Origin of the sequence: Sanguibacter sp. HDW7, from assembly GCF_011300875.1 — a bacterium.
GTDB lineage: Bacteria > Actinomycetota > Actinomycetes > Actinomycetales > Cellulomonadaceae > Flavimobilis.
This window is the reverse complement of record NZ_CP049862.1, coordinates 2,911,415-3,142,100: the sequence shown is the minus strand read 5'-3', so window position 1 is coordinate 3,142,100 and position 230,686 is coordinate 2,911,415. Positions and strand designations below refer to the sequence as shown.

At 72.6% G+C, this 230,686-nt stretch carries 191 protein-coding genes, 5 tRNA genes, 3 rRNA genes and 1 riboswitch (2 of these 200 cut by a window edge); of the genes, 119 read left to right on the top strand and 80 right to left on the bottom strand.

Going from position 1 to position 230,686, the window contains the following annotated elements:
- Positions 1 to 197 carry the 3' portion of a sugar MFS transporter gene (locus tag G7063_RS14130; RefSeq protein WP_166414959.1) on the top strand. The gene continues 1,183 nt to the left of window position 1, outside the view, so only the last 197 of its 1,380 coding nucleotides appear in the window; its start codon lies beyond the left edge, outside the window; its stop codon occupies positions 195 to 197.
- 342 nt (positions 198 to 539) lie between these two features.
- Here the strand turns inward: G7063_RS14130 and G7063_RS14125 are convergent, their stop codons facing one another.
- The 8 genes from G7063_RS14125 to hemE all read right to left on the bottom strand — a co-directional run bounded on the left by G7063_RS14125 (position 540) and on the right by hemE (position 9,807).
- The gene (locus G7063_RS14125) at positions 540 to 1,898 is read right to left on the bottom strand and encodes a glutamate-1-semialdehyde 2,1-aminomutase (RefSeq protein ID WP_166414958.1); all 1,359 of its coding nucleotides are present in this window, start codon (positions 1,896 to 1,898) and stop codon (positions 540 to 542) included.
- Positions 1,895 to 2,881 carry a porphobilinogen synthase gene (hemB, locus tag G7063_RS14120; RefSeq protein ID WP_166414957.1) on the bottom strand — a complete coding sequence of 329 codons (987 nt, stop codon included), beginning with the start codon at positions 2,879 to 2,881 and terminating at the stop codon, positions 1,895 to 1,897. The genes G7063_RS14125 and hemB overlap by 4 nt, the downstream gene beginning before the upstream one ends.
- A gap of 151 nt (positions 2,882 to 3,032) precedes the next feature.
- On the bottom strand, positions 3,033 to 3,833 hold the full coding sequence (locus G7063_RS14115; RefSeq protein ID WP_166414956.1) for a uroporphyrinogen-III synthase: 801 nt from the start codon (positions 3,831 to 3,833) through the stop codon (positions 3,033 to 3,035).
- 95 nt (positions 3,834 to 3,928) lie between these two features.
- Positions 3,929 to 4,906: a hydroxymethylbilane synthase gene (hemC, locus tag G7063_RS14110; RefSeq protein ID WP_166414955.1), complete on the bottom strand. Its 978-nt coding sequence runs from the start codon at positions 4,904 to 4,906 to the stop codon at positions 3,929 to 3,931.
- Complete coding sequence (locus G7063_RS14105; RefSeq protein ID WP_166414954.1) at positions 4,903 to 6,252, bottom strand: ferrochelatase; 1,350 nt, start codon at positions 6,250 to 6,252, stop codon at positions 4,903 to 4,905. Before G7063_RS14105 ends, hemC begins: the two co-directional genes overlap by 4 nt.
- Entirely contained in the window at positions 6,249 to 7,034 is a 786-nt protein-coding gene (gene hemQ, locus G7063_RS14100) for a hydrogen peroxide-dependent heme synthase (protein ID WP_166414953.1), read from the bottom strand. The genes G7063_RS14105 and hemQ overlap by 4 nt, the downstream gene beginning before the upstream one ends.
- A gap of 146 nt (positions 7,035 to 7,180) precedes the next feature.
- Positions 7,181 to 8,695 (bottom strand): NAD(P)/FAD-dependent oxidoreductase, encoded by a 1,515-nt coding sequence (locus tag G7063_RS14095; RefSeq protein ID WP_166414952.1) that lies wholly within the window; start codon positions 8,693 to 8,695, stop codon positions 7,181 to 7,183.
- Positions 8,695 to 9,807 carry a uroporphyrinogen decarboxylase gene (hemE, locus tag G7063_RS14090; RefSeq protein ID WP_166414951.1) on the bottom strand — a complete coding sequence of 371 codons (1,113 nt, stop codon included), beginning with the start codon at positions 9,805 to 9,807 and terminating at the stop codon, positions 8,695 to 8,697. Before hemE ends, G7063_RS14095 begins: the two co-directional genes overlap by 1 nt.
- 50 nt (positions 9,808 to 9,857) lie before the next feature.
- On the opposite strand from hemE, the gene G7063_RS14085 reads away from it, so the two are divergent.
- The 6 genes from G7063_RS14085 to G7063_RS14060 all read left to right on the top strand — a co-directional run bounded on the left by G7063_RS14085 (position 9,858) and on the right by G7063_RS14060 (position 17,742).
- Positions 9,858 to 11,120 carry a glutamyl-tRNA reductase gene (locus G7063_RS14085; RefSeq protein ID WP_166414950.1) on the top strand — a complete coding sequence of 421 codons (1,263 nt, stop codon included), beginning with the start codon at positions 9,858 to 9,860 and terminating at the stop codon, positions 11,118 to 11,120.
- A gap of 120 nt (positions 11,121 to 11,240) precedes the next feature.
- Positions 11,241 to 13,160, top strand: coding sequence for an LGFP repeat-containing protein (locus tag G7063_RS14080; protein WP_166414949.1), 1,920 nt, complete (start codon positions 11,241 to 11,243; stop codon positions 13,158 to 13,160).
- A gap of 118 nt (positions 13,161 to 13,278) precedes the next feature.
- Positions 13,279 to 13,875, top strand: coding sequence for a DUF4956 domain-containing protein (locus G7063_RS14075; protein ID WP_166414948.1), 597 nt, complete (start codon positions 13,279 to 13,281; stop codon positions 13,873 to 13,875).
- Positions 13,872 to 14,663 carry a VTC domain-containing protein gene (locus G7063_RS14070; RefSeq protein ID WP_240916113.1) on the top strand — a complete coding sequence of 264 codons (792 nt, stop codon included), beginning with the start codon at positions 13,872 to 13,874 and terminating at the stop codon, positions 14,661 to 14,663. The genes G7063_RS14075 and G7063_RS14070 overlap by 4 nt, the downstream gene beginning before the upstream one ends.
- An 89-nt stretch (positions 14,664 to 14,752) precedes the next feature.
- On the top strand, positions 14,753 to 16,762 hold the full coding sequence (locus tag G7063_RS14065; protein WP_166414947.1) for a carbohydrate-binding domain-containing protein: 2,010 nt from the start codon (positions 14,753 to 14,755) through the stop codon (positions 16,760 to 16,762).
- 56 nt (positions 16,763 to 16,818) lie between these two features.
- Positions 16,819 to 17,742, top strand: coding sequence for a Ppx/GppA family phosphatase (locus G7063_RS14060; protein WP_166414946.1), 924 nt, complete (start codon positions 16,819 to 16,821; stop codon positions 17,740 to 17,742).
- Between the two features lie 91 nt (positions 17,743 to 17,833).
- Here the strand turns inward: G7063_RS14060 and purB are convergent, their stop codons facing one another.
- Positions 17,834 to 19,288 carry an adenylosuccinate lyase gene (gene purB / locus G7063_RS14055; protein ID WP_166414945.1) on the bottom strand — a complete coding sequence of 485 codons (1,455 nt, stop codon included), beginning with the start codon at positions 19,286 to 19,288 and terminating at the stop codon, positions 17,834 to 17,836.
- Between the two features lie 143 nt (positions 19,289 to 19,431).
- Here purB and G7063_RS14050 point away from each other — a divergent pair, with 143 nt between their 5' ends.
- Positions 19,432 to 19,746, top strand: a complete 315-nt coding sequence (locus G7063_RS14050) for a hypothetical protein (protein ID WP_166414944.1) — start codon at positions 19,432 to 19,434, stop codon at positions 19,744 to 19,746.
- Entirely contained in the window at positions 19,743 to 21,464 is a 1,722-nt protein-coding gene (locus tag G7063_RS14045; protein ID WP_166414943.1) for a hypothetical protein, read from the top strand. The genes G7063_RS14050 and G7063_RS14045 overlap by 4 nt, the downstream gene beginning before the upstream one ends.
- Positions 21,465 to 21,471: 7 nt before the next feature.
- Here G7063_RS14045 and hisC read toward each other — a convergent pair whose 3' ends face one another.
- Positions 21,472 to 22,539: a histidinol-phosphate transaminase gene (hisC, locus tag G7063_RS14040; protein WP_166414942.1), complete on the bottom strand. Its 1,068-nt coding sequence runs from the start codon at positions 22,537 to 22,539 to the stop codon at positions 21,472 to 21,474.
- 50 nt (positions 22,540 to 22,589) lie between these two features.
- On the opposite strand from hisC, the gene G7063_RS14035 reads away from it, so the two are divergent.
- The 4 genes from G7063_RS14035 to G7063_RS14020 all read left to right on the top strand — a co-directional run bounded on the left by G7063_RS14035 (position 22,590) and on the right by G7063_RS14020 (position 26,835).
- The gene (locus G7063_RS14035) at positions 22,590 to 22,982 is read left to right on the top strand and encodes a phage holin family protein (protein WP_166414941.1); all 393 of its coding nucleotides are present in this window, start codon (positions 22,590 to 22,592) and stop codon (positions 22,980 to 22,982) included.
- Positions 22,983 to 23,164: 182 nt separating this feature from the next.
- On the top strand, positions 23,165 to 24,319 hold the full coding sequence (gene pdhA, locus G7063_RS14030; RefSeq protein WP_370520717.1) for a pyruvate dehydrogenase (acetyl-transferring) E1 component subunit alpha: 1,155 nt from the start codon (positions 23,165 to 23,167) through the stop codon (positions 24,317 to 24,319).
- Positions 24,316 to 25,395 (top strand): alpha-ketoacid dehydrogenase subunit beta, encoded by a 1,080-nt coding sequence (locus tag G7063_RS14025; RefSeq protein WP_166414940.1) that lies wholly within the window; start codon positions 24,316 to 24,318, stop codon positions 25,393 to 25,395. Before pdhA ends, G7063_RS14025 begins: the two co-directional genes overlap by 4 nt.
- A 12-nt stretch (positions 25,396 to 25,407) precedes the next feature.
- Positions 25,408 to 26,835 carry a dihydrolipoamide acetyltransferase family protein gene (locus tag G7063_RS14020; RefSeq protein ID WP_166414939.1) on the top strand — a complete coding sequence of 476 codons (1,428 nt, stop codon included), beginning with the start codon at positions 25,408 to 25,410 and terminating at the stop codon, positions 26,833 to 26,835.
- Positions 26,836 to 27,164: 329 nt separating this feature from the next.
- On the opposite strand, the gene G7063_RS14015 is transcribed toward G7063_RS14020, so the two are convergent.
- On the bottom strand, positions 27,165 to 27,803 hold the full coding sequence (locus tag G7063_RS14015; RefSeq protein ID WP_166414938.1) for a hypothetical protein: 639 nt from the start codon (positions 27,801 to 27,803) through the stop codon (positions 27,165 to 27,167).
- A 593-nt stretch (positions 27,804 to 28,396) separates the two neighbouring features.
- On the opposite strand from G7063_RS14015, the gene G7063_RS14010 reads away from it, so the two are divergent.
- From G7063_RS14010 to G7063_RS13985, 6 genes are all read left to right on the top strand, one after another.
- Positions 28,397 to 29,917, top strand: a 16S ribosomal RNA gene (locus G7063_RS14010).
- A 418-nt stretch (positions 29,918 to 30,335) separates the two neighbouring features.
- Positions 30,336 to 33,438: ribosomal RNA gene (locus tag G7063_RS14005) — 23S ribosomal RNA — on the top strand.
- A gap of 71 nt (positions 33,439 to 33,509) precedes the next feature.
- A 5S ribosomal RNA gene (gene rrf, locus G7063_RS14000) occupies positions 33,510 to 33,626 on the top strand.
- Together the 16S, 23S and 5S rRNA genes form the textbook arrangement of a ribosomal RNA operon.
- 173 nt (positions 33,627 to 33,799) lie before the next feature.
- A complete protein-coding gene (locus G7063_RS13995; RefSeq protein ID WP_166414937.1) occupies positions 33,800 to 34,018 on the top strand; it encodes a DUF6458 family protein in 219 nt (72 codons plus the stop codon).
- Between the two features lie 79 nt (positions 34,019 to 34,097).
- Entirely contained in the window at positions 34,098 to 36,137 is a 2,040-nt protein-coding gene (locus G7063_RS13990; protein WP_166414936.1) for a cytochrome c oxidase assembly protein, read from the top strand.
- Between the two features lie 119 nt (positions 36,138 to 36,256).
- The gene (locus G7063_RS13985) at positions 36,257 to 37,975 is read left to right on the top strand and encodes a carboxypeptidase-like regulatory domain-containing protein (protein WP_166414935.1); all 1,719 of its coding nucleotides are present in this window, start codon (positions 36,257 to 36,259) and stop codon (positions 37,973 to 37,975) included.
- 90 nt (positions 37,976 to 38,065) lie between these two features.
- On the opposite strand, the gene G7063_RS15430 is transcribed toward G7063_RS13985, so the two are convergent.
- The 6 genes from G7063_RS15430 to G7063_RS13960 all read right to left on the bottom strand — a co-directional run bounded on the left by G7063_RS15430 (position 38,066) and on the right by G7063_RS13960 (position 43,003).
- The gene (locus G7063_RS15430) at positions 38,066 to 38,191 is read right to left on the bottom strand and encodes a hypothetical protein (RefSeq protein WP_255454226.1); all 126 of its coding nucleotides are present in this window, start codon (positions 38,189 to 38,191) and stop codon (positions 38,066 to 38,068) included.
- Positions 38,192 to 38,415: 224 nt separating this feature from the next.
- Complete coding sequence (locus G7063_RS13980) at positions 38,416 to 39,234, bottom strand: heme ABC transporter ATP-binding protein (RefSeq protein ID WP_166414934.1); 819 nt, start codon at positions 39,232 to 39,234, stop codon at positions 38,416 to 38,418.
- Positions 39,231 to 40,310, bottom strand: coding sequence for an iron ABC transporter permease (locus G7063_RS13975; protein ID WP_166414933.1), 1,080 nt, complete (start codon positions 40,308 to 40,310; stop codon positions 39,231 to 39,233). The genes G7063_RS13980 and G7063_RS13975 overlap by 4 nt, the downstream gene beginning before the upstream one ends.
- Positions 40,307 to 41,335, bottom strand: coding sequence for a hemin ABC transporter substrate-binding protein (locus G7063_RS13970; protein ID WP_166414932.1), 1,029 nt, complete (start codon positions 41,333 to 41,335; stop codon positions 40,307 to 40,309). Before G7063_RS13970 ends, G7063_RS13975 begins: the two co-directional genes overlap by 4 nt.
- Positions 41,332 to 42,168: a hypothetical protein gene (locus tag G7063_RS13965; protein WP_166414931.1), complete on the bottom strand. Its 837-nt coding sequence runs from the start codon at positions 42,166 to 42,168 to the stop codon at positions 41,332 to 41,334. Before G7063_RS13965 ends, G7063_RS13970 begins: the two co-directional genes overlap by 4 nt.
- Positions 42,169 to 42,301: 133 nt before the next feature.
- Positions 42,302 to 43,003 (bottom strand): heme oxygenase (biliverdin-producing), encoded by a 702-nt coding sequence (locus tag G7063_RS13960; RefSeq protein ID WP_240916112.1) that lies wholly within the window; start codon positions 43,001 to 43,003, stop codon positions 42,302 to 42,304.
- Positions 43,004 to 43,161: 158 nt separating this feature from the next.
- Here G7063_RS13960 and G7063_RS13955 point away from each other — a divergent pair, with 158 nt between their 5' ends.
- Positions 43,162 to 43,686 (top strand): DinB family protein, encoded by a 525-nt coding sequence (locus tag G7063_RS13955; RefSeq protein ID WP_166414930.1) that lies wholly within the window; start codon positions 43,162 to 43,164, stop codon positions 43,684 to 43,686.
- Between the two features lie 159 nt (positions 43,687 to 43,845).
- On the opposite strand, the gene G7063_RS13950 is transcribed toward G7063_RS13955, so the two are convergent.
- Positions 43,846 to 44,451 (bottom strand): TetR/AcrR family transcriptional regulator, encoded by a 606-nt coding sequence (locus tag G7063_RS13950; protein WP_166414929.1) that lies wholly within the window; start codon positions 44,449 to 44,451, stop codon positions 43,846 to 43,848.
- 542 nt (positions 44,452 to 44,993) lie between these two features.
- On the opposite strand from G7063_RS13950, the gene G7063_RS13945 reads away from it, so the two are divergent.
- Positions 44,994 to 46,130 carry an acyltransferase gene (locus G7063_RS13945; protein ID WP_166414928.1) on the top strand — a complete coding sequence of 379 codons (1,137 nt, stop codon included), beginning with the start codon at positions 44,994 to 44,996 and terminating at the stop codon, positions 46,128 to 46,130.
- A gap of 495 nt (positions 46,131 to 46,625) precedes the next feature.
- Here the strand turns inward: G7063_RS13945 and G7063_RS13940 are convergent, their stop codons facing one another.
- Positions 46,626 to 47,123: a DUF4395 domain-containing protein gene (locus G7063_RS13940; RefSeq protein WP_166414927.1), complete on the bottom strand. Its 498-nt coding sequence runs from the start codon at positions 47,121 to 47,123 to the stop codon at positions 46,626 to 46,628.
- Between the two features lie 314 nt (positions 47,124 to 47,437).
- Positions 47,438 to 48,451 carry a LacI family DNA-binding transcriptional regulator gene (locus G7063_RS13935; protein ID WP_166414926.1) on the bottom strand — a complete coding sequence of 338 codons (1,014 nt, stop codon included), beginning with the start codon at positions 48,449 to 48,451 and terminating at the stop codon, positions 47,438 to 47,440.
- Between the two features lie 126 nt (positions 48,452 to 48,577).
- Here G7063_RS13935 and G7063_RS13930 point away from each other — a divergent pair, with 126 nt between their 5' ends.
- The 5 genes from G7063_RS13930 to G7063_RS13910 all read left to right on the top strand — a co-directional run bounded on the left by G7063_RS13930 (position 48,578) and on the right by G7063_RS13910 (position 55,319).
- Positions 48,578 to 49,888, top strand: coding sequence for an extracellular solute-binding protein (locus G7063_RS13930; RefSeq protein ID WP_166414925.1), 1,311 nt, complete (start codon positions 48,578 to 48,580; stop codon positions 49,886 to 49,888).
- A 5-nt stretch (positions 49,889 to 49,893) separates the two neighbouring features.
- Complete coding sequence (locus G7063_RS13925; RefSeq protein ID WP_240916111.1) at positions 49,894 to 50,934, top strand: carbohydrate ABC transporter permease; 1,041 nt, start codon at positions 49,894 to 49,896, stop codon at positions 50,932 to 50,934.
- Entirely contained in the window at positions 50,931 to 51,821 is an 891-nt protein-coding gene (locus G7063_RS13920) for a carbohydrate ABC transporter permease (RefSeq protein ID WP_166414923.1), read from the top strand. Before G7063_RS13925 ends, G7063_RS13920 begins: the two co-directional genes overlap by 4 nt.
- A gap of 151 nt (positions 51,822 to 51,972) precedes the next feature.
- Positions 51,973 to 54,195, top strand: coding sequence for a glycoside hydrolase family 3 N-terminal domain-containing protein (locus tag G7063_RS13915; protein WP_240916291.1), 2,223 nt, complete (start codon positions 51,973 to 51,975; stop codon positions 54,193 to 54,195).
- 515 nt (positions 54,196 to 54,710) lie between these two features.
- A complete protein-coding gene (locus G7063_RS13910; protein ID WP_240916110.1) occupies positions 54,711 to 55,319 on the top strand; it encodes a bifunctional 2-polyprenyl-6-hydroxyphenol methylase/3-demethylubiquinol 3-O-methyltransferase UbiG in 609 nt (202 codons plus the stop codon).
- 114 nt (positions 55,320 to 55,433) lie between these two features.
- On the opposite strand, the gene G7063_RS13905 is transcribed toward G7063_RS13910, so the two are convergent.
- The 3 genes from G7063_RS13905 to G7063_RS13895 all read right to left on the bottom strand — a co-directional run bounded on the left by G7063_RS13905 (position 55,434) and on the right by G7063_RS13895 (position 59,087).
- A tRNA-Gly gene (locus G7063_RS13905) sits at positions 55,434 to 55,504 on the bottom strand.
- 86 nt (positions 55,505 to 55,590) lie between these two features.
- Positions 55,591 to 56,601, bottom strand: a complete 1,011-nt coding sequence (locus G7063_RS13900; protein WP_166414920.1) for an aldose epimerase — start codon at positions 56,599 to 56,601, stop codon at positions 55,591 to 55,593.
- The gene (locus G7063_RS13895) at positions 56,598 to 59,087 is read right to left on the bottom strand and encodes a GH36-type glycosyl hydrolase domain-containing protein (protein WP_166414919.1); all 2,490 of its coding nucleotides are present in this window, start codon (positions 59,085 to 59,087) and stop codon (positions 56,598 to 56,600) included. The genes G7063_RS13900 and G7063_RS13895 overlap by 4 nt, the downstream gene beginning before the upstream one ends.
- Positions 59,088 to 59,234: 147 nt before the next feature.
- Between G7063_RS13895 and dcd the strand changes: the two genes are divergently transcribed.
- Both dcd and G7063_RS13885 read left to right on the top strand, forming a co-directional pair.
- On the top strand, positions 59,235 to 59,810 hold the full coding sequence (gene dcd, locus G7063_RS13890) for a dCTP deaminase (RefSeq protein WP_166414918.1): 576 nt from the start codon (positions 59,235 to 59,237) through the stop codon (positions 59,808 to 59,810).
- 2 nt (positions 59,811 to 59,812) lie between these two features.
- Positions 59,813 to 60,880 (top strand): hypothetical protein, encoded by a 1,068-nt coding sequence (locus tag G7063_RS13885; RefSeq protein WP_166414917.1) that lies wholly within the window; start codon positions 59,813 to 59,815, stop codon positions 60,878 to 60,880.
- A 98-nt stretch (positions 60,881 to 60,978) separates the two neighbouring features.
- On the opposite strand, the gene G7063_RS13880 is transcribed toward G7063_RS13885, so the two are convergent.
- From G7063_RS13880 to nirB (G7063_RS13865), 4 genes are read right to left on the bottom strand one after another with little or no spacing between them, the layout of a single operon-like run.
- Complete coding sequence (locus G7063_RS13880) at positions 60,979 to 61,749, bottom strand: sirohydrochlorin chelatase (protein ID WP_240916109.1); 771 nt, start codon at positions 61,747 to 61,749, stop codon at positions 60,979 to 60,981.
- A gap of 2 nt (positions 61,750 to 61,751) precedes the next feature.
- Positions 61,752 to 62,891, bottom strand: coding sequence for a uroporphyrinogen-III synthase (locus tag G7063_RS13875; protein ID WP_166414916.1), 1,140 nt, complete (start codon positions 62,889 to 62,891; stop codon positions 61,752 to 61,754).
- 46 nt (positions 62,892 to 62,937) lie between these two features.
- Entirely contained in the window at positions 62,938 to 63,312 is a 375-nt protein-coding gene (locus tag G7063_RS13870) for a nitrite reductase (NAD(P)H) small subunit (RefSeq protein ID WP_166414915.1), read from the bottom strand.
- Positions 63,309 to 65,894 (bottom strand): nitrite reductase large subunit NirB, encoded by a 2,586-nt coding sequence (gene nirB, locus G7063_RS13865; RefSeq protein WP_166414914.1) that lies wholly within the window; start codon positions 65,892 to 65,894, stop codon positions 63,309 to 63,311. Before nirB (G7063_RS13865) ends, G7063_RS13870 begins: the two co-directional genes overlap by 4 nt.
- A gap of 255 nt (positions 65,895 to 66,149) precedes the next feature.
- On the opposite strand from nirB (G7063_RS13865), the gene G7063_RS13860 reads away from it, so the two are divergent.
- The gene (locus G7063_RS13860; RefSeq protein WP_166414913.1) at positions 66,150 to 67,343 is read left to right on the top strand and encodes a Fic family protein; all 1,194 of its coding nucleotides are present in this window, start codon (positions 66,150 to 66,152) and stop codon (positions 67,341 to 67,343) included.
- Between the two features lie 83 nt (positions 67,344 to 67,426).
- Here G7063_RS13860 and G7063_RS13855 read toward each other — a convergent pair whose 3' ends face one another.
- Together G7063_RS13855 and G7063_RS13850 are read right to left on the bottom strand one after the other, a co-directional pair.
- Positions 67,427 to 71,719 (bottom strand): bifunctional nitrate reductase/sulfite reductase flavoprotein subunit alpha, encoded by a 4,293-nt coding sequence (locus G7063_RS13855; RefSeq protein ID WP_240916108.1) that lies wholly within the window; start codon positions 71,717 to 71,719, stop codon positions 67,427 to 67,429.
- Positions 71,720 to 73,120 carry an MFS transporter gene (locus tag G7063_RS13850; RefSeq protein WP_240916107.1) on the bottom strand — a complete coding sequence of 467 codons (1,401 nt, stop codon included), beginning with the start codon at positions 73,118 to 73,120 and terminating at the stop codon, positions 71,720 to 71,722.
- A 327-nt stretch (positions 73,121 to 73,447) separates the two neighbouring features.
- Here G7063_RS13850 and G7063_RS13845 point away from each other — a divergent pair, with 327 nt between their 5' ends.
- Genes G7063_RS13845 through mnhG form a run of 6 tightly spaced genes read left to right on the top strand, consistent with a single transcriptional unit; the run spans position 73,448 to position 80,261 of the window.
- Complete coding sequence (locus G7063_RS13845) at positions 73,448 to 76,516, top strand: Na+/H+ antiporter subunit A (RefSeq protein ID WP_370520746.1); 3,069 nt, start codon at positions 73,448 to 73,450, stop codon at positions 76,514 to 76,516.
- A complete protein-coding gene (locus G7063_RS13840; protein ID WP_166414911.1) occupies positions 76,513 to 77,067 on the top strand; it encodes a Na(+)/H(+) antiporter subunit C in 555 nt (184 codons plus the stop codon). The genes G7063_RS13845 and G7063_RS13840 overlap by 4 nt, the downstream gene beginning before the upstream one ends.
- Positions 77,064 to 78,689 carry a Na+/H+ antiporter subunit D gene (locus tag G7063_RS13835; RefSeq protein ID WP_166414910.1) on the top strand — a complete coding sequence of 542 codons (1,626 nt, stop codon included), beginning with the start codon at positions 77,064 to 77,066 and terminating at the stop codon, positions 78,687 to 78,689. Before G7063_RS13840 ends, G7063_RS13835 begins: the two co-directional genes overlap by 4 nt.
- Positions 78,686 to 79,375, top strand: a complete 690-nt coding sequence (locus tag G7063_RS13830) for a Na+/H+ antiporter subunit E (protein WP_166414909.1) — start codon at positions 78,686 to 78,688, stop codon at positions 79,373 to 79,375. The genes G7063_RS13835 and G7063_RS13830 overlap by 4 nt, the downstream gene beginning before the upstream one ends.
- Complete coding sequence (locus G7063_RS13825; RefSeq protein ID WP_240916106.1) at positions 79,372 to 79,782, top strand: monovalent cation/H+ antiporter complex subunit F; 411 nt, start codon at positions 79,372 to 79,374, stop codon at positions 79,780 to 79,782. Before G7063_RS13830 ends, G7063_RS13825 begins: the two co-directional genes overlap by 4 nt.
- Positions 79,782 to 80,261 carry a monovalent cation/H(+) antiporter subunit G gene (mnhG, locus tag G7063_RS13820; protein WP_166414908.1) on the top strand — a complete coding sequence of 160 codons (480 nt, stop codon included), beginning with the start codon at positions 79,782 to 79,784 and terminating at the stop codon, positions 80,259 to 80,261. Before G7063_RS13825 ends, mnhG begins: the two co-directional genes overlap by 1 nt.
- A 22-nt stretch (positions 80,262 to 80,283) precedes the next feature.
- On the opposite strand, the gene G7063_RS13815 is transcribed toward mnhG, so the two are convergent.
- Complete coding sequence (locus tag G7063_RS13815) at positions 80,284 to 81,276, bottom strand: alpha/beta hydrolase (RefSeq protein WP_166414907.1); 993 nt, start codon at positions 81,274 to 81,276, stop codon at positions 80,284 to 80,286.
- A gap of 141 nt (positions 81,277 to 81,417) precedes the next feature.
- Here G7063_RS13815 and G7063_RS13810 point away from each other — a divergent pair, with 141 nt between their 5' ends.
- Entirely contained in the window at positions 81,418 to 84,030 is a 2,613-nt protein-coding gene (locus G7063_RS13810; protein ID WP_166414906.1) for an ATP-dependent Clp protease ATP-binding subunit, read from the top strand.
- A 124-nt stretch (positions 84,031 to 84,154) separates the two neighbouring features.
- Here G7063_RS13810 and G7063_RS13805 read toward each other — a convergent pair whose 3' ends face one another.
- The 5 genes from G7063_RS13805 to G7063_RS13785 form a co-directional block, all read right to left on the bottom strand.
- On the bottom strand, positions 84,155 to 86,374 hold the full coding sequence (locus tag G7063_RS13805) for a glycosyl hydrolase family 18 protein (protein WP_206188160.1): 2,220 nt from the start codon (positions 86,372 to 86,374) through the stop codon (positions 84,155 to 84,157).
- Positions 86,375 to 86,616: 242 nt separating this feature from the next.
- Positions 86,617 to 89,097 (bottom strand): LuxR C-terminal-related transcriptional regulator, encoded by a 2,481-nt coding sequence (locus tag G7063_RS15455; protein ID WP_304610651.1) that lies wholly within the window; start codon positions 89,095 to 89,097, stop codon positions 86,617 to 86,619.
- Between the two features lie 151 nt (positions 89,098 to 89,248).
- Positions 89,249 to 90,085, bottom strand: a complete 837-nt coding sequence (locus G7063_RS13795) for a C40 family peptidase (protein ID WP_166414904.1) — start codon at positions 90,083 to 90,085, stop codon at positions 89,249 to 89,251.
- A 1-nt stretch (position 90,086) separates the two neighbouring features.
- Positions 90,087 to 90,243, bottom strand: a riboswitch (cyclic di-AMP (ydaO/yuaA leader).
- 244 nt (positions 90,244 to 90,487) lie between these two features.
- A complete protein-coding gene (locus tag G7063_RS13790) occupies positions 90,488 to 91,282 on the bottom strand; it encodes a hypothetical protein (RefSeq protein ID WP_166414903.1) in 795 nt (264 codons plus the stop codon).
- Positions 91,279 to 92,073: an exodeoxyribonuclease III gene (locus G7063_RS13785; protein WP_166414902.1), complete on the bottom strand. Its 795-nt coding sequence runs from the start codon at positions 92,071 to 92,073 to the stop codon at positions 91,279 to 91,281. Before G7063_RS13785 ends, G7063_RS13790 begins: the two co-directional genes overlap by 4 nt.
- 139 nt (positions 92,074 to 92,212) lie before the next feature.
- On the opposite strand from G7063_RS13785, the gene G7063_RS13780 reads away from it, so the two are divergent.
- The 5 genes from G7063_RS13780 to G7063_RS13760 all read left to right on the top strand — a co-directional run bounded on the left by G7063_RS13780 (position 92,213) and on the right by G7063_RS13760 (position 98,778).
- Positions 92,213 to 92,968, top strand: coding sequence for an SDR family oxidoreductase (locus tag G7063_RS13780; RefSeq protein ID WP_166414901.1), 756 nt, complete (start codon positions 92,213 to 92,215; stop codon positions 92,966 to 92,968).
- Between the two features lie 137 nt (positions 92,969 to 93,105).
- Positions 93,106 to 93,690, top strand: a complete 585-nt coding sequence (gene pyrE / locus G7063_RS13775; RefSeq protein WP_166414900.1) for an orotate phosphoribosyltransferase — start codon at positions 93,106 to 93,108, stop codon at positions 93,688 to 93,690.
- Between the two features lie 24 nt (positions 93,691 to 93,714).
- Positions 93,715 to 94,446: an ATP-binding cassette domain-containing protein gene (locus tag G7063_RS13770; protein WP_166414899.1), complete on the top strand. Its 732-nt coding sequence runs from the start codon at positions 93,715 to 93,717 to the stop codon at positions 94,444 to 94,446.
- Complete coding sequence (locus G7063_RS13765; protein WP_166414898.1) at positions 94,443 to 95,915, top strand: hypothetical protein; 1,473 nt, start codon at positions 94,443 to 94,445, stop codon at positions 95,913 to 95,915. The genes G7063_RS13770 and G7063_RS13765 overlap by 4 nt, the downstream gene beginning before the upstream one ends.
- Before the next feature lie 154 nt (positions 95,916 to 96,069).
- Positions 96,070 to 98,778 (top strand): HtaA domain-containing protein, encoded by a 2,709-nt coding sequence (locus tag G7063_RS13760; RefSeq protein ID WP_166414897.1) that lies wholly within the window; start codon positions 96,070 to 96,072, stop codon positions 98,776 to 98,778.
- A gap of 95 nt (positions 98,779 to 98,873) precedes the next feature.
- Here the strand turns inward: G7063_RS13760 and G7063_RS13755 are convergent, their stop codons facing one another.
- Entirely contained in the window at positions 98,874 to 99,680 is an 807-nt protein-coding gene (locus G7063_RS13755; RefSeq protein ID WP_255454225.1) for an HAD-IIA family hydrolase, read from the bottom strand.
- Between the two features lie 237 nt (positions 99,681 to 99,917).
- Here G7063_RS13755 and G7063_RS13750 point away from each other — a divergent pair, with 237 nt between their 5' ends.
- The 4 genes from G7063_RS13750 (at position 99,918) to G7063_RS13735 (ending at position 104,435) form a co-directional block, all read left to right on the top strand.
- Complete coding sequence (locus G7063_RS13750) at positions 99,918 to 100,562, top strand: RNA methyltransferase (protein WP_206188282.1); 645 nt, start codon at positions 99,918 to 99,920, stop codon at positions 100,560 to 100,562.
- A 182-nt stretch (positions 100,563 to 100,744) separates the two neighbouring features.
- Entirely contained in the window at positions 100,745 to 102,406 is a 1,662-nt protein-coding gene (locus tag G7063_RS13745) for an ABC-F family ATP-binding cassette domain-containing protein (RefSeq protein WP_166414896.1), read from the top strand.
- A gap of 152 nt (positions 102,407 to 102,558) precedes the next feature.
- Positions 102,559 to 103,578 carry a class II fructose-bisphosphate aldolase gene (fbaA, locus tag G7063_RS13740; RefSeq protein WP_166414895.1) on the top strand — a complete coding sequence of 340 codons (1,020 nt, stop codon included), beginning with the start codon at positions 102,559 to 102,561 and terminating at the stop codon, positions 103,576 to 103,578.
- Positions 103,579 to 103,775: 197 nt separating this feature from the next.
- Positions 103,776 to 104,435, top strand: a complete 660-nt coding sequence (locus tag G7063_RS13735; RefSeq protein ID WP_166414894.1) for a hypothetical protein — start codon at positions 103,776 to 103,778, stop codon at positions 104,433 to 104,435.
- 7 nt (positions 104,436 to 104,442) lie between these two features.
- Here G7063_RS13735 and G7063_RS13730 read toward each other — a convergent pair whose 3' ends face one another.
- Positions 104,443 to 104,865, bottom strand: coding sequence for an STAS domain-containing protein (locus tag G7063_RS13730; protein ID WP_166414893.1), 423 nt, complete (start codon positions 104,863 to 104,865; stop codon positions 104,443 to 104,445).
- A 196-nt stretch (positions 104,866 to 105,061) separates the two neighbouring features.
- Here G7063_RS13730 and G7063_RS13725 point away from each other — a divergent pair, with 196 nt between their 5' ends.
- Complete coding sequence (locus G7063_RS13725) at positions 105,062 to 107,254, top strand: SpoIIE family protein phosphatase (RefSeq protein ID WP_240916105.1); 2,193 nt, start codon at positions 105,062 to 105,064, stop codon at positions 107,252 to 107,254.
- Positions 107,255 to 107,289: 35 nt separating this feature from the next.
- Here the strand turns inward: G7063_RS13725 and G7063_RS13720 are convergent, their stop codons facing one another.
- Complete coding sequence (locus G7063_RS13720) at positions 107,290 to 107,625, bottom strand: STAS domain-containing protein (protein ID WP_166414891.1); 336 nt, start codon at positions 107,623 to 107,625, stop codon at positions 107,290 to 107,292.
- 130 nt (positions 107,626 to 107,755) lie between these two features.
- Positions 107,756 to 109,489: a sodium:proton antiporter gene (locus tag G7063_RS13715; RefSeq protein WP_166414890.1), complete on the bottom strand. Its 1,734-nt coding sequence runs from the start codon at positions 109,487 to 109,489 to the stop codon at positions 107,756 to 107,758.
- A 52-nt stretch (positions 109,490 to 109,541) separates the two neighbouring features.
- Here G7063_RS13715 and G7063_RS13710 point away from each other — a divergent pair, with 52 nt between their 5' ends.
- Positions 109,542 to 109,982: a DUF3151 domain-containing protein gene (locus tag G7063_RS13710; RefSeq protein ID WP_206188159.1), complete on the top strand. Its 441-nt coding sequence runs from the start codon at positions 109,542 to 109,544 to the stop codon at positions 109,980 to 109,982.
- Between the two features lie 154 nt (positions 109,983 to 110,136).
- Positions 110,137 to 111,420, top strand: coding sequence for an adenylosuccinate synthase (locus tag G7063_RS13705; protein WP_166414889.1), 1,284 nt, complete (start codon positions 110,137 to 110,139; stop codon positions 111,418 to 111,420).
- Between the two features lie 99 nt (positions 111,421 to 111,519).
- Here G7063_RS13705 and G7063_RS13700 read toward each other — a convergent pair whose 3' ends face one another.
- On the bottom strand, positions 111,520 to 112,686 hold the full coding sequence (locus G7063_RS13700; RefSeq protein ID WP_166414888.1) for an LCP family protein: 1,167 nt from the start codon (positions 112,684 to 112,686) through the stop codon (positions 111,520 to 111,522).
- Between the two features lie 136 nt (positions 112,687 to 112,822).
- Here G7063_RS13700 and purD point away from each other — a divergent pair, with 136 nt between their 5' ends.
- The 10 genes from purD (at position 112,823) to G7063_RS13650 (ending at position 123,400) form a co-directional block, all read left to right on the top strand.
- Positions 112,823 to 115,051, top strand: a complete 2,229-nt coding sequence (gene purD / locus G7063_RS13695) for a phosphoribosylamine--glycine ligase (protein ID WP_166414887.1) — start codon at positions 112,823 to 112,825, stop codon at positions 115,049 to 115,051.
- A gap of 248 nt (positions 115,052 to 115,299) precedes the next feature.
- On the top strand, positions 115,300 to 115,635 hold the full coding sequence (locus G7063_RS13690; protein WP_166414886.1) for a PadR family transcriptional regulator: 336 nt from the start codon (positions 115,300 to 115,302) through the stop codon (positions 115,633 to 115,635).
- Positions 115,632 to 116,285, top strand: a complete 654-nt coding sequence (locus G7063_RS13685; protein WP_166414885.1) for a hypothetical protein — start codon at positions 115,632 to 115,634, stop codon at positions 116,283 to 116,285. Before G7063_RS13690 ends, G7063_RS13685 begins: the two co-directional genes overlap by 4 nt.
- 174 nt (positions 116,286 to 116,459) lie before the next feature.
- Positions 116,460 to 117,623 (top strand): siderophore-interacting protein, encoded by a 1,164-nt coding sequence (locus G7063_RS13680; RefSeq protein WP_166414884.1) that lies wholly within the window; start codon positions 116,460 to 116,462, stop codon positions 117,621 to 117,623.
- Positions 117,624 to 117,739: 116 nt separating this feature from the next.
- A complete protein-coding gene (locus G7063_RS13675; RefSeq protein ID WP_166414883.1) occupies positions 117,740 to 118,798 on the top strand; it encodes an iron-siderophore ABC transporter substrate-binding protein in 1,059 nt (352 codons plus the stop codon).
- 10 nt (positions 118,799 to 118,808) lie between these two features.
- Positions 118,809 to 119,855 (top strand): iron ABC transporter permease, encoded by a 1,047-nt coding sequence (locus tag G7063_RS13670; RefSeq protein WP_166414882.1) that lies wholly within the window; start codon positions 118,809 to 118,811, stop codon positions 119,853 to 119,855.
- A complete protein-coding gene (locus G7063_RS13665; protein WP_166414881.1) occupies positions 119,852 to 120,952 on the top strand; it encodes an iron chelate uptake ABC transporter family permease subunit in 1,101 nt (366 codons plus the stop codon). Before G7063_RS13670 ends, G7063_RS13665 begins: the two co-directional genes overlap by 4 nt.
- Positions 120,953 to 121,759 (top strand): ABC transporter ATP-binding protein, encoded by an 807-nt coding sequence (locus G7063_RS13660; protein ID WP_166414880.1) that lies wholly within the window; start codon positions 120,953 to 120,955, stop codon positions 121,757 to 121,759.
- 181 nt (positions 121,760 to 121,940) lie between these two features.
- Entirely contained in the window at positions 121,941 to 122,669 is a 729-nt protein-coding gene (locus G7063_RS13655) for a DUF998 domain-containing protein (RefSeq protein WP_166414879.1), read from the top strand.
- A complete protein-coding gene (locus G7063_RS13650; protein WP_166414878.1) occupies positions 122,666 to 123,400 on the top strand; it encodes an alpha/beta fold hydrolase in 735 nt (244 codons plus the stop codon). The genes G7063_RS13655 and G7063_RS13650 overlap by 4 nt, the downstream gene beginning before the upstream one ends.
- Positions 123,401 to 123,428: 28 nt before the next feature.
- On the opposite strand, the gene lysX is transcribed toward G7063_RS13650, so the two are convergent.
- Positions 123,429 to 126,794, bottom strand: a complete 3,366-nt coding sequence (gene lysX / locus G7063_RS13645; protein WP_166414877.1) for a bifunctional lysylphosphatidylglycerol synthetase/lysine--tRNA ligase LysX — start codon at positions 126,792 to 126,794, stop codon at positions 123,429 to 123,431.
- A gap of 257 nt (positions 126,795 to 127,051) precedes the next feature.
- Here lysX and purS point away from each other — a divergent pair, with 257 nt between their 5' ends.
- The 7 genes from purS (at position 127,052) to G7063_RS13610 (ending at position 134,372) form a co-directional block, all read left to right on the top strand.
- Complete coding sequence (purS, locus tag G7063_RS13640) at positions 127,052 to 127,300, top strand: phosphoribosylformylglycinamidine synthase subunit PurS (protein ID WP_102509941.1); 249 nt, start codon at positions 127,052 to 127,054, stop codon at positions 127,298 to 127,300.
- Complete coding sequence (purQ, locus tag G7063_RS13635; RefSeq protein WP_166414876.1) at positions 127,300 to 128,013, top strand: phosphoribosylformylglycinamidine synthase subunit PurQ; 714 nt, start codon at positions 127,300 to 127,302, stop codon at positions 128,011 to 128,013. The genes purS and purQ overlap by 1 nt, the downstream gene beginning before the upstream one ends.
- Entirely contained in the window at positions 128,010 to 129,116 is a 1,107-nt protein-coding gene (locus tag G7063_RS13630; protein ID WP_166414875.1) for a GNAT family N-acetyltransferase, read from the top strand. Before purQ ends, G7063_RS13630 begins: the two co-directional genes overlap by 4 nt.
- Positions 129,117 to 129,509: 393 nt before the next feature.
- Positions 129,510 to 130,781 carry a maltose ABC transporter substrate-binding protein gene (locus G7063_RS13625; protein WP_166414874.1) on the top strand — a complete coding sequence of 424 codons (1,272 nt, stop codon included), beginning with the start codon at positions 129,510 to 129,512 and terminating at the stop codon, positions 130,779 to 130,781.
- Between the two features lie 64 nt (positions 130,782 to 130,845).
- Entirely contained in the window at positions 130,846 to 132,456 is a 1,611-nt protein-coding gene (locus G7063_RS13620; RefSeq protein ID WP_166414873.1) for an ABC transporter permease subunit, read from the top strand.
- Positions 132,453 to 133,331, top strand: coding sequence for a sugar ABC transporter permease (locus G7063_RS13615; RefSeq protein WP_166414872.1), 879 nt, complete (start codon positions 132,453 to 132,455; stop codon positions 133,329 to 133,331). Before G7063_RS13620 ends, G7063_RS13615 begins: the two co-directional genes overlap by 4 nt.
- A 33-nt stretch (positions 133,332 to 133,364) precedes the next feature.
- The gene (locus tag G7063_RS13610) at positions 133,365 to 134,372 is read left to right on the top strand and encodes a LacI family DNA-binding transcriptional regulator (RefSeq protein WP_166414871.1); all 1,008 of its coding nucleotides are present in this window, start codon (positions 133,365 to 133,367) and stop codon (positions 134,370 to 134,372) included.
- A gap of 176 nt (positions 134,373 to 134,548) precedes the next feature.
- Here the strand turns inward: G7063_RS13610 and G7063_RS13605 are convergent, their stop codons facing one another.
- Positions 134,549 to 136,396, bottom strand: a complete 1,848-nt coding sequence (locus tag G7063_RS13605; RefSeq protein ID WP_240916104.1) for a glycoside hydrolase family 13 protein — start codon at positions 136,394 to 136,396, stop codon at positions 134,549 to 134,551.
- 148 nt (positions 136,397 to 136,544) lie between these two features.
- Between G7063_RS13605 and G7063_RS13600 the strand changes: the two genes are divergently transcribed.
- Positions 136,545 to 136,712 (top strand): heme biosynthesis protein HemY, encoded by a 168-nt coding sequence (locus G7063_RS13600; RefSeq protein WP_166414870.1) that lies wholly within the window; start codon positions 136,545 to 136,547, stop codon positions 136,710 to 136,712.
- Between the two features lie 215 nt (positions 136,713 to 136,927).
- Here G7063_RS13600 and nirD read toward each other — a convergent pair whose 3' ends face one another.
- The 5 genes from nirD to G7063_RS15340 form a co-directional block, all read right to left on the bottom strand.
- The gene (nirD, locus tag G7063_RS13595; RefSeq protein ID WP_166414869.1) at positions 136,928 to 137,260 is read right to left on the bottom strand and encodes a nitrite reductase small subunit NirD; all 333 of its coding nucleotides are present in this window, start codon (positions 137,258 to 137,260) and stop codon (positions 136,928 to 136,930) included.
- Positions 137,257 to 139,902 (bottom strand): nitrite reductase large subunit NirB, encoded by a 2,646-nt coding sequence (gene nirB, locus G7063_RS13590; protein ID WP_166414868.1) that lies wholly within the window; start codon positions 139,900 to 139,902, stop codon positions 137,257 to 137,259. Before nirB (G7063_RS13590) ends, nirD begins: the two co-directional genes overlap by 4 nt.
- Before the next feature lie 225 nt (positions 139,903 to 140,127).
- Positions 140,128 to 140,919, bottom strand: a complete 792-nt coding sequence (locus tag G7063_RS13585; RefSeq protein ID WP_166414867.1) for a hypothetical protein — start codon at positions 140,917 to 140,919, stop codon at positions 140,128 to 140,130.
- A 605-nt stretch (positions 140,920 to 141,524) separates the two neighbouring features.
- Entirely contained in the window at positions 141,525 to 142,739 is a 1,215-nt protein-coding gene (locus G7063_RS13580; protein WP_240916103.1) for an O-succinylhomoserine sulfhydrylase, read from the bottom strand.
- Positions 142,736 to 143,158 carry a rhodanese-like domain-containing protein gene (locus tag G7063_RS15340; protein WP_240916102.1) on the bottom strand — a complete coding sequence of 141 codons (423 nt, stop codon included), beginning with the start codon at positions 143,156 to 143,158 and terminating at the stop codon, positions 142,736 to 142,738. Before G7063_RS15340 ends, G7063_RS13580 begins: the two co-directional genes overlap by 4 nt.
- Before the next feature lie 353 nt (positions 143,159 to 143,511).
- Between G7063_RS15340 and G7063_RS13575 the strand changes: the two genes are divergently transcribed.
- Both G7063_RS13575 and G7063_RS13570 read left to right on the top strand, forming a co-directional pair.
- The gene (locus G7063_RS13575; protein WP_166414865.1) at positions 143,512 to 144,270 is read left to right on the top strand and encodes a GNAT family N-acetyltransferase; all 759 of its coding nucleotides are present in this window, start codon (positions 143,512 to 143,514) and stop codon (positions 144,268 to 144,270) included.
- Between the two features lie 353 nt (positions 144,271 to 144,623).
- On the top strand, positions 144,624 to 145,199 hold the full coding sequence (locus G7063_RS13570) for a GNAT family N-acetyltransferase (protein WP_166414864.1): 576 nt from the start codon (positions 144,624 to 144,626) through the stop codon (positions 145,197 to 145,199).
- A gap of 96 nt (positions 145,200 to 145,295) precedes the next feature.
- Here G7063_RS13570 and G7063_RS13565 read toward each other — a convergent pair whose 3' ends face one another.
- Positions 145,296 to 145,880, bottom strand: a complete 585-nt coding sequence (locus G7063_RS13565; RefSeq protein WP_166414863.1) for a pentapeptide repeat-containing protein — start codon at positions 145,878 to 145,880, stop codon at positions 145,296 to 145,298.
- A gap of 369 nt (positions 145,881 to 146,249) precedes the next feature.
- On the opposite strand from G7063_RS13565, the gene G7063_RS13560 reads away from it, so the two are divergent.
- The 8 genes from G7063_RS13560 (at position 146,250) to G7063_RS13525 (ending at position 153,500) form a co-directional block, all read left to right on the top strand.
- Complete coding sequence (locus tag G7063_RS13560; protein ID WP_166414862.1) at positions 146,250 to 146,579, top strand: PadR family transcriptional regulator; 330 nt, start codon at positions 146,250 to 146,252, stop codon at positions 146,577 to 146,579.
- Positions 146,579 to 147,853 carry a hypothetical protein gene (locus G7063_RS13555; protein ID WP_166414861.1) on the top strand — a complete coding sequence of 425 codons (1,275 nt, stop codon included), beginning with the start codon at positions 146,579 to 146,581 and terminating at the stop codon, positions 147,851 to 147,853. The genes G7063_RS13560 and G7063_RS13555 overlap by 1 nt, the downstream gene beginning before the upstream one ends.
- A 577-nt stretch (positions 147,854 to 148,430) precedes the next feature.
- On the top strand, positions 148,431 to 149,501 hold the full coding sequence (locus G7063_RS13550) for a peptidoglycan-binding protein (protein ID WP_166414860.1): 1,071 nt from the start codon (positions 148,431 to 148,433) through the stop codon (positions 149,499 to 149,501).
- Entirely contained in the window at positions 149,501 to 150,136 is a 636-nt protein-coding gene (locus G7063_RS13545) for an ABC transporter ATP-binding protein (protein WP_166414859.1), read from the top strand. Before G7063_RS13550 ends, G7063_RS13545 begins: the two co-directional genes overlap by 1 nt.
- The gene (locus G7063_RS13540) at positions 150,129 to 151,205 is read left to right on the top strand and encodes a hypothetical protein (protein WP_166414858.1); all 1,077 of its coding nucleotides are present in this window, start codon (positions 150,129 to 150,131) and stop codon (positions 151,203 to 151,205) included. Before G7063_RS13545 ends, G7063_RS13540 begins: the two co-directional genes overlap by 8 nt.
- Positions 151,206 to 151,249: 44 nt before the next feature.
- Entirely contained in the window at positions 151,250 to 151,990 is a 741-nt protein-coding gene (locus tag G7063_RS13535; RefSeq protein ID WP_166414857.1) for a hypothetical protein, read from the top strand.
- The gene (locus G7063_RS13530; protein ID WP_166414856.1) at positions 151,987 to 152,745 is read left to right on the top strand and encodes a hypothetical protein; all 759 of its coding nucleotides are present in this window, start codon (positions 151,987 to 151,989) and stop codon (positions 152,743 to 152,745) included. Before G7063_RS13535 ends, G7063_RS13530 begins: the two co-directional genes overlap by 4 nt.
- The gene (locus G7063_RS13525) at positions 152,742 to 153,500 is read left to right on the top strand and encodes a hypothetical protein (protein ID WP_166414855.1); all 759 of its coding nucleotides are present in this window, start codon (positions 152,742 to 152,744) and stop codon (positions 153,498 to 153,500) included. The genes G7063_RS13530 and G7063_RS13525 overlap by 4 nt, the downstream gene beginning before the upstream one ends.
- A 114-nt stretch (positions 153,501 to 153,614) precedes the next feature.
- Here G7063_RS13525 and G7063_RS13520 read toward each other — a convergent pair whose 3' ends face one another.
- Genes G7063_RS13520 through G7063_RS13510 form a run of 3 tightly spaced genes read right to left on the bottom strand, consistent with a single transcriptional unit; the run spans position 153,615 to position 157,407 of the window.
- Positions 153,615 to 154,706, bottom strand: coding sequence for a MaoC/PaaZ C-terminal domain-containing protein (locus tag G7063_RS13520; protein WP_166414854.1), 1,092 nt, complete (start codon positions 154,704 to 154,706; stop codon positions 153,615 to 153,617).
- A complete protein-coding gene (locus tag G7063_RS13515; protein WP_166414853.1) occupies positions 154,706 to 156,058 on the bottom strand; it encodes a 3-oxoacyl-ACP reductase in 1,353 nt (450 codons plus the stop codon). The genes G7063_RS13520 and G7063_RS13515 overlap by 1 nt, the downstream gene beginning before the upstream one ends.
- Complete coding sequence (locus G7063_RS13510; protein WP_166414852.1) at positions 156,055 to 157,407, bottom strand: acetyl-CoA C-acetyltransferase; 1,353 nt, start codon at positions 157,405 to 157,407, stop codon at positions 156,055 to 156,057. Before G7063_RS13510 ends, G7063_RS13515 begins: the two co-directional genes overlap by 4 nt.
- A 63-nt stretch (positions 157,408 to 157,470) precedes the next feature.
- Between G7063_RS13510 and G7063_RS13505 the strand changes: the two genes are divergently transcribed.
- Both G7063_RS13505 and G7063_RS13500 read left to right on the top strand, forming a co-directional pair.
- The gene (locus tag G7063_RS13505; protein WP_240916101.1) at positions 157,471 to 158,280 is read left to right on the top strand and encodes a TetR/AcrR family transcriptional regulator; all 810 of its coding nucleotides are present in this window, start codon (positions 157,471 to 157,473) and stop codon (positions 158,278 to 158,280) included.
- A gap of 38 nt (positions 158,281 to 158,318) precedes the next feature.
- Complete coding sequence (locus G7063_RS13500) at positions 158,319 to 160,394, top strand: acyl-CoA dehydrogenase (protein ID WP_166414851.1); 2,076 nt, start codon at positions 158,319 to 158,321, stop codon at positions 160,392 to 160,394.
- A 135-nt stretch (positions 160,395 to 160,529) separates the two neighbouring features.
- Here the strand turns inward: G7063_RS13500 and G7063_RS13495 are convergent, their stop codons facing one another.
- Positions 160,530 to 161,456 carry a dihydrodipicolinate synthase family protein gene (locus G7063_RS13495; RefSeq protein ID WP_166414850.1) on the bottom strand — a complete coding sequence of 309 codons (927 nt, stop codon included), beginning with the start codon at positions 161,454 to 161,456 and terminating at the stop codon, positions 160,530 to 160,532.
- Between the two features lie 111 nt (positions 161,457 to 161,567).
- Here G7063_RS13495 and G7063_RS13490 point away from each other — a divergent pair, with 111 nt between their 5' ends.
- On the top strand, positions 161,568 to 162,797 hold the full coding sequence (locus tag G7063_RS13490; RefSeq protein WP_166414849.1) for a Fic family protein: 1,230 nt from the start codon (positions 161,568 to 161,570) through the stop codon (positions 162,795 to 162,797).
- Positions 162,798 to 162,812: 15 nt separating this feature from the next.
- Here G7063_RS13490 and G7063_RS15335 read toward each other — a convergent pair whose 3' ends face one another.
- Genes G7063_RS15335 through G7063_RS13475 form a run of 3 tightly spaced genes read right to left on the bottom strand, consistent with a single transcriptional unit; the run spans position 162,813 to position 165,916 of the window.
- Positions 162,813 to 163,490, bottom strand: a complete 678-nt coding sequence (locus G7063_RS15335) for a superinfection immunity protein (RefSeq protein WP_240916100.1) — start codon at positions 163,488 to 163,490, stop codon at positions 162,813 to 162,815.
- Between the two features lie 49 nt (positions 163,491 to 163,539).
- The gene (locus tag G7063_RS13480) at positions 163,540 to 165,000 is read right to left on the bottom strand and encodes a heparan-alpha-glucosaminide N-acetyltransferase domain-containing protein (RefSeq protein WP_166414848.1); all 1,461 of its coding nucleotides are present in this window, start codon (positions 164,998 to 165,000) and stop codon (positions 163,540 to 163,542) included.
- A gap of 49 nt (positions 165,001 to 165,049) precedes the next feature.
- Positions 165,050 to 165,916, bottom strand: coding sequence for a DUF2599 domain-containing protein (locus G7063_RS13475; protein WP_240916290.1), 867 nt, complete (start codon positions 165,914 to 165,916; stop codon positions 165,050 to 165,052).
- A gap of 185 nt (positions 165,917 to 166,101) precedes the next feature.
- On the opposite strand from G7063_RS13475, the gene G7063_RS13470 reads away from it, so the two are divergent.
- Positions 166,102 to 166,878, top strand: coding sequence for an SDR family oxidoreductase (locus G7063_RS13470; protein ID WP_166414846.1), 777 nt, complete (start codon positions 166,102 to 166,104; stop codon positions 166,876 to 166,878).
- Between the two features lie 145 nt (positions 166,879 to 167,023).
- On the opposite strand, the gene G7063_RS13465 is transcribed toward G7063_RS13470, so the two are convergent.
- Entirely contained in the window at positions 167,024 to 167,662 is a 639-nt protein-coding gene (locus tag G7063_RS13465) for a hypothetical protein (protein WP_166414845.1), read from the bottom strand.
- A gap of 337 nt (positions 167,663 to 167,999) precedes the next feature.
- Here G7063_RS13465 and purL point away from each other — a divergent pair, with 337 nt between their 5' ends.
- On the top strand, positions 168,000 to 170,321 hold the full coding sequence (gene purL / locus G7063_RS13460; RefSeq protein ID WP_166414844.1) for a phosphoribosylformylglycinamidine synthase subunit PurL: 2,322 nt from the start codon (positions 168,000 to 168,002) through the stop codon (positions 170,319 to 170,321).
- Positions 170,322 to 170,379: 58 nt separating this feature from the next.
- Here the strand turns inward: purL and G7063_RS13455 are convergent, their stop codons facing one another.
- Positions 170,380 to 171,321: an endonuclease/exonuclease/phosphatase family protein gene (locus G7063_RS13455; protein ID WP_166414843.1), complete on the bottom strand. Its 942-nt coding sequence runs from the start codon at positions 171,319 to 171,321 to the stop codon at positions 170,380 to 170,382.
- 136 nt (positions 171,322 to 171,457) lie between these two features.
- On the opposite strand from G7063_RS13455, the gene G7063_RS13450 reads away from it, so the two are divergent.
- The 7 genes from G7063_RS13450 (at position 171,458) to G7063_RS13420 (ending at position 180,738) form a co-directional block, all read left to right on the top strand.
- The gene (locus tag G7063_RS13450; RefSeq protein WP_166414842.1) at positions 171,458 to 172,822 is read left to right on the top strand and encodes a GH1 family beta-glucosidase; all 1,365 of its coding nucleotides are present in this window, start codon (positions 171,458 to 171,460) and stop codon (positions 172,820 to 172,822) included.
- Positions 172,819 to 174,150 carry an MFS transporter gene (locus G7063_RS13445; RefSeq protein WP_206188158.1) on the top strand — a complete coding sequence of 444 codons (1,332 nt, stop codon included), beginning with the start codon at positions 172,819 to 172,821 and terminating at the stop codon, positions 174,148 to 174,150. The genes G7063_RS13450 and G7063_RS13445 overlap by 4 nt, the downstream gene beginning before the upstream one ends.
- 397 nt (positions 174,151 to 174,547) lie before the next feature.
- Entirely contained in the window at positions 174,548 to 175,444 is an 897-nt protein-coding gene (locus G7063_RS13440; RefSeq protein WP_166414841.1) for a D-hexose-6-phosphate mutarotase, read from the top strand.
- Positions 175,445 to 175,545: 101 nt separating this feature from the next.
- Positions 175,546 to 176,280, top strand: a complete 735-nt coding sequence (locus tag G7063_RS13435) for a copper homeostasis protein CutC (protein ID WP_166414840.1) — start codon at positions 175,546 to 175,548, stop codon at positions 176,278 to 176,280.
- A 257-nt stretch (positions 176,281 to 176,537) separates the two neighbouring features.
- Complete coding sequence (gene gdhA / locus G7063_RS13430; protein WP_166414839.1) at positions 176,538 to 177,875, top strand: NADP-specific glutamate dehydrogenase; 1,338 nt, start codon at positions 176,538 to 176,540, stop codon at positions 177,873 to 177,875.
- A gap of 260 nt (positions 177,876 to 178,135) precedes the next feature.
- Positions 178,136 to 179,179, top strand: a complete 1,044-nt coding sequence (locus G7063_RS13425) for a glycoside hydrolase family 6 protein (RefSeq protein WP_166414838.1) — start codon at positions 178,136 to 178,138, stop codon at positions 179,177 to 179,179.
- A complete protein-coding gene (locus G7063_RS13420; RefSeq protein ID WP_166414837.1) occupies positions 179,179 to 180,738 on the top strand; it encodes an RNB domain-containing ribonuclease in 1,560 nt (519 codons plus the stop codon). The genes G7063_RS13425 and G7063_RS13420 overlap by 1 nt, the downstream gene beginning before the upstream one ends.
- A 9-nt stretch (positions 180,739 to 180,747) precedes the next feature.
- Here the strand turns inward: G7063_RS13420 and G7063_RS13415 are convergent, their stop codons facing one another.
- Entirely contained in the window at positions 180,748 to 181,119 is a 372-nt protein-coding gene (locus tag G7063_RS13415; protein WP_166414836.1) for a sterol carrier family protein, read from the bottom strand.
- A 38-nt stretch (positions 181,120 to 181,157) separates the two neighbouring features.
- On the opposite strand from G7063_RS13415, the gene G7063_RS13410 reads away from it, so the two are divergent.
- On the top strand, positions 181,158 to 181,787 hold the full coding sequence (locus G7063_RS13410; protein ID WP_166414835.1) for a hypothetical protein: 630 nt from the start codon (positions 181,158 to 181,160) through the stop codon (positions 181,785 to 181,787).
- 306 nt (positions 181,788 to 182,093) lie between these two features.
- Here the strand turns inward: G7063_RS13410 and G7063_RS13405 are convergent, their stop codons facing one another.
- The 4 genes from G7063_RS13405 to G7063_RS13390 are packed head-to-tail and all read right to left on the bottom strand — an operon-like array spanning position 182,094 to position 185,859.
- Complete coding sequence (locus tag G7063_RS13405) at positions 182,094 to 183,071, bottom strand: sulfate/molybdate ABC transporter ATP-binding protein (protein ID WP_166414834.1); 978 nt, start codon at positions 183,069 to 183,071, stop codon at positions 182,094 to 182,096.
- Between the two features lie 52 nt (positions 183,072 to 183,123).
- On the bottom strand, positions 183,124 to 183,939 hold the full coding sequence (locus G7063_RS13400) for a sulfate ABC transporter permease (RefSeq protein ID WP_166414833.1): 816 nt from the start codon (positions 183,937 to 183,939) through the stop codon (positions 183,124 to 183,126).
- Complete coding sequence (gene cysT / locus G7063_RS13395; protein WP_240916099.1) at positions 183,926 to 184,822, bottom strand: sulfate ABC transporter permease subunit CysT; 897 nt, start codon at positions 184,820 to 184,822, stop codon at positions 183,926 to 183,928. Before cysT ends, G7063_RS13400 begins: the two co-directional genes overlap by 14 nt.
- On the bottom strand, positions 184,819 to 185,859 hold the full coding sequence (locus G7063_RS13390; protein WP_166414832.1) for a sulfate ABC transporter substrate-binding protein: 1,041 nt from the start codon (positions 185,857 to 185,859) through the stop codon (positions 184,819 to 184,821). Before G7063_RS13390 ends, cysT begins: the two co-directional genes overlap by 4 nt.
- A 215-nt stretch (positions 185,860 to 186,074) precedes the next feature.
- Here G7063_RS13390 and purF point away from each other — a divergent pair, with 215 nt between their 5' ends.
- Together purF and purM are read left to right on the top strand one after the other, a co-directional pair.
- Complete coding sequence (gene purF / locus G7063_RS13385) at positions 186,075 to 187,619, top strand: amidophosphoribosyltransferase (RefSeq protein ID WP_166414831.1); 1,545 nt, start codon at positions 186,075 to 186,077, stop codon at positions 187,617 to 187,619.
- Between the two features lie 71 nt (positions 187,620 to 187,690).
- The gene (gene purM, locus G7063_RS13380) at positions 187,691 to 188,794 is read left to right on the top strand and encodes a phosphoribosylformylglycinamidine cyclo-ligase (RefSeq protein ID WP_166414830.1); all 1,104 of its coding nucleotides are present in this window, start codon (positions 187,691 to 187,693) and stop codon (positions 188,792 to 188,794) included.
- Between the two features lie 217 nt (positions 188,795 to 189,011).
- Here purM and G7063_RS13375 read toward each other — a convergent pair whose 3' ends face one another.
- Positions 189,012 to 189,191, bottom strand: a complete 180-nt coding sequence (locus G7063_RS13375; RefSeq protein ID WP_166414829.1) for a DUF3073 domain-containing protein — start codon at positions 189,189 to 189,191, stop codon at positions 189,012 to 189,014.
- Positions 189,192 to 189,534: 343 nt separating this feature from the next.
- On the opposite strand from G7063_RS13375, the gene G7063_RS13370 reads away from it, so the two are divergent.
- The gene (locus G7063_RS13370) at positions 189,535 to 189,747 is read left to right on the top strand and encodes a BldC family transcriptional regulator (protein WP_102509979.1); all 213 of its coding nucleotides are present in this window, start codon (positions 189,535 to 189,537) and stop codon (positions 189,745 to 189,747) included.
- A 109-nt stretch (positions 189,748 to 189,856) separates the two neighbouring features.
- Here the strand turns inward: G7063_RS13370 and G7063_RS13365 are convergent, their stop codons facing one another.
- The 4 genes from G7063_RS13365 to G7063_RS13350 all read right to left on the bottom strand — a co-directional run bounded on the left by G7063_RS13365 (position 189,857) and on the right by G7063_RS13350 (position 192,058).
- Positions 189,857 to 190,162: a DUF3618 domain-containing protein gene (locus G7063_RS13365; RefSeq protein ID WP_166414828.1), complete on the bottom strand. Its 306-nt coding sequence runs from the start codon at positions 190,160 to 190,162 to the stop codon at positions 189,857 to 189,859.
- Positions 190,159 to 190,566 (bottom strand): phage holin family protein, encoded by a 408-nt coding sequence (locus G7063_RS13360; protein ID WP_166414827.1) that lies wholly within the window; start codon positions 190,564 to 190,566, stop codon positions 190,159 to 190,161. Before G7063_RS13360 ends, G7063_RS13365 begins: the two co-directional genes overlap by 4 nt.
- Before the next feature lie 112 nt (positions 190,567 to 190,678).
- On the bottom strand, positions 190,679 to 191,662 hold the full coding sequence (galE, locus tag G7063_RS13355) for a UDP-glucose 4-epimerase GalE (protein ID WP_166414826.1): 984 nt from the start codon (positions 191,660 to 191,662) through the stop codon (positions 190,679 to 190,681).
- 48 nt (positions 191,663 to 191,710) lie between these two features.
- Complete coding sequence (locus G7063_RS13350; RefSeq protein WP_240916098.1) at positions 191,711 to 192,058, bottom strand: metallopeptidase family protein; 348 nt, start codon at positions 192,056 to 192,058, stop codon at positions 191,711 to 191,713.
- Positions 192,059 to 192,206: 148 nt separating this feature from the next.
- On the opposite strand from G7063_RS13350, the gene G7063_RS13345 reads away from it, so the two are divergent.
- The 5 genes from G7063_RS13345 (at position 192,207) to G7063_RS13325 (ending at position 195,048) form a co-directional block, all read left to right on the top strand.
- Positions 192,207 to 192,279 (top strand) — tRNA-Glu (locus G7063_RS13345).
- A 28-nt stretch (positions 192,280 to 192,307) separates the two neighbouring features.
- Positions 192,308 to 192,381, top strand: a tRNA-Asp gene (locus G7063_RS13340).
- 43 nt (positions 192,382 to 192,424) lie between these two features.
- Positions 192,425 to 192,497: transfer RNA gene (locus G7063_RS13335), tRNA-Phe, on the top strand.
- 140 nt (positions 192,498 to 192,637) lie between these two features.
- Entirely contained in the window at positions 192,638 to 194,074 is a 1,437-nt protein-coding gene (locus tag G7063_RS13330) for an MFS transporter (protein ID WP_166414825.1), read from the top strand.
- Positions 194,075 to 194,079: 5 nt separating this feature from the next.
- A complete protein-coding gene (locus G7063_RS13325) occupies positions 194,080 to 195,048 on the top strand; it encodes an alpha/beta hydrolase (RefSeq protein WP_166414824.1) in 969 nt (322 codons plus the stop codon).
- A 12-nt stretch (positions 195,049 to 195,060) separates the two neighbouring features.
- Here the strand turns inward: G7063_RS13325 and G7063_RS13320 are convergent, their stop codons facing one another.
- The 4 genes from G7063_RS13320 to G7063_RS13305 form a co-directional block, all read right to left on the bottom strand.
- On the bottom strand, positions 195,061 to 195,909 hold the full coding sequence (locus tag G7063_RS13320) for a glycerophosphodiester phosphodiesterase family protein (protein ID WP_166414823.1): 849 nt from the start codon (positions 195,907 to 195,909) through the stop codon (positions 195,061 to 195,063).
- A gap of 121 nt (positions 195,910 to 196,030) precedes the next feature.
- On the bottom strand, positions 196,031 to 196,345 hold the full coding sequence (locus G7063_RS13315; RefSeq protein ID WP_166414822.1) for a hypothetical protein: 315 nt from the start codon (positions 196,343 to 196,345) through the stop codon (positions 196,031 to 196,033).
- A gap of 99 nt (positions 196,346 to 196,444) precedes the next feature.
- Positions 196,445 to 196,807: an excalibur calcium-binding domain-containing protein gene (locus G7063_RS13310; protein WP_166414821.1), complete on the bottom strand. Its 363-nt coding sequence runs from the start codon at positions 196,805 to 196,807 to the stop codon at positions 196,445 to 196,447.
- Positions 196,808 to 196,875: 68 nt separating this feature from the next.
- Positions 196,876 to 196,951, bottom strand: a tRNA-Lys gene (locus G7063_RS13305).
- A 66-nt stretch (positions 196,952 to 197,017) separates the two neighbouring features.
- On the opposite strand from G7063_RS13305, the gene G7063_RS13300 reads away from it, so the two are divergent.
- The 4 genes from G7063_RS13300 to G7063_RS13285 are packed head-to-tail and all read left to right on the top strand — an operon-like array spanning position 197,018 to position 199,584.
- Positions 197,018 to 197,533, top strand: a complete 516-nt coding sequence (locus G7063_RS13300; protein ID WP_166414820.1) for a DUF5680 domain-containing protein — start codon at positions 197,018 to 197,020, stop codon at positions 197,531 to 197,533.
- A gap of 57 nt (positions 197,534 to 197,590) precedes the next feature.
- Positions 197,591 to 198,595 (top strand): DUF1266 domain-containing protein, encoded by a 1,005-nt coding sequence (locus tag G7063_RS13295; protein ID WP_166414819.1) that lies wholly within the window; start codon positions 197,591 to 197,593, stop codon positions 198,593 to 198,595.
- Positions 198,592 to 199,023, top strand: coding sequence for a DUF2809 domain-containing protein (locus tag G7063_RS13290; protein ID WP_166414818.1), 432 nt, complete (start codon positions 198,592 to 198,594; stop codon positions 199,021 to 199,023). Before G7063_RS13295 ends, G7063_RS13290 begins: the two co-directional genes overlap by 4 nt.
- Positions 199,024 to 199,035: 12 nt before the next feature.
- The gene (locus G7063_RS13285) at positions 199,036 to 199,584 is read left to right on the top strand and encodes a HEAT repeat domain-containing protein (protein WP_166414817.1); all 549 of its coding nucleotides are present in this window, start codon (positions 199,036 to 199,038) and stop codon (positions 199,582 to 199,584) included.
- 86 nt (positions 199,585 to 199,670) lie between these two features.
- Here G7063_RS13285 and G7063_RS13280 read toward each other — a convergent pair whose 3' ends face one another.
- Positions 199,671 to 200,426, bottom strand: a complete 756-nt coding sequence (locus tag G7063_RS13280; protein WP_370520716.1) for a M50 family metallopeptidase — start codon at positions 200,424 to 200,426, stop codon at positions 199,671 to 199,673.
- Positions 200,427 to 200,759: 333 nt separating this feature from the next.
- Between G7063_RS13280 and G7063_RS13275 the strand changes: the two genes are divergently transcribed.
- Positions 200,760 to 202,379 carry a DEAD/DEAH box helicase gene (locus G7063_RS13275; protein WP_166414816.1) on the top strand — a complete coding sequence of 540 codons (1,620 nt, stop codon included), beginning with the start codon at positions 200,760 to 200,762 and terminating at the stop codon, positions 202,377 to 202,379.
- A 446-nt stretch (positions 202,380 to 202,825) separates the two neighbouring features.
- Entirely contained in the window at positions 202,826 to 203,224 is a 399-nt protein-coding gene (gene msrB / locus G7063_RS13270) for a peptide-methionine (R)-S-oxide reductase MsrB (RefSeq protein WP_166414815.1), read from the top strand.
- A gap of 210 nt (positions 203,225 to 203,434) precedes the next feature.
- Here the strand turns inward: msrB and G7063_RS13265 are convergent, their stop codons facing one another.
- Both G7063_RS13265 and G7063_RS13260 read right to left on the bottom strand, forming a co-directional pair.
- Positions 203,435 to 205,087: an MFS transporter gene (locus tag G7063_RS13265; protein WP_166414814.1), complete on the bottom strand. Its 1,653-nt coding sequence runs from the start codon at positions 205,085 to 205,087 to the stop codon at positions 203,435 to 203,437.
- Entirely contained in the window at positions 205,084 to 205,608 is a 525-nt protein-coding gene (locus G7063_RS13260; RefSeq protein WP_166414813.1) for a MarR family winged helix-turn-helix transcriptional regulator, read from the bottom strand. The genes G7063_RS13265 and G7063_RS13260 overlap by 4 nt, the downstream gene beginning before the upstream one ends.
- Positions 205,609 to 205,718: 110 nt before the next feature.
- On the opposite strand from G7063_RS13260, the gene G7063_RS13255 reads away from it, so the two are divergent.
- From G7063_RS13255 to G7063_RS13245, 3 genes are all read left to right on the top strand, one after another.
- The gene (locus tag G7063_RS13255) at positions 205,719 to 206,360 is read left to right on the top strand and encodes a hypothetical protein (RefSeq protein WP_240916097.1); all 642 of its coding nucleotides are present in this window, start codon (positions 205,719 to 205,721) and stop codon (positions 206,358 to 206,360) included.
- Between the two features lie 346 nt (positions 206,361 to 206,706).
- Positions 206,707 to 207,330 carry a DUF47 domain-containing protein gene (locus tag G7063_RS13250; protein ID WP_166414812.1) on the top strand — a complete coding sequence of 208 codons (624 nt, stop codon included), beginning with the start codon at positions 206,707 to 206,709 and terminating at the stop codon, positions 207,328 to 207,330.
- Between the two features lie 6 nt (positions 207,331 to 207,336).
- A complete protein-coding gene (locus G7063_RS13245) occupies positions 207,337 to 208,341 on the top strand; it encodes an inorganic phosphate transporter (RefSeq protein WP_166414811.1) in 1,005 nt (334 codons plus the stop codon).
- Between the two features lie 162 nt (positions 208,342 to 208,503).
- Here the strand turns inward: G7063_RS13245 and G7063_RS13240 are convergent, their stop codons facing one another.
- From G7063_RS13240 to mshD, 3 genes are all read right to left on the bottom strand, one after another.
- Positions 208,504 to 209,556: an NUDIX hydrolase gene (locus G7063_RS13240; RefSeq protein WP_240916096.1), complete on the bottom strand. Its 1,053-nt coding sequence runs from the start codon at positions 209,554 to 209,556 to the stop codon at positions 208,504 to 208,506.
- On the bottom strand, positions 209,553 to 211,835 hold the full coding sequence (locus G7063_RS13235; protein WP_166414810.1) for an RNA degradosome polyphosphate kinase: 2,283 nt from the start codon (positions 211,833 to 211,835) through the stop codon (positions 209,553 to 209,555). The genes G7063_RS13240 and G7063_RS13235 overlap by 4 nt, the downstream gene beginning before the upstream one ends.
- Before the next feature lie 62 nt (positions 211,836 to 211,897).
- On the bottom strand, positions 211,898 to 212,785 hold the full coding sequence (mshD, locus tag G7063_RS13230; RefSeq protein WP_166414809.1) for a mycothiol synthase: 888 nt from the start codon (positions 212,783 to 212,785) through the stop codon (positions 211,898 to 211,900).
- A gap of 110 nt (positions 212,786 to 212,895) precedes the next feature.
- On the opposite strand from mshD, the gene G7063_RS13225 reads away from it, so the two are divergent.
- From G7063_RS13225 to G7063_RS13205, 5 genes are all read left to right on the top strand, one after another.
- Complete coding sequence (locus G7063_RS13225; protein ID WP_166414808.1) at positions 212,896 to 214,269, top strand: efflux RND transporter periplasmic adaptor subunit; 1,374 nt, start codon at positions 212,896 to 212,898, stop codon at positions 214,267 to 214,269.
- The gene (locus G7063_RS13220; RefSeq protein WP_166414807.1) at positions 214,269 to 215,000 is read left to right on the top strand and encodes an ABC transporter ATP-binding protein; all 732 of its coding nucleotides are present in this window, start codon (positions 214,269 to 214,271) and stop codon (positions 214,998 to 215,000) included. The genes G7063_RS13225 and G7063_RS13220 overlap by 1 nt, the downstream gene beginning before the upstream one ends.
- Positions 214,997 to 216,211 carry an ABC transporter permease gene (locus G7063_RS13215; RefSeq protein WP_166414806.1) on the top strand — a complete coding sequence of 405 codons (1,215 nt, stop codon included), beginning with the start codon at positions 214,997 to 214,999 and terminating at the stop codon, positions 216,209 to 216,211. The genes G7063_RS13220 and G7063_RS13215 overlap by 4 nt, the downstream gene beginning before the upstream one ends.
- Positions 216,212 to 216,237: 26 nt before the next feature.
- Positions 216,238 to 216,969, top strand: a complete 732-nt coding sequence (locus G7063_RS13210; protein WP_166412510.1) for a hypothetical protein — start codon at positions 216,238 to 216,240, stop codon at positions 216,967 to 216,969.
- A 319-nt stretch (positions 216,970 to 217,288) separates the two neighbouring features.
- Positions 217,289 to 218,692 carry an NAD-dependent malic enzyme gene (locus tag G7063_RS13205; RefSeq protein ID WP_166414805.1) on the top strand — a complete coding sequence of 468 codons (1,404 nt, stop codon included), beginning with the start codon at positions 217,289 to 217,291 and terminating at the stop codon, positions 218,690 to 218,692.
- A gap of 76 nt (positions 218,693 to 218,768) precedes the next feature.
- Here G7063_RS13205 and G7063_RS13200 read toward each other — a convergent pair whose 3' ends face one another.
- From G7063_RS13200 to G7063_RS13190, 3 genes are all read right to left on the bottom strand, one after another.
- Positions 218,769 to 218,915 carry a hypothetical protein gene (locus tag G7063_RS13200; protein WP_166414804.1) on the bottom strand — a complete coding sequence of 49 codons (147 nt, stop codon included), beginning with the start codon at positions 218,913 to 218,915 and terminating at the stop codon, positions 218,769 to 218,771.
- A 1-nt stretch (position 218,916) separates the two neighbouring features.
- Entirely contained in the window at positions 218,917 to 220,356 is a 1,440-nt protein-coding gene (locus G7063_RS13195; protein WP_166414803.1) for an OFA family MFS transporter, read from the bottom strand.
- A gap of 191 nt (positions 220,357 to 220,547) precedes the next feature.
- Entirely contained in the window at positions 220,548 to 221,303 is a 756-nt protein-coding gene (locus G7063_RS13190; RefSeq protein WP_166414802.1) for a GntR family transcriptional regulator, read from the bottom strand.
- A 248-nt stretch (positions 221,304 to 221,551) separates the two neighbouring features.
- Between G7063_RS13190 and G7063_RS13185 the strand changes: the two genes are divergently transcribed.
- The 8 genes from G7063_RS13185 to G7063_RS15330 all read left to right on the top strand — a co-directional run.
- A complete protein-coding gene (locus tag G7063_RS13185) occupies positions 221,552 to 222,814 on the top strand; it encodes an ABC transporter substrate-binding protein (protein WP_166414801.1) in 1,263 nt (420 codons plus the stop codon).
- Between the two features lie 58 nt (positions 222,815 to 222,872).
- Positions 222,873 to 223,817: a carbohydrate ABC transporter permease gene (locus tag G7063_RS13180; RefSeq protein WP_166414800.1), complete on the top strand. Its 945-nt coding sequence runs from the start codon at positions 222,873 to 222,875 to the stop codon at positions 223,815 to 223,817.
- A gap of 10 nt (positions 223,818 to 223,827) precedes the next feature.
- Positions 223,828 to 224,718 carry a carbohydrate ABC transporter permease gene (locus G7063_RS13175; protein WP_166414799.1) on the top strand — a complete coding sequence of 297 codons (891 nt, stop codon included), beginning with the start codon at positions 223,828 to 223,830 and terminating at the stop codon, positions 224,716 to 224,718.
- Positions 224,702 to 226,399, top strand: coding sequence for a glycoside hydrolase family 9 protein (locus G7063_RS13170; RefSeq protein ID WP_166414798.1), 1,698 nt, complete (start codon positions 224,702 to 224,704; stop codon positions 226,397 to 226,399). The genes G7063_RS13175 and G7063_RS13170 overlap by 17 nt, the downstream gene beginning before the upstream one ends.
- A gap of 27 nt (positions 226,400 to 226,426) precedes the next feature.
- Entirely contained in the window at positions 226,427 to 227,470 is a 1,044-nt protein-coding gene (locus G7063_RS13165; RefSeq protein WP_166414797.1) for an SIS domain-containing protein, read from the top strand.
- Positions 227,467 to 228,366 (top strand): N-acetylglucosamine kinase, encoded by a 900-nt coding sequence (locus G7063_RS13160; protein ID WP_166414796.1) that lies wholly within the window; start codon positions 227,467 to 227,469, stop codon positions 228,364 to 228,366. The genes G7063_RS13165 and G7063_RS13160 overlap by 4 nt, the downstream gene beginning before the upstream one ends.
- A 171-nt stretch (positions 228,367 to 228,537) precedes the next feature.
- On the top strand, positions 228,538 to 230,529 hold the full coding sequence (acs, locus tag G7063_RS13155) for an acetate--CoA ligase (protein WP_240916095.1): 1,992 nt from the start codon (positions 228,538 to 228,540) through the stop codon (positions 230,527 to 230,529).
- A 131-nt stretch (positions 230,530 to 230,660) separates the two neighbouring features.
- Positions 230,661 to 230,686, top strand: partial view of a proline dehydrogenase family protein gene (locus tag G7063_RS15330; RefSeq protein WP_240916094.1) — the beginning only. It continues 3,691 nt past the right edge of the window; 26 of the gene's 3,717 nt are visible here — the first part of the coding sequence; it begins with the start codon at positions 230,661 to 230,663; its stop codon lies off the right edge, out of view.

The following is a 230,686-nucleotide window of genomic DNA, read 5'->3' as shown; positions in this document are numbered from 1 at the left end:
CGCTGCACGCGGCGAGCCGGGTGTCGGTCGCGTCGTCCTTCTCGACCATCGCGATGCTCACGGCGCCGCCCGTGCTGGGGGCGCTCGTCGACGGGCTCGGGGCGCGGCACGCGCTGGGCCTCATCACGATCGCGACGGTCCTGTCGATGTCCCTCGCAGGCCAGCTCCGCCCCCGCCCGACCTCTGCGGTCCGATAGCCGATCGGACCCCTTCACACGTACGAATCGGCTATCCGGCGATGCGCACCGGCGGAGCCAGGTCTTCGATAGCGGATCCGTACCTGACACGTGGGCGAATCGGCTATCGAGTGATGCGCCCCGGAGTCGCCTGGCCCTCGATAGCGGATCCGTGCGCAACACGTGGTCCGATCGGCTATCCGACCGTCGCGCGTCGTGTGCCGGGCCACGGGCGACGGCACCTTGGTGGCACGTAGCGGCAACGCTCTTCCCCGAAGGATTGACGGCTTCCGACCATCGAATGGTCGGAAGCCGTCAATCCGTGGTGGAGCGTGGAACGCCGCGGTTGGGGACGGGCTGCGGCTAGGGGCGCGTCGCCGTTGCGGCCGCCCGGGCCGCTGCCGGCAGCGCCTCGAGGATGCGACCGACGGCCTCCTCGTCGTGCGCCGCGGTGAGGAACCACGCCTCGAACACCGACGGCGGCAGCGCCACCCCGGCGTCGAGCATCGCGTGGAAGAACGGCGGGAACCGCCAGCCCTCCTGCGCCTGCACCTGCGCGTAGTCGCGCGGACCAGCGGGCACGTCGTGCGGGAGGGCGTCGAGGCCGGGAGTGTCGGCCGCCCCCGCCTGCCACGTCCCGAACGCGACCGAGAACAGCGAGCCCGCCCGCTGCACCGAGTGCGCGACGCCCTCGGCGTCGAGCGCGGCCGACACCGCGTCGGACACGACGCGCGAGACCCGGTCGACGTGCGCGTACACCGCAGCGTCCGCGAGGCGCAGCGTCGCGAGCCCCGCCGCGACCGCGACCGGGTTCCCCGACAGCGTGCCCGCCTGGTACACCGGCCCGAGCGGCGCGAGATGGTCCATGACCGACGCCCGCCCCCCGACCGCCGCGACGGGCATGCCGCCGCCGACGACCTTGCCGAACGTCACGAGGTCCGGCTCCCAGCCCTCGCGCCGCCCCTCGAGACCCCACCATCCGGCCGCTGAGACGCGGAAGCCCGTGAGTACCTCGTCGAGCACGAGCAGCGCACCGTGCTGCGAGCACAGGCGCCGCAGCGCCGCGTTGTAGCCGGGCGCGGGCTCGATGACACCCATGTTCGCGGGCGCTGCCTCGACGATGACGGCCGCGACCCGCCCCGGGTGGGCGTCGAACGCCGCGGCCACGGCCGCGACGTCGTCGTACGGGACGACGATGGTCTCGGCGGCCGTCGCCTCCGTGACCCCCGCCGAACCGGGCAGCGCCTGGTTCGCGACGCCCGAGCCTGCCTGCGCGAGCAGCGCGTCGAGGTGCCCGTGGTAGCAGCCGGCCATCTTGATGACGAGCGGCCGGCCGGTGACGCCGCGCGCGAGGCGCACGGCCGTCATCGTCGCCTCGGTGCCCGTCGAGACGAGCCGCAGCTTCTCGACGAACGGCACGCGCGCGATGACCGCGTCGGCGAGCTCGGCCTCCGCGACCGTCGGGGCGCCGAACGACAGGCCGCGCGCGGCGGCCTCCTGCACGGCGGCGACGACCTCGGGGTGAGCGTGCCCGAGCAGCGCCGGACCCCACGACGCGACGAGGTCGGCGCGCTCGACGCCGTCGACGTCCGTGACGTACGCGCCGCGCGCAGAACGCAGCATGCGCGGCGTCCCGCCGACCGACCCGAACGCCCGCACGGGTGAGGACACGCCGCCCGGCAGGACCCGCTGGGCATGGGCGAAGTCGGACTCGTTGCTCACAGCAGCTCCCTCACCTGCGGGTTCTCGACAGCCTCGAGGGCCCAGTAGGTGGCGACGAGGTCAGCGCCCGCGCGCTTGATCGCCGTGAGCGACTCGGCGATCGTGCGCTCGCGGTCGATCCAGCCGATGGCCGCGGCGGCCTCGACCATCGCGAGCTCGCCCGAGACCTGGTACGCCGCGACGGGCACGTCCGAGCCCGCGGCGACGTCGGCGAGGACGTCGAGGTAGAGGCTCGCGGGCTTCACCATGACGATGTCCGCGCCCTCGGCGATGTCGAGCGCGACCTCGCGCTGCGCCTCCCGGCGGTTGGCGGGGTCCATCTGGTAGGTCCGACGGTCGCCCGTGAGCGTCGACTCGACCGCGTCCCGGAACGGTCCGTAGAGCGCGGAGGCGTACTTCGCGGCGTACGCGAGCACGGCCGTGTCGGTGCGCCCGGCGTCGTCGAGGGCCTCGCGCACCGCCGCGACCTGGCCGTCCATCATCCCGGACAGGGCGACGACGTCCGCGCCGCGCTGGGCCTGGAGCACGGCCATGCGTGCGTAGCGCTCGAGAGTCGCGTCGTTGTCGACCGAGCCGTCGGCGCGCGGCACGCCGCAGTGGCCGTGGTCGGTGAACTCGTCGAGGCAGACGTCGGTCATGACGACGACGGCGTCGCCGACCTCGGCCTTGACGGCGGCGGTCGCGACGTTGAGGATCCCGTCCGGGTCGGTCGCGCCGGAGCCGACGGCGTCGCGCTCGAGCGGCACGCCGAAGAGCATGAGCCCGCCGAGGCCGGCCTCGGCGACGCGGACGGCCTCGCGGCGCAGCGAGTCGAGGTCGTGCTGGACGACGCCCGGCATCGACATGATCGGCGCCGGCTCGGTGAGGCCCTCCTTGACGAAGGCGGGCAGGACGAGCTCGCGCGGGTGGACGCGGGTCTCGCTCACGAGGGCGCGCAGCGCGGGGGTGCGGCGCAGGCGGCGGGGGCGGTCGTAGGGGGTCATGGTTCTCTCCACTCGTCCGGGGTCTGTTCTCATCCTTGCAGGCGGGCATGTCCGAGGCGTCCCGACACCGCGCCAAGGTGCAGCGACGACTACGAGTCGCTGTCGCCGGCCGACTCGTCGGCCGCCAGCGCCGTTCGATGGTGCTCCGGGCCTACGAGTCGGGGGAGGGGGCGACGATCCGTCGGACTGCCGCGACGAGTGCGGGGACGTCGGGCGTCGTGGCCTCCGTCTCGACGCGCAGGCCGAAGGTGCGTGCGGTCGTCGTCGTCCGTGGGCCGATGCTCACGACCCGCCATGGCGGAGCTGGGACGTGCCCGGTGAGCGTCGCCCAGGTCTCGGCGGTGCTCGAGGACGTGAGGACGACGACGTCGACGTCGAGCGCGCCCGCGGGCAGCGCGGTCGCGAGCTCGGTGACGTACGCGTCGGGCGCGTCGACGTGCCACCCGGCGGCGCGGAGCCCGTCGACGAGCTCGGGCCGGGCGATCGCGGACCGGGGTGCGAAGGCTCTCACCACCCGCCCCTCTTCCTGACGGATTGACGCTGTTCCCCCGTTCGATGGGGGGACAGCGTCAATCCGTCGGGAAGGCGGGGAGGCGAGCGCCGCGAGGAGGCCCGTGGCCGTGCGGTCCCACTCCGGGACGACATCGACGTCGAGCCCGGCCCGTCGCGCCCGGCGCGCGGTCGACGGTCCGACGGCCGCCACCCGCGTCGTCGCCGGAACCTGCACGACGCCCGCCGGCGACGCGTCGACGAGGGCGTCGACCGTCCGCTCGGACGTGAGCACGAGCCAGTCGTACCCGCCCTCCGCAAGCCTGACCACACCGGCGAGGAGCGGCGCGGAATCCACAGGCGGGCCGAACGTGATGAGCGGCGCGACGACCGGCTCGAACCCGGCGGCCTCCAGCGCCGCCGCGAGCTCGCGCCCCGCCCGCCCGCCCCGCGGCACGAGCACCCGCGCGCGCCCCTGCTCGGGGATGTCCGCTCGACCGGCTGACCCCAGCGCCCGGTCCGGTGGTTGCGCAGGAGAGGGGGCGGACCCGTCGACGCTCACCGCAACGGCGCGATGTCGGCGGCGCCCATCTCGAAGATGATCTCCGCGAGGTTGATGCCGAGCGACTGCGCGCTCTCGACGGCGGCGGCGAGGTCGTACGTGCCCGCGCCGACGACCGGGCCGCTCTGCGACGCGCCGTGCCGCAGCACGCGCGTCCCGTCGAGCGACGCGACGACGACGTCGAGGTCGATCTGCATGCGCGCCCCGTCCAGAGAGACAGCAGCGAGCGCCCCGACGGGTGCCGCGCACCCGGCCTCGAGCCGCGCGAGCAGCGCGCGCTCGGCGGTCGCCGCGAGCCGCGACGGCACGTGATCGAGCGCCGCCAGCCCCGGGATCTGGGCGTCCGTGCGGGTCTCGACGGCGAGGACGCCCTGCCCGGGCGCGGGCGTCATGACGGACGGGTCAAGGGGCTCGGTGACGAGCGCGGTCCGTCCGATGCGGGCGAGACCTGCGGCGGCGAGCACGACGGCGTCGAGGTCGGCGTCCGGCCCGAGCGCGCGCGCGATGCGTGTGCCGACGTTCCCGCGGATGTCGACGACCTCGAGGTCGGGCCGAGCCGCGAGCAGCTGCGCGCGTCGCCGTGGCGATCCGGTGCCGATGCGCGCACCGCGCGGCAGCCCCGCGAGGGTGAGGCCGTCGCGTGCGACGAGCGCGTCGAGCGGCGACTCGCGCGGCGGCATGGCGGCGACAGTGAGGCCGCGGGCGGGCGCGGTCGGCAGGTCCTTGAGCGAGTGCACGGCCACGTCGATGCGTCCGTCGAGCAGCGCGTCGCGCAGCGCGGCGACGAACACGCCCGTCCCGCCGAGCTGCGCGAGGGACGCGCGCGTCGTGTCGCCCTCGGTCGTCACGTGGACGGTCTCGAGCGCGAGCGGGGTCCCGGCCGCGCTCGCGGCCGCGCTGAGCGCGTCCGTGACGTGCCCGGTCTGGGTGCGCGCGAGCTCGGACGCGCGGGTCCCGACGCGCACGACACTCATCCGACGTCCTCGGCGACGACGGCCCGGACCGAACCGCGCGGGTCGGTGCAGCAGTCGGGCCGGCACCTGTCGTACCAGGGCCCGAGGACGCCCGCGGCGCCGCACGTCGCCTGCGTCGCGGTGCGCGTCGGGGCGGCGGTGCGCTCGGCGACGAGGTCGACGAGCCCGGCGACGAACGCGGGGTGGACGCCGGGCGTGGGGACGCGCTCGCCCAGGATGCCGAGCGAGGCGCACGTGGCGAGGGCCTCGGTGTCGAGGTCCCAGAGGACCTCCATGTGGTCGGAGACGAAACCGAGGGGCACGATGAGGACGGCGTCCGGCCGCTCGTCGGGGTCGGCGGCGAGCTCGGCGAGGCGGTCGTTGATGTCGGGCTCGAGCCAGGGGGTGCGCGGGTCGCCCGAGCGTGACTGGTAGACGAGCTCCCACGGCACGGTGTCGTCGACGGCGGCCATGACGGCGTTCGCGACGGCGTAGTGCTGGGCCTCGTAGGCGCCGCCGTCGGCCCAGCCGACGGGCCCGTCGGTGCCGGTCTGGGGTCCGGTGACCTCGGCCGCGGCGGTGGGGATGGAGTGGGTGCAGAAGAGGACGCGGACGTCGGCCGACGCGTCGTCGTCGCCCGAGGCGGCGCCCGAGGCGGAGGCTGCGGCGGCGCGCAGCCGCCCGAGCGCCCCGCGCACGCCCTCGACGAACGGCGCGACGAACCCGGGGCTGTCGAAGTACTGCCGCACCTTGTCGATGCGGAGCGTGCCTGCGAGTCCCGTCGACTCGAGCGCTCCCGCGAGGTCCTCGCGGTACTGGCGGCAGCCGGAGTACGAGGAGTAGGCGGAGGTGACGATCGCGAGGAGGTGCCGGTGGCCCGCGTCCGCAGCAGAACGCAGGGTGTCGGCGAGGTAGGGGTCCCAGTTGCGGTTGCCCCACAGGACGGGCAGGTCGAGCCCGCGCGTCGCGAGCTCGGTGGCGAGCGCCGCGCGGAGCGCGCGGTTCTGGTCGTTGATGGGGGAGACGCCGCCGCGGGCGCGGTAGTGGACGGCGACCTCCTCGAGGCGCTCGTCGGGGATGCCGCGGCCGGCGGTGACGTTGCGGAGGTAGGGCAGGACGTCGTCCTGGCCCTCTGGCCCGCCGAAGCCGACGAGGAGCACGCCGTCGTATGCGACGGGCTCCGAGGGCTCGACCGGCGGCAGCTGGGCGGCGATCTCGGCGAGGTAGTCGTCGAGGTCGACCTCGACCTCCTCGCAGCCGTCCTCGCCGCACGCGCACCCGTGCGCGTCGTCGTGCGCGGAGCCGTGCGGGTCCGCCGCGGGGACGAGCGGAAGCAGCCCGCCCCGGAAGATCTCGTCGTCGCTCATGCGACGTCCAGAAGGATCGCGGCGAGACGCTCGATGCTCACGTTGCGGCCCGTGTAGAACGGCAGCTCGTCGCGCACGTGGCGGCGGGCCTCGGTGTAGCGCAGGTGGCGCATGAGGTCGACGAGGTCGGTGAGCTCGTCGGCCTCGAGGCCGAGCAGCCACTCGTAGTCGCCGAGGGAGAACGCGGAGACGGTGTTGGAGAGCACCTGGGGGAACTCGCGGCCCTTGATCCCGTGGTCGGCGAGCATCGCGCGACGCTCGTCCTCGGGCAGCAGGTACCAGTCGTAGGACCGCACGAAGGGGTAGACGGTGAGCCAGTCCTTGGGCTCGGTGCCGCGCATGAAGGCGGGCAGGTGGCGCGCGGTGAACTCGGCGGGACGGTGGACGCCGAGGGCGTTCCACGTGGGCAGGAGGTCGCCGAGCAGGACGGACGTGCGCAGGGTGCGCAGCGCGGCCTGGAGGCCCTCGGCGGTGGGGCCGGTGAGCCAGACGATGACGTCGGCGTCGGCGCGCAGGCCGGACGCGTCGTAGAGGCCGCGGAGGTCGACGCCCTCGGGGAGGTCGTCGACGAGCGCGCCGAGGTCGTCGGACGCGGCCTCGAGCAGCGTGACGACGGTGTCCTGCGGGACGGACGTCGCGGACGCGTCGACCTCGTCACCGAGGAGGCGCGTGAGGAGCGGCTCGGCGGCGGGGTCGCGTCGGAGGACGGCCCAGAGGGTGTAGGCGACGGGCTCGGGACCGTCGTTCGTGGACGTGGGTGCGCCGTACGCGTCGTTGCTCATGGGATCGATTGTGGTCCCGTGCGCGCCGGAGGGGAAACGCGGCGAGGGAATTCTCGACGTGACGGGGATCAGGAATGACGTCGTGACAACGGCTCAGAAAAGCGCCCGAGGAATGCCGGCGACATTTCCAGGAAATGTCGCCGGGCTCAGCCGCGGAGCGCCGGGGCGATCCGCCGGGCGTCCGCGACGACGGACGCGAGCCCCGTCCCCGCGACCCACGCCCCGGTGACGTGCAGCCCGCCGACGTCGTCGAGCACGGCGCGCAGCCGGGCGACGCGTGCCGCGTGCCCGATCGCTGCGAAAGGGAGCCCCGCACCGAACCGCACGACCTTCGCGCCGACGACGTGCGCGGGTGTGAGCGGCACGCCGAGGAGCTGGCCCGCGTCGTGGAGCCCGGTGCGTTCGAGGGACGTCGCGGACGCGTCGCCCGGGTCGGGGTCGCCGCCGAGCCGCCCGTAGGAGAGGCGCACCGCGTGGTGGCCGCTCGGCAGGGCGTCGCGCACCCAGTCCCACTTCGCGCTCGAGTGCGTGAGCGCCTTGGCGCGCACGCCGTGCGCGGCGTTGACGCCCGACGCGACGAGCACTCCCGTGCCGCGCGGCGCGGAGTCGAGCCGCGGGTCCGCGAGCACGAGGGTCACGAGGCACACGTGGCCGTGCGGGATCTCGGGCAGCACGCTCGCGGGCACGTGGGCGCCGAGGAGTCGTGCTGCTTCTCCGGCGGTCGTCGCGACGACGACGTCGTCGGACTCGAGGGTGGCCGTCGCGCGGGCGCCGACGGCGTCCTCGAACGAACCGCGCCGCGCGGGGCCGAGGGTGTGGACACGCCAGCCGTCGTCCGTGCGCTCGAGGCGTTCGACGTGCGTCGAGCGTCGGACGTCGACGCCGCGGGCCACGAGGTCGGCGAGGAGCGCGGCGACGAGCGTGTGCATGCCGCCGCGGAGCCCGGCGACGGCGGAGCCGGCGGGGGCGGCGGAGCGCAGCGCGGCGGCGGCCGCGACGAGGGATCCGTGCCGGGCGACGCCCTCGCGCAGCCCGGGGGCGACGGCGTCGACGTCGAGGAGGTCGGCGGACGCGGAGTGGACGCCGCCGGTCACGGGCGCGACGAAGGCGCGCAGCACGTCGTCGCCGAGTCGCGCGCGCACGAGGTGCCCGACGCTCACGGCGCCGTCGTCCCCGGACCCGCGCGTCCCGCGCGACCCGCGCGTCCCGACGGACGCGGGCAGCGCGGCGTCGAGCCGCGCGCGCAGCCAGGCGCCCGTGCCGAGCGTGCGCCGCACGGTCTCGAGGTCGCCGGGGATGCCGAGGACGCCCGAGCGGGGCAGCGGCATGAGCGCGTCGGGCGTCCGCACCCACGCGGGGGCTCCGGCCGGCGTGACGATCTCGCCCGCGAGCCCGAGCTCGTCGAGCAGGTCGCCGACGGCGCTCGAGCGGGTCGCGAAGGACTCTGCGCCGCCGTCGAGCGTCACGCGCTCGAACGGGGAGTCGTCGGGGCACTGCGGATCGGCGCCGTCGAGGCCGCCGCGCTCGACGACGAGCGGGCGGACGCTGCCGCCGACGTCCGCGGACGCCTCGAGGAGGACGACGGTGCGTCCGGCGAGCGCAAGCTCGCGCGCGGCGGTGAGGCCTGCGACGCCTCCTCCGACGACGATCGTGCGGCTCATCAGTCCTCCTGCTGCCACGCGTGGACGGTGCGGGCGATGCCCGTGAGGGCGTCCGGGTCGGCGTCGGGCGGGACGCCGTGGCCGAGGTTGACGACGTGCGCGGGTGCGGCGAGGCCGCGGCGCAGGACGTCGTGGACGTGCGCCTCGAGCGTCGCACGCGGGGTGAAGAGGAAGGAAGGGTCGACGTTCCCCTGGAGCGGCGTCGCGTGCCCGAGCAGCGCGGACGCCTCGTCGAGCGGCGTGCGGTGGTCGACGCCGACGACGTCCGCGCCGACGTCGCGCATCGCGGCGAGCAGGTGGCCCGTGCCGGTGCCGAAGTGGACGACGGGCACGCGCTGCCCGTCGACGTCGAGCGCGCGCACGGCCTCGAGCGCGAGCGCGGAGAACGGGGCGACCGACTCCGAGTAGGCGGCGAGGGACAGGGAGCCGGCCCACGAGTCGAAGAGCTGGACGACGCTCGCACCGGCCCGCACCTGCGTGACGAGGAAGTCCGACGTGACGCGCGCGCACCACGTGAGCAGGCGCGCCCAGAGCTCGGGGTCGGCGTGCATGAGCGCGCGTGCCGCGAGGTGGTCGCGCGAGGGGCGACCCTCGACGAGGTACGCGGCGAGGGTGAAGGGCGCACCGCCGAAGCCGACGAGCGGGGTGTCACCGCACCCGGACGCGCCGGGGTCCGCTGCGAGGCCGGCGACGGTGAGGGCGACGGCCTCCGCGATGGGCGCGAGCGCCGCGTCGTCGAGGCTGAGCTCTTCGAGCCGCGCGACGTCGTCGGCAGTGCGGACGGGCGCGCCGAGCACGGGCCCGACGCCGGGGGCGATGTCGACGTCGACCCCCGCGAGCCGCAGCGGCACGACGATGTCGGAGAAGAAGACGGCGGCGTCGACCCGGTGGCGACGCACGGGCTGAAGCGTGATCTCGGCGGCGAGCTCGGGACGCAGGCACGACTCGATCATGCCGACGCCCTCGCGGACGCGGCGGTACTCGGGCAGGGAGCGACCCGCCTGGCGCATGAACCAGACGGGGGTGACGTCGGGGCGGTCGCCGCGAAATGCACGTACGGCGCGCGAGGAAGATGTCGTTCCGTCAGCAAGGGGATGCGTCGCGAGATTCACAAGAACTGATTGTGCCGCGAATTCGTGTCGGTGGTTCAATCATTCTCACCGTGAACATCTGGTCCTTCTCCGCGTCGCACCGCGACCTCGATCTCGACCTCCTCGAGAGGCTCGGGTTGGTGGGTCCGGGGCTCGCGCGCGACGTCGTCGCGCCCGCCCCGGGCAGGGGCGTACCCGGGACCGGTGACGCCCCCACGTCGGGTGCCGACGCCCCCGCGGCGCGGGGCGCCGTCGTCCTCACGACGTGCAACCGCGTCGAGGTCTACGTCGAGGCGGACGGCGCGGCTGAGGCGACCGCGCGCGTCGAGGAGGTCGTCGGTGCGACGACGGGCCTGCCGCGCCACGCGGTCGCGGCCGCGCTCACGCGCCGGGCCGACGGCGATGCCGCGCGCCACCTGCTGCGCGTCGCGTCGGGCCTCGAGTCGATGGTCGTCGGCGAGCGGGAGATCGCGGGGCAGGTGCGACGCGCGGCCGTGCGTGCGCGCGCTCTCGGCACGTCGACGCCTGCGCTCGACCTCCTCTTCGAGCAGGCGTCGCGCACGTCGCGCCGGGTCGAGGTCGCGACGGGCCTCGGGACCGTCGGTCGCTCGGTCGTCGGCGTCGGGCTCGACCTCGCGGGCGCGAGCCTGCCGCCGTGGCGGCAGGTGCGAGCCGTGCTCGTCGGCACGGGCTCGTACGCGGGCGCGGCGTTCGCGGCGCTGCGCAGCCGAGGGGTGCTCGACGTCCGCGTGCACTCGCGCTCGGGCCGCGCGGAGGACTTCGCGAGCGCGCGGGGCGGGGTGGCGGTCGACGGCGACGGGCTCGTCGACGCGGTCGCTGACGCGGACCTCGTCGTCTCGTGCTCGGGGCGCGTCGGGCACGTGCTCGACGCCGCGGGCGTCGCGGCGGCGCGCGAGCGTGCGACGGACCGGGCCGAGCGCCTTGCGCACGAGCCTGACCCGCTCGGGCGTCCGCTCGTCATCCTCGACCTCGCGCTGCGCCGCGACGTCGACTCCGCGGTCGGGGACGTCGACGGCGTCCTCCTGCTCGATCTCGCGACGATCGGCGCGCACGCCCCCGCGGCGGGCGCTGGTCCCGTCGCGCAGGCCGACGCGCTCGTCACCGACGGTCTCGACGAGCTTGCGCGGCGCGAGCTGCGACGGCGGGTCGACGCGGCCGTGCGCGAGGAGGCGCTCGCGCTCACGGCGGTGGCCGAGCGCGAGGCGTCGGTCGCGTCCCGCGAGCCGCGCGCAGCGCGTCGCGAGGCCTTCGCCCGGCGGCACGCGGCGCTCCTCGCCGCCAAGGCCGCGGCCGTCGCCAGGCTTGCACGCTGACATGTAGGGGCTCGCACCCTGGGAACTCCCGACGTACGGTGGTGAGGCCTGTGCGCGGCCGAGCCGCGCGGGGGACGCTGCTGACAGGAGCGGCAGCACGGACGACGACGCAGTGGACGGATGACGACGATGTGGGCCGACGCACGACGCAGGACCGGCACGACCGCACGAGCGGGGACGCGCCGCACGACCGCGCTCCTGTGCGGGGCGGCACTCGTCGTCGGGCTCGGGATCCCGCCTGCGCAGGCCGTGCCCGCGACGGTGCCGGCCGTCGCGCCCGTCGCGGCGGCACCCGTCGCCGCCGCGAACGACGACGAGGGTCAGACCTTCGACACCGCGCTCGGCCTCTTCGACGCCGGCCGCATCATCACGGACGAGGTGTTCTTCGCGGGCGCCGACCTCAACGCGTCGCAGGTGCAGAGCTTCCTCGAGTCCAAGGTCGCGACGTGCGCCGCGGCCGACGGCCCGACGTGCCTCAGGGACTTCCGCCTCACGACGGCGTCCGTCAAGGCGAACTCCTACTGCCGCGCCTACACGGGGGCGAAGAACGAGCGGGCGTCGACCGTCATCGCCAAGGTCGCCGCTGCGTGCGGCGTGAGCGCGAAGTCGCTCGTCGTGCTCCTGCAGAAGGAGCAGGGTCTCGTCACCGCGACCGCGCCGACGCAGCGCCAGTACGACGCCGCGACGGGCTTCGCCTGCCCTGACTCGGGCGGCTGCAACCCCGACAACGCGGGGTTCTTCAACCAGATCTACGGGGCGGGCCGCCAGTACCAGCGGTACGCCAAGGAGACGGACATCTACAACTGGCGTCCCGCGGGCGAGACCCACGAGATCCAGTACCACCCGAACACGAGCTGCGGCACGCGCACGGTGACGATCGACAACGTGGCGACCGCGGGCCTCTACTACTACACGCCCTACACCCCCAACGCTGCAGCCATGGCGGACCTCTCGGGCTCGGGTGACGCGTGCTCGTCGTTCGGCAACCGCAACTTCTGGCGCCTGTTCACGCAGTGGTTCGGCTCGACGACGATCGGCGTCACGGGTCCGGTCCAGACGGCGTGGCTGCGTGCCGGCGGCGTCGACGGCAGCTTCGGGAAGCAGCGGTCGAACGCCCGCTGCTCGGCGGGATCGCCGCGCTACTGCGCGCAGACGTTCGCGGGCGGCACGATCGCCTCGGCCGGGTCGACGGGCTTCACGATGGCACCGGGGGTCCTGCGGACGCGCTGGGTGACGGACGGCTCGGAGAAGGGTGCCCTCGGCTGGCCGCGGGCTGCTGAGCGGTGCGGGGCGGGCGGTGTGTGCTCGCAGAGGTTCACGGGCGGGTACGCGGCGACGTCGCCGAGCACGGGCACGCACGCCGTCCTCGGGCGGCTCTCGACCGTGTGGGTGGGGTCGGGCGGCAGCAACGGCTCGCTCGGCCTGCCGCGCGCCGAGCAGAGCTGCACGAGCGCCGGGAAGGCGTGCACGCAGCGGTTCCAGGGCGGCTACGCGACGACGCACCCGACGTACGGCACGCGCACCGTCACGGGAACCTTCTCCTCGCGCTGGGTCCGTACGGGCGGGCGCAACGGCTCGCTCGGCTGGCCGACGACCTCGCGCTACTGCTCGAAGGCCGCGGGCGGGATCACGGTGTGCGCGCAACGCTTCGCCTCGGGTGCGATCACGTCGCACACGCGGTACGGGATCCAGCACGTCAACGGCCGGATCGGAGCGGAGTGGCTCGCGAAGTTGAAGGCGGGTCGTTCGGTCGGGTACGCGAAGGCTCCGACGAGCTGCCGGAAGAGCAAGGGCGTCAACACGTGCCGCCAGGAGTTCTCGACGGCGACGCTCGTCTCCCGCACGGGCAAGGCCACGGTCGCCGTCACGGGCATCAACCGCACGCTGTTCCTCAAGAACGAGAAGAAGCTCGGCCTGCCGACCTCGAACCTCACGTGCACGGGCAAGGGCAAGAAGAAGGTGTGCACGCAGTCGTTCGCGAAGGGCAAGATCGTCAAGAAGGGGTCAGGCCCGACGAAGGTCGTGCTGGCGCGCCGCTGACGACGGTCCACTGGGCGCGCTCACACTCGCAGCCGACGTCCAGCCAACGTCGAGGTTCGCGGCAGGCCGCCACGGTGAACTCAGGGTGAACACACCCCAGCGATCCCTGGAGCCTGCTGTGCAGCACCTTCCTCTTGTCCTCGCCGATCTTGTCGCGATCAGCGTCCTCGTCCTCGCGCTCTACTACCCGCGCCACCGTCGCAAGGACCTGGTCGTCGCCTTCTTCGGCGTCAACGTCGGGGTCATGGCGGTCGCGGTCGTCCTCTCGGGCACGACGGTCGGTGCGGGGCTCGGGCTCGGGCTCTTCGGTGTCCTCTCGATCATCAGGCTGCGGTCGACCGAGCTGAGCCAGCGCGAGGTCGCGTACTACTTCGTGGCGCTCGCGCTCGGGCTCGTCTCTGGTCTCGGGGCGACGAGCCTGCCGGTGGCGATCACGCTTCTCGCGGGGCTCGTCGCGGTCCTCGCCGTCGTCGACGCGCCGGGGGTTCTCGCGCGTGACAGGGAGCGGCTCGTGGTCCTCGATGCGGCGTACGCGGACGACGCGGCGCTCGGGGATGCCGTCGAGCGGCTGCTCGGCGTGCGGCCGCACACGCTCGACGTGGTGCGGCTCGATCTCGTCAACGACTCGACGACGGTGATGGTCCGGTTCCGTGAGCCGCGCGGGGGCAGGGTCGCCGCGGTGGCTGCGGCGCGGCCGGACGCGGTGACGGCGTGAGCGCGGCGCTGCTCGACGCCCCGGCGTGGGCCGGCGTCGTCGAGGGTCTGGCGCCGGTGGGGCTCGACGAGCTCGTCGTGACGGCGGGGCTGCTCGCGCGGGTCGACCGGAAGTACGTCGTGCCGGTGCCCGTCGTCGCGGAGGTCGTCGGACGCCTTGCGGGCGTGCGGGTCCTCGACGTCGGCGGCCGCCGGGCATCGGCGTACGGGTCGGTGTACTTCGACACGCCGGACTTCACGTGCTTCCGCATGTCGGCGTACGCGCGCCGCCGTCGGGTCAAGGTGCGCTCCCGCACCTACCTCGACACCGGGGACGCGTTCACGGAGGTGAAGACGCGTGGGCCGCGCGGGCTCACGGTCAAGGACCGTCAACCGCGCGCAGGTGCGGACGACGTCCTCGGGACGGATGACTGCGGCTATGTGGCGGAGGTCCTGCGTGCGCGGGTGCCGTCGGACGGGGCTCCCGCTCCGCGGGAGCTCGCGCCCGTGCTGCGGACGACGTACAGGCGGACGACGCTTGCGCTCCCGGACGGTGCTCGAGCGACCGTCGACCTCGATCTGGTGTGGCGCGATCCTGAGGGCACGGCCGCGTGCGGTGTCGAGGGCGTCGCTGTCGTCGAGACGAAGTCGCCCGGCGGCGCGACGGTGCTCGACCGGGCGCTGTGGCGCGAGGGTGTGCGGCCCTCGCGGCTGTCGAAGTTCGGTGCGGGCCTCGTCGTGCTCGATCCGTCCCTCCCGGCGCACCGGTGGTGCTCGACGCTCCGTCGCCTCCCGCTGCACGCGGCCTGAGCCGCGCGGCGCTCCCGCGGCCTCGGCCGCGACACCTCGTTCCTGCCGTGGCCCGTCGGCCAGGCACCCTCTGCGTGGAAGGTCCTCTCATGACTCGTCCGAACCCCTTCAGCCCTTCGACCCGCCCTGCGCGTCCGGACGGGCGCGCACGTTCCGGCGCCGGGCGGCGGCTCGCCGCTGCGACGCTCCTCGGTCTCGGCGGTGCGTCGGTGCTCGCAGGCTGCACCGGCGACGCGTCCGCGACCGACCCTGTGGATCCTGAGACGCTGAGCGCCGCCGAGGCGGCGGCGATCGTCGCAGACGCGTCGCTCGACGCCACGACGGTTCTTGCGGAGAATGCCCGTGCCTCGGTGACGACGCCCGAGGAGTGGGCGTCCGACGCCGTCGTCGACGTCGTTCTCGCGGGCGACGGCGCGACGACGACGGGTGCGGGCGTGACGTCGTCGGGGAGCGTCGTGACGATCTCTGCGGCGGGCGTCTATAGGCTCTCGGGCGAGCTGGCCGGGTCGGTCGTCGTCGCGGCGCCCGACGACGCGCGCGTCGTCCTCGTGCTCGACGGCGTGAGGATCACGTCGCCGAGCTCGGCCGCGATCGCGGTGACGAGCGCGGACGATGTCGTCCTGCACCTGGCCGACGGCTCGACGAGCACGCTCGAGGACGCGAGCTCGCGCGCCGACGGCGACGAGGCGGACGCTGCGGTGTGGTCGGACGCCGACCTCACCGTGTCGGGCTCGGGCGCGCTCGCCGTGACGGCGCACGTCAACGACGGGATCGTCTCGACGGACGACCTCGCCGTCCTTGACGGCACGCTCACGGTGACGGCGGTCGACGACGGCCTGCGCGGCAAGGACGCCCTCGAGATCCGCGGCGGGTCGGTGACGATCGACGCGGGCGGGGACGGCCTGACGAGCGACGAGGACGAGGACATGACGTCGGGGACCGTGACGCTCACCGGCGGTGACATGGTCGTCACCGCGGGTGACGACGGTGTGCAGGCGTCGACGGACGTCGTCGTCACGGGCGGGTCGCTCACGGTGTCAGCGGGCGGTGGGGCGGACGGCGTGAGCTCGGCGTCCGCGGACGCGGACGCGGAGACGGCAAAGCCTCACGGTGTCACGGCGGGCGTCCACCTCGTCGTGGCTGGTGGCGTGCTTGACGTCGACGCGGCCGAGGACGCGCTCACTACTGACGGCGCGCTGCGCGTCGAGGGCGGGACCCTCACGCTCGCGGCGGGGGACGACGGTCTGCACGCAGACACGGCGCTGACGATCGCCGCGGGCGAGGTCACGGTGACGCGCTCCGAGGAGGGCGTCGAGAGCTTCGCGATCCGGGTCGAGGGCGGGACGGTCGACGTCACGGCGTCGGACGACGGCTTCAACGCGTCGGGCGACGTGCCGGGGACGGCGACGACGACGGGGACGGCCGACCCGGGCGCCGGTGCGGCGCCCGGGTCGGGCCCGGGGGGCGAGCGCCCCACCGACATGCCGACCGACATGCCCACTGACATGCAGGGAGGCCCCCCGGGCGACGGCGGTGCGCGACCCGAGATGCCCGCCGGCGGCGGGCCCGGCCAGGGCGGCGGACCTGACGGAGCTGGCGGCCCTGGCGGGGGTGGCGGTTCGGAGGCCGACGGCGGGCAGAGCCTCGTCGTCGCGGGCGGGACCGTCACGGTGAGCGCGGGTGGCGACGGCCTCGACTCGAACGGCTCGCTCACGGTGAGCGGGGGCACCGTCGTCATCGGCGGCTCGCGCGACCCCGAGAGCGCGTTCGACACCAACGGGACCTTCGCGCTCACGGGCGGCACGGTGCTCGCGACCGGAGCGATCGGCATGAACGAGGTGCCCGATGCGGACGCCTCGACGCAGGCGTGGCTGCAGGCGAACCTCACGACGACCCTCGCCGCGGGCACGCGACTCACCCTCGTCGACGCGTCGGGCGCCGAGATCCTCACGCTCACGGCGTCGGGGACGGCGACGCAGGTCCTCGTCTCGTCGGCGGACCTCACCGACGCGGCGAGCTACACGCTCACGGCTGACGGCTCGACGGTCGCGACCGTCGTCGCGGGCGAGGCTCCCGCGGGAGGGCGCGGCGGCCGGTGATCGGCGCGGGGCGCGGCACCCGGTGCGCCGGGCGCGGTCACCTGTAGCGTCGCCTCATGAGGCTGGGAGTCCTGGACGTCGGGTCCAACACGGTGCACATGCTCGTCGTCGACGCGGAGCGCGGCCGTCCGCACGTGCCCGTCGCGAACCGGCGCTCGGTCGTGCGGCTCATGCGCTTCCTCGAGCCTGACGGGTCGATCGGCGCGGAGGGCGTCGAGCTCATCCTCGCGGGCGTCCGCGACGGTCGCGAGCTCGCGCGTGAGCACGGCATCGAGGAGCTGCTCGTCCTCGTGACGTCGGCGATCCGCGAGGCACCCAACGGTGGCGAGGTCATCGCGCGCATCGAGGAGATCCTCGGGGAACCGATCGGCATCCTCTCGGGCGAGCAGGAGGCCGCGCTGACGTTCCTCGCGGCGCGCCGCTGGCACGGCTGGGGCGCGGGACGCATCCTCCTGCTCGACATCGGAGGGGGTTCGCTCGAGGTCGCGTACGGGACGGGCGAGGTGCCGGACGTCGCGTTCTCGCTGCCGCTCGGTGCGGGACGCTCGACGATCCAGTTCCTCGACACGGACGTCTCGACGCCCGAGCAGGTCGACGCGCTGCGGCAGCACGCGCGGACGGTGCTTGCGGAGGCGCTCGCCGAGCTCGACGAGCGGCCTCGGCCCGACCACGTCGTCGCGACGTCGAAGACGTTCCGTTCGCTCGCACGGCTCGCGGGCATGCAGGTCGAGGCCGTCGGGCCGGACGACCGGTGGCGCCTGCGTCGGTCGATGCTCGCGGACTGGGTGCCGCGTCTGGCCAGGCTCTCCGCGCAGGGCCGCACGGAGCTGCCGGGCATCACGCCGGAGCGGACGTACCAGATCGTCGGCGGCGCGGTCGTCGCCGAGGAGGCGATGCGGGCGCTCAAGGTCGCGGAGGTCGAGATCTGTCCGTGGGCGATGCGCGAGGGCGCGATCCTGCGCCGGACCGACACGCTCTGAGCTCTCCGCGCGCTGGCGCTTCGCAGACCGCCGTACCGACGACGACGGCCCCGTCCCCGCATGCAGCGGGGACGGGGCCGTCGTCGGGGTGTCAGAGGTAGCGCTCGACGAGGGTGCTCGCGATGCCCGTGTACGTCGCGGGCGTCATGGCCTGCAGGCGCTCGGTGACGTCGGCGGGCAGGCCGAGCGTGCCGACGAACTCGCGCATCTCGGGGCCGGTGACGCGGTGGCCGCGCGTGAGCTCCTTGAGCCGCTCGTAGGGGTTCTCCATGCCCGCGACTCCCGCGACGCCGGCGGCGCGCATGGCCGACTGGATGGCCTCGCCGAGAACCTCCCAGTTGTGGTCGAGGTCGTCGAGGAGCGTCGGCGCGGAGACGGCGAGCGCGGTGAGACCGCGGGCGACGTTGTCGATCGCGAGGAGCGAGTGACCGAAGGCGGTGCCGATGTTGCGCTGCGTCGAGGAGTCCGTGAGGTCGCGCTGCATGCGGCTCGTCACGAGGGTCGCGCCGAGCGTGTCGAGGAGGGCGTTGGAGATCTCGAGGTTGGCCTCGGCGTTCTCGAAGCGGATGGGGTTGACCTTGTGCGGCATCGTCGACGAGCCGGTCGCGCCGGGCACGGGGATCTGCGTGAAGAAGCCGAGCGAGATGTACGTCCACACGTCGGTCGCGAGGTTGTGGAGGATGCGGTTGAAGCGCGCGACGTCGGCGTAGAGCTCGGCCTGCCAGTCGTGCGACTCGATCTGCGTCGTGAGCGGGTTCCACGTGAGGCCGAGGTGCTCGACGAAGGTCTCCGAGACGGCGGGCCAGTCGGCGCCGGGGACGGCGGCGAGGTGTGCGCCGTACGTGCCGGTCGCGCCGTTGAGCTTGCCGAGGTACTCGGCGCCCGCGATGCGGCGGGTCTGGCGTCGCAGGCGGTGCGCGAGGACGGCGAGCTCCTTGCCGACGGTCGTCGGGGTCGCGGGCTGCCCGTGCGTGCGCGAGAGCATGGGGACGTCGGCGTGCTCGCGGGCCATGTCCGCGATCTGCTCGACGAGCGCCTCGGCGGTGGGCAGCCACACCTGGCGGACGGCGCCCTGGACCATGAGCGCGTAGGAGAGGTTGTTGATGTCCTCGCTCGTGCAGGAGAAGTGGACGAGCTCGCTCACGGACGGCAGCGCGGTGGCGTCGCCGAGGACGCCGGGTGCGGCGGCGATGCGGCGCTTGATGAAGTACTCGACGGCCTTGACGTCGTGGACCGTCTGGCGCTCGATCTCGGCGAGCTCGGCGATGCCGGCGGCGCCGAAGTCGGAGACGATCGCGCGCAGGTAGCCCTTCTCGTTCTCGGAGAGACGGGCGGCGCCCGGGACGACCTGCTGGTCGGTGAGGTGGATGAGCCACTCGACCTCGACGTGGAGGCGCTCGCGGTTGAGCGCACCTTCGGAGAGGTGGTCGACGAGCGGTGCGACCGCCCGGCGGTAGCGGCCGTCGAGCGCCCCGAGGGCGATCGGCGGGTTCGCGTCGGCGAGGATGACGCGGTCGGTCACGGGCGTGGGCGTCGTCGAAGGCATGGCGGCATCCTCCCACGGGGGACGGACGTCGCGGTGGGGTCGTCCGGCCTGCGACCTGACCACAGGCGGCGCCCGCGGGCGCCTGTCCACGGATGTCGTCGTCCGGCGCGCGGGGAGTCGTCGACGCACCTACGTTCTCGGACATGACGGACGCACAGAGCCCCACCCTGCCCCTCCACCCTGCCCCTGACGGCGCCGAGCTCGCGTGGCTCGCCGCGCGGCTCGACCATGTCGGTGGCGCGCTCGCGTCGGCTCAGGTGACGCTCCGCGCGGTGGGCTCGACGACGTGGCGGTCGGGGGCTGCGACGCGCTTTCGCGAGCTCGTCGGGCTCCTGGGGGACGACCTCGAGCGTGCGACGGAGCAGCTGGCCGAGGTCGAGCGGACGCTGTTCTCGCTGAGGTCCGCCGCTGAGACGGCGGAGAACGTCGTCGGTGCCGCGCAGGCGGTGCGACCGTGAACGGCCGGTCTCCGGACGTGACGCTGCCCGGCCTCCCGGACGGGGGCCTGCCGCCGTCCGCGCTCGGCACGCTCCAGCGTGGCCTGCGCGGGACGGTGCCCTCGGCGGAGGCAGCCCCAGGCACGTCGAGGACGGACGACTACCGGCACACCTCCGTCCGCCCGGGGGCGGACGGTGCACCCCCGGGCTGCGTCGTGCCGTACGACGACGCGATCGCCCGCCCGGAGCCGCTCCCGCGCGGCATCTCGGTCGCGGGGGGCGTCACGGACGTGGCGGTCGACCTCGACGAGCTCGCGTCGCTCACGACGACGTTCCGCAGTCTCGCGGTGGGCCTGTCGGGCGCGGTGGACCAGGCGGCGAGCGCGGGCACGGACGTCGACGGGCTCGAGGGCCGGCTCTGCACGGCGCTCGCTGTCGCTTCCCTGCAGGACGCGGCGGCGTCGGCGTGGGGCGACCCGTCGACGGCCCGCGCCGAGGTCGTGGCCGGTGCCGCCGACACGCAGGGGGCGCTCGCGCTTCTCGGCACCACGCTGGGCATGGCAGCCGACGAGGCCGGCCGGCTCGCGGACGGGCTCGTCGGGGCGCGTGAGGTGTATGAGGAGGCCGAGGTGAACGCGCTGCCGCGCGGGGAACGCCCGATGTGGCAACGGCTCGTCCGGATGATCCCCGTGGTCGCCGGGGTCTCGGCGTTGTCCCGGGCCGCCGGCACGGCGTTCGACGGGACGCGTGACGGGGCCGAGCGGGCCGACCTCGCGACGCCGGCCCTCGACATCGTCACCGACCTGCGCGCACCGCTGTACCCGGTCGAGGTCGCTGGCCGCCTGCTCACGGGGCTGCCGGTGGAGCCGCTCTCGCGTGCCGGGACCGCGGACGTCCTCGTGCGCGGGGTCGACGAGCTCGTCGCGAAGCCGATGACGTACCTGTGGACGGGAAAGCTGCGTGAGGAGCTGCCGACGCCGGTCATGCGAGCCCGAGAGGTCGGGTCGAAGCCCGCGCGCGCAGGGTCGACGGCTGAGGCGCTCTCGACGCTCGACGCGATCAACAGGACGGCCCCGGAGGGTGCGGTCGGCGTGCAGCGCACCCTGCGGCGCGACGGCTCGAGCTCGTGGGTCGTCTACGTCCCGGGGAGCGAGGGCGCGATCAAGCCGTTCAGCAAGGGGTTCTGGGCCGCCGACCACTCCCGCACGTGGGGCGGCAACACGGGCGCGCTCCTGGGGCGGAACGAGCAGGCGATCCGCGCGGTCGAGCAGTCCATGAAGGTCGCCGGCGTCAAGGACGGGGAGAAGGTCGTGTTCGTCGGGCACAGCCAGGGCGGCGCGATCGGGGCGCTGCTCGCCGCGAAGCGTGGCTCGGGCGGGCTCGTCACCGTGGGTGCGCCTGCGGGCGGGATCGACCTGCCGGACGAGGTCGAGGCCCTGCACATCGAGGTCGAGGGCGACGAGGTGCACGAGCTCGACGGCCGGGACAACCCGGCGACGCTCACGCGCACGACGGTGACGGTGCGGCCGGACGAGGCCGCGGACGGGTCCCTCGTGCCCAGCGACAGCCTTCACTCGACGGGCAACGGCGCCGCCGCGGCGGCGGCGCTCGACGGCTCGCGCGTCACCGAGGCGATCGACGGGGTGCTCGCGGACGTCGGCGGTCGCGCGTCGGGCCCGCTCGCGAGGTCCCTTGCCGGACCCGTGACGATCTACGTGCCGGAACCCACGGGTGACTGAGCGAGGCTCAGGCGTCCTCGCGCCACGTCGCGGCGATCTCGCAGAAGAGGTCGGTGGCCTCGGGCTCGCCGACGCTCACGCGGATGCCCTCGCCCGCGAAGGGGCGTACGACGACGCCGGCGCTCGCGGCCTCGGCGGCGCGCGCGACGGTCTGCTCGCCGAGCGGGAGCCACACGAAGTTCGCCTGGGTCTCGGGCAGGTCCCAGTCCTGCGCGGCGAGGAGGCCGACGAGCCGGGTGCGCTCGTCGACGAGCTCGTCGACGATCTCGAGGAGGCGGTCCTTGACGCCGATCGCGGCGATCGCGGCGCGCTGTGCGACGTGGGAGACGCCGAAGGGCGTCGCGACGGCGCGGATGCCGGCGGCGAGGCGCGGACGGGCGACGGCGTAGCCGACGCGCAGGCCCGCGAGCCCGTAGGCCTTCGACAGGGTGCGCAGGAGGACCACGTTGGGGTGCGCGGCGTAGACGGCGACGCCGTCGGGTGCCTCGGGGTCGCGGACGAACTCGACGTACGCCTCGTCGAGGACGACGACGACGTGGCGCGGCACCGCGGCGAGGAACGCGTCGAGCTCGTCGGCGTGGACCGCGGGGCCGGTGGGGTTGTTGGGCGTGCACACGAGGACGACCTTGGTGCGCTCGGTGACGGCCGCGGCCATCGCGGGGAGGTCGAGCCTGCCGCCCTCGGCGAGTGGGACGTTGACGCCCGTGCCCCCGGCGACCTGGATCGCGATGGGGTAGGCCTCGAAGGACCGCCAGGGGAGGACGACCTCGTCGCCCGCGTCGACGAACGCCCCGAGCACGTGCGCGAGCACCGCGACGGAGCCGTTGCCGACGACGACCTCCTCGGCACGGACGCCGACCATGTCGGCGATCGCGGCGCACAGCTCGGTCGCGTGCATGTCGGGGTAGCGGTTGGTGTCCTGCGCGGCGTCGACGATCGCGGCGACGACGGCGGGGTGCACGGGGTAGGGGTTCTCGTTCGACGAGAGCTTGAACGAGGTCGCTCCTGCGCGGGCACCGGGGACGTAGGCGGGCAGCGCGTCGACCGCGGGCCGCAGCTGGGGGTTGTCGCTCACGGGGACAGCATCCCACTGACACGGAGGTGGCTTGCTGGCAGGATCAAGGGATGACCTTCGTGCTGCGTGTCGTCGTCAACGCCTTCGCCCTGTGGATCACGTCGTTGCTCGTCTCCGGACTCGAGATCGTCGGTGCGGGCTCGACGGAGGGCATGATCGCCGTCCTGCTCGGCGCCGCGGTGATCTTCACGGTCGTCAACGCGGCTGTGCGGCCGATCGTCGCGTTCCTCTCGGTGCCGTTCTACATCCTCACGCTCGGCCTGTTCACGTTCGTCGTCAATACGCTCATGCTCATGCTCACGGCATGGATCACGGGGAAGACGTCGTGGGGCATCCGGATCGACGGGGGCTTCTGGACGGCGTTCGTGGCGGCCCTCCTCGTGACGTTCGTGTCGTTCCTCGGGTCGATCGCGATCGGCCGCGCGGACCGCAAGGAGCGCTGAGCGCCTGTTCCGGGACCTCGGTCCTAGGTTTTGTGGAACCTCCACAAAGAACGGGCGGGTCGCGTGGCGCGGCAGCCCATCCCTTCGTCGATCATGTCTGCTTACGCTGGCGTAGGTTACGCAACCGTAGCCAACGTCGGCCCCGGCCGGCGTCCCGCCGAGAGCCCTCGGGGAGAACCTCCGTGACCGACGACGCGATCGAGAGCACGGGCCGGACCGGCCACGACGTGCCCATGGTGCAGCTGCTGACGCCCTCGGGCGAGCGCACGACCGACGAACGCTGGGAGCCGTACCGGGAGCGCGCCGCGCACCTCGACCACGGCGACGTCCGCGACCTGTGGCGCGACATGGTGCTCGTGCGCGCGTTCGACGACGAGGCGACGTCGCTGCAGCGCCAGGGCCAGCTCGGCCTGTGGGCGCAGTGCCTCGGCCAGGAGGCGGCGCAGGTCGGCTCGGGCCGCGCGCTCGCCCCGCAGGACTACGCCTTCCCCTCCTACCGGGAGCACGGCGTCGCACACACCCGCGGCGTCGACCTCGCGCAGATCCTCCGGCTGTTCCGCGGCGTGGACCACGGCGGCTGGGACGGCGAGGCGCACCGGTTCCACAACTACACGCTCGTCATCGGCTCGCACACGCTGCACGCGACGGGCTACGCGATGGGCGTCCAGCGCGACGGTGTCGTCGGCACGGGCGACCCGACCGTCGACACGGCGGTCGTCACGTACTTCGGCGACGGCGCGACGGCGCAGGGCGACGTCAACGAGGCGCTCGTCTTTGCGGCCGTCAACCAGGCGCCGCTCGTGCTGTTCTGCCAGAACAACCAGTTCGCGATCTCCGAGCCGAACGAGCGCCAGTTCCGCGTGCCCGTCGCGCGCCGCGGCGAGGGCTTCGGCGTGCCGGGCGTGCGCGTCGACGGCAACGACGTCCTCGCGAGCTACGCGGTGACGCAGGAGGCTCTCGAGCGGGCGCGCTCGGGCGGTGGCCCGAGCCTCGTCGAGGCGTTCACCTTCCGCATGGGTGCGCACACGACGTCGGACGACCCGACGCGCTACCGCACGCGGGAGCTCGAGCAGCAGTGGCGCGACCGCGACCCGATCGCGCGCGTCGAGGCGATGCTGCGCCGCGAGGGCGGCTGGGACGACGCGTGGGCCGCGCAGGTCCGGGAGGAGGCGGGCGACCTCGGTGCACGCGTCCGCGAGACGGTGCGCTCGATGCCGGCTCCGTCGCCCGCGAGCATGTTCGACCACGTCTACGCGACGCCGCACGCTGTGCTCGAGGACGAGCGCGCGTTCTTCGCGGAGTACGAGTCCGGTTTTGCCGACGGAGGTGCCCGATGACCACGACGTCCACGTCGTCCGCGACCGAGGCGAAGGTCGCGCCGTTCCCGACGGGCACGACGACGCTGCCGCTCGCGAAGGCGATCACGCTCGCGATGCGCCAGGCGCTCGCGGAAGACCCGAAGGTTCTCGTCATGGGGGAGGACGTCGGCCGGCTCGGCGGCGTGTTCCGTGTGACGGACGGCCTGCAGGCGGAGTTCGGCGAGGACCGGGTCGTCGACACGCCGCTCGCGGAGTCGGGCATCGTCGGCACGGCGATCGGCCTCGCGATGCGCGGCTACCGCTCGGTCCTCGAGATCCAGTTCGACGGCTTCATCTTCCCGGCGTTCGACCAGATCACGACGCAGCTCGCAAAGATGCACTACCGCACGTCGGGCCGCATCAACCTGCCGATCGTCATCCGGGTGCCGTACGGCGGTGGCATCGGCGCTGTCGAGCACCACTCGGAGAGCCCTGAGGCGCTGTTCGCCCACACGGCGGGCCTGCGTGTGGTCTCGCCGTCGAACCCGGCGGACGCCTACCGCATGCTGCGCGAGGCGATCGCGTCGCCCGACCCGGTGCTGTTCCTCGAGCCGAAGGGCCGCTACTGGGACAAGGGCCCGGTCGAGGTCGCGCCGTTGGCGCTCCCGGTCGACGGCGTGCCGACGGCGTACGCCGGCATCGGCCGCGAGAGCCTCGACCGCGCGGTCGTCGCCCGTCCGGGCACGGACCTCACGCTCGTCGCGTATGGCCCCTCGGTCCCGGTCGCTCTCGCGGCCGCCGCGGCGGCCGAGCAGGAAGGGCGCAGCCTCGAGGTCGTCGACCTGAGGACGATCTCGCCGATCGACTTCCCGACGGTCGTGGAGTCGGTGCGTCGCACGGGCCGGTGCGTCGTCGTCCACGAGGCGCCGGTGTTCCACGGCGCGGGCGCGGAGATCGCGGCGCGTGTCACCGAGGAGTGCTTCTTCTCGCTCGAGGCGCCGGTGCTGCGTGTCGGTGGTTTCCACACGCCCTACCCGGTCGCGAAGATCGAGCACGACTACCTGCCCGGGCTCGACCGCGTCCTTGACGCTGTCGACCGCTCGCTGGCCTTCTGAGACGGAGACGCTGTGCCGACCTTCGAGTCCTTCCCCCTGCCGGACGCCGGCGAGGGCCTCACCGAGGCTGAGATCGTCCAGTGGCTCGTCGCCGTGGGCGACAAGGTGACGGTCAACCAGACGATCGTCGAGATCGAGACGGCGAAGTCGCTCGTCGAGCTGCCGAGCCCGTGGACGGGCGTCGTCACGGAGATCCTCGTGTCTGAGGGCACGACGGTCGACGTGGGTACGCCGATCATCGTCGTCGACACGGACCCTGACGGCGTCGCGCCGTCGACGCCGGCTCCCGCGAACGCGGCTGCGGCTCCGGCGAAGGCTGCCGACGCGGACGCCGGCTCGGGCGCTGTGCTCGTCGGGTACGGCACGGCCGAGCACGCGTCGGCCCGTCGTCCCCGCCGTGCGGCCGTCGCGCCTGCCGCAGAGCCGTCGGCGCCTGTCGCCGCACCCGTCGCACCAGTTGCGGCCGCCGCTGCTCCCGCAGCGCCTGCCGGTCCGGCGGCGCCCGCCGCGGTCCCGGCGACCGCGGGTCCGTCGGGCGTCCTCGCGAAGCCTCCGGTCCGCAAGCTCGCGCGGGACCTCGGCGTCGACCTCACGTCGATCGTCCCGACGGGCCCGGGCGGGCTGGTGACGCGCGAGGACGTCGTCGCGCAGGCGGAGCGCACCGACGCGCGCGAGCTCGCGACGTACGAGCCCGACGACGACAGCCCGTGGCTCGCGCAGGGCTCGGTGACGCGCGACGGCCGCCAGACGCGCGTCCCGGTGCGCTCGGTGCGCAAGCGCACGGCGGAGGCGATGGTGGCGAGCGCGTTCACGGCGCCGCACGTCACGGTGTTCCACACGGTCGACGTCACGCGCACGATGCGCCTCGTCGAGCGTCTGCGTGCGGACCGCGACTTCAAGGACGTGCGCGTGACCCCGCTCCTCGTCGCGATGAAGGCGCTGCTCATCGCGATCGACCGGCATCCGCAGATCAACGCGAGCTGGGACGAGGCCGCGCAGGAGATCGTCTACAAGCACTACGTCAACCTCGGGATCGCTGCGGCGACGCCGCGTGGCCTCATGGTGCCGAACATCAAGGACGCGCACCGGGCGACGCTGCTGCGCCTCGCGCAGGACCTCGGGTCGCTCACGCAGGTGGCGCGGGCGGGGAAGACGGCGCCGGCGGACATGGCGGACGGCACGATCACCATCACGAACGTCGGGGTGTTCGGCATCGACACGGGTACGCCGATCCTCAACCCGGGCGAGGCGGCGATCCTCGCGTTCGGCGCGATCCGTGAGCAGCCCTGGGTGCACAAGGGCAAGATCAAGAAGCGCTGGGTGACGCAGCTCGCGCTGAGCGTCGACCACCGTCTGGTCGACGGCGAGCTCGCGAGCCGTGTGCTCGCGGACGTCGCTGCGGTCCTCAACGAGCCGGGCCAGGCGCTCGTCTGGATCTAGGCACGACGCACGACGGCCCTGCCCCTCCTCCGGGAGGTGCAGGGCCGTCGTGCGTCGCGGCCGCGCCGCGGTGCCCGCTGCTGAGCGCGGTGCCGTGCCGAGCGCCGTGCCTTGCCGTGTCACACGGCGATGCCGCCGCGCCCTGCTCCTGCCGCGCCCAGCTCCCGCCGCGCGGTCCTCGCACCACGCAGCCTCGCACCGCGCAGCCGCGCAGCCGCGCAGCCGCGCAACGCACAGGGTGCCTGCAGTCGGACCAGATCCCCGCTCTCTGACGGATTGACGCGTTCCCCCGTTCGACGGGGGGCGTCTATCCGTCAGGATCGGTCGGGTCAGGCGGCGATCGGGACGGCGAGGACGAACTCGTCGGTCGCGGCGTCGCGCGTGAAGCCGATGGTCTCGTAGTAGGTCGCGGTGCGGCCGGTGATGCCGGGGCGCGTGACGATGCGGTCGTAGCCGTGGCCGTCGAGGATGCCGGAGCGGCGGAAGACGTGCTCGCCGGGCGTGAAGTCCCGGTAGCGCTCGACGACGTGGTCGAGCGTGAGGCGGGCGGTGCCGTTGCCGTCGTCCGCGAGGAGGACGGCGCCGACGGTCTCGTCGCCGCGCAGGACGAGGTAGGCCTCGGTCGCCGCGAGCTCGGCGGGCTCGACGCCGTGGAGCTTGGCGATCTCGTCGTGGTGGCGCGTGAGCAGGCGACGCAGCACGGGCGCGTCGACGTCGGTGCTCACGACGTCGTAGCCGTTCTGGCCCTCGGACGCGTGCCGTTCCTTGAGGAGCCTGCGCAGCTGGACGATGTTGACGACGGCGAGGACGACGTTGAGGCCGACCATGGGCCACACGCCGATGGCGAGGTTGAACCCGGTGTGGATGAGGCAACCGGTGAGGTTGAGGATCCTCAGCCGAAGGATGCGGGTCTGCACGAGGGAGAGGACGAGGATCGCGGATCCGATCCACCCGATGGCGTCGAGCATGGTGTGCTCCTGCAGGGAACGGCATGATGCCGGGGCCGGCGGCTCTGCCGGCGCCTTCACGATATCGCGGCAGGTGGGCCAGGTGACCGGCGTCACCGCTCACAGATTTGACCCTCGCGGAGACCTCCGCGTAACGTTCTACTTGTTCGCCCGGCAGGGAGGAACGGACACCGAGCAGGCCTCCGCAAGGAGTGAGCTGGTGGCCGGTCCCGCCTGGAGAACCGCCCCCGAAACCGGAACAGCACAGCTGTGCCGCGGACGGGAATCTGGCCCCGGCCGCAACCAGGAACCGCAAGGAACCGAAGTTGACACCGGCAGGCGGACAGAGTAAGTTTGAACGGTTGCCTCCGAGCAGGACCCGCAAGGGAAGAGCGAGGATGCGCGTCTGTTCCTTGAGAACTCAACAGTGTGCTTGATAGTCAATGCCAAATAACTCTCGTGCGAGAGGGATGCCGGCCGCTACATGGCGACCCGGTGCCTGATCGTTGAGATTCCATTTGGAATGGATCGACATGAGTCGGTCATTGCCAGTTTATTTGAACCTTCGGGTTCGCTTCGTATGGTTGTTAGTCCTTCGGGGCTGGCGCTAAACATTTACGGAGAGTTTGATCCTGGCTCAGGACGAACGCTGGCGGCGTGCTTAACACATGCAAGTCGAACGGTGACGGTGGAGCTTGCTCCGCCTGATCAGTGGCGAACGGGTGAGTAACACGTGAGTAACCTGCCCCTCACTTCGGGATAACCTCGGGAAATCGTGGCTAATACCGGATATGAGACCTGGCTGCATGGCCGGGTCTGGAAAGATTTATCGGTGGGGGATGGACTCGCGGCCTATCAGCTTGTTGGTGAGGTAACGGCTCACCAAGGCGACGACGGGTAGCCGGCCTGAGAGGGCGACCGGCCACACTGGGACTGAGATACGGCCCAGACTCCTACGGGAGGCAGCAGTGGGGAATATTGCACAATGGGCGAAAGCCTGATGCAGCGACGCCGCGTGAGGGATGAAGGCCTTCGGGTTGTAAACCTCTTTCAGCAGGGAAGAAGCGAAAGTGACGGTACCTGCAGAAGAAGCGCCGGCTAACTACGTGCCAGCAGCCGCGGTAATACGTAGGGCGCAAGCGTTGTCCGGAATTATTGGGCGTAAAGAGCTCGTAGGCGGTTTGTCGCGTCTGGTGTGAAAACCCAAGGCTCAACCTTGGGCTTGCATCGGGTACGGGCAGACTAGAGTGCGGTAGGGGTGACTGGAATTCCTGGTGTAGCGGTGGAATGCGCAGATATCAGGAGGAACACCGATGGCGAAGGCAGGTCACTGGGCCGCAACTGACGCTGAGGAGCGAAAGCATGGGTAGCGAACAGGATTAGATACCCTGGTAGTCCATGCCGTAAACGTTGGGCACTAGGTGTGGGGCTCATTCCACGAGTTCCGTGCCGCAGCAAACGCATTAAGTGCCCCGCCTGGGGAGTACGGCCGCAAGGCTAAAACTCAAAGGAATTGACGGGGGCCCGCACAAGCGGCGGAGCATGCGGATTAATTCGATGCAACGCGAAGAACCTTACCAAGGCTTGACATACACCGGAATCATGCAGAGATGTGTGCGTCTTCGGACTGGTGTACAGGTGGTGCATGGTTGTCGTCAGCTCGTGTCGTGAGATGTTGGGTTAAGTCCCGCAACGAGCGCAACCCTCGTCCTATGTTGCCAGCGCGTTATGGCGGGGACTCATAGGAGACTGCCGGGGTCAACTCGGAGGAAGGTGGGGATGACGTCAAATCATCATGCCCCTTATGTCTTGGGCTTCACGCATGCTACAATGGCCGGTACAGAGGGCTGCGAAACCGCGAGGTGGAGCGAATCCCAAAAAGCCGGTCTCAGTTCGGATTGGGGTCTGCAACTCGACCCCATGAAGTCGGAGTCGCTAGTAATCGCAGATCAGCAACGCTGCGGTGAATACGTTCCCGGGCCTTGTACACACCGCCCGTCAAGTCACGAAAGTCGGTAACACCCGAAGCCGGTGGCCCAACCCTTGGGAGGGAGCCGTCGAAGGTGGGATTGGCGATTGGGACTAAGTCGTAACAAGGTAGCCGTACCGGAAGGTGCGGCTGGATCACCTCCTTTCTAAGGAGCCACAACCCGCCCAGCCCTTGGCTGGTGATCGGGTCAGTGCCACGCTCGAGCCGTACGTGCTCGAGGTGGACGCTCATGGGTGGAACATTGACTCTCGCCTCCCCGCATAGGGGGTGGGCGCTGCTAGTACGCTCCAGCTTCGGTTGGGGAAGGAACGCGGTGGTCACCTCGGTGGGGTGGATCAGGCACGCTGTTGGGTCCTGAGGGAACAGGCCCACACCCCACGGGGTGTGTGGAGGTGCCTCTCGGACCGCGCCGGCCGGCGAACCTCAGTCCTACTCCTTGTGAGTTCGGGCTGGAGGCGCCGGGCATGGGTGCGCGGGGCCGGTGGTTGCTTGAGAACTGCACAGTGGACGCGAGCATCTTTGTAATTCAAAGATCTTTATCTTTGGTATCTGCAATAGCTGTTGTTCAAGTTTCTAAGAGCACATGGTGGATGCCTTGGCACTAGGAGCCGATGAAGGACGTCGTAGCCTGCGATAAGCCTCGGGGAGTTGGCAAACGAACCGTGATCCGAGGATGTCCGAATGGGGAAACCCACCTGGAGTCATGTCCAGGTACCCTCACCTGAATATATAGGGTGAGCGGAGGGAACGCCGGGAAGTGAAACATCTCAGTACCGGCAGGAAGAGATATTCCGTGAGTAGTGGCGAGCGAAAGCGGATGAGGCCAAACCGTACGCGTGTCAAAGCCGGCAGGCGTTGCGCGTACGGGGTTGTGGGACCCTTCAGGACCAGCTGCCGCTGGTCCAGGGAGTCAGAAAGTCGCGTCATAGTCGAAGGATCTGGAGAGGTCCGGCACAGAGGGTGAGACCCCCGTAGACGAAATGGCGTGACCTCCCGAGGGTGTTCCCAAGTAGCACGGGGCCCGAGAAATCCCGTGTGAATCCGTCGAGACCACTCGATAAGCCTAAATACTACCTAGTGACCGATAGCGGACCAGTACCGTGAGGGAAAGGTGAAAAGTACCCCGGGAGGGGAGTGAAATAGTACCTGAAACCGTGTGCTTACAAACCGTGGGAGCCTCCCTAGCAGGGGTGACCGCGTGCCTTTTGAAGAATGAGCCTGCGAGTTAGTGCTCAGTGGCGAGGTTAACCCGTGTGGGGAAGCCGTAGCGAAAGCGAGTCCGAATAGGGCGATCATAGTCGCTGGGTCTAGACCCGAAGCGGAGTGATCTACCCATGGCCAGGTTGAAGCGCGGGTAAGACCGCGTGGAGGACCGAACCCACCTAGGTTGAAAACTGGGGGGATGAGCTGTGGGTAGGGGTGAAAGGCCAATCAAACTCCGTGATAGCTGGTTCTCCCCGAAATGCATTTAGGTGCAGCGTCACGCGTTCCTTGCCGGAGGTAGAGCTACTGGATGGCCGATGGGCCTCACCAGGTTACTGACGTCAGCCAAACTCCGAATGCCGGTAAGCCAGAGCGTGGCAGTGAGACTGCGGGGGATAAGCTCCGTAGTCGAGAGGGAAACAGCCCAGACCACCAGCTAAGGCCCCTAAGCGTGTGCTAAGTGGGAAAGGATGTGGAGTTGCACAGACAACCAGGAGGTTGGCTTAGAAGCAGCCACCCTTGAAAGAGTGCGTAATAGCTCACTGGTCAAGTGATTCCGCGCCGACAATGTAGCGGGGCTCAAGTACACCGCCGAAGCTGTGGCATTCACACTTTCGCTAGGCCTTCGTGGTCCAGGCGTGTGGATGGGTAGGGGAGCGTCGTGTGGGCATTGAAGCTGCGGGGGAACCCAGTGGTGGAGCCTACACGAGTGAGAATGCAGGCATGAGTAGCGAATGACGGGTGAGAATCCCGTCCGCCGAATGACCAAGGGTTCCAGGGCCAGGTTCATCCTCCCTGGGTTAGTCGGGACCTAAGGCGAGGCCGACAGGCGTAGTCGATGGACAACGGGTTGATATTCCCGTACCGGCGAAGAGCCGCCCAGATCGAATCCGGTGATGCTAAGCGCCCGAGCCGGCACCATGTTCCCTTCGGGGGACCGGTGCTCCGGTGAGGCCGCGAACCGATCCGGTAGTAGGTCAGCGCGAGGGGTGACGCAGGAAGGTAGTCGAAGCACGGCGATGGTAGACCGTGTCCAAGGCTGTAGGGCGAACGGTAGGCAAATCCGCCGTTCATGTGCCTGAGAGCTGACGGGGACCGTTAAGGGAAGTCGATGATCCTATGCTGCCTAGAAAAACCTCGGCGCGAGGCTCCAGCCGCCCGTACCCTAAACCGACTCAGGTGGTCAGGTAGAGAATACTAAGGCGACGAGAGAATCGTGGTTAAGGAACTCGGCAAAATGCCCCCGTAACTTCGGGAGAAGGGGGGCCTGAGGCGTGAACCTGCTTGCCAGGGGAGCGTTTGAGGGCCGCAGAGACCAGGGGGAAGCGACTGTTTACTAAAAACACAGGTCCGTGCGAAGTCGCAAGACGATGTATACGGACTGACGCCTGCCCGGTGCTGGAAGGTTAAGAGGACCGGTTAGCTCTCTTGAGCGAAGCTGAGAATTTAAGCCCCAGTAAACGGCGGTGGTAACTATAACCATCCTAAGGTAGCGAAATTCCTTGTCGGGTAAGTTCCGACCTGCACGAATGGCGTAACGACTTCCCCGCTGTCTCAACCGCGAACTCGGCGAAATTGCAGTACGAGTAAAGATGCTCGTTACGCGCAGCAGGACGGAAAGACCCCGGGACCTTTACTATAGCTTGGTATTGGTGTTCGGTGCGGCTTGTGTAGGATAGGTGGGAGACTGTGAAGCCGGCACGCCAGTGTCGGTGGAGTCATCGTTGAAATACCACTCTGGTCGCTCTGGATACCTAACCTCGGTCCGTGATCCGGATCAGGGACAGTGCCTGGTGGGTAGTTTAACTGGGGCGGTTGCCTCCTAAAATGTAACGGAGGCGCTCAAAGGTTCCCTCAGCCTGGTTGGCAATCAGGTGTCGAGTGCAAGTGCACAAGGGAGCTTGACTGTGAGACTGACAGGTCGAGCAGGGACGAAAGTCGGAACTAGTGATCCGGCGGTGGCTTGTGGAAGCGCCGTCGCTCAACGGATAAAAGGTACCCCGGGGATAACAGGCTGATCTTGCCCAAGAGTCCATATCGACGGCATGGTTTGGCACCTCGATGTCGGCTCGTCGCATCCTGGGGCTGGAGTAGGTCCCAAGGGTTGGGCTGTTCGCCCATTAAAGCGGTACGCGAGCTGGGTTTAGAACGTCGTGAGACAGTTCGGTCCCTATCCGCTGCGCGCGTTGGAAATTTGAGAAGACCTGTCCCTAGTACGAGAGGACCGGGACGGACTAACCTCTGGTGTGCCAGTTGTTCCGCCAGGAGCACGGCTGGTTGGCTACGTTGGGAAGGGATAACCGCTGAAAGCATCTAAGCGGGAAGCCTGCTTCGAGATGAGATTTCCGTGCCCCTTCAGGGTGAGAGGCTCCCAGTAGACCACTGGGTGGATAGGCCGGATGTGGAAGCGAGGACGAAAGACTCGTGGAGCTGACCGGTACTAATAGCCGATGACTTGATACAACAGTTTTTATGCTACGCGTCCACTGTGCGGTTCCCGGGTCATCACCGGTGTGTTGATAACCCCATAGAGTTTCGGCAGTCATAGCGTGAGGGAAACGCCCGGTCCCATTCCGAACCCGGAAGCTAAGCCTCATAGCGCCGATGGTACTGCCCTGGTGACGGGGTGGGAGAGTAGGACGCTGCCGGACATTCATTCGCGAAGGCCCACCCCGTTTCGGGGTGGGCCTTCTGCGTTTCCCGGGGTGGACCTGTCGGTGCCTCGCGTCGGAGAAGACTCTTCCTTGGTGAGGCACCCGGCGCGCGCGCCGGGTCGCCATGGGTGACGATGGACGTGCAAGTCAGTCCGACGGAAGGAACGACGATGAAGTTCGGAGCAGGCATCTTTCTCCTGGTCATCGGTGCGATCCTCGCCTTCGCGGTTGCGGACCGCATCGAAGGCGTCGACCTCGTCATGATCGGATACATCTGCATGGGCGCGGGCGTGCTCGCACTCATCATCGGCGCGATCGCCGGCGCGCAGCGCAGCAACACGTCCCACCACGAGATCGTCGAGCACCGCGAGGACCCGCCGCGCAGGTAGGGATCCCCGACGTACCGAGCCCTCCGCGCACCGCTGCGCGGGGGGCTCGTTCGCGGGGTGCCCGACCTAGGATGGGAGCATGACCGCCCCCTCCCGTCCGCTCCCATCAGTCACGGACGACGAGGGACACCGCAGGTACCGCCCCGCGGTGCTCGTAGGCGCGGTCCTCACCGCCGTCGCTGCCGTCGTCCTCGCGGGACTGACGACCGGGATCTTCGATCCCGCCGTCATCTCCGACCCCGGCCCGCTCGTCCGCTGGAGCCTCCCCGTCATCGGGGTGCTGCGCGACGTCGCCACGTCGGTGACCATCGGCGCGCTCGTCGCTGTCACCTTCCTCCTGCCGTCAGGGACCGACCGGACCCGCGCGCTCACGGTCGCCGGCATCGGCGCCGGCGCCTGGACGCTGCTCGTGATCGCCGACGTCGTGACGACCTTCGCCGACGTGCTCGGCACCCGCAACGGTGACGCCGACTTCGGATCCCAGCTCGCCGAGTTCGTGCTCCAGGTCCCGTTGGGCCGCACGCAGCTCGCGGTGGCCCTCATCGCCGCGGTCGTCACGGTCCTCGCCCTGCTCGTTCGCACCCCGACCGGAAGCGCCTGGTGTCTCGCGCTCGTCGTCGGCGCGCTCTCCCTCCGTTCCCTCACGGGGCACACGGCGGGGGCCAGCGGCCACGACCTCGCCGTCTCCGCGATGATGGTCCACCTCGTCGCGGCAGCCGCCTGGACCGGCGGGATCCTCGTTCTCGTCGCGTTGCGCACCCGCGGCGGGTTGCGGGGACCCGCTCTCGCCGACGTCGTCGCCCGGTTCTCGACCCTCGCCGCCTGGTGCCTCGTGCTCGTCGCCTACTCGGGCGTCCTGTCGGCGATCGTGCGCCTCTCGAGCGTCGGCGACGTGATCGGCACCCGCTACGGGCTGCTGCTCGTCGCCAAGGCGGTCGGCCTCGGCGCGCTGGGTGCGCTCGGCTGGGCCCACCGGCGGCGAGTCGTCGCACGCCTTGCGCTCGCACCTCTCGCTTCGACGGCCGGACGTCTCTTCTGGAGGCTCATGGCCGCAGAGGCCCTGCTGCTCGGTGCCGTCGCCGGCGTCGCGGGCGCCCTCGCGTCCTCGGCCCCGCCCGTGCCCGACGAGCCCCCTGTGACGCCGACCCCCGCCGAGCTCGTCACGGGCGACCTGCTGCCGCCCGAGCCCACCCTCGTGCGCTGGCTCACCCTCGTCCGCTGGGAGGCGATCCTCGGCGCCGCGATCGTCGCCGGACTCATCGTCTACGTCCGCTGGTTCCTGCGCCTGCGACGACGGGGCGACAGCTGGCCTGTGGGCCGCGTCGTCGCGTGGTGCGCAGGCATGGTCGTCATGCTCTGGGTGACGAACGGCGGCGCCGCCGTCTACGGCCGCGTCCTGTTCTCCGGCCACATGGTGCAGCACATGACGATGGCGATGGTCGCGCCGCTCCTGCTCGTCCTATCCGCGCCCATGACCCTCGCCCTGCGTGCTTTGCCCGCGCGGAACGACGACTCGCGCGGACCGCGCGAGTGGCTGCTGACGATCATCCACTCGCGTTATGGCCAGTTCTTCGCGAACCCGCTCGTCGCAGCCGCGAACTTCGCCGGGTCGATGATCGTCTTCTACTACACGCCGTTGTTCGAGTGGGCGCTCACGACTCACGTCGGGCACCTCGGCATGGTCGCTCACTTCACGCTCGCCGGATACTTCTTCGCGAACGCGCTCGTCGGGATCGACCCCGGTCCCCAGCGCCCGGGCTACCCGCTGCGGCTCCTTCTGCTGCTCGCGACCATGGCGTTCCACGCGTTCTTCGGCGTCGCGCTCATGTCCGGCACGGCCCTGCTCGTCCCGGAGTGGTTCGGCCTCCTCGGACGGCCCTGGGGACCGCCTGCGCTCGAGGACCAGCAGATCGGCGGTGGTGTCGCGTGGGGTGTCGGCGAGATCCCGACGGTCCTCCTCGCGGTCGTCGTCGCCGTCCGCTGGGCCCGGGACGATGAACGCACCGCACGACGACGCGACCGCCGCATCGCGAAGAGCGGCGAGGACGCCGAGCTCGACGCCTACAACGCGATGCTCGCGAACCTCGCCGAGCACGACGAGCCTGGGAAGCCTAGGTGAATCCACTGCCGGAACGCTGAGAGTCGGACGTACGATCGCGCTGGCGGGCCAAGCCTGGGGGGTTCTCGGATCTCCCGCCGTAGGTCATGCGGCTGCGGCCGCGACACGGAAGGACTGCCATGCGACGACACTTCATCGCGGTGCTCGCCACCGCCGCGCTCGTCCTCGGAGGCCTGGGGGCTGTTCCCGCCCAGGCAGCGACCGACACCACAGCCAAGGTCACCGTCAAGGTCACCACCCCCGGCGGAGGCGCCCTCGAGGACGCCTCCGTGAACATCGTGGGCGCAGACCCGGATACCTGGGACTCCTTCTACGGAGACACGGACGCCTCCGGCACGGCCATCTCGGACGAGCTGAGTGCGGGGACGTACGACGTCAAGGTCTCCTACTGGGCCTCGTCCGACCGGCTGGAGGCGACGAAGCGGATCACGGTCAAGGCCGGCACCGACAGCAAGGTCACGATCGAGCTCCCCGGCATCCAGCTGGTCTCTGGCAAGGTCACCGCGGGCGGCAAGTCGCTCGCGACAGGGAGCGTGACCCTCCGCTCCGCCGCGGGCGACTATTTCAGCGCGGAGATCACGAACGGGACGTACTCGAAGATCGTCAAGCCCGGGACCACGTACACGGTCCAGGTCGCCCCTCCCTGGGACGACACCAAGGGTCTCTACCTGAGCACGTACGCGGGCAACACCGTCCGTGAGATCGACGCCAAGAAGGTCACGGTGTCCGCAAGTGCCCCGACCCGGCTCGACATCGCGGCCTACGCCCGCCTCGGGCGGATCAGCGGGGTCATCTACGACTCCCAGGGCAAGCGTGCGGCCCGCGCGAACGTGAGCGTCTCCGCGACGAACCGCTCCGGCTGGGGATACGCGACGACGCGAAGCGACGGGTCCTTCACGATCGCGGGGCTGCCTGCCGGGAACTACCAGGTGTACGCCAACGACAGATCGACGGTCGGGTCCTTCTTCGGCACCGTGAGCAAGACGACGAAGGTCACCGTCGGGAAGACCGCCAAGGTGTCCCTGAAGCTTCCCAAGATCGTTCGCCACAAGGGGGCGATCGTGCTCAAGGTCAAGGCGTCGAAGGCCGTGTGGAAGCGCCCCATAGGCGTGTGCGCGACCGCATTCTCTGCGAAGGCCGGGTCGTGGGCGAGCTCCTGCACGACCAGCAGCGCGAAGCCCATCACGATCAAGGGACTTGCCGCCGGGACGTACACCGTCGCGCTCGGCGGGACGAACACGTCGTACAAGATCGTCGTCAAGAAGAACCGCACGACGACGAAGACGGTGACGCGCCCGACAGGCACGACCGTCTCGGGCACCGTGCGCGCCTCCAACGGGAAGGTGCTCAAGAACGTCGCCGTGAGCGTCTACGACGCGAGCGGGTCGGTGCTCGGCTCTGCCCAGACCACCTCGCAGGGGCGCTTCTCGATCCCAGGCGCGATCAAGGGCGTCTACACCGTCGATGTCTACGCCGGGGACGCAACCAAGGATGCCTTCGACTCGAAGAAGTTCACGGTGACGAAGGGCAGGAATGCCACCGTCAACGTCAAGTTCCTCAAGGGCGCGACCATCACCGGGAGGATCGTCGATTCCAAGGGCAAGGGCATCGCGGGCATGAACGTCTCTGCGATCGGATCCAGGCTCGGTCTGAGCTACAGCTCCGCGGTGACCAACTCGAAGGGTGAGTACAAGGTCACCGGGCTGCTCAAGGGCACGTACAAGGTCACGGCGAGGGATCCGTACATGGGCGGCTACTACAACACGAAGTCCACCACGGTGAAGCTCCTGACCGGCAAGGCCAAGCGGGCGACGACGCTCGCGGCACGCGCCGGCTGACGCCGCATCGGGACAGCCTGTCTGTCCTCACGTGCGACGGGCGGGAACCGGCCTCGGTCGGTTCCCGCCCGTCGCACGTCCGGACGCTGCTCAGGGCTCCGGGACGGAAATGATTCCCTCGAGAACCTCGGCGAGGGAGGTGCCGGCGGTCGAGAAGTCGAGGGCCAGCGGGTCGGGAACCGACGTCGTCGACGGCTCGGACGGGGGGAGGGGCACGGTGACCTCCGGGGGCACGTGGGCGGAACAGGTGAGCGCAGCAGGGCCGCAGCTCTCAACCGACGATATCGGCAGGAATGCGGGTGTGCTTGAGTAGGGACGACACCGGCGCGGGCACCGCCACGTCCGGCACCCACCGCAGCACGACGGGCGGGCGCCGACGCAGGTCGGTGCCCGCCCGTCGTGCGCAGGGCCAGGGTTCGGCGCCATCGCGCCGTGCAGGGTCAGCGGCGCGGAACGATGATCGGGGCGCCGCCCCGGGGGTGCGGCAGCACCTCGACCGGGTGCTCGTAGACCTCCGACAGCAGGCGGTCGGTGAGGACCTCCTCCGGTGTGCCGTCACCCGTGACGCGCCCCCCCGCGACGATCGTCACGCGATCCGCGTAGGCCGCCGCAAGACCGACGTCGTGCACGACGACGACGACCGCACCGCCCGCGCGTGCATGCTCGCGGGCGAGCGCGAGGACCATCTCCTGATGACGGAGGTCGAGGGCCGCCGTGGGCTCGTCGAGCATGAGCAGCTGAGCACGCTGAGCGAGGACCCGAGCGAGGGCGACACGGGCGCGCTCGCCGCCCGAGAGCGTCGGGAAGGCGCGACCGGCGAGGTGCGTGACGTCGGTCGCGGCGAGCGACGCGGCGACGACCTGCTCGTCGTCGTCCTCGAGCGCGGTGCCGCGCCACGGCGAACGGCCCATGGCGACGACCTCGTGGACGAGGAACGGGAAGCTCAGCGTGACGTCCTGCGTCAGGACGGCGCGGCGCAGCGCGAGCTCGGTCGTCGTCCACGAGCCGAGCGGGGCGCCCGAGGCCTCGACGGTGCCGCGGGCGGGCACGAGGTCACCCGTGAGGACGCCGAGAAGGCTCGACTTGCCGGCACCGTTGGGGCCGATGAGCGCGCGGACCTCGCCGGCGCGCACCTCGACCGACACGTCGTGCAGGACCTGTGCACCCCCGCGTGCGAGGTCGACCCCCCGCGCGGCGGCGAGCACCGAGCCCGCCGGGGCGGGCACGGGAAGACGCGGGTGGCGGCGGAACGCGCTCATGCCCAGCCACCCTGGGAGGCGCGGGTCCTGCGCAGCAGCCAGAAGAAGAAGGGCCCGCCGACGAGCGACGTGAGCATGCCGAGCGGCAGCTCGGCGTGCGCGACGGCCGTGCGTGCGACGAGGTCCGCGACGACGAGCACGAGCGCCCCGCCGAGTGCGGAGGCAGGCAGCAGGACGCGGTGCCCGGGTCCCGCAACCATGCGGACGACGTGCGGCACGACGAGGCCGACGAACGCGATGATGCCCGTGAACGCGACGCCCGCGGACGTCAGCAGCGCGACGAGGACGATCGCGATCTGGCGCAGCCGCTCGACGTCGACGCCGACGTGCCGAGCAGCACGCTCGCCGAGCGCCAGCAGGTCGAGCTTGCGTGCGAGCAGCCCAGCGCCCACGAGGCCGACCACGGCCATGGGGGCGACGATGCCCACCGCGCGCCACGTCGCACCGTTGAGCGAGCCGAGCTGCCAGAAGACGATCTGCTCGCGTGCCGACGGGTCCGCGACGTAGACGAGGAACGCGAGGATGCCCGCCGTGAACGCGTTGACGGCAACACCGGTGAGGACGAGCGTCACGACCTCGGTGCGGCCGTTCGAGCGGGCGAGCGCGTAGACGACAGCGGTCGTCACGAGCCCGCCGACGAAGGCCGCCCCGGCGACCGCGAGCGAGCCGGTCGTCCCGAGCAGCGAGCCCGAGAGCACGATGACGAGGCACGCACCGACGGCCGCGCCCGAGGAGATCCCGATGACGCCGGGCTCGGCGAGCGGGTTGCCGAACACGCCCTGCATGAGGGCGCCCGCGCAGCCGAGCGAGGCGCCGACGAGGAGCCCGAGCGCGATGCGCGGGAAGCGTGCGACCCACAGCGTCGCCTCGCCCTGCGGGTGCGCGGGCAGCGTGCCGATCTCCAGACCGAGCCGGTGGAGGACCGAGGCAAGGACCTCGGCAGGCGTCACCGGCGTCTGCCCCGACACCGCCGAGAGCGTCGCGGCTGCGACGAGCGCGACCGCGAGCCCGACGATGAGCAGCGCCCCGCGCCGGTGGCGCGCGGACGACGTCGGCGTGACGGAGGGCGCGCTCACGAGTACAGCGCCTCAGCGAGCGCAGCGACCGTCCGCGCGGTCGACGGGCCGAAGCTCAGCAGGCGCGTGTCCGGCGCGTCGAGGACCCTGCGCGTCGAAGCAGCAGGCGTCTGCCCGATCCCGGGCATCGCCAGCAGTCCGTCGACCCCGCCGACGGACTCGAGTCCCGCCGACATGACGAGCAGGACGTCCGGCGCAGCGTTGATCATGCCCTCGCTCGTCACGGGCGTGAACGACGACGTGAGGCCGAGCGCAGTCCCCGCGTCCGTGGCCCCGACGGCCTCGATCAGCGCGTCGGCTCCCGAGCCTGGACCGCCGAGCATGTAGACGCCGGCCGTGCCGCGCAGGTAGAGGAACGCGACGGAGAGCGCGTCGCCCGTCGGGGCCGACGCGCGCACCGCAGCGAGGTCCGCCTCGGTACGCTCGACGAGCACCTCGCCCTGCTCGGGAACACCCAGCGCGGCAGCGACCTGCCGCACGTGGTCGTCGATCGTGCCGAGCGAACGGTCCGGGTCGAGGAACACGACGGGAACGCCCGCGGCACGGAGCTGGTCGAAGACCTCCGCCGGGCCGATCGAGGTGTCGGTGAGGACGACGGTCGGGTCGAGCGCGAGGATCGACTCGACATTGAGCGCATGGCTTGACCCCGAGACGACCGGGAGGTGCGCCGCCTCCTCGAAGCCCGTCGCGATGTCGCGCCCGACGACCCGGTCGCCGAGGCCGAGCGAGAAGACGATCTCGGCGAAGGTGCCGTAGAGGTCGACCGCGAGGATGCGGCTCGTGTCGGTGACGGTCACCTGGACGCCGTCGGCCGACGTCACCGTCGCGGGGAGCTGCTGGGAGGTCGGGGTGGGCAGCGGCTGCACCGGGTCGGGGTCGACGGCGATCGTCCGCGGACCGATGGCCGCACCTGTCGTGGTCTCACCCGTCGTGGCCGCGCCGCCCGGGGCGGCGACGCCCGGCGCGCACGCCGTGAGGGCCGCGAGCGCGAGGGCTGCCACGAGCCCGAGGTGTCGGCGGCTCACGCGGCAGGGCCGTTCGTCGTGGCGGCGTCCTCACGCGCACGCGCCGCGCGCACGCGGCGGACGGAGACGGTCGTGGCGACGGCCGCGACGAGCAGCCCGGCGGCCGTGAGGAGCCAGAAGCGAGTCGACGCGGCCTGGGCGTCCGCCGTCGGCTCCGTCGTGCTCGGCGCGGCCGTGGTGGCCGGTGCGTCGGTCGTCGGCTCGGTCGTGCTCGGCGCCGTCGTGGTGGCGGGGTCGTCGGTCGTCGGCTCCGTCGTGCCCGGCGCCGTCGTGCTCGGCTCCGTCGTGCTCGGCGACGAGCCGCTGCTGGCGCTGAACGTCAGGGGGACGCGGACGTCGGCCGAGCGGTCCGTGAGCCGGGTGTGGTCCGCGAACGAGGTGAGGACGCAACCGCGCGGCGCGGCGGCCGCGTCGGAGCAGTCGACGTTCGCGTCTGCACCCTGGACCGTGAGCTCGAGCTCGAACGTGCCGCCCTTGCCGAACGGCGTGACGAGGTCCTTGCCGTACGTCGGCGGGTTCGAGGACACCCAGGCCGACGCGCCGCCCTCGCCACCCATGTCGACGCCACCGAGACAGGGTGTCGGACGCTCGCCCGGACCGTTGTCGACGCACACGCCGACGTAGATGCCGATCGTCTCGTCGTACCCCGTGCCCGTGACGGACAGCGTCGTGCCGGCCGGATCGAGGTCCGTCGTCGCCGAGACCGTGAGGGTCTGCCCGTCGGCTCCCTCGCCCGAGACGGGCGCGCCGAGCGCGACCGAGGGCACGAGGGTGAGCATCCCTGCGACGGCGAGGGTCGTGGGAAGGCGCAGGGACGCGCGGACCGTGGGCATGGAGAAACCTCGGAGAAGTAGGAGGGCCTGCCGACGCGGAAAGGGTGCGTCGGCACGAGGTTAGGCTATCCTGACCCGCCCCCGCACGGCTGCGACGTCCGTCGTGCGGGACGTCACAGCGCCGCGCCTCAGCTCAGTCGACGGGGTGCAGCTGCCCCAGCTCCGCGAACAGCGCACGGTTGAGCCGGAAGGCCTCCTGGGCCTCGGCGACGGCCGCCGCGCGGCCCGCGTCGTCGAGATCGAGCGCGTCGAGCAGCGCGCGGTACTCGTCCTTGAAGACCTTGGGCTTCTCGATGCCCTCGAACGTGTAGAAGCGCACGCCCTCCTCCGCGAGGCCGTAGTGACGCTGCAGCATCACCTTGATGACCTGGCCTCCCGAGAGGTCGCCGAGGTAGCGCGTGTACGCGTGCGCGGCGTAGGCCGCGAGGGACGTCGACGACGCGAGGAGGCGCTCGACGTAGCGCTGGGTCGCCGGGAGGTAGTGGATCTCCGCGGCCCAGTCGGCGCCGAGGAGGTCCGCGAGGTCCGCCTCGATCTGGGGCGTGCGCGTGAGGACGGGCAGGACGATGCCGGCCGCGGCGCCCTCGGGTGTGGCCGCGACACGAGCGCCGGCCTCCTCGAGGGCGCGGTAGATCGCGTGCTGCTGCACCGCGAGCGACGTGTACGCGGCGCGGCCGCGCTCCCCGTAGCCGCCGCTCATGAGCGTCTCGATGTACCCCATCGTCTCGGCCTCGCGGTGCTCCGCACGCGTGCCCTCGCGCATGAGCGCGGAGAGCGTCGGCAGGGCGTCCGCCTCGGGGGCGGGGAGGGCAGAGGTCTCGACGGTCGTGGTCACAGGGGCTCCAGCGGTGCTCGGTGCGCGCGATTATGGACGCGCGTCATGACGATGCGTCACGATACAACGCAGACTTAGGTTTGCCTACCCATGCTCAGGGGATGGACCCTCGACAGACCCCTGTGCCGCCGGGACCCGGCGCACCTAGCATCGGCACCATGAGCGACGACACCGTCATCCCCGACGACAAGGACTGGACCTGGGTGCTCACGCGCCCCTGCGCGGAGTGCAGCTTCGACCCCGCACGACCCGTCGAGGAGCACCTCCACGCGCTCCGCGAGCACGTCGACCGCTGGCGCGCGGTCCTCGTCCGGCCCGACGTCCACGACCGGCCGACCCCCACGACGTGGTCGCCCCTCGAGTACGCGTGCCACATCCGCGACGTCCTCGACGTCATGGCAGCCCGCGCCCTCAACATCCGCGAGGAGGACGTCCCGACGTTCCCGGGCTGGGACCAGGACGCCGCCGCGGTCGAGAAGGACTACGCCGGCTCCCGGCCCTTCGTCGTCGCCGACGAGATCGTCGAACGTGCCGAGTGGTTCGCGCAGGCGTACGCGGGCGTCCGCGACGACGAGTGGGAGCGGCAAGGCCGCCGCGGCGACGGCGCCGACTTCACGCTGCGGACCCTCGGGATCTACACCGCCCACGAGCTCGTCCACCACGCGCACGACGTCGGGGCCTGACCGGTCGCTGCGGCCCCGTCGGGGCCGTGTCGTCGGGGCCTCGCCGTCGAGGGCTTCGTCGCCGCTGCCGCGCCTTCGGGACCCGGGCCGGGCTGCGTGGGCCGAGCGGAGCCCGGGTGGCCGTGAGGGCCGCCCGGGCTCGGTCGTCGTGCAGGAGCGTCAGCTCGAGGCGGGGACCCGCGCGCCGACCGCCCGGAGCACGAACGCCTCCGTCGCGCGGCACGCGGCCATGCGTCCGGCCTCGTCGTCGCCGAGCGAACGCCCTGAGAGGCACGAGTTGACGAGGCTCACCGTGACGTCGAGGTCCTGCTCGGGGAACTGGCCACGAGCGATGCCCTCGACGACGATGCGGCGCAGGATCGTCTCGACGATGTCCGCGTGGCCGCGCAGCTGGCGTGCCGTCGAGCGGGACACGACCGTCCGCAGCTCCGGGCCCGGGGCGAGGTGGAAGACGCGCTTGAGGCGCATGCGTGCCCTGACGTACGTGCGCATCTTCGCGACGGGGTCGTCGACGTCCTCGAGCTCGCGCTCGAGGCTCGCGACGTACTGCTCCGTCTCGTGGTTGATGAACCCGACGAGCAGCGACTCCTTGTCGGGGAAATGGTTGTAGACCGCGGTGCGGCCGATGCCGGCCGCCGACGCGATCTCCGCGAGCGTGATCGAGTCGAAGCCTCGCTCGTCCATGAGAGTCGCGAGCGCGGTGAAGAGCTTGTGCCTCGTCTGCTGCCGGTGCTCGGCGAGGGACCCTCCGATGATCTTGGGCATGATGACATGATGCCACCAATCGTCAGGACGATGCTCCGGCTCCGCCGTGCTCCATGTCACACGGCGTTCACCTTCGGCGTCCGCACTGTGGACCGCCATCCACAGATGTTGTCCACAGGGTTGTGGACGGTATGGGGAACGTGCGCCCCCGCCTGTGCATGACGCTGTGGGCGCCGCCCGCGTCCGAATTACACCCGCGGAGGGTCTTGTCGACCAGGGTGTGACCGCAATAGGAACAGGGGACAAGGAACCGTCCCCCGCCCTGCGCCGCCGCGCCCAGGACGGCCCCGGACGGTGACGACCCACCGGAGAACGAGCTCGACGACGCCCGCCGGCACCACCGGCGTGCACGGTAGCGACGCCGCGTCGAGGGCGGTACCGAGGGTCCGACCGCAGCACGGCGCGCCACCACGCGCCACGCATGTCGACCGGTGCACCCGGGCAGCTGCGGCTCACCACGCTCTCCCCCGGGCGACGCCCCGGGGGAGAGCCGTGACCGGCACCTCCGGACGTCCGGGACCGATCGGCCCTACCCTCGGGACGTGGCCGACATTCCCCCCGACACCCGGACGCGTGCCGCCGACGTCGTCCCCGCGACCCTCCCGCGCGACCGCTTCGCCGACCTCGTGCGCTCCGTCGCGCTCGGCGCCGTCATCCTCGGCCACTGGACCATGGCAGCCGTGAGCGTCGACGACACCGGCGCCCTCCACGTCGGCAACGTCCTCGCCCGCGCCCGCTGGGCCTGGCCTGCCACCTGGGTGCTCGTCCTCATCGGCCTGTTCTTCCTCGTCGGCGGCTTCGCCAACGCGACGAGCCTCAGCCGCGCCCGGTCCCGCGGCCTCACCGCAGGCGCCTGGGCGCGCCGACGCCTGCGCGGGCTGTTCGGACCCGTCGTGCCGTTCGTCGCGCTCGTGCTCGCCGTCGTCGGCCTCGCCCTCCTCGCCGGGGCGCCGCGCAGTCTGACCGCAACCGTCGCCGTCGCCGTCCTCATGCCCTTGTGGTTCCTCGCCGTCTACGGCGTGCTCGTCGTCCTCGCACCCCTCGGGCTGCGGCTCGACGCACGCTGGGGCTGGCGCGTGTGGATCGCCCTGAGCGTCGGCGCCGTCGGCGTCGACGCCGTGCGGATCCTCACCGACGTGCCCTGGTACGGCTACCTCAACTACGTGCTCGTCTGGGGGCTCGCGCAGCAGCTCGGGTTCGCGTACCGCGACGGTCGGCTCACCAGGCTCCGCGCGCCCGCGCTCCTCCTGTGGGCGGCGGCCGGGTTCGGGACCATGGCGCTCCTCGCGTCCTCGGGGGAGTGGTCGTGGTCCATGGTCGGGCTGCCCGGCGACCGCTCGCCCATGAACCCGCCCTCGACCCAGGCCCTCGCCCACGTGTGGGCGCAGGTGCCGCTCGCGCTCCTCGCGCGGCGCGCGCTCGCAGGAAGGCTCGACGGGCCGCGCGTCGCGCCCCTGCTCGACAAGGTCGCCGACGCCTCGCTGCGCGCCTTCCTCTGGCACCTGCCGCTCTACGTCGTCGTCACCGCGCTGTGGTTCGCGGCCGGCTGGCCCTTCCCCGAGCCCGGGTCCGGGGTGTGGTGGGCGACGCGGCCGCTCGTGCTCGGCGTGCTCGGCGCGCTGCTCGTCGTGCTGCTGGGACTGCCGGCGCGAGTACGTCGTCGGACGCGTTCCGCCTGAACCGGGTGCGGCGCGGAGCGGCCGCGAGTGCAGGCGGGGCCTGGCGCGGCCGGCGCGGCCGGCGTGGTGCGACTGCGGGCGCGGCCAGGCCTAGCGCGGCGCGCACGCGTGTGCGGTGCGGCCCGGCTCGGCCCGGCGCGCACGCGTGTGCGGCCCGGCGAGGCTCTGCCCGGGCTCAGCCCGGGCTCAGCCCGGGCTCAGCCCGGGCTCACCCCCGGCGCGGTCGAACCCGGCGCGGCAGGGCTCCCTACCCGCAACTCTGTGCCCTACCCGCAAGTCTGGACCTGCGGGTAGGGCACAAAGCTGCGGGTAGACGGGCTGGGCGGCGTCGAGCAGGTGCCCAGGCCCGGCCTACGCGCGGTTTTCAGGCCTGCGCGCGGGTTTCAACTCGCGTGCAGGCCTGAGAACCGCGTGTGCGCGGCGTGCGTCGGCGGCGCGTATGCGTCGTTGTCAGACACTTGCGCCTGTGGGCTGAGTCGGCCGCGCGGCGGGGACTCAGGCCGTCGGGGCCGGGGCCGGGTGGCGGAGCGAGATGTTGTTGCACGCCTCGCAGACGTCGGCCGGGATGAGGCCCGCGCGCTGCAGGCGGCCGAAGATCCAGCAGCCCAGGCAGAAGCCCGCGAACGCCTCGAGGCTCGCCGCGACGAGCAGCAGTCCGACGAGGACCCACGCGACCGTCGGGGCGTCGAGCACGTACGCGACGAGCGCGGCCGACGTGAGCGTCGCGCCGATGCCCTGCGCAAAGCGCTTGGGCGGACCGGGGACGAGGCGCGCGGGGCCGAGCCGCGGCGCGATGACACGCTGCGCGACGAAGCCGAGCGGAGAGAGGCGCGGGCCCGCGAGCACGCGGCCGACGAATCCTGCGGCGAGGATCGCGAGCGGGATCCACGACTGCGTGAGGAGCGTGACCGCGCCGAGCGTGACGACGCCCGCCGCGACCGTGCGCGCGGCAAGCTCGTTGACCGGGTTGGGGAAGGAGAAGAACGACGCCATGCGGGGATGGTGCGCCCCGACGCGGCCTTTCCCGAGGGATCCGCTCCAGAATCCCACCCCTCGGACGCGCGGGCGTGGCACACCGGACGTTCCGCCCGCACCGTAGTGGCTCGATAGCCCATCCGTGCGCGTCCTGGGCGTGGATCGGCTATCGGACCACAGGGGGCCTGCGCTTGATAGCGGATCCGGACAGATGACGTGGGCGGATCGGCTATCGGACCACGGGGTCCTCGCTCGACAGCGCATCCGGACGACTGATGCGCATGGATCGGCTATCGGACCACAGGGGGTGGGTGGTTGAGGAAGGGGTGGGGTCAGGGGCGGTGGGGTGGGGCCGTCGAGCCGCGGCGGACGAGCGTCGTGTCGAGGCGGACGTGCTTCGTGCCCGGGTCCTCGTCCGCGTCCTCGTCCTCGATGAGGCGGAGCAGCAGCGCGACCGCGGCCGCACCCATCTGCTGGATGGGCTGGCGGACCGTCGTGAGCGGGGGCGTGGCGGTCGAGGCCTCGGGCACGTCGTCGAAGCCGACGATCGAGAGGTCGTCGGGCACGCGCAGGCCGAGCTCGGTCGCGACGTCGAGCGCGCCGAGCGCCGAGAGGTCGTTCGCGGCGAAGATCGCCGTCGGCCGCTCGGGCAGCGTGAGCAGCTCGTGCGCCGGCGCGAGCGAGCTCTCGCGACGGTAGCCGCCGACGCGGACGAGGCTCTCGTCGACCTCGACCCCAGCGCGGCCGAGGGCCTCGCGGTAGCCAGCCTCGCGCTGTCGCGACGACTCGAGGTCGGCGCGACCGGTGAGCATCGCGATGCGTCGGTGCCCGAGCGCGAGGAGGTGCTCGGTCGCGAGCGCCGCGCCGGCGCGGCTGTCCGAGTCGACTGTCGGCAGGTCGAGCGGGCCGGTGTGAGGGTCGATCGCGACGATCGGCACGGACGCGTCGGCCCGGACCACCGTCGGGGTGACGATGATCGCGCCGTCGATGAGCGTCCCGGACAGCCGGGCGAGCGAGCGCTGCTCCCAGCCCTCGCCCGCGTCGCGGCGGCCGCTCGTGTACGCGAGGACCTCGTAGCCCGAGTCGGCCAGGACGCTCGCGGCCCCCTTGAGGATCTCGGTCGAGAAGGGCTCGAACTCGGCGACGAGGATCCCGATGACGTTCGTGCGGTGCGAGCGGAGGCTCGACGCGACGAGGCTCTGGGAGTAGCCGAGGCTCTCGACGACGGCGCGCACCCGGGTCTGTGTCGCGGCGCTCACGCCGTAGCGCTCGTTGAGCACCTTGGAGACCGTGGCGACGGAGACTCCGGCGGCTTCTGCGACGTCCTTGATCGTGACCCTGGTCATGTGGAGAAGCCTACCGCGTCGAAATCGTTATCGATAACGATTGACACGCCTGCGACGCGGATGACATCGTCGTGCCACGCACCACCCCGAACGACCCATGTCGACGATGACAAGGAGCACCGCACCATGACGAAGTGGACCGGCCTGCGCGCAGTCGCGGCCACCCTCGGGGTCCTCACGCTCGCCGCCTGCTCGGGCGGCACCGGAGGAGACCCCACGACGACCCCCGGCGCAACGACCGCGCCCGGGGAGAAGGTCACCATCACCTGGTGGCACAACTCCAACAACGACCCCGGCAAGAGCTACTACGAGAAGGTCGCCGACGACTTCGAGAAGGCGAACCCCGGCCTCACCATCGAGGTGAGCGCCTTCCAGCACGAGGACATGCTCACCAAGCTCGACGCCGCCTTCCAGTCCGGCGACGCCCCCGACATCTACATGGAGCGCGGCGGCGGCGAGCTCGCCGACCACGTCGAGGCCGGCCTCACCAAGGACCTCACCGCCCTCGTCCCCGACACGATCACCAAGCTCGGCGGCAGCACCGCCGGCTGGCAGGTCGACGGCAAGACCTACGCCCTGCCGTTCTCCGTCGGCGTCGTCGGGTTCTGGTACAACACCGCGAAGTTCGCCGAGGCGGGCGTCGAGGCCCCGGCCACCCTCGACGAGCTCATCGCCACGACCGGCACGCTCAAGGGCAAGGGCATCGAGCCCATCTCCGTCGGCGCGGGCGACAAGTGGCCCGCAGCCCACTACTGGTACTACTTCGCGCTGCGCCAGTGCTCCCAGTCGGTGCTCTCCTCCGCCGTCACGAGCCTCGACTTCTCCGACCCGTGCTTCGTCCGCGCGGGCGAGAGCCTCCAGCAGCTCATCGCAGCCGAGCCCTTCAACTCCGGGTTCCTCGCGACGAAGGCGCAGAGCGGCGCGACGAGCGCCTCCGGCCTCCTCGCGACCGGCAAGGTCGCCATGCAGCTCCAGGGCCACTGGGAGCCCGGCGTCATGCAGGGCCTCACAGAGGACAAGAAGGGCCTCGGCGAGAACACCGGCTGGTTCCCCTTCCCGTCCGTCACCGGCGGCGAGGGCGACCCCGCGGCCGCGCTCGGTGGCGGCGACGCCTGGGGCGTCTCCGCCGACGCCCCCGACATCGCGGTGAAGTTCGCCGAGTACCTCCTGTCCGACGACGTCCAGAAGGGCTTCGCCGAGAACGACATGGGCCTGCCGACGAACCCCGCCGCGAGCGGCTCCGTCAAGGACCCCGCCCTCGCGACGCTCCTCAAGGTCCGCGACGAGGCCCCGTACGTCCAGCTGTACTTCGACACCGCGTTCGGATCCTCCGTCGGCGGCGCCATGAACGACGCGATCGCCCTGATGTTCGCCGGCAAGGCGACGCCCCAGGACATCGTCGACGCGACCCAGGCAGCAGCGGACGAGGAGAAGTGACCCACGTGGCGGACGACGTGACCTCCCCCACGGGGGAAAGCACGTCGTCCGCCACGCTCACTGCAGCCGGCGGAGCCGGCCGTGCCACGGCACGGCCGGCCCGCCCGGCCGCGAACGAGCGTGGCGGACGGCGCACCGACCGACGCATGTGGCTCGAGATCGCCGTCTTCGTGACCCCCGCGCTCGCGATCTTCGCGGCGTTCGTCGTGTGGCCCATCGTCAAGGCCGTGCAGTTCTCGCTCTACAGGTGGAAGGGCTACGGGCCCCTCGTCGACTTCGTCGGGCTCGAGAACTACACGAAGGTCCTGCGCAACGAGGTCTTCCAGGACGCCGTCGTCCACAACCTCGTCATCGTGGTCCTCTCGGTGGCGGTCCAGCTGCCGCTCGGGCTCGCCGTCGCGCTCCTGCTCAACCGGCGCATGCGGTTCCAGGGGCTCATGCGGACGATCGTCTTCGTCCCCTACGTCCTCGCCGAGGTCATCGCGGGCGTCGTGTGGGCCCAGCTCCTCCAGCCCAAGTACGGAATCGTCGACTCCCTGCTCACCGCGATCGGCATCACGCCACCCGCGCAGGGGTTCCTCGGCACGCCCGAGTACGCCCTCATGACCGTCCTCGTCGTGCTCACGTGGAAGTACCTCGGTCTTGCCGTCATCCTCCTGCTCGCCGGGCTCCAGAGCGTCCCCGACGAGCTCTACGAGGCCGCGCAGCTCGACGGCGCGACCTGGTGGCAGACCCAGCGCCGCATCACCGTCCCGCTCCTCGGCCCGACGATCCGCATGTGGATCTTCCTCTCGATGGTCGGCTCCCTCCAGCTGTTCGACATGGTGTGGATCCTCACGCGGGGCGGCCCCGCCAACGCGACGATGACCATGGCGACGTTCCTCATCAACGAGGGGACCAAGCGCTCCAACTACGGCATCGCCTCGGCCGCGTCCGTCGTGCTCTTCGTCATCGCCCTCGTCGTGGCGCTCCTCTACCAGCGCCTCGTCCTCGCCCGCGACACAGCCGAGACGGCCGTCGCCCGTCCCCGCAGGAGGACCCGATGACCACGACGACCCTCGACCGGCCCACCGCCCCCGCGGGGCGCCCGGGCCGCAGGAACCGGCGGCGCTCCGCGTTCGGCGAGGGCGGCCCCCTCGTCTACGGCATCTGCCTCGTCGTCGCCGCCGTCACCCTCACCCCGGTGCTCGTCGGCGTCCTCGGCGGGTTCCGCTCCAACGCCCAGCTCGCGAACGACCCCGCCGGCCTCCCCGACCCCTGGGTGTGGACGAACTACACGGGCGTCCTCACGGACCCGGCGTTCTGGCGCTACGCGCTCAACAGCTCCGTCATCGCCGTCGTCACGACCCTCGTCGTCGTCGTCGCGGGGATGATGGCCGCCTATCCCCTCGCCCGCTACCGCTTCCCGGGGCGAGAAGCCGTCTACCTCGTCTTCGTCGCCGGCCTGCTCTTCCCCGCGGCCGTCGCGATCATCCCGCTCTTCATCATCATCACGCGCGACCTCGGGCTCGGGAACTCGTGGTGGGGCGTCGCCCTGCCGCAGGCCGCGTTCGCGCTGCCCATGACGATCGTCATCCTCCGGCCGTTCCTCATGGCGATCCCGCGCGAGCTCGAGGAGGCGTCGCTGCTCGACGGCGCGACGCGCATCGGCTTCTTCTGGCGCATCCTCCTGCCCCTGTCCGGGCCCGGCATGGTGACCGTCGGCGTCCTCGCGTTCGTCGGGTCGTGGAACGCCTACCTGCTGCCGCTCCTCCTGCTGCAGTCCGACATGAAGACGCTGCCGCTCGGCGTCGCCGACTTCTCGACCGAGCACTCGGCCGACACCGCGGGCGTCTTCGCGTTCACGACGCTCGCGATGATCCCCGCGCTCGTCTTCTTCCTCGCGATGCAGAAGCGCATCGTCAGCGGCCTCCAAGGCGCAGTCAAGGGCTGAGCCCCGACGCACGACCAGGACCACCAGCACCATGAACCACCAGGAGCACGACGTGACCGACCTCCAGGACCGCCCCGACGGCGGTTCCGCCCGCAGCCACCTTGCCGACGTCCCGTGGGCCTCGACCCGGGTGCGCGACCTCGTCCGGACGATGACGCTCGACGAGAAGCTCGCGCAGATCGTCGGGTACTGGGTCGACCAGGGGGGCGAGGTCGTCGCACCGATGCAGGGCGAGATGGCGACGTCGGGAGCCTGGGAGGACGTGACCCGCCACGGCCTCGGCCACGTGACGCGCGCCTACGGGACGCGCCCCGTCGACCCCGCCGAGCGTGCCGCCTGGCTGTGGGGCGAGCAGCGGCGCCTGCGCAACGAGACCCGCCTCGGCATCCCGGCGCTCGTCCACGAGGAGTGCCTCACCGGGCTCGCCGCGTGGCAGGCGACGTGCTTCCCGGCGCCGCCGTCCTGGGGGGCGGCGTTCGACACCGAGCTCGTCGAGGAGATGGCCGCGCTCATCGGCGCGTCGATGCGCACGCTCGGCATCCACCAGGGGCTCGCGCCCGTGCTCGACGTCGTGCAGGACCCCCGGTGGGGGCGCGTCGAGGAGTGCGTCGGCGAGGACCCGCACCTCGTCGGCGAGGTCGGGCTCGCCTACGTGCGCGGCTTGCAGGGCGCGGGCGTCCACGCGACGCTCAAGCACTTCGTCGGCTACTCCGCGTCGAAGGCCGCGCGCAACCACGCGCCCGTCCAGGCAGGCCCGCGGTACGTGGCCGACGTCCTCCTGCCGCCCTTCGAGCGCGCGGTGCTCGACGGCGGGGTGCGGTCCGTCATGAACTCCTACGCCGCCGTCGACGGCGTGCCCGTCGCAGCGGACCCGACGTTCCTCACCGACCTGCTGCGCGAGCGGTGGGGCTTCGACGGGACCGTCGTCGCCGACTACTTCTCCGTCGCGTTCCTCGAGGTCATGCACGCCGTCGCGGCCGACCGCGGCGAGGCTGCACAGCTCGCGCTCGAGGCCGGTATCGACATCGAGCTGCCCACGGGCGACGCGTACCTCGCCCCGCTCGCCGAGCGCGTCCGCGCGGGCCTCGTCGACGAGGCCTGGGTCGACCGCGCCGTCCTGCGCGCGCTCGCGCAGAAGGAGGAGCTCGGCCTGCTCGACGCGACGTTCGACGACGAGCCGCCCACGTCGATCGACCTCGACCCGGCGAGCCACCGCGACGTCGCGCGCCGGCTCGCCGAGGAGTCCGTCGTCCTCGTGAGCAACGACGGGACGCTCCCGCTCGGCGGCCCCGGGAGGGTCGCGCCTGCGCGCGTCGCCGTCGTCGGGCCGAACGCGGACCGCGTCGAGGCGCTCATGGGCTGCTACTCCTTCGCCAACCACGTGCTCGCGCACCACCCGGGGACGCCGCTCGGCATCGAGATGGCGACGGTCCTCGAGGCGCTGCGGGCCGAGCCCGCGCTCGCGGACGCCGACGTCATGTACGTCCGGGGCTGCGAGGTCGAGGGCGCGGAGACGTCGGGCATCGCCGCCGCGGCGGCCGTGGCCGCTGCCGCTGACGTCGCGATCGTCGTCGTCGGCGACCAGGCCGGGCTCTTCGGCCGCGGCACCGTCGGCGAGGGCAACGACGCCGACGACCTCGAGCTGCCCGGCGTCCAGCGGGCGCTCGTCGAGGCCGTCTGCGCGACCGGTACCCCGACCGTCCTCGTGCTCGTCACCGGACGGCCCTACGCCGTCGGACCGTTCCTCGACGTGGACGGTGCGGTCGCGGCCGTCGTCCAGACGTTCTTCCCCGGCGAGGAGGGCGCCGGCGCCGTCGCGGGCGTCCTCGCCGGACGCGCGGTCCCGTCTGGCCGACTGCCCGTCTCGCTGCCGCGCTCGGCCGGCGCTCAGCCGTACACGTACCTGCAGCCGCTGCTCGGCGGGCCCAACGAGGTGACGAGCGCCGACCCGACGCCCGCCCGGCCCTTCGGGCACGGGCTCTCCTACACGACGTTCACGCGGACGCTCGCGCTCGAGGCGGCCGACGTACCGACGTCGGGCGTCGTGCGTGCGCGCGTGCGCGTGACGAACACGGGGGAGCGCGACGCCGACGACGTCGTGCAGCTCTACGGGCACGACGTGCTCGCGACGGTCAACCGTCCGACGGCGCAGCTCCTCGCGTTCCGGCGCGTGCACGTGCCCGCGGGGACGAGCGTCGACGTCGAGCTCGACGTGCCGACGACCCGGCTCGCGTTCAGCGACCGGCGCCTGCGTCGCGTCGTCGAGCCGGGGCGCGTCGACCTGTGGGTCGGCGATTGCGCGACGCGCGAGGCCGAGGCGACCCTCACGCTCACGGGCGATGTCCACGAGGTCCGCCTCGCGGACCCGCGCTGAGGTGTACCCGCTGGGGCGTCCACCCGGCTGAGGCGTCCCCCGCGTCCCGCGCGTCCCCCGCGTCCAGCCGAAGGGTGCCGATAGCCGATCCGTGCACATCAGGTGCACGGATCGGCTATCGGCGCACTGGGGGCCGCGTTCGATAGCGGATCGGGACAGGTGAGGTGTACGGATCCGCTATCGGAAACCGGGCGCTGAGCTCGGGGCATTGACTGACGCGCTCCGACCGTTCGACGGGGAAGCCCCAACCTGTCGGGAGGTGGGGTGCTCGATAGCGGATCGGGACAGGTGAGTCGTACGGATCGGCTATCGGACGCCAGGGGGCCGCGTTCGATAGCGGATAGGGACAGGTGAAGGGGGTCGATCGGCTATCGGAACAGCAGGGTTGCGGAGAAGGGGCAGGGTGGGGGCAGGGGTTGGGGTTGGGGCGGGGAGCAGGGGCGGCGATGGACCTTGGGCGGGGACGCTCGGGAAGTGCGCGTGGGACGATGGCTCGGACCCCTGAGGAGGACACCGTGACCCACCCCCGCAGCCGCTGGGAGGAGATCGTCGAGGCCAACCCCGACCACTCCACCTGGTACGTCGAGCGCTTCCGCGCCATGGCCCGCGACGGCAAGGACGTCGACGGCGAGGCCCGCCTCGTCGACGCGATGCTCCCGCGCGGCGCCCGGATCCTCGACGCCGGGAGCGGCCCCGGCCGCGTCGGCAGCGCGCTCGCGGCCCGCGGGCACACGGTCGTCGGCGTCGACGTCGACCCCGTCCTCGTCGCCGCGGCCGAGGAGGACCACCCCGGCTCGACGTGGCTCGTCGGCGACCTCGTCGACATGGACCTTCCCGCACGCGGCATCACCGAGCCGTTCGACCTCGTCGTGTGCGCAGGCAACGTCATGACGTTCCTCGCCGACGGCACCCACGAGGCCGCCCTCGCCCGCATGCACGCGCACCTCGCGCCCGGCGGACGCGTCGTCGTCGGCTTCGGCGCGGGCCGCGGGTACGCCGTCCAGACGTTCCTCACCGATGCGCGCCGCGCCGGGCTCGTGCCCGACGTGCTCCTCGCGACGTGGGACCTGCGCCCCTACGAGCCCGACAGCGACTTCGTCGTCGCGGTCCTCCGCGAGGCGTGACGCCGGCTCTTCGCGAGGCGTGAAGGCGCCACGCTAGCGCGGTGCGGGCGCCCGCGCCTCCGGGACCCGAGCACGACGAAGGCCCCGGACCTGTGGTCCGGGGCCTTCGAGCGGAGCGGATGACGGGAATCGAACCCGCGCTATCAGCTTGGGAAGCTGAAGTTCTGCCATTGAACTACATCCGCGTGGCGTCCACAGGGGACGCCGCACCCCCGAGCATACCCGCAAGCGCGGGCCGTCCGCGCCCAGAAGCCCGGCGCGGGGCGCCGCCTCAGGTGGCAGGGACGCGCAGCGCGAACCGCCCCGTGACCTCTTCGCCCGGCGCGAGCACGTGGACGCCCGAGCCAGGCACGCCCGCCTCGAGCAGCGCGAAGCCGCCGTTCGCGTTCGTCGCCGGCTCGACCGCGAAGTACGAGCGGCCCGGCGGGACGTAGACGACCCAGTGCGCGTAGACGTCGTCGTGCTCGACGAGCACCTCGACGTCCGTCCCGTCCGTGCGGGCGCTCGTGTAGACGACGCGCGCCGGCACGCCCGGCTCGGCGACGAGGCAGTCGTCGACGAACCTCTGACCGAGCGGCCGCAACGTCCGGAAGTCCGCCCGCTCCGCGACGAGCCCTGCGGGGCCCGTCGCGACGGCGCCCGTGAGGGCGTAGCCGCCCGACGCGGGCAGCTCGAGCAGCGTCTCGCCGCGCCCGGGCACGAGCTCCCGCACGAGGTACGGGTGGTGGCCGAACGCGACCGGCACGTCCTCGACGTCGACGTTGCCGACCGTCGTCGTCACGGCGAGGCCGTCGCCCGTGAGCGCGTAGGTAAGCGTCGTCGTGAACTCCCACGGGAACCCCATGCCGACGACGGTGCGCGAGTCGAGCCGCAGCGTCACCGACGTCGCGTCCTGCGCGACGACGACGAACGCGTACGGCAGGACCGACCCGTGCATCGACGTGCCGTCAGCCGCCGTGCGCGGCAGCCGCCACGTACGGCCACGGAACGTCAGCGCGCAGCCCGCGACCCGGTTGGACCAGGGCACGAGCGGAAAGCTCGAGCACGCCGACGGCACGTGGTGGCGCGTCGGCGGCGTCGGCCGCAGCAGGTCGCGCCACACGCCGTCGACGCGCACGCGCACGAACGCGAGCGAGCCCGCGGCGCCCGGCAGGACGCCGACGTGCCACGCGTCGTCGAGCAGCTCGACGAGCGCGCCGTCGTCGGCGGCCGCACCGAGAACGTCGCGGTCCGCGTCCGACCGGGCCGCCGAGTGCTCGGCGGCCCGGACGCTGACGCTCACAGGACGACGTCCACCGTGACCTCGGCGCCCGCGGGAGCCCACGGCACCGTCGTGCCCTCGATCTCCGCACCGTCGACCGTGAGCCGCGGCGTCGCGCCACGGTCGCCCGAGTTACGCACGTGGATCGTGTACGTCGCGCCGCGGGCGACACGCGTCACCGTGAACTCGGGGACGTCCGGGCCGAGGCAGGGCGCGACGACGAGGCCGTCGTGCTCGGGCCGCACACCGAGCAGGTGCTGGGAGACGGCGACGAAGTTCCACGCGGCCGTGCCCGTGAGCCAGGAGTTCTTCGCCTCGCCGTGGCGGACGGCCTCCTTGCCCGCGATCATCTGCGCGTACACGTACGGCTCGAGGCGGTGGACGTCGGAGATGTCCTCGCGGTAGGCCGGCGTGATCTTGCGGTAGAGGTCGAAGGCCTTGTCGCCGCGGCCCAGGACAGTCTCGCCGATGACGACCCACGGGTTGTTGTGGCAGAAGATGCCACCGTTCTCCTTGTACCCCGGCGGGTAGGTGGAGACCTCGCCCATGTTCACCTGGTAGCTCGTGTACGCAGGGAACTGCAGGACGTTGCCGTGATCGGTGCCGAGCATCTCCTCGACCTTGTCGAGCGCGAGCTCGGCGCGCGAGACCCCGGTGTCGGACGGGACGTCCGCGCCGATGCCGGCCATCGTCGCGAAGCCCTGCGGCTCGATCCAGATCTTGCCCTCGGGGTCGGCGTCCGTGCCGATGGGGGTGCCGTAGTAGTCGTAGGCGCGGAGGAACCACTGCCCGTCCCAGCCGTGCGAGAGCACAGCCTGCTCCATGGCGGCGACGGCCTCGCGGGCCTGGGTCGCGACGTCGCCGAGGCCCCTGCGCTCGGCGAGGTCCGCGTACTCGCGGCCGTAGAGGACGAACTGCGCGGCGATGAAGACGGACTCGGCGACGCCGCCCGCCTGGTTCTCCGTCGTCTGGAAGGACTCGCCGGGCTCCCAGGAGAAGCAGTTGAGGTTGAGGCAGTCGTTCCAGTCGGCGCGGCCGATGAACGGCAGGCCGTGCGGGCCGAGGTTGTCGACCGTGAAGCTGAACGAGCGCGTGAGGTGCTCGAACAGCGGGACCTCGGTGCCCGGCTCGTTGTCGAACGGCACGGGCTCGTCGAGGATCGCCCAGTCGCCCGTCTCCTTGAGGTAGGCGGCGACGCCCGCGACGAGCCACATGGGGTCGTCGTTGAAGCCCGAGCCGATGTCGTTGTTCCCGCGCTTCGTGAGGGGCTGGTACTGGTGGTACGCGGAGCCGTCGGCGAACTGCGTCGACGCGATGTCGATGATGCGCTCACGGGCGCGCTCGGGCACGAGGTGGACGAAGCCGAGGAGGTCCTGGTTGGAGTCGCGGAAGCCCATGCCGCGGCCGATGCCGGTCTCGAAGTAGGACGCGGACCGCGACATGTTGAAGGTCACCATGCACTGGTACTGGTTCCAGATGTTGACCATGCGGTCGAGCTTCTCGTCGGTCGAGGTGACCGAGTAGGTCGACAGCAGCCGGGTCCAGTAGGCCTGGAGCTCGTCGAAGGACGCGTCGACCTGCTCGGTCGTGGCGAACGCGGCGAGGAGCTCGTGGGCGCGGGTCTTGTTGACGACCTGGAGGGGCTTGATGCCGCGGGCCTCGTCGGCGGCCTCCCACTTCTCGTCGCGCGGGTTCTCGAGGTAGCCGAGGACGAACGTGAAGGACTGCGAGGCGCCGGGCTCGAGGGAGACGTCGAGCTGGTGGGAGCCGATGGGGTACCAGCCGGACGCGACCGAGTTCGTGGACTTGCCGGCGAACGGCACGGCGGCCTCGCCGAGCGAGTTGTAGGCGCCGACGAAGGTGTCGCGGTCGGTGTCGAAGCCCGCGGCGGTCGCGTTGACGCCGTAGACGGCGTAGTGGTTGCGGCGCTCGCGGTACTCGGTGCGGTGGTAGATCGCGGTGCCGGTGGGGCCGTCGGCCTCGACCTCGACCTCGCCGATCGAGAGGTTGCGCTGGTAGTTCGTCTGGTCGTCCTGGGCGTTCCACAGGCAGAACTCGACGAAGCTGAAGAGCGAGACCTGCTTGGGGGCGTCGCTCGTGTTGGTGAGCGTGACCTTCTGGATCTCGGCGTTGACGCCGACGGGCACGAAGAAGAGGGTCTCGACGGAGAGACCGCCGCGCTCGCCGACCATGCGGGAGTAGCCGAGCCCGTGGCGGGCCTCGAAGCGGTCGAGGTCGGCCTTGACGGGCATCCACGACGGGGTCCATACGTCGCCGCCGTCGTTGATGTAGAAGTAGCGGCCGCCTGCGTCGGCGGGGACGTTGTTGTAGCGGTACCTCGTGAGGCGGCGCATCTTGGCGTCGCGGTAGAACGAGTAACCGCCCGCCTGGTGGGAGATGAGCGAGAAGAACTCCTGGGAGCCCAGGTAGTTGATCCACGGGTACGGCGTGTGGGGGGTGGTGATGACGTACTCGCGGGCTTCGTCGTCGAAGTGTCCGTAGCGCATGGCTCGCCTCTCGGGCCGTGTTCAGTAAGTGTGGAAGCGCTCCCACACGGGTTCGTCACGATCATAGCCCCACGATCCACGGAATGGGAACGGGCGACCTGCGAGACATCACGCCCATGCGCGCGCCCGCGCTTGTACGGTAGTCCAGTGCTGCTCTCCGACCGCGACATCCGTGCCGAGCTCGACGCGTCCAGGGTCGTCCTCGACCCCTACGACCCCTCGATGATCCAGCCCTCGAGCATCGACGTGCGCCTCGACCGCTTCTTCCGGCTCTTCGACAACCACCGGTACCCGCACATCGACCCCTCGACCGAGCAGCCCGACCTCACGCGCCTCGTCGAGACCCCCGCCGACGAGCCCTTCGTGCTCCACCCCGGCGAGTTCGTCCTCGGCGCCACGTACGAGCAGGTCACCCTGCCCGACGACATCGCCGCACGCCTCGAGGGCAAGAGCTCGCTCGGCCGCCTCGGCCTCCTCACGCACTCGACCGCAGGCTTCATCGACCCCGGCTTCTCCGGCCACGTCACCCTCGAGCTCTCGAACGTCGCGACCCTGCCGATCATGCTGTGGCCCGGCATGAAGATCGGCCAGCTCTGCTTCTTCCGCCTCGAGACCCCCGCCGAGAACCCCTACGGCTCGAGCGTCTACGGCTCCCGCTACCAGGGCCAGCGCGGCCCGACCGCCTCGCGCTCCTGGCAGTCGTTCCACCGGAGCGAGGTCTGACGGTGCCGGCGCTGCGGCCCCTGCCCGCCGAGCCCGACGACACCCTCCACGCGGGCGCCGGGCGCCAACGACGCGTCCGCCACCTGCTCGTCCTCGGCGGCGCCGACGACGGCGGCGAGATCGCCCGCGACGACCTCCTCGACCTCGCCGAGCTCGCCGCGAGCCGCTTCCCGTCGGCCACCCTCACGACGGAGCCCGGCCCCGTCGGCGACGTCGCCCCCGGCATCGTCACGCTCTCACGCCACACGACGCTCGTCGGCCCCTACGGCCCCGGCGCCGGTCTGCGCGCCCCGTCGACCGCGCACGTCGTCGACGTGCTCGTGCCGCGTGAGCGCGGCGAACGCGCGCTCGCCGGCTCGGGCGACCCCGACGGCCTCTCCCGCGTCTTCGACGCCGGGCTCCCCGTCCGCGAGGAGGCGCGCGTCGTCGCCTGGCTCGTCGACGTCGCCCGACGCCTCCACGGCACGCTCGTCCTCGCGACCGACGCGGGCCCCGCGACCCTCACGCCCGACCCCGACGCGCACGTCGACCTCACCGTCCACTCCGACGTGTGGCTCGACCCCGAGGCCGCCCTCGCAACCCTCCGCACGCTCGACGCACGCGTCGTCTACGCGCCCGACGGCTCCGACTGGGGCGGCCCGCCCGACGAGCTCCGGCTGCGCGGCCCCGCGATCTCCGTGCTCGACGATGCCGCACGCGCCGCGCTCCACGACGAGGCCGACACCTTCGACATCCGCACGCTCACGACGCCTGAGCAGCGCACCGGCTACGCCCTGCACCTCGACCTCGGTGACGACGGGCTCGTCGCCGTCGAGATCGGCGGCGAGGAGAGCCCTCCGACGTCCGTGACCCGCAACGGCTGGGCCGCCGACGGCGTCGTCGCCTACCGCGTGCGCTGGTTCCCGATCGACGACCTCGAGCTCCTCGAGGAGAACCCCGACCCCGGCCACCGCATCGCGCGCACGCGCGCCGCCGAACGCATGGGGCAGCTCGCGCGGGCGCTCCACGACGCCGTCGGCGGCGTCGTCACGGACGCGGCCGACCTGCCGGTCCATCCGGAAGACCTCTAGCGAAGGCCGGCCCCTCCCGTCTCCGACGGATTGACGCCTTCCGACCATTCGATGGTCGGAAGGCGTCAATCTGTCGGGAAGAGACAGGAGCCGCGGGGCTATGCGAGGGTCGTGACCGTCTCGTCGTAGCGGCGGAGCGTGAGCTCCGCGAGGCGCGCGTCCGGTGCGAGGGGCGCCGCGACGACGTCCGCGCCGGCCTCGAGCACGCGGTCGTGGAAGAAGCCCGGCGCGAGCAGGTAGGACGCGACGACGACGCGTCGGCCCGACGTCCGCGCCTCGGCGACCGCCGCGGGGACGCGCGGCTCGGCTCCCGCGCCGAAGCCCACGAGGAGCCCGCCCGACGACGCCGAGGTGGTGCCCTGCGACCCAGGGCCGTCGGCCGAGGCCGGCGCACCGACCTCGCGGCCCAGGACCGCGGCGAGAGCCTCCGCGACCTGCGCGACCGCGCCGGCCGCCGCGGGGTCCGAGGAGCCCGCGGCCGCGAGCACGAGAGCGTCGTCGGCCGTGAGCCCCGCCTCGCGGAGCCGGTCGACGAGGATGTCGACGAGCAGCGCGTCAGGACCGAGCGGCCCCGCCGCAGCGGCGCCCGAGGGCGCGACGGCCGCCGCGACGTCGACCTTGACGTGGAACCCGACCGACAGCAGGAGCGGCACGACGACCGCGCCGCCCGCGTCGGCGAGCGACGACGCGACGACGTCCGCGACCTCGGGCTGCTGCACGTCGACGAACGCCTCACGCACGTCGAGCCCCGGCCGCAGCCGACGCACGTCCTCGAGGATCGACGCGATCGCGGCGCGCCCCGCGAGGTTCGCGGTGCCGTGCGAGCAGCCGACGAGCACGGGGGTTCCGGGGGCGGGGACGACGGGCACGGTCAGGCCTCCTCGAGCGCGAGGCGGTAGCCCCGCTTGACGACGGTGCGGACGAGCTCGCGCGAGCCCGAGGCCTCGCGCAGACGGGCGATCGCGACCTCCGCCGCGTGCGGGTCGCGCGAGTCGCCCGGCAGCGCGTCGAGCACCTGCTCGCGCGTGACGACACCACCCGCGGCGTGCGCGAGGATGCGCAGCACCTCGAGCCCCGCGGGCGTCAGCGGCAGCACGCGGCCGTCAAGCACGGCAGCGCCCCGGCGAACGTGCAGCGGCCCCGCGAGGGTCGGCAGCACCTCCTGCTCGCCGTAGTGGGACACGACGAGCCGCACGAGCGACCCGAGCCGGCCACGGTCCGGCACGATCGGTTCGATGCCGCGATCCTGCAGCGGACCCGCCGTCACGGGCCCGACGGCCGCCATGACGACCGAGCCGTCGGCGCAGCGGGCCACGATGTCGTCGAGCACGCCCTCGTCGTCGGCCGTCGCGAGCCACGCGGCCGCGCCCGGCGCGGACGTGAACGTCACCGCGTCGACCTCGCCCGCCGCGACCGCACGCACCGACGCGGCGACCGCCGCCGGGTCCGGCGGCGGACCCCAGCGGTAGACGACGAGCGAGCGCACACGTGCTCCCGCCTCCCGGAACGCCTCGTCGAGGCCGTCCGCGCCCGCGCCGTGGTGCTGCACCGCGATGCTGCGGCCCGCGACGCCCGCGGCGAGGAGGTGCTCCGCGACCTCCGCGCTCGTCTCGGACTCCGCGACCCAGTCGGGCACGAGGCCCGCCGCCTGGATCGCGCCCCGCGCCTTGGGGCCGCGCGCGATGATCCGCGCTCCGCGCAGCGCGCCGACGAGCTCGTCCGCGAGCCCCACGGCGTCAGCCGCCTCGATCCAGCCGCGCAGGCCGATGCCCGTCGTCACGACGAGCGTGTCCGGCGGATCCGCGACGAGGTCACGCGTCGCCGCGAGAAGCGCCGCGTCGTCAGCGTTCGGCACCATGCCGAGCGCCGCTGCGTGCCGCACCGACGCGCCGCGGCGCGTGAGGGCCGCCTCGAGCTCGTTCTTGCGACGCTCCGCCGTGACGAGCACGACGCAGCCCGCAAGCGTCTGCTCGAGGTGCGTCGCGGGGGCGTCGTCAGGAAGACTGGTCACTCGACCATTGTGGCGGTTCGACGCGCACTGCCGCTGGGACGTCCGCTCACGGGGACACCTCGACGCCGCCGTCGACGACGCGCACCGCCCACGTCCGCAGGTCCGCCGCGAGCCCGTCGAGCGGCACGCGCCCGACGGCGTCGAGGCACGCGCCCGTGCGCAGGTCGAACACCTGCTTGTACATGGGCGACGAGAGTGTCGGGACGCTCGCGCCGTCGACCGTGCGCGAGCCGACGATGCCGCGCGCGAGGACGTGCGAGCCGCAGAACGGGTCGAGCTGCTGGACCGCGAGCACCGTGCCGTCGACGAGACGCACGAGCGCGAGCTGCTCACCGTCGACGAGCGCGGCCGCGCCCCGCTCCACGGCGAGGTCGGCGAGCGCGCACACGCGCACCCACGTCGTGAGGGTCGGGGGCGTCATGAGCGGACCTCCAGGGTCGTGCCGGCGACGAGGACGGGCTCGCCGCGCCGGGCGGCGGCCACCTCGTCGGGCGTGGCGGGCCGGGCCTGACCGCGCTCGGGCGTGTACGCGAGCGAGGGGTCCGGGGTCTCGGGGGCGTTGACGAAGCTGTCGAAGCGCCGCAGCTTGTCAGGGTCGGCGAGCGTCGCTGCCCACTCGTCCTCGTACGACGCGACGTGCTGCGCCATCTGCGCGTCGAGGTCCGCGCAGATGCCGAGCGAGTCCTCGAGGACGACGGCGCGCACGCCGTCGAGGCCGCCCTCGACCTCGTCGACCCACGGTGCCGTGCGCTGCAGGCGGTCGGCCGTGCGCACGTAGTAGAGGAGGAAGCGGTCGATCGTGCGGACGAGCGTCTCCGTGTCGAGGTCCTCCGCGAGGAGACGCGCGTGCCGGGGCGTGAAGCCGCCGTTGCCGCCGACGTAGAGGTTCCAGCCCTTGTCCGTCGCGATGACGCCGACGTCCTTGCCGCGGGCCTCTGCGCACTCGCGCGCGCAGCCCGAGACGCCGAGCTTGATCTTGTGCGGGGAGCGCAGGCCCCGGTAGCGCAGCTCGAGCATGACCGCGAGGCCCACGGAGTCCTGCACGCCGAAGCGGCACCACGTCGAACCGACGCACGACTTCACCGTGCGCAGCGACTTGCCGTACGCGTGCCCCGACTCGAAGCCCGCGTCGACGAGCCGCTTCCAGATCTGCGGGAGCTGGTCGAGGCGCGCGCCGAACATGTCGATGCGCTGCCCGCCCGTGACCTTCGTGTAGAGGCCGTAGTCCCGCGCGATCTCGCCCACGGTGATGAGGCCCTCGGGCGTCACCTCGCCGCCCGGCATGCGCGGCACGACCGAGTACGACCCGTCCTTCTGGAGGTTCGCCATGACGTGGTCGTTCGTGTCCTGCAGGGCCGCGCGCTCGCCGTCGAGGACGTGCGCGGGCGCCGTCGTCGCGAGGATCGACGCGATCGCGGGCCGGCAGATGTCGCAGCCGCGCGCCGCCGGGTCCGTGCCGAAGCGCGCGACGACGTCCGTGAAGGACTGCGTGCCCGCGACGAGGATCGCGTCGTAGAGCTGCGCGCGGGACAGCGCGAAGTGCTCGCACAGCGCCGTCGAGACGGCGATGCCCTGCTTGGTCAGCTCGGTCCCGACGAGCTTCTTCACGAGGGGCAGGCACGAGCCGCACGACGTCCCGGCGCGGGTGCACGTCTTGACGGCCCCCACGTCGGTGCAGCCGTGCTCCGTCACCGCCGCGCGGATCGTGCCGGCCGTGACGTTGTTGCACGAGCACACGGACGCGTCGTCGGGCAGCTCGAGCTCGGCCGCGCCGCCCCCTCCCTCGGGCAGGAGGAATGCCGACGGGTCGCCGGGCAGCTCGCGGCCGAGCTGCGGGCGCAGGCTCGCGTACGCCGAGGCGTCGCCGACGAGCACGCCGCCGAGCAGCGTGCGCGCGTCGTCGGACATCACGAGCTTCTTGTAGACGCCCGCGACCGGGTCCGCCCACACGACCTCGAGCGCGCCGGGCGTCTGCGCGAACGCGTCGCCGAAGCTCGCGACGTCGACGCCCGCGAGCTTGAGCTTGGTCGCCGTGTCCGCACCCGGGAAGAGCGCGGCACCGCCGAGCAGGCGGTCCGCCGCGACCTCCGCCATCGCGTAGCCCGGCGCGACGAGGCCGAGGCACGCGCCCTGGATGCACGCGACCTCGCCGATCGCGGAGACGTGCGGGTCCGACGTGCGGCACGCGTCGTCGACGACGACGCCCCCGCGCTCGCCGATCTTGAGGTCTGCGGCGCGCGCGAGCTCGTCGCGCGGACGCACGCCCGCCGCGATGACGACGACGTCGGCGTCGACGCGCGCGCCGTCGGCGAGGTCGAGGCGGCCCACGCCGCCACGCCGGTGCGGGCGGACGCGCGTCGTCCTGGCGTCGAGCCGCACGCCGATGCCGAGGTCGTTGACGAGGCGCCGCAGGGCCTCGCCGCCGCCGAGGTCGATCTGCGTCGACATGAGGTGCGTGCCGACCTGGAGGACGGTGGCCTGCGCGCCGAGGGCGCGCAGCGCGCCCGCGGCCTCGAGGCCGAGGAGGCCGCCGCCGAGGACGGCTCCCCGCACGACGGGGCGCGTCGTGCGCAGCTCCTCGACGTAGCCCCGCAGGGCCGCGACGTCGTCGAGCGTGCGGTAGACGAACACCCCGGGCAGGTCCGCGCCCTGCACGGGCGGCACCCACGCGGACGAGCCGGTCGCGAGGACGAGGTGGTCGTAGCGCTCGACGCGACCGCGCGCTGTCGTCACGGTGCGGGCCTCGCGGTCGAGGCCGACGACCGCGTCGTCCTTGCGGAGCGTGACGAGCGGGTCGTCCCACAGGGAGGCGTCGCCGAGCGCGAGCTCCTCGGGGTCGCGCGCCGAGAAGTAGCTCGTGAGCGCGACACGGTCGTAGGGGCGGCGCGGCTCCTCGCCGAGGACCGTGATGTGCCAGCGGCCCTCGAGGTCGCGCGATCGGAGGGCCTCGACGAGGCGCTGCGCGACCATGCCGGCGCCGACGACGACGAGCTTGCGGGTCATGGTGGTCTCCGTCCGACGGTCCGCATGGGATCTGTCATCGACGGTAGGAGCCCGGTGTTTCCGGTCCGGGTGCGCGCGTGTTTCGCGCGGGCAACCTTGTCCGCACAGCGGGGGCGGGCGCGGTGTGAGAGCGCTGCCGTGGAGCCTTCAGGAGACGGGCGCGAGATTGAAGGCTATGGCAGTAGCCTTCAATCTAGGGGTTCCTTGTTGAAGGCTCCGCGTATAGCCTTCAACAATGAGCGGCGGAGGTGAAGGATGACGGACGGTGGCTGGCCCGCGCTCGCGTACGAGGACCGCGACTGGGACATCAGCGCAGCCGAGGGGCACCTCGACGCGTTCCAGCGCCGACGCTTCGCCCGCCCCTACCGGGCCGCCGTCGTCCCTCACGTCGCGCGCAGCACCTACACCGCCGATCCGTCGACCGCCGAGCTCGAGGCCGCCGCGACCGCCGAGATCGTCCGCTTCGACGCCGAGATGGCCGCGCTGCCCACTCCGATGCCCGCGATCCTGCTGCGCACCGAGTCGGCGTCGTCGTCGCGTATCGAGAACCTCACCGCCGGGGCGCGCGCCGTCGCGCTCGCGGAGCTCGACGTGAGCTCGAGCCGCAACGCGCGGCTCGTCGCCGCCGGGACGCGCGCGATGCGCGCCGCGCTCGCGGACCTCGACGACGTCTCCGCGACGACGATCCTCACGGCCCACCGCCACCTGCTCGAGGAGGACGACCCCGAGATCGCGGGACGGTTCCGCACGACGCAGGTGTGGATCGGCGCGTCCTCGCTGTCCCCGCACGATGCCGACTACGTCGCCCCCCACGCCGAGCACGTGCCGGCGCTCGTCGCCGACCTCGTCGGGCTCGCTGCCCGACGCGACCTCGCGCCGCTCGCACACACCGCGCTCGTGCACGCCCAGCTCGAGACTATCCACCCCTTCGAGGACGGCAACGGACGCACAGGGCGCGCGCTCGTCCACACCATGCTCCGCGCGCGCGGGCTCGTGCGGCGGGCGTCGGTCCCCGTCTCCGCCGGGCTCCTGCACGACACTGTGGCGTACTTCGACGCGCTCGACGAGTACCGGCAGGGAAGGCCCGACGCGATCGTCGCCGCACTCTCCCACGCGACGTTCGGTGCCGCCGCCAACGGCAGGGTCCTCGCACGCGAGATCACCGAGATGAGGGAGGCCTGGCGCGACGCCCTCAGGGTCCGCGCCGACGCGGCCGCGTGGCGCCTCCTCGACCACGTCGTCGAGCACCCCGTCGTCGATGCCGCGCTCGTCGCTTCCGCGCTCGGCGTCACAGACCGAGGCGCCCGCAACGCGATCGACGCCCTCGAGGAAGCCGGCATCCTCACGAGGTTCAGCGCGGGACGCCGACGCATGTGGCAGGCCGCGGCGGTACTCACCGCGATGGACGACTTCGCACGGCGTGCGGGACGCAGATCCGCACCACGGTGAGCCAGCGGCCGGCCCGCTGACAGGGAGCGACGCAGGGAGCGCCCACCGGGTCGGCTGAGCCCCAGGGACCCGGCGGGCGCTGCTCAGTAGACGTCGCGCACGTAACGTCGCGCGGCCGTGAGGCGGCGGATGTACGCGGCGGCGTCGTCGGGCGACATGCGCCCGTGGGTCGCGACGATCTCGCACAGCGTCGCGTCGACGTCGCGCGCCATGCGCCCTGCGTCGCCGCACACGAGGAACGACGCGCCGTCCTCGAGCCACGACCACAGGCGGGCGCCGTGCTCGCGCATGCGGTCCTGCACGTAGACCTTCGCGCGCTGGTCGCGCGAGAACGCCGTGTCGAGGCGTGCGAGCGTGCCGTCGGCGAGCATCTGCCGCAGCCGGTCGGCGTGGTAGAAGTCGGTCGCCTCGTGCTGCTCGCCGAAGAACAGCCAGCTCGCGCCCGTGTGCCCCGCGGCCCGGCGCTCGTCGAGGAAACCGAGGAACGGCGCGACGCCCGTGCCGGGACCCACCATGATCGCCCGCGCGTCGGGCGCGGGCGGCCGGAAGTGCGAGGTCGGCTGGACGTGCACGGGGACGCGCGTGCCGGGCTGGGCGTCGGCGAGGAACGTCGAGCACAGGCCGCCGCGCGCCGCGCCCGCGGGCGACGTGTAGCGCACGACAGACATCGTCAGCTCGATCCGGTCGGGCCGCACGAGTGGCGTCGACGAGATCGAGTACTGGCGGGGCGCGAGCGGCCGCAGGGTCGCGAGGACGTCGGCCGCGGGCAGGTGCGGGGCGAGCTCCGCGAGGACGTCGACGGGCTGTCGGCACCACGTCCACCGCGCGAGGTCGGCGCGGTTGTCGCGGCGCAGCAGGCGCGCCAGCCCGGCGTCGCCCGAGCGCTCGGCGACGAGCGCGAGCAGGTCCGACGTCGTGCGCGTGAGGTCCACGGACCGCGTGAGCGCGTCGCCGAGGACGACGTCGGTTCCGCCCAGCGTCACCGTCGCGGCCGGGTCCCAGCCCGTGACGTCGAACCACTCCGCGACGAGCGCCGCCGCGTTCGTCGGGTGGACGGCGAGCGCGTCACCCGCGCGGTACGTCACCTCGCGCTCGGAGCCGGACACGTCGAGGACGACGTGCCGCACCTCCTTCGCGCTGCCCGGGCCCGAGAGCAGGCGGGCCTCGACGAGCTCGGCGAGGCCCGGTGCGCGACGGGTCGCGACGGGCGGCCCGTCGGGGGCGGCGGGCTCGCGCGAGGTCGCGGAGGCGGTGCCCGACGCGTCCGTGCCCGACGGCTCCCCGGCGGCGACGCCGGGCGCGGAACCGTCAGGCGAGGAGACGTCAGGCACGGACCCGTCGGCCGGGCCGCCGTCCGCCGAGCCGCCGGCCGCGCCCGCACCCCCGGACGCGAGCGCGGCCGTGAGCCCTACGAGCCACTCCTCGACGCGCTCGTCGTCCCCGGCCTCCGTGTCGGCGCGTGCGACGAGACGGTGCGCGCCGAGCTCGGCGAGCCGGTGGTCGAGGCGCCGGCCGTGCCCGCAGAACCGCTCGAAGGACGCGTCGCCGAGCGCGAGCACCGCGAAGCGCGTCCCGTCGAGGCGTCGCGCGGCCGGGTCGACGAGGGCCTCCCAGAAGTCGACGCCGTCGTCGGGTGCCTCGCCGTCGCCGAACGTGCTCGTCACGACGACGAGGTCGGCGTCGCGCGGCAGGTCGGCGGGGCTCGTCGTGCCGGTGCCGCGGACGAGCGGCGTGCGGCCCTGCGCGGTGAGGTGCGCGGCGACGCGGCCCGCGAGGTCTTCTGCGGTGCCCGTCTGGGAGGACCACAGGACGAGCGTCGTGCGCGTCGCGGGCCGCGCGTCGGCGGCGCGCGAGAAGACGCCCGCGAGCATGCCGTCGACCCAGACGGCCTGCTCGGGGGTGAGGGGTGCCGACGGCGGGAGGACGGGCGTGCCGGGGGTCGCGGCGTCGGTTCCGAGGCCCGCGAGGAAGCCTGCCAGGTAGCGGCGGCCGTCGTCGTCGAGCGTGGGCGGCGCGGTGAGCTCGCCGAGCCCGAGCGCAGCCCCGATCCCGACGAGCGCGTCGGGCACCGACGGCGCCGACGGAGGCGCCGCGACCGGTGCCGCGACGATCGTGAGCGCGACCGCGCACACCTTGAGCTCCGGCTGGAACGACAGCGGGTCGACGGCGTCGTTCGTCACGGCGTTGATCGCGAGGTCCGGCCCCGCGAGGTCGTTCCAGTGGATCGGCGCGAACACGCACCCCGGCGGCACACGGTCCGTCACCGTCGCGGGCAGCACGGCCCGGCCGCGCCGCGAGACGACCTCGACCTGGTCGCCCGCGCGCACGCCGAGCCGTGCGGCATCCTCCGGGTGGATCTCGCAGAACGGTGCGGGCGCGAGCCGGTTGAGCTTCGCGACCTTGCCGGTCTTCGTCATCGTGTGCCACTGGTGCTGCACGCGGCCCGTCGTGAGGACGAACGGGAAGTCGTCGTCGGGCAGCTCCGCGGCCGGGACGTGCGGCCGCGCCCACAGGCGCGCGCGGCCCGACGCCGTCGGGAAGCGCAGCCGCGGTCGCGTGCCGTCCGCGTGGACGAGGGCGGGGGAGTGGACGCCGTCGTTGAGGTAGCGCACGGGGTTGCGGCGCGGGCCGTCGGGCGCCGCGGGCCACTGGACGGGGCCCTCGCGCAGGCGCGCGTGCGAGAGCCCGCGCAGGTCGTAGCCCGTCGCCGGGTTGGAGAACTGCCGGATCTCCTCGAAGACCTCCTCGGCGGACGCGTGGTCGAAGCCGTCGTGCCCCAGCGCGCGTGCGACGCGCGCGACGAGCAGCCAGTCGGGCAGCGCGTCGCCCGGCGCGGGCACGGCCGCGCGCGCGAGGGTGACGTTGCGCTCCGAGCTCACCAGGACGCCGTCGGACTCCGCCCACGTCGCGGCGGGCAGGACGACGTCCGCGTGGCGCGTCGTGTCCGTGTCCGCGAACGCGTCCTGGACGACGACGAGCTCCGCGGCCGCGAGCCCCCGCAGGACCGTGTCGCGGTTGCCCATCGACGCGACGGGGTTCGTGCAGATGATCCACACGGCCCGGATGTCGCCCGTCGCGAGGCGCTCGAACATCTCGACGGTGCCGCGGCCCGACGACTCCGCGCGGAGCGTCCCGGGCGCGAGCCCCCACACGTCCTCGACGAACGCACGGTCCTCCGCGACGAGCGCGGACCGCTGCCCCGGGAGGCCCGGCCCCATGTAGCCCATCTCGCGCCCGCCCATCGCGTTGGGCTGCCCCGTGAGGGAGAAGGGGCCCGCGCCCGGCCGGCAGATCGCACCAGTGAGGAGGTGGAGGTTGACGAGCGCGTTCGTCGACCATGTGCCGTGGACGGACTGGTTGAGGCCCATCGTCCAGCACGACACCCAGCGGCCGCCCGCCGCGACGATGAGGTCGGCGACCTCCCGCAGCTGCGCCGCGGGCACGCCCGTGATCCGCTCGACCTCCTCGGGCGGGTAGTCGGCGAGCATCGGGCGGAGCTCGTCCCAGCCCTCGGTGTGCTCGGCGACGAACGCCTCGTCGACGCCGCCGGCCGCGGCGACGAGGTGCGCGAGTCCGTCGAGCAGCGCGATGTCCGTGCCGGGCCGCACCTGCAGGTGGACGTCGGCCTTCGCGGCGGTCGCGGTGCGGCGGGGGTCGACGACGACGAGCCGCGCGCCCGCGCGCACGCGGTCGAGCATCCGCAGGAAGAGGATGGGGTGGCAGTCGGCCATGTTCGCGCCGACGACGACGAAGAGGTCGGCCTCGTCGAGGTCGTCGTACGAGCCGGGCGGGCCGTCGGCGCCGAGCGAGAGCTTGTAGCCGGTGCCCGCGCTCGCCATGCACAGGCGCGAGTTCGACTCGATCCAGCGGGTGCGCAGCGCCGCCTTCGCGAGCTTGTTCGCGAGGTACTGGGCCTCGATGCTCATCTGTCCCGAGACGTAGAGCGCGACCGCGTCGGGTCCGTGCTCGGCGACGATCCGCGCGAGCCGGCCCGCGACGAGGTCGATCGTCGCGTCGAGCGGCGCGGGCACGAGCTCGGCGTCGCGCTCGGTGCGCACGAGCGCGGTGCTCGCGCGTCCGCCCGCGGCGAGGAGGTCGACGGTCGTCGCGCCCTTCGTGCACAGCCGGCCCCGGTTGGCGGGGTGCTCGGCGTCGCCGCGCGACGCGGTCGCGGTGCACGAGCCGTCGTCGTGCGTCGTGACGTCGAGGACGATCCCGCAGCCGACACCGCAGTAGCCGCACACCGTCCGCACCGCCGCCGTGCCGGGCGTGCGGGTGGCCGGCCCGTGCGCGTCACCCGGGGCCCCGCGCGCGAGGTCCGCGCGGACCGCGGCGCTCGCGGGCGGGCCCCCGGGAGCCGTCGGCGGCGCCGTCACTCAGACGCCCGCCGCGCCGAGGGCGGAGCCGGGCCGCGCGTACACGGCCCACGTGAGCGTCGCGAGCAGCGCGTAGACGCCGACGACGGCCCACAGTGCGGCCTCGATCCCGCCCGTCGCGGCGGTCGACGCCGCGAAGCCGCGCGGCACGAGGAAGCCGCCGAACGCGCCGACCGCTCCGGCGATGCCGAGGCAGCCGGCCGCGACCCGCGCCCGGTGGGCGCGGTCGGCGTCGTCGGTCGCGCCGTGGCGGAAGACCGCAGGGATCATGCGGTAGACGGAGCCGTTGCCCGCGCCGGTCGCGACGAACAGGACGAGGAAGCTGCCGACGAACCCGACGAACGACCCGGCGCGCAGTGCGAGGATCGCGCCGACGACGGCCGTCGCCATGGCGCCGAAAGCGACGAGCGTGACGCGTGCGCCGCCGACGCGGTCCGCGAGCGAGCCGCCGAGCGGCCGCGCGACAGCGCCGACGAGCGCGCCGAGGAACGCGACCGACACGCTGACCTCGGGGAACGTGGCCTTGAGGAGCGTCGGGAAGACGCTCGAGAACCCGATGAACGAGCCGAACGTGCCGAGGTACACGGCCGAGACGAGCCACGTGTGGCGGCGCGTCGCGGCGACCGCGTAGGCGCGCACGTCGGAGCGCGCGCCCGTGAGGTTGTCCATCGAGCGCCACGCGAGCACGACGGCGCCGAGGACGAGCGGGACGACGAGCAGTGCCGCGCGCTCGAGCCGCACGCCCGCCGCCGTGACGACGACGAGCGGCACGACGAGCTGCACGGCGGCCGTCCCGAGGTTGCCGCCCGCGGCATTGAGGCCGAGCGCCCGGCCCTTGGCGGCCTCGGGGTAGAAGAACGAGATGTTCGCCATCGAGCTCGCGAAGTTGCCCCCGCCGACGCCTGCGAGGGCCGCGACGGCGACGAGCACGCCGAACGGCGTCGTCGGGTCCTGCACGACGAGCGCGAGCGCGACGAGCGGCACGAGCAGCAGGAGGGCGGAGATGATCGTCCAGCGCTGCCCGCCGAGCACGGGCACGGCGAACGTGTAGGGGATGCGCAGGGTCGCGCCGACGAGGCTCGGCACGGCGATGAGCCAGAACATCTGGTCGACCGTGAGGTCGAAGCCCGCGGCGGGCAGCAGGGGCACGACGACGCTCCACAGGGCCCAGACGACGAAGCCGAGGAACTCCGCGCAGACGGAGGCGACGAGGTTGCGGCGGGCGATCGTGCGCCCGACGGCACGCCACTGCGCGGTGTTCTCGGGGTCCCAGCCGTCGAGGCGTCGGCCGGGGCGACGGGTGACGCCGGCGCCGAGCGGGACGCCGGCGGGCGCGGCTACGGGTGGTGCGGTCGTCAGCTGCTCGTGGGTCATCGGGGCCTCCGCGGTCGACGTGGGCATCTGGTGCTCCGACGCTAGGGAGGCGATGTTTCGGTGCGGGGTCCGGGTCTGTTGCGCCGAGGCAACCTTTCCCGCACGGCGGATCCCGCGGCGGTGTGAGATCGCTCTCGCCCAGGCGGTCCGGGATGTCGGGCCTGTGCTCCTGATGCGGCGCGAACATGGCCATCGCCACAGCCGAGGAGGGTCGGGCAGCGGTCAGCGGTTGGTAAACTTGGCCCAGTTCCTCGGCCAGGGCGGCCCCGTGTCGCGCCCCGGGGTGCCGACCGCCTCCCCGCCCCCTGAAGGACGGACACGGACGTGCCGCAGCTGCTCATCGCCCACCTCGCGATGGCGCTTGCTGCGCCCGCGCTCGTCGCGCGCCTCGGCCGGAAGGCCTTCCTCGTCCTCGCGCTCGCGCCGGCCTCCGCGGCCGTCTACGCGCTGTCGTGGACGGACCGCGTCATGCGGGGCGAGCACCCGGTGAGCGTCACGCCGTGGATCGACGCGCTCGGCCTCGACCTCGCGTTCCGCATGGACACCCTCTCGTGGTTCCTCCTGCTCATCTCGGGCGGCGTCGGCGCGATCGTCCTCGTGTACTGCTCGGCGTACTTCTCGTCGAACGCGCAGGGCATGGGCCGGTTCGCGGCGGTGCTCACGGCGTTCGCGGGCGCGATGGTCGGGCTGGTCACGGCCGACGACATGCTGCTGCTCTTCGTGTTCTGGGAGCTGACGACGGTCTTCTCCTACCTGCTCATCGGCCACTACGCGGACCGCAAGTCCTCGCGTCGTGCCGCGATGCAGGCGATCGTCGTGACGACGTTCGGCGGGCTCGCGATGCTCGGTGGCATCGTCGTCCTCGGCGAGACCGCGGGCACCTACCTGCTCTCGGAGATCCTTGCGGCGCCGCCGGCGGGCACGGCGGTGACGGTCGCGGTCGTCCTCATGCTCGTCGGCGCGGTGACGAAGTCGGCGCTGCTGCCGTTCCACTTCTGGCTCCCGGGCGCCATGGCCGCCCCGACGCCCGTCTCGGCGTATCTCCACGCCGCAGCGATGGTCAAGGCCGGCGTCTACCTCGTCGCGCGCCTCGCGCCGGGCTTCTCGGACCTCGACGCGTGGCGCGTCGTCGTCCTCGTCCTCGGCGCAGGGACGCTCGTGCTCGGCGGGTACCGGGCGTTGCGCCAGAACGACCTCAAGCTCGTCCTCGCGTTCGGGACCGTCTCCCAGCTGGGGCTCATCATCCTGCTCGTCGGCCTCGGCTCGCGTGCCGCGGCGCTCGCGGGTCTCGCGATGATCGGCGCGCACGCGATGTTCAAGGCCGCGCTGTTCCTCGTCACGGGCGTCGTCGACGCGGCGACCGGCACGCGAGACCTGCGCAGGCTCACGGGTGTCGGCAGGAAGCTCCCGCTCACGGCCGTCGCGGGCGGCCTCGCGATCGCTTCGATGATCGGCCTGCCGCCGCTCGCCGGCTACGTCGCGAAGGAGGCGGCGCTCGAGTCGCTCGTCCACGACGGCGTGCCCGGCACGGAGCCGTGGGTGTCCGCGGTCGTCCTCGGCGCGGTCGTCGTCGGCTCGATGCTGACGTTCGCGTACGGCCTGCGGTTCTGGTGGGGCGCGTTCGCGTCGAAGCCGCAGTGCCCGACGCCTCCCACGCGACCCGTGCGTGCGGGGGAGGAGCCCGCGCCCGAGGTCGACGTCGCGCAGATCGACCCGGCACAGATCCACGCCCAGCCGCGGCTGCTCGTGTGGCCGCCGTTCGCGCTCTCCGTCCTCGGCCTCGGCGCGGCCCTCGTGCCGCACCTCGGTGAGCAGCTGCTCGCGCCGCACGCCGCGCTCTACCCGACGGGCGACCCGGGACACCTCACCATGTGGGGCGGGTTCGGGCCAGCCTTGTGGCTCACGCTCGCGGTCGTCGCCGTCGGTGTCGTGCTGTTCCTCGTGCGGGAACGCGTCGAGGCCGCGCAGGCGCGCGTCCCGCACGTGCCCGAGGCCGAGCGCGTCTACCGCCGCCTCATGCGCCGCCTCGACGACCTGGCGGCCGACGTCACCGCCGTGACGCAGCGTGGTTCGCTGCCCCTCTACCTCGGCATCATCCTCGGAACGCTCGTCCTCGCCGTCGGCGGCGTCCTCCTCGCCGCAGGGTCGTGGCCCGAGCGCATCGTGCTCGCGTCGGGGGCCCCGCAGGTGCTCGTCGCGGGCGTCGTCGCGGTCGCCGCGCTCCTCGCGGCCCGTGCGCGCAGGCGGCTCAAGGCCGTCCTGCTCGTCGGCGTCACGGGCTACGGCACCGCGGTGCTCTTCATGCTTCACGGCGCTCCGGACCTCGCTCTCACGCAGGTGCTCGTCGAGACGATCACGCTCGTCGTCTTCGTCCTCGTCCTGCGGCGCCTGCCCGCGTACTTCTCCGACCGGCCGCTCGCCGGCTCGCGCTGGATCCGGCTCGTGCTCGGCGCGGCCGTCGGTGTGACCGTCGCGGCGCTCGCGCTCACCGTGCCGGGCGCGCGCATCCACGAGCCCGTGTCGGTCGACTTCCCCGAGGAGGTCTACGTCTACGGCGGCGGGAAGAACATCGTCAACGTCGTCCTCGTCGACACGCGCGCCTGGGACACCATGGGCGAGATCTCGGTGCTGCTCGTCGCCGCGACGGGCGTCGCGAGCCTGGTCTTCCTGCGTCGCCGCAGCGGCGAGATCCTCCGTGCGCCGACCGCGTCGAGCCTCGTCGGGGCGCTTGCGCCGCAGCAGGTCGACGAGGCCATCGGGCAGCTGCCGACGGTTCCGCAGCTGCGCGGCACCGCGCCGTCCGCGCTCCTCGAGCGCGCCGCCCGCGCGGGTGTGTGGCTCCGCGGCGGGCGCACGGTTGCGCCCCAGCGGCGCTCGGTCGTCTTCGAGGTCGCGACGCGCCTGCTCTTCCACTCGATGATCGTCTTCGCCGTGTTCCTGCTGTTCTCGGGGCACAACGCGCCCGGCGGCGGCTTCGCGGCCGGGCTCGTCACGGGTATCGCGATCATCATCAGGTACCTCGCGGCGGGCCGCTACGAGCTTGGCGAGGCCGCTCCCATCCACCCGGGCCTCCTGCTCGGCACGGGACTCTTCCTCTCCGTGGGCGTCGGTCTCGTCCCCGTGCTGTTCGGCGGGGAGCCCCTGCAGAGCTTCATCGTCCAGGCCGACCTGCCGCTGCTCGGGCACGTCAAGCTCGTGACGTCCCTGTTCTTCGACATCGGCGTGTTCCTCGTCGTCATCGGGCTCGTCCTCGACATCCTGCGCTCGCTCGGTGCGGAGATCGACCGTCAGGCCGACACGACCCCGCGCGACGCGGACGGCACGTACGGCGCGGCTGCCGTCGTCGCCGACGCGCGTGCGGCCCGCGCCGCGCTCGACGCCGCGGGGATCCGGCCCGTGACGACCGACGGAGGCGACCGATGATCGACACGACCCCCTCGCTCGCCCTCGTCGTCGTCATCGGCGTGCTCGTCGCGGCGGGCGTGTACCTGCTGCTCGAGCGTTCGCTGTCGCGCGTCATGCTCGGCGTGCTGATGCTCGGCAACGGCGTGAACCTGCTCTTCATGGTCGCGTCGGGGCGGCCCGGCAAGGCGCCGATCATCGGCTCGGCAGACCCGTCGGAGATGAGCGACCCGCTGCCGCAGGCCATGGTCCTCACGGCGATCGTCATCGCGCTGGGCATGGTCGGCTTCGTCATGTCGATGGCGTACCGCTCGTGGCAGCTCCACGGTCACGACGAGGTGCAGGACGACCTCGAGGACCGACGCGTCGCCCGCAAGGCCGCCACGAACGCGCCGGCCTACCACGACTCCGACTCGGAGGACTCGGGCGAGACCCTCGACGAGGACGCTGCCGAGACCCGCGACGAGACGATCCACGACGACGAGGAGACGGCGGAGATCGTGACGGCCGCGCCCGACGCCCCAGCGCCCGGTGCCTCCGGCACGTCCCCGCGGACGGAGGGTGACGCATGATCAACGCCCTCGTCCCGCTGCCCGTCATGCTGCCGCTCTTCGGCGCGGGTCTCGCGCTCGCGCTGTGGAAGCACACGCGCGCGCAGCGCATCATCACCGTCGTCGTCCTCGCGGCGATGCTCGCGGTCGGGGTCGGCCTCGTCATCGGGGCGGACTCGGGCCCGGTCGTCGTCGACGTGGGCGGCTGGGCGGCGCCCGTCGGCATCGTGCTCGTCGCGGACCGGCTCTCGGCGCTCATGGTGACGGTGTCCTCGCTCGTCCTGCTGTGCGTCTTCCTCTACTCGCTCGGGCAGGGCATCGCGGACGGCGACGACGAGGCTCCCGTCGCGATCTACCACCCGACGTACCTCGTGCTTGCGGCCGGCGTCTCGAACGCGTTCCTCACGGGTGACCTCTTCAACCTCTACGTGGGCTTCGAGATCCTCCTCGCGGCGTCGTACGTGCTGCTGACGCTCGGCGGCACGGGATCGCGCATCCGTGCGGGGACGATCTACGTCGTCGTCTCGCTCGTGTCCTCGGCGATCTTCCTCGTGGCGCTCGCGATGATCTACGCGGCGACGGGCACGGTGAACCTCGCGCAGCTCGCGGAGCGGCTCCCGGAGATCGACTCGACGACGCGGCTCGTCCTCGAGATCCTGCTGCTGATCGCGTTCGGCATCAAGGCGGCGATCTTCCCGCTGTCGGCGTGGCTGCCGGACTCCTACCCGACGGCGCCTGCGCCCGTCACGGCGGTGTTCGCGGGGCTGCTCACGAAGGTCGGCATCTACGCGATCATCCGCACGCAGACCCTTCTGTTCCCCGACGACCGGACGGACTCGGTGCTGCTCGTCGCGGCGCTGCTCACGATGATCGTGGGGATCCTCGGCGCGGTCGCCCAGGACGACATCAAGCGTCTGCTGTCGTTCACGCTCGTGAGCCACATCGGGTACATGGTCTTCGGCATCGCGCTGTCCTCGCAGACGGGACTCACGGCGACGGTCTTCTACGTCGTGCACCACATCACGGTGCAGACGACGTTGTTCCTCGTCGTCGGGCTCATGGAACGCATCGGCGGGACGACGTCGCTCGCACGGCTCGGCGGCCTCGCGAAGATCGCGCCGCTGCTCGCGATCGCGTTCTTCGTCCCCGCGATGAACCTTGCGGGGATCCCGCCGCTGTCGGGCTTCCTCGGCAAGGTGGGGCTGCTCCAGGGCGGTGTGCAGCTGGGGACGCCGCTCGGGTACACGCTCGTCGCGGGCGGCATCATCACGTCGCTGCTCACGCTGTACGCGATCGTCAAGGCGTGGAACAAGGCGTTCTGGCAGACGCCGCCGCAGGAGATCCGGCCGCAGCGGCTGCCCTCGGGCATGCTCGGTGCGACGTTCGCGCTCGTGGCGTTCGGCCTGTCGCTGACGTTCGCGGCGGGGCCGCTGTTCGACTACGCGGGGCGGGCCGCAGAGACGTTGCGCGCGCGCACGCCGTACATCGACGCGGTGCTCGGGGCGGACGGCCGCGGTGTCGGCACGTCGAGCGACCTCGTGCCGGGCGACGGGTCGGTGCTGCCGTCCGTCGCTCCGGAGGACGACGAGACGCCCGTGCCGACGGCGACCCCGTCACCGACCTCGACGGGGGTGCAGCCATGAGTCTTCATGCGCGTCGGCGCGGCCTGCTTGTCCAGTGGCCGACGATCCTGTGGCTCGCGCTCGTCTGGGTCCTCCTGTGGGGCGAGCTCACGTGGGCGAACGTCCTCGGCGGGCTGGGCGTGGGTGTCGTCGTGACGCTCGTGTTCCCGCTGCCTGCGATGGGCTTCTCGATCAAGGTGCGGCCGTGGCACATGCTGCGCCTGGCCTGGTACTTCCTCTCGTCGCTCGTCCAGGCGTCGTTCCAGGTCGCGTGGCAGGCGCTGTCGCCGCGGTCGCACGTGCACGGGGCCGTCGTCGGCGTGCGCCTGCGGAATCCTGCGGACCTCTACCTCACGGTAACGGCCGAGCTCTCGACGCTCGTGCCGGGGACGCTCGTCGTGGAGGCGCAGCGCATCACGGGCATGCTGTACCTCCACGTGCTCGACCTGGCGGCGTCGGGCGGCGAGGACGCGGTGCGTGACGACGTGCTCGAGCTCGAGGAGCGCGTGCTCTACGCGCTCGCGTCCGACGAGGAGCTCGTGCGCGCGGGGCTGCGGGTCCCGGGGCGTCGTGGACGCTCGGGCACGGCGTCGGGCGCCTCGGGCGCGGCTGCTCCCGACGTGCTCCCGGCCCGCGCCGCCCGGACGAAGGACGGCGACGAACCTGCCCCGCCCGCCCCCGCCGACCCGACCGAGGAGGACGCGTGAACCCCTACGTCGTCGCCGTCTCGGCGGCCATGCTGTTCGTGGGCGCCGTGCTCGCGGTGGTGCGCGTCGAGCGCGGCCCGTCGATGCTCGACCGGACGATCGCCCTCGACGTCCTCACGGCGACGCTCGTCGCGGTCATCGCGCTCGAGGCCGCGTGGAACCGTCGGACGGACACGCTGCCGATCCTCGTCGTGCTCTCGATGGTGGGCTTCGTGGGCTCGGTGACGATCGCGCGCTTCGCGGCGGCCGAGAAGGACGACGACCGTCGCATCAAGACGCGTGCCGAGGCCGAGGCCGAGGACGCGCAGCGGCGCCTCGTCGAGGAAGCCGAGGACCGCGCGACGGAGCGGGTCGCGGAGCTCGACTCGGAGCCTGACGACACGACGCACCGAGGGGAGGCCCGCTGATGCTCGACACGGTGCTCGACGTGCTCTCGGCGATCTTCATGCTCGCCGGAGCCTTCCTCTCGTTCGCGGCCGGGGTGGGCGTGCTGCGCTTCCCGGACCTGCTCGCGCGCATGCACGCGGCGACGAAGCCGCAGGTGCTGGGGCTCATCCTCGTGCTCATCGGTCTCGAGCTGCAGCTGCGGACGTGGCGGGTCGCCCTCGTCATCGTGCTCGTCATCCTCTTCCAGATGCTCACGGCCCCCGTGTCTGCGCACATGGTGGGCCGGGCGGGGTACCGGACGGGCAAGGTGCGCACGGACCTGCTCGTCATGGACGAGCTCACGGCCGACGTCCAGGAGGCCGCGCTCGCGGCCGACCGTGCGGGTGTCGCACGGCTCGCGGCGGAGCTCGTCGACGACGCGGTCCACCGCGCGCACGACGAGGAGCACCCGGAGGAGCGCGCATCCGGACCGGACGACTCGCCCTCCCCGGCTCGCTAGCCGCGCCGGCCCGCGGTCACCGTCATCGACGCGGCGGCACGACCTCGTCGAGCCAGGCGACGACGCGCTCGAGATACCGGCTGCGCGCCGGCTCGGGGGAGAGCGCCAGGTCGTGCGCGCCGCCCGGGACCTGCTCGTACACGACGTCCTCGCCGAGGCCCGGCGCGAGCGCGGCGGTGTGCTCGACCGCGAGCACGGAGTCGGTCGTGAGGACGTCCGGGTGGTCGTGGACGTGGTCCCCGGTCGCGTCGGACGTCAGCACGAGCACGGGGCACGTGATGTCGAGGCCGCGGGCGACGCGCGCGTGCGCGCGGCGCACGGACGCGATCCAGCGCGCCCGGACGGGGAAGCCCTCGATCGGCTTCCACGCGAGGTCGTAGTCCCACTCGCCGCCCGTGCTCGCGTGGAGCGCGCGCCCGTAGTGCGGCGCGAGGCTCCCGACGACCATGCGCGGCGCAACCTTCGCGAGGACGCGCAGACCCTGCGTGCCGACGGTCCGCATGAGCGCGGTGTCGTTGAGCTCGAGCCACGGGCTGTTGAGGACGAGCGCGTCGATCCGCCCGGGACGGGCGTTCGCCCACAGCGACGCGACGAGCCCGCCGGTCGAGTGGCCGAGCAGCGCGATGCGGGCGTGCTGCTCGTCGTCCCGCACCACGGCGAGAGCCGCGTCGAGGTCCTCGGCGTGGACGGCGAGGTCGTCGACGATGTTGGCCGTCTGCCCGGGCCGCAGCGACCGTCCGTAGCGACGCAGGTCGACCGCGTAGAAGTCCCAGCCCGCCGTGGCGAGGGCGTCGCCGACGTGCGCCTGGAATAAGTAGTCGACGAACCCGTGGACGTACAGCACCGCGCGGTCGTGCCGTGGCCCGCGCGTGAGGCGCACGAGCGTGACGTCCACGGGTCCCTCGTCGTCGGACCCCAGGTGCAGCGTGCGCTGCTCCCATCCCTCCCCGAGGATGTCAGGGGACCAGGTGCCGGCAGGACGAGGTGCGGGCGTGCCCGTAGGGAAGAACGTCATGCTCGATCATTGCACCGCGGGCCTGCGGGGACGAGAGGAACTTCCGCGCGGTGCAGGGTGGTGCTGCAAAGTTGAGCGGAATAGACTCAAGTCTGACGGGGTTGCTCTGACGAGACCCACCCCGACCCGAGAGGAGACCCCATGGAGTCCAGCTTCACCACCGCGTCGCAGCAGGCGATCGGTGACGCCATCCGCGCCGCCGGAGCCGCCGGCAACCCGCAGATCGAACCCCTCCACCTCCTCGGCGCCCTTCTCGAGCAGCCCGACGGGCTCGCCGTCGCCCTGCTCGGCGCCGCGCACGTCGATGTCAAGGACGTCGGCCGTCGCACCCGCACGGCCCTCGTCGCGCTTCCGTCGTCGCAGGGCGGCTCCGTCTCGGAGCCCACCGCGTCCCGCGCCCTCGGCAACGTCCTCGAGGCCGCGAAGAAGGAGTCGGCCGCGCACGGCGACGACTACATCTCCGCCGAGCTCCTCCTCCTCGCCCTCGCGACCGTCGACTCCCCGGCGGCCTCCGCACTGCGCGAGTCCGGCGCGACGACCGACGCGCTCCGCGCCGCGCTGCCCGCCGTCCGCGGCACGGGCCCCGTGACGTCCGCCAACCCCGAGGGCACGTGCAAGACGCTCGAGAAGTACGGCATCGACCTCACCCAGCAGGCCCGCGACGGCCGCCTCGACCCGGTCATCGGCCGCGACTCCGAGATCCGCCGCGTCGTCCAGGTCCTCTCTCGCCGCACCAAGAACAACCCCGTGCTCATCGGCGAGCCCGGCGTCGGCAAGACCGCCGTCGTCGAGGGTCTCGCCCAGCGCATCGTCGCGGGCGACGTGCCCACGTCCCTCCAGGGCAAGCGGCTCGTCGCGCTCGACATCGCCGCGATGGTCGCGGGCGCCAAGTACCGCGGCGAGTTCGAGGAGCGCCTCAAGGCGGTCCTCCAGGAGATCAAGGACTCCGACGGCGAGGTCGTCACCTTCATCGACGAGCTCCACACGGTCGTCGGTGCGGGCGGCGGCTCCGAGGGCGCGATGGACGCGGGCAACATGCTCAAGCCCATGCTCGCCCGCGGCGAGCTGCGCCTCGTCGGCGCGACGACGCTCGACGAGTATCGCGAGCACGTCGAGAAGGACCCTGCGCTCGAGCGTCGCTTCCAGCAGGTCTTCGTCGGCGAGCCGTCCGTCGAGGACACCGTCGCGATCCTCCGCGGCCTGAAGTCCCGGTACGAGGCCCATCACGGCGTGACGATCTCCGACGGCGCGCTCGTCGCTGCCGCGCGTCTCTCCAACCGCTACATCACGGGCCGCCAGCTGCCCGACAAGGCGATCGACCTCGTCGACGAGGCGGCGAGCCGCCTCCGCATGGAGATGGACTCCTCGCCCGTCGAGATCGACACGCTCCAGCGCGTCGTCCGGCGCCTCGACGCGGAGATCCTCGCGCTCAAGGAGTCGGGCGCGGACGAGGACCTCGAGCGCGCGCACGAGCTCGCCGCGCAGCGGGCCGACCGCCAGGAGGAGCTCAGCGCGCTCACCGCTCGCTGGGAGGCCGAGAAGGGCGGCGTCAACCGCGTCGGCGACCTCAAGAAGCGCCTCGCCGAGAAGGAGGCCGCCGCGCAGCGTGCTGAGAACGAGGGCGACCTCGCAACCTTCGGACGGCTCAGCTACGGCGAGATCCCGGCGATCGAGAAGGAGATCGCCGAGCTCGAGGCCGCCGAGCAGGCGCAGGCCGCGGCCGGTTCCGACGACGCCGAGCGCCCGCAGCGCCTCGTCGGCGAGAAGGTCGACGCGGCCGAGATCGCCGAGGTCGTGGCCGCGTGGACCGGCATCCCCGCCGGCCGCCTGCTCCAGGGCGAGGGCGAGAAGCTCCTCAGCATGGAGCAGACCATCGGTGCGCGGCTCATCGGCCAGACGCGCGCCGTCGCCGCCGTCTCCGACGCGGTCCGCCGCGCCCGCGCAGGCATCTCCGACCCCGATCGTCCGACCGGCTCCTTCCTCTTCCTCGGCCCCACGGGCGTCGGCAAGACGGAGCTCGCGAAGTCCCTCGCGGACTTCCTCTTCGACGACGAGCACGCCATGGTGCGCATCGACATGTCCGAGTACGGCGAGAAGCACTCTGTCGCACGCCTCGTCGGTGCCCCGCCCGGCTACGTCGGTTACGAGGAGGGCGGTCAGCTCACGGAGGCCGTGCGCAGGCGCCCGTACTCCGTCGTCCTGCTCGACGAGGTCGAGAAGGCGCACCCGGAGGTCTTCGACCTCCTCCTGCAGGTGCTCGACGACGGCCGGCTCACCGACGGGCAGGGACGGACGGTCGACTTCCGCAACGTCATCCTCGTCATGACGTCGAACCTCGGCTCGCACGCGCTCGTCGACCCGACGGTCTCGGACGACGCCAAGCACGAGGTCGTCATGGCGGCCGTGCGGGGGCACTTCAAGCCGGAGTTCCTCAACCGGCTCGACGACGTCGTGGTGTTCGAACCGCTGAGCGTCGACGAGCTCGGGCGGATCGTCGACATCCAGGTGCGGTCGCTCGCCGACCGGCTCACGGAGCGGCGCATCGGCCTCGAGGTGACGGACGCGGCCCGCGAGTGGCTCGCGCTCGAGGGCTTCGACCCTGCCTACGGGGCGCGCCCGCTGCGCCGGCTCGTGCAGCGGGAGATCGGTGACCGGCTCGCTCGCCTCGTCCTTGCGGGCGAGGTCGCGGACGGCGACACGGTGACCGTCGACCGCGACGACGCCGCGGACGGTCTCACCCTCCGCACGGCCTGACACCCGCACGGGCACGACGAAGCCCCCGTCCTCCCTGCTGAAGGAGGACGGGGGCTTCGACGTGGGTGGTACGGGCCGCCGGGCCGGGGAGCACCGGCGGACCGCACCGGTCAGTGGGTCATGCTCACTTGAGACCGGACGAGATCGCCGAGACGAGCTCGCCGTTCGTCGTGTCACCGTCGAGCGACCAGAAGAACGTGCCAGCAAGGCTCTGCTGCTTCGTCCAGTCCATCTTGGTCTTGATCGTGGCGGGGGTGTCGTAGCTCCACCACTGACCGTTGCAGAACGCGTAGGCCGTGCCGGCGATGGTGCCGTTCGACGGGCAGGCCGTCTTGAGGACCTTGTAGTCCTCGTTGCCCGCCTCGTACGTGCCCGGAGCCGCGCCCGTGGCGGTGCCGCCCGGAGCTGCCTGCGTCACGCCCGCCCAGCCGCGGCCGTAGAAGCCGACGCCCAGGAGGATCTTGTTCGCGGGGATGCCGATGCTCTTGAGCTTGGCGATCGCCGTGGACGAGTCGAAGCCGTTGACCGGCATGCCCGGGTAGGACGTCAGCGGGGAGTGCGGGGCCGTCGGGCCCTTGGCTGCCCACGTGCCGAAGTAGTCGTACGTCATCGGCATGATGAAGTCGAGCGACTTCGCGCCCTCGGCGTAGTTGGCGGCGTCGATCTTGCCACCGGTCGTGCCGTCGGCCGAGATCGCCGAGGTGACGAGGTCGTTGCCGAACTGCTTGCGGAGGGCCTTGAGGATGCGCGGGTAGGACTCGGAACCGGACGTGTCGCACGTGAGGCCACAGGCGTTCGGGTACTCCCAGTCGATGTCGATGCCGTCGAAGACGTCAGCCCAGCGCGGGTCCTCGACGAGGTCGTGGCACGACTTCGCGAAGGCGGCGGCGGAGGCGTCGGAGGCCGCAGCCTGGCCGAAGCCGCCCGACCAGGTCCAGCCACCCATCGACCACAGCACCTTGATGTGCGGGTACTTGGCCTTGAGCTGGCGGAGCTGGTTGAAGTTGCCGCGGAGCGCCTGGTCCCACGTGTCAGCCTTGCCGTTGACGGCCTGGTCGGCCGTGTAGGCCTTCTCGTAGTCCGCGTAGGAGTCGCCGATGACGCACCTGCCGTTGGCGACGTTGCCGAACGCGTAGAGGATGTGCGTCATCTTCGCTGCCGAGCCGGACGTGTCGATGTTCTTCACGTGGTAGTTGCGGCCGTAGACGCCCCACTGCGTGAAGTAGCCGACGACCTTCTTGTCACCGGTCGCGGGCGGGGTGGTCTCCGTCGGCGTGGTCGGCTCGTCCGTCGGCTCGTCCGTCGGGGTGTCCGTCGTCGGGTTGTCGGTCGGCTCCGTCGTCGGCGTGGTGCCCGACTGCAGGCGCCAGACGCCCCAGTCGCCGCCCTGGCCCGGGGTGTCGCCCTGGGTCCACCAGCCGGCCTTGTAGACCTTGCCCTGGTACGTCACGAGCGAGCCGCCCGCGTACGCGACCGAGGCGCTCCACGCCGGGGCGTTGCCGGGCTCGGTCGGGGTGTCGGTCGTCGGGGTGTCCGTCGTGGGCTCGTCCGTCGGCTCGGCCGTCGGCGTGTCCGTCGTCGGGTTGTCCGTGGGCTCGACGGTCGGCTCGGTCGTGCCGCCGTCGCAGGCGCCGAGGTCACGCCACACGCCCCACTGGCCACCGTCGCCGGGCGTGTCGCCCTGGGTCCACCAGCCGGCACGGTACTGACGGCCGTTGTGCGAGACGGTTGCGCCGCTCTGGTACGTCGCGGACGCCGACCACTTCGTGGCCGTGCAGGTGCCCGGCTCGGTCGGGGGCGTCGTCTCGGTGGGAGGCGTCGTCTCGACCGGCGGGGTCGTCGTCGTGCCGCCGACGTTGATGTCGACGCAGTTGTAGAACGCCATCGCGGTGTTGGAGACGTTCCAGCGCGCGAGGATCGTGTGCTTGCCCGAGGGCAGGTTCGTCAGCGTGTGCTTCGTGGTCGCCGAGGGCTGCGCGCCCTTCGAGTCGAACGTCTGGTGGAGCTTGCCGTCGACGAAGTACTCCCAGAGGGAGGTGTTGTGGGCAGCGGTGAGCTTCCACTGGACGTCGAGGCTCGAGCCGACGTTCTTCACGGGCCACGGCTTGGAGTTGTCGTCGAGGACGGAGAAGGCAGCGTTGCCGCCAGAGCAGAGCATGGAGCCCTTGGGGGCCTCGACGCTCTGAGGCTCGTACTTGACGTCACCACAGTCGAACGACGTCGCGCCGTTGGCGCAGTTGTCCTGGCGGCTCGGGGGGTTCGTCACCCAGCCGTGTGCCTCCGCCGCGGGCGCGGTGATCGCCGGAACGATCCCCACGAGCCCGAGCGCGGCAACAGCTGCCACGATCCGGAATCTCTTCATCGGGACTCATCTTTCTTGGGAGGGCGGCCGACGGGGGGTGCGGCCGTCCCGGGACAGGTCACGTGGAGGTGCAGGGGGCGCCGCCACTGTCCTGAGACGTTAGTCACGGGCGTGGTGTCCCGTGATGAGGTACTTCCACATCCCTTGCCCGGACGCGAGACGCCCGGTACGGGTTTTCCCGTACCGGGCGTCCGGCCCTGTGAGGCTGGTGCCTTCGGCAGCGCTCAGTCCTCGTGCGCGCGCACCGCGAGCTCGACGCGCGTCGTCACCCCGAGCTTGCGGAAGGCCCGCCCGAGGTACACCTCGACCGTGCGGACGGAGAGGTAGAGCGACTCGGCGATCTCGCGGTTCGAGGCACCCTGCGCGACGAGCTGGGCGACCTCGAGCTCACGCTCCGTGAGGAAGGTGCGCCAGCGAGCGATGCCCCGTGGCACCCCCGCGGCGGGTGAGGCCGGCGACACGGCCGACGGGGCCGGGCCGGGCGGCGGCGCGAGGATCGCGGTCGTGAGGGTCGAGAGCCGCTGCCGGGCGGCGTCGGCCGTTCGTCGCGCGCCGGCGAGGTCGAGCAGCTCGGCCGCGGCGAGGACGTGCGTGTGCGCGCGGTGCGGCTCGCCGGAGCGGGCGAACGCCCGGCCGACGGACAGCTCGACCATCGCGACGTCCCAGTCGGTCGCCCCGCGGAGGTCGGCGACGCCCGTGCGGCCGTCGGGCCCGACCATCGTGAGTCCGGTGAGCGCGACCTGCGAGCGGTCCGCGAGGATGCGTGAGGCCGGGCCGGTGCCGGCGGCGAGCGCGTCGGGGAGGCTGTGGTCGGCGCGACCTGTCTCGGCCCACGCCTCGGCGGGGGCGAGGCCGGGCAGGACGAGGTCGTGCGCGGGTCCCGCCGCCCGACGGCGCTGCTCCGCAGCGAGCTCGAGGAGCGCCGCGGCCTCGGCCGCGGCACCCTCGGCGAAGGACGCGAGCGCCCGGTCCTCGAGCGCCGCGATGCGCAGGAGCGCCGACGACGGGACGGGGTGCCGGGCGACAGCGCCGACGATGCCCCGGGGCGCGGCCGCGCCCAGCGCGACGAGCCGCCCGGCGAGCGCGGTCGCGAGCGACCCGAGGACGAGCGGGACGGGCAGAGCGCGGGCGTGCTCGTCGACGAGGTCCGCCGCGAGGTCGAACCGGGCCTCGAGGACGTCGAGCAGCGCCTGCGCGACGCGGACGTGGGACTGCGCGAGCGGCGACGGGCGCGGCTGCGGGTCGGTGCGCCAGATGTGCTCCTGGACGGGCTCGAGCATCGACGTCGCAAAGGTCTGCAGCGTGTACCGGGCGTCCTCGGCGGACCCCGTGAGGGCCTCGCGCAGGGCGTCGTCGGTCGCGCGCAGCGCGGCCTCGTCCGCGGGGCACAGGTGGGTCGCGGCGAGCGGGGCGATGCCCCAGTCGGTCGTCCGCTCGGTGCGCTGCGCGATGAGCCGCAGGGCGTGCCCGGCGAGGACGTCGACGTCGATCGTCGGGTGCGCGGCGCGGCGCAGGTGGTGGACGGCGTCGTGGACGAGGCCCGCGCCGAGCGCGGCGGCGCCTGCGACGGCGTGCCCGTAGGGCTCGGCGGCGTCGACGCCCTGGCTGAGGGCCTCCCGGGCGACGCGGACGGCGTGCAGGCAGTCGCCGCGCGCGAGGAGCTGCTCGGCGATCCGCAGGAGCCCCTCGGCGTGCGTGCCGTCGCCCGCGAGCGTGCCGAGGCTCCGGTGCCAGTCGGCCGCGAGCATGTCGGACGCGGCGAGCGCGCTCGCGAGGGAGAGGTGCGCGTCGGTGCGTTCGGCGAGCGTGGCCCGCGCATGGACGAGGGCGCGCACGCCGGGCTCGAGGATGCGGCAGCGGCCGCCCGCGAGGTTGAGGAGCGCGGCGGCCGGCCACGACGCGATCGTCGCGGCGTCCGTGCCGGCGGCACGGACGAGCACGTCGGTGCGATCGACGACGGCGACGGCTGAGATGAGCAGGAAACGGTGCTCGACCGCGGAGAGGTCGATGAGGCGAGCCCCGACGAGCCGCTCGGTCGCGGGCGGCACGGGCATGGGGTCGGGCAGGAGGCTCGTACCGCCGAGCTGCTCGGCCGTCAGCGACGGCACGGTCTGCAGGAGCGCGGACGGGTTGCCCGACGACGTGCGTACGAGGCTCGCGACGACGTGGGGCGCGGCGACGACGTCGTGCTCGGCGAGCACGAGGAGCGCGTCGGACGCGGACAGCACCGGCACCCGACGCTCGACGAGCGGGTGCGGGAGGGGCGAGGCGTCGGCGACGGGACCGGACGTGCGTGTCGCGAGCAGCACCCACGGCGTCCCGGGACGTGTCGCTGCGTCGAGGAGGAAGGAGCGGACTCCGAGGGCGAGGTGGTCGAGGTCGTCCGCGAGGATGAGCAGGCGGGCGCCGTCGTCGGCCTGGAGCGCCCGTTCGTCGATCTCGGTGAGCGTGCGCGGCACGATGACACGGCGGAGCCGCGTGCCGTCGGCCGCGGACGCGTGGGTGAGGGCCTCGGCGACGACATCGAGGAGGGTCGAGCGACCCGAGCCGGGGTCGCCCGTCCAGACGACGCCGCCGTGACCGCGGGAGAGGGCGGCCGCAGCGACACGGATCTCCGCGTCGTGCTGTGCCAGACGAACGGCGCCGCTCGCCGCGTGCGTCTCGGGTGCTGTGCTCCGATAACCGAGCACGGAGGAATTGTCCACGATGCCTCCACGTCCGTGACCTGCGAAGGAACCTCGTCGTCCCTGTCGAGGACACCTTGGCAGGACATCGTCGTCTTCGCACCTCGGGACCGGTGTGCGAACGCACGGACGCCCGCCCCGGGGGAAGGCGGGCGTCCGCGGGACTGTGGCGTCAGACGCGCAGGAACGTGGGGTTCGACTGCCAGATGTCGCGCACCTTGATGCTCTTGCCGGGGCGTGGCGCATCGATCTGCTTGCCGTTGCCGACGTAGATCGCGACGTGGCCGCGGGTCCAGATGAGGTCTCCGGGACGGGCGTTCTTGCGTGCGACGACCTTGCCGGAGCCGCGCTGGGCGGACGACGACCGCGGGAGCTTCGCGACGCCGGCCTTCTTGTAGACGTAGCTCGTGAAGCCGGAGCAGTCGAAGCCGCGGGGCGTCGTGCCGCCGTAGCGGTACGGGGTGCCGATGTAGCGCTTCGCGGTGCGGACGATGAGCTCGCCCTCGGAGCGGACCCGGACCTTCGTCGTGCGCTTGGCGGACGACGCGTCGGTGGAGGCTGCGGGCAGGAACTTCAGCGTGATCGTGTGCTTGCCGACCTTGAGGCTCTTCGGCAGGCGGTAGCTGAGGTTGAGGCGGCCGTCGTCGTTGCGGTCGGACGCGGTGAGGGTGCGCAGGAGCTTCTTGCCGTCGTAGACCTTCACGCGGCCGTCGACCGGCTCGTCGGCGTTGCGCAGGCGGATCGACAGCTTGGAGCCCTTGCGGCCCTCGTAGGTCGTGGTGGCGGAGCGCGTGACGCTGAGCCGCGTGCTGTTGTCCGCGGAGGCGCTCTGAGCGGCTGGTTCGGCGTGGGCCGTGGCGGTGCCGACGGCGGGGACGAGCCCGATCCCGAGGGTTGCGACGAGGGTCGCGACGGTCCGGCGGGCGCTGCGTGAGCGGGTGGGGGTGGACGTGGACGGGCCGCCTGAGGGCGCGGTCCCGTGCACGACGTCCGTCGTGCGGGGAGTCATGTGAACCTCTCGACGCCTGCGAGGTGAGCTGTCGGGTTCGGGCTGAGGTTCTGCCCGGCCGCTGGACGTTCTCGACGTCCGGCGGCTTCACCCCGAGGCCACGTGGTGCGTGTGGCCGAAGGTGGGTCCCCCGTCGCTGCCGTGGGGTCTGGATGAGCCGTTCCCGGCGGCAGCGCTCGGCGTCCGGGGCGGCACCTGGCCACCGGGAAGGTGGTGGCGGGTGTCCACGACGCTAGGTCGGGCGTCGGCCCTGTGTCACGGTCGTGTCACGACGTTGCGCACGCCCTTCACATCCTCTTCCGCCCCGGTTCTCTGCGGTTCTGGGGGTCGGCCCGCAGGTCACCCCGTGCGACGGCAGGGCAATAGGACCAGTGTCCCGGGCCACACACCTTCACGGGATCTTCACGCGCCTGGGGTCGTGCCCGCGAGGCACAGACCGTTCCTGTCGCCCGCGCGCCACCCCGCGGCCGACGGCGTGAGCGCGACGACGTCAGCCCCCGCGGGCGCCGTGACGCGACACCTGTCCGTGACTGACCGCAGCACCTCAGCCTCGCCAGGCCACGAGTCCCCGCGCAGCGGCACGACGGCGACGACGCGTGCGGCGTGCGCGCTGTCGCACGGCACGACCGTCACGCGCCGCGTGCTGCCCGTCGGCATGTCCGCGAGGCAGCTTCCCTCGCGAAGCTGGCGCGCGTACGCGTCCGTCGCACCCCGCACCTCACCGAGGGAACCGGTCGCGCCGACGGCCCGGGCCCAGGCCTCCGACGACGGCGCCACGAGCGTCGGGACGACGATGCTCACGGCGAGCCCGACGACGACGGCCGCTGCGGCGAGGCCGACCCCGCGCCGCCCGGTGCGGCGCGCGCGGACCGCCGCGACGACGCCGAGCACGACGCCCACGGGCGCGACGAGCCATGCGAGGACGAACGCCGGCACGGCCAGACCGTCACGCGGCGCGAGCGGCGCTGCCGGTGCGAGCGCGCTGAGCGCGCGCGGGTCCCAGGCACCGCCGAGGTGCTGCTCGGTCGCGTAGCCGACGAGCCGCTGCGACTCCGGCACGACGGGTGGCGCCGCCGCCGGCACGGGCAGCGACCACGGGTCCGGGGAGGCCGGCGGGGGACCGTCGGGCGCCGCGAAGAGCGGCGTGGGCTCGCGCTGCGGTTCCGCGTCCGGCGGCGGGGGGACGGGCGTGCTCACGACGTCGACGTGTCGACGTCGACGATGACGGGCACGTGGTCCGACGCGCCCTTGCCACGACGTTCGTCGCGGTCGATGCGCACATCCGTGACGAGAGGCGTGAGCGCGGGGGAGGTGTACGCGAAGTCGATGCGCATGCCCTCGTTCCGGGGGAAGCGCAGCTGCTGGTAGTCCCAGTACGTGTAGCGGTGCTCGTCGGGCAGGAACTGCCGCGAGACCTCCGTGTACCCGGCCTCCGCGAACGCGCGGAAGGCCTCGCGCTCCGGCTCCGAGACGTGCGTCTGACCCTCGAAGGCCGCGACGTCCCACACGTCCGAGTCGAGCGGCACGACGTTCCAGTCGCCCACGAGCGCGACCTTCTCCCCGGCGTCGCCCCACGTGCCGGCGAGCTCGCGCAGGCGCGCGAGCCACGCGAGCTTGTAGGGGTAGTGCGGGTTGTCGAGCGCGCGGCCGTGCGGCACGTAGAGGCTCCACACGCGCACGCCGCCGCACGTCGCACCGAGCGCGCGCGCCTCGACAGCGGGCGTCTCGCCGAACTCGGGCTGGCCGTCGAAACCCGCCGTGACGTCCTCGAGGCCGACGCGCGAGAGGATCGCGACACCGTTCCACTGCGAGAAGCCGAACGTCGCGATCTCGTAGCCCGCGGCCTCGAAGGCCTCGCGCGGGAACTGCGCGTCCTTGCACTTGGTCTCCTGCAGCGCGAGGACGTCGACGTCCTCGCGCTCGAGGAAGGCCAGCGCGCGGTCGGCGCGCGCCCGGATCGAGTTGATGTTCCACGTCGCGATGCGCATACCCCGAGGCTATCCGTTTCGCCCGCCCGGCACCGGCTCCGTCCCCGCGCTTCCGCGACCCGGAGGTCTGGAGCACCATCGAATGGTGCTCCAGACCTACGAGTCGGGTGGGGGAGGGAGTGCCTCGTAGGGTGGGCGCATGGGAACGGCACTGGTGACCGGGGCGAGCGCGGGCCTCGGCGAGGAGTTCGCGTGGCAGCTCGCGACCGCGCGGCACGACCTCGTCCTCGTCGCACGCGACGCGGCCCGGCTCGAGGCGCTCGCGGTGCGCCTGCGCGCCGCCGCCGGCGTCCACGTCGAGGTGCTCCCCGCAGACCTTTCCGTCCGCGAGGACGTCGCGCGCGTCGCCGCGAGGCTCGAGGCCGACGAGCGCCCCGTCGGCCTCCTCGTCAACAACGCCGGCTACACGGTCCACCAGCGCTTCACGCGCTCCGACCTCGACGCGCAGGACGCCCTGCTCGAGGTCATGGTCCGCAGCGTCCAGGCTCTCTCGTACGCGGCCGCGCGCGCGATGAAGGACCGCGGCCGCGGCGCGATCCTCAACGTCTCGTCGGTCGCCGCGCACACCGTGAGCGGCACGTACTCCGCCGCGAAGGCCTGGGTGCTGGCCTTCACCGAGGGCCTCGCCGTCGAGCTCGGGGGCACGGGCGTCACCGCGACCGCGCTGTGCCCGGGCCTCACCCGCACCGAGTTCCACGAGCGCGCCGGCTTCAGGCGGCTCGGCCCGGGCTGGTTCTGGCTCGACCGCGCCGACGTCGTCCGCGTCGCGCTCGCGGACGTGCGCCGCGGCGCCGTCGTCTCCGTCCCGTCAGCGCGCTACCGCGTCGCGACGACGGTCGCCCGCCACCTCCCGCGCGGCGCGATGCGGACGTTGACGAAGCGCGCGGGGCTGTGACGACGGAGCCAGTCTCCGAGCCCACGAGATAGCGACCCTCGGACGGGACAGCGTGCCTCACGCGCCGTCCCGCCCGTCGAGCGCTGTCTCGCGGGACGCTCCGGCGGCGGGCGCCGGGGATCGTTAAGGTTGGGCCTGTGACCGACTACGACGCCGTCCTGTCCCCGTCCCCGCGCGAGCAGCTCCGCGACCTCGTCAAGGAGCTTGCCGTCGTCCACGGCAAGGTGACCCTCGCGTCCGGCAAGGAGGCCGACTACTACGTCGACCTGCGCCGCGTGACGCTCCACCACCGTGCTGCGCCGCTCGTCGGGCACGTGCTGCTCGACGCGCTCGAGGAGGCAGGCCTCGGCCCCGCCGAGATCGACGCGGTCGGCGGACTCACGCTCGGCGCAGACCCGGTCGCGGGCGCGCTGCTGCACGCGGCAGCGTCGCGCGGGCAGGACCTCGACGCGTTCGTCGTCCGCAAGGAGGGCAAGGCGCACGGCATGCAGCGCCGCATCGAGGGCCCCGACGTCGCGGGCCGCAAGGTCGTCGCGGTCGAGGACACCTCGACGACGGGCGGCTCCGTGCTCACCGCCGTCGAGGCGCTGCGCGAGGCCGGCGCGGACGTCGTCGGCGTCGCCGTCATCGTCGACCGCAACACGGGCGCGCGCGAGAAGATCGAGGCCGAGGGCCTCAGCTACCTCTACCTCTACGGGCTCGACGACCTCGGCCTCGCCTGAGCGATCCCGAGCGAGCCTGACGACATGACCGGAGCCGGCGTCGCCGTCGCGCTCGACGCGGTGAGCGTCGTGCTCGACGGCACGACGCTGCTCGCCCCGACGAGCGTCGCCGTCCCCGCGGGCGGCACGCTCGTCGTGCGGGGGCCCAACGGCTCGGGCAAGTCGACTCTCCTGCGCGTCGTCGCCGGGGTCCGTACGCCGACGACGGGCACGGCAACCGTCGACGGCCGCGCTCCCGACCCGCGGCGGCGGGCGTTCCGGCGGCTCGTCGCGGGGACCGTGGAGTCTCCCGTCCCTGCGCGCGACCTCACGCTCGCCGAGCACGTCGCGCTCGTCGCGACGACGTGGGGCACCCCGGTGCGCGCTGCGCGCACGCTCGCGGCGGAGCTTCTCGAACGGCTCGGCGTCGGCGCGCTCGCCGCGCGGTTCCCTCACGAGCTCTCCTCGGGCCAGACGCAGCTCGCCGCGCTCGCCGTCGTCCTCGCGCGCCCGTCCGCGCTGCTCCTGCTCGACGAGCCGGAGCAGCGGCTCGACGCCGACCGCGTCGCGACCGTCGCCGAGCTCCTTGCGGAACGTCGTGCCGCGGGCACGACGTTGCTCGTCGCGACGCACTCCGACGCGCTCGAGGCCGCGCTCGGCGGGCCGACGCTGCGCCTCGTCCCGGCCGGGCCGGGGGCGGCGGACGACGTGCCCGACGACGACGTTCTCGAGGACGATACGCCCGACGCCTCCGCTGACGGCCACCCGGACGCGTGATCGCCACCGACGCGACCGGCGTGCGCGGCGCACTCGCCGTGTGGGCGGCGCGTGCCCCGCGGGCGCTCGGCGACCTCGCGTACCTCGTCTACATCGTGGCCCTCTCCGCGCTCATCCTCCTCGGGCCCGGGGTGCGGGCCGCGTGGCTTCTCGCGACCGGTGCGGGAGGGCGTGCGGTTCTCGTGGACCCGTCGGTGCCGTCGACGTGGGCTGCGGCGACGGCGCTCGTGTGGCTCGCCGCGCTCGTCGTCGGGCGCGAGCGTGGGCCTGCGTCCCGGCCTCCGTTCCTCGCCGCGGTGCTCGGCGACGCGGACGTGCCGCGCACGCGATCCTTCGGCGGGCCTGTCCTGCGGGCGACCCTGGCGCTCGTCGCGGTCGGGGCGCTCGTCCCGGCGCTTCCCGTCATCGCGCTCGTCGATCTTGGGGTCGCGACGCCGGGAGACGCGGGCCTGGTCGTCGCGGCCGGAGCGGTCGCGGGGCTCGTCACGGCGGGGGCCTGGCTCGCGGGTCAGGTGCTCCCGGGGCGGGCGTTCGCAGCCGTCGTCGGTGTGCTCGGCGCAGGGGCTGCCCTCGCCGTCGCGGGGGCGTGGACCTGGGCGCCGTGGGCGCTCGTCGGCGCGACGTGGCCCGGCGCGTCCGTCCACCGGGGCGGGACCGTCGTCGGCGTCGTCCTCGCGCTCGGCATGGTCGCTCCGCTGCTCAGAGGGCTCGAGCGGCTCGCGACCTCGCGGATCGTCGGCCAGGCCGTGCGCGCCCAGCGCGCCCAGGCCCTCGTCGACGCGATGGACCTCCAGGCGTCGGGCGAGGTCTACCGCGCCCTGCCGAGCGCGGGGCGGCGGCTCACGGCTGTCGGGCACGTGTCGGGGCCGGCGGCGGTCGTCGTCGGCGACGTCGTCGGCTCGCTGCGGACACCGGCCCGGCTGCTCGGCGGCGTCGTCGCGCTCGTCGTTGCGGGAGCCGTCGTCGGGGCGGAGCTGCCCGGGACGACGCTCTCGGTCGGGCCGGTCCTCGCCGCAATCCTCGCCTACGCGGGTGTGTCGGTGCTGTGCGACGGGCTGCGGCACGCGGCTGCGCTCGGGGAGGGCTCGGGGCAGTACGGGCTGTCGAGACCCGCGCTGCGGGGGCTCCACGCGGTGTGGCCGGCGTTCGCGGGGGTCGGGCTCGCGGTCATGGGTGCTGCTCTGGCGGGCGCCCCGGTGGGGCTCGCCGCGGCCCTGTCAGGCGTTGTCGTCGCGGTGCGTCTCGCCGACGTCCTCAAGGGCGTCATGCCTGTCGAGATGCTCGTGCCGATCGTCACACCGATGGGTGACATGTCGGCTGCAGGCCGGGCTGTGTGGCTCGCCGACGGGCCGCTGCTCGTGCTCGCGGCGGGCGTCGCGGGCGGGTTCGCGGCCGACGGGCGTGGGGGTCTCGGCCTCGTCGCAGCGCTCGTCGCGGCGGTCCTCGGCCGTCGGTGGCTCAGGCGCTGAAAGCGTCGCCGTCTCACACTGTGATGACGCAGTGTCAGAAGACTCGACGGACCAAGGTCCCATGCGTAAGGTGAGGCTCGCCTTGGTGAGGGTAGCCTCACCTCCTCGCCTCGCCGATCCCCGGACGAGGGAGCCCCCGACCTGAGGAGCCCACGTGCTGCTTCCTGCCCGAGCAAGGTCCGCCGTCGCGGCCCTCGCAGCCCTCGCTGTGGCGCTGACAGCCGCGGTCGTCGGCCTCGCCGCCCCGGCGTCCGCCGAGCCGTCCGTCGAGCCGGCCGGCCCGACGGTGACGGTCTCCAAGACCACGGGTCTGACCGATGGTGAGACCGTGACGGTCCGTGGCTCGGGCTTCCTGCCTGCTGGTGCGGCGACGACGGGGACGCGTCCGCCGCTGGCGGGCAAGTTCACCGGTGTCTACGTGGCCTTCGGTCGGTTCGCTGATGTGTGGAAGCCGTCGGCGAATGTTGCCTCAGACGCGCGTGTCGCGGGTGACACGAAGTGGGCTGTGCTTGCTGAGGACATGGCGGTGATCGGTGGTGCTGCACGTGGTGCGATCGAGCTGCGTGCGGACGGCACGTTCGAGACCGAGCTGACGCTCGCCCAGTCGCAGAAGCTCCAGGAAGCGACGGGCAACTGGGGTGTGTACACGTACCCCGGTGGTGGTGCTAAGCACGAGCCGTTCGAGACGTACACGCCGCTGACGTTCGCTGATCCTGTGGTGGCCCCGACGGTGACGGTCTCCAAGACCACGGGTCTGACCGATGGTGAGACCGTGACGGTCCGTGGCTCGGGCTTCCTGCCTGCTGGTGCGGCGACGACGGGGACGCGTCCGCCGCTGGCGGGCAAGTTCACCGGTGTCTACGTGGCCTTCGGTCGGTTCGCTGATGTGTGGAAGCCGTCGGCGAATGTTGCCTCAGACGCGCGTGTCGCGGGTGACACGAAGTGGGCTGTGCTTGCTGAGGACATGGCGGTGATCGGTGGTGCTGCACGTGGTGCGATCGAGCTGCGTGCGGACGGCACGTTCGAGACCGAGCTGACGCTCGCCCAGTCGCAGAAGCTCCAGGAAGCGACGGGCAACTGGGGTGTGTACACGTATCCCGGTGGTGGTGCTAAGCACGAGCCGTTCGAGACGTACACGCCGCTGACGTTCGGCACGAGCCCCGAGCCGACGCCGACGCCGACCTCCGAGCCGACGCCGACCTCCGAGCCGACCCCGACGCCGACCCCCGAGCCGACGCCGAACCCGACGCCGACCACGGACCCCGTCTGCGTCGCCGACGACTCGGTCGCGTCCTCGACCCTCGCGTGGGGCGTCAAGAAGTCCTTCGTCGACTACCTCACGGGTCCGATCGCGGGCGGCAAGGTCGCCCGCACGGGCGTCGCGCTCGAGGACGGCCGCTTCGTGTGGTCGAAGGGCACCGGAACGTACGCCGCAGGCAAGGGCACGGTTGCCTTCCCGGGCTCCCTGCGCTTCACCGGGCACCACGACGAGCTCGACATGACGTTCACCGACGTGCGCCTCGTCGTCGTCTCCGCGACGAAGGCCGAGATCCGCATCGACGCCGACATCAAGGCGTACCTCGGCAATCCCGCGCAGGTGCTCGACGATGTCGTCATCGGCACGGTCGACCTCCGTGGAGCCGTGTCGACGTCGGGTGAGACGACCCGCATCGTCAACGCTCCCGTGACGCTCGCGGCAACCGGCGTTCCCGCCTTCGCGGGCTTCTACGAGGCCGGGGATGCGCTCGAGCCCGTGAGTGCGACCCTCACGGTCACGAAGGTGTGCGACGAGCCGGGCACCGACGGGCCTGGGACCGGTGAGCCCGGCACGGGTGAGCCGACCGAGGCTCCTGCGCCGGCAGTCTCCCTCGGTGGCGATGTCGAGGGCACCGACGTCGCCCGCGGTGGAACGGTGTCGTTCACGACGACGGGCCTCCCCTCGCGTGCGAGCACGTCCGCCGAGGTGCACTCCGACCCTGTCAGCCTCGGTTCTCGCCGGGCGTCGGCGACGGGCTCCGTGACGTACACCTTCAAGGTCCCCGCGGACTTCCCGAAGGGCAAGCACACGTTCGTCCTCACTGCTGCCGGTGTCGAGGGCACGGTGACGCGCACGTTCAGCGTCGTCGGGGCCTCGGAGCCGACGACGACGCCGTCCGACGGGTCGACCGCGGAGCCGTCGGACACCGCGACGACGTCGGACGCTCCCTCGTGCACGGCGCGGGTCGTCTCTGGCGCGACGCTCTCCTGGTCCATCAAGGACTCGTTCGTCAGCTACATCGAGGGCTCCATCGCGCAGGGCTCGATCGCGACGTCGGGCGCGCGCCGCTCGGGCTCGACCTTCACGTGGTCGGGCGGCTCGGGAACCTTCAACGCGACCGATGTCCGCGGCACGGCCCGGTTCTCCGGCTCCGTGACGACGACGGGCCACGACGGCAAGCTCGAGGTGCGGTTCGCGAACCCGCACGTCGTCGTCACCGGGTCGACGGGCCAGCTCGTGCTCGACGTCTCGGGCGTGACGCTCGAGGGTGAGGACTTCGCCTACACGGGCATCACCTTCGCGACGCTCGCGCTCGCCGGCCACGGCGGCACGAGCGGTGGCAAGGTCGCGTACAGCGGCGTGCCCGCGACGCTCACGGCGGCCGGCGCGAAGGCGTTCTCCGGCTTCTACACGACGGGCGAGCAGCTCGCGCCCGTGTCGTTCACGCTGCCGCTCGGCGCGGAGACCGACTGCACGCCGGACTCGGGCACGCTGCCGACCACGGGTGCGGAGGCCGCCGGCCTCGGCGGTGCGGCAGCGGCGCTCGTCGTGCTCGGTCTCGGGCTCGTCGCGCTGCAGCGTCGTCGGGCGCGGCTCGAGGTCTGACCGCAGGACGACGGGGGCCGTGCACGCGTCGCGTGCACGGCCCCCGTCGTCGTACCCGGACCGAACCGGGTCCCGGGCCGATCCCCGGGAACGCCTCAGATGAGCGGGATGAGGTCCCCGATGCCGGCGACGACGCGGCTGGGTCGGAACGGGTACGTCTCGACCTCCTCGGCCGACGTCGAGCCCGTGAGCACGAGGAACGTCTCGAGGCCGGCCTCGATGCCCGCGACGATGTCCGTGTCCATGCGGTCGCCGATCATCGCGGTGACGCGCGAGTGCGCGTCGATCCGGTTGAGCGCCGAGCGGAACATCATGGGGTTGGGCTTGCCGACGAAGTACGGCTCGCGGCCGGTCGCCTTGGTGATCATCGCGGCGACCGCGCCGGTCGCGGGCAGCGGGCCGTCGCCGCTCGGGCCCGTGACGTCGGGGTTCGTCGCGATGAAGCGAGCGCCGCCGAGGATGAGGCGGACGGCCGTCGTGATGGCCTCGAACGAGTACGTGCGGGTCTCGCCGAGGACGACGTAGTCGGGGTCCTTGTCGGTGAGCGTGTAGCCGGCCTCGTAGAGGGCCGTCGTGAGCCCGGCCTCGCCGATGACGTACGCGCTGCCGCCGGGCGACTGCGTGCGCAGGAACGTCGCGGTCGCGAGGGCCGACGTCCAGATCGACTCGATCGGCACGTCGATGCCGCTCGCGGCGAGGCGTGCGCGCAGGTCGCGGTCGGTGAAGATCGAGTTGTTCGTGAGGACGAGGAAGGGGCGGTCCTTGTCGCGCAGCGTCCGGATGAACTCCGCGGCGCCCGGCAGCGCCTCGTTCTCGTGGACGAGCACGCCGTCCATGTCGGTGAGCCAGCAGTCGATGCGGTGCTCGTCGTGGGCGTGCTCGGGCCGGTCGTCGTGGGTCACGGGTCCTCCTCGGGACGGGTGCGGAAACTGGTCCCAGCCTAGGGGCGCGGGGTGTCCGTGGGGCGGCCGCGGCCCGGCCGGGCCGCGTCGGTGCGCGACGATGGTCGCGTGCCCCGCCCTTCCGTGCCCGACGACGCCCGTGCCGACGCGTCGCCCGACGAGACCCGGCCCGACGTCCCCGTCGTCGGCGCGCCTGCCGCCGACGGCCCCGACGCGACCTCCGACGTCGAGCGCACCCTGCCTGGGGAGGAGCGCGAGGTGGGGGTCGGTCCCTGGCCCGGCGGCGAGGCGGCGTGGCCGCGGCTGCCGGGTGGCGCGCTCGACCCGCGCTTCGACCCCGAGCTGCTGCGCGACGGCGACCGGCGCAACGTCGTCGACGCGTACCGCTACTGGAGCCTCGAGGCCGTCGTCGCGGACCTCGACACGCGCCGCCACCCCCTGCACGTCGCGATCGAGAACTGGCACCACGACCTCAACATCGGGTCGGTCGTGCGGACGGCCAACGCGTTCCTCGTCGCCGAGGTGCACGTCGTCGGGCGGCGCCGCTGGAACCGTCGGGGCGCGATGGTGACGGACCGCTACCAGCACCTGCGTCACCACGCGAGCGTCGCGGACCTGCTCGCGTGGGCGCGCGCCGAGGGCCTGCCCGTCGTGGGGATCGACAACGTGCCGGGGTCGGTGCCGGTCGAGACGGCCGAGCTTCCGGAGCGGTGCCTCATGCTGCTCGGACAGGAGGGTGCTGGGCTCACCCCGGAGGCGCTCGCGGCGTGCTCGACGGTCCTGCACATCGCGCAGTTCGGTTCGACGCGCTCGCTCAACGCGGGTGCGGCGGCGGCGATCGCGATGCACACGTGGGTCCGCCAGCACGCGACGCTGCCCTGATCCAGTCCCTCCCTTCCCTCCGTCGCTCGATAGCGGATCCATTCATGTGAGGTGCACGGATGGGCTATCGACAGCTGTGTGGGGCGTGCTGCAGTCGCCGGATAGCGGATCCGTACGTGTGAGGTGCACGGATCGGCTATCGAGGGCACAGGCAGTGACGGCCGCAGGGGAGGATGGTCCTCGTGACTGCCACTCTCGTCGTCAAGGGGCTCGCCGCCGGGCACGCCGACCGCACCCTCTTCAGCGGCCTCGACCTCGTCGTCGCGCCGGGTGACGTCGTCGGCCTCGTCGGGGCCAACGGCGCCGGCAAGTCGACGCTCCTGCGGATCCTCGCCGGCTCCGACGAGCCGGCAGAGGGCGCGGTGACGCTCAGCCCTCCCGGCGCCGTCGTCGGGCACCTGGCGCAGGAGGTCGAGCGCCTGCCCGACGAGACGGTCGGCGCATACCTCGCGCGCCGCACGGGCGTCGCGGACGCGCAGTCCGCGCTCGACGCGACGACCGACGCGCTCGCCGCGGGCACCCCGGGCTCCGACGACGCGTACGCCGACGCCCTCGAGCGCTGGCTCGCCCTCGGCGCGGCCGACCTCGAGGACCGCACGGGAGCCGTCCTCGCCGACCTCGGGCTCGACGTTGACGTCGACCACCCGGTCGTCGGGCTCTCGGGCGGGCAGGCTGCACGTCTCGGCCTCGCGGCGCTCCTCCTGTCGCGCTTCGACGTGCTCCTGCTCGACGAGCCGACGAACGACCTCGACCTCGACGGGCTCGCCCGCCTCGAGCGGTTCGTCGCCGAGCAGCGTGCGGGCGTCGTCGTCGTGTCGCACGACCGTGAGTTCCTCGCACGCTGCGTGACGCGCGTCGTCGAGCTCGACCTCGCGCAGCAGCAGGTCGGCGTGTATGCGGGCGGCTACGAGGCGTACCTCGAGGAGCGGGCGACGGCCCGCCGCCACGCGCGCGAGGCCTACGAGGAGTACGCGGACCGTCGTGGCGCGCTCGAGTCACGGGCGCAGATGCAGCGGCAGTGGCTCGCCAAGGGCGTGCGCGACGCGGTGAAGAAGTCCACGGACCCGGACAAGCACATCAAGCACGCGCACCGTGAGGGCTCGGAGAAGCAGGCGGCCAAGGCGCGCCAGACGGCACGCATGATCGAGCGGCTCGAGGAGGTCGCCGAGCCCCGCAAGGAATGGGAGCTGCGCTACTCGATCGCGGCAGCTCCGCGCTCGTCGAGCGTCGTCGCGACGCTGCGCGGCGCCGTCGTCCACCGTGGCGAGACCCCGGCCGGGCCCGCGTTCACGCTCGGGCCCGTCGACCTGCAGCTCGACGCGGGTGACCGCGTCGCGATCACGGGCGCGAACGGCTCGGGCAAGACGACGTTGCTCGCGGCGCTGCTCGGCCGCGCCGAGCTCGCGGCCGGGGCTGCGAGCCTCGGCTCGTCGGTCGCGATCGGAGAGGTCGACCAGGCGCGCGCCGCGCTCGCGGCCGAGCCCGGGCAGGGCCTGCTCGACGCGTTCGGCGCGCAGGTCCCCGACATGGCGCCGGCCGAGGCCCGCACGCTGCTCGCGAAGTTCGGGCTGCGTGCCGACCACGTGCTGCGGCCCCTCGCGTCGCTGTCGCCGGGGGAGCGGACGCGCGCGTCGCTCGCGCTCCTGCAGGCGCGCGGCGTCAACCTGCTCGTGCTCGACGAGCCGACGAACCACCTCGACCTGCCCGCGATCGAGCAGCTCGAGGAGGCGCTCGAGGAGTACACGGGCACGTTCCTGCTGGTCACGCACGACCGTCGGATGCTCGACGCGGTGAGGGTGACGCGCAGGTGGACGCTCGACGCAGGACGGCTCACGGAGTCCTGAGCAGCGCGTCCCGGCCCCCGGACGAGCTGTTCATCCTCTGGACGGACGTCGGACGACCGCAGGCCGAACGGCCCACCCCCGCCCGGCAGGGAACGTGAGAAACTATCCCCCGGAAGTTCCGTAGAAACCCCACGCTCACCAGGAGAGTCTTCATGGCCATCGCAACCCCCGAGGTCTACGCCGAGATGATCGACCGGGCGAAGGCTGGCAAGTTCGCCTACCCCGCCGTCAACATCACGTCCTCGCAGACCGTCACGGCCGCCATCCAGGGCTTCGCCGAGGCCGAGAGCGACGGCATCATCCAGGTGTCGGTCGGTGGCGCGGAGTACGCGTCCGGCTCGACGATCAAGGACCGCGTCGCCGGCTCGCTCGCGCTCGCCGCGTACGCGACCGAGGTCGCCAAGGGCTACGGCGTGACGATCGCCCTCCACACGGACCACTGCACGGCCGCGAACCTCGACTCGTGGGTCCGCCCGCTCCTCGCCATCGAGGCGGAGCAGGTCAAGGCCGGCAAGAACCCGACGTTCCAGTCGCACATGTTCGACGGCTCGACGGTCCCGCTCGCGGAGAACCTCGTCATCGCCGAGGAGCTCCTCGCGCTCTCGCAGGCCGCGCGCACGATCCTCGAGATCGAGGTCGGCGTCGTCGGTGGCGAGGAGGACGGCCACGAGGCCGAGATCAACGAGAAGCTCTACACGACGGTCGAGGACGGTCTCGCGACGGTCAAGGCCCTCGGCACGGGCGAGAAGGGCCGCTACCTCACGGCCCTCACGTTCGGCAACGTCCACGGCGTCTACAAGTCCGGTGCCGTCAAGCTCCGTCCGGCCCTCCTCAAGGAGATCCAGGACGGCGTCGCCGCGGTCATCGGCAAGGAGAACCCGTTCGACCTCGTCTTCCACGGTGGCTCGGGCTCGACCGCCGCGGAGATCGCCGAGGCTGTCGACAACGGCGTCATCAAGATGAACGTCGACACGGACACGCAGTACGCGTTCTCGCGTCCCGTCGCGGACCACTTCTTCCGCAACTACGACGGCGTCCTCAAGGTGGACGGCGAGGTCGGCAACAAGAAGGCGTACGACCCGCGCGCCTGGGGCAAGCTCGCCGAGGCAGGCATGGCCGCGCGCATCGTCGAGGCCGCCCAGCAGCTCCGCTCGGCCGGTCAGAAGCTCTGACGCTGACGAGCACGCCCTGACGGGCGCCTGCTAGCGACGAAGGCTCCCACCCTCCGGGGTGGGGGCCTTCGTGCGTCCGCGGACGCGCAAGCGTGGCCCGGCCCGCCACACAGACGGGGTGAACGGACGAGACCGGGCAGGTGGGGCGAGAGCCCCGCGCCCCGCTACCGCCGACCGCCGACGCGACGAGGTGCCCCATGACGCTGCAGCACATCCGCCCCCGGGCGGGCATGCCCGCACTGGCTCTTCTGACGCTGGGCGCGCTGGCAGCCTGCGGCTCGGCGCCCGACGACGCGCCCGGCGGCGGCGCCCGGGCGACGGAGACGGTGGTGATGGCGGCCGACTACCCCGTCTACCTGACGGCCCGCGAGCTCGACGAGGTCGCTGACACGGTCGTCCGCGGCATCGTGCGGTCCTCGGAGACCGGATTCGAACGGCTCGTGCTGGACACCTCGAGCGACGACCCGCAGCTCAACCCGCTGGCAGGGCTGTCGGAGGATGAGATCGACGCGTACCTCGCAAGGAACGACGGGTACGTCGCGACGACGCACTCCCTCGAGGTCACCGAGGTGCTGCAGGGTGATGTCGGGGTCGGGGACACTGTGACGGTCCAGCAGATCGGCGGCACGCACGACGGGGTGAGCTATGTCGTCCTGGGGATCGAGCAGCTGAGCGTCGGCCGGGAGTACCTGCTCGTCACGACCGCCCGTGAGGGCGGCAGGCTGGAGCTCGTGAGCTCGGGGCAGTCGGTCTTCACCGTCGGGGCGGACGGCGCCCTCGCGCCGCTCGCGACGAACCCGGGCGGGTACGTCCTGCGCGGGACGCTCGCCGAGGCGCGCGAGGTCTTCCCCGGGTAGCCCTCCGTCAGCGGGGCGGGTTGATCTGGCCGGGCAGCCGCTCGATCGTGAACTCGTCGATGGGCGCGAACTCGAAGCCCGGGTCCTCGTCGAGGATCTCGACGAGCTCGCCGACGCGCGTGACCTCGAGGAGGAAGCGCATGGTCTGCGGCGCGCGCAGCACGCGCACCTTCTGGGGCGTCTGCGCGGCGAGGCGCGCGAGGAACGCGACGCCCGAGGAGTCCATGAACGTCACGTGGTGCGCGTCGACCTCGACGGGCAGGTCGATCTCCTGCGCGTCGGCCATCGCGTCGCTGAACTCCTGCGCGAGGTTCGCGTCGATCTCACCCGAGAGGACGATGCGCGTGCGGTTCGCGCCCACGAGGACATGGAGGGTCCCCGGCTCGTCCTGGGCCGGTGCGGTCTCCTCGGCGGCGTTCTCGTCGCGCACTGCGTGCTCCTCACGTCCTCGGGTGGGCGGTCCTGCGTCGAATCCTCGCACGTCGCGGTCGCTGCGTCGCGGGCTGGAGCGTTCCGGCGGTCACCGGGTGCTTTCCCCGCAGGACGGACCGGCCGGTCCGGGCGAGGCAGCGCCGGGCCAAGTACCCTGCGAGGACAGGACGACAGGGACGGGACGGAGCAACGACGTGGGCGGACGTGAGGGCGTGCCCGGCAACGCCGTGCCCGCCGCCGCCCCCGTGCAGGCCCCCGTGCCGGACGACGCGCTCGACCTCCTGCCGGGCCTCGCCGCGCAGCACGTCGGCGTCGGCCTCACGACGCTCGGGGTGCGTGACGGCGTCGTCCGCATGCTCTGGGTCAACGACGTCTTCTCGCGGATCACGGGCTACGCGGCGCACGAGGTCGTCGGGCTCGAGCCCCGCCTCTTCTACTCCGACCAGTGGTCGGAGGTCGGCGTCGCGTCCCTCGCGACCGAGGTCCGTGCGGGTCGCACGGCGTCGATCACCCTCCCGTTCCGGCGCCCTGACGGCGCGTCGGTGTGGCTCGCGCTCTCCCTCACGGCGGTCCCGGCCGACGCGGTCGCGTCCGTCGTCCCGACGGAGGACGAGGCCGACGGCGGCCCGGCCGAGATGTGGATCGCGTCGTTCTCCGACGTCACCGGAACCGTCGAGCGCAACGTCCACCTGCGGGACGCCATGCGGGCCGAGCGCCGGGCGCGCCTGCACCTCGCGCTCCTCTCACGCGTGTCCGACCTGCTCTCCGAGCCTGACCCGGACGAGGCCCTCACGCAGGTGACCGCGCTCCTCGCGCCCGCGCTCGTGCAGTGGGCCGGGGCGTTCCTCGTCGAGGGCGGGCTGCGGCTCGTCGGGCACGACCCGGGCAGGGCGGACGGCCTGCGCCGCGATGCGGCGCGGCGTCGCACGTTGCGCCGCGTCTCGCCGGGCGACCCCACGGGCGCGTACGAGATCGACCGGGTGCTCGGCGGCCTGCAGTCCGAGGCGATCCTCGACCTCACGCTCGTCCACCCCGACGAGAGCGCGGCCGCGCTCGTCCAGGGCCAGGTGCTCGCGGCGGAGCCGGGGCTGGCGCTGCTCTCGCCCCGCGTCCGGGTCGTCGGGGTCCTCGGCTCGCGCTCGGTCCTCGCCCTGCTCGTGCACGCGGTGAGCGAGTCAGGGGGCGTGCCGCAGCTCGCCGACGAGCTCGAGCAGGTTCTCGGCGTCGTCGTGCGACGGGTCGGCCTCGCCCTCGACAACGCGCGCCTCTACGCGCGCGAGCACGAGCTCGCCGAGACCATGCAGCGATCGCTCCTGCCGCGGCAGGTCGAGATCGACGGGCTCGACCTGTGGACGTACTACGCGCCGTCGGTCGCGCACGCCCAGGTGGGCGGCGACTGGTACGACGTCCTCGAGGTCGCGCCGGGCGTCGCCGGCGTCGTCGTCGGCGACGTCGTCGGGCACGACGTCGAGGCCGCCGCGCTCATGGGCCAGCTCCGCTCGGTCGTGCGCGCGTACGCGTTCGAGGGCGGCTCGCCCGCGTCCGTGCTCGACCGCACCGACCAGCTCATGCGCGGCATGCGTGCGCCGCGCGCGGCGAGCGCCGTCTACGGCACGCTCATGCCGCGCGTGGGCTCCCCGGGCACGTGGGTCTTCGAGTACGCGCGGGCCGGGCACCTGCCGGCGGTGCTCGTGCGTGACGGGCAGGCGACGCAGCTCGCACAGGGAGCGGGCGCGCTCATCGGCTTCGGCCGACGCGCCCGGACGGGCGGCCGCGCCGTGCTCGTCCCGGGGGACACGCTCGTCCTTTACACGGACGGCCTCATCGAGCGGCGCGCGCGCCCGTTGCGCGCGGGCCTCGAGGCGCTGCTCGCGGCGGCCGCGCGCACGCAGGCGCAGGATGCTGCCGGCATCGGTGAGGAGCTGCTCGCGGCGCTCGCCGACTCGCCCGAGGACGACGTCGCGGTCGTCGTCGTCCGCGTCCCGCAGGAAGGCGCCCCGACGACGGGGACCGCCGCGGGCCCGCGCTCGCGGCGCTGGTCGATGCCGTCGGACCCCGCGGCGATCGCCCGGTCGCGCCACGCGGTGCTGCGGACGTGCGAGGCGTGGGGGATCGCGGAGGTCGCCGACGCCGAGCTCGTCGTCTCGGAGCTCGTCGCGAACGCCGTCCTCCACGGCTGGGGGACCGTCGAGCTGCGGCTCTTCGACACGGGCGACGGCCTGCGCATCGAGGTCGAGGACGCCAACCCGGCGCCGCCCGTCAAGCTCGACGGGCACGCGCACGGTGTGGGCGGCTATGGCGTACAGATCGTCGACAGGCTCGCCGACTGGGGCTGGCGCGCCGCGAACGACGGCAAGATCGTGTGGGCGCGCCTGCGGGCGCGCTGACCAGGACGGGCAGGGCCCGCGTCAGCGGGACATGCTCAGGCCGAGGCCTCGTCGTGCGAGCACGCATGCTCGGCGTCGACCCGGAAGAGGTCGAGCGCCCCGCACACCTCGAGCACGAAGAGGTCGCGCTCGTCGCAGCCGCGCAGGACTGTCGCGCCGCCGCGGCGGCGTCCCGCGTCCGCGAGGGCGATGAGGAACGCCGCGCCGGTCGAGTCCATGAACGTCACGCCGCACATGTCGAGGACGAGCAGCTGGCGGCGCAGGCCGACGACGCGTGCGGTGATCTCGGGGAACTGGTCGCGCTCGGCAAGGTCGAGGTCGCCCGTGATCGTCAACGTCGTCGTGGCGGGCGACGTGGCGATCTGGATCATCGGGGCCTGTCCTTCGTCGTCGTGCGGGCGGGGAGGGGTCCGGGTGGGACGTGCGACGAGCGTACCTACCGTGCGCGCGCGCCGCACCGTCGGCGCGCCCCGCGCCGCTGATGCGTGGGGCGCGACGGGCTCACGCGAGGTCGAGCCGCGCCTCCTCGAGGTCGAGCAGGTGCTCGACGTGGTCGACGACGTGGCTCGGGTGCGCGCCCGACGTCCGCGCGTCGGCGAGCGCCGCCCGCTCCGCCTCGATCGCGCGGCGGCGCAGCGCGTGATGGTCGCTCGCGGGGCCCTGTCCGTCCTCGGCGCCGTGCACCGTGAGGAGGCTCGCCGTCCGCCGGATGGCGTCGCGCACACCCTCGAGCGTCTCGGGAGGGAACTCGCTGCCGTCGCTGCGGCGCAACGAGGGGTTCTCGAGGCACGCGACGCCCGCCGAGGTGATCTCGCCGACGAGCGTCGCGAGCTGCTCGCGCTCGACGTCCTCGTCGGTGCCCTGCACCCCGACGATGCGGATCACCCACGGCAGCGTCCCGCCCTGGACGACGAGCGTGACGATCGCGACCGTGAGCGCGATGAGCACGAGCTGCGGCCGGTACGGCAGGTCCGCAGGGAGGGTCTGCGCGGCCGCGACCGTCACCACGCCGCGCATGCCGGACCACGCGAGGACGGCGCCGCCGCGCCAGCCGAGCCCGTCGGCCTGGAGCGAGCCGAGGTCCGCGCGCCGCCGCCGGATCTTGCGCGTCACGCGGCGACCCCGCTCGCGGAAGCGCGGGTCCTCGAGGATCTCGGGCGGGAGCACCGTCCTGGCCTCCTCGATGCGGGAGAGGACGGAGTCGAGGTGCGCGGCCCGCACGACGGCGCGTCTGCGCTCGCGGCGCAGGCTCGCGACGAGCGGCACGACGAAGCCCGCGCGGACGACGGTGAGGACCGCCGCGACGAGCACGCCGATCGCGACGGCCTGGCCCACCGAGAGGTCGTCGTCGGCGACCTGGTCGACGATCCCGTGAAGCTCGAGCCCGACGAGCAGGAACACCCCGTTCTCGAGGAGCATCTGCGCGGTGCGCCAGTTGGTGCGCTCGGAGATGCGGTCGGCGGGCGAGAGGTGCTTGGGTGCGAGGTGGCCGGTGAGCAGGCCCGCGACGACGACCGCGAGCACGCCCGACGCGTGGAGATGCTCCGCGGGGATGAACGCGACGAACGGCACCGCGAACGAGATCGCGGTCGAGAGCACGGGGTCCGACATGCGGCCGCGCACGAAGACCGCCGCGAGCCCGACGGCGGCGCCGATGACGAGGGCGATCGCGACGGCGCGCACGAAGTCGACGGCGACGTCGGCGACCTCGACGGACGCCGCTGTCGCTGCCGTCGCCGCGACCGCGGAGCGCAGGAGGACGAGAGCGGTCGCGTCGTTGACGAGCCCCTCACCCTCGAGGACCGTGACGAGCCGGTGCGGCAGACCGAGCTTCTTGCCGACGGCGGTCGCCGCGACCGCGTCGGGCGGCGCGACGACCGCGCCGAGCGCGATCGCCGCGGCGAACGACAGGTCCGGCAGGAGGAGCCGCAGGACGAGCCCGACGACGACCGCCGAGAGCACGACGAGCACGACGGACAGGCCCGTGATCGCCCGGAAGTTGCGCCGGAAGTCCATGAGCGGCACGTTGACCGCCGCGGCGTAGAGGATCGGCGGCAGCACGACCATGAGGACGATCTCCGGGTCGACGACCACCGGTTCGACGCCGGGCAGGTAGCCGCCGATCGTCCCGAGCAGGACGAGGATGACGGGTGCTGCCACACCGATCCGGGGCGCGACACCAGCGACCGCGACGATGACGAGGACGGCGACCACTCCGAGCAGCGCAAGCTCCATCCGTCGACCCTACGACGCCGGCGCCGTGATGCGCCCGTGGCACGATGACGCCATGACCTCACCCACGGGCCCTCGCCTCGAGCGCATCGAGCTCGGCCGGATCGTCACGCACCTGCCCGCCGACGGCCCTGACCGGGCCGCGCGCGAGATGCTCGCCGCGGGCTCGCCGGCCCGCGAGGCCGCGCGCGCAGTGCCGTCGTCGTCCCTCGCCTGGGCGCTGCTCGCCGAGGCGAGCCTCGCGGAGGACGCCGTCGCGTCGTACGCCTACGCCCGCACCGGCTACCACCGTGGCCTCGACGCGCTGCGGCGCGCCGGATGGCGCGGCACGGGCGAGGTGCCCGTCGACCACGAGCCCAACCAGGGGTTCCTGCGGGCCCTCCTCGCGCTCGCCCGCGCCGCCGCCGCGATCGGCGAGGACGACGAGGCGGAGCGCTGCGCAGGATTCCTCGGCGACTGCGGCACGGACGCGGCGGCCGTCGACGCGACGCGCTGACCGCGTCCGGGCTCCGGACCGGGACCTGTGGGCAGGGCCCGTGGCGGGTGCGTTCCGGTAGACTCGCGTGGGATCCCGGCTGCTGTCGCCGGTCCCCGGTGAGAGGCGCAGCCGCCCCGCCGTCACGAGGACAGCTTCGGAAGCGGTGATCCACATGCCAGCGATCGTGGTCGTCGGAGCCCAGTGGGGCGACGAGGGCAAGGGCAAGGCGACGGACCAGCTCGGCTCCCAGGTCGACTACGTCGTCAAGTTCAACGGTGGCAACAACGCCGGCCACACGGTCGTCGTCGGGAGCGAGAAGTACGCGCTCCACCTCCTGCCGTCGGGCATCCTCTCGCCGGGCGTCACGCCCGTCATCGGCAACGGCGTCGTCGTCGACATCGAGGTGCTCTTCGAGGAGCTCGACGACCTCATCGCGCGCGGCGTCGACGTCTCGCGCCTGCTCGTCTCGTCCGCAGCGCACGTCATCGCGCCGTTCCACCGGACGCTCGACAAGGTCTCCGAGCGCTTCCTCGGCAAGCGTCGCATCGGCACGACCGGACGCGGCATCGGCCCGGCGTACGCGGACAAGATCAACCGCGTCGGCATCCGCGTCCAGGACCTCTTCGACGAGAAGATCCTTCGCCAGAAGATCGAGGGTTCCCTCGACCAGAAGAACCACCTGCTGGTCAAGGTCTACAACCGTCGCGCCATCACCGTCGACGAGACCGTCGCCGAGCTGCTCGGCTACGCCGAGCGCCTGCGCCCCATGGTCGCGGACACCTCGCTCGTGCTCAACCAGGCGCTCGACGCCGGCAAGACCGTCCTCTTCGAGGGCGGCCAGGCGACGATGCTCGACGTCGACCACGGCACCTACCCGTTCGTCACGTCGTCCAACGCGACCGCGGGCGGCGTGTGCACCGGCTCGGGCATCGGCCCGACGCGCATCGACCGCGTCGTCGGCGTCATCAAGGCGTACACGACGCGCGTCGGCGAGGGCCCCTTCCCGACCGAGCTCCTCGACGAGATGGGCGAGTACCTGCGCACGACCGGCGGCGAGTACGGCGTGACCACCGGTCGCCCCCGTCGCTGCGGCTGGTACGACGCCGTCATCGCGCGCTACTCGGCGCGCGTCAACGGCCTCACCGACTTCGCGCTCACCAAGCTCGACGTCCTCACGGGACTCGAGCAGATCCCCGTGTGCGTCGCGTACGACGTCGACGGGGTGCGCTTCGACGAGATGCCGCTCGACCAGTCGGACTTCCACCACGCGAAGCCGATCCTCGAGTACTTCCCCGGCTGGACCGAGGACATCACGGCTGCCCGCACGTTCGAGGACCTGCCCGCGAACGCCCAGGCGTACGTCCTCGCGCTCGAGGGCATGTCGGGCTCGCGCATGAGCGTCATCGGCGTCGGCCCCGACCGTGAGCAGACGATCGTCCGCCACGCGCTCGTCTGAGCCCCGCCGCGTGTGCGCGGCGCCCCTCGACGACAGATAGACGGAGCCCCACCATTCGATGGTGGGGCTCCGTCTATCTGTCGTGCTGCGGGGTGGGCCTCAGCCCTGGGCGCCCGTCGTCGCCTTGTCCTTGGCGCCGTCCTTCGAGCCGGCGGACGCACCGTCCGTGGGCTCGTCGGTCGGCTGCGGTGCAGGCTCGTCGTGGATGATGCGCTGCCAGATCTCCTCGGCCTCGGGGAGCCACACGACACGGTTCTTGTCGCGCGGGTCCGTGCCGAGCGGGAGCTCGGTGAACACGATGTTCTTCGATGGGGTGTCCTTGAGCGAGAACGCGAGGCCCGCGAGGGCCGACGTCGTGCCGAGGTCCGGGCTCGTGCTGATGGCCGCGAGCACCGACTTCACGACGCCGTAGAGCTTGGGGGAGTCGGTGACGAGGTTCTGCGAGAGGACCTGCTTGACCATCGCGTCGAGGAAGAACTGCTGGCGCGTGATGCGGGTGAGGTCCGACCCCTGGTTGAGGCCCATGCCCGTGCCCTTGCGGACGCGGAGGAACTCGATCGACGTCCGGCCGTCGAGAGTCTGCTTGCCCGCGGGCAGGTTGATGTTCGACCACTTCTTGAACCCGACGACGGGCTCCGGCAGGTCGACCTCGACGCCGCCGAGCGCGTCGACGACGTCGACGACGCCCGTCATCTTCAGAACGATGTGGCTCGTGATGCGGACGCCCGTGAGCTGCTCGACAGCCTTGACGGTGCAGGCCGCGGCGGTCTCGAGGTTCTGGGTGCTGCCGGCGCCGATCGCGAACGCCGAGTTGAACATCGCGTAGTCGCTCGCGTACGACGTGCCGCCGTCGCCCGTCGTGCACGCGGGCAGGGCGACCATGGAGTCGCGGGGGATCGAGACGACCTCGACGTGCTTCCGGTCGCCCGAGATGTGCACGACCATCGTCGTGTCCGACGCCATCGTGTCGGCCTTGCCGGCGATCGCCTCGTTCTCCGCGTCGCGCATGTCCGTGCCCATGACGAGGATGTTGAGCTGCTTGCCCGCGTACGGGTCGCTCGGGTCCTCGACGATCGTCGGACGGTCGGTGCCGAGCAGGCCGTCGATGTCCTGGACGTTGAGCGACCTCTGCAGGTCATGGTTGACCATCGCCGCGGCGGTCCCGCCGAAGGCGAGGACGCCCGCAAGGGTGAGACCGGTCGCCCGCAGGGCGCGGTGGTCGCGGCGGAGGCGGGCGTGGCGGACGAGGCGCGTAGAGGCGGGCACCCGACGAATCTAGTGGTCACGGCGGCAGCGGTGGCGTGGAACGGCCGGTGGATCGGGTGAGAGATCGTGAAGATGGCGTGCTGGCAGGGGATGGACGGCCTCGGCGCGGGCGCCGCGACGCCCGTAGGATTCCCGCGTGAAGATCCTCGTCCTGGGAACAGGTGCCCGCGAGCACGCCATCGTCCACTCCCTCGCGTCGGAGGGCGCGCACGAGCTGCACGCCGCGCCGGGCAACCCGGGCATCGCCGGGCTCGCGACGCTGCACGCGGTCGCGGCGACCGACGGTGAGGCCGTCGTGGCGCTCGCACGGACGCTCGGTGCCGAGCTCGTCGTCGTCGGGCCGGAGGCGCCGCTCGTCGCGGGCGTCGGCGACGTCCTGCGGGCTGCGGGCTTCCCGGTCTTCGGGCCGGACGCGGCCGCGGCACAGCTCGAGGGCTCGAAGGCCTTCGCGAAGGAGGTCATGGCGGCGGCCGGCGTGCCGACCGCGCGCCCGGTCGTGTGCACGACGCTCGCCGAGCTCGAGGCCGGGCTCGACGAGCTCGGCGCGCCGTACGTCGTCAAGGACGACGGGCTCGCGGCGGGCAAGGGCGTCGTCGTGACGACCGACCGTGCCGAGGCGCTCGCGCACGGTGCGGCGTGCCTCGAGGCGCGCGGCACCGAGGGTCGCGTCGTCCTCGAGGAGTACCTCGACGGCCCCGAGGTCTCGCTGTTCTGCGTGTCCGACGGGACGACGGTGGTGCCGCTGCAGCCGGCCCAGGACTTCAAGCGTGCGCACGACGACGACGCGGGGCCGAACACGGGCGGCATGGGCGCGTACTCGCCGCTGCCGTGGGCGCCTGCGGGCCTCGTCGACGAGGTCGTGCGGGACGTCGCCCAGCCGACCGTCGACGAGATGGCGCGCCGCGGCACGCCGTTCGCGGGCATCCTCTACGTCGGTCTCGCCCTGACGTCGAAGGGCACGCGCGTCGTCGAGTTCAACGCGCGCTTCGGCGACCCCGAGACCCAGGTGGTCCTCGCGCGGCTGCGGACGCCGCTGTCCCGCGTGCTCCTCGCGTCCGCGACGGGCACGCTCGCGGAGCTCGGTGAGCTCGAGTGGTCCGACGACGCGGCCGTCACGGTCGTCGTCGCGGCGCACGGGTACCCGGCGGACGCCCGCGCGGGCGACCCTGTGGACGGCATCGCCGACGCGGAGGCTGTGGACGGGGTGCACGTGCTCCACGCCGGCACTTCCATCGTCGACGGCGCGCTCGTCGCGTCGGGCGGGCGCGTCCTGTCGGTCGTCGGCGTCGGCAGCGACCTCGTCGCCGCACGCGACGCCGCGTACGCGGGCGTCGGCCGCATCACCCTGCCCGGCTCGCACCACCGCAGCGACATCGCGGCCCGCGCCGCAGGCCTCGGCGAGCCGATCACCGTGCCGGGCACCGCAGCGCCGAGCGTGCCGGGCGGCGGCACCGCACGCGACCTGCCGGGCTGGCGCCACGTGTACTCGGGCAAGGTCCGTGACCTCTACGAGCCCGTCGGCGAGCACGCGCTCGGCGACGTCGTGCTCGTCGTCGCCTCCGACCGCATCTCCGCCTACGACTTCGTGCTCGCGAGCGAGATCCCCGGCAAGGGCGAGGTCCTCACGCAGCTGAGCCTGTGGTGGTTCGCGCAGCTCGCGGACGTCGTCGACAACCACGTCGTCTCGACCGAGGTCTCGTCCGTCGCGGGCGGCGGTCTCGTGCCCGCCGAGGTCGCGGGGCGCGCGATGATCTGCCGCCGCCTCGAGATGTTCCCCGTCGAGTGCGTCGCACGCGGCTACCTCACGGGCTCCGGGCTCCTCGAGTACCGGGCCTCGCGCACGGTGTGCGGCGTGCCGCTGCCCGACGGGCTCGAGGACGGCTCACGCCTGCCCGAGCCGATCTTCACGCCCGCGACGAAGGCCGAGGTCGGCGAGCACGACGAGAACGTGTCGTTCGACGTCGTCGTCTCGAAGATCGGTGTCGACAACGCGGCGCGGCTGCGCGCGCTGACGCTCGAGGTCTACTCGCGTGCGGCCGAGCTCGCGCGCGAGCGCGGCATCATCCTCGCGGACACGAAGCTCGAGTTCGGCATCGACCCGGTGACGGGCGCGATCGTGCTCGGCGACGAGGTGCTCACGCCCGACTCCTCGCGCTTCTGGCCCGCGGACGAGTGGCAGCCGGGGCGCGCGCAGCCGAGCTTCGACAAGCAGCACGTGCGCGACTGGCTCGTGTCGGCGGCGTCGGGCTGGGACCGCGCGTCCGGCGAGGAGCCGCCGGCGCTCCCGTCCGAGGTCGTCGAGGCGACGCGCGAACGCTACGAGGAGGCGTACACGCGCCTCACGGGCGCCCCGCTCGAGCGCTGACACACGATGCGTCGACGGGCGACGCCTGCTGACGGACGATGCCCGCTGAGCTCGTCGCCTAGTCCTTCCACCGTGACCTAGTCCCGCCGACGCGACCTAGAACCCCTCGGGTTCTAGGTCGCGTCGGCGGGACTAGGTCGGCGTGCGTCGGGGGCCAGCGCGGGGAGCCGGAGTTCTCGAGCATTGTCCGGTTGGGGTTGTGTGGATGGGTCGCTGGGCGATATATATCTACCGTGACCCCGTTTCGGATGACCTCGCAGGCCTACCTGCTGCTGCTCGCGCTCGCTGACGGGCGGCAGCACGGCTACGGCCTTGCCGCCCGCGTGCGCGAGCTCTCCGACGGCGACGTCCGTCTCGGCGCCGGCACGCTCTACGGCAACCTCGAGCGGCTCCTCGGCGCCGATCTCATCGCCGACGACGGCGAGGAGGTCGCCGACGGCCGTGCCCGGCGCTACTACCGGCTCACCGACGACGGCCTCCGCGTCGCTCGGACGGAAACCCTCCGGCTCGCCGAGCTCGCTGCGCGTGGGCGTCGGGCGCTCGGTGCGTTCGGGGCCGACGGCGCCGTGGGCGGTGTCGCATGACCGGGGCGACGGGACCTGGGCCCGTGGATGGGGCGGGCGCGAGCCTCGACGGAGGTATGCCTGCGGGCGCGTCGGGTGCTGGCTCTGGATGGGGCGGGTCGCCGTCGTCGTCGGGCCGCTCTCGCTACGAGCGCTCCGTGCGGTGGTGGATGAACTCCTACCCGCGCCGCTGGCGCGTGACCTTCGGCGACGATCTCGTTGCGACCGCACTCGAGCTCGCCGAGCCCGGACGGCGACGGCTCGGCCTGCGCGAGGGCCTCGCGCTCGTGCACGGCGGCTGGGCGCTACGCCGCCGCGAGCGGCCGCCGTGGACCCTGCGGATGTGGGCCGGGTTCGGGATCCGCCTCGCGGAGCGGGACCGGGTCGCGCACCGCGCGTGGCTCGTCGACCTCGCGCTCAGTCCGTGGCTGCGGCTGCCGTGGCAGCTGGCCTTCTTCGTGCCGCTCGTCCTCCTCAACCTGTACGCGGGGCTGGATGGCGGGATGCCGTTCAACTTCGTGGCGGGGATCGTGCTTCCCTTGGCGCTCCTCGGGCCGTGCCTGGTCCCGGCCTGGGGGCGTCGCGTGAGTCGCTCGGCGTGGCGCACGTTCTTCCCGGGCGAGCCGGTCCCGGACCTGCTCGCCCGCCGCCCCCGCACCCCGCTCCGCTGACACGCGGCAGGGCCAGCGTTGCGGCCCATGCCGCGCGACCTAGTCCCGGCGCCGCGACCTAGTGCGGCAGAGCGACTAGGTCGCGCTCAGGTGACTATCTCGCGGAACGGGAACGTGGGTGCTGGGGGTTTGCTGGTTAGGTAAGGCGTGCCATAGTTAGGTGTGCCTTCCCCCATGGTTGCCCGGCGGCGGCGTGCCTCGAGCGCGTCCGCCTACCGCGCGTTCCCCGTCGTCGTCGCGAACGTCGAGCGGCTCTCGCCGTCCTTCGTCCGCGTGACGTTCATGGGCGCGGAGCTTGCGCGCCTCGGCCGCGCCGGGCTCGACCAGCGCCTCAAGCTCGCGCTGCCCGCACCCGACGGCACCCCGGCCCGCACCGCAGACTTCGACGGCGACGACTGGTACGCCCGCTGGCGTGCGACGCCCGTCGAGCACCGTAGCCCCATCCGCACGTACACGGTCCGCGCGATCCGCGGCGAGGGTGCCACGACCGAGCTCGACATCGACATGGTTCTCCACGGCACCGGCCCCACGGCCGGCCCCGCCTCCCGGTGGGCAGCCGACCTCACGCCCGGCACGACCGCCGTCCTCTCCGGGCCGGACGCCGACTGGGACGGTGACCCCGTCGGCCTCGAGTGGGCACCGCCCGCGGGCACCCGCCGCGTCGTCCTCGCGGGCGACGAGACTGCCGCGCCCGCGATCGTCGCGATCTGCGAGCAGCTCGCGCCCGGCACGGACGCTGAGGCGTTCGTCGAGATCCCCCTGCCCGACGACGCGCTCGACGTCACGCTGCCCGTGGGCGTGCGCCTCACGTGGTTGCCCCGCGTGCCCGGTCTGCCGACGACGACGCTCGGCGCGGACGCGTCGACCACCGTGACACCTGGCGCCGAACCCCGGGCCGGCGTCGTCCATCTCCCCGGCGGCACGACCGTCGCACCGCACGACGGTGCCCCGCTGCCGCACGGCGCGCGCCTCGACGCCGCCGTCCGACGCGCGATGGCCGCCCGCGCCGACGGGTGCAGTGTGTGCGCCGCGGGTCGCTCGTGCGGCCTCGGCCACGACCGCCTGCCCGACGTCGTCGAGGACGTCGACATCGACACGACCGTCCTCTGGGACACGCCGGCCGTCCGCGCCCTCACGGCCGCGGCCGCGACCGGCGTGGACGCCGCGACCGACCACCCCGTCGAGCCCTCAGGGGCCGCCGACGGGTGCTACGCCTGGATCGCGGGGGAGGCCGCCACCGTGCGCGACCTGCGCCGCCACCTCGTCCAGGACCTCGGCATCGACCGCCGCTGGGTGGCCTTCATGGGCTACTGGCGCCTCGGTCGCGCCGAGTGCTGAGGCGCACGACGCCCGCAGCCTGCATGACCCGCTCGACCCGCGCGGCGCTCGCGAGACGCGTACGCCGCGCCGGCGCACACGACGCGCCTCCCCACTCGACGAAAGGCATCACCCTCGTGACGAACTCACGCATCCGTTCCCGCCGCGCCCTCGTGGCCGCCGTGACCGGCCTCCTCGCGGCGACCGCTCTCACCGCGTGCACGACCGACGCCCCCGGCGGCACGACGACGACGACACCCGCGGCGCCGACGTCCGCGGACGCCGCGGCCTTCCCCGTGACGGTCCAGCACGTCTTCGGCGAGACGACGATCAAGGCCCAGCCGCAGCGCGTCGCCGCGATCTCGTGGGCCAACCAGGACGCGGCGCTCGCTCTCGGCGTCGTACCCGTCGCCATGCCTTTCGCGAGCTACGGCGGCGACTCCGACGGTCTCCTGCCGTGGGTGAAGGACGCGCTCACGGGCCTCGGCGCGCAGACGCCCGCGCTGCTCGACGAGGCCGACGGCTTCGACTACGACGGCCTCGCGAAGGCCGCGCCGGACCTCGTCCTCGGGGTGTACGGCGGCTTCGAGAAGGCCGACCACGACAAGCTCACGAAGATCGCGCCGACGGTCGCCTACCCGGGCACGCCCTGGGGCACGTCGTGGCAGGACCAGCTCGCGACGACGGGCAAGGCGCTCGGCCTCGACGCGAAGGCCGGTGAGGTCAAGGCGCAGATCGAGAAGAAGATCGCCGACGCCGTCGCCGCAAACCCGCAAATCGAGGGCAAGAGCTTCGCGTACCTGTCGTTCACGTCGTCCGACCCGTCGAGCGTGTACTTCTACACGTCGACCGACTCGCGCGTGCAGTTCCTCAAGGCGCTCGGCATGGTCGACGCGCCGAAGATCGCCGAGCTGTCGAAGGAGACCGAGGGGTTCTTCGGGACGCTCTCGGCCGAGCTCGTCGACCAGATCGACGCGGACGTCGTGCTTGCGTACGTCGACGACGCCGCGCACCTCGAGGCCGTGAAGAAGGACCCGCTGCTCGGCAAGATCCCCGCGATCCAGCGTGGGTCGTTCGTCGCGCTCGACGACCCGACGTTCAACCTCTCGACGTCGGCACCCTCGCCGCTGTCGGTCCCGTGGGCGATCGACGCGTACGTGCCGAAGCTCGTCGAGGCCGTCAGCAAGCTCGGCTGACCGGACCTCGATGACGACGACCACGCCCGCAGCGGCCGCACCCCTGGTGCGGCCGCTGCGCCGTGCGCCCGCGCTCGCCGCGGGCCTGCTCGTCGGGTGCGTGCTCCTCGGGGTGTTGGTCGTCGTGTCCGTCGGTGTGGGCGCGCGGCAGGTCTCGCCTGCCGACGCGTGGGCGGCGCTCACGTCCTTCGACCCGGAGAACTTCGATCACGCCGCGGTGCGCTCGCGCGTGCCGCGGACCGTCGTCGCGCTCGTCGTCGGCGCGGCCCTCGGCCTGGCCGGGACGCTCATGCAGGGACTCACGCGCAACCCGCTCGGCGACCCCGGGATCCTCGGGATCAACGCGGGTGCGAGCGCGGCCGTCGTCCTCGGGATCTTTGTCGCGGGCGTGAGCGACCCGCGCGGCTACGTGTGGTTCGCGTTCGCGGGGGCGGCGGCCGCGGCCGTCGTCGTGCACGTCGTCGCGTCCGCTGGACGTGAGGGTGCGACGCCCGTCAAGCTTGCGCTCGCGGGGGCATGCGTGACGGCCGCGCTCACGAGCCTCGTCACGGCGGTGCTCGTGACGCGCACGGACGCGCTCGACACGTTCCGCTTCTGGCAGGTCGGGTCGGTCGGTGGACGCGACCTCGGGCAGGTGGCCCAGCTCGCGCCGTTCCTCGTCGTGGGGGCGGTGCTGGCGCTCGCCTCGGGGCGGATGCTCGACGCGGCCGCGCTCGGCGAGGACGTCGCGCGCGGGCTCGGTCAGCACGTCGGGCGGGCGCGCGCGGTCGTCGGCGTGGCCGTCGTCCTGCTGTGCGGGGCGGCGACGGCGCTCGCTGGGCCCATCGCGTTCGTCGGGCTCGTCGTGCCGCACGTGGGTCGTGCGATCACGGGGCCGGACCACCGGTGGCTGCTGCCGTACTCGGCGCTCCTGGGGGCGGCGCTGCTCGTCGTGTCCGACGTCCTCGGGCGGGTCGTCGCGACGCCGGGGCAGCTCGAGGTCGGGCTCGTCACCGCGGTCGTCGGGGCGCCCGTGTTCGTCGTGCTCGTGCGTCGTCGCCGGTTGGCGGAGCTGTGAGCGCGGCCGCCGCCGCGCGTGACGCGGGGCCTGCGCCCGACGCTCGCCGCGCCTCCGAGCGCCCGGCGCCCGGCGCCGCCGTGGACCGCGTCCGCGCGGTCCGCACGCGCGGCCGACGCCGTCGTTCGACGGTCGCGGCCGTGCTCGTCGTCCTGGTGGTCGCGCTCGTCGTCGTCACGTTGACGCTCGGCCCGTTCCGGGTCGCGCTCGTCGACGTCGTGCGGATCCTCGGCGGGGAGCAGATCCCTGGCGCGACGTTCATCGTCATGGAGCAGCGCCTCCCGCGGCTGCTCGTCGCGCTCGGCGTGGGCGCGGCGTTCGGCGCGTCGGGCACGATCATCCAGACGCTCGTGCGCAACCCGCTCGCGAGTCCCGACGTCATCGGCATCACGGCGGGCGCGAGCGCGGCGGCGGTCCTCGGCATGACGGTCGGTGGGCTCGGCGCGGTCGCGGTCGCACCGGTCGCGTTCGTGGGTGCGCTCGTGACGGCGGCTGTCATCTACGTGCTCGCGCGGCGCGGCACGATCTCGGGCTATCGCTTCGTGCTCGTCGGTGTTGGCGTCGCGGCGGTTCTCAACGCGGTGACCGCGTGGGGGCTCACGCGCGCGGAGGTCACGGAGGCGTCGCGCGCGCTCGTGTGGATCACGGGCTCGCTGTCGCGTGCGTCGTGGGACCAGGTGCCCGTGCTGTGGGTCGCGCTCGCGGTGCTGCTGCCGCTCGCCGCGTTCGCGACGCTGCGGCTGCGTGCGCTCGAGCTCGGCGACGACGCGGCGGCCGGCCTCGGTGCGCGCGTCGAGCCCGCGAAGGCCGGGCTCCTCGTCGTCGCCGTCGCGCTCGCTGCGGTCGCGACGGCCGCGGCCGGGCCCGTCGCGTTCGTCGCGTTCCTCTCGGGCCCGCTGACCCGACGCCTCACGGGCGGAGGCGTCTCCCTCGGCGCGTCCGCGCTCACGGGTGCGTGCCTCGTCCTCGCGGCGGACCTCGTCGCGACCTCGCTCCTGCCGACGGCTCTGCCCGTCGGTGTCGTCACGGGTGTGCTCGGCGCGCCCGTCCTGCTGTGGCTCCTGGCGCGGGCGAACCGCTCCGGGGAAGGTGGATAGATGAACCACGCTGAGCACACGCTCGCGGCTGCGGGGCTGAGCCTCGGCTACGGGGAACGGCTCGTCGTCGACGACCTCACCGTGACGGTCCCGCCGGGGAAGGTCACAGTCGTCGTCGGCGCGAACGCGTGCGGCAAGTCGACGCTCCTGCGCGGGCTCGCGCGCCTGCTCGCGCCGCGCTCGGGGGCGGTGCTGCTCGACGGTGCGGACATCGCGAGCCGTCCGACGAAGGACGTCGCACGCGTGCTCGGCCTGCTGCCCCAGACGCCGATCGCGCCCGAGGGGATCACGGTCGCCGACCTCGTGGGGCGGGGACGCTACCCGCACCAGGGCTGGCTGCGCCGGTGGACACCCGACGACGACGCCGCGGTCGCGGATGCTCTCGCTCTCACGGGCGTCCTCGACCTGGCCGGGCGGTCGGTCGACGAGCTCTCGGGAGGGCAGCGGCAGCGCGTGTGGATCGCGATGACGCTCGCGCAGCGCACGCCCCTGCTGCTGCTCGACGAGCCGACGACGTTCCTCGACGTCGCCCACCAGGTCGACGTCCTCGACCTCCTCGCCGACCTCAACCGCGACCTCGGCCGGACCGTCGTCATGGTGCTGCACGACCTCAACCTCGCGGCCCGCTATGCGCACCACCTCGTCGCGATGAAGGACGGGCGGATCGTCGCGGAGGGTGCGCCGACCGACGTCGTGACGGAGGCGATCGTCGAGGAGGTGTTCGGGCTGCGCAGCCGCGTCGTGCCGGACCCGGTGACGGGCACGCCGCTCGTCGTGCCGCTGGGGCGGCACCACCGGGTGGTGTGAGACGGGACGGCTCACTGTGCGTCCTCCAGAGTCACCCTCCACCTCGACCGCAGCCTGCCCCTGCACCCCGGGGCTCGGCGAGACCCGGACGGGTACGAGCGCGCACGGCCGCCGCACGTCCTGGATGACCGACGGGCGGTTGCCCGGGTCCGCACGGCCGCGGCGGGGTTAGCGTGGACGGGTGAGCGTGCCCGACGTCCTGACCCCCGCGGTTCCCACGACCCGCGTCGGTCGCGCCGCCGCGCTGACGGTCCGGACGTTCCTCGTGCTCGCGGGCCTCCTCATGTCGGGGCTCCTGCCCGAGGCCCTCGTCGGCTTCCCGCTCGACGTCCGCTCGACGTACGTCTCCGAGCTCATGGCGGCCGACCAGCCGCACGGCTTCCTCGTGCGCGTCATCGACGGCACGGGGGCGGCGCTCGTCCTCGCCGCGCTCGTCGTGCTCGTCGCCGCGCACGGCCTGCCGGCGCACTGGTTCGGGTGGGCCGTCGCTGGGAGCCTGCTCGTGCTCGCGGTGGCGACCGTCGGCGACGACGTCGCGCGCCTCGACTGCGGCATCTCCCGGCCCGCGTGCATCGCGCTCGAAGAAGCCGGCGACGTGTCGTTCATGCACACGATCCACGGCGTGACGAGCACGGTCGCGGGCTTCGCGGCCTTCGCGCTCGCCGTCGTCGTCCTCGTCGGACGCGGGCGCACGTGGCGTGCCCCGGCGGCCTGGCCCGTGCTCGTGCCCGCGGCCGTCCTCCTCGGCACGAGCGGCGTCGTCGCCGCCGTCGGCCTCCTCGGCGGCGAGCCGTGGGGGCTCGTCCAGCGGCTCCAGCTGCTGTGCGTCGCGATGCTCGTCGCGACCTCCGGCCGGCATCTCCTCGAGCCCGAACCCCCGCGCGCGCAGCCACGTGACGAGCGCCCATGACCTGGGTCGTCCTGCCCGGCCTCGCGCTCGCGCCGAGCGACTACGCGCCGCTCGCCGCGGCACTCGGCGCGGACGGCACACCCGTGCACGTCGTCGACTCGTGGCGCGTCCCCGTGACCGGCCCGGTCGACGACGTGCGCGACGCCGTCGGAGCGAACGGCCCCGTCCGGCTCGTCGGGCACTCGGTCGGCGGCCTCGCCGCGCTCGAGTGGGCGCTGCGGCACCCGGGCGAGGTCGACCGGCTCGTCCTGCTCGACCCGACGTCGCCCTACGACGCCGACCCCACGCTCCTGCACCCCGGCCGCGCGGGTGCCCGCGTCGCCGAGAGGCTCGTCGAGCTGGGCGCGCGCGTCGCTGCAGGCAGCGGCCCGCGCCTGCGCAGCCTCACGCTGCGCGGCGGCGGCGTCACCAGAGACACGCTCGACGGCGACGAGGCCCGCCGCCGGCTCGGCACCCCCGAGGCGTGGCGGTTCCTCGCCTCCGAGTGGAGCGCGAGCTGGGCCCAGGTGCCGCGCGTGCGTCGCATGCTCGACGCCGGCGCGACCGTCCCCGCGACCGCGCGGCCCGTCCACGTCGTCGGCCTGCGGCACGCGGGCCGAGCGTTCCTGCGCTCGCAGGGCGAGCTCGCGTCCCGGGTCGGCTCGCACCGGCTCGCCGTGGCGGACGCAGGGCACCTCTTCCCGCTCGTCCACCCGCGGACCGTCGCGCGCATCGCGCTCGCGGACCGCTGACGCCCGCGCACCCGTCAGGCGTCGAGCGTCAGGCGTCGACCGACGCGCGCCGCAGCCGCGGGTCCGGGCGCGTGAACGGAAAGGTCAGCACGTCGCGGATCGGCGCCCCGAGGACGAGCATGACGAGCCGGTCCACACCGAGGCCGATCCCACCCGTCGGGACCATGCCGAACCCGAGGGCGTCGAGGAACTCGTCGTCGACCTCCATCGCCTCCGGGTCGCCCGCCGCCGCGGCGAGCGACTGCGCGGTGAGGCGCTCGCGCTGCACGACCGGGTCCGTGAGCTCCGTGTACGCCGTGCCGAGCTCGGTCCCGAACGCGACGAGGTCCCAGCGCTCCGCGAGCCGCGGGTCGTCGCGGTGCTGCCGCGTGAGCGGCGACGTCTCGACGGGGAAGTCCGTGTAGAACGTCGGCGCGACCGTCGACCCCTCGACGAGCTCCTCGTAGAGCTCCGTGACGAGCTCGCCCGCCGTCGCGCGCCGCGAGTGCTCGATGCCGTGACGCGCGCACAGCTCCGCGAGCACCGTGACGTCCGTGCCCGCGTCGACGTGGGTGCCCGTCGCCCGTGAGACGGCCTCGTGGACAGTGACGACCGGCCACGGGCCGTCGACGCGCAGCGTGCCGCCGTCCGGCAACGGCACGACGGGCTCCCCGTGGACCGCGACCGCCGCCGCGACGACGAGGTCCTGCGCGAGCGTGCGCATCGTCGTGTAGTCGCCGTGCGCCTCGTACGCCTCGAGCGCCGTGAACTCAGGGTTGTGCGTGCCGTCGACGCCCTCGTTGCGGAAGTTCCGGGCGATCTCGAAGACGCGCGGCACCCCGCCCACGCACAGGCGCTTGAGGAACAGCTCGGGCGCGATCCGCAGCGTGAGGTCGAGGTCGTACGCGTTGATGTGCGTCGTGAACGGGCGCGCGTTCGCGCCGCCGTGCACGCGCTGCAGGACCGGCGTCTCGACCTCGAGGTAGCCGCGTGCGGCGAGCGTCTCGCGCAGCGCCCGCACGGCCGCGGCGCGGGCCGTCACCCGGTGCAGGGCACGCTCGTCGAGCGCGATCTCGACGTGACGCGACCGCGCCGACACTCCTCCCGCACCGTGCTTGCGCGGCGGTGGCACGAGCGACTTCGCGGCCATCGTCCACGACCGCGCATGGACCGTCACCGTGCCGCGTGCGGTCCGCACGACGTCGCCCGTCACCGAGACGACGTCCGCGAGATCGACCGCCTGGCGCCACACCTGCGCACGGGCGTCCGGCCTGTCGGCCGTGAGCATGACCTGGACCTCGCGACCCTCCTCGCGCACGTCGGCGAAGATGACCCCGCCGTGGTCGCGCACGCGCACGACGCGTCCGACGACGCTCACGGCGAGTGTGTCCGGCAACGTGCCGACGGCGGCCTCGGCGGGGCCGCGCACTCCGGCGGTCGTCGCACCCATGAGCAGGGCGACGTCGGCGACGGCGACCGTGCGGGGCACCGCCGCGGGGTACGGCTCCATGCCCGCTCCCCTCAGCACCTCGAGCTTCGCGTGGCGGACCCGCTGCTGCTCGGAGAGCTGCGGCGCGACGACGCGCGGCTCGAGCACCTCGGCCTCGAGCGCACGCACCGCGTCGACGTGCGCGGGCGTCGCGACAAACCCCTGCCGGTGGCACGACCGCGACGGGAGGCAGAAGCACGAGGGCAGGCCCGGCACGAAGCCCTCGGCGAGGCCCGCCGCGAGGAGCACCTGCGTGAGCTGCGCCGGGTTGTCGTAGCAGAGCAGGCGCGGGCTCCACGCGGGCCGATACTTCTCGTTCGCGCGGTAGAGCGAGTCGAGCTGCCACCAGCGCGACGCGACGAGCAGGACGCGCCGGGCTACGCGCTGCGGCAAGGTCGCACCGATGCGCGCGCCGTGCTCGAACGTCTCGCGGAACATCGCGAAGTTCAGCGACACCTCGTCGACGCCGAGGGCCGACGACCGCTCGACGAGCGTCGTCACCATGAGCTCGGTGACGCCCGCCGCGGCGTCGGGCGAACGCCGCATGACGTCGAGCGACAGCCCGCGGCGTCCCCACGGGACGAACGTCAGCAGGCCGACGACCTCGCCCGTCGGCGCGTGCGCCGTGACGACGACGGCGCGCCCGTCACGCGCGTCGCCGAGGCGGCCGAGCGCCATGGAGAACCCACGCTCGACCTCCCCGTGCCGCCATGTGTCGGCCGCGGTCGTCAGCTGTGCGAGCTCGTCGGCAGGAACGTCGTCCTGGCGGCGCACGAGCACGTGGAGGCCGGCGCGCCGCGCGTGCTCGACCGTGCGGCGCAGCCGCCCCGAGTCCGGGTCGCCGAGCGAGAAGGCCCGGGTCCCGATGACAGCCTCGTCGCCCATGACGAGCGCCCGCAGCCCCGCCCGCGCGTACGCCGCGGCGCCCGCCTCGCTCGCCGCGAGGACCGCGGGCACCCACCCGTAGGTGCGGGCGTGCGCCTGCCAGAGCCTGATCGCGTCCGGCCACGCGTCCTTGGTGCCGAGCGGGTCGCCGGCCGCGAGGGCGACGCCCGCGACGACGTTGTAGGACACCGCGGCGCGGCCGTCGGCCGAGAGCACGACCGCCCGGTCGTCGCGCGTCGCGAAGTACCCGAGCGAGTCGCCGCGGCGGTCGCGCGCGAGCATCCGGCGGACCGCGAGCTCGTCGTCCGCGACGCGCGCCCCGTCGTGCGGCGCCGCGCGCATGAAGACGATGATCGCAAGGACGAGGAACGCTGCGGACAGCGCGCCCGACGCGAGCGCGAGCCACGCAGGACCGTGCAGGTGCGGGCCGGGGGAGCGGCCCGTCGCGACGCGCAACGACCAGACGACGGCGGACCCGACACCGTGCCCGTGCCAGACGACCGTCGTGAGCGTGAGGAACGTGAGGAGCGCGGACGTCGCGACGCCGCCGACGAGGACGACGAGTGCCTGCCACCATGCTCCGGGCGTGAGCCGTGCCGGGAACGCGTTGCGGGACGCGACGAGCATGACGACGATGCCGATCCCGACGACGCCCGGCACGAAGTGCCACGTCGGGACCGACCAGGTGTCCTCGACCGACTCGAACAGCGACGGGCGGAACCGCTGCAGCCCGAGGAGCACGAGGACGACCGCGAGCTCGAGGATCTTCGGCACCTGCCACACCCACACGACGAACCACAGGGCCGCGCGCTGCCCGCGGACGAGACCCGAGGCGACGACGGCGACGAGGACCGCCGAGAAGACGCTCGGGAACGTCGGCACGTTCGTCACCGAGAGCAAGCGCGCGATCGTGCGGACCACGGGCAGGTGCAGCGGCACCAGCAGCGTGGCCACGACGAGCCACACGGCGTACGCCTGGACGATGCGGCCGGTCCAGCGCGCGACGCCGTCGGCGGGCGCGGGGCGGTGATGGTGAAGCATGCGCGGTTCTCCTCGTCGGACCTGATCTGTCCGTCAGTGCACCATCCCATCGTGCCGCGAGGTCGCCGCGCATCGTCCCAGGCGACGATCTCACCGAGGGTCTCTCCGCCCAGGGTCGGACATGTCCCTCGCTCCGGGTCGGGGGTCGTCTCATGCCCCGGAGCGCGCTCCCGGCGTCCCGGGGAGGGACGGTAGAGTGGCCGCGAAACCCTCCCGACCGTCGGACGCACCGTCCGCGAGATCCTCAGGAGCACCCCGTGGGACGCGTTGTCGTCGATGTCATGCCCAAGCCCGAGATCCTCGACCCGCAGGGCAAGGCCGTCGTCGGGGCGCTGCCCCGCCTCGGCTTCACCCAGTTCACGAGCGTCCGCCAGGGCAAGCGCTTCGAGCTCGAGGTCGAGGGTCCCGTGACCCCCGAGATCCTCGCCGCCGCGCAGGAGGCGGCGGAGACGCTGCTCTCGAACCCCGTCATCGAGGACGTCGTCCGCGTCGCGGACGCCAGCTGATGGCCGCCGCGTCCGGCGCCCGCATCGGCGTCGTCACCTTCCCCGGCACGCTCGACGACCGCGACGCCGCACGTGCCGTGCGCCTCGCGGGCGCCGAGGCCGTCGCCCTGTGGCACGCGGACGACGATCTCCAGGGTGTCGACGCCGTCGTCCTGCCCGGCGGTTTCTCCTACGGCGACTACCTGCGCGCCGGCGCCATCGCGCGCTTCGCGCCCATGATGGACAAGATCGTCGACGCCGCCCACGGCGGCCTGCCCGTCCTCGGCATCTGCAACGGCTTCCAGCTCCTCACGGAGTCGCACCTGCTGCCGGGCTCGATGATCAAGAACAACCACCTGCACTTCGTGTGCCGCGAGCAGGTGCTCAGGGTCGAGAACGCCACGACCCCGTGGACCAACCAGTACACGGCGGGTGAGCAGATCACGATCCCGCTGAAGAACCAGGACGGCCAGTACGTCGCCGACGAGCGCACGCTCGACGAGCTCGAGGGCGAGGGGCGCGTCGCGTTCCGCTACGAGGGCGACAACCCCAACGGCTCGCGCCGCGGAATCGCCGGCATCACGAACGCCCGCGGCAACGTCGTCGGCCTCATGCCGCACCCCGAGCACGCCGTCGAGGCCGGCTTCGGCCCCGACTCCGAGCGTGGCGCCAAGGCCGGCACGGACGGCCTGCGGTTCTTCACCTCGGTCATCTCCTCGCTCGTCCACGCATGACCGCCGAGCACCCCGGCGCCTCGGCCGTCGGGGTGCTCCCTGCGGCCCTCACGCTCGACGACGTCCCTTGGGACGACGCCGACGGCGCGCGGTTGCGTGCCGAGCAGCAGGCGGAGATCGCCGTCCGCTACGGCCAGCACGACGACACCCCCTCGGACGACGACACCCCCTCGGACGACGACGCCCCCGGTGCCGACGACTCGGGGGAGGTCCCCGGCCCGACCGACGAGGCCGCGCACGGTGTCGACCCCGCCACGGTCGTCGCCGCGGTCCTGCTGCGCGTCGACGGAGAGCCGGCCGGCTTCGGCGCGCTCCGCGACCTCTCCGGCGCGGACGACCCGTCGGGCATCGTCCACGGTCCCGGGACCGCCGAGCTCAAGCGCCTCTACGTCGCGCCGGGCCACCGGGGACGCGGCCTCTCCCGACTCGTCCTGCGTGCCCTAGAGGCGCGCGCGGCGGCGCTCGGCGTGCGGCGCATCGTCCTGGAGACGGGCACCCAGCAGCCGGAGTCCATCGGGCTCTACCTCGGCGAGGGCTACCTGCCGATCGAGCAGTACGGGGAGTTCTGGGGCGAGCACGACTCCCGCTGCTTCGCCAAGGAGCTGCCGCTGCCTGTCACCGTCGTCCCGACGACCTGGGACGATCCCGCCGCCGTGGCGTTGCGCGAGCGTTTCCTCCGCGAGGAGATCGTGCCCGACTATCCGCACCTCGCCGACCTCATCGAGGACGGCGGAGGCGTGGCCGCCTTCGACGCGACGCTCGGCCGTCGCGCGGCGATCACGCTCGTCGCCCGCCGGGGCGGCGACGTCGTCGGCTGCGCCCACGCTGTCGAGCCCGGGCACGACGACGCGCCGGCCGGGACGCTCGACGTCGTCCGCGTCTACGTCGCCCGTGAGGCTCGGCGCTGGGGGGTCGCGCGCATCCTCATGACCGCGCTCGCAGCCGCCGCGCGGGAGCGTGGGGCGACCAGGCTCGAGCTCGTCACCGGTATCCGGCAGCCCGCAGCGGTCACCCTCTACCGGTCGCTCGGGTTCCGGCCCGCGTACCCGTCAGGAGCCCAGCGCGAGGATCCGACGGCGCTGTGGTTCGAGCTCGGCCTCTGAGCCGGGCACTGCGGCGGTCCGCACCGCATGGTTCGTGATCGCAGCACGTGAATCTCGTTTCAGACTCCTGCAAGGAGGCGTCGTCCCGTCCATCGCCGCAGGGCGGCCCGCGGCGGCGCACGCCTCCGAGGTGGAGACCGGCGCGCAGCCTCCGGGATCGTTGCGGTTCCGCGCTTCCTGTGGGATCTGCGTCGGCTGGGCGCCCCTGAACGCTGCGCAACGTTACGGCATCGTTGCAATCGATCGGCAAGGTCTCGCTTGAAAGGTCTTGCAGCGACGGCAACGCTCTGCCATATTGGTCGCGATGCGCCGTCGCACCCCGCACGCGACGGACGCCCCAGGGGCTGCCGCGCGGGAGCCGCGGCCCGAGACCATCGCAGAAAGGCATCACCAATGAAGGTGAACAGGATCGCTGTCGCCGCGCTCGCCGCCGGGAGCCTCGTCGCCACCGTGCTCACCGGCTGCTCCCAGAGCACCGCCTCGGACGACCCCACGACCACCGGCGCGACGACCCCCTCGGGGCCCGCCGCGACGCTCACGGTGTGGGTCGACGCCAACCGGGCCGTCGAGCTCCAGGACATCGCCGCGCGCTTCGAGGCCGACAAGGGCATCGCCGTCAAGCTCGTCCAGAAGGAATACGGCGACGTCATGAAGGAGGACTTCGTCAAGCAGGTCCCCACCGGCAAGGGCCCCGACGTCATCATCGGCGGCCACGACTGGCTCGGCCTCTTCGTCCAGAACGGCGTCGTCGCGCCGCTCGAGCTCGGTGACGCCGCCGCAGGTTTCTCCGACGTCTCCCTGCGCGCCATGAGCTACGAGGGGACGAGCTACGGCCTCCCCGTCTCGCTCGAGAACGTCGCCCTCCTGCGCAACACCGCCCTCGCCGACTCCACCCCCGGCACCTGGGACGAGCTCGTCGCCGCAGGCAAGAAGATCGTCGACGCGGGCGACGCCACCTACCCCGTCCTCGTCCCCTCCGGGCCCGAGTCCGACCCCTACCACCTCTACCCCCTGCAGACCTCGTTCGGCGCCCCCCTCTTCGGCACCGCGAGCGACGGCAGCTACGACCCCTCCCAGCTCCTCATCGGGTCCGAGGGCGGCGAGAAGTTCGCCGCGAAGCTCGTCGAGTGGGGCAAGCAGGGCGCCCTCAACACGAACATCACGGGTGACATCGCCCGCGACGAGTTCGCCGCGGGCAAGTCCCCGTACATGATCTCCGGACCCTGGAACCTCCCGACGTTCAAGGACAAGGGCGTCGACTACGCGATCGAGGCCATCCCGTCCGCAGGCGGCGGAGACGTCACCCCGTTCGTCGGCGTCCAGGGCTTCTTCGTCAGCGCCAAGTCCACCAACGCTCTCGCCGCGAACGAGTTCGTCGTCAAGTACCTCGGCTCCGAGGACGTGCAGCTCGCACTCTTCGAGGCGGGCGGCCGACCCCCGGCGCTCACCTCCGCGTTCGAGAAGGCCTCGGCCTCCGACCCCGACGTCGCCGCCTTCGGCAAGGTCGGACTCACCGGCGTCCCCATGCCGAGCATCCCCGCCATGGGCGCCGTCTGGAACTACTGGGGCGCGACCGAGGCCGCGCTCGTCAACGGCAAGGCCGGCGACCCCGCCACCGCCTGGGCCGACATGGCCACGAAGATCCAGAACGACATCGCCGGCTGACACGACCCGGACCCGGGGCGCACGTCGCGCCCCGGGTCCGGCTCACACCACGGGAGCACCCCCCATGACCACCACCACGACCCCGAGGACGCCGACCGGCGACGCGCCCCTGCCGTCCACACGGGTGCGAATCGCCCCCGGCCGGGCAGCCCGCGCCGCCCTCGTCAAGATCGGCCTGCTCGGCGTGCTCGACGCCCTCGTCGTCTACGCCGTCCTCACGCTCCTCGCGGCCGACCACGTCGCCCTGGCGATCACCGCCGCCGTGGCCGCAGCCCTCGTCAACTGGGTCTACCTGCGCCGCGGCTGGCTCCCGGCGAAGTACCTCGTGCCCGGCACAGTCTTCCTCCTGCTCTTCCAGCTCTTCGTCATCGTCTACTCCGGCTACATCGCCTTCACGAACTACGGAGACGGCCACGTCGGCACGAAGGACGACGCCATCGCCGTCATCCTCAGCAAGTCCCTCACACGCGTCCCCGACTCGCCCGGCTACCCCATGAGCGTCCTCGAGCGCGACGGCGAGCTCTCCTTCCTCGTCGCCGCACCCGACGGCACCGTCCTCCTCGGCGGGGCCGACCGCCCCCTCGAGAGCGTCGACGGAGCACGCCTCGACGGCAGGACCCCCGTCGCGCTCGACGGCTACCGCACCCTCGACTTCGCCGCGATGATCGCCGACCAGCAGCGCATCGCCGCCACGAGCGTCCCCTTCTCCGACGACCCCGAGGCCGGCGCCCTGCGCACCCAGGACGGGTCCACCGCCTACCGCTACGCCGCCACGATGGACTGGGACCCCAGCACCGGGACCTTCACCGACCGTGAGACCGGCACCGTCTACGCCGACACCGGCGTCGGCGCCTTCACCGACCCCGACGGCACCGAGATCATGCCCGGCTGGAAGATCGAGGTCGGCTTCGACAACTTCACGCGCGCCGTCACCGAGAAGTCCATCCGCGGCCCGCTCCTCGGCGTCATCGTGTGGACCTTCGTCTTCGCCGGAGTCTCCGTCGCCTCGACCTTCGCCGCAGGCGTCCTGCTCGCGCTCCTCCTCGACGACCCCCGGATGCGGCTGCGCAGGACGTTCCGCGCGCTCGTCATCCTCCCGTACGCCTTCCCGCCGTTCCTCTCCGCGCTCGTGTGGTCCGGGCTCCTCAACCCGCAGTTCGGGTTCATCAACCAGACGCTCCTCGGCGGGGCCGACATCCCGTGGCTCACCGACCCGCTCCTCGCCAAGGTGTCGATCCTCCTCGTCAACCTCTGGCTCGGGTACCCGTACATGTTCCTCGTCGCGACCGGAGCGCTGCAGTCCATCCCGAGCGACTACGTCGAGGCCGCCGAGATGGACGGAGCCGGAGCCTGGCGCCGCCTCATGAGCATCCGCATGCCGCTGCTCATGGTGACGATGGCGCCGCTGCTCATCTCCTCGTTCGCCTTCAACTTCAACAACTTCAACCTCATCTACATGCTCACCGAGGGCGGGCCGCAGGACATCACGACCGAGATGAACGTCGGCTCCACCGACATCCTCATCACGCTCGTCTACAAGGTCGCCTTCGGCGAGACGAGCGGACGCGACTACGGGCTCGCGAGCGCGTTCTCCATCATCATCTTCGCGCTCGTCGCCGCCTTCGCGATCTACAGCTTCCGCCGCACCCGGTCCCTGGAGGACACCCACCGATGAGCACAAGCCACGCACCCGCGCCGCGCCGTCATCGCGCGACCGTCGCGCTCGTCGCGAAGCACGCCGCCGCGACGCTCGTCGCCGTCGTCGCAGTCTTCCCGATCCTCTACGTCGTCTCCGCGTCGCTCAACCCCAACGGGAGCCTCGTCGGGTCGAACAGCCTGTTCAGCCGCGTCGACCTCGCCAACTACATCAACCTCTTCGACCGCCCCGCGCAGCCGTACGGCGCCTGGTTCGTCAACACGATGTACATCGGCGTCGTCGCCTCCGCAGGCACCGTCCTGCTCGCCGCGCTCGCGGCCTACGCGTTCTCACGGATGCGCTTCCGCGGGCGCCGCGTCGGGCTCGTGAGCATCCTCCTCGTGCAGATGTTCCCGCAGCTCCTCGGCGTCGTCGCGATCTTCCTGCTGCTCACGACGATCGGCGACATCTTCCCCGGCATCGGCCTCGACACCCACGCCGGGCTCATCCTCGTCTACCTGGGTGGCGCGATGGGCGTCAACACGTACCTCATCTACGGGTTCTTCAACACGGTGCCCGCCTCGATCGACGAGGCCGCCAAGCTCGACGGCGCCGGCCACGCGCGGATCTTCTTCACGATCGTCCTCAGGCTGTCCGCGCCCATCCTCGCGGTGGTCGCCCTGCTGTCGTTCATCGGGACGTCGAGCGAGTTCGTCGTCGCAAGCGTCGTCCTCACCGACCCCCACAAGCAGACCCTCGCCGTCGGGCTCTTCCAGTTCGTGTCGCAGGAGACGTCAGCCAACTGGTCGATCTTCGCCGCCGGAGCGGTGCTCGCCTCCCTGCCCGTCGTCGCCCTCTTCTTCGTCCTGCAGAAATACATCGTCGGCGGGCTCACCGCGGGCGCGGTCAAGTGATCCGGCCGGTCCCGCCGACGCTAGACTCCCGGCATGGGCGCCACACTCGCTGACATTGCTGCGCACGCCGGGGTCAGCGAGGCCACGGTCAGCCGCGTCCTCAACGATCGGCCGGGCGTCGTCCCCGCCAAGCGGCAGGCCGTGCTCACCGCGCTCGACGTCCTCGGCTACGAGCGGCCGCCAAGGCTCCGTCGACGCACCGGACGGCCGGTCGGGCTCGTCCTGCCGGAGTTCACCAACCCGATCTTCCCGGCCTTCGCGCAGGCCCTCGGGCCGAACTTCGCGCGGCGCGGCTTCACGCCGCTCGTGGGCTCGCAGGCCGAGGGCGGCCTACACGAGGACGAGTACGTCGAGATGTTCGTCGAGGCCGGCGCCGCCGGCATCCTCTTCGTATCAGGGCGTCACGCCGACGCCACCGCGCCGACGACCCGCTACGAGGAGCTCCGCGAGCTCGGGCTCCCGCTCGGCTTCGTCAACGGGTACCGCGCGGGCATCGACGCCCCGTTCTTCTCGATCGACGACCGCACCGGCACGCAGCTCGCGGTGCGCCACCTCGTCGCGATGGGTCACGTGCGGCTCGGGCTCTCACCGGGCCCGGAGACGTCCGTCCCCGCGCGACGCCGCGTCGAGGGCTTCCGGGAGGCCGTCGTGGAAGCGCTCGGGGACGACGCGGACGTCGTCGTCGTCCACGGACCGCTCTCCGACGACGGCGGTGGTCACGCCGGCCGCGCGCTGCTCGAGGCCGGGTGCACGGGCATCGTCTGCGGCAGCGACCTCGTCGCCGTCGGCGTGCTCGCCGAGGCCCGACGCCAGGGGCTCGCCGTCCCCGCGGACCTCTCTGTCGTCGGCTTCGACGACTCCGTCGTCGCCCGCCACTCCTGGCCGCCGCTCACGACCGTCCGCCAGCCGGTCTCGACGATGTCGATCGCCATCGCCGACGCCTTCGTCGGTGAGATGAACTCCGTCCACGCGCAGCGCACCGAGTACGTCTTCCAGCCGGAGCTCGTGGTCCGCGAGTCGAGCGGCCCCGCCCCTCGCTGACGCGGGCCGCGCGCATGGCGCGGCCTGGCCCCGAGCTCCAGGGGTGCGCGACCCCTGCGGGCGTGCGACCCCGCTGGGCGTTTGACCCCTCTACGCGTACGACCCCACCGGGGGGCGCGCCTCGGCGCGTCCTCCCGGCGGGGTCGTGCTGCTCCCTCGAGCGCGGGCCTCGCCCGTCAGCCGGCCGACGGGCCGGGGTAGGCCGTCGGCAGGACGACGAAGGCAGGTCCGTGCGTCGCCACGGTGAGCCCGTCGGCGTCCGTCGAGACGGTGACGTCGCCGAACGTCAGGACCGCCGCAAGGATCTGACCCGTCGCCGACGCCGGCAGCGTCAGGGTTGACGCAGCGCGCGCCGCGACGACGATGATGCGCTCCTCAGCGGTCTCCCGCGTGAACGCGAGGACGTCGTCGTCCGCGTCGAGCCAGCGCAGCGCGCCGTCCTGGAGCGCGGCCGAGCCCGTGCGCAGCGTCGCCAGCGAGCGGTACGCAGGGCCGAGCCGGGGCTCCGAGCCCCACGGCAGCGGCGCCCTCGCGTCCTCACCGTTGACGCCCGACAGGCCGAACTCGTCCCCGGCGAACAGCACGGGGGTCCCGGGCAGGGTGAGCGAGAGCCCGGCCGCGACGAGCTGCGCCTCGTCGTCCGCGCGCTCCGCGAACCGAGGGGTGTCATGCGTGTTGATCGCGTTCATCGCGAGCTGCCGCACTGGCCAGGGGAACGCCGCCGTGAACCGCCGGTAGCTCGCGACGAGCTCGGCCGCCGTGTAGCGCGGCTCGATCTCGTACGGGATGCCGAAGTGGTGGTGGGGTCGCGGCTCCCCGCGCCGCAGCCAGTGCCACAGCGGACGCGTGAAGCCGGCATAGCTCATCGGTGCCTGCCAGCCGTCGCCGTCGAAGTCGCGGCTCGCGTCGTTCGTCGACTCCGCGTAGAGGACGGTGTCGGGGGAGATGGCGTCCATCGTCGCGCGGACGGTGCGCTGCACCTCGCGGTTGAGGTCGTCCGAGCCCAGGCGACCCGTCTGGTTGGCGACGTCGATGCGCCAGCCGTCGAGGTTGAACGGGGGCAGGAGCCACCGGGCGACGACGCTCGTCGGACCCTCGACGAAGCGTCGTCGGAGCTCGGCGGAGTTCCAGTTGAGCTTGGGCAGCGAGGGGACGTCGGCCCACGCGACGTAGTCGTCGTGCGCGGCGTCCTTCCAGTAGTAGAACTCGCCCTCGGGGGCGGCCGGCTGGTGGTGCGCGGCGAGGAACCACTCGTGGGCGTCGCCCGTGTGGTTCGTCGTGAGGTCCCCGATGACGCGGATGCCGCGCGCGTGCGCGGCCTCGACGAGACGGACGAGGGCGGCGTCGCCGCCGAGCAGCGGGTCGACCTCGTCGAACGTCGACGCGTCGTACCGGTGGTTGGAGCGGGCGGGGAAGATCGGCGTGAGGTAGAGCAGCGTCACGCCGAGGTCGGTGAGGTGGTCGAGGTGCTCGGTGATGCCGTCGAGGTCGCCGCCGAAGTACTGCCGAGGAGTGTCGGGGCCGGTGTGGACGACCTCGTCGTCCCAGGCCGCGGCGAGCGCCCAGGACGGCGCCTCGCGGTCCGCCGCGGCCGCGGAGCGCGCGAAGCGGTCGGGGAAGACCTGGTAGAGGACCTGACCGGTCGCCCAGGCCGGCGGTCGCGTGAACGTCGTGACGCGGAAGTCCTGGGTGTCGACGGGCTCGATGACGTCGACGCCCTCGGCGTTGAGCCAGACGGCGGTGCCGTCGGCGCGGTTGACGAGGAAGCGGTACGTCGTCACGGCGTTGTCGAGGGTGAGGTCGCCGGACCACCAGGTGGCGCCCGCCTCGGTCTCGGCGGGCTCGGCGGTCATGCGCGAGAACCGGGGCTCGCCGTCGACGAGCACGCGCAGGACGATGCTCGCGACCGGGCCGAAGCCGGCAGGGACGCGGACGCGGACGGTGCGGCGGCCTCCCGTGTCGGTCGTGTCGCCGGGGCTGTAGAGCTGGGATCCGTCGTGGTGGGGAAGGGTGTGGAGTCGCATCGGTGCGGTGCCTTCGTGAGCGGCGCGCGTGGCGCGGACGTGGAGGCGGCCGGGTGGCCGCCGTGCCGAGGCCCACGCTAGCAAGAAGTTTCAGATTCTGAAAGAACCTGCAAGACCCGGTCAGGGCGTCGCGCAGTACGCTCGGGGCATGACCAACGCGACGTCCGACGGCGGTCCCGACCCGGCCGCCCGATTCCGGCACCTACCCGAGCCCGTCGACCTCCGCGACGTCGTGGCGACCGTCGAGGTCGAGGCCGCACCCGACCCCGACGGCGGGCGCGACGCGAACGCCGACTGGATGCTCAGGCACGCCTGACGCACCCGAGGGCGTCGTCCCTCGCGGGATGCACGGGCGCCCCGCGGACAGCGGGGCGCGCGCTCAAGGGCGCGTCACCGCGCCCGGCACGGTCGCGCACGTCCTCGTCGACGCGCGCACCTTCCCGCGTCCGGTCCCGACCCCACCTGCCCGCGCCGTCACAGCGACGGGCCGGGCACGCATGTCACCCCTGCGACACGCGTACCCGACGTCTCTCAGGAACCGACGTGCACGACCCCGTCGCGCACCTCGACCGGGAACGCCGGCAGGTCGACCGGCTCCTTGCCCGCCGCGTCGAGGCACTCACCCGTCACGAGGTCCCACACCTGCTTGTGCATCGGCGACGTCACGGTCGTGCGCTCACCGCGGGACCCGACGATCCCCCGCGAGACGACGTTCGCCCCCGAGAAGGGATCGTGGTTCGCGACGCCGAGCACACGCCCGTCGTCGAGCAGGAACAACGCGACCTGGACGCCGTCGACGAGAGCCGCCACGCCGCGCTCGGGGTCGAGCGCCGAGAGGTCGCACACCGGGGTCCACGTGCTCACAGCGCATCCTCCAGCTCGACGTCCGACGGGCGGACCGCGATGGTCCGCGCGATGACAGGGTTCGGGTCCGAGGCCTCGCCCGGGCGCGCAGGGCGCACCTGCCCGCGCTCGGGCGTGTACGCGAGGTCCGGGTCAGGGGTGTCGGGCGCGTTGACGAACGAGGCGAAGCGCGCGAGGCGCGCCGGGTCCGCGAGCGTCGCCGCCCACTCGTCCTCGTAGCCCTCGACGTGCTCGGCGATCGACGCCTCGAGGTCCGCGCAGATCCCGAGCGTGTCGTCGACGAGCACCTTGCGCAGCTCGACGATCCCGCCCGGATAGTCCGCCACCCACGGCGCCGTCCGCTGCAGGCGGTCGGCCGAACGGATGTAGTACGCGAGGAACCTGTCGATGACGCGCAGCAGCATCCCGTCGTCGAGATCCTCCGCGAGCAGCTCCGCGTGCCGCGGCGTGAAGCCGCCGTTGCCGCCGACGTACACGTTCCAGCCGCGCTCCGTCGCGATGACGCCGACGTCCTTGCCGCGGGCCTCCGCGCACTCGCGCGCACAGCCCGAGACGCCGACCTTGAACTTGTGCGGCGCCCGCAGGCCCCGGTACCGCAGCTCGAGCTGCACGCCCATGCCGACGGAGTCTTGCACGCCGAAGCGGCACCACGACTGCCCGACGCACGACTTCACCGCACGCAGCGACTTGCCGTACGCCTGGCCCGACTCCATGCCCGCGTCGACGAGCCGCTTCCAGATCTGCGGCAGCTGCTCGAGGCGCGCGCCGAACATGCCGATGCGCTGCGCGCCCGTGATGCGCGTGTAGAGGCCGTACTCGCGCGCGACGTCCGCGATGACCGCAAGCTTCTCGGGCGTGATCTCGCCGCCGGGGATCCGGGGGATGACCGAGTACGTGCCGTCCTTCTGCATGTTCGCGAGCGCGTGGTCGTTCGTGTCCTGCAGCGGCGCGTTCGCCCGGTCGAGGACGTGACCGACACCGAGCGAGGACAGGATCGAGGCGACCACGGGCTTGCACACGACGCAGCCGCGACCCGTGCCGTGCGCCGCGACGACCTCGGTGAACGTCCGCAGGCCCTCGGCGCGCACGAGCGCGAACAGCTCGGCCCGCGTCATCGCGAAGTGCTCGCACATCGCGTGCGACACCTCGACGCCCGACGCCTCGAGCTGGGTGTTGACGAGCTTCGTGAGCAGCGGCACGCACGAGCCGCACACCGTGCCCGCCTTCGTGCACTTCTTCACGTCAGCGACGGACGTGCAGCCGTGCTCGGTGACCGCGCCGCGGACCGTGCCGGCCGTGACGTTCGCGCACGAGCAGACGACGACGTCGTCGGGCAGGTCCGCGCTCGGGACCGCCGCGCCACCCTCGGGGGCGAGGAACGCGCTCGGGTCCGCGCCGAGGTTCCGGCCGAGCATCGGCCGCAGGCTCGAGTAGAGCGCCGCGTCGCCGACGAACACGCCGCCGAGCAGCGTGCGCGCGTCGTCGGACACGACGAGCTTCTTGTACGTCTTCGCGACCGGGTCCGCGAACGTCACCTCGAGCGCGCCGGGCGTGAGCGCGTTGACGTCGCCGAACGACGCGGCCTCGACGGGCACGCCGTCGTGGAGGACACCCTTGAGCTTCGTGCCCTCGGGCGCCGGCGCGTACTCGGACGTCCCGCCGAGCAGCTGGTCGACGACGACGTCCGCCTGCGCGTTGCCCGGCGCGACGAGCCCCGCGCACACGCCCTCGTACGACGCGACCTCGCCGACGGCCCACACGAGCGGGTCGGAGGTGCGGCACGTCGGGCCGACGACGACGCCGCCACGCTCGCCGATCGCGAGGCCCGACTCGCGCGCGAGCCGGTCGCGCGGACGGATGCCCGTGGAGAAGACGACGACGTCGACGTCGAGCGTCGACCCGTCGGACAGGACGAGCAGGCCCACAGCGCCGTCGGGCGCCGCGACGAGACGCGTCGCACCCGTGCCGAGACGCACGTCGACGCCCATGTCGGCGATGCGGACGCGCAGCGTCTCGCCGCCGCCCTCGTCGAGCTGCACCGACATGAGACGGTCTGCGAACTCGACGACCGTCGCGTGCGCGCCGAGGCGCTGCAGGGCGCTCGCCGCCTCGAGGCCGAGGACGCCGCCGCCGACGACCGCACCGCGCAGCGGCCGGCCGAGCTGCTGCTCGCGGGCGCTGATCCAGTCGCGCAGCGCCGTGACGTCGTCGAGCGTCCGGTAGGAGACGACGCCCGGCAGCTCGATGCCCGTCGTGCGCGGCGTCCATGCCCACGAGCCGGTCGCGAGGACGAGGTTGTCGTACGGGACGCGCACGCCGGCGCGCGTGAGGATCTCCTGGGCGTCGCGGTCGATGCTCGCGACCGCGTCGCCCGTGCGGAGCGTGACGCGCGCGTCGTCCCAGACGGACGGGCCCATCGCGAGGGCGTCGGCGTCGCGGCCGTCGAAGAACTCCGAGAGGTGGACGCGGTCGTAGGGGAGGTACGGCTCGTCCCCGAGGACGGTGATCTCCCAGGCCGCGGCCTCGCCGCGCGCGAGCATCTGCTCGACGACACGGTGGGCGACCATACCGGCGCCGACGACGACGACCCGACCCGGGTCGTTGGGTCCGACGGCGGGACGGACGGGCGAGACGACGGTCATGGGGCTCTCCTCCTGCTGGCCGGCTGACAGGCTAATTCAACCGAGCGACTCCGGAGGAATGATGGGACCTTTTGCCCCACGCCCGGCCCCTCCCTCCCTCCCCGGAGCGCGCGGGCGGCCTGCACGCGGTTTTCAGTTCTGCGCGCGGGTTTGAACTCGCGTGCAGAACTGAGAACCGCGTGTGCGCGTGGGACGCCCGGCTGTGCGGGATCGCGGGAGAGGCCCTCAGGGGAGGAGCAGGTGCGGGCGTGGCGTGAGGAGCCGCGCTGCGTGCGGGGGCAGTGCCCGACGGAGGCGTGCCTCGAAGAGGCCGCGGTGCCGAAGGGCCTTGGCCGTCACCCGGACGACGACCCATCCTGCGGCACGGATTGCGTCCTCCCGTTCCTTCTCCTTGAGGAGGATCTCGGTATCGTCGAGACCCGGGTGGTCGCGGTACTTCATGTATCCGTCGAACTCGACGACGACCCGCCACTCTGGCCAGGCAAGATCGGCGTAGAACACGTTGCCCTCGGCGACGATCTGCAGCTGGCTCATGGGTGGAGGCATCCCGAGCGCGAGCGCGTGGACACGGGTCCACGACTCCCATGGCGACTCGGAGCCGTCGTCGGCGAGCAAGACGAGCTCACGTGCCTGTCTCGATCCAGGCTTCCGCGCGCAGCGGGCTGCCGCTTCCGCGAGGGCCTCGCGCGGAACACCGGCGCGGAGCGCACGGTCGAGCACGACGATCCCGTCGGCCACCGAACCGAACCTGGCGACACCGATGACGGTGGGGACGATGCCCGTCGCTCGGGTGCTGGACACCGTGACGATCTCGTCGGCGGCGAGCGGCGCCGTGTGGACGCTGACGTCCGGACCCAGTCCCCGGCCGGAGGTGTGGGAGCGGGCGATCTGCGTGGTCGGAGGTGTCCTCCACGTGTCGAAGCCGTGGACGAGCGCCGCGCTCTGTCGGACGAGCGTCACCTCGTCGCCACGGTGTGCGGCCTGCGCGACGAGTGCGGAGATCCGCGCGAGGGCCAACGCCCGTGCACGCGCTGCGGGTGACGGCGTTGCCGCTGGGCCTGGCGACAAGCGGGCTGCGGCAGTGTCGAGCAGATCGGTCGGGATGTAGACCCCGGGACGCAGCCTCGTCCACGTCCCGTTGCGCGCATGCGTGCGCACGGTCGTCGCGGGGTGCCGGGCCGCGAGCAGGACGGGTGGAAGCGTGGGCGGACGGAGGGGAACCGTCGGGCTACGACGTTGCATCCCCGCATGACACACGACGCGCCGCGCTGTGCGTGGGGCGGGGACCGGATCCTGTGGACGGCCCGACCGGCTGCTGCGCTGTGGACAGCCGCGCGTGCCCGCCATCCGGTGCGATGGCTCCCGTTGATCCCGCCCCTACCGCCCCACGACAGCCGCTGCGCCGACCGCCTACACGCGGTTTTCAGGCCTACGCGCAGGTTCAGACCCGCGTGCAGGCCTGAAAACCGCGCGCGGGCCGCCCAGCCGCCGCGCGCGGGCCGCCCAGCCGCCGCGCGCGGGCCGCCCAGCCGCCGCGTCGGGGCGGCGACGCCGGGGAGAGACGCCGACGGCGCCGCGCCCCGTGCAGGGGAGCGGCGCCGTGCGGTGTCCGGGTGCTCGCGCTATGCCGAGAGGGCCTGGCGGACGTCGGCCAGGAGGTCTGCGACGTCCTCGAGACCCACCGAGAAGCGGATCGTCGTCTCGCCGATGCCGACCGCCGCGCGGCCCGCCGCGCCGACCTTACGGTGCGTCGTCGTCGCCGGGTGCGTGACCAGGGACTTTGCGTCGCCGAGGTTGTTCGAGATGTCGATGAGCTGCAGCGCGTCGAGGAAGCGGAAGGCCCGCTCCTTCGCCTGCTCGGGCGTCGTGCCCTCGGGCATCGCGAGGTCGAACGTCACGACCGTGCCGCCCGCCGACTGCTGCTGCACCGCGAGCTCGTGCTGCGGGTGCGAGGGCAGGTACGGGTAGCGGACCTGCCCGACGCGGTCGTCGGCCTCGAGCGCCGTCGCGATCTCGAGCGCTGCCGCGGACTGCGCGCGCACACGCAGCGGCATTGTCTCGAGGGACTTCAGCAGCACCCACGCGTTGAACGCGGACATCGTCGGACCCGTGTTCCGCACGAGGTGCTGCACCGGTCCCTTGACGAACTCCTTCGAGCCGAGGATCGCACCGCCGAGCACGCGCCCCTGCCCGTCGATGTGCTTCGTCGCGGAGTAGATGACGACGTCCGCGCCGAAGTCGAGCGGCCGCGACAGGACGGGCGTCGCGAAGACGTTGTCGACCATGACGATCGCGCCCGCCGCGTGCGCGAGGTCGGATACCGCGCGCATGTCGACGACGTCCATCATGGGGTTCGACGGCGACTCGAAGAAGACGACGTCCGCCGGCGTCGCGAGCGCCGCGCGCCACTGCTCGACGTCGTGCCCGTCGACGAGGTCCGTGACGACGCCCCAGCCGGCGAGGATGTCGTTGAGCACCACGAGCGTCGACCCGAAAAGCGCGCGCGACGCGACGACGCGCGAGCCCTGGCGACAGACGGCTGCGAGCGCCGTGAACACCGCGGACATGCCGGTCGCGGTCGCGAAGCACGCCTCGGCACCCTCGAGGAGCCGCAGCCGCTCCTCGAAGTTCGTCACCGTGGGGTTGCCGTAGCGCGAGTAGACGTAGCGGTCGATCTCCTCGGTGAACGCCGCCTCGCACTCCGCCGCGGTCGAGTAGACGTACCCCTGCGTGAGGAACAGCGGCTCCGCGGTCTCGTCGTACGGCGTGCGCTCCTGGCCGCCCCGGACGGCGAGCGTCGATGGACGCAGGCCCTCGGGCAGCGGGCCGCGGCTCACTCCGCGGGCCCGGCGTACGTCGTCGTCGGGAGGCCTGCGTTGAGCCAGCCGTTGACGCTGCGGCCGCCGAGCGCGTCGAAGTCGCCCTCGAAGCCCTGCAGCACGTTGTACGAAGACGCCCAGCCGGCGGCCGTCGCAGCCTCGGCGGCGGCGATCGAGCGGCCGCCCGAGCGGCAGATGAAGAGAACCGTCGCGTCCTTGGCGACGCCCGCGGCCTCGAGCTGTGCGAGGAAGCGCGGGTTGGGGCCGTCGTTCGTCGCCCACTCGACGAAGTGCACGGGCTTGTCGTCGCTCGGGGAGTCGGGCACGCCGATCTCGAGCCACTCCTCGACGGTCCGGACGTCGACGAGGACGGTCCGGGGGTCGATCGTCAGCTGGTCCCAGGCGTCGTGGGGGGTGACGTCTCCTGCGTAGGGCATGGCGTTCTCCGTTCGGCATCGGCCGTGGCGGGAGCACCCTGACCCGGTCCGGGGGGTTGCTGCGGCGTCGTCGTGCCACGTCACTCGGCCGCTCTGGATGGTGCCTCGGATGCTACCGGTGCTCCGTCCTGCGGACACGGTGCGTCCCGGTGGCCGGACGGGGCGCCCGAGGGGTGTGCGGGAGCGTGTGACGAGCGTCGCCGGGGTGTCGCGGGTGAAGTCGTCGGAGCGTTGGAATTCTGCGGCTCCCGAGGTTTCTCGGGCCTGTCCGCAGGTGGCGTCTCGCGATGTCTCCCCACAGTTCGTCGCGCGGGTGTTGGCACAGCGCCCGAGGTGTGTTCTTATTTCTCGCTGTGGAGCACGATCGCACTCTCTCGGGGCACGGATTTCGCCTCGAGCCGCTGACGCAGAAGCACGTCGGCGACCTGGCCCGCATGGTCGACGCAGACCTGTGGGCAGGCATGAGCACACCCCTGCCCGAGGGCGAGGTGGGCATGATGAACTACATCGAGGACTCCCTCGCGCTCGAGGGCTGCTATCCCTTCGCCGTCATCGACGCCATCAGCGGCGAGGTGCGGGGCTCGACGGCGCTCGTCGCGCACGATCCCGAGGCCCGACGCGTCGAGATCGGCCGCACGTTCTACGACCGCGAAGTGTGGGGACGCCTCATCAACCCCGCGGCCAAGTTCCTGCTCCTGGAGCACGCGTTCGAGCACATGGACGTCTTCCGTGTCGCCATGCGCGCCGACGCCCGCAACTCGCGCTCGCTCGCCGCGATCGAGCGGCTCGGCGCGACCCGCGAGGGCACGCTGCGCGGCTTCCGTGACGGGCCCGACGGCACGCGCGTCGACTCGGTGATGTTCTCGATCCTCGCGACCGAGTGGCCGGGCGTGCGCGAGCGACTGATCGCCCGCATCGACCCGCTGCGCGCCATCGAGGGGCAGCTCGGCGGCCCGCAGCTCGCGGCCGTCGGCGCGTCGGTGGGTGACGTTTCGTCGTCCGACGACGTCGCGCTCGACGTCCCCGGGGCGGTCGGCGCCGGCACGGCGTCGCGCCGGTGGCGCGGCCCACGACTGCGCGGCAAGGCCCGACGCCCGCGCCCGCAGCGCTGAGCGGCCGCCCAGCCCGCGCGAGATAGTCCTCTCCGGCCGAGGTAGTCCTGTGGCCTCGAGATAGTGCTGCAGACGTCCTAGGTCGCGTCGGGAGGACTAGGTCGCGCGCGTCCGGGTGCGTCCCGGCGAGCCGTGCATGGGCGCGACGTTGCCCGACTGCCCGACTCTGCTGGGTTGTCGGGGCGCACGAGACAGTCCTCTCCCGCCGAGCTAGTCCTGTGGTCGCGAGATAGTGCTGCAGGTGTCCTAGGTCGCGTCGGGAGGACTAGCTCGCGTGCGTCGCGTGCGTCGCGTGCGTCGGCCGCGCTGGAAAGCGGCTGCGGCGTGGGCGGCCGACGTGTGAGGGTGGGCGCATGACGACGACCCCCACCCTCGTCGGTCGCGGCGTGAGGCTCGTGCCGCTCGCGGCCGAGCACGCCCCTGCCCTCGCCCCGCTCGTCGACGACGCCCTGTGGGCAGGCATGACGACGCCCCTCCCGGACACCTCCGAGGCGATGGAGCGGCACGTCATGAACCTCGCGTCGCGCCCCGGTGTCGTCGCGTTCGCCGTGGTCGACGAGCTGCTCGAGCCGGGCGTCGTCGTCGGCGTGACGTCGTTCTACGACGTCGACCTGCGGATCGGTCGCGTCGAGATCGGGCACACGTTCTACGGGCGCCGCTGGTGGGGGACGCACGTCAACGCGGCGACGAAGCTTGCGCTGCTCACGCACGCGTTCGACGCGTGGGGCGTCGAACGGGTCGCGCTGCGGGCCGACGCGCGCAACGTGCGCTCGCTCGCGGCGATCGAGCGGCTCGGGGCGACGCGCGAGGGTGTGCTGCGGTCGCACCGGGTCGCGCCCGACGGGTCGCGGGGCGACACCGTCTACTTCTCGATCCTGCGCGACGAGTGGCCGGCGAGCCGAGCGTCGCTCGAGGCCCGCCTGGGCTGAGGGCGGCCGGTGCGGGCCGGGCCCGGGTGCCGGCTGGTTGCGCGGACGCACCCCTGACCCGTCCGGTGGCGCAAGCAGTCGCGCACCCGCAGGGCGTCAGCCGATCTTGATGCCGAGCGCCGCGGCCATCCCGGTGGCGAGCCCGTGGAGCTGGACCTTCGAGACGGTTGCACCTCGGAGCCCGGCGGCGCCGTCGACCTCGGCGAGGTCGACGCCGCGCAGGTCGACGTCCTTGAGCCGGGCCTCGTCGACGTCGAGCCGGCGGATCGTCGTCCCGCGCGTGCGCAGCCGGGTGACGGTCGCGCCGGCGAGGTCGAGGTCGCCGATCGTCACGCCGTCGAGGTAGAGGCCGTCGACCTTGGCGCCCCGCAGGCTGAGGTGGTCGATGCGGCCGCCGACGATCGAGAGGCGCGCGACGTTCGCGCCGGGCGCGGTGAGGGCGCCGGCGCGCAGGTCGGTCCAGGTGCCGCCGAGGATCGAGGCGCCCTTGAGGCTCACGGCGGTCCCGCGGACGTCGTCCCAGTCGGTGTCGACGAGGCGTGCGCCGGTGAGCGTGACGTCGTCGAGCGTGCAGGCGCTGAGCGCGCACTCGAGGAAGCGGATGTCGGTGAGGTCGCGCCCGGTGAGGTCGACCCCGTCGAGCCGGACGTCGTCAACTGTCGCACCCCGGGAGATCTTCATCCCCCCACCCAACCACGCCCCGCCGACAGCCGGTGACGTGCGCGACCTAGTCCTCCTGCTTCGACCTAGTCGGCCTGGGCGACTAGGTCGAGTCGCGAGGACTAGCTCGGCGCAGGGCGACCAGGTCGAGCGGCAAGGACTGGCTCGGCGCAGAAGGACCCGCTCAGCGCAGGGGGGACTAGCTCGGCGAAGAAGGAGCAGGCCGACGATGCGGGAGCGCGACGCAGTACGACACGCCGCGGGGTTCTGCGTGCCGGACAGTAGTGCGCGTTGCGTAGTAGTGTGCGGTGCGTAAGGTCGGGACGACGGGGCAGGGGGCTGCCGCGCCGACGAAGGACGAACGCCGCACCCGCGGCACGAGAGGGACGCATGGACACCACACAGCTCCTCCGAGGTGTGCTCGACGCGGCGGTCCTCGCCGTGCTCGACCGCGAGGACGGCTACGGCTACGACGTCGTGCGCCGCCTGCGCGCCGCGGGGCTCGCCGAGGTCGGCGACGCCTCCGTCTACGGGACGCTCCGCCGCCTCTACGCGGCGGGCTCGCTCACGAGCTACGTCGTGCCCTCCGACGAGGGCCCGCACCGCAAGTACTACGGCATGACACCCCAGGGGCGCGCCTCGCTCGAGACGCAGCGCAAGGAGTGGCACGAGTTCTCCGGAGCCCTCACCGGCCTCCTCGACCTGGAAGGAGCCGCGTGATGTCCGCGCCCACGATGCTCGACCCCGTCGTCGCCTACGCCGCGGCGGTCCGCAGCCACCTCGCCGACCTCGGCCCCGAGGTGCTCGACGACCTCACGGGCGGCCTCGAGGCCGACCTCGCCGAGTCCGTCGCGGACGCCCTCGACGGCGCAGCCCCGACCGACGCCGACCTCGTCGGTCGCTTCGGCCCCGCGCAGGCCTACGCGGCCGAGCTCCGCGAGTCCGCCGGCCTTCCGCCCGCCGGTTCCGCGCGCCGTCGCACGAGCGTCGTCGATGCTGTGAGCGGGTGGTGGCACGGGCGCCTGGAGCGCGTGTCGCGTCGCCTTGAGGCGACGTCATGGTGGCCGCCCACGCGCGACTTCCTCTTGACGCTCACGCCTCTGTGGTGGGTTCTGCGTGGGTGGGGACTCGCGGCCGTGGTCTCGTTCCCGCTCATGTTCCTTGCGAACGACGCAAACCTGCGGGTCGTGCCGCCGCTGAACCCCTTCACCTGGGCGTACACGCTCGCGTGTGTCGTCGTCTCGGTCCAGTTCGGTCGCGGTGTGTGGGTCCCGCGCGGCCGGTGGTCCGTCATGTGGCGGGTCCTCCGGGTCGTGCTCGTGCCGGTGACGTTCGGCATCGCGGTCACGACGATGGACAACCTGGCGTCCGACACGCGTGACGACCTCTACTACTCTCACCAGAGCGCGGTCCAGGAGCAGCTCGCGCAGATCCCGGCGTGGAACGCGTTCGGCTACCACGACACGGGCGCGATGGTCGACGGCAAGCGCACGACGAACCTCTTCGTCTACGGCCCGGACGGCAAGCTCATCGACGGCGCGCAGATCGTCGACCAGGCCGGGCGGCCGCTCGTCCTCGGGATGGGGGAGTGGCACACGGTCTCGCCCGACAACTCGGCGATCTACGTCCCGCGTCTCGACGAGTCGGGTCGCGCGGTCGACAACGCGTTCCCCATCCCGCTGTGGACGACGGGGGACATCTATGAGTCGACCGACGACGAGGGCCAGCCGGTCCTCCCGGACGGCGCGCAGGCACCGACGCCGCGACCGCCGGCGCTGTCGCTCCTCCCGCTGCAGTCCCGGCCAGGTGAGGGTGCGACGACGCCCGACGACGCCACGTCGGAGGGAGCCGCGCCTGGAGACGCCGACGACGAGACCTCGTCGGACGCCCCGGCGGACAAGCCGTCCGACAAGGTGTCCGACGCCCCGTCGAACAAGGCCTCCGAGAAGCCGTCCGGCAAGCCCTCGGACAAGGGCACGAAGTCGTCGGACTGACCCTCGCTTCGTCGGCCGACCGACACCACTCCGACCCGGGACCCCGGACGCGACCCGTCGCGCCGGGGTCCCGCGCTGCCCGCTCCGCGCCACCTCACCGAGATAGTCCTCTGCGCGCGACCTAATCCCCTGCGCGCGACGAGGTCGCGTGCAGGGGACTACCTCGCCGGGGCAGAGGGCGGCGTCCGTGAGCGAGGCGATCGCGCGCAGCGGACCGTCTCGGCGGCAGGGGCGACTCACAGGCGACGCTCAGGTTCAGCGGGTCATTACTCAGGGGTTTCTCAGACGGGGTACGGGGTTCCCGCACTCATACCGTGCGGGGCTGGACGTACGTGATGGTACGGAGCAGTCTTGGCGGCACCGGACAACCTGCACCGACGGGGCTCGCACGCGAGACCCGGCCGCGGCGAGGACCCGGGGGCGGTCCGACCGTCCGGGCGACGGCGCCCGGCGGCCGCCTGACCAGGGGGTGCACACGATGGCGCGCGGGGAACGCAGGGGGCAGCGGGATCGCAAGGGGCGCGGCGACCGCAGGGCGCGGGGCGCGCTACGCCAGGTGGGGTACTGGGTGCCGCTCGTGGCGCTCTGGGCGGCCCCTGTCGTCGGGGTGGCGCTCGTCGTGCCGTTCGCGGACGCGGCGGAGGCCGACGCGGTGAAGGACCCGGTGCCGACGACGGTGACGGTCGGCGAGCGCGAACGGGACGGTGAGCGGTCGGTGAGCGTCGCGTTCTCGCTCGTCGAGGCGCCGCAGCCCTACCTCGCGACGTCTGGCCTCGTCACGGCGGTGCTGTACGAGCATGGGAAGGCCCTCAAGGAGGGTGCCCGGATCGTCGAGGTCGACGGCGTGACGCTCCGCGCGCACCGTGGCGAGCGGCCGTTCCACCGGGAGCTGGGCGCGGGGGCGTCGGGCCGTGACGTCACCGAGCTCGTCCGCTTCCTCAAGGCCACGGGCCACAAGAACGCTGCGGTCGACACGCGTGGCAGGGTCGGAATCGCGCTCGTCACCGCGATCAAGGACTACCAGCGGTCGATCCGCGCGCAGGTCGACGGCGTGTTCCGACCGTCGTACGTCATCCACCTCGATGCGGGCACGACGGCGCTCGACCGCCCCGAGGTCGTCGTGGGACGTCCCGTCAACGCGGGCGACCCTGTCGGCGAGGGCCGCGGGCAGGCGTCGGCGGCGCGGTTCACGACGGGCGACGGGCGGCCCGTGACGATGCCGGTCGCGGGCCCGTACGTCCTCACGGGCGGCGACGGCCTGGAGGAGCCGGTGACGGGCTTCGCGTTCGAGGGCGCGGACGCCGAGAAGCTCCGCACGCGGCTCGTCGCGGCGGGCCTCACCGCCACGCCGCCGAACGACATGACACCCGACGAGGTGTTCTTCGACCTCACGCTCGCCGCGGCGAAGCCCGTGACGGTCGGGTCGGTCGCGACGTCCGCGCTCCACGGCGCGCCGGGTGGTGGCTACTGCCTGTTCCGCCTCGCGGAGGGCGCCGACCCGGCGACCGCGACGCCGGTGAAGATCGACGACGCGACGCCGCTCGACGGCGAGGTCGCGCTCGCGGCCGTCGACCGCGCGCACGTCGGCGAGCAGGTCGTCCGTGCGGCGTCCCGCCTGCCCGCGTCGGTCCTGGCGGGGTGCGTCTGATGGAGGTGCAGGTCGAGCAGGTGAGCATCGCGTTCGGCGACGTCCACGTCGTCGACGACTTCGACGCGGTCTTCGCGCCGGGCCGGGTGACGGCGCTCGTGGGCCCGTCGGGTTCGGGTAAGTCGACGATCCTCGCGGCCGTCGCGGGGTTCCTGCGGCCGCGCTCGGGTCGGATCGTCGTCGTAGGTGACGACGGCACGCCCGGTCCGCCGCACCCGCGGCACGTCGGCTGGGTCGCGCAGGGCGCGAACGCGCTCGGCGCGCGCACGGTGCGCGACAACGTCATGATCGGCGCGCTCGGCGACGGCCTCGACGTGCCGGCGGCGGCTGCCGCCGCGGACACTGCGCTCGCGCAGGTGGGGCTCACGCACCGGGCCGACGCGCTCGCGCGGACCCTCTCCGGCGGCGAGCTGCAGCGCACCGCGTTCGCGCGGGCCCTCGCGACCCGCAGGCCGCTCGTGCTCGCGGACGAGCCGACGTCGAGCCTCGACGCGGCCGCGACGCAGACGATCATCGACCTGCTGCGCGGTCTGCGCTCGGACGCGACGGTCGTCGTGGCGACGCACGACCCGGCGGTCATCGAGGCCGCCCAGGACCGGGTCGACATGCGGACGGTGGTGACGGGGCGTGCATGAGTCCGACGGGTGGCGGCTCGCGACGCTCGTCCGCGAGGCCGTGCGGAACGCCCTCGGCGCGCGCGGACGTCTCGTGCCGCTCGTCCTCGCGGCGGTGCTCGCGGGTGCGGCGCACGTCGCGGTCGCGGTGAACGCGAGCGCGCGGCTCGACGCCTCGCTCACGGATCTCGAGTCCGAGGGGCGTCACGTCGTGACGATCTCGACGAAGGACGTGCCGGGCCAGTCGCGCGGGGCGGGGACGACGGGCGTGCGGCCCGCATCGTGCGAGGCGCTCACGCGCGTGCCGGGCGTCGAGCTCGCGGGCGTCGTCGTGGAGGACGTCGAGAAGCTCGCGACGGCGCAGCTCGGATCGTTCGTGCCGGTGCGGCGCGTCTCGTCGTCGCTCGTGCCCGAGGTGGCGACGCACGACGTCGTCGTGGGGACGAGCCTCGCCGAGCGGGTCGGACTCGACGCGACGCCGGGCGCCCGGGTGTCGCTCGGCGGCCTCGGCGCCGAGGCGCAGGACGCCGTCGTCGGTGGTGGGCGCGTCCTGCCGAGCACGATCGCGATCTTCACGGCGCGAGCACCGGGGGACGCGCCGGCGGCCGAGTGCCGCGTCGCGATGTCGCGGTTCGTCGACGTCGAGCGCATGCTGCCGATCCTCACGGGTTCGCTGCGGACGGTCGGCGCGGAGACCGTCGTCGAGCCGATGCTGCGGGAGACGACGGACGTCGTCGCGCTGCACGCAGGCCGGGTCGACCGGCTGCTGCCCGTGCTGCTGGGCGTGCTCGGCGGCCTCGTCACGGCGGTGCTCGCGCTGCTGCGCTCGGCCGAGCTCGCGACCTACCGGCTCGCGGGGACGTCGCGCCGGTCGCTCGGGCTGCTGCTCGGGTTCGAGGCGTCGCTGCTCGGCGGTGTGTTCCTCGCGTCGTCGGCGCTCGCGATCCTCGCCCTGCGGGGCGAGCTCGTCGCGCCGCTCGCGAGCGGCGCGTGGGCGCTCGCGGGGGCGTGCGCGTGGGTCGCGGTCGCGTCCCTGCTCACAGCGCCGCTGCTGCGGCGGCGGCCGTCCGACATGGCGAAGGACCGATGAACGTGCGGAGCCGGCAGCCCGCCGGCCGGGTGAGGGGGAGCAGGATGCGGTGGACGATGGTCGGGGTGCTCGTGGCGGCGCTCGCGCTGGGCGCGTGCACGCCCGCGCCCGACGACGACGGACCGGAGGTGACGCCGACGTTCAAGCGCACGGTGCCGCCGTGGGAGTTCGTCGAGATGGTCCCGTCGGTCGCGCCCGACGGGACCAGATGGGAGTGCGACGCGGACATGTCGTCCTGCGGCGAGGTCGTGGAGGGCCAGCTCCCGCCGACGGTACCGTTCCCGCAGGACCCGGCGATGACGGAGCGGCTCTCGGACCGACGGCTGACGCGGGAGGAATACGAGTCCCAGTTTCTCGACTATGTCGCGTGCCTCGAGGAGTTCGACATCGGTGTGCACGTGGCGTCGATGTCGACGCCGATGATCAGCTTCTCGACCGACGCCGTCCCGATGGACATCGAGTCCGACGCCTACCGCGCGTCGACATTCTGCGGTGACACGCACTGGGAGCCGGTCAACTACCACTGGCAGGCCTACGAGATGCCGCAGCCGCACCTTGAGGAGGACGTCGAGCACCTGCTCGCCTGCATGACGGAGGCGGGGATGACCCCGGTCATCACGACGGTGCCGGACGACGGGCCGGAGCAAGCGTTTGCGCGCCGCGACCTCAGCGAGCAGATCCGCGAGGAGATGTTCGCCGGTGAGGTGCCGATGTCGGTGTGGGAGACGTGCATCGAGGGGATGCCGTCGGCCGTCGCGGAGAACGAAAAGGAGGGGGACTCATGACCCGCAACGTCCTGGGCGCGCTGGCGCTCGCGCTCGCGGCGGCGCTCGCGCTCGGCGCGTGCACGCCCGCGCCCGACGACGACGTGCCGGAGGTGACGCCGACGTTCAAGCGCACGGTGCCTGCGTGGGACTTCCCGGAGACGGTCCCGTCGATCGCGCCTGACGGGAAGAGGATGAACTGCAACGTCGAGATGACGTTCTGCTTCGAGGATCTGCCAGGCGCGATGCCGTTGCGGACGCCGTTCCCGCCGGACCCGGCGATGACGGAGCGGCTCGCGGACCGCCGGCTCTCGCGGGAGGAGTACGAGGCGCAGTTCCTCGACTACACGGCGTGCCTCACAGAGTTCGGTCTGGGCTTCGACGTGTGGGACATGTCGGCGCCGATGATCAGCCACGGGCTGCATTCGGTGGGCAACGACTGGACGACGGAGGCCTACCGGGCGGAGACGTTCTGCGGCGACACGTACTGGCAGCCGGTCAGCCATCACTGGCAGGCCTTCGAGATGCCGCAGCCCCACCTTGAGGAGGACGTCGAGCACCTGCTCGCCTGCATGACGGAGGCGGGGATGACCCCTGTCATCACGGCGGTGCCGGACGACGGGCCGGAGCGGGCGCTCGCGCGCCACGACCTCTTTGAGCAGGGCGACAAGGCGACGTCCGCCGGCGAGGTGTCGCAGTCCGTGTGGGACTCGTGCGTGGAGGGGACGCCGTCGTCCATCGCCGAGGCGGCTGAGCAGAAGGAGAACGACTCATGACCCGCAACGTCCTGGGCGCGCTGGCGCTCGCGCTCGCGGCGGGGCTCGCGCTCGGCGCGTGCACGCCGGCACCCGACGACGACGTGCCGGAGGTGACGCCGAGCCTCGCGCGGAAGGCGCCACCGGAGTGGATCTTCGCGGAGGTGACGCCGACGACCGGGCCGGACGGCCGCAGGTACCTGTGCGGCGCGACAGGGACCTGCATCGAGGACAAGCCCGGTCAGAACCCCATGACGGACCCGTTCCCGCCTGACCCGGCGATGACGGAGCGGCTCAAGGATCGTCGGCTCACGCGGGAGGAGTACGAGTCCCAGTTCCTCGACTACGTCGCGTGCCTCGAGGAGTTCGACATCGGCGTGCACGTGGCATCGATGTCGACGCCCAAGATCAGCTTCTCGACCGACGCCGTCCCGATGGACATCGAGTCCGACGCCTACCGGGCGGACAGGTTCTGCGGCGACACGTACTGGGAGCCGGTCAACGCCCACTGGCAGACGGTCGAGATGCCGCACCCGATGCGCGCGGAGAACATCGAGCACATCATCGCGTGCCTGACCGACGCGGGGATCGCGCCTGTCGTCACGGCGGTCCCGAAGGAGGGGCCCGAGCAGGCGCTCGCCCTCGAGGACCTCGACATGCAGGTGTGGGAGTCGGCGAAGGCGGGAGCTCTCACGATGAAGCAGTGGGACCGTTGCAGCGACGAGAAGCCGTCGTCCCTCGCTGAGCAGGCGGAGCAGAAGGACGGTGACTCATGACCGGCAACGTCCTGGACGGCGGCTGACCACCTCCCCGAGATAGGGTCTGCACGCGAGACAGGGGGCGGCATACCCCTATCTCGCATCCCGACCCCTATCTCGCGAGGGCGGGGGTCAGGTTGTCGGGGTGACGGATCCAGCTAGGTGGAGCTTGCCCGACTGCGAGCGGCCCGCATACGTCCAGGATCCGTCGGGCATCGTCGTGTAGGTGACGTCGACGCGGCCGGGCAGGAGGACGGGCTTGGCGAACTCGACGGTCCAGTCGTACGTCGTGCCGCGCCGCGGGCCGACGTCAGCGAGGGCGCGGGCCGCGGTGTACATGCCGTGCGCGATGGCGCGCGGGAACCCGAAGGCCTTGGCGGAGAGCGCAGACATGTGGATGGGGTTGCGGTCGCCGGACACGGCGCCGTAGGCGCGTCCGACGTCGGCGCCGAGGCGCCACGCGACTGAGGCCCCGACACGGCCCGACGACGTGCCCACGCCCGACGACGCCTCCGTGCCCGACGACTTCTCCGCACCCACCGTCGCAGCGACGCCCGACACCTCGGCGGTGCCCGACGGCTCCGCGCCCGGCGCCTCGGCCGAACCCGTGCCCCCGACGAGGTGCACCCCCTTGGCGAGGTACGTCGAGACGCCCCGCCACGCGACCTCGCCGTCGACGGCGATCTCTGCGCACACGTCGAGCTGCGTGCCGCGCCGGTGGGCGCGCAGATCCTGCGTCCACGCGGTGACGTCGAGGGCGTCGCCCAGGTGGACGGGCCGCAGGACGGACGCGGCGTTGGCGACGTGCACCATGCCGAGCAGCGGCAGCGGGAAGTCGGGCCGCACCATGACGGCGGTCGCGACGGGGAACGCGAGGACGTGGCAGAAGCCTGACGGCAGGGCGTCGGACCCGGTCTCGCCGAGCAGGTGCTGGTAGGACGTGAGGTGCCCGGGGTCGACGCGGACACCCTCGACGCGGTGCGCGACGGCCGGCAGCGTCGTCGCCGTCGTGCGGCCCGGGATCCGGGCCGCGGCCGAGCCCGCCGCGCCGCGCACGTAGAGACCGCCGAGGCCCGGCACCGACGGCAGGGTCTCGACGCGTGTGCCCGGCGGCGGCCCGGTGACCGTACGCGACCGGGGAGCGCCCGCATCGGGGGACGGTCCGGGCGCGACCGCGTCGCCAGCCTGCCCGGCGACGCCCGGAGCGTCGCTCGCGGCGTCCATCACGCCCCCACGAGGTTCTGGCCGCACACGCGGAGCACCTGACCGCCGACAGCACCGGCGCCGGGCGAGGCGAGGAACGTCACGGCCTCGGCGACGTCGACCGGCTGCCCGCCCTGCTGGAGGGAGTTGAGCCGCCGGGCGACCTCGCGCGTCGCGAAGGGGATGCGCGCCGTCATCTCGGTCTCGATGAAGCCGGGAGCGACGGCGTTCGCGGTGCCGCCGACGTCAGCGAGCAGCGGGGACGTCGCACGGACCATGCCGATGACCCCGGCCTTCGACGCGCCGTAGTTCGTCTGGCCGCGGTTGCCCGCGATGCCCGACGTCGAGGCGAGCGACACGATGCGCGGCGCGTCCCGGAAGAGGTCGGAGGCGAGCAGCACCTCGTTGATGCGCAGCTGGGCCGCGGTGTTGACCGCGAGGACGGAGTCCCAGCGGGCCGCATCCATGTTGGCGAGGAGCTTGTCGCGTGTGATGCCCGCGTTGTGGACGACGACGTCGAGACGCCCGTGACGCGCGCGGGCGTGCTCGACGATGCGCTCGCCCGCGTCGTCGGCCGTGATGTCGAGCTGGAGCGCCGTGCCGCGCACCTCGTTGGCGACCTTTGCGAGGTGCTCGCCCGCGGCGGGCACGTCGACGCACACGACCTTCGCACCGTCGCGCGCGAGGGTGCGGGCGATCGCGGCACCGATGCCGCGGGCGGCGCCGGTGACGACGGCGACCCGGCCGTCGAGGGGGCGCCCGTCGTCCTGTGCGACGACGTCCGCGGCCCCGACGGTGAGGAGCTGGCCGTCGACGAACGCCGAACGTGCCGAGAGGAACCAGCGCAGCGGCGCGAGGACGCCCTCGCCGCCGACGGCGGCGCCGCCGGAGAGGACGAGGCCGTTCGCGGTCGCACCCGCGCGCAGCTCCTTGGCGAGCGAGCGCGTGAGCCCGACGACGGCCTGTCGTGCAGCGGCGAGCGCGGGCGCGTCGTCGGCCGTCGACTCGCGGGCGAGCGTGAGCAGGCGCGCGCCGCGCGCCGTCTGCTTGAGCACGGAGCCTGCGGCGAGGACGTGCTCGGAGAGGTCCTCGACGCGCTCGATCTCCGTGAGGACGAGGACGACGGCACCCCAGCGGGCCGTGCCGGTCGTGGGGGAGCGGTGGACGTCGAGGCCGAGGCCCAGGAGGTGCTGCGCGACGGCGTCCGAGTCGGAGCCGTCGTGCGTGTCCGGGCCGAGCACGAGGACGGGGCCGGGGACGAGCGGGTCGCCCGCGCGGAAGCGCCGGAGGATCGCGGGCTGCGGCAGGCCGAGGCGCTTGGCGAGGGTCGCGGTGAAGCCCGTGTTGACGAGGTGGGTGTAGCGGTCGGTCATCGCGCGTCTCCCTCGGTGGTGGCGGGGACGGACTCGAGGATCGCGGCGACGCCGAGCCCGCCTGCGGCGCACACGGACACGAGCGCGCGGAACGGGCCGGCCTCGGGGTTCGCGGCCTGGAGCTCGGCGAGCTGCTTGGCTGTCTGGGCGACGATGCGTCCGCCCGTCGCGGCGAAGGGGTGGCCCGCGGCGAGCGAGGATCCGTTGACGTTGACCTTGTCGGGGTCGATCGTGCCGAGCGCGCCGGGCAGGCCGAGCTCGGTGCGGCAGTACTCGTCGTCGGCCCACGCGGCCTGGGTCGTGAGGACGACGCTCGCGAAGGCCTCGTGGATCTCGACGAGGTCGAGGCCGCCGAGCGTGAGGCCCTGGCGGGCGAGGAGGCGCGCGACGGCGTGGACGGGGGCCATGAGCAGGCCCTCGTGGCCGTGGACGAAGTCGACCGCGGCGGTCTCCGCGTCGACGATGCGCGCGAGGAGCGGCAGGTTGCGTGCGGCTGCCCAGTCGGCGGAGCCGAGGAGGACGGCGGACGCGCCGTCGGACAGGGGCGTCGAGTTGCCGGCGGTCATCGTCGGCATGTGGTCGAGGCGCTTGCCGAAGACGGGGCTGAGCTTGCCGAGCTTCTCCGCGGAGGTGTCGGGGCGCAGGATCTGGTCGCGGACGAGACCGCGGTAGGGGGTGACGAGGTCGTCCTGGAAGCCGCGCTCGTAGGAGGCGGCGAGGTTGTGGTGCGAGCGGAGGGCGATCTCGTCCTGGGCCTCGCGCGTGATGCTCCAGCGGGCGGTCGTCACGGCCTGGTGCTCGCCCATCGACAGGCCGGTGCGGGGCTCGTCGGTGCGCGGGGCGTCGGGTGCGAGGTCGCCGGGGCGGATCTTCGCGAAGGCCTTGAGGCGGGTGGGGAGGTCCTTGGCGTGGGCGGCGGCGAGGAGCGCGCGGCGCAGGCCGGGGGAGACGGCGATGGGGGCGTCGGACGTCGAGTCGACGCCGCCGGCGATGCCGGACTCGACCTGGCCGAGGCGGATCTTGTTGGAGACGGTGACGACGGCCTCGAGGCCCGTCGCGCATGCCTGCTGAAGGTCGAACGCGGGGGTGCGCGGGTCGAGCGCCGTGCCGAGGGTGGCCTCGCGGACGAGGTTGAAGTCCTTGGAGTGCTTGAGGACTGCGCCGCCGACGACCTCGCCGAGGCGCTCGCCCTGGAGCCCGTAGCGGGCGACGAGCCCGTCGAGCGCGGCGGTGAGCATGTCCTGGTTGGAGGAGCGGGCGTAGGCACCGCCGACCTTGCCGAAGGGGATGCGGTTGCCGCCGAGGACATAGGCGTCGCGGGGTGTGCTGGGGGTGGGTGACACGGTCATCGTGGGCCTCTCGCTCCGTTGCTCAGGTTCCTCGAACCCAGAGTACCTGATACTGTGGGTTTCGTGAGTCCGATCACATCGGGACGTGGCACCGACGCCACCCAGGACGACGGCGGCACCGCCGTCCGTCGTCGCACCTCCGCGGCCACGACGCCGCGTCCCACCACCCTCTCGTCCCCGACGGAGTCCGTCGACGGGAGGTCCACCCGGTGGGACACCCACCGCGAGGCCCGACGCCTCGAGCTCACGCACGCCGCCCGCCGCATGGTCCACCGCCGCGGCCCCGACGTCTCCATGGACGACATCGCGGCGGACCTCGGCACCTCGAAGTCCATCCTCTACCGCTACTTCACCGACAAGGTCGGCCTCCAGAACGCGGTCGGCGAGGCCGTCGTCGGCGCGATCGGCGCGAGCCTGCGCGCCGCCGTCGAGAACGCCCCGACACCCCGCGCCGCGCTCCACGGCATGATCGACGCCTACCTCGCGATGATCGAGCACTCGCCGAGCGTCTACTACTTCGTCACCCGCAACACCGCGATCGCCAACGCCGTCGCCGTCCCCGCCCAGGGCGACGCGGCCCGGTCCGCCCCGCTGTCGTCGTTCCTCGGCTCCATCACGGCGGTCGTCGCGGAACCCTTCGCGCAGGCCGTCGGAAGCGACGACCAGCTCGACGTCGAGGCCTGGGCCGCGGGTGCCGTCGGCTTCATCTCCGGCACCGGCGAGTGGTGGCTCGCCCGCCTCGGCGAGCCTGGCACGCCCGACCGCGAGCACATCGCCACCCGCATCACCGCCTGGCTGTGGGCCGGCCCCATCGGCCTGCTCGCACGCGAGCGCCAGCGCGCCACCGACACCGAGAACGACACCGAGGGCTGACGCCCACCATCCGCACCGTTGGAGACGAAGGAGTCCCGATGACCGCGACAGCAGCACCCCGACCCTCGACGCACCTGGCCGACGACGCCGTGCTCGACGCAGCAGCCCTCACGCCCCAGCTCCTCGGGCGATGGGGCCACCTGCGGACGTTCACGCGCGAGATCCTCAAGGACGAGCGCTTCCACAAGATCGAGGGCATCTCCAAGGAGGAGCACCGCGAGCGCGTCCTCGGGCAGCTCAAGGCCCTCGTCACCGAGGGCAAGGTGCTGCGCGCCTTCCCGTCGCGCCTCGGCGGCGGGGACGAGCACGGCGGCTCGCTCGCCGCGTTCGAGGAGCTCGTCGTGGGCGACCCGTCCATGCAGATCAAGGCAGGCGTCCAGTGGGGGCTCTTCGCGTCCGCGATCCTCCACCTCGGCACCCCGGATCAGCAGGACCGCCTCCTGCCCGACGCGATGACCCTCGCGACGCCCGGCGCGTTCGCGATGACGGAGATCGGCCACGGCTCGGACGTCGCCTCGATCGCGACGACCGCGACCTACGACCCCGAGACGCAGGAGTTCGTCATCCACACGCCGTTCCGTGCGGCGTGGAAGGACTATCTCGGCAACGCCGCTCTCCACGGGCAGGCCGCGGTCGTCTTCGCGCAGCTCGTGACGAAGGGCGTGGGCCACGGCGTCCACGCGTTCTACGTGCCCGTCCGCGAGCGGCTCGCCGACGGCTCTGCCGGCCCGCTGCTGCCCGGCATCCAGAGCGAGGACGACGGTCAGAAGGGCGGCCTCAACGGCATCGACAACGGCCGCTTCGCGTTCGACCACGTGCGCGTCCCGCGCACGGACCTCCTCGCGCGGTACGGCTACGTCGCCGAGGACGGCACGTACTCCTCGCCCATCGAGAGCCCCGGGCGCCGCTTCTTCACGATGCTCGGCTCGCTCGTCCAGGGCCGCGTCTCGCTCGACGGCGCGGCCGTCAACGCGCAGAAGATCGCGCTCGCGATCGCGGTGCGCTACGCGACCGAGCGCCGCCAGTTTCCGGGCGCGGGCGGCGAGGAGACGGTCCTGCTCGACTACGGCGAGCACCAGCGTCGCCTCGTGCCGCTCGTCGCGCGCACGTACGCGGGGCTCTTCGCGCACGCCGAGCTCCTCGAGCTGTTCGACGACGTCTTCTCGGGACGCAACGACACCGACGCGTCGCGCGAGGACCTCGAGACGCTCGCGGCGACGCTCAAGCCGACCTCGACGTGGACCGCGCTCTCGACGGTCCAGACGTGCCGCGAGGCGTGCGGCGGCGCGGGATTCATGGCCGAGAACCGCATGACGGGCCTGCACGCCGACCTCGACGTCTACGTGACGTTCGAGGGCGACAACACCGTCCTGCTGCAGCTCGTCGGCAAGCGTCTGCTTGCCGACTACGCGAAGAGGTTCAAGGGCATCGACGCTGCGGGCATGGCGCGCGTCGCCGCCGAGCGCGCCGCGGACACCGTCTGGTACGCGACCCCGTTCGGCCGTGCGCTGCAGAAGATCTCCGACTCCGGTCAGGCTGCGCGCAAGGTCGCGCACCTGCGCGGCGAGGACGCGCAGCGTGCCCTGCTCACCGATCGCGTCGAGACGATGGTCGAGGAGGTCGCCGACCGGCTGCGTCCCGCGCAGAAGCTTCCCGACGACAAGGCAGCGGCGCTCTTCAACCAGCACCAGCACGACCTCATCGAGGCCGCGAAGGCGCACGCCGACCTCGTGCAGTGGGAGGCGTTCACGCGTGCGGTCGCCCAGGTGACCGACGAGGGCAACCGCACGATCCTCACGTGGCTGCGCGACCTCTACGGCCTGGCGGTCATCGAGGAGAACCTCGCCTGGTACCTCATGCACGGCCGCCTCACGGGCGAGCGCGCGCGCATGGTGTCGTCGTACATGACGCGCCTCGTCGGACGCCTGCGCCCGCACGTCCTCGGCCTCACCGAGGCCTGGGGCTACGGGCCCGAGCACCTGCGTGCGCCCATCGCGACGGGCGCCGAGAAGCTCCGTCAGGACGAGGCGATCGCCTACTTCAAGGCTCAGCGGGCGTCGGGGGACGCGCCCATCAGCGAGAAGGCGCTCAAGCGCCACGCGAAGAAGCGCTGAGCCGCTGCTGACGAGGCCCCCGCCCGCGACGCGTGCGGGGGCCTCGTCCGTCTACCCGCAAGCTTGTGCCCTACCCGCAGGTCTGGATCCGCGGGTAGGGCACAAGCTTGCGGGTAGGCGGATGGCTCGGGCCGCTCAGCGCTGACCGAGCGCCGCGAGGGCGTGTGCGACCTCGCGGCGCGCCGCTCCCGTGAGCGGCAGGAGCGGACGCGGCAGCGACGGCCCCTCGGCAAGCCCGCGAAGCTCGACGACGGTCGCCGCGACGCGCACGCCCGAGTATCGCCGGACAGCCTCCCAGAGCGGCGCAAGGTGCTCGTCGTCGACGGCGCCGCCTGCGCGCGCCGCTCGTGCGAGCGCGACGAGCGGCCCGGGCAGCGCCCCCGCGAGCGTCGAGTGCCACGCGTCCGCGCCCGCGGCGAGCCCGGCGGGCCCCGACGGGTCCCCCGAGAACCCGAGCGTCACGCCTGCGGGGAGCGCGGCGCGCAGCCCGGCGCGCAGCCCGGCGACGCGCGCACGAGCCACGTCCGGATCAGGTCCGGGGCCGGGCGTCTTGACCCCACCCACCCCCGGCAGCGCTGCGAGCTCGCTCAGCAGCCCGTTCGACATGTCGACCCGCGTCGTCACCGGGTTGTCGTAGACGATGAGCGGGACGTCGAGCCCCGCGAGCACGTCGGAGAAGAGCCCGAGCACCTCGTCGTCGCTGAGCGGCACATAGCCGACGGGGGCGAGCAGCACCGCGGCAGCGCCGGCCTGCTGCGCGTCGTCCGCGTGTGTCCGTGCGGCGGACGTGCGCAGCGCGGAGACGCCCGCGACGATGGGCGTGCCCGACGCGTGCTCCACCGCTCGGTGCACGACGGTGCTCCGCTCGTCCCGGTCGAGGTGCATGGCCGCGCCCGTCGAGCCGAGGACGCCGAGACCGTCGACGCCCGCAGCCACGGCGCGGTCGACGAGCCGGCCGAGCGCCGCGAGGTCGACCCGGTCGTCGCGCACGGGCGTCGGCAGGTGCGCGACGAGCCCGCGGAGGCTCGGGAGGCATGCGGGGGTTGTCCGAGTTCCGTCCATGCGGACGACGGTAGCGGCCGACGACACCGGCCTGCTGATCCACCCGCAAGAAGTGTGGGCTGGGCAATCCCTTACCTACAGTTTCTGAGAAAGTGTTGGTAACGTCGTGCCATGCAGTCAGCTGACGACGCGCTCGAGGTGCCCGCGGTCGGCAGCGAGCCCGACTACTGGGTCGCCGACAGCGACGGCATGACCTCCCGACGCGCCATGGCGGCCGCGTCGGGACCCTACGAGCGCGCCGTCACCCCTGAGATCGCCGCGCTGCGGCTCGCCATCCCGGCCGACCTCGTCGCGGACCTCGAGGAAGCCGCCGCCGCGCTCGCGTCCTTCGACCGGCACGCCGCCGCGGCGCTCGGCCCCGAGAGCCCGACGCTCGGACCCATGAGCTCGATCCTCCTCCACACGGAGTCGTCGTCCTCCTCCCAGATCGAGAACCTCACGGTCTCCGCGCGCCAGCTCGCCCTCGCCCAGATCGACGAGTCGACGTCCGTCAACGCGCGCGTCGTCGCGGCCAACGTCGCGACGATGGAGGCCGCGCTGCGCCTCGCCGACCACCTCGACGCTGCCGCGATCTGCGAGATGCACCGCGTCCTCCTCAGTGCGCAACCCGGTGGGGAGGAGCACGCCGGCCTCTTCCGCGAGCAGCTCGTGTGGGTCGGCACGAGCGCCGTCTCACCGCGCGGCGCGGTGCACGTCGCACCCCACCACGAGCGCGTCCCCGCCGCGATCGACGACCTCGTCGCCTTCATGGCGCGCGACGACCTTCCCGTCGTCGCGCAGACCGCGATCGCCCACGCGCAGTTCGAGACGATCCATCCGTTCGTCGACGGCAACGGGCGTACCGGCCGGGCACTCATCCACGCGACCATGCACGCCAAGGGCCTCGTGACCCGTACGACCGCCCCCCTGTCGGCGGGCCTGCTCACGGACACCAGCGCGTACACCGACGCGCTCACCGCCTATCGCACGGGTGACGCGCGGCCGATCGTCGAGCAGCTCGTGCGTGCAGCGCTCTTCGCCGCGAGCTCCGGGTCGCGGCTCGTCGACGACCTGGCCGCACAGGTCGCCGAGGGGCGCGAGGCGCTCGCCGCCACGGGGCTCCGCTCCCAGGCCGGAGCATGGAAGGTCCTGCCCGTGCTCGTGGCGCAACCCGTGCTCAACAGCAGATTCCTCCAGGAACGGCTCGGCATGAACCAGGTCGGCGCGCAGCGCGCGCTCGACCAGCTCGTCGCCGCAGGCCTGCTCGTCGAGCGCACCGGGCAGCGCCGCAACCGGGTGTGGGAGCACGGCGGGATCGTCACGGTCCTCGACGCGTACGCGGCGGGGCTCCGCAGGCGGTAGCGGCGCCTGCGCCGGTCAGGGCTGGGTGTGGCCCGTCCAGGCGTAGCCGTCCCAGTACTGCTGGCCGACGCCCGTCGGGCTCGGGTACCAGCCGGGCGGGGGCAGCTGCGGCTGCGAGACACCCTTGAGGGACCAGACGAGACCCACGACCCAGCCGACGAAGGTCCACCCGGTGAAGAGGGTGACGAGGGCGATCGCGGTCGTGTCTGGCCGGCGGCGCGTCACCGCGATGGCCCACGGCAGCATGTAGAGGCTCGTGAGGATCGCGACGATCCAGGAGACGATGAGCATCGTCTGGTCGGGCCGCTGTTGGTACGCCTGCGCGGCATAGGCCGGCTGGTAGCCCTGGGAGCCGTATCCCTGCGAGTAGTCCGGCGAGTAGCCCGGCGTCGCGTATCCCTGCGCGCCCGGGTTCGCGGCGGGAGAGGCGTACGGATCCGTCGTCCCCGGCGCGTACGAACCCTGGCCGTATGGACCCTGGCTGTACTGGCCAGGAACGTACTGCCCGGGCGCGAACGGGTCCGCGCCGGGCTCCCCGCCCGCAGGCGCGGGAACGCCGTAGCCAGAGTGGCCGCCGGACGGCATCGCGTACGGGTTCCCGCCCACGGGGCGGCCCTCGCCGTCGTAGCGGAGCTCGGGGTAGGGGCTCGACGACGACGGGGTCGTCGGGCTCCCGAACGGGTTGTCGGTCATGGCGGGTCCCTGTGTGCAGCGGTGCGACGACGTTCGTCGCACCGCAAGCCTAGGGCGTCGGCAGCCCGCGCCGCTGGGTCCCGCCGCGCCCTCGACGCCGTGGTGCCGGCACGGTCCGGACTGCGTAGCGCGCAGCGACGTGCGCGGTGAGCCGCTCGAGCGGACCCCGGCCCAGCGTGAGCGACCAGAGGGTCGCGAACGCCGTGAGCGCGCCGACCTGCCAGAGCCACGTCTGGAGCGACGGCGGCTCGACGAGACGCGGCACGAGGAAGCTGACGATGTGCAGGGAGTACACGGTGAGCGGCATGCTGCCGAGCGCCGCGAACGGCACGAGCAGCAGCCGCAGCACGCGAGGACGCCCGAGCAGCAGGCACAGACCGAGGACCGCGAGCACGAAGCCGCCCGAGCCGACGACCTCACCGAGCCCGCCCGTGTGCGGCTCCATCGAGACGAGAGCCGTGACGACCGCGGCCCCGGTCACGCCGTCGAGCACGAACGGCGGACGCCACCAGCCGGGAGCCCCGTCCCGGCCGAACGACGCGTCGCCGGTCGCGACCTCGTCGTACCGGTCGAGCGAGGCGGAGGCCGAGCCCGACGACGCGCTCGCGGGAGACGACCCGGCCGAGCGCGCCGTCGTCGCGTCGTCGTCGCGCCAGCAAGTCATGGCGTCAGGGTCGATCCGGACGCACCGGAAGCCGGTGAGGTCGACGTCCTCGCCCGGGATCTCGACGTACGACGAGCCCGGGCTGTCCGGTTCTGTGACCACGGGGGCGTCGGCCACATCGGGCGTGAGGAGCGTCGCCCCGCCGTACCCGACGATGCACAGGACGACGCCGACGCCGACGAGCGAGACCGCGCGCCGTACCGAGAGCAGGTCGCCACGGCCGACGACGATCCCCGCGAGCGCCAGCGCGAGCCACACGGGCAACGGATACATGCCGAGCAGCACGAGCTGCGCGCCGCTCCCCCCAGCGAGGCCGACGGACTTCCCGAGCGCGACGAGCGGCACCGCGACGGCCACGAGCAGGCCGACGGCGACGAGCAGGCGCCGCGTCGACCAGCCGACGATCGGCGCGACGAGGAGGAAGACGACGCCGTAGAAGCTGAGGATGATCGCGACGGGCGAGCCGACGAGCTCGAGAAGCACGCCGAGGAGCAGGACGACGGCCCCGCGGCCGACGAGCGTGAGACGGACGCGCCGGACCTCGTCGGCGGGGGCGGTCCGCACGCCGCGCGCCAGGAGCGCGATCGAGACGCCTGCGACGAGCGCGAAGAGCAGCGACGAGCGGCCGTTGACGACGCCGGCCCACGAGCCGGGCTCGTCGAGGACGAGCGGCGGCGCGCCGCCGACGTGCGCGGCGATCATGCCGACGACGGCGAGCGCGCGGGCAAGGTCGAGCCCGGCGACGCGCGGCGGGCGGACGATGCGCGACCAGCGGGCGCGCAGGCCCGCGCGGGGTGCGGCGGGGGGCGGAGGCTTGCCGGGCGCGGCGTCGAGCGTGGTCGTCACGGGGGCAGCCTAGGGCGCACAGGGTGGTCCGGCCCGTGCCCGTCCCGCGTCAGGTGGGGTTGCAGCGCGCCAGGAGGTACGCGAGATAGTCGACCTCGGGACGCCACGGCTCGAGGTTCCACGTGTCCTTGTCCGGGGCGCCGAGCGCGTGGCAACGGAGCTGGTGGTCCACGACCGTCGTGCGGGCCTCGGGCCCGACCGCCGCGAGCTCCGCGCGGACAGCCTCGAGCGCGGCCGTCGAGCCCGAGCGGCCGAAGGCCGTCGGGTCGACCTGGAGGGAGCGTCCGCCCTCGACGTCGTCGGCCCACGTCGCGCTCACGACGGCGCGCGGGGCGATCGACAGCGTGAGCGTCGTCGGCCGCGGGGGCGCGGTCGAGGCCGCGGCTCCCGATCGGGGCTCGACGGTGACGACGAGCGTGCGCCCGTCGTCCTCCGCGCGTGCCGTTACGCGGCGGGTGCCTGCGTCGTCCTGGGCCGACGGGTCCGTGCCGCCGACCCGCGGCGCGGCGCCGCCGTCCGTGAGCGTCGCCGAGCCGTCCGGGAACGACTTCCAGCGGGCACCCTCGACGCGTACGGCGAGCGCGTCGCCGTCGTCGAGCGTGGCCGTCACGACGACGACGCCGTCCGCGAGTGCTGCCTTCGGCGCGGCGCCGGTGCCGGTGCCGGTGAGCGTCGCCGTCGTCGTCCGGCCGAGAGCATCGGTCACCTGCGCGGAGACGGGCTCGCTGGACGGGGACGAGGGAGGTGTCGTCGTCGGCGTACGTGGAGGCGTGCTCGCGGGCGTCGTCGGCAGGGGAACCGCCGGTGCCCCCGGGTCGGAGCCGCACGCGGCGAGCACCGCCGCGCACAGCAGCGCGACGGCCGGGACGTGACGTCGCGCGCCACGTCGGGCGTCGTCGCGCGGGGCACGGGTCATCACGCGACGACACTAGCGGCCGCGCCGACCGACCCGACGGCTAGGTGGAATTCCCTACGCGGTGAAAGCAGTTTCTGAGACGTGTCGCAGGTCCTACTCCGGCTGACACGTGCAGTGCCAATCTGACTCCCGAAGCACGCTTGCACAGTGCCGAGCACCGGGCGTGCAGCACGAGGAGGATATTGGTGGGACGCACGATCATCGTCGGGACAGGGCTCCTCGCACGGGCCGTCGCCCACTCCCTCGCCCAGCACGGGCACCACGCCGTGACCGTGGGCAGGCGCGACGGCGTCGACATCCGCGGACGCATCGACCTCACGCCCTTCACGGACGGCGAGCCCGTCGACGCCGTCATCGAGGCCACGGGGACCGACGCCACGCGGTCGGCGGAGGCCGTGCGCTTCTTCGAGGCCTCGGCCCGGCACGTCGCAGCGGCTGCCCAGGAGGTCGGCGCCGGCATGCACCTCCTCGTGTCGATCGTCGGCTGCGAGCGTGCGACCGGTTTCGCGCACTACGCGGGCAAGGCCGCGCAGGAGCGCGCCGTGCGCGCCGCAGCGACCGAGGCGACCCCCGCGATCGTCGTCCGCTCGACCCAGTGGTTCGCGTTCCCCCGCCAGCTCGTCGACCGGCTCGCGCGCGGACCCGTCATGCTCGTCCCGCGCATGCTCGTCCGACCCGTCGCGCTCGACTCCGTCGCCGAGGCCGTCGCCGAGATCGTCGTCGGCAAGCGCGAGCGCGAGAGCGCCTGCCTGTGCGGACCCGAGGACATGACGCTCACGCAGATGGTCGCCGCCCTCGAGAGCCGCCCCGCCGTCCGCATCCCCATGCCGCTACCGGGTGCCGCGCGCGCCGCCCGTACCGGCGTGCTCCTGCCGACGGGCGGCGTCGAGGTCGTCGGCCCCCGCTACGCCGACTGGCTGCGCACGTACCCCGACGGACGCCGGCACGACCTCGTCGGCTGATCGGTCCCCGCCGGACGATGGGGCTCAGGCCCCCGATTCCTGCGACTCGTAGCGTCCCTGCACACTCGGGAACGGACGGACGAGCGCGCTCCTACCGAGCGTGGTTGTCCGACCTGTCGCGCTCGATCCCGTCGCTGACGACCGACTACCGGCGTCGTCGTCGGCGCGCTGTTCCGAGCATGCTGGGAGGCCCCCAACGTTTGCACGCGTCTGCGACGGCCATCGCGCCCAGGATGAGGACCGTGCACGTCACGAGAGCGGCGAGGGGCACGAGGGCGTCGTCCTCCCGTGCGTCGCGTGCGGCCGCGTTCCACCACCACACGATCGTCACCACCGACGCCGCCAGCACGACGCGCCAGGCCGCGCGCGGTGTCGAGCTGTCGATGAGGTGGACCCGGTCCTTGAAACGGAGGCGTCCGACGACGTCGAGGCTCGCGCGTGTCGCGACAGCACCCGGGACACCCGCGAGCAGCACGGCCCACAGCGGGAGCCGGATCTCCAGGATGGTCGGCGGGTGGTACTTCGCCGGGATGACGATCGGGAGGATCCACGAGCTCCCGTCCCTCCAGATCGCGACGGTCGCGAGCACGAGCACGGGCGGCACGATCGTCAGCAGGATCGCGGCCCCGAGGACGATGAACCGCATGAGGCGTGAACGACGGAAGAACCGTATCGAGGCGAGGTACTCCTCCCGGCGCTCGCCCGGACGCGTCGGGCCGGGCGGCAGCTCCGGCCGCGAGAAGGCGCGCCGCACGTCCGACCACGATGCCCGACGCTCAGCCATGGCCGAAGGCTAGCGCTCCGCGGCGCCCCGGCCGCGGCGGCTCGTTCGACTCGTAGGGCTGGAGCACCATCGAACGGTGCTGAAGGCCTACGACTCGATCTCTTCTTGCGACGCGTAGTACGCCTGCGCACTCCGGGGCCCGCGCGCTGTGTGCAGGGACGCTACGAGTCGGGGTGGGTGTGCCACCCGCCGGACCCTGAGACGCGCGTCCTCGGTGTCTGCGGGCGCGGCTAGACTTGCCGCGTCTCGCACCGTACGGAGGAGCACCCGGCCGCGCCCACGCTCGCGCGGACGATGCCGGCTCGCCGCACGCCGCCCACCACGCCCGAGGGAACCGATGACTGCGCCCAAGCCCACCCTGGACACCGTCGAGCACGCGGCGGCCACTCCCGACGAGGAGCAGCCCTTCGCGTCGCTCGGGCTCAAGCCCGACGAGTACCAGCGGATCAAGGACATCCTGGGCCGCCGCCCCACGGCCGCCGAGCTCGCGATGTACTCCGTCATGTGGTCCGAGCACTGCTCGTACAAGTCGTCGAAGGTGCACCTGTCGAAGTTCGGCGCGAAGACGTCCGACGAGATGAAGAAGCACCTCCTCGTCGGCATCGGCGAGAACGCGGGCGTCGTCGACATCGGCGACGGCTGGGCCGTGACCTTCAAGGTCGAGTCGCACAACCACCCGTCGTTCGTCGAGCCCTACCAGGGCGCCGCGACGGGCGTCGGCGGCATCGTCCGCGACATCATCTCCATGGGCGCGCGCCCCGTCGCCGTCATGGACCAGCTGCGCTTCGGCGACGTCGAGCACCCCGACACGGCGCGCGTCGTCCACGGCGTGGTCTCCGGCGTCGGCGGCTACGGCAACTCCCTCGGCCTGCCGAACATCGGCGGCGAGCTCGTCTTCGACGCGTCCTACCAGGGCAACCCCCTCGTCAACGCGCTGTGCCTCGGCGTCCTGCGCCACGAGGACATCCACCTCGCCAACGCCTCGGGCGTCGGCAACAAGGTCGTGCTCTTCGGCGCCCGCACGGGCGGCGACGGCATCGGCGGTGCCTCGATCCTCGCGTCCGAGACCTTCGAGGACGGCGTCCCCGCCAAGCGCCCGTCGGTGCAGGTGGGCGACCCCTTCATGGAGAAGGTGCTCATCGAGTGCTGTCTCGAGCTCTACGCGGCCGAGGTCGTCGAGGGCATCCAGGACCTCGGCGCGGCCGGCATCTCCTGCGCGACGAGCGAGCTCGCGTCCAACGGTGACGGCGGCATGCACGTGTGGCTCGACGACGTCCTGCTGCGCGACCCCACGCTCAACGCCGGCGAGATCCTCATGTCGGAGTCGCAGGAGCGCATGATGGCCGTCGTCACGCCGGCCAAGCTCGACGAGTTCCTCGCGATCACGAAGAAGTGGGACGTCGAGACCGCCGTCATCGGTGAGGTCAACGACTCGGGCCGCCTGACGATCGACCACCACGGTCAGCGCATCGTCGACGTCGACCCCCGCACCGTCGCGCACGAGGGCCCCGTCTACGACCGTCCCTACGCGCGTCCCGCGTGGCAGGACGGCCTCAGCGCGGACACGACCGTCGCCGCGGGCCTCGCCCGCCCGGCCACGGGAGACGAGCTGCGCGCCGCCGCGCTCGCAGTGCTCGGCTCGCCCAACCACTCCTCCAAGGCGTGGGTGACCAACCAGTACGACCGCTTCGTCCAGGGCAACACGGCGCTCGCGCAGCCCGACGACTCGGGCGTCGTCCGCGTCGACGAGTCCACGGGCCTCGGCGTCGCCCTCGCGACCGACGCGAACGGCCGCTACGCGAAGCTCGACCCGCGCGCGGGCGCGCAGCTCGCGCTCGCCGAGGCGTACCGCAACGTCGCGACGACGGGCGCCCGCCCGCTCGCGATCACCGACTGCCTGAACTTCGGCTCGCCCGAGGACCCGGACTCCATGTGGCAGCTCGTCGAGGCCATCGAGGGCCTCGCGGACGGCTGCTTTGAGCTCGGCACGCCCGTGACGGGCGGCAATGTGTCGCTCTACAACGGCACGGGCGAGCCCGGCCAGATCGACTCCTCGATCCACCCGACGCCCGTCGTCGGCGTCCTCGGGGTCATCGACGACGTCACGCGCGCGACCGCGTCCGGCTGGCGCACCGAGGGCGAGACGATCTTCCTCCTCGGCACGACGCGCGCCGAGCTCGACGGCTCCGCGTGGGCCGACGTGATCCACCGCCACCTCGGCGGCGTGCCCCCGCGCCTCGACCTCGCCGCGGAGAAGGCGCTTGCCGACGTCCTCGTCAACGCCTCACGCGACGAGCTCGCGGACGCCGCGCACGACCTCTCCGAGGGCGGCCTCGTCCAGGCGCTCCTCGAGTCCTCGCTGCGCTACGGCGTCGGGGCTCGCGTCTCGATCGCGGGCCTCGTCGAGCGCGACGGCGTCACCGAGTTCGAGGCGCTCTTCTCCGAGTCCGTCGCCCGCGCGCTCGTCTCCGTGCCGCGCGGCGAGGAGCAGCGTCTCGTCGACGCGTGCGTCGCCCGCGGCGTGCCGCTGCTCAAGCTCGGCGAGACCGGTGCGCTCGTCGACGACGAGCCCGCGCTCGTCGTCGACGGCCTCTTCGAGGTGCCGCTCGCCGAGGCCCGCGAGATCTTCGAGGGCACGCTGCCGCGCATCTTCGGCTGACGTCCGCCCGACGACGCCCTCCCACCCCTGACCGGGGCGGGAGGGCGTCGTCGTTCCCTCAGCAGACCGGCACGATGCGCGCCGAGACCGCGAGGTGGTCCGTGCCGTCGATCGCGTGCGTGCCCGCGGCCGTTGCGCCCGTGCCGACGGGGACGACGACGTGGTCGAGGTCGACCCACGGCCGCGGCACGTCCGTCGGCCACGTCGGCGCCCACGCGAGGCCCGCAGCCGAGCGGGCCGTCGTGAGGTCGTCGCCGAGCATCGCGCGGAAGGCGGGCAGCGTCAGCCCGGCGTTGAGGTCGCCGGCGGCGACGTCGACGACACCGTCGTCGGACCGCAGAAACGTCCCGAGCGCCGCCAGCTCGGCGCGCCACGTGCCCTCCGACCCCGGGACCGGCGCCATCGGGTGCGCCGCGAGCACACGCACCGCGCACCGGCCGACGTCGAGCGTCGCGAACGGCATGCGCATCGTCGAGCCCGGGATCTCGCCGCCGTCGCGCAGCGGCGTGGCCGACCACAGCCCGGAGCCCTCGGGGCCGCGCGCCGGCAGCACCTCGCGGTGGGGGAGGACGTCTGGGAGGCCCGCATCCCCGAGGCGCTCGACGAGCTCGGGCGTGAGCTCGACGACGACGAGCACGTCGGCCTCACGCTCCCGGACGAGCGCGACGATCTGCTCCGCATCCGCGAGCCCGTACCTGGCGTTGACCGACACGATGCCGAGCGTCGGACCGTCCGGGTCCGCGGCGAGCGCGCCCGCGGCGCCCGCCGTCGCGAGCGGGGACGCCCCCACGCCGAGGACGACGACGAGGATCCCCGCCGCCCACCACCGGCGCACGACGAGCGAGACCACGACGACGGCCGCGAGCACGAGGAGCGTCGGTACGCGCAGCGCGAGCGCCTGCACGACGCCCGGGCCGCGGTCCCACGGCGTGAGCCCCCACAGCACGGGCAGCGAGAGCACGACGACGACCGCGAGCCACACCCAGGATGATCGACGCATGCGTCGACGCTAGGGGGCACCTCACCCGGTGCGGATCGTCCCAGGGGTTGACGCACCCCGGGCCGGTCACCACGATGGGGGCGATGCCTGCGACGACGATGTCGCAGGTCAGGCGCCTGATGCGTGGAGGTTTGTCATGACCCGCCCCGTCCCCCGGTTCCCGGCCGACTTCGTGTGGGGCGTCTCGACCGCCTCCTACCAGATCGAGGGGGCCATCCACGAGGGTGGGCGCGGCCCCACGAGCTGGGACGCGTTCACCGCGCGCCCCGGCGCGATCGTCGACGGCTCGTCGGGCGAGGTCGCGTGCGACCACTACCACCGCTACCCCGAGGACGTCGCGCTCATGCGCGAGCTCGGCGTCGACGCGTACCGCTTCTCGATCGCCTGGTCCCGCATCCAGCCCGACGGCCGCGGCCCCGCCAACGCCGAGGGCCTCGCGTTCTACGACCGGCTCGTCGACGCGCTCCTCGAGGCCGGCATCGCCCCGACGCCAACGCTCTTCCACTGGGACACGCCTCTCGCGCTCGAGGACGCGGGCGGCTGGCGCGAGCGCGACACGGCCGAGCGGCTCGGCGAGTACGCCGCGATCGTCGCCGAGCACCTCGGCGACCGCGTCAAGCGATGGATCACCATCAACGAGCCCGTCGTCCTCACGATGCTCGGCTACGGCGCCGGCATCCAGGCGCCCGGGCTCACGCTCGGGCTCGAGGCCCTGCCCGTCGCGCACCACCTGCTGCTCGGGCACGGCCGCGCGGTCGAGGCGCTGCGCGCCGCGGGCGCCGTCGACGTCGGGATCGCGTGCAACCACGCACCGACGTGGCCCGCGTCCGACGCTCCCGAGGACCTCGCCGCCGCAGGCTTCTACGACATCCTCGCGAACACGCTGTTCTCCGACCCCCTGCTGCTGGGCGAGTACCCCGAGCCCGTCGTCCCCATGCTCCCGCCGGGGGCGCTCGACGACCTGCCGGTGATCTCCGCACCCCTCGACTTCTACGGCATCAACTACTACAACCCGACGCTCGTCTCCGCGCCCGACCCCGACGCGGCAGGCCTCGTCGACGGCCACGAGCTCGACGCCGACCTGCCCTTCGCCCTCCAGGAGCTCGAGGGCTACCCGCGCACCGACTTCGACTGGCCCGTCGTGCCCGAGGGCCTCACCGAGCTGCTCGTCGGGTTCCGCGAGCGCTACGGCGACCGCCTCCCGCCCGTCGTCATCACCGAGAACGGCTGCGCGATCATCGACGGACCCGGGCCCGACGGCGCCGTGCACGACCAGCGGCGCATCGACTACACGGCCGCGCACCTGGGCGCCGTCGCCGACGCGATCGCCGCGGGCGTCGACGTCCGCGGCTACTTCCACTGGTCGCTCATGGACAACTTCGAGTGGGCCGTCGGGTACACGCAGCGATTCGGGCTCGTCCACATCGACTACGAGACGCAGAAGCGCACGCCGAAGGAATCCTTCGCGTGGTACCGCGACGTCATCGCGGCACAGCGGTGAGCACGGCTGCGACAGACCCGGCCGAGGTCGTCGGGCGCGGCCCGACCGAGCGCGCCACGACGGGCTGGATCCTCAAGCTCTCCCTCGCGTACCTCGGCATCAACATCACGTGGGCGGGGCCGGGCCAGGTCCTCATGTCGCCGCAGGTCGAGCGCCTCACCTCGGCGGACGCGTGGGGGTTCTTCACGGACGCCAAGGAGACCAACCTCGCGATCATCGGGTTCATCACAGGCATCTTCGCGATGATCTCCGCGCCCGTGTGGGGCGCGCTGTCCGACCGCACGACGAGCCGCTGGGGCCGGCGCACCCCGTGGATCGCGCTCGGTCTCGTCCTCGTGAGCGTCTCCATGGTGCTCACCGGCTTCGCGCGCTCGCTGCCCGCGCTGCTCCTGTCGTGGACGGCGTTCCAGATCGTCATCAACGCGATGATCTCGCCCGTCGCGGCATCCGTCCCGGACCACGTGCCCGAGCGGCAGCGGGGGCTCGTCTCGGGCTGGTACGGCCTCGCGTACACGCTCGCGGTCGTCGTCGGTACGGGTCTCGGCACGCTCGCGACCGCCCTGTGGTCGGGCTGGGCCGGGATCACCGCCGGGTACCTGCTGTGCGCGGCGGCGTGCGCCGTCGCCGTCGTCCCGTTCCTGCTCGACCGCTGGGAGCGCGGTGTTCCCGTCGCCCGCGCCCCCCGCATGACGTGGGCCGAGCTGCGCGACTGCTACCGGCTCGACCTGCGCGGCCACCCCGACTTCGGCTGGGCGTGGATCACGCGGTTCGTCGTGACGCTCGCGAGCTCGACCGCGCTGTTCTACCTCTACTACTACCTGCAGGACCGCGTCGGGCTCGTGCGTGACGACGCGGCCGTCGCGGGTGGCGGCATGCGCGTGAGCGACGGGGTGCTCGTCCTCACGGCCGTCTACGCGCTCGCGACGCTCGGCACCGTCGTCGTCGCGGGCATCGTCTCCGACAGGCTGGGGCGACGGAAGATCTTCGTCGTCGTCTCCGCAGTCTTCATCGGTGCCGCGACGCTGCTGCTCGCGTTCGCGCCGCAGTTCGGCGTGGCCGTCGTCGCGGCCGTCGTGCTCGGCCTCGGCACGGGCGTGTTCACGGCCGTCGACTTCGCGCTCGTCACGGAGGTCCTGCCCGACGCCGAGGGGTCCGGTCGCGACCTCGGCATCATCCACCTGGCGATCCTTCTGCCGAACGTCCTCGCGCCCGTCGTCGCGGCGGTCATGGTGACGCACCTCGGCGGGTACACGGGCCTCTACCTGCTCTCGGGCGCGCTCGCGGTGCTCGGCGCCGTGCTGGTGCGCAACATCAAGGGCGCCCGCTGACCCTGTCCTGCCTCTCCCGCTCCCTCTCCCGACCTGACTTCTCCCGACCCGTCCTCTCCCGACCGGTCCTCTCCCGACCGGTCCTCTCCCGACGGATTGACGCGTTCCGCCCATTCGATGGGCGGAACGCATCAATCCGTCAGGGCTGAGGGGTTCGGTCTGAGGGGTTCGGTCTGAGGGGTGCGGGTCGAGGGTGCGGATAGCCGAACCGGGCGCCTCAGGTGCACGGATCGGCTATCGAGCCCACCTCTCCGACGGATTGACGGCTTCCGACCGTTCAACGGGGGTGCAGCGTCAATCCGTCGGGAGGTAGGGCGGGGACCGGAGGCGGTCGCGGGGGCCGGGCCCGGTCTGATAGACCGGTGGGAGAACCGCCCCACCCCGCGAGGAGCCCGTCGTGCCCGTCACCCTGCCGCCCACCGTCCGACTCGAGCCAGGTGTGGGTGACGCGCCGCTGGTCGTCGTCGAGCACCCCGCGGCCACCGCGCGGATCCACGCGTACGGCGCGCACGTCGTCGCATGGGCGCCCGTGGGCGCACAGGGTGCGCTGTGGCTGTCGCCGGATGCGGTGCTCGCTCCGGGTGCGGCGATCCGCGGCGGCATCCCGCTGTGCTTCCCGTGGTTCGGCCCGCACCCGGGCGGCGCGGGGCCCGCGCACGGGTTCGCGCGGACGAGCGTGTGGCGCCTCGTCGGGGCGGAGGAGCTTGCGGACGACGAGCAGCGTCCAGGCGGCGCCGTCGTCGTCACGTTCGAGCTCACGCCCGCGGACGTCGACCCGGCGCTCCTGGCCCTGTGGCCGCACGACTTCACGGCCCGCCTCGAGGTCGAGGTCGGCGCGTCGCTGAGCGTGAGCCTCACGACGACGAACGACGGCGGCGAGGCCGCCGACCTCACGCAGGCGCTCCACACCTACCTCGCTGTCGACGACGTGCGCCGCACGCGCGTCGACGGGCTCGACGGCGGACCGTACCTCGACAAGGTCGACGGTGACGCGCGCCAGGTCCAGGACGGCCCGGTCCTGTTCACGGGGCCGACGGACCGCGTCTACCAGGGGACGTCGGCCCTGCTCACGGTGTCGGATCCCGGCGGGCGGGCGATCGAGGTCGCGAAGGCGGGCTCGTCGACGACGGTCGTGTGGAACCCGTGGGCCGAGGGTGCCGCGGGCATGCGCGACGTGCCCGACGACGCGTGGACAGGGTTCGTGTGCGTCGAGGCGGCGAACGCAGCCGACGACGCCGTGCGCCTGCCCGCGGGTGAGACCCAGACCCTCGCGACCCGCCTCACGATCCTCTGACCTCCCGAGGATGGGCTATCCGCACCCGCCGGCCGGGACTGAGTGACGCGTCCTCCCCGTCGAACGGTCGGAACGCGTCGAGCCGTGGTTAGGGTCGAGGCATGGAGAACTTCGTGGGCAGGCCGACGGCCGCGGTCGAGATCGCTGTGCAGGACGCCGTCGGGGCGCGCGTCGCACGCGAGGCCGGCGCCGACCGCGTCGAGCTGTGCGGCGCCCTCGCCGCGACGGGTGGCCTCACGCCGTCGCTCGGCACGATCGAGACTGTTGTCGCCGTCGGGCTCCCCGTCCACGTGCTCGTGCGCCCGCGCACGGGCGGCTTCCAGCACGACGCCGACGAGCTCGCACTCATGGAGGTCGACATCCGTCATGCGGTGCGGGCGGGTGCGTCGGGCGTCGTAGTCGGCGTGCTCGACGCGCACGGGGTGGTCGACCGCGACGCCGTCGCGCGGCTGCGGGACGCGGCCGACGGCCGCGAGGTGACGTTCCACCGCGCGCTCGATGTCGTCACCGACCGGCTCGCCGCGCTCCACGTGCTCGCGGATCTCGGCATCACGCGCGTCCTCACGTCGGGCGGGGCCGCGCGCACGATCCTCGGCATCGACGAGCTTGCCGCGATGGTGCGCGAGGGCACGGGCGTGCAGATCATGGCGGGCGGCGGCCTACGGGCGCAGGACGTCGCGCCGCTGCTCGTCGTGGGTGTCGACGCTGTGCACCTCTCCGCGTCCGTCGAGCGTGACGATCGCGGCCCTGCGGGCCCGGGCGGAGGCGCCGGCGGCGCCTACCTCGTGACGGACCCGGACCGGGTGCGGGAGGTCGTGCGCGCCGCGCACCCCTGACGGAAGGTCTCGCGATGCGGACCTAGGTCCCGGTCGCGAACCGTCTCACCACCTGAGCGTTCGCGAGACGGTGTGTGAAGGGCCAACGTTCCTGCGTGCTGCACGACGCCCGAGGAGGGTCGAATCCTGAGACGTCGCGGCGCGCCGAACCGTCGAGTGCAAAGGTGGACGGTTGGCGGCCTGGACACGACGTGTCCGCCTTTCGATACGTGCCGTCAGAACATGGCGCGCACGCGCCACGACGCCGAGGAGTCCCCATGCAGAGCTCACTTGAGCCGGTCTTCGAGCAGGTCCTTCGCAGGAACCCTGGCGAGACGGAGTTCCACCAGGCCGTCCGCGAGGTCTTCGACTCCCTCGGCCCCGTCCTGACGAAGAACCCGCAGTACGCCGACGCAGCCGTGCTCCAGCGCATCTGCGAGCCCGAGCGCCAGATCATCTTCCGCGTGCCGTGGCTCGACGACAACGGCCAGGTCCAGATCAACCGCGGCTTCCGCGTCGAGTTCAACTCCGCGCTCGGCCCGTACAAGGGTGGCCTGCGCTTCCACCCGTCGGTGTACCTCGGCATCATCAAGTTCCTCGGCTTCGAGCAGATCTTCAAGAACTCCCTCACCGGCATGCCCATCGGCGGCGGCAAGGGCGGCTCCGACTTCGACCCGCGCGGCAAGTCCGACCGAGAGATCATGGCGTTCTGCCAGTCCTTCATGACCGAGCTCTACCGCCACATCGGCGAGTACACCGACGTCCCCGCGGGTGACATCGGCGTGGGCGGCCGCGAGATCGGCTACCTCTTCGGTCAGTACAAGCGCATCACCAACCGCTACGAGTCCGGCGTCCTCACGGGCAAGGGCATCTCGTGGGGCGGGTCGCTCGTCCGCACCGAGGCGACGGGCTTCGGCACCGTCTTCTTCGCGCAGCACATGCTCGAGACCGTCAACGGCGGCTTCGAGGGCAAGCGCGTCGTCGTCTCCGGCTCGGGCAACGTCGCGATCTACGCGATGCAGAAGGCGCAGCAGCTCGGCGGCCACGTCGTCGCCTGCTCCGACTCCTCGGGCTACGTCGTCGACGAGGCCGGCATCGACGTCGAGCTCGTCCGCCAGGTCAAGGAGGTCGAGCGCGCGCGCATCTCGGAGTACGCCGAGCGCCGTCCGTCGGCGAAGTTCGTCCCCGGTGGCCGCGTCTGGGAGGTCGGGGCCGAGGTCGCGCTCCCGTGCGCGACGCAGAACGAGCTCGACGAGGACGACGCCCGCACGCTCATCGCCTCCGGCCTCGTCGCCGTCGCCGAGGGCGCCAACATGCCGACGACGCCCAAGGCGATCCAGCTCCTCCAGGAGGCCGGCATCCTCTTCGGCCCGGGCAAGGCCGCGAACGCCGGCGGCGTCGCGACGTCGGCCCTCGAGATGCAGCAGAACGCCTCGCGCGACGCGTGGAGCTTCGAGCACACCGAGGAGCGTCTCGCCCGCATCATGAGCGACATCCACGACCGCTGCGCGACGACGGCCGACGAGTACGGCCAGCCCGGCAACTACGTCGCGGGCGCGAACATCGCGGGCTTCACGAAGGTCGCCGACGCGATGCTGGCACTCGGCGTCATCTGACGCCGTCACGATCCGGGTCGGTTCGCCGGCCCCGCCGTCGTCGGTCCACACCACGGGCCGGCACGGTTCCTCGAGGGCGGGCTCCCCACAGGGAGTCCGCCTTCGACCTGCTTCGGGCCGGTCGCGCCGCGCGCGGCCGGCCCGCGCCGTCGCCGGCACGCGCGCCGCCGACCTGACCACAGGGCGGCCTCGTGGAAGGGTGTCCACGGATGTTGCTGAACAGGTGGGGCGCACCTGCTCGTGGGGGTAGGTTGGCCGACATGCGCGCACGCCCCCGCTCCGTCGTCCTCGTCGCAGCGCTCGCTCTCGGCCTCGTCGCCGGGACGGGCCTGCCGGTCGTCGCCTCACCCTCGCCCGGGACGTCGGTCGCGCCCGCAGGCGTCGACCGCCCGACGGTCTCGGCCGGATCCCAGGGTGGCGCGGCCGTGTCCCGGACCGCCCGCAAGCTCTACGTCGACCCGACCTCGCAGGCAGCGTCCGCCGCAGCAGCGGCCCGCCGCGAGGGGCGAAGCAGCACGGCGAAGAAGCTCGACGTCATCGCGACCGCGCCCCAGGCCCGCTGGTTCGGCACGTGGAACCCCACGAGCACGGTGAAGTCCGAGGTCCGCGCATACGTGAAGGCCGCCCAGCGCAAGAAGCGCGTCCCGCAGCTGGTTCTCTACGCGATCCCGGACCGCGACTGCGGCGGATGGTCCTCGGGCGGGTTCTCCGCATCGGAGTACCGCGCCTGGATCGCGCAGGTCGCGGCGGGGCTCAAGGGCTCGCAGGCCGTCGTCGTGCTCGAGCCCGACTCGCTCGGCCACACCTGCGGCGGCTCGCAGCGCACGTCGCTGCTCAAGAACGCGACCACACGCCTGTCGAAGGCTGGCGCCTGGGTGTACCTCGACGGCGGTCACTCGCGCTGGAACAGCCCGGCGACCGTGGCCAAGCGGCTCAAGGCCGCAGGCGTCGCAGGCGCTCGCGGTTTCGCCGTCAACGTCTCGAACTTCAACTCGACGAAGTCCGAGGTCGCCTACGGGAAGAAGGTCGCCGCCCGGCTCGCGAAGCTCGGCGTGAGCTCGTCGCACCGTCGCTTCGTCGTCGACACCTCGCGCAACGGGCGGGCGACCGCTCGGGGCGAGTGGTGCAACCCGGCGGGCCAGGGCCTCGGCGTGCGGCCGCGCTGGGTCTCGAAGGGCGGCGTCGACGCCTACCTGTGGGTCAAGCGCCCCGGCGAGTCCGACGGGCAGTGCGGGGGAGGCCCGGCGGCGGGCCAGTGGTTCGAGTCGTACGCGCTCGGGCTCGTCGCACGGCGGGTGAAGTGATGACCCGCCACACCCTGCGCCTCGCAACCGGTCCTGGTGCTGCGCTCGCCGCCTCTTTCGCCACGCTGCGCGCCGAGCTCGACCTGCCCGGGGAGTTCCCTGCAGCCGTCGTCGCCGAGGCCGACGAGGTCGCGCAGCGCCTCGCCGCGTACGTCGCAGCGCCCCCGGCGGGCGTGCTCGACGCGCGCGACGTTCCTCTCGTGACGATCGACCCGCCGGGGTCGATGGACCTCGACCAGGCCGTCCACATCGAGCGCGACGGCACCGGCTTCCGGGTCCGCTACGCGATCGCCGACGTCCCCGGGGCCGTCGCACCCGGCGGCGCGCTCGATGCCGAGACGCTCGCACGCGGCACGACCGTCTACGGGCCGGGCACGCGCATCCCCCTGCACCCCGAGGTCCTCTCCGAGGGCGTCGCGAGCCTCCTGCCAGGGCTCGACAGACCCGCGCTGCTGTGGGACATCAGGCTCGACGAGCGTGGCGAGCAGACCGCCGCGACGGTGCGCAGGTCCGTCGTGCGGTCGCGCGTGCGACTGTCGTACGCGCAGGCTCAGGCCGTGCTCGACGGCACCCCCACGGATCGCCCCGCCGATCCCGTCGCCGGTCTCGACGCCGCGGGTGTCGCCTCGCTGCTCGGGCTGCTGCAGACGGTCGGCACACTGCGCCAGGCGCTCGAGCAGGCGCGTGGTGGCGTGTCGCTCGACGTCCCCGAGCAGGAGGCCGCAGTCGTCGACGGCGTGCCCCTCCTCGAGTTCCGGCGCGTCCTGCCCGTCGAGGGCTGGAACGCGCAGATCTCCCTGCTCACCGGCATGGCGGCCGCACGCATGATGATCGACGGCGGGATCGGGATCCTCCGCACGCTGCCGCCCTCCGACCCGCGCGATCTCAGGCGGCTGCGGCGCGCCGCCGCCGCGCTCGGCATCGACTGGCCGCGCGATCTCGACTACCCGGGGCTCGTCGCGACGCTCGAGGGCCGGAGCCCGCAGCACGCGGCGTTCATGGAAGAGGCCACGTCGTTGTTCCGCGGTGCGGGCCACCTCGCGTTCGACGCCGAGCGTGGTGCTCCTCTGCCCGACGACGAGGACGCACGACGTCACGCTGCGATCGCTGCTCCGTACGCCCACGTCACGGCGCCGCTCCGACGGCTCGTCGACCGCTTCGGCCTCGCAATCTGCGTCGCACTCTGTGCGGACGAGGAGGTTCCTGACGCGGTCCGCGCGGACCTCGCCCGGCTGCCCGAGATCATGTCGTCGACCGGACGGCGCGCGGCGGCCTTCGAGCGCGGCTGCCTCGACGCGGTCGAGGCAGCGGTCCTGCACGGGCGGCTCGGCGACGAGTTCGACGCCGTCTGCCTCGAGGCGAACGAGCCCGGGACGAAGGGCGAGATCCTCATCGCCGACCCCGCGGTGCGCGCCAAGGCCACGGGTGCAGGGCTCGAGCCCGGCGACCACGTCCGGGTACGGCTCACCGTCGCTGACGTCGCGGCACGCAACGTGCGCTTCGAGACCCTTGCGCCGGCCGTCGACGCGACAACGGTGGGGTCGTCGGGCGGGGCGTGAGCGTCGCGCCTAGCGTTCGCGAGCTGCCTGGAGCGGGAGCAGGCGCGAGATGTCCGCGCGGGTGCCCGACGGCCGGAGCCGTCCGTCGGCGACGGCGTCTGACCAGGTGAGGGAGCCGGTGACGAGCGCGAGCCAGGTCTGCGGGTCGGTCTCGACGACGTTCGGCGGGGTGTCGCGCGTGTGACGCGGGCCGTCGATCGCCTGGACGGCGCCGTCCGGCGGGACGCGCAGCTCGACCGCGTGGCCAGGCTCGATCTCGGCGATCTCCTCGAGCGTGAACCGCACGGCGGTGCGGCGTGCGGCGCGGTCGTCGGGGTCCTCACGCCAGCGGGCGAGGGCCGCGCGGCCTACGGCGGGGTCGGTGCGTCGTCGGGCGGGCATGCTCCGATCGTAGGCGCGCGGACCGTTAGGGTCGGGGGGTGAGCACGACGCCTGCCGACCAGCCCGACCCGACCCGCCCCGCCGATGAGAACCACGACTTCTTCTCGACCGACGCGGAGTCACCCATCGACGAGACCGCGGCGCCCGAGCGCGCCGCTGCGGACGCTGCCAGGGTCGGCGACGGCGACGCGCCCGCGCCTGATGCGGATACCACCGTGACCGGTGCGGCCGAGGTCGAGGCCGCTGTTGCGGACGCTGCTGACGAAACGGCTGCCGATGCGGGTGACGCCGCCACCGGTGACGCCGCCACCGGTGCCGCCGAGACCGGTGCCGCCGTGAACGTTGCCACCGATGCCAGCGCTGCCGACGACGAGGCCGCCGAGGACGAGGTGCCGCCGACCCTCACGTCCTTCCCGGATGCGGCCCACCCCGTCGTGCTCGATCGCGAGACGCTTCGTCGTGCGCCGCGCTTCGGGCGCTTCGCGCTCGTCGCGGTCCTCGGTGGGCTGCTGCTGGGCGTGGTCCTCGGCTACGTCGTCTTCCCGGCGTCGCACCCGGGCTGGTCGCGCACGATCTTCGCGTTCGAGGTCATGCTCGTGACGCTCGCGCTCACGCTGCTCGCCGCACTGGCGTCTGACTGGCGCTCCCGCCGTCCCCGTCGCCGCTGAGCTGTTCCGATAGCTGATCCACCCTCGGGGTCGGCCCCTGAGCGACCTTCGATAGCGGATCCGTACGTCTCACACGTACGGATCGGCTATCCGTGAGGCTGTGCGGGCGAGGAAGTGCACCGATCGGCTATCCGCACCCGTATGTGGCAGCCAGGGGGCGCCTCCGGTCCGACGGATTGACGCGTTCCGACCATCGAATGGTCGGAACGCGTCAATCCGTCGGGACTTCGGGGGCCGGAGTGAGCGGGGCCGAGCCTGCGGCTGGATCGCGGGGCCGGGCGGGGCGCGGGAGGGGGAACCTGGCGCTCAGACCGCGAGCGTGAGCGCGTGGGGCGCCGGGCGGAGCCACACCGCCGAGCCCGCCTCCGCGCCGAGCGCCCGCGACTCCGCGCGCGTGAGCGTCACGGTCGTCGGAGCCGCACCGGAAGACCCGCCGACGAGCTCGACGTCGAGCCGCACCTCGAACCCGATCCGCAGGCTGCGCACGACGCGACCCTCGGACGCGGCGAGCCCCGCGGGCGGCTCGGTGAAGACGTGGACGTCGTGCGGTCGTACGAGGCGCCCGCCGAGGTGCGTCACCGGCCCGAGGAAGCCCATGACGAACGGGTTCGCCGGGGCGTCGTAGAGGTCGTCGGGCGAGCCGACCTGCTCGACGCGGCCCTCGTTGACGACGACGATCTCGTCGGCGACCTCGAGCGCCTCCTCCTGGTCGTGGGTGACGAAGACGGTCGTCACAGGCACCTCGTCGTGCAGGTGCCGCAGCCAGTCGCGCAGCTCCTTGCGGACCTTGGCGTCGAGCGCACCGAAGGGCTCGTCGAGCAGCAGAACCGAGGGCCGCACGGCGAGCGCGCGCGCGAGCGCCATGCGCTGGCGCTGCCCGCCGGAGAGCTGGGAGGGCTTGCGGTCGGCGAACTGCTGGAGGTGCACGAGCCGCAGGAGCTCGTCGACGCGCTCGCGGATCTCGTCCTTGGGCGTCTTGCGGATCTCGAGGCCGAACGCGACGTTCTTCGCGACGGACATGTGCTTGAACGCGGCGTAGTGCTGGAAGACGAAGCCGACGTTGCGCTTCTGGGCGGGCTCGTGCGTCGCGTCGCGACCCTCGATCGACACGGAGCCGGAGTCGGCGGTCTCGAGCCCCGCGATGATGCGCAGGAGGGTCGACTTGCCGCCGCCCGAGGGCCCGAGCAGGGCGGTGAGCTGGCCGGTCGGGATCGACACGGAGACGTCGTCGAGCGCGACGAAGTCGCCGAAGCGCTTGGTGGCGTTGCGGACCTCGATGCTCATGGCTGCTCCTGGGTGCGGGTGACGCGGTCGGCGGGGGCGCTGGCGGGGAGGGTCATCGGGAGCTCCCGTGCGCGGGGCGGAGATAGGTGACGAGGGTGATGGCGGCGACGGAGACGGCGGCGAGGAGGAAGGCGGTCGCGTAGGCGGTCGCGTGGTCGAAGTCCTGGTAGCGCTGCTCGACGAGGAGCGTCGCGGTCTGGGTGCGTCCCTCGAGGTTGCCCGAGACGATCTTCACGGCGCCGAACTCGCCGAGCGATCGCGCGAGCGTGAGGACGACGCCGTAGACGACGGCCCAGCGGATCGCCGGCAGCGTGATGCGCCAGAACGTCTGCGGGCCGCTCGCTCCGAGGGACCGCGCGGCCTGGACCTCGTCGGTCCCGATCTCCTCGAGGACGGGGACGACCTCGCGGACGACGAGGGGCAGGGAGACGAAGGCGGTCGCGAGGACGATCGCGGGGGTCGCGAAGATCACCGAGATGCCGCGGTCGGCGAGCCAGGGCCCGAACCAGTCGCCGCGCGGCCCGTAGGCGAGGACGATCGCGAGGCCGACGACGACGGGGGAGACGGACAGCGGCAGGTCGATGAGGGCGGACAGGAGCCGCTTGCCACGGAAGTCGGTCCGTACGAGCAGCAGCGAGATCCCGACACCGAAGATCGTGTTGAGGAGCGTCGCCTGGACGGCGACGGACACCGTGAGCTTGAGGGCGAAGACGACGGTGGGGTCGCCGAGCGCGTCGCGGAGCGCGGTGAGGCCGTCGGCGAAGGTCGCGCGGACGACGAGGCTCACGGGCCAGCCGACGAGGAGCACGAGGTAGGCGACGACGACGATGCGCAGGGCCCGCCGGACCCAGGGGCTAGTGCGTGCCACGGCTGGCGACCTTCCGCTGGAGGACGTCGAGCGTGACGAGCGCGACGAGGGAGACGGCGAGGAGGAGGGTCGCGACCGCGGCGGCGGACGTCTGGTCGCCGTTCTCGAGGTAGGCGAGGATGCGCACGGATGCGACCTCGGTGCGCATGGGCAGGTTGCCCGAGAGCAGCACGAGGGAGCCGTACTCGGAGATGCCGCGCGCGAAGGACAACGAGGCCCCCGCGGCGATCGCGGGGACGAGCGCGGGCAGGACGATGCGTCGCAGGACGGTGAAGGGCTTGGCGCCGAGGGAGGCGGCGGCCTCCTCGACGTCGCGGTCGAGCTCGGCGAGGACGGGCTGGACGGTGCGCACGACGAACGGCAGCGTGACGAACGCGAGGGCGAGCGTCACGGACCACTGCGTGTTGGCGACGTTGACGCCGACGGGGCTGGTGGGCCCGTAGAGGGTGAGGAGGACGAGGCCGGCGACGATCGTGGGCAGCGCGAAGGGGATGTCGATGAGGACCTCGAGGATGCGCTGCCCGGGGAAGCGGTCGCGGACGAGGACCCAGGCGATGACGGTGCCCATGACGGCGTTGAGGACGGTGACGCCGAGGGCGTTGACGACGGTGAGACGGATGGCGGCGGCGGTCTGCGGGGTCGTGAGGGCGCGGGCGAACGCGTCCCACCCGCCCTGGGAGGTCTCGACGAGGACGGCGATGAGGGGGATGAGCGCGAGGATCGAGAACCACAGGACGCCGACGCCGAGGCCGACGCGGGAGGCGGGGGTGAGGTCGCGGGGGCCGCGGGACCTGCGGGGGCGTGGGCTGCGTCGGGGCCTGCGCGCGCCGGTGGCGCCCTCCGCGACGGAGGGCGCCACCGGCGGTGGTGCGGTGGTGGTCACGACGCGCCCTTCTCCTGCTGGATGCGGGTGACGAGCCCGTCGTCGGCGAAGAACTTCGCGTTGACGTCGGACCAGCCGCCGAGGTCGGCGATGGTGAAGAGCTTCGACGGCGCGGGGAAGGGACTGGCGGGGTCGTTGGCGCCCTCGACGGTGATGTCGCCGACGTCGACGACGGGCCGGAACCCCTTGGACGCGAAGATCGTCTGGCCCTCGGGGGAGAGGACGAAGTCGAGGTACTTCTGCCCGCGCGGGTCGGCGTCGACGAGGACGGCCGCAGGGTTCTCGATGAGCAGGGTCGCGTCCGGGACGACGTACTCGAAGGTCTCGCCCTGCTGGCGGGCGAGGATCGCCTCGTTCTCGTAGCTGATGAGGACGTCGCCCGTGCCGGACGTGAAGGCGGTGGTCGCGTCGCGACCGGACCCGGGGAGGGCGGCGACGTTGTCGAAGAACGTCCGGAGGTAGGCCTCGCCGTCGGCCTCGGTGCCGCCGTTCGCGACGACGGAGCCGTAGGCGCCGAGGATGTTCCAGCGGGCGGAGCCCGACGAGCCAGGGTTGGGCGTGACGATGGAGACGTCGTCGCGCAGGAGGTCGTCCCAGCCGTGGATGTTCTTCGGGTTGCCCTCGCGGACGACGAGGACGACGACGGAGTCCGAGATGATGCCCTTGTGCTCGCCGTCGTCCCAGGTGTCGGCGACGAGACCTGCGTCGACGAGGCGGGTCACGTCGCCCTCGAGGGAGAAGTGGACGACGTCGGCGTCGAGGCCGTTGGCGACGGCGCGCGACTGGTCGCCGGACGCGCCGTAGGAGGTCGTCCAGGAGGTGCCGGAGCCGGCCTCGGTCGCGGCGAACGCCTTCTGGGCCTCGTCGTGCGCGGCCTTGGGGACCGCGAAGCCGACGAGTGCGAGGGGCGTGTCGGAGGGGCCGGGGGCGGCTGCGCCGCCGATCGGCGTGGGGCTGCACGCGCTGAGCGCCAGCATCGTGAGGAGGGCGACGGCGGTGGCCGTCGCCGCGCTCCTGCGGCGGTCTCGTGCGTGCATGGCGTGATCCTTCCGGCGGGCCCGTGGTTCGGGCCGGTGCCGAGGAACGTACGGCTTTCCTGACCAGATCGCTCCAGATCGAACCGTCCGTTTTGCATCGTGAGACGACGGGTCCGCGAGCTGGGCGCGCACGGCCGTCGCCGACGTGCAGGTCGCGGCCGGTCCGCATGCTGGCGCCCTGCCGGACCGCTCGGGCGCTGTGGGACACTTCTCCCGTGGCGCTGCGTGGAGACGGACGACTGAATCACGACCTCATGCCTGGCGAGAAGGGGCCGCAGGACGCCTGCGGAGTCTTCGGCGTCTGGGCCCCTGGTGAGGAGGTCGCCAAGCTCACCTACTTCGGCCTGTACGCGCTGCAGCACCGCGGCCAGGAGTCGGCGGGCATCGCGACGAGCAACGGCACGCAGATCCTCGTCTACAAAGACATGGGACTCGTCTCGCAGGTGTTCGACGAGACCGCGCTCGACGCGCTTCGGGGCCATATCGCCCTCGGCCACTGCCGCTACTCCACGACCGGTGGGGTGACCTGGGAGAACGCGCAGCCGACGCTCGGCGCGACCGAGGTCGGCACCGTCGCGCTCGCCCACAACGGCAACCTCGTCAACTCCGCCGAGCTCCTCGAGCTCGTCACCGAGCGCTACGGCCAGCAGGCCCGCGGCGAGCTCGCGCGCGGCAACACGACGGACACCGCGCTCGTCACCGCGCTCCTCCACGGCGACACCGACCACTCGCTCGAGCAGACGGCCCTCGAGGTCCTGCCGCGCCTGCGCGGTGCCTTCTCGCTCGTCTTCATGGACGAGCACACGCTCTACGCGGCCCGCGACCCCCAGGGCGTGCGCCCCCTCGTGCTCGGTCGCCTCGAGCGCGGCTGGGTCGTCGCCTCGGAGACGAGCGCGCTCGACATCGTCGGCGCCTCCTTCGTCCGCGAGGTCGAGCCCGGCGAGATGATCACGATCGACGGCGACGGCCTGCGCTCGCAGCGCTTCGCCGAGGTCGAGCGCGCCGGCTGCGTCTTCGAGTACGTCTACCTCGCACGCCCCGACACCTCGATCTCGGGACGCTCGGTCCACGCCGCACGCGTCGAGATGGGGCGTCGCCTCGCGGCCGAGCACCCCGTCGAGGCCGACCTCGTCATCCCCGTCCCCGAGTCCGGCACGCCGGCCGCCGTCGGCTACGCGCAGGGCTCAGGCATCCCGTTCGGCCAGGGCCTCACGAAGAACGCCTACGTCGGACGCACGTTCATCCAGCCGTCGGACACCCTGCGCCAGCTCGGCATCCGCCTCAAGCTCAACCCGCTGCGCGACATCATCCGCGGCAAGCGGCTCGTCGTCGTCGACGACTCGATCGTCCGCGGCAACACGCAGCGCGCGCTCGTCCGCATGCTCCGCGAGGCCGGCGCGGCCGAGGTCCACATCAGGATCTCCGCGCCGCCCGTCAAGTGGCCCTGCTTCTACGGCATCGACTTCGCCTCGCGCGCCGAGCTCATCGCCAACGGCCTCGACACCGACGCGATCGCGAGCTCGCTCGGCGCCGACTCCCTCGGCTACATCTCGCTCGAGGCCATGATCGAGGCGACCGAGCAGCCGCGCGAGAAGCTCTGCACCGCGTGCTTCACGGGCGACTACCCGATCGAGCTCCCGGCCGACGACAAGCTCGGCAAGAACCTCCTCGAGCCCCCGGCCGCCCTCGGCGAGCCCGAGGCCGGCCTGCGCCACCTCGCCGTCAGCGCGGGCGGCGCGACCGCCCTCGACCACCCCTGAGCACGGCCGGCCCGGCCGGCACCGCCCGGCCCGCGGGAACCCCGCGGGCGGACACGACCAAGGAGAGCCACATGACCGAGCCGATCACCTACGCCGCCGCAGGCGTCGACACGGAGGCCGGTGACAAGGCCGTCGAGCTCATGAAGGACGCGGTCCGCAAGACGCACGGACCCGAGGTCCTCGGTGGTGTCGGTGGCTTCGCCGGGATGTTCGACGCATCCGCGCTCGTCGGCTACACGCGCCCCCTGCTCGCGACGTCGACCGACGGCGTCGGCACCAAGGTCGCGATCGCGCAGGCCATGGACAAGCACGACACGATCGGCCACGACCTCGTCGGCATGGTCGTCGACGACATCGTCGTCGTGGGTGCCAAGCCGCTCTTCATGACGGACTACATCGCGTGCGGCAAGCTCGTGCCCGAGCGCATCGCGGACATCGTCCGCGGCATCGCCGAGGCCTGCGAGATCGCCGGCACGGCGCTCGTCGGCGGCGAGACCGCCGAGCACCCCGGCCTGCTCGGCGTCGACGAGTACGACGTCGCGGGCGCCGCGACGGGTGTCGTCGAGGCCGACGCCATGCTCGGCCCGGAGCGCGTGCGCGCGGGCGACGTCCTCGTCGCCATGGGGGCGTCCGGCCTCCACTCCAACGGCTACTCGCTCGTGCGTGCCGTCGTGCGCCACGCGGGCTGGGAGCTCGACCGTCACGTCGAGGAGTTCGGCCGCACGCTCGGCGAGGAGCTCCTCGAGCCGACGAAGGTCTACGCGTCCGACTGCCTGGCCCTCGCGGCCGACGAGGCGGCGCAGGTCCACGCGTTCACGCACGTCACGGGCGGCGGTCTCGCGGCCAACCTCGCGCGCGTCCTGCCCGCGGGCCTCGTCGCGACCGTCGACCGCGCGTCGTGGGAGGTCCCCGCGGTGTTCCGCACCGTCCGCGAGCTCGGCAGCGTGCCGCGCGGCGACCTCGAGAACACGCTCAACCTCGGTGTCGGCATGGTCGCGATCGTCGGTGCTGAGGGCGCTGACGCGGCGATCGCGCGCTGCCGTGCGCTCGGCGTCGACGCGTGGGTCCTCGGCGAGGTTGCTGAGCTCTCCGACGAGCACGCGGGCCTCGAGCTCGTGGCGGGCACGAAGGGCGTCCAGGCGGGCGCTGTGCGCCTCGTCGGCGACTACCGCTGAGCCGTCCCTCCGCTGACTCGTAGGCCCCCAGAACCGTTCGACGGTGCTGGGGGCCTACGAGTCGGACCACCGGGGCGACCCGTAGGCCTGGAGCACCTTTCGATGGTGCTCCGCACCTACGAGTCGGGGCCGGTCACCTTTTCCGGGGACAGAACGAGGAGCGCCGCCCGGTGGGGCGGCGCTCCTCGTTCGTGCTCCTGCGAACTGCTCAGGACGCTCAGTCCTTGTCGCTCCAGCCGGCGTACGGGTCCTCGTCCTCGCGGTCGTCGACCGCGACGTCCGAACGCTTCGTGTGGGCGAGCTCCTGCTCGAGCGCCTTGATGTCCGTGGGAGGTGTGTAGTACTTCAGCTCGCGAGCGACCTTGGTCTGCTTCGCCTTCTGACGGCCGCGGCCCATGGCTCCGACCTCCCTTGGAGTCGATACGGGACTGGCCCTGCGTCTGCTCCGGACGCGGGCGGCCCCTCGTGGTGTCTCATTCGAGGCCCACGGTACATGAGACGGACGGGTTCCGACCACTTCCGTGGTGGGTGACGAAGGCCTCGGGAGCCGGTTCTGCCATCGGCGAATCGCCCGTGTCCAGGGCTGGTGGCTGCCGTGTTTTCGCGCGACGATGGGGTCGTAGGTCCTGATTCGGAGATTAGCGGCTGAAATCTCACCGGATCATCAGCTGGACTTGCTACGCTTCTCACTTGCATGCGGAAACATCATGCAGTAACTGAACACTTTCGAAGGAGTGACCATGCCCGTCCACGGCACTGAGTCCGAAGTCCTGCTCACGCCTGCTGAGGTTGCGAGCCTGTTCCGCGTCGACCCGAAGACGGTCACCCGTTGGGCCAAGGCTGGCAAGATCTCGGCGATCCGCACCCTCGGTGGCCACCGCCGCTACCGCGAGGCGGAGGTGCTCGCACTTCTGAGCGCCGGTTCGTCCGAGGCCGGCACGCCGAGCGTCTGAGCTGAGTGCCGCACCCGTCCACGGTGCGGAGAGGTCGATGGCCGGGACCCCGCTGGGGTCCCGGCCATCGACGTTCCAGGGGCCGGCGCGCGGCTCCCTGCGGCGAGCGTCAGCGGCGCCGGATGACGAGGATCGCGACGAGCGCGACAGCGCCGAGGACGGCGCCCGCGAGCAGCTTGACGTTGCGCGACCGGCGCGGGTCCTCCGCGGGGAACCCCTGGCCCGTGAGGAGGCCCTGGGCGTCGTGCACGGCCGTCCTGGCGGCCGTAGCGGCCTCCTGGGCCTTGACCCGGGGGTCGAGGCGCCCGGAGAGCGCGTCGACGGTGCCGGCGAGCTCGGCGCGGGCCGCGAGCACCGCGGCCTCGGCCGCGAGGATGCCGGGGTCGGTCGCGGTGAACGGTTCCTTGGCCATCATCGTCCGAGACCCTTCTTGAGCGCTGCGACGTCGTCCTTGAGGTTGGCTGTCGCGCGCGACGGCGTGGGCGGGTTGGCGGCCTTGAGCAGCCGGGAGCCGACGAAGGCCAGGACGCCGACGACGATGAGCAGGACGACGCCGACGAGCAGGAACCCGAGCCACGGCGGCACAGCCTCGGCAAGGCCCAGCGCGGCAGCGTCGAAGAGCTTGTCGATCGCGTAGAGCGCGAGGACGCCCGCTGCGACGAGCAGTCCCGCCCCGGCGCCGAGCCGGACGGCGCGGGCCTTCATCTCGGCCTTCGCGAGCGCGATCTCGGCGTGGACCAGCCGGCTCGTCTGCTCGCTCAGCCTGCCGAAGAGTTCGCCGATGCTCGGTTCGCCCTGCGGGTCGTCGGTGGTGCTCATGGTTCCCTGCCTTCGTCGGCGGTGCGCGCGCGGCGCTTGGGTCAACTCAACCGCGAAGCGCCGCGGGTTTCAATCCGCGGCACCTCACGATGCTGGTCAGGCTCGTGGTGGGTCACGCCTCGATGCGGCGGGGGCCGGCCTGCCACGCGCTCCACGCCGACGTGAGGATGTCGTCGAACGTGTGGGTCGCGTGCCAGCCGAGGACCGTGTTGATGCGCTCGGGCGACGCGACGAGGTGGGGCGGGTCGCCCGCGCGGCGCGGCTTGATCTCGGCGTCCATCGTCACGCCCGAGACCCGGGCGAGGCCGTCGATGACCTCGCGGACCGAGGCGCCGCGGCCGGTGCCGACGTTGAAGACGTCGTGCTCGCGGGAGTCCTCGGCGAGGTACTCGAGCGAGGCGACGTGCGCCTCGGCGAGGTCGAGCACGTGGATGTAGTCGCGGATGCACGTGCCGTCGGGCGTCGGGTAGTCGTCGCCGAAGATCGCGGGGCGCTCGCCGCGCTCGACGCGGTCGAGCACCATGGGGATGAGGTTGAGGATCGCCGGGTCCCCGAGCTCGTCCCAGCCCGCGCCCGCGACGTTGAAGTAGCGCAGCGCGACGAAGCGCAGGCCCCACGCCCGGGTCGCGGCGCGACCGAGCCACTCGCCGATGAGCTTGGTCTCGCCGTACGGGTTGATGGGCTCCGCGTGGAGCTTCTCCTCGACGAGCGAGACGGCGGGCATGCCGTAGGTCGCGGCGGACGACGAGAACACGAGGCGGTCGACGCCCGCGGCCTCCATCGCGGAGACGACGTTCGTGAGGCCGCCGACGTTCTGCTGGTAGTAGTACGCGGGGCGCTCCACGGACTCGCCGACCTGCTTGCGCGCGGCGAAGTGGATGACCGCGGTGACCCCGTGGTCGCGCATGGTGCGCGTGAGCGTGCCGACGGCCTCGGGGGAGGCGACGTCGAGGTGCACGAGGGTGGCGCCGCCGATGCGCTCGGCGCGCCCGGTCGACAGGTCGTCGACGACGACGACCTCCTCGCCGCGTTCGTGGAGCACACGGACGACATGGGCACCGATGTAGCCGGCTCCGCCGGTCACGAGGATCGTCATGGCACCGATCCTATCGGCGGGCCGCCCCGTCGCGAGGGGACGTCCGGGTCAGTCCCAGCCGAGGTCGTGGAGCCTGTCGTCGTCGATCCCGAAGTGGTGCGCGATCTCGTGGACGACGGTGATGGACACCTCGTCGACGACGTCGTCCTCGGTCTCGCAGATCGCGAGCGTCGGGTTGCGGAAGATCGTGATGCGGTCGGGCAGGCCCGTCCAGGAGAGGCTGCGCTCCGTGAGGGGGATGCCGTCGTAGACGCCGAGCAGGTCGGGGTCGTCGGCCGGGGCGTCGTCCTCGACGAGGACGACGACGTTGTCCATCATCGCCGTGAGCTCGGGCGGTATCTCGTCGAGCGCGTCGCTCACGAGCTCTTCGAACCGCTCCCTGGTCATCTCCATCACGCCCCCATCGTGTCAGGTGCGCGGCGTCCGTGCGCGCCCCCTGAGGGCCGCGGGATCATGCCGATTTTGCACGCACGCCATCTGGCGCATATAGTTACCGACGTCCTCAGCGGACCGGCCATCACGGCGGATCGGCGAGATGGACTAGGCCCCCATCGTCTAGCGGCCTAGGACGCCGCCCTTTCACGGCGGTAGCACGGGTTCGAATCCCGTTGGGGGTACTAGTAAGATCAAGGTCTTGCACGTCAAGGCCCCGTAGCGCAGTTGGTTAGCGCGCCGCCCTGTCACGGCGGAGGTCGCGGGTTCAAGTCCCGTCGGGGTCGCTCGATCAGCGCCCGGTCCACAAGACCGGGCGTTGTCGGCTACGGCCACTTAGCTCAGTTGGTAGAGCGTTCGACTGAAAATCGAAAGGTCGGCAGTTCGACCCTGCCAGTGGCCACAGCACCGAGAGGCCCCGTCCGCGAGGACGGGGCCTCTCGCGTTCTCGGACCTCCGTCCCGCGCCCCCGGCCATCGGCGCGACACCGTCCGGCCGGGTGAGGTCCACGCGCGCGTAGGACGTTGGGCCTACGATCCGTCCATGACCTACCAGGCCACCGACGTCGACGGCGACGCCCCCACCGCATCCGTCCCCGCGCGCAAGGTCGTCGCCTGGGCCCTGTGGGACTGGGGCTCGGCCGCGTTCAACGCGGTCATCACGACGTTCGTGTTCACCCGCTGGCTGACGTCGGAGTCGTTCGTCGACGCGAGCGTCGTCGACGCCGCGAAGGCGGAGACCGCCGCGCAGATCACGGACGGGCCGGCGCAGCGGGCGCTCGACGCCGTCCTCGCGGACCACTCGTCGTGGCTCGGCTGGGGCCTTGCCGCCGCCGGCGTGCTCATCGCGCTCATCGCGCCCGTGACGGGCGCGCGCTCGGACGACTCGGGGCGTCGCCGCCTGTGGCTGGGCATCCACACGGGCATCACGGTCGCGATCAGCGCCGCGATGTTCTTCGTGACGCCGGACCCGGGCTCGCTCACGCAGAACCTCTTGCTCGGCATCTTCCTGCTCGCCGTCGGCAACGTGTTCTTCGAGCTCGCGTCGGTCAACTACAACGCGACGCTCTCGCAGGTCTCGACGCGGGCGAACGTCGGACGGATCTCCGGCATCGGGTGGGGCGCCGGGTACATCGGCGGCATCGTGCTGCTGCTCATCCTCTTCGTCGGGTTCATCAACCCGGAGGTCGGCTGGTTCGGCGTCACGGGGGAGGACGGCATGGACATCCGCGTCGCCGTGCTCGTCTCTGCCCTGTGGTTCGGTGCGTTCGCGATTCCCGTGCTCGTCGCGGTGCCCGAGGTCAGGGCGTCGCGCACGCGCGCGCACCTCGACATCGTCGGGGCCTACCGCAAGCTCTTCGCGGACGTCGCCGGCCTGTGGCGCGACCGGCGCGACGTGCTGCGCTTCCTCATCGCGTCGGCCGTCTACCGTGACGGGCTCGCGGGCGTCTTCACGTTCGGCGCCGTCATCGCGTCCGTGACCTTCGGCTTCACGGCCTCAGGGGTCATCGTCTTCGCGATCGCCGCGAACGTCGTCTCGGGCATCGCGACGGTCATCGCGGGCTTCATCGAGGACAAGGTCGGGCCCAAGGCGATCATCGTCACCTCGCTCGTCGGCCTCCTCGTCTCGGGGCTCGCCGTGTTCGTCCTCCACGAGGGCGGACAGACGATCTTCTGGATCTTCGGCCTCCTGCTGTGCGTGTTCGTCGGGCCGGCGCAGTCCTCGAGCCGCGCGCTGCTCCTGCGCCGCACGCCGCCCGGCCGCGAGTCGGAGATCTTCGGCCTCTACGCGACGACGGGACGCGCCGCGAGCTTCATGGCGCCCGCCGCCTGGGCCGTGTTCATCTCGCTCACGGGCCAGCAGCACTTCGGCGTGCTCGGGCTCATGCTCGTGCTGCTCGTCGGCCTCGTCCTGCTCCTGCCCGTGCCGGGCGTGGCCGCGGCCGCGGACCGCCGCGTCGACGACGTCACGGCGGCCTGACGCCCGTGCGCTGGCTCCCTGACGTCCTCGGCGAGGGCTACGAGCGCGCGACGTTCGACCTGCCCGGTGATGCGCGGGGTCCCGTCGTCGCGACGCTCGTGAGGTACGTGCCGCGCGGGCCGGACGCGCCGTCGCGGCGGCGCGCGGTGCTGCTCGTCCACGGCTTCAACGACTACGTCTTCCAGACGCACGTCGCGGAGGCCTTCGACGGTGCCGGCTGGGACGTGTTCGGCCTCGACCTGCGTGCCGCTGGCCGGTCCCTGCGGCCGTGGCAGCTGCCGCACTTCGTCACGGACCTGCGGGTGTACTCCGAGGAGCTCACGCGCGCGGCCGCGTGGATCCGTCGGGAGCACGACGTGCTCGCGGTGCACGCGCACTCGACGGGCGGGCTCACGGCCGCGCTGTGGGCGCACTCGATGCGCCGCAAGGTCGTGGTCGACGCGCTCGTGCTCAACTCGCCGTGGTTCGACCTCGATGCGCCGTGGTTCGACCGCACCGTCGGCACGCACATCCTCGACCGGGTCGCGCCGTGGGACCCCGAGCGGATCGTCCACTCCTCGCCGTCGGGCTATGCGCACGACCTGCTGCGCGCCAACGGCGGCGAGTGGGACTTCGACACCGCGTGGAAGAGCCCTGACGGAGTACCCGCGCGGGCCGGCTGGATCCGCGCCGTGCGGCGCGGGCACGCGCGGCTCGGACGAGGGCTCGACGTGCGCGTGCCGGTGCTCGTGGCGGCGTCGACGACGTCGGGGCCGGGCGGCGACCGCGTGCTCGACGTCGAGCAGATCGCGGACCGCGCCCACCTCGTCGGGCGGGACGTCACGCTCGAGCGTTTCGAGGGCGGGGCGCACGACCTCACGCTGTCGCCGTCGCCCGTGCGCGAGGCCTACCTGCGGCACGTCCTCGCGTGGCTCGAGGTGCGCTCGGGCCCGGACGCGGTCGTGCCGCGGGTCACTGCCGTGCGGGACGCGTGACGATCGGCGCTCTCAGCCCTCGAGCTCGGCGCGGAGGTCGCCCGGACGGTTCGTCGTCAGCTCGGTGACGCCCAGCCCGACGAGGAAGCGCGCGTCGTCGGGGTCGTCGACCGTCCACACCCGGACGGTGCGGCCCAGCGCGACCGCCGCACGGATCTCGCCGGGGTGGGCGCGGCACCACGCAACCGACGGGCCGAGACCCCCGATCCGTCCCGCGACGACGTCGGCGCGCGCGTCCGCGACGAGCGCCCGCAGGCGCGCCACCGCAGCCGGGTCCGCGCCGCCGTCCGGTGCGAGCTCCGCGACGAGGTCGGCGTCGTCCACCTCGTCGACGAGGAACATGAGCTGCTCGGGCGGGACCGTCGCCGCGAGGTGGCGCTGGGAGGCGGGCGAGAAGCTCATGAACGTCACGTCGACGTCGGTCGCGCCGACGCGGCCCGTGGCTGCGTCCCAGCCCGACGCCGCGAGCGTCGCGAGCACCGCGTCCTCGAGGCCCTGACCCGCGGGGCTCGGGTGCTTGAGCTCGACGACGAGCGTCACCGGCCGGCCCGCGGCGACCGCGAGGCCGACGAGGTCGGTGAGCGTGAGCAGCTGGTCGTCGTTCCCGTCAGGAGGCGTGCCCTTCCACGACCACACGTCGAGCGCGCGCAGCTCCGCGAGCGTCCGCTCGTGCAGCGGGCCCACGGCGTCGGACGTGCGGTCGAGCGTCGCGTCGTGCCACAGCACCACGGCGCCGTCGGCCGTGAGCTGCACGTCGCACTCGAGCCCGTCCGCGCCCTGCGCGAGCGCCTCGACGTACGCGGCGCGCGTGTGCTCGGGAAAGGCCGCTGAGGCGCCGCGGTGGGCGATGATCCGGGTCACGAGGCCGACGCTACCCGCGACACGCCCAGCCGTGCTCCCACGCCCTGTCCGCGGCCGCGTGCCGTGGCGACGCGGCCGCGCCTCGTCATGGCGGTCGTGCGTGTGCGGGGCGGGCGGCGGCTCAGCCGGCCTGCTCGGCCGCCTTCTCGAGCTCGGCGACCCGCTTCTCGAGGTTCGTGCGCTGCTGCCGCTCCTGGGTGAGCTCCGTCTGAAGGTCGACGATCTCGAGCCGCGCGTCCTTGTCGTCCGCGCCGAGCGACGCACCCACGCCGAAGCCGATGAGACCCGAGGCAAGCGCAACCGCGACGAGGACCGTGAGCGGCTTCCACGAGCGGGCCGTCGCAGGGTCGTCGGGCGCCAGCCTGGAACCCTGCGTCTCGAGCCACTGCCCGTGAGTCGGGCCGATGCTGGTAGTGCGGTCCTGCGAGGTCGTCATGACGTGCCCCTTCGTCAGTAGGTGCCCCGATGATCCCATGTCGCGAGGGAGCGCGTCATCCGCCTGGCTGCGGCCGAGTCAGTGCCCCGTGCCCCGTGCTCAGCGCTCGCAGGCGATGCCGTCCTTGTCACGGTCGAGACTCTTGTTCGCGGCGTAGAGGGACTTCGAGACCTTGGCCTTGTACGTCGAGGTCGCACGGACCTTCTTGCCGCGCACCGTCTTCATGTTGCGGGCCTTGGAGTCGCGGGCGACGCCGCCCTTGTAGGCACGGTTGAGCGCGGCGCAGTTCTTGTAGCGCTTCGCGCCAGCGGCGACGTGCGGCGTCGCGGGGCGAACCTCGGCGACCGACGCGGCTGCTGTCGCGGCCGCGGTCGCCGTGGGGGCTGCGGTCGCCGGTACGGCGAGGAGCGGGGAGACTGCGAGGGCTGCGGCGAGCGCGAGCGCGGCGTGACGACGGATCATGGCACGAACCGTAGCGGCGCAGGATCGCCCGTGTCAGCCCCTTCCGGCGGGTGACGTTCGGCAACGTGTGGTGGGCCCGGTGGGGCTCGAACCCACGACCCGCGGATTAAAAGTCCGATGCTCTGCCAGCTGAGCTACAGGCCCGGGGCGAGTCTAGTGGGCCGAAGACGCCGCCCGCGCCGAATGTCGGTGGCTCGGGGCATCCTGCGCATGACGCCCACGGGGGGCGCGACGCGCCCGCCGTGGGCGCAGGACGGAGCGGACATGGACCTGGCAGAGCTCGAGAAGGTCGTCGTCGCGGCGAAGACGGCGACGTACGTCGGGGGCGGCGTGACGGCGCCGGCGTCGCGCACAGGTTCGCACGACCTCGGGTGGCGTGACGGGCGGTGGTCCTACCTCGACTCCTACGTCGGCGGCACTGACTTCCACGGGCAGGAGGTCGTGTGGCTCGACGACGAGCCCGTCTGGGCCATGAGCTACTACGGGGCGGTGCTCCGCCCCGACCTCGTCGACGGCGAGCGTGCCGGTCTGACGATCAAGGCCGCGCTCAGCGCGATGTACATCGAGGGGCGGTTCCTCGGCGGCTACGAGCACGTCGGCGAGCACGGCACGTACGTCGACGCATCGACGGGCGGCGTCGGGCGGTTCCACGGGCGCGAGGTCATCCTCGTCGACGGTGTCGAGGCGTACGCGCTCGACTACTTCGGCGGGCTCGTCGTGCCGTGACGAGGCCTGACCTGCAAAGGTCTGGCCACCTGCGGTGTCGGCGCTAGGTTGGGACACATGACGGGTGAGGGGATCGAGCGGGCGCTCGGCGCTGCCGCGATCGCCGCGGTGATCGCGCTGGCGGGCGTCGTCGTGCAGCGCCGCCGGACGGCGAAGCAGCCGCAGGCCGAGGCCTGGGCAGCCACGCCGCAGGCCGAGGCGATCGACGTGCCCGCACTCACCTGGTCCGACGAGCAGGGGCACGACCGCACGGGCGTCGAGGCGCACCTCGCCGCGTTCGACGCGCTCCACTCGCTCCACTCCCAGGCGCCCGTCGACTCGCTCCTGCGGCCCGACCGCGAGGCGCGGCAGAAGGTTCTCGCGAACGTCTGGGGCATCGAGGACACGCCCCGGCTGAGGAGCGTCCTCCTCGACATGCTCTGGCGCGGGCAGCGGCAGCAGTTCGAGCGCGAGCGCGAGACCTGGTCGGCCCTCACCCCGAGCGAGGCCCGCGAGGTCGAGCAGCGGATCCGCGAGCGAGCCGACCGGGAGGAGCAGAAGGCCGTCGAGGAGCTCGTGAGGTTTCATCGCGTGCGCGAGCAGGATCCGAGCACGATGGACGTCGACTTCCTCGTGTGGGACCACGTGCGGGTTGTGGGCCTCGTCCGCGACGGTCTCTCGGCCGGGCTGCTCAGCGAGGCCGAGGCGCGGGACACCGCGCTCATCGCCGCGCACGCGCTGCGTGAGGCGTGCTCGAGCTGGGAGGACTTCAGCGAGCAGATGCGCGCGGGCCGTCGCTACTGGGGGAGCCTCGACGGGCGGGTCGGTGAGCGTCTCGACGCGATCACGCGACGTGAGCTCGAGCTCCTGCTCGCCGAGCCGACCTCGCCGTGGATGACGATCCCGTGGCTCGCGCCGCTCCCGGACCCCACCTATCTGCTCATCGACGGTGTCCTTGCGGATGACTCCGACGTCGACCCGGTGGACGACCTGCCGCCGTCGTTCGGACGTTCCCCGTCGTGGCGGGCCCGCATGTCCCGGGTGTTCGCCGAGCGGGTCGTCGCGCTGCGGCACGACCAGTGACACGCCGCCGCCTCGTCCTCCTGCTCGTCGCCGCGCTGCTTGTTCCTGTCGGCCTCGGCGCGCGGACGCTGCCCGGGGCGCCCGGGGACGTCGCAGGCGGGCTGCTCTACGCCGCGCTGCTCGTCGTGCTGTGCGCGTTCGTCGCACCCGCAGCGCGGTCCCTCTCCGTCGGGCTCGTGGCCGCAGCGATCGGCGTGGGTATCGAGCTGCTGCAGCTCACGGGGCTGCCCGCCACGCTCGCGTCGGCCGTCCCCCTCTCGCGGGTCGTGATCGGGTCGACGTTCGTCGTGACCGACCTGCTCGTCGCTGTCCTCGGCGCGGCCGGGGCCGCGGCGGTCGACGCCCTCGTCCGTCGGGCACGCGCGTCACGCGCCGTCGGCGGTGCCCGGGAGCCTGTGCCGTCGCCGTCCGCGCCCCGATCGAACTAGGCTGGCCGTGCCATGGACAAGAAGCTGAACCCCCACCCCGACATCCCCCTCGACCTGCCGACCGGTGAGCGCATCGCTGCGGCCGTCGCCCACTACGGTGCGCAGGCGGTCGAGCAGAAGGCGGCCAAGTTGCTGCGCGGCGAGAACGCCGGCAAGGACTTCCTGCTCTACGCGGGCGGTCGGCACGGGCTCGGCATCCTCGACGGCGCGCCGGCCCTCTACTGGCCCGAGCTCTGGGGCGCCCGCACGCTCCTGTTCGTCTGGGACGACTCGGTGATGCCCGACGTCCTCGCGGGTCTGCAGAACCGGTCGTGGCGCGTGCGCGAGATGTGCCTGCGCGTCGTGCTCGAGCGCGACCTCCCGGCGCTCTCCGACGTCGTCGCGCTGACGAACGACGAGAACCCGCGCGTCCGCGCCGCCGCGCTGCGTGCGCTCGCCGCCCAGGGCTCCGAGGAGCACCACGCGGTCATCGCGCAGCACTTCAGCGACCGCGACAAGACCGTCCGTCCGGTGGCCCAGCAGGCCCGCGACACCCTCACGGCCCGCCTCGCGGCCTCCTGACCCCCGACGGATTGACTGCTTCCGACCATAGGTGGTCGGAAGCAGTCAATCCGTCGCAGAGGAGGAGGAGGGGGTGGGCCGTCGGGTCAGCGGGGGAGCAGCGCCGCCGCCGCGTCCGCGACGCCCGAGAGCGTCGGGCCGACGAGCCACCACGCGCCGAGCGCGAGGCACGCACCCGTGACGAGCACGAACACCGCGACCCACAGGCCGCCGGGCGTCCGTGTGAGCTTGCCGAGCGCATCGGCGTCGGACGACCGCGCCCGACCACCGCGCCGCGACAGCCCGAGCTCGACGACGGCGCGCACAGCGCCGAGCAGCAGCACGAGCGCAACCGCGTGCGCCGCGAACGCGTGGACCTCGGGCGTGCCCCACCACGTGAGCGCGCCGAGCAGGGCGAGCGTCACGAGGATCGTCCACAGCCCGTACCAGTTGCGGATCATGAGCAGCACGAAGATCGCGAGCACGACGAGAGCCCACAGCACCCCGACGTCATAGCCGCGTCCGACGCCGAACGCCGCCGCGAGCCCCACGACCGCCGGACCGGAGTAGCCGGCGGCAGTCATGAGGACCATGCCGGGTCCGCGCGGGCGGCCCTTCGACAGGGCGAGGCCTGAGGTGTCCGAGTGCAGCCGGATGCCCATGATCCTGCGGCCCGTGAGCGCGGCGACGAGCAGGTGGCACGCCTCGTGCACGGTCGTCACGCCGTGCCGCACGACGCCCCACGCGGGACGCCACACGACGAGCAGCAACGCCGTCACGGCGGCAGCGAGCACGAGGGTGGTCTCGGGGGCGGGCGACGCGGTCGTCGCGGCCTCCCAGATGTCACGCAGCACGTCAATCACGCAACCATCCTGCCCTCCCTTCCTGCCAAGCCTGACCGCGAGATAGGGGTCTGCAGCCGAGATAGCGGTCTGCAGACCGCTATCTCGACCCGGGACCGCTATCTCGCGGGTGTCGGGCGCGTCACCCTCGGGACGGGGTGACGGTCGTTGCTCGCAGATGAGAGAATGGGTCACGAGGACCGCGCGTACCGCCGGTCCCGCGTCGTGGAGTCCCGCACGATCCCTGGCCGCGCCCCGCGCGGAGCCGTGATCCTGCCTCGTGCGGCGGACCCCGACCCCGGTCGACACCGAGCGCCTTCGTGCGCCGTGCGCCGGGCCGAACCAGGAAGACACATGACCCAGACCTTCCGGTCGTTCTCCGACCTGCCCCTGCCCGCCCCCGTCGTCGCCGAGCTCGCCCGCGACGGCAAGACGACGCCGTTCCCCATCCAGTCCGCGACGCTCCCCGACACGCTCGCGGGCCGCGACGTCCTCGGCCGCGGCCGCACCGGCTCCGGCAAGACCCTCGCGTTCTCGCTGCCGATCGTCACGCGCCTCGACGCGACGCGGTCCGGGAAGACGAAGCCCGGCCGCCCGCGCGCGCTCGTCCTCGCCCCGACCCGCGAGCTCGCCTCGCAGATCGACGCGACACTCGCGCCGCTCGCGAAGGCGCTCGGCCTCACGACGACCGTGATCTTCGGCGGCGTCGCCCAGTCGCGTCAGGTCACGGCCCTGCAGAAGGGCGTCGACGTCGTCGTCGCCTGCCCCGGCCGCCTCGAGGACCTCCTCGGTCAGCGCCACCTCACGCTCGACGACGTCGAGATCACCGTGCTCGACGAGGCCGACCACATGGCCGACCTCGGCTTCCTGCCGGGCGTCAAGCGCATCATGGACCGCACCCCGTCGGAGGGCCAGCGCATGCTGTTCTCCGCGACGCTGGACAACGGCGTCGACGTGCTCGTCAAGCGCTACCTCCACAAGCCGCTGCACCACTCGGTCGACCCCGAGACGTCGCCCGTCACCGCCATGACGCACCACGTCCTTGCGGTCGCCGACGCCGCCGCGAAGAAGGACCTCGTCCTCGCGCTCGCGTCCGGCGCCGACCGTCGCATCCTCTTCATGCGCACCAAGCACCAGGCCAAGAAGATGGCCAAGACGCTCACGGCCGAGGGCGTTCCCGCCGTCGACCTGCACGGCAACCTCTCGCAGGGTGCGCGCGAGCGGAACCTCGAGGCGTTCACGACGGGCGCCGTCAAGGTGCTCGTCGCGACCGACATCGCCGCGCGCGGCATCCACGTCGACCACGTCGGGCTCGTCGTCCACGTCGACCCGCCGGCCGAGCACAAGGCGTACCTGCACCGCTCGGGCCGCACGGCGCGCGCGGGCGAGGGTGGCGTCGTCGTCACCGTCATGCTCCCCGAGCAGCGCGGCGACGTGCTGGACCTCACCCGCAAGGCCGGCATCAAGGTCACGCCCGTGCGCGTGCGCGCGACGGACCAGCTCGTCGCCGACCTCGTCGGCGAGGTCGCCCCGCGCGTAAAGCCGTCCGAGGCTCCCGCGGCCGCGCAGCCTGCTCCCAAGCAGCCGCGCAAGAAGAAGGCAGCCGACGGCGGCACGGGCCGTGGTCGCGGCGGTGCGGCGGCCGACGGTCGCTCTGCCGGTGGTGCACGTGGCGGCGACGTCGCTCGTGGCGATCAGCAGCGCGGCGCGAAGCCTGGCGCCGGTCGTGGTGACCCGTCGCGCCCCGAGGGTGCGCGTTCGGGTGGGCGTCGTCGTGGTGCCGGTGCTGGTCGTGAGACCGGGGCTGCTCGCACGGGCGGCGCGCAGGGTTCCGGTCGGCAGTCGTCGGGCGCGGGTGCGTCGGGCGCGAGCTCGTCGAGCCGCTCGTCGGGCCAGCAGCGTGGCGCGGCGCCGTCGTCGGCGGGCCGCGGCCTCGTGGAGATGTCGCGCGGCGCCCGCTCGGGCCGCCGCTGATCGTCCAGCCCTGAGACGAAGCCCCTCCGCACCCCGGTGCGGAGGGGCTTCGTCGTCCCCGGCCGCGCTCAGCAGCGCTCGGCTGCGCTCGGCCCGCGCTCGGCTCGCGCTCGGCGCGCTCGGCGCGCGCTCGATAGCGGATCGGAACGGCTAAGCCGTGCCGATCCGCTATCGAAGCCCCTGACTCCGCCGCGGGAGGTGCGTCGAGGGGCTCGATAGCCGATCCGTGCGCGTCCCGGGCGTGGATCGGCTATCGGCACCCAGGGTGCCGCGCGTAGTGAGCGTGGATCGGCTATCGGCACCCGGAGCATCGCGCGTACTGAGCGTCGATCGGCTATCGGCATCCAGGGCACCGCGCGGGGGCGGTGGAGCATCCGGGAGGGCAGGGGACGAGAAGGGGTTGCCGGGCGGGGGATGATGGGTGGAACGACGACGGAGGGGCCGAGATGGCGTACGAGATCGAGAAGACCGACGACGAGTGGACCGTCGAGCTGAGCCCGCAGGAGTTTCACGTCCTGCGCCAGGCCGGCACCGAGCGACCGTGGTCGGGTGCGCTGCTCGACGAGGCCCGCGCCGGCACCTACAGCTGCCGTGCATGCGGCGCCGAGCTCTTCGACGCGGGCACGAAGTTCGACGCCGGCTGCGGCTGGCCGAGCTTCTACGAGGCGAGCCGCTCCGACGCGGTCGAGCTGCTCGACGACGACTCGCTCGGCATGCGTCGCACCGAGGTGCGCTGCGCACGGTGCGGGTCGCACCTCGGGCACGTCTTCCCCGACGCGCCGCAGACGCCGACCGGCAACCGCTTCTGCATGAACTCGGTGTCGCTCGCCTTCGACCCGAGCTGACCCACCCACCCCGAACGACCCGTAGGGCCCCAGCACCGTTCAACGGTGCTGGGGCCCTACGAGTCGTATGGGGTGGGGGACTCGTAGGTCGTGAGCACCATCGAACGGTGCTCACGACCTACGAGTCGTTCCGGCGGGGGAGTGCCGGCGGGTTGGTGTCGGAGGGGCGCTCCGGAGACGGCGCTGCCGGAGGGGCAGTGCCGGCGGGCGCTACCGGACGGAGGCGGTCGACGCGTCAGGCGCGTCGGCGGTGTCGGTGGCGTCGCCGGAGCCGTCCGCCGCTGCCTCGGTGCGGGCTAGCTCCTCGAGGCGCAGCTCGGCATTCGACTTGGTCGCGAGCGGCACCTCCTTGAGGAACAGGACGCAGACGAGCGCGATGAGCGCGATCGGTGCGGCGATGAGGAACACCTCGGCGACGGCGGTGCCGTACGCGGACTCGACGATCGTGGCGATGGGGCCGGGGAGCGTCGAGACGTCGGGCAGCGTGCCGCCGGCGAGGGACGCGGGCGGAGCGATGCCGGCCTCGGTGAGTCCTCCGACGATCTCGGTGGAGACGCGGTGGCCGAGGACGGCGCCGAGCGCGGAGACGCCGATCGCACCACCGAGGGAGCGGAAGAACGCGATCGTCGCGGAGCCCGTCGAGAGCTCGGCGGGGGTGAGCGTGTTCTGCGCGGCGAGCACCATGTTCTGCATGAGCAGGCCCATGCCGACGCCGATGAGCGCCATGTAGAGGCTGATGATCGTGAGGTTCGTCTGGTACGTGATCGTGCCCATGAGACCGATGCCGATGGGCATGACGATCGCGCCGACGACGAGGAACTTCTTGTAGGCGCCGGTGCGGGACACGGCACGGCCGGAGCCGATCGACGCGGTGAGCTGGCCGAGGATGAGCGGCACGGTGAGGAGGCCCGAGACCGTCGGGCTGTAGCCGCGCGCGATCTGCATGTACTGGCTGAGGAAGACGGTCGTGCCGAAGAGGACGACGCCGAGGGCGATCGACGCGACGATGACGAGCGTGACGGTCCGGTTGCCGAAGATCCCGAGGGGGATGATCGGCTCCTCGGCGCGCGACTCCGCCCAGACGGCGACGGCGAGGATCGCGACGGCGCCTCCGACCATGACGGCGGTCTGCCACGAGGCCCAGTCGAACTTCGAGCCCGCGAAGGTCACCCAGAGCAGGAGCAGGGCGATGCCGGCGGAGATGAGGGTCGCGCCGAGGTAGTCGATCGAGACCTTCTCCTTGCGCTCCAGGGGCGGCAGGTGGAGCGTGCGCTGGATGAGCACGATCGCGACGACGGCGAAGGGGACGCCGACGAAGAAGTTCCAGCGCCATCCGGCCGTGTCGGTGAGGAACCCGCCGAGGAGCGGCGCGCCGATCGTGGCGACCGCCATGATCGCGCCCATGTAGCCCATGTACTTGCCGCGCTCCCGGGGGGAGATGATGTCGGCGATGAGCACCATGCCGACGGCGGTGAGGCCGCCGGCGCCGATGCCCTGGAACGCGCGCCACGCGATGAGCGTCGCGGGGTTGTGGGCGAAGCCGGCGAGGGCCGCGGAGATCACGGTGATCGCGAGGGCGATCTGGATGGTGAGCTTGCGGTCGACGAGGTCGGCGACCTTGCCCCAGATCGGCGTCGAGATCGTCGTCGTGAGGAGCGTCGCGGTGACGACCCACGTGAAGGCGGACTGGTTGCCGCCGAGGTCGGCGACGATCTTGGGGAGCGACGAGGAGACGATCGACGTCGCGATGATCGAGACGAACAGGCCCATGAAGATGCCGGAGATGGTCCGGAGGACCTCGCGGTGGGTCATGGTTCCGGGTTCGCCGGCGACGTGCTCGGGTGCGGTGGCGGTGCGTGTCATGCGTGGTCCTTGCTGTGGTGCGGGGTGACGTCGAAGCGAGCGGTGATGGCTTCGGTGAGGTCGGTGAGAGAGGTGGCGAGCGTCGCGAGGCGGTCGGGGTCCCAGCCGTCGAGGGCCTGGGCGAGGAGGCGGCCGACGCTGTGGCGTGCCTCGGTGGCGCGCTGGACGCCTGCGGGAGAGAGGGCGACGGTGCGGGCACGGCGGTCCTCGGGGTCGACGTCGCGGACCGCGAGCCCGGTGTCGACGAGCGCGGTGACCTGGCGCGAGGCGACGGAGACGTCGACCTGGAGCCGCTGCGCGAGCTCGCTCACCTGCATGGCGCCGTGCATGTGGAGCTTGAAGAGGACTCCGAGGGTGGCGCGGGGCAGGTCGAGGTGGTGCGCGAAGGCGCCTCCGATGCAGCGCTGGGCGCGGCCGAAGGCCTCGATGGCGCGCAGGACGGCGCGGACGTCGTCCGTCGTGGCGTCGGGGCCCTCGAGGAACGAGGGGGGTGGTGCTTCGGCAGGTGCCGGGGTGCTCATGGGTGCTCCTTGTCGTGACACCTCGACGTTAAACCGATTGCTTGCTGCATGCAAACAATATCGGCGTGACGCTCAGCACGCGGACATCGCCGATGACCGACACTGGGAAGATGAACGACGCACCCGGCCCCCGCCGCGCCTTCCGGCGGCCAGCGATGCTCGACCCCGCCGAGGCCGAGCAGATCCCCGGCGGCCACGACCCCGCGCTGCGCGACGAGATCGCGCACACGACCGCCCGCGCCCTCGTCCGCGAGGGCCGCGCGACGGACGACGCCGAGGTCACGGCGCGCATCCTCCGGCTCGTCGAGACCGAGGGCCTCGACGCGGTCGCCGCGCTGTGGGCCGACGCCGCGCCCGTCACGCTTCCCGGTGCCTTGTGGCGGCTCTTCGTCCTGCGCGAGTGGGTCCGCCGCGACGCCCGCACCGTCGGCCTGCGCTACCGCCTCGGCGTCGAACGCACCCCTGTCGCCGAGGTCGTCGCAGGAGCGGCCGGACCGTCGCCCGAGGACATGCGGGCGCTCGCGGACTCCGTGCTCTCGGGCGTGTTCGACGGCGACCTCGCGGTCGCGCTCGAGCGCGCAGCGGCCTTCTGCCGCATCCTCGCGACGGGCGCCGCCGTCGACGCAGACAGCGTCGAGCCGACCGACCCCGCGCGCGGCTCCCGGCTGACGTTCGGCGCCGCGTCGCTCGTCGCGACGGCCGACGACCTCGACGCGGCCGCTCAGCACTGGCGGGCCGACCAGCTCGACTGATCCGGGTGCCGGCACCGAGGCCCTCCCGCGAGGCGTCGCTATAATGGAGGTGCGACGTCGGGCTGCGGTAGCCCCGGGCTCCAACATCAGCCGCTTCGAGCGGCCCCGCGCCGAGAGGCGCTCCCGGTCCGGCGTCGCTCTTTCATGTCCGGGCGCAGACGTCCCGCAGGACGTCTCGTTCCTCACACGCTCCCCGAGCCGTTCGTCCCACGGCCTGCAAGAGCCTGCGTGGCAAGCGCCGAGATTTCCCACGGTCGTCGTCGGGCGAACACCCGGACAGTTGCGTGTTCACGGTGGCGGGGGCCTACGCTACGAAGGACAAGGCTGCCTCTTTACGGGAGTACCCGTGCGCATTCCGCGTATCACACCGCGTGACACCACGTTCTTCGACCTCTTCACCGCCTCGGCGGAGCACCTGGTCACCGGTTCCAAGCTCCTCGGCGAGCTTCTCGGTGCCGACCTCGCGGGCCGCAGGGCCATCGCGAAGCAGATGAACGAGGTCGAGCACCTCGCCGACGAGGCCACCCACACGATCATGCGACGCATGAACTCGACGTTCGTCACACCCTTCGACCGTGACGACATCTACGAGCTCGCGTCGGCCCTCGACGACTGCATGGACTTCATGGAGGAGGCGAGCGACCTCATCGTCCTCTACAAGCTCGAGGAGCTGCCGCGCCGCGTCGCCGACCAGGTGCAGATCCTCCAGCGCTGCGCCGAGATCACGGCCGAGGCCATGCCGCGCCTGCGCTCGATGAGCGACCTGCAGGACTACTGGGTCGAGATCAACCGTCTCGAGAACCAGGCTGACAAGCAGCACCGCAAGCTGCTCGCGCAGATGTTCGACGACATCACCGACCCGATCCTCCTCATGAAGCTCAAGGAGGTCGTCGAGATCCTCGAGGAGGCCGCCGACGCGTTCGAGGCCGTCGCGAACACGGTCGAGACGATCGCCGTCAAGGAGTCCTGACCGCTCGTGGACGTCGCACTCGTCTGTGTCATCGCTGCGCTCGCGCTGACCTTCGACTTCACCAACGGCTTCCACGACGCGGCCAACGCGATCGCGACCTCGGTCTCGACGCGCGCGCTCACGCCGAAGGTCGCGCTCCTCATGGCGGCCGTCATGAACTTCGCCGGCGCGCTCATGGGTACGGCGGTGGCTGAGACCATCGCGCACGAGATCATCCACATCGACGACGTGGGCAAGCGGCTCACGCTCGTCGCGGTGCTCGCGGCGCTCGTCGGCGCGATCGTGTGGAACCTCATCACGTGGTGGTTCGGGCTGCCGTCGTCCTCGACGCACGCGCTCATCGGTGGCCTCGTCGGAGCCGGCCTGGCGGGCGGGATCGCCGTCTACTGGAGCTCGGTCGTCGAGAAGGTCGTCATCCCGATGATCGTCTCGCCCGTGGTCGGCTTCACCCTCGCCTTCCTCGTCATGGTCGCCGTCCTGTGGATCTTCAAGAACGTCGCGCCGGCCAAGGCGTCGCGCCGCTTCCGTATCGCCCAGACGGCCTCGGCGGCCGCGATGGCCCTCGGCCACGGCCTGCAGGACGCGCAGAAGACGATGGGCGTGATGTTCCTCGCGACGACCGCGATCGGCGTCACGGAGAAGGGTGACGACATCCCGACGTGGATCATCCTCTCGGCGGCCGCCGCGATCTCGGCCGGTACGGCGACCGGCGGCAAGCGCATCATGCGCACCCTCGGCCGTCGCATCATCGAGCTCGACCCGGCGCGCGGCTTCGTCGCCGAGTCCGTCTCCGCGATCGTCCTCTACCTCAACGCGTTCTGGCTCCACGCGCCCGTCTCGACGACGCACACGATCACGACCGCGATCATGGGTGTCGGCGCGACGAAGCGGCTCTCCGCCGTGAGGTGGGGCGTGGCGAAGTCCATCGGAGCGGCGTGGGTTCTGACGATCCCGGCCGCGGCCGGTGTCGCGGCGCTCGTCTTCTGGGCGCTCCACCCGCTGCTCGGCTAGCCCGGGCACCCAGCACGGACGGACGGCTCCCCACCCCGCGAGGGTGGGGAGCCGTCGTCGCGTGCGGCGGTCGACACGCAGCCCGACGGATTGACGCAGTCCCACCGTTCGACGGGGGGAGAGAGTCAATCCGTCGGACAGTGGGGGACGCGCGGAGTCGGGTCAGGCGACGCCCGCGCGGTTGCCGAGGATGCTCGCGTGCAGGTGGCTGCGGGAGATCTCGACGGCGACGACGCGCGGCCCGTCGGCCCTCGGCGCGACGTGCGCGACGAGCAGCTCCCCCGGCTTGAGGAACGGGTCCTCGCCCGGCAGCTCGGCGCGCACGCTGCGACGCGCGTGGAGACGCAGCGCCTTGAGGACCGTCGGGAGCACGGGCCGGTGCGTGCAGAGCACGGACGCGACGGGGTCCTCGAGGAGGCGCTCGACGACGTCCCGAGCGTCCCGCGGGTCGTCCGCGTGCGCGAGCTCGGTGAGGTCGAAGCTCAGACCTGCGGACAGGCCCGTCGCGCGTGCGTACGGCGCGACGGTGTCGGTGCAGCGCAGCCACGAGCTCGAGACGATCTGCGCGGCGCCGTACGCCGAGAGGATCGGCACGATCGTCGCGGCCTGCAGGTAGCCGGCGGGCGTGAGCGGCCGGTCGTCCTCGCCGCCCGCCCACGCGCTGCGCTTGCGGGCGCGCGCGTGCCGGGCGACGACGAGCGCGTGCGTCGCGAGACGGTCCTTGGCGTGCGCGTGGACGAGGGCGTCGAGCGGCTCGCGGTCCGTCGTGCGCGTGAGTCGTTCGCGCGCCGCGTCGACGTCGAGCCACACGACGTCGTCGATCTCGGTGGGGTCGACGGGCGCGACGGGCGGACGCACGCGCACGGCGGGGGCGTCGACGTCCGTCGCGCGCCGCGCCGCCCAGTAGTGGACGCGCTTGAGCCGGCCCTCGGGTGTGCGGTAGCGCTGCATGGGCAGAGGCACGCCGAGGACCACGGGCCGGCCGGTCTCCTCGGCGACCTCGCGCACCGCGCACTCGCGCAGCGTCTCGCCCGGGTCGAGCTTGCCCTTGGGCCACGACCAGTCGTCGTACCGTGGCCGGTGCACGAGCTGCACCTGCACGCGGCCCTTGCGCTCGCGCCACACGAGGGCGCCCGCCGCCTCGATAGCGGGGCGACGGACGGACTCGCCCGTGTCGAGCAGGCTCGAGCCCGACGGCACGGTCGACGCGTTCACCGGCGCCGGCCCATCCCCAGGCGACGTCGCTGCCGCGAGATGAGCGTGCCCTGGAGGTCGCGCAGCGGCGCTCCTTCGGCGTCGAGGTGGTGCCGCACCCACGTGCCGTCCGGGCCGAGGTGCCACGACGCGGTGCCGTCGTCCATCGACGTCTCGAGCATCTCGACGAGGTTGAGGACCTGCTCCTCGTCGATGATCGACACGAGCGCCTCGACGCGGCGGTCGAGGTTGCGGTGCATGAGGTCGGCCGAGCCGATGAGGACGTCGGGCGCGCCGTCGTTGCCGAACGCGAAGATCCGCGAGTGCTCGAGGAACCTGCCGAGGATCGAGCGCACGCGGACCGTCTCGGAGAGCCCGGGCACCCCCGGCCGCACGGCGCAGATGCCGCGGACGACGAGGTCGACGTCGACGCCCGCCTGCGAGGCGCGGTAGAGCGCGTCGATCGTCGCCTCGTCGACGATCGAGTTGACCTTCATGCGGATCCACGCGGGACGCCCCTCACGAGCGATCGCGGCCTCGCGGTCGATGCGCTCGACGAGCCCCGTCCGCACCGAGCGCGGCGCGACGAGCAGCCGCTGGAAGCGCGAGCGCGGCGCGTAGCCGGAGAGCTGGTTGAAGAGGCGCGAGAGGTCCTGGCCGACGTCGGGGTCGCACGTGAGCAGCCCGAGGTCCGTGTAGAGGCGCGCCGTCTTGGGGTTGTAGTTGCCCGTGCCGACGTGGCAGTAGCGACGCAGGCCGTCGGCCTCCTGCCGCACGACGAGCGAGAGCTTGCAGTGCGTCTTGAGACCGACGATCCCGTAGACGACGTGGACGCCCGCCTGCTCGAGCTTGCGGGCCCACGAGATGTTGTTCTCCTCATCGAAGCGCGCCTTGATCTCGACGAGCGCGAGGACCTGCTTGCCGGCCTCGGCCGCGTCGATGAGAGCGTCGACGATGGGGGAGTCGCCCGACGTCCGGTAGAGCGTCTGCTTGATCGCGAGGACCGACGGGTCCGCCGCGGCCTGCTCGAGGAACGTCTGCACCGACGTCGAGAACGAGTCGTACGGGTGGTGCAGGAGGATGTCGCGGGTGCGGATCGCCTGGAAGACGTCCGTCGGCGTCGCCGACTCGACCTCCGCGAGGTACCGGTGCGTCGTCGGCACGAAGCGCGGGAACGAGAGGTCGGGGCGCTCGATGTCCGCGATGACGTTGAGGCCCGTGAGGTCGAGCGGCACGGGCAGCTCGTAGACCTCGTCGGGCTCGACGCCGAGCTCCTTGAGGAGGAGCTTACGGATGCGGGGTGTGACGTCGGGCGTGAGCTCGAGGCGCACGGGCGGCCCGAAGCGACGCCGCAGCAGCTCCTTCTCCATGGCCTGCAGGAGGTTCTCGGCGTCGTCCTCCTCGACCTCGACGTCCTCGTTGCGCGTCACGCGGAAGAGGTGACGCTCGACGATCTCCATGCCGGGGAAGAGCTGGTCGAGGTGCTCGGCGATGACGTCCTCGATCGGGACGAAGCTCGTCTCCTGCGCCGCGGCGACCTGCGTGTCCGGCGCGGACGGACGACCGCGGGAGTCGACGGCGACGAAGCGCGGGAGGATCGGCGGCACCTTGACGCGCGCGAAGTGCTCCTTGCCGGTCGCCGGGTTGCGCACGAGCACCGCGAGGTTGAGCGAGAGCCCCGAGATGTAGGGGAAGGGGTGCGCCGGGTCGACGGCGAGCGGCGTGAGCACGGGGAAGATCTGCTTGCGGAAGTACTTGCGCAGGCGCTCCTGCTCGGTCGTCGAGAGGTCGTCCCAGCCGACGATCGTGATGCCCTCGTGCGCGAGCGCGGGCTGCACCTGCTCGGTGAAGACCCGCGCGTGACGCTCGGTGAGGACGTGCGCGCTCTCTGCGATGCCCTCGAGCACCTGGCGCGGCGTCTGGCCAGACGCCGACGGCACGGCGATGCCCGTCGCGATGCGGCGCTTGAGGCCGGCGACGCGCACCATGAAGAACTCGTCGAGGTTGGACGCGAAGATCGCGAGGAAGCGCACGCGTTCGAGCAACGGCGTCGCCGGGTCCTCGGCGAGCTCGAGGACCCGCTGGTTGAAGGCCAGCCACGACAGCTCGCGATCGGCGAAGCGGTCGTCGGGCAGGGGCTCGAGCTCGACGTGGTCGGCGGGCTCCGCGGGCGCGGCGGCGGGCTCGGCGATGTGCTCCGCGATGTGTGCCGCGAGCTCGGGGTCGAGCGGGATCGTCGGCACGGTGCGCGCCGCCTGGGCGGGCTCGTCGGGGACGGTCGGGGCGGTCGCGTCGTTCATGGCAGACATCGTGGCACCTTCGTGCGTCGTCGTGGTGGCTCGGGGATGGTCGGAGGGTGGCGTCAACGGGTGGCAGGGGTGCCACGCACGAGGACGTGGCGGTCGGCGAGGTCGAATCCCGCGCGGCGGTAGACGTTGACGGCGCGCAGGTTGTCGCCGTCGACGTAGAGGAGGGCGCGCGTGCAGCCGCGCTCGGCGAGGTGCACGAGCGCGGTCTCCGTGAGGAGGTGGCCGAGGCCGCGGCCCTGGTGCCCCGGGTCGACGGCGACGACGTAGAGCTCGCCGTCCGCGCCGACGACCTTCGTCCACACGAACGCGGCGAGGCCGTCCGGCCCGTCGACGAGCAGGAGGTCGTCCGCGCGGAACCACGGCTCCGCGATGCGCGCGTCGAGATCGGCGCGCGTGAGCCGGCCCTGCTCGGGGTGGTGGGCGAACGAGCGCGCGTTGAGCTCGACCCACGCGTCGGCGTCCTCGGGCGTGAACGTGCGGACCGAGTAGCCCTCGGGAGGCGTGGGGCGCGCGGCCAGCCCCGTGACCGGACGGTCCATGACGAAGAGCTCGCGCAGCGTCTCGAGGCCGTGGTGCTCCGCGAACGCCTGCGCGCCCGTGCCGTGACCGTACGCCCACAGGCCGAAGCCGCCGGGTGCGAGGTCACGCAGCGCGCCGAGGATGCTCGTGCCCAGGCCCTGGCGGCGCGCGTCGGGGGAGACCGCGAGCTCGGCGGTCGGCGGATCGCCCGCCGGGTCGAGCTGCGCGTATGCGACGAGCGCGCCCGCGTCGTCGTGATGCAGGACGTGGACGACGTCGTGGTGGTCGGCCGTGAGGTTGAGCAGCGGCTGCTCGGAGATCGGCGGGACGCCGTCGGCGAGCGCGGCGGCGGCGGCGAGCGCGCGCACCTCGGCCGCGACGTCAGTGTCGAGCGGCCCTCGGACCGTGAGGTTCGAACCCATCCCCCCATCCCATCACACCCGGGCCCGCGTCCCGACCCGGCGCGGAGGTCGCAGCGAACGCACAGCGAAGTCGAAGCATCGTCCCAGGTCGACGGAGGAATCTTCGGCGTATGAGACGTCGCCTCCTTCATGTGTTCCTCGTGCTTGTCCTCGTCGCCGTCGTCGGCGGCACCTGGTGGGTCCTGCGCCCCGACGACGGGACGACAGCCACGGCCGACGGCACGACGACCCGCACGACGACCGCCACGACCGGCACGGTCACGGCGACGATCGCCGCGCAGGGCACCCTCTCCTCGGGGAAGGTCACCGAGGTGTCGTTCCCGGTCGCCGGCACGGTGAAGACCGTCAAGGTCAAGGTCGGCGACGCCGTGACGAAGGGCGACGTGCTCGGCACGATCGCGTCCGACGACCTCGACGACGCGCTCGACGCCGCACAGGAGGCCCTCGACGAGGCCGCCGCCCGCGTGAGCTCGGCGAAGCTCGAGGTCACCGCGGCGAACCAGTCCGTCTCGGAGGCGCAGGACGCGTACGACGACGCCGTCGCGTCGGCCAAGGCGGCGGCGAAGGCAGCCAAGGTCGCGGAGAAGTCCTCGAGCACGACGACGCAGCGCGCGAGCTCCGGCTCCGACCAGCAGAGCACGACCCCGACCACGACCCAGACCCCGAGCAAGGCCGCGATCACCCAGGCGAGGGCGAAGGTCGTCACCGCGTCGTCGTCGCTCTCGAGCGCGCAGACGAGCTACACGAAGGCCGTCGCGGCACGCGACGAGGCGCGGGACGCGCTCGACGACGCATCGCTCGCATCGCCCGTCACAGGCCTCGTCACAACGGTCGGCGGGGTCGTCGGGCAGAGCACGGGCCCGTCGTCGGGAGGCTCCGGCGGGGGATCAAGCGCGTCGACCGCGTTCGTCACCATCTCCTCGGTGCGGAGCATGGTCGTCGCGGCGACGTTCGACGAGGCCGACGCGGCCCGGCTCGACGTCGGCCAGGCGGCGACCGTGACGTTCCCCGCCGTCGACGACGTCTCCGCCGCCGCGACCGTCACGGCCGTCGACCCCGTCGGCTCGTCCTCCGGATCCGTCGTGACCTTCGGCGCGACGATCACGCTCGACGACATCCCGGACGGCGTGCGCCTCGGCCAGACGGCGGCCGTCACCGTCGTCACCGACGAGGCCACCGACGTCGTCACCCTGCCCTCGCAGGCCGTGACGGTCACGGGCACGTCAGGCACGGTGACGGTCCAGACGACCGACGGCACGACGGAGACCCGCACTGTCGAGGTCGGCGTCCAGGGCGACACCGCGACCGAGATCACCTCGGGGCTCGCCGCGGGCGAGACCGTCGTCGTCTCGATCGACACGTCCGTCGGCACGACGAGCTCGACGACGAACCAGCGTGGCCAGGGCAGCTTCAGCGGTTTCCCGGGCGGCGGGCAGGCGCCGTCCGGCAGCATGCCCGGCGGCGGCTTCCCCGGGGGCAACTGATGGCGGTCCTCGAGCTGCGCGACGTGCGACGCACCTACGGCACCGACGGCGGAGAGGTGCACGCGCTCGACGGCGTCGACCTCACGATCGACGAGGGCGACCTCGTCGCGATCATGGGGGCCTCGGGCTCCGGGAAGTCCACGATGATGAACATCCTCGGCTGCCTCGACGTCCCGACGTCCGGCACCTACCTGCTCGACGGCACGGACGTCACGACCCTTCGCGAGAGCGAGCTCGCCCGCGTGCGGGGTCGCCGCGTGGGCTTCGTCTTCCAGGCGTTCAACCTCGTGCCGCGCATGAGCGCGCTCGCGAACGTCGAGCTGCCCATGGCGTACGCGGGTGTGCGGCCGGCCGAGCGGCGGCGGCGTGCACGTGCGGCGCTCGAGCTCGTCGGGCTCGGCGACCGTGCGACGCACGCGCCGAACGAGCTCTCGGGCGGCCAGCAGCAGCGGGTCGCGGTCGCGCGCTCGCTCGTCAACGCGCCGCGGCTCGTCCTCGCCGACGAGCCGACGGGCAACCTCGACTCGCGCTCGACCGCGGAGGTCCTCGACATCTTCGGCCGGCTCAACGACGGGGGCCGCACGATCGTCCTCATCACGCACGAGGACGAGGTCGCGGCGGCCTGCCGCCGCGTCGTCCGCATGCGCGACGGCCGGATCGTCGCCGACGAGCGCACCGACGGCCTCGCGCCCGGCGCGAACCTGCTGCGCACGCAGGAGGCTGTCGCATGAGCCCGCTCGAGATCGTCCGGTCCTCGCTGCGCGGCATCGGCGCGAACCCGCTGCGCTCGTGCCTCACGCTGCTCGGGGTGCTCATCGGTGTCGGCTCCGTCATCCTCCTCGTGGGCGTCGGCAACGGGTCCGCGCAGGCCGTGCAGGACCAGATCGGCTCGCTCGGGACGACGACGATCACGGTGCGGTCGTCGACCTCGTCAGGCGGTCGAAACGCCGTGCAGGACCAGACGCTGACGACCGAGACGGTCGACGCGATCGCCGCATCCGTCACCGAGGGTTCCTCGCCGTCGATCGCGACCGTCGTGCCGCAGGTGACGAGCTCGGCCACGGTCGTCGTCGGCTCGACGACGTCGAGCGTGCAGATCGTCGGGACGACGCCCGACTACTTCGAGGCGACCGCGTGGCCCGTCGCGCTCGGCCGTGGCTTCACGCAGAACGACCTCGACCTCTCGCGGCGCGTCGTCGTCCTCGGCGCGCAGGTCGCCGAGGATCTCTTCGGCGACGACGACCCGGTCGGGCAGAGCGTCGTCGTCGGCTCGACACCCTTCGTCGTCGACGGCGTCATGGCCGCGAAGGACTCTGCGGGCACGTCGTCGACGAACGACCTCGTCGTCATGCCGCTCACGCGCGTCGAGCGCACGTTCACGGGTTACGGCGGCCTCTCGGCGATCACGCTCACCGCGACGGACGCGGACACGGTCGACGCGGCGATGGCCGAGGCCACGTACGTGCTCGACGAGGCCCTCGGCGTCGCCGCGGGAGCCGACGCGCCCTACACGATCTCCAGCCAGTCGCAGCTGCTGTCGACGGCGACGTCCGCGACCGCGACGTTCACGTCGATGCTCGCCGCCGTCGCTGCCCTCTCCCTGCTCGTCGGCGGCATCGGCGTCACGAACATCATGCTCGTCACCGTCACCGAGCGGACGCGCGAGATCGGCATCCGCAAGGCCCTCGGCGCGACGCGCGCCGCGGTCCTCGGGCAGTTCCTCCTCGAGGCGTCCCTGCTGTCGCTGCTCGGCGGTGCGCTCGGCGTCCTCGGTGCGTGGATCGGCTCGCAGTTCACGATCCTCGGCACGAACCCCGTCATCGTCCCGTCCACCGTCGTCCTCGCGCTCGCCGTCTCGATCGGCATCGGCGTCGTCTTCGGCGGCTACCCCGCGCTGCGTGCGGCTCGCATGCGGCCCGTCGACGCCCTGCGTCACGACTGACCCCCACCCCAGATCTGGAGACCACCATGTCCGAGAGCCCGACCCAGCCCCCTGTCCAGCGCCAGCCCCCTGTCCAGCCTCAGCCCGCAGCGCCTCAGCCCGCCGCGGTGCCGCCGACGCCCGAGCAGCTGCTCGCGGCACCGCCCGCGACCCTCGCGGCCGAGCCCGTCGTCCCGGCCGGGCCGCGCCGCCGGCCGTCGCTCACGACGGTCCTCATCGCGTCCGTCGCGGGAGTCGCGCTCTTCGCGGGCGGCACGCTCACCGGCTACCAGCTGGGCAAGGGCTCCGACGACGGCCGCGGCTCGCGCGGCAACATGCAGGGCTTCCCCGGGGGCGGGCAGGGCTTCCCCGGCGGGTCCGGCGACGACGATGGCAACGGTGGCAACGGTGGCAACGGTGGCAACGGTGGCAACGGTGGCAACGGTGGCAACGGTGGCAACGGCGGCAACGGTTCCGGCCGGCCCGGCCGTGGGACGTCGGGCAAGGTTGCGAGCCTCGACGGCACGACGTTCACGGTGACGACCGACGACGGCGGGACCGTCACCGTCGACGCGGCCGACGCGACCGTGACGACCGTGGATGCGGGGGCGGTCGCGGACCTTGCCGTCGGTGACACCGTGACGGTCATGGGGTCGACGAGCGACGGAGGCGACGTCACCGCGACGAGCGTCCTCGCCGGGTCGGTTGCGGACCTCGGGTTCGGTCTCGGGGCCGGCACGATGCCCGGGGCGGTGCCGAGCGCTGGCTCGAACGGCTGAGACGACGAAGGCCGCCCCGGAAGGCGACCCAAGAACCGACTCTACCCGCTCAGGGACCACCTGCCCAGGGGCCTCGGTCCCTGGGAAACCGCAGGATCCTGCGGCAGACTCAGTATCACAACAGCACACCGGAGCAGGCAGGACCCACGAGCGACCAGTCCACGCATAGGACCTGTGGTTCCGACCCCGTCGGGTCGTCCACAGACTTTCCTCGCCTGATACCCCTGCTCCAGCTGGCCGGACGGCGACCTCACTCGGGGTCGCCGTTCGTGCTGTGCCGGCGCGTGCGCACCGAGCGTGACCTGGGTCACAATGGGGCATGAGCCCCGCACCGAGCGTCTCGTCGTCCATCACCGCACGACTGCGCGTCGAGGCGCGGCCCACGGTGGTCAGCGAGCTGACGACGGCCGTCGAGCAGCACGGCGGGCTCGTCACCGGCATCGACGTCACCGAGTCGGGCAGCGTGCGCATGACGGTCGACCTCACGTGCGCGACGAGCGGCGACGCGCATGCGCAGGAGATCGTCGAGACGCTCCGTCACGTGCCGGGCGTCGAGGTCGACCGGGTCTCCGACCGCACGTTCCTCATGCACCTGGGCGGCAAGCTCCGCATCGAGCCGACCGCCCCCATCCGCAACCGCGACGACCTCTCGATGATCTACACGCCGGGCGTCGCACGCGTGTGCGAGGCGATCGCCGCGCGGCCCGACGACGCCCGCCGCCTGACGATCAAACGCAACACGATCGCCGTCGTCACCGACGGCACGGCCGTCCTCGGCCTCGGCGACATCGGCCCGCTCGCCTCCCTGCCGGTCATGGAGGGCAAGGCCGCGCTCTTCAAGCGCTTCGCGGGCATCGACGCGTTCCCGATCGCGCTCGACACGACGGACGTCGACGAGATCGTCCGCACCGTCAAGGCCATCGCTCCCGTCTTCGCGGGCATCAACCTCGAGGACATCTCCGCGCCCCGCTGCTTCGAGGTCGAGCGGCGCCTGCGCGACGAGCTCGACATCCCCGTCTTCCACGACGACCAGCACGGCACGGCGATCGTCGCGCTCGCGGCGCTGCTCAACGCGCTCACCGTCGTCGGCAAGCCGCTGCCGGGCGTGAGGATCGTCCTGTCCGGTGCGGGCGCCGCCGGCACCGCGATCCTCAAGCTCCTGCTCTCCGCGGGAGTGCAGGACGTCGTCGTCGCGGACATCGACGGCGTCGTCCACGCGGGCCGCCCCGGCCTGACGGAGCAGCTGCGCTGGACCGCCGAGCACACCAATCCTCGGGGCGTCACCGGCACGCTCGCGGGCGCGCTCGCGGGCGCCGACGTCTTCATCGGCGTCTCCGCGCCCGACGTCATCACGGCCGACGACGTCGCGACGATGGCCGACGACGCGATCGTCTTCGCGATGGCCAACCCCCGCCCCGAGATCGACCCGGTCGAGGCCGCCAAGCACGCGGCGATCGTCGGGACGGGCCGCAGCGACTTCTCCAACCAGATCAACAACGTGCTCGCGTTCCCCGGCGTGTTCCGGGGGCTGCTCGACGCGCAGTCCTCGCGCATCACCGACGAGCTCCTGCTCGCGGCGGCCCGCGCGCTCGCGTCGACCGTCCACCCCGGGCAGCTCAACGCGACGTACATCGTGCCGAGCGTCTTCAACCCGGACGTCACGACCGTCGTCGCCGAGGCCGTCGCCGACGTCGCGCGCCGGACGGGCATCGCGAACGAGTAGGTCGCGCAGGCGACTGCGTCCACGCACCCCCGTGGGGTGCGTGGACGCAGTCTGCCGAGACGACCGGCGCGTGGTGTCAGCCGGTGAACAGCGCCGACGCCTTGATGACCGTCTGCACGATCCCGTAGGCGAGCAGCACTCCGACGATCACCCACAGCGCCGAGGCCAGGAGGGTGATCGACGCACCGGCGCCCTTCGCGTCGGTCGAGGTCCGTGCGTCCATGTCAGCTCTCCTCAGCGGTCGTGGCGACGAGCTCGGGCGAGCCGGCGTCGGGCGTGGTGGTGCCGAGCTCGGGCTCGGCCGTGTCGACAGGTGACGCCGGCGCGGGTGCAGCCGCACCCTGCGCGGAGCCGGCGACCGGCTCGTGGTGCTTCGGGTCGACCGGGCGGACGAAGAGGTTCGCGACGAACCCGATGACGAGCAGCACCGTCATGACCGCCATCGCCGGCAGGTACATGTCCGCACCCGTCACGCCGGACTTCTCGCGGGAGTCCATGATCCCGTTGACGATGAGCGGTCCTGCGACGCCCGCCGCCGACCACGCGGTGAGCAGGCGGCCGTGGATCGCGCCGACCTCGATCGTCCCGAAGAGGTCCCTGAGGTACGCGGGGATCGTCGCGAAGCCGCCGCCGTAGAACGTCAGCAGCACGACGGTGACCAGCACGAAGAGCGCGACGTTCGATCCGCCCAGCAGGAAGAGCGTCCCGTAGAGGAGGGTGCCCACGCCGAGGTACACCATGTACATGCGCTTGCGGCCGATCGCGTCGGAGGCCGTCGACCAGCCGATGCGACCCGAGAGGTTCGCGAGGGACAGCAGGCCGACGAAGCCCGCGGCCGTCGCAGCCGTCACGGCGGGGAAGAAGTCCTGGATCATCGGCGCAGCCTGCTCGAGGATGCCGATGCCCGCCGTGATGTTGACGAACAGTACGACCCACAGCAGGTAGAACTGCGGGGTGCGCACCGCGCGCGAGACGCGCACGTCGGCCGTCGTCTGCATCGCCGAGACCTTCGTCGACGGCGTCCAGCCCTCGGGCTTCCAGCCCGGGGCGGGCACGCGGATGACGACGGCGCCGAGCGTCATCATCACCGCGTAGATCGCGGCGAGCGTGAGCATCGTCGGGACGATCGCGTCGGCGGGGCTCTCGCCGAACGACGAGAGGAGCTTCGCCGTGAGCGGCGAGGCGACGAGCGCGCCGCCACCGAAGCCCATGATCGCGAGACCGGTCGCGAGGCCCGGGCGGTCCGGGAACCACTTCATGAGCGTCGACACGGGCGAGATGTAGCCGATGCCGAGGCCCATGCCGCCGATGACCCCGTAGCCGAGGTAGAGGATCCACAGCTGGCCCAGGTGCACGCCGAGGGCACCGACGAGGAACCCGGTCACCCAGAAGATCGTCGAGAGGACCATCGCCTTGCGAGGCCCGTTGCGTTCCATCCAGGCGCCGCCGAAGGCGGCCGAGAGGCCGAGCATGACGATCGCGATCGAGAAGATCACGGCGATCGACGTGTGGGACGTGCCGAAGCGCTCGAGGAGCGGGTTCTTCAGCACCGAGAAGGAGTAGACCTGCCCGATGGACAGGTGGATGGCCAGAGCAGCAGGGGGGATGAGCCACCTGTTGTAGCCGGCTGGGGCGATCGTCGCCTCACGTTCAAGTACGCGCATGGTCCGTGGGTCCGCTTCATTGTGGATCGGGGGCCGATGTGGCTCGTCCCATCGTCGGCGCGCGCGAGAGCCGTGGCGCGGGACCTAGGTCGCTGTTGTTCCGTGAGTTTCCGAACAATTGCCGGACCTCGGGAGCGGGACGACTACGCGTCCCGGAGGTCGTGCGCCGTCGCCGGGGGCGCGAGGCGGTGTCAGTCCTCCGTCGCGAAGGTCGTCCGAAGCCTGTACCGCTCCCCGTGGTAGGAGACGCGGGACCACAGCAGCACCGTGCCGTCGGCGGCGCGCACGATCTCGTCGAGCAGGAGGACGGGGGCTCCCGGAGCGGCCTCGAGCAGCTCCGCGAGTCGTGCGTCGGCGGCGCGCGACTCGATCGTCGCGTCCGCGCGGTGCGGGACTGCGCCGCGTGCGCGCAGCGCGGCGAACAGCGAACCGGTCGAGAGGTCGTCGTCCTCGATGCCGGGTGCGGCGGCGAGCGGCACGAGGGCGTGGTCGACGGCGATGCGGACACCGTCGAGCAGGCGGACGCGCTCGAGGTCGAGGAGGGGCGCGCCCGCGGTGCTGCCGAGGCGCTCGGACTCGTCGAGCGTCGAGGGGCGCACCGTCGCCCCGACGGCTGTCGTCGACGGGGTGAGTCCTTGTCGTCGTGCTGTCTCGGTGAACGACTCGAGGCGGTTGGGCCACTCGCTGGGCGCGGCCGGTGTCGCGACGAACCAGCCGCGACCGTGCGTCGAGGTGAGGACGCCTCGCGCGACGAGGTGGGCGAGGGCCTTGCGCAGGGTCACGCGTGAGATGTCGAGCGAGACGCTGAGGTCACGTTCGGCGGGGAGCCTGTCTCCCGGTGCGAGCGCACCGGACCGGACGTCCGCGGCGATGAGTCCTGCAGCCTGGAGCCAGAGCGGGTCGGCTCCGTTCGTGCGTGAGGGGGCAGACCTCCCGTGCTCGTCCATCTCTCTCCTTCGCTCGTCAGCAGACCACAGCGTACCAATGCGTGCGCATCGTCCGGCTCTCGTCGAGCCTCGCGTGACAACGGCAAGCGCCGTGGACTGCGCTAATGAATACCACTGTTGACCACAACAAGACCACTGTGTACCTTGGGTCGCGACGGGACCGCCGCACCGACGCGACGGGATCCGCGGGACTCAGGCCGGCACCCCTGCCCGGCCCGCACGCACAGGAAGGTCCGACGATGCATCACTTGCGCAAGACCGCCCCGATCAGCGCCGCACTCCTCGCACTCGGTCTCACCGCGTGCAGCGGAGGAGCCGACGACGGTGCCACGACCGAGCTCGTCCTCCAGACGAACTGGACCTCCGCCGGGACAGAGAGCAAGCCCCTCAAGGACGCCCTGGCGTCCTTCACCGAGAAGACCGGCATCACCGTCAAGGTCCTCGAGAACGGCGACGACCTCAACCAGGTCTACGAGACCTCGCTCCTCGCCGGGGAAGAGGCAGACGTCCTCCTCGTCGGACTCCTCGAGAAGCAGCTCGACTGGGCGAAGAACGGAGCCGTCGTCGACGTCGCGGACTACGTCGACGAGTGGGGCCTGACCGACGCCATCCCCGCCGCAGCGCTCGCCGACTGGACCGACTCCGAGGGCAGCCTCCGCGGCTTCCCCTACGCCGGCTTCACCTGGCCCTGGTGGTACAACACGGCCCTCCTCGAGGAGGCCGGGCTCGAGGTCCCCACGACGAACGACGAGCTCATCGCCACCACCGACCGCCTCCGAGAGCTCGGCTACGGCGGCATCGCCACAGGCGGCAACGACTGGTCCGGGCAGAAGCTGTTCCTCCAGTACATCCAGACCTACATGACGCCCGAGGAGACCGTGAAGGTCTTCGCCGAGGGGCGAACCTGCTCCAGCCCGGCCGCGATGAAGGGCATCGAGGAGTTCGTCCGGCTCCGCGACGCAGGCGTGTTCGTCGACGGCGTCGAAGGCCTCACCTCCGACCAGGCGTCCGCCCTCTACCTCACCGGGAAGGCGCTCTCCTCGCCGATGGGCTCGTGGGCCTACCAGGGCACAGACGCCGGCATCGCGTCGACCACCTACCTCGGCGGCATGCCCGTCGCCCCGGGGTCGACCGCGACCAAGCCGCTCGCCTACAACGGCTCGACCTCCGCAGGATGGTGGATCAGCCCCAACGGCGCCAAGAAGCTCGACGCCGTCCGCAAGCTCGTCGAGCACATGTTCTCGACCGACGTCATGAGCTCCATGGTCGTCGGTGGAACCGTCATGGCGACCGACGTCACCCTCGACGTCAGCAAGGTCGAGTCGCCGCTCCTCCAGCAGTCGTTCACCGACCTCCCCGGTCGCGTGCAGTGGGCCGTCATGCCCGACCTCCACGTCCCCGCCGACGTCTCCAACCCCATGTACCGCGCCACGTCGATCGCCTTCACGAAGGGCAACGACGCGAAGACCGTGTGCGCCATGGTCGACGAGACCTACGACGCAGCCCGGTGACACCGACGCCGCCGGGTGCGACACGTACCCGGCGGCGTCCCCACGAAAGGACGTCGTCGTGACCCTCACCGTCGACACCCCGCCCGCAGCCCGCGGGCCGCTCACCGCCGCGCGGCCGGGCAGCACCCGTCCCGACGGCACGCTCCGACGGAACGCCGGGCTCGTGCTCGCGCTGCCCGCCGTCCTGTGGTTCCTCGTCTTCACGGTCGGCCCGCTCGTCAGCCTCTTCTACTTCGCACAGACCAGCTGGCGGGGGCTCATCGCTCCACGCATGTTCGTCGGCGGGGAGAACTTCGCGAAGCTCGTGCGGGACCCCGTCTTCCACGAGGCGGCCCGCAACTCGCTCGTCCAGCTGCTCGTCGTCCTGCCCGTCGTCGTGGTCGTCGCGTTCATGATCGCCTACTACGTCTCGCTCAGGCCGCGCGGGCACCGGATCGTCCGTGCCGTCCTCTTCACGCCGGTGCTGCTCTCCGCGCCCGCGCTCGCGATGGTGTTCGCCGGTGTCTTCGCGCCGTCCGGCCTCGTCAACGGCGCGCTCGACATCGTCGGGCTCGGCCACCTCACGGCACCGTGGCTCGCACGCGCCGACACCGCGTTCGTCGCGATCATCATCGTCATGCTGTGGTCCTCGGTCTCGGTCTCGGCCGTCATGCTCGCGTCGTCCCTCAACACGCTCCCGGGCGAGATCCTCGAGGCCGCCGAGCTCGACGGGTGCGGGCACTGGCGCCGCATGTGGCTCGTCGCGTTCCCCATGTGCAAGGAGTTCGTCGGGGTCGTCACGACGCTGCAGTTCCTCTGGACCCTCTTCTCGTCCGCCGCTGTCGTCCTGCTCCTCACGCGCGGTGGCCCCGGCACGGCAACCGTGAACCTCTCGTTCCTCGTGTACGACTACGCCTTCAACCAGTCGAAGGTCGGCTACTCCCAGGCGATCGCCGTCATGCTCTTCGGCGCCGGCGTCGTCGGGCTCCTCGTCATCCGTCGCGTCTTCCGCGCACAGCACTGAAGGGCCGGACATGACCGCCCCCACCACCACCCTCCCGGCGCGGCGCCGCCGCCGCGACACACGTTCCGGACTGGGACGCTCCGGCCCCTGGCGCTTCGTCGTGCACGGCCTCGTCTGGGCCTACGTCGCGCTGCTCGCCGTCCCGCTGTACTACCTCGTCGTCTCGTCGTTCAAGGGCAACCTCGGGATCATCACCCAGCCCTTCTCGCCGATCGCCGGCTTCACGACCGAGAACTTCGCCAAGGCGTTCACCCAGGCGACCCTCGGGCCGGCCCTCCTCAACCAGGCCTACATCACCGTCGGAGCGTCGGTCCTCACGCTCGCGCTCGCGCTGCCCGCCGCCTACGCGCTCGCACGGGCCCGCGGCAGGCTCGGAGTCGCGCTCGAACGACTCTTCGCGCTCGGGTTCCTCGTGCCCGGCTTCGCCGCGCTCGTGCCGACGGTCATGCTCGCGATCGCGATGTCGCTCTTCCACACGCGCGAGTTCCTCATCCTCTTCCTGCCCGCGAGCGCCATGCCGCTCTCGGTCATCCTCCTCACCCAGGCGATGAGGTCGGTGCCGAAGGAGCTCGAGGAGTCCGCCGTCCTCGACGGCGCGGGGCAGTGGCGCACGCTGTGGTCGGTCTTCCTGCCGCTCACGCTGCCGACGACGGTCGTCGTCGCGATCCTCAACTTCCTGTCCTTCTGGAACGAGTACTTCTTCTCGCTCGTCATCATCGGCCCCGACAAGGCAGTGCGGACCGCGCAGGTCGCCCTGCCGACCCTCTCCCTCGCCAACGCCTCGCAGTACGGTGTGCTCGCTGCGGGGATCGTCATCACTCTCGTTCCGGTCTACGTCCTCTACGCGTTCTTCGCCGACAAGATGGAAGGTGCGGTGCTCGCAGGTGCTCTCAAGGGATGAGAGGACGCCACGCGTCCTCACCACGCACGTCGGTCTCGGGACCGACCTCCCCGCCTCGGTCGTCGTCGCGACGACCACCGTCGGTGCGACCGTCGCGGGCACGCTCGTCGACGGTGCGGGCACCCGGACGACGCTGCCCGACGCCGTCGCCTCGACGACGCCCGGTTGGTCGGTCGGACCGCATGCGCGGCTCGAGCTCCCCTCGGACCTCGCGCCGGGTGAGTGGACGCTCGACGTCACCGACGGCTCAGGCAGCGCGCGCGTCAGCCTCACTGTCGCTCCCGACCTGCTCCAGCGAGCAGTCCTGCCCGACGTCCTCGCGTACTTCCGCGGGCAACGGTCGTCGGGCGAGATCGACCGCAAGGACCGTGCCGCGCGCCTCTGGGGCGACACGATCGGGCGCACGGTCGACGCGCGCGGAGGCTGGCTCGACGCGAGCGGCGACACCAGCAAGTTCCTCAGCCACCTCACGTACACGACGGCCATGAGCCCCCAGCAGACCCCGTTGTGCGCGTGGGCCTTCATGGCAGCGCGGGACGAGCTCGCACGTCGACACCTGGCCGTCGTCCGCGCGGTCGGGACCCGTCTCCGCGACGAGGCGTTGTGGGGAGCGGACTTCCTCGTCCGCTTCCAGGCTCCCGAGGGCTACTTCTACGTCGGCATCTTCGACGCCCTCACGAAGGAGCTCGACGAACGAGTCATCAACGCGCCGATCCAGGACTGCGGCCGCACCGACCGCTACCAGGCGGGCTACCGGCACGGCGGCGGCCTCGCGATCGCGGCGCTCGCGCGGGCAGCGACCCTCGACGACGACGGAGACCTCACGCGCGAGCAGTACCTTGCCGCGGCCCGCCGCGGCTTCGAGCACCTCGAGGCGCACAACGTCGAGCACCTCTGGGACGGTCGCGAGAACGCGCTCGACGACGCGTGCGCGCTGCTGGCGGCGGCCGAGCTCGTCGCTGCCGGTGCGAGCGACGCCAGGCCCGCGGCCGAGCGACGCGCGAGCAGTCTCGTCGCACGCTACGTCCGGCCCGACGACGGGCCCGGCTGGTTCGACCTCGACGGGACAGGGACCCCCTTCTTCCATGCGGCCGAGCCGGGACTTCCCGTCGTCGCGCTGCTGCGCGCCGCCGATGTCCTCGGCGGAGCGCTCGCCGACGACGCGCGGGCCGTGGCGGTGCGAGCGATGACTGACGTGCTCGACCGGACGTCCGCCGTCGTCAACCCGTTCGGCTACCCGCGGCAGCTCACGCAGCCGCTCGGCGGGGGACCGCGAGAGGCGTTCTTCTTCCCTCACGCGAACGAGACCGGCTACTGGTGGCAGGGCGAGAACGCGGGGATCTCCTCGCTCGCGACGGCTGCTCTCCTCGCTGCCGACCATGCGGCGCCGGGACTGCGCGAGCGGCTCCGAGCCTTCGCGTCCGACCAGGTCGGTTGGGTTCTCGGACGCAACCCCTTCGACGTCTGCATGCTCCAGGGCCGTGGCCGCGGTGTCGTCGAGTACGAGTCCGACTTCCCCAACGCACCAGGCGGCATCGTCAACGGCATCACGTCGGGATGGACCGACGAGGACGACATCGCCTTCCTCCCGCACGAGGCCCCGCCAGGCGACTCCTGGCGCTGGTCCGAGCAGTGGATCCCGCACACCGCGTGGTTCGCGCTCGCCGTCGCCACCCTCTGACCCGCACGCACCCGCACGGAGCACCTCATGTCACCCATCCGACTCACCTTCGCCGACGGCATCACCGCCCAGGCGACAGCCCTTGACCGTATCGCCGAGCACGTCGAGCAGGAGCTCGACCGGCTCGACCCGCAGATGCTCGACGTCCGGACGCCGACCTTCCTCGCGATGGGGGCCTCGCACGCGGCGCTCGCGGGCGCGATCCTCGACCTGCGCGCAGGCGGGGTCCGCGCCGAGCGCGCCCTCGCCTCGGAGGCGTCGCACGTCACGAGGGCCGACCTCGTCGTCGCGGTCTCCCAGGGCGGGCGCAGCGCAGAGACGCTCGCGGCGCTCGAGAGCGTCGACGTCCCCACGCTCGGGCTCGTCAACGTCGCGGACAGCCCTCTCGAGGCGACGGTCGACGTGACGGTCGGGCTCGGCGAGGAGCCCGACTCGTACGCGTCGACGGTCGGCCTCACGGGGACGTGCATCGCGCTCGAACGGCTCACCGCACGCATGCTCGGCGGGCGACCCAGCCCGTGGGTCGGGATCGGGGACCTCGTGCGTGGCGTCGTTGCCGACGCCACGCCGATCATGCGGGACCTGGCGGTGCGATGCACCGGCACGGGCGTCGTCGCGGCGGACGTCGTCGCGTCCGGTGCCGGGCTCACCGTCGTCGAGGCCGTCGCGCTGCTCCTGCGTGAGGTCGTCCGGCTGCCCGCGACCCCGGCGGTGACGCGCAACTACCTCCACGGCGCGATGGAGTCCGCCGGGCGCTCCCTCCACATCGTCGTCGGCGACGGGCGGGAGGTCGCCCTCGCACGCACGCTCGCGGGAGCGGGTCACCTCACCCTGCTGGTGACGACGCGTGACGTCGAACGGGACGGGGCGCTCGAGGTGCTGCGGCTCCCCGAGGTGACCGGCGCTCCGCGGACGGTCGCCGAGATCGTCGCGCTGCAGGTTCTCGCCGGTGAGCTGGCGGCGGCTGCTGGGGTCGACGTCGAGGCGTTCGTCTTCGCGAACGACGACACGAAGGCCGGTGGCGTCGATCCGGGCGACTTCGCGATCGCGTCGCCGAGACTGGACGCATGAGCGAGCCCCTGGTCGTCGGCGTCGACGTCGGCGGGACGAAGACACAGGTTCGTGCGGTCGACAGCGAGGGCGCGGTCGTGCAGGACGTCGTCGTCGCGACCCGCGGCTGGGAGGCGTCGGACGCAGGTGCTGCCCGGTGGCTCGCGCGCACGGTCACCGATGCGCTCGGCGGGCGTGCGGCACTGACCGTCGTCGTGGGTGCCCACGGCGTCGAGACCGTCGAGCATGCGCGCGAGCTCGGGGACCGGACGGCAGCCGTTCTGCGGGCTTCCGTGACGATCGTCAACGACGCCGAGCTCGTCGTGCCCGCCGCGGGCCTCCAGGACGGCATCGGCGTCATCGCCGGGACGGGGTCGATCGTCGTCGGGCGCGACCGTTCCGGTGCGCGGCTGCGGGCGGCAGGGTGGGGCTGGGTCCTCTCGGACCCGGGGTCGGCGTCCGCGCTCGTACGTGACGCTGTCGCGGCGTTGCTGCGCGCCGAGGATGCCGGCCGTCCCGACGCTGTGCTCCGGGCCCACCTGCTGGAGTCGGTCGGAGTGCCCGACGTCCCGGGTCTCGTCCACCGGCTCTCGTGGGCGCAGGGGCCCGAGCGGTGGGGCGATCACGGCCCTGCCGTGACGGGCGCCGCCGCGGCTGGTTCGCACCTCGCGACCGAGGTGCTCGCGGCAGGGGCCGAGGCTCTCGCCGCCTGCGTGCGTGACCTCGTCTCGCGCGGCGCCGACGGCTCTGCGGTCGTGCTCGCGGGAGGGCTGCTCGCCGCGGTCCCGGAGCAGAGGGAGAGGGTGGCGGACGCCGTGCGGAGGTTCGTCCCGGGAGCGCACGTCCGCCACCTGGCCGAGGCCCCGGTCGCGGGTGCGGTGAACCTGGCCTTGGCGAGGTGCGGCCGCGGCTCGTGACGCCGCGCATGTCGCGACGTGGGAGCGGGACCCCGTCACATCCCCGGGATCCCGCGCCTCCGGCTGCCCACGATGAGGGACTCCCACGCCCCGCGAGGTGTGAGCGGGACTACACTCCGAGCGGGACGAAGGTCCCGTTGCACCAACGTCGATGCACAACGGAGGAACGTCGTGAGCCAGGACGGGACGCCGGCAGCCGCCGGTCTCGAGAATCTTCTGCACGAGAGCCGGAGCTTCCCTCCGAGCCCGGAGTTCGCCGCGCAGGCGAACGCGCAGCCTGCGATGTACGAGGCCGCCGCGGCCGACCGCCTCGGCTTCTGGGCCGACCAGGCCCGTGACCTGATCACGTGGCGCAAGCCGTTCACCGAGACCCTCGACTGGTCCGGCGCGCCCGTCGCCCGCTGGTTCGCCGACGGAACGCTCAACGCCGCCTACAACGCGGTCGACCGCCACGTCGCCGAGGGACGCGGCGACCGCGTCGCCATCCACTTCGAGGGCGAGCCCGGCGACACCCGCACGCTCACCTACAACGACCTGCTCCGCGAGGTCTCCCGCGCCGCGAACGCGCTGTCCGCGCTCGGCGTGAGGACCGGCGACCGCGTCGTCATCTACCTGCCGATGATCCCCGAGGCCGTCGTCGCGATGCTCGCGTGCGCACGCCTCGGCGCCCCGCACTCCGTCGTCTTCGGTGGCTTCTCCGCCGACGCGCTGCGCTCGCGCATCGCCGACGCCGAGGCCAAGGTCGTCATCACGGCCGACGGCGGCTTCCGCCGCGGCGCCCCCTCCGCGCTCAAGCCCGCGGTCGACGAGGCGATCGAGCCGCGCGACGGCGTCGAGAGCCCCGTCGAGCACGTGCTCGTCGTGCGCCGCACCGGTCAGGACACGGCGTTCGTCGAGGGCCGCGACGTGTGGTGGCACGATGCCCTCGAGTCCGCCGACGTCACGCACGAGCCCGTGTGGGTCGAGGCCGAGCACCCGCTCTTCATCCTCTACACCTCCGGCACGACGGGAAAGCCCAAGGGCATCCTCCACACGACCGGCGGCTACCTCGCGCAGGCCGCGTACACCCACAAGAACGTCTTCGACCTCAAGGCCGAGTCCGACGTCTACTGGTGCACCGCCGACATCGGCTGGGTGACCGGCCACAGCTACGTCACGTACGGCCCGCTCATCAACGGCGCGACCCAGGTCATCTACGAGGGCACGCCCGACTCCCCGCACCAGGGCCGCTGGTGGGAGATCATCGAGAAGTACAAGGTCACCATCCTCTACACGGCGCCCACCGCGATCCGCACGTGCATGAAGTGGGGCGAGGACATCCCCGCGAAGTTCGACCTCTCGAGCCTGCGCGTCCTCGGCTCCGTCGGTGAGCCCATCAACCCCGAGGCGTGGATGTGGTACCGCCGCGTCATCGGCGGCGACAAGGCCCCGATCGTCGACACCTGGTGGCAGACCGAGACCGGCGCCATCATGATCTCGCCCCTGCCCGGCGTCACGGCCGCCAAGCCCGGCTCCGCGCAGGTCCCGCTGCCCGGCATCGTCGCCGACATCGTCGACGACGAGTTCAGGTCCGTGCCCGACGGCGGTGGCGGCTACCTCGTGCTCTCCGAGCCGTGGCCCGCGATGCTCCGCGGCATCTGGGGCGACCTCGAGCGGTTCAAGGACACGTACTGGTCGCGGTTCCCCGGCATCTACTTCGCCGGCGACGGTGCCAAGAAGGACGAGGACGGCGACATCTGGCTGCTCGGCCGCGTCGACGACGTCATGAACGTCTCGGGCCACCGCCTCTCGACGACCGAGATCGAGTCGGCGCTCGTCTCGCACGACGCCGTCGCCGAGGCCGCTGTCGTCGGTGCCTCCGACGAGATGACCGGCCAGGCCGTCGTCGCGTTCGTCATCCTGCGCTCCGACGCGACCGAAGCGCTCGGCACGACCGACGAGGACGAGATCGTCCAGATCCTGCGCAACCACGTCGGCAAGGAGATCGGCCCGATCGCCAAGCCCAAGCGCATCCTCGTCGTCGCCGAGCTGCCCAAGACGCGCTCCGGCAAGATCATGCGCCGCCTGCTGCGCGATGTCGCCGAGAACCGCGCCGTCGGGGACGCGACGACGCTCGCGGACTCCTCGGTCATGGACCTCATCGCCAAGGGGCTCAGCAAGTAGGTCTGCACTGCGCCGACGGCCGGTTCCCCTGCGGGGGAGCCGGCCGTCGGCGTCCCGACAGGTGACCCTTCGCGTCTCAGACTGGCTCCGAGATCGTGCGCCCGTGCCGGTTGCGGCGGGAGGATGAACGCATGGTGACGCTCGACGATGTCGTCCC

What these genes read in the sequence shown, in the direction of transcription:
- G7063_RS13285 (WP_166414817.1), top strand. Translation starts at nt 199,036, where the DNA reads ATGGACAAGAAGCTGAACCCCCACCCCGACATCCCCCTCGACCTGCCG.
- G7063_RS13980 (WP_166414934.1), bottom strand. Translation starts at nt 39,234, where the DNA reads ATGAGCGCGTTCCGCCGCCACCCGCGTCTTCCCGTGCCCGCCCCGGCG.
- G7063_RS13315 (WP_166414822.1), bottom strand. Translation starts at nt 196,345, where the DNA reads ATGACGACCTCGCAGGACCGCACTACCAGCATCGGCCCGACTCACGGG.
- G7063_RS13535 (WP_166414857.1), top strand. Translation starts at nt 151,250, where the DNA reads ATGCGGTGGACGATGGTCGGGGTGCTCGTGGCGGCGCTCGCGCTGGGC.
- G7063_RS13365 (WP_166414828.1), bottom strand. Translation starts at nt 190,162, where the DNA reads ATGATGGCCAAGGAACCGTTCACCGCGACCGACCCCGGCATCCTCGCG.
- G7063_RS13220 (WP_166414807.1), top strand. Translation starts at nt 214,269, where the DNA reads ATGGCGGTCCTCGAGCTGCGCGACGTGCGACGCACCTACGGCACCGAC.
- G7063_RS13450 (WP_166414842.1), top strand. Translation starts at nt 171,458, where the DNA reads ATGACCCGCCCCGTCCCCCGGTTCCCGGCCGACTTCGTGTGGGGCGTC.
- msrB (WP_166414815.1), top strand. Translation starts at nt 202,826, where the DNA reads ATGGCGTACGAGATCGAGAAGACCGACGACGAGTGGACCGTCGAGCTG.
- G7063_RS14095 (WP_166414952.1), bottom strand. Translation starts at nt 8,695, where the DNA reads ATGAGCCGCACGATCGTCGTCGGAGGAGGCGTCGCAGGCCTCACCGCC.
- G7063_RS13560 (WP_166414862.1), top strand. Translation starts at nt 146,250, where the DNA reads ATGGACACCACACAGCTCCTCCGAGGTGTGCTCGACGCGGCGGTCCTC.
- fbaA (WP_166414895.1), top strand. Translation starts at nt 102,559, where the DNA reads ATGGCCATCGCAACCCCCGAGGTCTACGCCGAGATGATCGACCGGGCG.
- purQ (WP_166414876.1), top strand. Translation starts at nt 127,300, where the DNA reads ATGGCCGCCGCGTCCGGCGCCCGCATCGGCGTCGTCACCTTCCCCGGC.
- hemC (WP_166414955.1), bottom strand. Translation starts at nt 4,906, where the DNA reads ATGAGTGTCGTGCGCGTCGGGACCCGCGCGTCCGAGCTCGCGCGCACC.
- hemQ (WP_166414953.1), bottom strand. Translation starts at nt 7,034, where the DNA reads ATGAGCAACGACGCGTACGGCGCACCCACGTCCACGAACGACGGTCCC.
- G7063_RS13370 (WP_102509979.1), top strand. Translation starts at nt 189,535, where the DNA reads ATGCCCGTCCACGGCACTGAGTCCGAAGTCCTGCTCACGCCTGCTGAG.
- G7063_RS13780 (WP_166414901.1), top strand. Translation starts at nt 92,213, where the DNA reads ATGGGAACGGCACTGGTGACCGGGGCGAGCGCGGGCCTCGGCGAGGAG.
- G7063_RS13715 (WP_166414890.1), bottom strand. Translation starts at nt 109,489, where the DNA reads ATGGAGCTTGCGCTGCTCGGAGTGGTCGCCGTCCTCGTCATCGTCGCG.
- G7063_RS13520 (WP_166414854.1), bottom strand. Translation starts at nt 154,706, where the DNA reads ATGGACGCCGCGAGCGACGCTCCGGGCGTCGCCGGGCAGGCTGGCGAC.
- G7063_RS13895 (WP_166414919.1), bottom strand. Translation starts at nt 59,087, where the DNA reads ATGCGCTACGGACACTTCGACGACGAAGCCCGCGAGTACGTCATCACC.
- purL (WP_166414844.1), top strand. Translation starts at nt 168,000, where the DNA reads ATGACTGCGCCCAAGCCCACCCTGGACACCGTCGAGCACGCGGCGGCC.
- G7063_RS13475 (WP_240916290.1), bottom strand. Translation starts at nt 165,916, where the DNA reads ATGACCCGTGCCCCGCGCGACGACGCCCGACGTGGCGCGCGACGTCAC.
- G7063_RS14035 (WP_166414941.1), top strand. Translation starts at nt 22,590, where the DNA reads ATGACCTTCGTGCTGCGTGTCGTCGTCAACGCCTTCGCCCTGTGGATC.
- G7063_RS13990 (WP_166414936.1), top strand. Translation starts at nt 34,098, where the DNA reads ATGACCGCCCCCTCCCGTCCGCTCCCATCAGTCACGGACGACGAGGGA.
- galE (WP_166414826.1), bottom strand. Translation starts at nt 191,662, where the DNA reads ATGACGATCCTCGTGACCGGCGGAGCCGGCTACATCGGTGCCCATGTC.
- G7063_RS13310 (WP_166414821.1), bottom strand. Translation starts at nt 196,807, where the DNA reads ATGATCCGTCGTCACGCCGCGCTCGCGCTCGCCGCAGCCCTCGCAGTC.
- G7063_RS13720 (WP_166414891.1), bottom strand. Translation starts at nt 107,625, where the DNA reads ATGATCCAGATCGCCACGTCGCCCGCCACGACGACGTTGACGATCACG.
- G7063_RS13530 (WP_166414856.1), top strand. Translation starts at nt 151,987, where the DNA reads ATGACCCGCAACGTCCTGGGCGCGCTGGCGCTCGCGCTCGCGGCGGCG.
- G7063_RS13600 (WP_166414870.1), top strand. Translation starts at nt 136,545, where the DNA reads ATGACCAACGCGACGTCCGACGGCGGTCCCGACCCGGCCGCCCGATTC.
- G7063_RS13525 (WP_166414855.1), top strand. Translation starts at nt 152,742, where the DNA reads ATGACCCGCAACGTCCTGGGCGCGCTGGCGCTCGCGCTCGCGGCGGGG.
- G7063_RS13565 (WP_166414863.1), bottom strand. Translation starts at nt 145,880, where the DNA reads ATGAAGATCTCCCGGGGTGCGACAGTTGACGACGTCCGGCTCGACGGG.
- G7063_RS13195 (WP_166414803.1), bottom strand. Translation starts at nt 220,356, where the DNA reads ATGCGCGTACTTGAACGTGAGGCGACGATCGCCCCAGCCGGCTACAAC.
- G7063_RS13915 (WP_240916291.1), top strand. Translation starts at nt 51,973, where the DNA reads ATGACGCTCGACGAGAAGCTCGCGCAGATCGTCGGGTACTGGGTCGAC.
- nirB (WP_166414868.1), bottom strand. Translation starts at nt 139,902, where the DNA reads ATGACCGTCGTCTCGCCCGTCCGTCCCGCCGTCGGACCCAACGACCCG.
- G7063_RS13190 (WP_166414802.1), bottom strand. Translation starts at nt 221,303, where the DNA reads ATGGACGAGCACGGGAGGTCTGCCCCCTCACGCACGAACGGAGCCGAC.
- purM (WP_166414830.1), top strand. Translation starts at nt 187,691, where the DNA reads ATGACCGAGCCGATCACCTACGCCGCCGCAGGCGTCGACACGGAGGCC.
- G7063_RS13615 (WP_166414872.1), top strand. Translation starts at nt 132,453, where the DNA reads ATGAGCACAAGCCACGCACCCGCGCCGCGCCGTCATCGCGCGACCGTC.
- G7063_RS13985 (WP_166414935.1), top strand. Translation starts at nt 36,257, where the DNA reads ATGCGACGACACTTCATCGCGGTGCTCGCCACCGCCGCGCTCGTCCTC.
- G7063_RS13840 (WP_166414911.1), top strand. Translation starts at nt 76,513, where the DNA reads ATGATCGACACGACCCCCTCGCTCGCCCTCGTCGTCGTCATCGGCGTG.
- G7063_RS13545 (WP_166414859.1), top strand. Translation starts at nt 149,501, where the DNA reads ATGGAGGTGCAGGTCGAGCAGGTGAGCATCGCGTTCGGCGACGTCCAC.
- G7063_RS13670 (WP_166414882.1), top strand. Translation starts at nt 118,809, where the DNA reads ATGACGACGACCACGCCCGCAGCGGCCGCACCCCTGGTGCGGCCGCTG.
- G7063_RS14015 (WP_166414938.1), bottom strand. Translation starts at nt 27,803, where the DNA reads ATGCTCGACGCCATCGGGTGGATCGGATCCGCGATCCTCGTCCTCTCC.
- G7063_RS13200 (WP_166414804.1), bottom strand. Translation starts at nt 218,915, where the DNA reads ATGGACGCACGGACCTCGACCGACGCGAAGGGCGCCGGTGCGTCGATC.
- G7063_RS13935 (WP_166414926.1), bottom strand. Translation starts at nt 48,451, where the DNA reads ATGACCAGGGTCACGATCAAGGACGTCGCAGAAGCCGCCGGAGTCTCC.
- G7063_RS13570 (WP_166414864.1), top strand. Translation starts at nt 144,624, where the DNA reads ATGACGACGACCCCCACCCTCGTCGGTCGCGGCGTGAGGCTCGTGCCG.
- G7063_RS13360 (WP_166414827.1), bottom strand. Translation starts at nt 190,566, where the DNA reads ATGAGCACCACCGACGACCCGCAGGGCGAACCGAGCATCGGCGAACTC.
- G7063_RS13175 (WP_166414799.1), top strand. Translation starts at nt 223,828, where the DNA reads ATGACCGCCCCCACCACCACCCTCCCGGCGCGGCGCCGCCGCCGCGAC.
- G7063_RS13165 (WP_166414797.1), top strand. Translation starts at nt 226,427, where the DNA reads ATGTCACCCATCCGACTCACCTTCGCCGACGGCATCACCGCCCAGGCG.
- G7063_RS13685 (WP_166414885.1), top strand. Translation starts at nt 115,632, where the DNA reads ATGACCGGGGCGACGGGACCTGGGCCCGTGGATGGGGCGGGCGCGAGC.
- G7063_RS13495 (WP_166414850.1), bottom strand. Translation starts at nt 161,456, where the DNA reads ATGGACGGAACTCGGACAACCCCCGCATGCCTCCCGAGCCTCCGCGGG.
- G7063_RS14060 (WP_166414946.1), top strand. Translation starts at nt 16,819, where the DNA reads ATGAGGCTGGGAGTCCTGGACGTCGGGTCCAACACGGTGCACATGCTC.
- G7063_RS13815 (WP_166414907.1), bottom strand. Translation starts at nt 81,276, where the DNA reads ATGACGTTCTTCCCTACGGGCACGCCCGCACCTCGTCCTGCCGGCACC.
- G7063_RS14105 (WP_166414954.1), bottom strand. Translation starts at nt 6,252, where the DNA reads ATGAGCGACGACGAGATCTTCCGGGGCGGGCTGCTTCCGCTCGTCCCC.
- G7063_RS13650 (WP_166414878.1), top strand. Translation starts at nt 122,666, where the DNA reads ATGACCTGGGTCGTCCTGCCCGGCCTCGCGCTCGCGCCGAGCGACTAC.
- G7063_RS13300 (WP_166414820.1), top strand. Translation starts at nt 197,018, where the DNA reads ATGACGCCCACGGGGGGCGCGACGCGCCCGCCGTGGGCGCAGGACGGA.
- G7063_RS13610 (WP_166414871.1), top strand. Translation starts at nt 133,365, where the DNA reads ATGGGCGCCACACTCGCTGACATTGCTGCGCACGCCGGGGTCAGCGAG.
- G7063_RS15340 (WP_240916102.1), bottom strand. Translation starts at nt 143,158, where the DNA reads ATGCCCTACGCAGGAGACGTCACCCCCCACGACGCCTGGGACCAGCTG.
- G7063_RS13415 (WP_166414836.1), bottom strand. Translation starts at nt 181,119, where the DNA reads ATGCCCGCCCGACGACGCACCGACCCCGCCGTAGGCCGCGCGGCCCTC.
- G7063_RS13955 (WP_166414930.1), top strand. Translation starts at nt 43,162, where the DNA reads ATGAGCGACGACACCGTCATCCCCGACGACAAGGACTGGACCTGGGTG.
- G7063_RS13420 (WP_166414837.1), top strand. Translation starts at nt 179,179, where the DNA reads ATGACCCGCCACACCCTGCGCCTCGCAACCGGTCCTGGTGCTGCGCTC.
- G7063_RS13845 (WP_370520746.1), top strand. Translation starts at nt 73,448, where the DNA reads ATGGCGCTTGCTGCGCCCGCGCTCGTCGCGCGCCTCGGCCGGAAGGCC.
- G7063_RS13425 (WP_166414838.1), top strand. Translation starts at nt 178,136, where the DNA reads ATGCGCGCACGCCCCCGCTCCGTCGTCCTCGTCGCAGCGCTCGCTCTC.
- G7063_RS13940 (WP_166414927.1), bottom strand. Translation starts at nt 47,123, where the DNA reads ATGGCGTCGTTCTTCTCCTTCCCCAACCCGGTCAACGAGCTTGCCGCG.
- G7063_RS13860 (WP_166414913.1), top strand. Translation starts at nt 66,150, where the DNA reads ATGACGGACGGTGGCTGGCCCGCGCTCGCGTACGAGGACCGCGACTGG.
- G7063_RS13625 (WP_166414874.1), top strand. Translation starts at nt 129,510, where the DNA reads ATGAAGGTGAACAGGATCGCTGTCGCCGCGCTCGCCGCCGGGAGCCTC.
- G7063_RS14050 (WP_166414944.1), top strand. Translation starts at nt 19,432, where the DNA reads ATGACGGACGCACAGAGCCCCACCCTGCCCCTCCACCCTGCCCCTGAC.
- G7063_RS13620 (WP_166414873.1), top strand. Translation starts at nt 130,846, where the DNA reads ATGACCACCACCACGACCCCGAGGACGCCGACCGGCGACGCGCCCCTG.
- G7063_RS13265 (WP_166414814.1), bottom strand. Translation starts at nt 205,087, where the DNA reads ATGACACGCACCGCCACCGCACCCGAGCACGTCGCCGGCGAACCCGGA.
- G7063_RS13390 (WP_166414832.1), bottom strand. Translation starts at nt 185,859, where the DNA reads ATGCACGCACGAGACCGCCGCAGGAGCGCGGCGACGGCCACCGCCGTC.
- G7063_RS13555 (WP_166414861.1), top strand. Translation starts at nt 146,579, where the DNA reads ATGTCCGCGCCCACGATGCTCGACCCCGTCGTCGCCTACGCCGCGGCG.
- G7063_RS13995 (WP_166414937.1), top strand. Translation starts at nt 33,800, where the DNA reads ATGAAGTTCGGAGCAGGCATCTTTCTCCTGGTCATCGGTGCGATCCTC.
- G7063_RS14025 (WP_166414940.1), top strand. Translation starts at nt 24,316, where the DNA reads ATGACCACGACGTCCACGTCGTCCGCGACCGAGGCGAAGGTCGCGCCG.
- G7063_RS13225 (WP_166414808.1), top strand. Translation starts at nt 212,896, where the DNA reads ATGAGACGTCGCCTCCTTCATGTGTTCCTCGTGCTTGTCCTCGTCGCC.
- G7063_RS13500 (WP_166414851.1), top strand. Translation starts at nt 158,319, where the DNA reads ATGACCGCGACAGCAGCACCCCGACCCTCGACGCACCTGGCCGACGAC.
- purB (WP_166414945.1), bottom strand. Translation starts at nt 19,288, where the DNA reads ATGCCTTCGACGACGCCCACGCCCGTGACCGACCGCGTCATCCTCGCC.
- G7063_RS13850 (WP_240916107.1), bottom strand. Translation starts at nt 73,120, where the DNA reads ATGCCCACGTCGACCGCGGAGGCCCCGATGACCCACGAGCAGCTGACG.
- G7063_RS13235 (WP_166414810.1), bottom strand. Translation starts at nt 211,835, where the DNA reads ATGAACGACGCGACCGCCCCGACCGTCCCCGACGAGCCCGCCCAGGCG.
- G7063_RS13705 (WP_166414889.1), top strand. Translation starts at nt 110,137, where the DNA reads ATGCCAGCGATCGTGGTCGTCGGAGCCCAGTGGGGCGACGAGGGCAAG.
- G7063_RS13275 (WP_166414816.1), top strand. Translation starts at nt 200,760, where the DNA reads ATGACCCAGACCTTCCGGTCGTTCTCCGACCTGCCCCTGCCCGCCCCC.
- G7063_RS13920 (WP_166414923.1), top strand. Translation starts at nt 50,931, where the DNA reads ATGACCACGACGACCCTCGACCGGCCCACCGCCCCCGCGGGGCGCCCG.
- G7063_RS13770 (WP_166414899.1), top strand. Translation starts at nt 93,715, where the DNA reads ATGACCGGAGCCGGCGTCGCCGTCGCGCTCGACGCGGTGAGCGTCGTG.
- G7063_RS13660 (WP_166414880.1), top strand. Translation starts at nt 120,953, where the DNA reads ATGAACCACGCTGAGCACACGCTCGCGGCTGCGGGGCTGAGCCTCGGC.
- G7063_RS13710 (WP_206188159.1), top strand. Translation starts at nt 109,542, where the DNA reads ATGACCTCACCCACGGGCCCTCGCCTCGAGCGCATCGAGCTCGGCCGG.
- G7063_RS13930 (WP_166414925.1), top strand. Translation starts at nt 48,578, where the DNA reads ATGACGAAGTGGACCGGCCTGCGCGCAGTCGCGGCCACCCTCGGGGTC.
- G7063_RS13210 (WP_166412510.1), top strand. Translation starts at nt 216,238, where the DNA reads ATGTCCGAGAGCCCGACCCAGCCCCCTGTCCAGCGCCAGCCCCCTGTC.
- gdhA (WP_166414839.1), top strand. Translation starts at nt 176,538, where the DNA reads ATGCAGAGCTCACTTGAGCCGGTCTTCGAGCAGGTCCTTCGCAGGAAC.
- G7063_RS13260 (WP_166414813.1), bottom strand. Translation starts at nt 205,608, where the DNA reads ATGAGCACCCCGGCACCTGCCGAAGCACCACCCCCCTCGTTCCTCGAG.
- G7063_RS13205 (WP_166414805.1), top strand. Translation starts at nt 217,289, where the DNA reads ATGAGCCCCGCACCGAGCGTCTCGTCGTCCATCACCGCACGACTGCGC.
- G7063_RS13160 (WP_166414796.1), top strand. Translation starts at nt 227,467, where the DNA reads ATGAGCGAGCCCCTGGTCGTCGGCGTCGACGTCGGCGGGACGAAGACA.
- G7063_RS13735 (WP_166414894.1), top strand. Translation starts at nt 103,776, where the DNA reads ATGACGCTGCAGCACATCCGCCCCCGGGCGGGCATGCCCGCACTGGCT.
- G7063_RS14080 (WP_166414949.1), top strand. Translation starts at nt 11,241, where the DNA reads ATGACGACGATGTGGGCCGACGCACGACGCAGGACCGGCACGACCGCA.
- hemB (WP_166414957.1), bottom strand. Translation starts at nt 2,881, where the DNA reads ATGACCCCCTACGACCGCCCCCGCCGCCTGCGCCGCACCCCCGCGCTG.
- G7063_RS15335 (WP_240916100.1), bottom strand. Translation starts at nt 163,490, where the DNA reads ATGACCGACAACCCGTTCGGGAGCCCGACGACCCCGTCGTCGTCGAGC.
- G7063_RS13455 (WP_166414843.1), bottom strand. Translation starts at nt 171,321, where the DNA reads ATGCGTCGATCATCCTGGGTGTGGCTCGCGGTCGTCGTCGTGCTCTCG.
- G7063_RS13680 (WP_166414884.1), top strand. Translation starts at nt 116,460, where the DNA reads ATGGTTGCCCGGCGGCGGCGTGCCTCGAGCGCGTCCGCCTACCGCGCG.
- G7063_RS13965 (WP_166414931.1), bottom strand. Translation starts at nt 42,168, where the DNA reads ATGCCCACGGTCCGCGCGTCCCTGCGCCTTCCCACGACCCTCGCCGTC.
- G7063_RS13785 (WP_166414902.1), bottom strand. Translation starts at nt 92,073, where the DNA reads ATGCGCATCGCGACGTGGAACATCAACTCGATCCGGGCGCGCGCCGAC.
- nirB (WP_166414914.1), bottom strand. Translation starts at nt 65,894, where the DNA reads ATGACCCGCAAGCTCGTCGTCGTCGGCGCCGGCATGGTCGCGCAGCGC.
- G7063_RS13830 (WP_166414909.1), top strand. Translation starts at nt 78,686, where the DNA reads ATGAGTCTTCATGCGCGTCGGCGCGGCCTGCTTGTCCAGTGGCCGACG.
- mshD (WP_166414809.1), bottom strand. Translation starts at nt 212,785, where the DNA reads ATGGGTTCGAACCTCACGGTCCGAGGGCCGCTCGACACTGACGTCGCG.
- G7063_RS13215 (WP_166414806.1), top strand. Translation starts at nt 214,997, where the DNA reads ATGAGCCCGCTCGAGATCGTCCGGTCCTCGCTGCGCGGCATCGGCGCG.
- G7063_RS13295 (WP_166414819.1), top strand. Translation starts at nt 197,591, where the DNA reads ATGACGGGTGAGGGGATCGAGCGGGCGCTCGGCGCTGCCGCGATCGCC.
- G7063_RS14065 (WP_166414947.1), top strand. Translation starts at nt 14,753, where the DNA reads ATGACTCGTCCGAACCCCTTCAGCCCTTCGACCCGCCCTGCGCGTCCG.
- G7063_RS13375 (WP_166414829.1), bottom strand. Translation starts at nt 189,191, where the DNA reads ATGGGCCGCGGCCGTCAGAAGGCGAAGCAGACCAAGGTCGCTCGCGAG.
- G7063_RS13435 (WP_166414840.1), top strand. Translation starts at nt 175,546, where the DNA reads ATGGAGAACTTCGTGGGCAGGCCGACGGCCGCGGTCGAGATCGCTGTG.
- G7063_RS13810 (WP_166414906.1), top strand. Translation starts at nt 81,418, where the DNA reads ATGGAGTCCAGCTTCACCACCGCGTCGCAGCAGGCGATCGGTGACGCC.
- G7063_RS13405 (WP_166414834.1), bottom strand. Translation starts at nt 183,071, where the DNA reads ATGAGCATCGAGGTCCGCAACGCCACCAAGCGCTTCGGCGACTTCGTC.
- G7063_RS13950 (WP_166414929.1), bottom strand. Translation starts at nt 44,451, where the DNA reads ATGCCCAAGATCATCGGAGGGTCCCTCGCCGAGCACCGGCAGCAGACG.
- G7063_RS13510 (WP_166414852.1), bottom strand. Translation starts at nt 157,407, where the DNA reads ATGACCGTGTCACCCACCCCCAGCACACCCCGCGACGCCTATGTCCTC.
- G7063_RS13515 (WP_166414853.1), bottom strand. Translation starts at nt 156,058, where the DNA reads ATGACCGACCGCTACACCCACCTCGTCAACACGGGCTTCACCGCGACC.
- G7063_RS13605 (WP_240916104.1), bottom strand. Translation starts at nt 136,396, where the DNA reads ATGCGACTCCACACCCTTCCCCACCACGACGGATCCCAGCTCTACAGC.
- G7063_RS13870 (WP_166414915.1), bottom strand. Translation starts at nt 63,312, where the DNA reads ATGACGCCCCCGACCCTCACGACGTGGGTGCGCGTGTGCGCGCTCGCC.
- G7063_RS13465 (WP_166414845.1), bottom strand. Translation starts at nt 167,662, where the DNA reads ATGGCTGAGCGTCGGGCATCGTGGTCGGACGTGCGGCGCGCCTTCTCG.
- G7063_RS13490 (WP_166414849.1), top strand. Translation starts at nt 161,568, where the DNA reads ATGCAGTCAGCTGACGACGCGCTCGAGGTGCCCGCGGTCGGCAGCGAG.
- mnhG (WP_166414908.1), top strand. Translation starts at nt 79,782, where the DNA reads ATGCTCGACACGGTGCTCGACGTGCTCTCGGCGATCTTCATGCTCGCC.
- G7063_RS13630 (WP_166414875.1), top strand. Translation starts at nt 128,010, where the DNA reads ATGACCGCCGAGCACCCCGGCGCCTCGGCCGTCGGGGTGCTCCCTGCG.
- G7063_RS13690 (WP_166414886.1), top strand. Translation starts at nt 115,300, where the DNA reads ATGACCTCGCAGGCCTACCTGCTGCTGCTCGCGCTCGCTGACGGGCGG.
- lysX (WP_166414877.1), bottom strand. Translation starts at nt 126,794, where the DNA reads ATGCTTCACCATCACCGCCCCGCGCCCGCCGACGGCGTCGCGCGCTGG.
- G7063_RS13330 (WP_166414825.1), top strand. Translation starts at nt 192,638, where the DNA reads ATGACCTACCAGGCCACCGACGTCGACGGCGACGCCCCCACCGCATCC.
- G7063_RS13835 (WP_166414910.1), top strand. Translation starts at nt 77,064, where the DNA reads ATGATCAACGCCCTCGTCCCGCTGCCCGTCATGCTGCCGCTCTTCGGC.
- G7063_RS13255 (WP_240916097.1), top strand. Translation starts at nt 205,719, where the DNA reads ATGAACGACGCACCCGGCCCCCGCCGCGCCTTCCGGCGGCCAGCGATG.
- G7063_RS13795 (WP_166414904.1), bottom strand. Translation starts at nt 90,085, where the DNA reads ATGACTCCCCGCACGACGGACGTCGTGCACGGGACCGCGCCCTCAGGC.